Below are 228,131 nucleotides of genomic sequence, written 5' to 3' on the forward strand. Positions count from 1 at the left end.
GGAAGAGGCTACGATGGCCATCATCAGTTTCTCGTTGCCGTCAACCTTTCGTTTCATCATAAAAGGAATGTCGAAGCGGGTCCAGTTTTCGCGGGCGGAACCATCAGGCAGGTAGGCCGTGCCCACGATACGGTCTGAACTGTGGATGTTGGTCGCATTCAGCCGGGTGGTACCGGTGTACAATACCGCGTAAACAGCGCAGGAATCGATCATACCCGGAATAATCTTGCCGGCTTTGTCCTGGTATTGTGCTCCGGGCTTGTATTTATAGTAACCGGTGAAACGAAGCGGCTGCCCTTTATAGGGTTGTCCAAACTCGGTGGCTTCCAGTGGTTTGGCAAACGCATTCTCAATATTAAATACGCCCAGGAACATCGATCCGGCAAACAGTTTAATGCCTACCCAACCAGAGAGCACGGTACCTTCACGCGTCACCATCTCTGCTGCATATTTACCGTGGTAAGCGTCTGTGGTGGCACGAAGCGGATATGCCATCGGGTCTTCATCTACCCCGGAATAGGCAATACCAGGGTTACCGGAAGACCATGTAACAGCACTGTCCTCATCAATGGGATATTGATATTTGAAATCATCATTGATCATCCATTTTTCAAAGTCCCACTTCCAGTAGCCTACGTTGACAACTTCCACTTTATAGGTCTTTTTATTATGACCATTAGCAGACGTTACCACGTACTGGTGTATTCCGGTATCAAAATGAATCGAGTCTCCGGATGCCGGCGTGACCGTAGCGCCAGTGGAGAGGCTTAGTTTAGGCGCAATTCCTGTAGCATAGGCTTCAGGTGTCAGGTACAGCCTGATGGTGCTATTGGCCTGGTCAATAAATACATCACTTGTCAGCTGGCTCTTATCGAGGGTAAATGTTTCAATGTCGGCCTCGGGGTTCATGGGTGCATCCTTGATACAGGATTGCAACGACCCAGCGACGGCCACGACGTAGCATAGTTTCCGCAGTTTCATGGTTATCAATTGGTTAACGAAATAGCGGCAAAGGTAGGGAATCTATTTTCAATACTGTACATATATGTTTAACGGTATATGTAACAAAAGTCATAACATTGTGGAATGATGAACAGAACACGCATTCAAAGGATATTGATCTATGCCGCCAAATGTATAAGTGGCGTGTTGGTGGTCTTGTTCCTGTCCTGGCTGCTCGATTATCCGGATGTTGTATGGGTACTGATTTCTGTGATGCTGGTGTTATCTCCGGACGGTTCGGACGCCCTTACCCTGGCGGTTACACGCATCAAGGCCAATGTGATTGGCGCGATATCGGGTTTTTTGCTGCTGTTATGTCATCCTAACCTGCTGATCACCATGAGCGTGGCCGTATGCGTGACGGTGGTGCTGTGCAATCTTTTTAACCTGGAAGCTGCTACCCGCACCGCATTGGCGGCCACCATCATCGTAATGACGCATGAAGCGGGCGCACATCTGTGGGACACGGCCGTGGGCAGGGTGCTGTCCGTATTGACCGGCTGTGTGCTGGGGCTGTTGATCACCTTTATTTTCCATAACCGCTATACGAAACAGACCGCTGAGATGATCCTGTCCAAAACAACTGATCGCGGCGGTGAGTAACAAGTACAGAATTCCTCCAGAATTGCCTTCTACATTTGGAAGGTCAAGGAGTGATGCATGAAAAAGATGATACTTTCCACTGGCCTGGCCCTGGGCGCCATGACCAGCCCTGTAAAGGCCCAGTTACAGACCGATTCCCTCGCTGCCGCCGTTAAGGACTCTTTTCACCTGGAGATAAAGCCTGCACCAGCGCCGGCTTTCCGCACCACGGCCACCGGCCTGGTGGTCCCGGTAGTGATGATCGGTTATGGCGTGGCAGCCTTACGATGGCATCCGCTCTCCGATCTCAATCACAGTACCAATAAAGAAATACAGGAAGACCATTCAGGGTTTCATACCACGGTGGACAGCTATCTGCAGTTTGCGCCCGCAGCTGCCGTATATGTGCTCAATGCTGCCGGTGTGCATGGCAAACACAATTTCCGCGACAGGACCATTATCCTGGGTATTTCCGCGGTGTTTACCGCCGGATCTGTGGAGCTGGTGAAACATGCCTCACACGAAACCCGCCCGGATGGCAGCGATAATCTCTCTTTCCCCTCCGGACATACGGCAACAGCTTTTGCAACGGCCGAATTTCTCCGCCAGGAATACAAGGATGTTTCCCCCTGGTACGGCATCGCAGGTTATGCTGCCGCTACCGCAACAGGCGCACTAAGAATGTACAACAATAAACACTGGTTCAGTGATGTGGTGGCAGGTGCCGGGTTCGGTATCCTTAGCACCAAAGCAGCGTACTGGGTGTATCCGTGGATACAACGCAAATTATTCAGGGATACTAACAGGCACGCCTCTACGGTTATTTTACCTTACTACAACACACAATGGCACAGCGCCGGGCTGAGCATCGCTTTCTTTGGCCGTTAACCACAATAGCCATTACAGGCTATACAGGCTCAACGCCAGCAATAGCGATACTCTCCCGGCACCTGCTTATTACCTGCACGCATGTAGCACGACTGCCGTTTGTGCGGAAGCGGTAACAACCAAATATTCATAAAAATAGGGGTAATACAGACACTTACTAAACTTAATAAAACTAAAGACAGCACAAGGTTACAAACACCCTAAAAAAAAACGTCAGGCAAAATTGGGGGTTTCTTTCTGTTTTTTTTGTGAGTCAATTGTTAATCCCGGTAAAAAAGCAGTGATGTTAATTCTATATCTGTTATGTTGAAAATAATATTATCGAATAACAGCACGTTAACATCAGATTTACATTTGGAGAGTCAAGTCGTAGTATATTTGGTCGGTACGACTTAACCTTAACCCTCTTATGTACTTTGTACTGGTCCTTTATTGTATGATTGTCAGTGTGGTAGCATACGCAGTCTATTTGATCGGCCGCCTGGCCATACCCGCTGTGCCATCGCTGCCAGCACCGCCGGCAGGAGACGACGCCCTTGCAGACGTGACCATCACCAGTGTCTCCAACAGCACCTTTTCCATTTCCAGGTACCTGCGTAATATCCGCAACATGTCCTCACACCGGTTTGTGACAGTGGCCACCCGCCAGATCGTACGTACGCCCATGGGCACTACCAGCAGCATACGCATCATTGAAAATATCGCCCCCGGCGATGAGCGGCAGCTGGGGCACACCGATCATGTGCAGGAAGGCAATACTTCCATTTACATCGGTTACGAAATTATCTGGGCACGTTATACGCCCGCACCAACTTATTACAGGCATACGCCTCCCCCTTCGCCATACACCGGCGGAATAGACACCGCAGAACTTAAACCAGGCCTGCTTTACCAGATACTGTTACAGGAAACCTAAGTCAATTGGCCGGGGCTTTATCTTTTATCAGGGTAATCCACAATATGGTCAGCAACACGGCCTCTGTAGCGCCGGCGGTCACATCTTCCAGAAAATGCTGGCTCATATACATCCTGGAATAAGCCACCATGGCTGCCAGTGACAGAAATACCAGCGACCAGTATTTGTTTTTGACATAATAGGAAAACACCGTGGCTGCCGTGAACGCACATGCGCTGTGCCCCGAAGGGAAGCTCCTGAAGTTATCCAGTACCTCTACGCCCGGCACAAAATAGATATCGTGCAGCCGCTCCACAAAAAAACGGCGTGGCCGGGGGAAAGCGACCGTAAACTTCAGCGCAAAATTGACCATGGAATTAAACAGATAGGCTGCTGCCAACACAATACCCTGCCGCTTATTAAAATAAAACAACAGTACGGTCAGCACCACGCAGGCCGCCGTGCTCCCCAGTTCAGTGATACGGGGAAACAGCCAGTCGCCCCAACTGGTATGCAAACGGTTTACATAAAAATAAACCTCTTCCCTGCTATAAATACTGCGTAGTATCAGCACCATGGTCACCAGCCCGATAAACGGCCATATCAGCATTTTCAGCTGCTGGTACACCTGCAGCAACCGCTGCGCGAACGTCGGCTGTTGCATACGCTATCGGGTTAACCTGCGGTGGTAGTTGATCTGTCCCAGGTGATAGTTGAGGTGTCCATACAAGTGCACCAGGAAATGATTGGTGGTGGTCATCTCCCCCAACACCCGCTCGGGATAAGTTTTATCCAGCGTTTCCGGGGTAAGGCCTACGATAACGGTCAGCACTACACGGCGGGTAACGCCCACCAGTGCCAGCAGTTCCTGCCGCGGCACGTTTTTATCGCTGAATTCCCGTTCCCTGTTCCTGACGTAACCGCTCTGGCCCAAATTGGCGCCAATATAATGCTGCAGGTTACCGCAAAGGTGCAGGCACAGGTTGCCGGCGGAGTTCTTAATCCCCTCCGGCACCCGCCAGATGGCTTCCTCCGAGTCATATGCGGCAATTTCGTCTTCCAGGCGGCTCAGGTCCCGCTCAAATAAATTGATTAATATTTCTGTAAGCATAGCAGCTAAGATAAGGAACTATTGGAAACGACCGGCCATTTTCCCCATGGCTAACGCCAACGGATATACTTTTCCTTAAGCCGTTGGTTTTAAAGACGATCTGACATGGTTTTTGCGGGGGGACCTGAAAGGATAAACATAAATACCCTGATAATTGTTGAACCAACATAATATCACCGCATGGCAAAACAGGACCAGAGAACATTAACCCCGTTTCAACAACGCTGGCACAATATCATCTTTGAAGCGGACACGCCTGCCGGCAGGGCATTTGATATCATGCTACTGCTGCTGATCCTGTTCAGTGTAATGATTGTGATGCTGGAAAGCGTGGCGGGCATACAACAACGGTTCGACCGGATATTTACGCTGCTGGAGTGGGTGTTCACTATTCTTTTTACCCTGGAATACCTGTTCAGGATATGGTGCAGCTACCGGCCCAAGGCTTATATCTTCAGTTTTTACGGATTGATAGACCTCCTTTGTGTGCTGCCTACCTATGTGGAGTTTATCTTTGGTGGCGCGCATTTCCTGCTGGCCATCCGGATACTGCGCCTGATGCGTATTTTCAGGATTTTTAAGCTGGTGCCTTTTCTCAATGAAAGCAAACAGCTGGCGCTGGCGCTGGAGCACAGCCGGCGTAAGATCGCTGTTTTTCTTTTCTTTATCCTGTTGTTGACGGTGGTGCTGGGCTCTGTCATGTATGTGATAGAATCGGGGCATAATTCCGGTTTCACCAGTATACCCGTCAGCGTTTACTGGGCCGTGGTAACACTCACCACCGTAGGATACGGTGACATTGCCCCCATTACGCCGCTGGGACAGGCATTCTCGGCGCTGATCATGATTATGGGTTATGCGATTATTGCGGTGCCGACAGGCATTGTGACGGTGGAAATGAGCCGGCTGAAAGACAAGGACGACGTGGACCACAGAATATGTCCGCACTGCATGCGTGAAGGACACGATGCGAATGCGGACTACTGTAAATATTGTGGTACTAAGCTGTAAGCTAGTTAACGGAGAACAAAGGCTTTACATCTATCATCGCTTTATGGTAAGCTGCTTCAAACACTTCCCATTTGCCGGTAATGGCCATCCGTACGGTGGAACCGTCCAGCAGCTCAAATTCGGCCACTTTCTTGTTGAATCCCTGCTTGCCTCTGCTGAAGTTGGTGATGTCTGATAAAGGAAATTCCTTGTGAATTTTTTTCCGGGTCAACAACCAGCCGATAACACCAAACAGTAAGAACGCTGTCATTGATTTACCTTCGATGACGATCCTTTCGTTGGTCAGGCACAGGGCTCCTGGCTTTGCCTGCCATTTTGTTTTGAGGTACGATCCGTCTACTTTGAATAAAACGGTTTCTTGTGGGTTAAGTGCAAACTTTACTTTAATCTGTTTCATTATTAATGGATATGATTATGAGCGCAAAAATATGGTATAATTGTCACATAAAACGCAGATTATTATGAAGCTGAATTCCATCCTGGACAATGATTTCTATAAATTCACCATGCAGCACTGCGTGATTAAACTGTTTCCGAAGGCGCGTGCCCGTTATAAATTCATCAATCGCGGCAAACATGCTTTTCCTCCGGGGTTCGACAAACTATTGCGGCAGGCGGTAGATGACATGCAGTACCTGCAACTCAGCCAGGAGGAAAAGGACTTCCTCAATGTTACCTGTCCCTACCTCGATCCTACCTACCTGGATTTCCTGCAAGGCTACCGGTACAACCCTGCGGAAATACATATCGCCCAACATGGCGACCAGCTGGAGGTACATGCCGACGGATACTGGTACCGTACCATCCTGTGGGAGGTGCCGCTGATGTCGCTGATATGTGAGCTTTACTACGAAGCTACCGGTCAGCAGCGCGTACCGGACGAACAGGTTGTGGAGATCACACGCACAAAAATAGAACGGTATAAAGACCTGAACATCACCATAGCCGACTTTGGCACCCGGCGGCGCCATTCCCTGGCCGTTCAGAAACTGGTGGTGCAAACGCTCCGCCAGTATGGTGGCAACACCTTTATCGGCACCAGCAATGTACACCTGGCCATGCGCAACGGGGTAAAGCCCGTGGGTACCCACGCCCATGAATGGTTCATGTTCCATGCCGCCAAATACGGTTTCAAAATGGCCAATATGCTGGGGCTGGAACACTGGGTACAGGTTTATCGTGGAGACCTGGGCATCGCGCTTTCCGATACCTATACTACGCCCGTTTTCTTTGAACAGTTCGATAAAAAATTCGCCAAACTGTTTGACGGCGTCCGTCATGACAGTGGCGACCCGCTGCACTTTGCAGACGAAACGGTCCGTCATTACCTGGGCAAAGGCATCAACCCGCTTTCCAAAACCATTATTTTCTCGGATGGTCTCGACTATCAGAAAGTGGCCACCATAGCGGCCCACTGCCGGGGAAAAATCGGTATGTCGTTTGGCATCGGCACCAATTTCACCAATGATGTGGGCCTCACCCCGCTCAATATTGTCGTGAAAATGTATGAAGCCCTGCCCGAAGATGCGCCCCGCTGGACGCCGGTCGTCAAACTATCGGACGAGAAGGGCAAATATACCGGCGATGAACACATGATCTCATTGGCAAAAGAAATGCTGGAGTTATAATAAAATAGCCCGGGACTTATGTCCCGGGCTATTTTGTATGTTAAATACTGCCTGAATTATTTTCCTGCCTGTCCCAGTCCGATACCCGTGTCTCCCTGTGAGAGATCACCTGAATCGTATCCTTTTTTGAACCAGAACATCCTTTGCTGGGAGGTACCATGCGTGAAGGCATCGGGTACCACACGGCCGGTGGCCGCTTCCTGTAATTTATCGTCACCTACCGCACTGGCTGCGTTCAGGCCCGACTCAATGTCCCCTGCTTCGAGGATATTGCGCATCTGTTGAGCATGGTTGGCCCATAGTCCCGCGAGGAAATCGGCCTGCAGTTCCAGTTTCACGGAAAGCTTATTGTATTCCGTTTCGCTCAGCCTGCTCCGGGCGGCCTGGACCTGGCGGCTGATGCCCAGCAGGTTCTGTACGTGATGCCCTACTTCATGTGCGATCACGTAGGCTTTGGCAAAATCACCTTTTACACCGAAACGGTCTTCCAGCTCTTTAAAGAAAGAGGCGTCAAGGTACACCATACGGTCGGCCGGGCAATAGAACGGTCCCATGGCTGATTCTGCGGAACCGCAACCGGAGGTAGTGGCGTCCTCGAACAGGACCATTTTAGGGCGCTCATACTGCATATTGAGGCGCTTAAATTCGTCGGTCCATACATCTTCCGTACTGGCCAGTACTTTGGAAGAAAACAATTCAATAGCAGAGGCATTCTCTTTGCTCAGCTTCTCTGCTTTCTCAGTGCCAGCCGGTCCCTGCACCTGTTGCAGTACCTGGTTTACCTGGTTGGGGTCTTGTTTAAACAACAGTGCCAGCACAATGACGATGACGCCGCCGATACCGCCGCCAATCAGGGTGCGCTTTCCGCCTCCGGAACGCTTCTCGACATTGTCACTTAATCTTTCATCATCCAAACGCATAGACAGTTAGGGTTTAGTGGTTAATTACGGCCCTAAAATACATTATTACCCGATAATTCCCATCAGGAGGTGTATATTGAAAAGCAGGATTAAACAAAACTTGTTTTTTGCCCGTTAAGAAAAGATATTACCATAAATCCGTTTTCATGAAAGTACAACAGATCCTTTTGAACGAACGGCCTGAAGGCATGCCATCTTCCAATACCTTTAAAACAGTGGACGTGGAACTGCCCGCCCCTGCTGAGGGCGAAGTGCTCCTTCAGCCGCTCTATTATTCTGTAGACCCCTACATGCGTGGCCGGATGAGCGACGCCCGCTCCTATATCCCCCCTTTCAAAGTACAGGAGCCGATAGAAAGCGGCGGCGTGGCCACCGTCGTGGAAAGCAAAGACGCCCGGTTCTCCCCCGGCGACATGGTGATGCCCAGCGGCGGCAAAAACTTCCTCCCCTGGGCCACGGGCATGCTTTTCTCCGGTGACCATCTGCGCAAGATAGACAGCAGTATTCCTCCCACCTATTACCTCGGCGTATTAGGCATGCCCGGGCTGACGGCCTATTTTGGCCTTATGGACATAGGCAAGCCCAAGCCCGGCGAAACAGTGGTTATTTCCGGGGCTGCCGGCGCAGTAGGACTTGTGGCAGGACAGATCGCCAAACTGCAGGGCTGCCGGGTAGTAGGCATCGCCGGCGGCGAGGAAAAAGTAAAACTGCTCACCAGTGACTTTAACTTCGACGCGGCCATCAACTACAAGGGCAATACACAGATGAGCGCGGCCGTGGCAGCGGCTTGTCCCAATGGCGTAGATATCTACTTCGACAATGTAGGCGGGGAGATTTCCGATGCCGTGATGGAACACCTGAACTTTTTTGCCCGCATTCCTGTTTGCGGACAGATCGCTTTATACAACACCACTGAAGTGCCCTTGGGCCCGCGCGTACAGCCTGCGCTGATCAAATTCAGTGTGCTGATGCAGGGTTTCACCATCGGGAACTACGCCAACCGCTACATGGAAGGGGTGCAACAGCTGGGCGAATGGATCAGGGCCGGTAAAATAAAATATACAGAAACCGTTGTCGAAGGATTTGATCAGCTGCCCGCCGCCCTGCTGGGATTATTTTCCGGACAAAACAGCGGTAAGATGATCGTGAAAGTGTAATTTTAAGCATGACAAATGCTGTTGTTCATACCCGTATAAAAAAAGTCACCGCCACTGGAGAAACCGATACCGAAGATATCCTGGCAGCTGAAGAACCATTGGAAATAAGGCTGGAACATGGTCCTACCCATAACCGCCGGCAACAGAACGTTGCTGTTACCATGCGCACGCCGGGCCAGGATGAAGAACTGGCCACTGGCTTTCTGTTTACCGAAGGCATCATTCCGGGTGCCGCCGCTGTCAAACAGGTGACACTGACTGAGACACCCGGCGGCAGCCTGGCTACCGTTGGGTTGAGGGAACAGATCGTGCCCTTTCTCGATAAAAGCCAGCGTAATTTTCAGGCAACGGCCGCCTGCGGCATGTGCGGCAAATCCTCCATTGAAAATATTCATACAGGCGTTAACGTTAGCCATTCCGCGCGGCGGGTCCCCGGCAAATGGATTTCACAGCTACCGGAACAGCTGCGGGCGCAACAGGCGCTTTTCCAGCATACCGGCGGCCTTCACGCCGCCGCCCTGGTAGACGGCAACGGCCGGATACAGCTGTTGCGTGAGGACATAGGCCGTCATAACGCTGTTGATAAAATCATTGGTGCGGCACTGACGCAACAACTCCCGCTGCAACAAAGCCTGTTGCTCCTCAGTGGCAGGGCCGGGTTTGAACTGGTCCAGAAAGCTGCAATGGCGGGCATCCCTATGATCGCCGCTATCGGCGCCCCTTCCAGCATGGCCGTAAAAATGGCCGCCGAATGGAACATCACCCTGATCGGATTTTTGAAAGAAGACCGGTATAACCAATACACCTGATGCCGGTTCACAGGATGACAGCTGTTCCGCCGGAGAACAAGGATAAATACGTAGATTGCCGGGGAGATGCTGACTGTTTCACCAGGCTAAAAAATGAGGAAATTAAATGGCGATACATACTGAGTTCACTCCCGTGAGATTCACCGGGCTCAAACTCACCAAACCGGCCACAGTAGCTGCCGGTATCCCGGCGGTGATCTCCAGCATGAAACATGTGCTGGAAGCGATGAATGCATTTAGGGCCATGAAAGCGTTGCTGGAACTGAACCAGAAAGACGGCTTTGACTGCCCCGGCTGCGCATGGCCGGACCCCGACGATGAGCGCTCCCCTATTGCGGAATATTGTGAAAACGGCGCTAAGGCCATTGCAGAAGAAGCCACTACGCGCAAGCTGGACCCTGCGTTTTTTGCAGCCAACAGTATAACCTCCCTCGGTGAACTCTCTGACTATGAAATCGGTAAAAAAGGAAGGATCGCGCAGCCGATGTATCTCGCTCCCGGCGCCTCCCATTATACACCAGTGTCCTGGGAGAAAGCTTATCATAAGATAGCGGAGCGGCTGCATCAGCTAGACAGTCCCGATGAGGCCGTGTTTTACACTTCGGGCCGCACCAGCAATGAAGCCGCCTTCCTTTACCAACTGATGGTAAGAGAATTCGGTACCAACAACCTGCCCGACTGTTCCAATATGTGCCATGAGTCCAGCGGCGTGGCCCTCGGCGAAGCAGTAGGCATCGGCAAAGGGTCGGTTACCCTTGAAGACGTACATCAGGCAGAAGTGATCGTTATCCTGGGCCAGAACCCCGGCACCAATCACCCCCGGATGCTTACCGCCCTGCAAAAGGCCAAGGCCAACGGCGCTACCATCATTGCGGTCAATCCCTTAAAGGAAACAGGATTGCTCAACTTCCTCAATCCGCAGACCATAAAAGGCGTCCTACAGGTAAAAACCCATCTCACCGATATCTTCCTACAGGTAAAAATAAATGGTGACATGGCCCTGCTGAAAGCACTCGCCCTCCTACTGCTGGAAGAAGAAGACAAAAATCCCGGGACCGTATTCGATCATTCATTTATCAGCAGCAATACGTCGGGGTATGAAGAATACATAGCGCATCTGCGACAGCATCGGTTGAGCGACCTTTCCGCCGCCTGCGGCATTTCGGAAGAACAGCTGCGAGAGGCTGCCGCCGCGCTGATGCATAAACAAAAGATAGTCGCCTGCTGGGCCATGGGATTGACCCAGCATAAGAATGCCGTTGACACTATCCGGGAGGTCGTCAACCTGCTACTGCTCAAAGGCAGTATCGGCAAGCCCGGCGCCGGCACCTGTCCGGTGAGAGGCCATAGCAACGTACAGGGCGACAGGACCATGGGCATATACGAAAAACCGGGCAACGCCCTGTTGCAGAAACTGGAAACCGTCTACGGTTTCAAACCACCCTATAAACACGGCTACGACGTAGTACATGCCATCCATGCCATGCACCGCGGCGACGCCAAAGTGTTCATCGCCATGGGCGGCAACTTCCTCTCCGCTACACCGGATACCGCCTATACGGCCCAGGCGCTGCGCAACTGCCGCCTTACCGTACACGTATCTACGAAATTAAACAGGAGCCACCTCGTTCACGGCCACGAAGCACTGATACTGCCATGCTTTGGCCGTAGCGACAAAGACATACAGCAGCAACAGCCACAGTTTGTCACCTGCGAAAACTCCATGGGCGTGGTACAGATGTCGAAAGGCAATCTGCATCCCATCTCTGAGCACCTGAGAAGTGAACCGGCGATCGTCTGCGAAATGGCCCGGGCCATACTGGGAACACAAAGCAAAGTGCCCTGGGAACTATACGCCAAACATTATGATCATATCCGGGACGCCATAGAAAAAGTGATCCCCGGTTTCGATAACTATAATAAACGTGTGCGCCACCCAGGCGGATTTTATCTGCCTAACGGCTCCAGGGTCGGGCAGTTCAATACCTACACCGGCAAAGCCAATTTTAATGTGGCGCCCGTGACGGTAACACCGCTTCGTCCGGAGGAATACCTGATGATGACCGTCCGCAGCCACGATCAGTTCAACACCACCATCTACGGACTGGACGACCGCTATCGCGGTGTACACCACGAAAGACGGATCATCTTCATGAACCCGGAAGACATCGCCCGGGCAGGGTTTGCGGCCGGCCAGGTAGTAGACCTCTATAACTATCACGGACAAACGGAGCGTGTGGCCCCCGGGTTTATCATAGTCGCCTATGATATCCCGGCAGGATGCACCGCCACCTACTTCCCCGAAACCAATGTGCTGGTACCGGTGGACACCGTGGCCGACAAAAGCAACACACCTGCATCCAAAAGCGTCATCATTCAAATTAAATCATCCACCATAAAAAGATAATCATGGGACCAGTAGTATGGCAGGCCACCAAATGGCCGGCAACGGAATTTTTAACGGTGACAAAACAGGAACACAACAGCGTGGTCAAAGGGATTATCAATGGCTGCACAGACGCGGAGCCTTTCTCTATTCAATATGAGATCGAGATCACGCCGGAATGGAAAGTATCCTCCTTTCATATCATACGGGACGGCCTTCAGCCCACAGCACTCAAACTGACGTCAGACCTGAACGGCCACTGGTTTGATAAAGACGGGAATCACATCGAAGCATTTGATGACTGCACAGACATCGATATTTCATTGACGCCTTTCACCAACACGCTGCCTATAAGGAGACTGGAGTTTGACCATGGAGAAAGGAAGCTGCTGAATATGCTCTATATTAAACTACCGGAGTTTGAACTGCAGAAACTACAGCAGTACTACACCAAAATGGACAACCACCTGTATCTCTACGAAAATGGCGACAGTGGCTTCCGGGCAGAGTTGCCGGTAGATGAAAACGGCATTGTGAAAGATTATCCGGGCATTTTTACACGGGTTTATTGACCTTTCGTTCCGGGGCTGAAGCCCTGGGCTACGTTGTGCTCTGGTTCTTTATTGGAGTAAGTCCGGGCATTTATGTATTTAACAGTCATCAGCGAAAACTAAGGAAAGCAGGAGCTTTCAGCGCCGATACGTCAAACCGGAAATCCACGATGGTGGTAATTTCCACCATGCTCTTGGGTTGCAGCACCGGCGCATTCGGGAAATAATACCCCGACACCTTGATGGTGTTGAGCGACAGGTTTTCGTTTTTGATCCGGAAACCACCTCCCACTCCAAAGTATACAGGATTGCTGAACAGGTTGTCATTTCTGGCGGTGATCATGGACGCCTGCAGCGAAGCAAAGAAGTTGAATTTAAACCCGAGGAACCGTAGTGGGCTGTAATACACGGTTTCAGAGCCAAAATTCAGGCGCTGGTAACCATTCAGCTTGGTATTCCGGTATCCCCAGATACCATTGTCATTATTGATATTAAGCGGCTTGTAGAAAAAAGGATTGGGGCTTTCCAGGTAGTCCAGGTTAAGGAACTGGCGGAAACGGGACTTCCTGATAGAGAAAAGCCGGCTATAGTACTCCGCCCTTGCATGGATAACGGCATCTTCCAGGGCGCCTTCCTGCCAGAATGTACTAACGCCCACGGTCGTATTAAAAAGGCCCTGTCTTCTGGTGGTCCAGTATTTCTGTGCTTCAAGGCCGGTATACAGCCTGCGCCGGTCACGCCATGTTTCCCAGCCGGTAGCGGCTTTTAGATTATACCCCAGCGGAATATCCTCCGTTCTGCCAAAGCCGAAGAACTGGTGCGCCTTAAAATAGTCCAGCCGGTACACCTGGAACTCCAGCAGGTAGTACCGATGGTCGTTATACACCGGGTCCCTTTTAAAGGTGTCCTGCTCGGGCATCCTGGAGAAATTGAGGTTAAAGTGCCTGAACAGCACCGCAAAATTAGGCTTCTGGTTGCTGCTGCCGTTATGCCCGTAATTATTGATGAAATTGTAACCTGCCCAGCCATCGATAACAGTGTAGCGGTAATCACGGTAAAGCAGGCTGTCGATGGTCTGTTGTTCCCTCCCCAGGATATTGATGGACCAGTTCTCGGCCAGCATGAGGCCCCCCACCCATTTGGCGGCGTTGCGGTACAGTGGCCGGTTGAGGGACAGGTATATTGTTCCCTCGTACACGTTAGTGTCCAGCGGCGTGGTAATGTTGAGCGTCGAGTACCCTACTCCCAGGTCTACGAAAGAACCGAGCACATTATATTTGGTATAACGGGCTTCTGTGTTCCAGGTGGGTGAATAGTCGCTGCGCCACTGGAAGCCTGCCTGCAGTGCCTGCCCAGCTCCCAGCAGGTTGTTGTTGGATACCCGGGTCTTAATGTTAGTGGCGCTGAACTGCGACAGGTCCACACCGTATTCAAATACATCCTTGGTAACTACTTCCACATCCACAGAATCGGAGTCCGGATTACTGTTCCTGACGTGAATACGGGCATCAGAGAAGAACGGCCTGTTACGCAGGTAACGTTCGTTATCCGCCAGCTCGTAGGGGTCCAACCGGGTGCCTTCGCGGAAAAACAGCGACTGGCGGACCACCCACTCCCGCGAATCGAAGTGCAGCCTGTTGGCCAGGTGGATCAGCTTCATGCTGGTGGTAAAAGTGGTATCGTTGATGCTACGGGGACCGAACACCTTTACCTGGCGGTAGTAGATGTTCCTGATGACTTTTCCCACAAACGGGGTAAAATATGCCTCACTTTTGGTAATGACGCTGTCCATGTCCACATCGGGCGTCTGTACGTCCTGCTTGGTAATACGGCGTATAAAAGACTGACGGTACTCTTTATTTCGCAGTGAATCGCGGTATTCCCCTATCTTTTTCATGAGGCCGTTGCCCCGCTTAGGCACCGTGTCCGCCACCGGTTGGTCCTGGGCAAACGCGATCTGGCACCAGCAAAGGAGCCAGCAGGTAACAGAAATAGCAGTTAATATTTTTAGTTCCGTCCTCAAGGGTTATCGAAGGTGACAAGTATATTAAAAAAATTTGGGATTGCGTGTAATGCAATTATTGTACTGGACAGGAATAATAATTGAATGAAGCAGAATGGATAAGAAAGTTTATTGCAACCACTATTATATATTGTTCACCTTAAAACCTTCTGCTATGTTACGTTGGGCATTAATATTCTTTATTGTGGCTATTGTGGCGGCCATTTTTGGTTTTGGTGGTATCGCTGCCGGCGCCGCATCCATTGCCAAAATACTGTTTTTTATTTTCCTGGTGCTGTTCCTCATTTCGTTATTGTCAGGACTGCTCAGGAAATAAACAAAAAAGCAGGGATGGTGTCATCCCTGCTTTTTTTATTTTACAATGCTGGTTTCCCAGCCGTCATATTCTGCATTCACCTGTTGTGCCAGCTCCCAGAGCGTCATGACCACACTGTCGATAGTGGCCTCACTGGCTTTGTCCGATCGCGAGACGCATAATTTAAACGGAAACTCGGGATTGTCGTTCTTCATATCATGCGCGATCTCGAAACCATTCTCACGGATATGTTCCCAATAGGCCGTTTTGTCTTCCTCTGTACGGAAGTGTATCCAGTGTTCGATGGGACGTTCCCGTTCAGACATGTCGCCATGCTGACGAAGCATCCGCAATACTTTCCTGTTCTGGATACGCTGGAATTCATATACGTCGGGAAACAGGAAGTCGAAATAAAGTTCCCAGTTGTTATCTTCCTTTACACCGTAGTCGTACCGGTAATCCGGGAATTTGATCATTGCATCCGCAATGAATTTATCATGCAGCAACAGATTGCCTGTATAAAAATAAAAGTCTCGCACACCATTGGAAAAGGTACGTCCCACAAAATGCGCATCCAGATTGGTTGTCAGCTGTTCTACCAGGCTGTCTTCTATCTCGCCCATGATGGCGAATTCATCATTCTGTGGAAACCCGTCTTCCCGGGGATTGTTCAGGTATACCGTAATATATATGGCATTCGGCTTCTCCTTCAATGGTGCAAATCGTCTCAGATCAAGGTCAAGGCCTATTACTGCTGGACTTTCTTCAATATGGCACGTGTAAATATCCCAGTCCGGTCGGTAATCCTTATGCATATAAAAAAATTAAAATAACGCAACAGCTGGCTGTAAAGATACGTAGCTATCTGTTACCATCGAAATCATAAAACAATTATCTGCGCTTTTTTATCACCAAAAATTAACGTATGATTTTTGGTTTGATCATCATCACCCTTTCAACACCACACAGCAGGCTTAACACTAATTAACACTCGTGGATTTTCAGGCACACCCTTTGTGAAACCATTACCTGTAAAGAATCCTGCGCGATTCTGAAGTTCAAACATGTTACTGTAGAGGATCTTGACACACCTTTCATCCTAAAAAAGTGATTTTCTTCCTTCATTAAAACTAAATTTACCGCCGCTATAAATTGTTGGACGCTAGTAAAAGAAATTATGAGAAAAGTTGTATTGCTATTGACAGGATGGATGTTCTTGTTTAACCTGGCATTAACGGCACAGCAGCACGGCACCAAACCTCCTGCTGCCAATACCGGAACGATCTACGGAAAACTGCTCGACGCTCAGACCGGCAAACCGGTGGAATATGCTTCTGTGGCCGTGTTACGCCCAGACTCTTCCGTGCTCACCGGCATGCTCTCCAAACCCAACGGTGATTTTAATTTTGAGAATCTCGTTATCGGTAAATATATCCTGAAGATAAATTTCATCGGTTATGAAGCCTTCTTCAAACTGGTACAGCTCAACGCACAAAGCACCAGTGTTGATGCGGGCAATATTAAACTTCGGCCTAATGTAAAGTCCCTGGCGGCTGTCAACGTGGTAGGCGAGAAACCGGCCTTTACCATGGCCATCGACAAAAGGGTGTTTAACGTGGAGAAGAACCTGGCCAGCATCGGTGGTACGGCCACGGACGTACTGAAACAAGTACCATCCGTCAGCGTGGACATCGACGGCAACGTGAGCGTACGTAACGGCGCCCCCACCATTTTTGTGGACGGCCGTCCTACTACCCTCACCCTCGACCAGATCCCCGCAGACGCCATCGCCAACATCGAAGTGGTCACCAACCCCTCGGCGAAATACGACGCGGAAGGAATGAGCGGTATCTTAAACATCGTCCTGAAAAAAAATAAAAAGGCAGGTATCAACGGGCAGCTCAGTGCAGGCGTAACCTCTCTTGGCAGCACCAACACCGGCATCGATTTTAACCTGCGGCAGGAGAAATTCAATTTCTTCGTCAACTACGGCACCCGTAACCGTAAGTCACCCATGACCAGCCGCATCTCCCGGAAAAATATCCTGGCAGATACCACTACCTACACAGACCAGCTGCAGGACGGCGACTTCTATCGCAACTTCCAGACAGGCCGCATCGGCTTCGACTGGTTCATCGACAACCGCAACACCATTACCATCTCGGAAGGCCTTACCGGCGGTAATTTCAACCGCTACAACGACCAAACCCAAAACGAAATGGACATCCACCGGGAACTGGTCCGCTACGGCACAGGGATCAACAACAGCAAAAACGGGTTCCGTAACTATACCACCCAGCTGGGCTATAAACACACCTTTGCACGCGAAGGCGAAGAACTGACTGCCGACTTTACCTACAACTACGCCACCAGTGACAACAGCTCCGCGTATTCCCTGCAATACTATAACCTGAAAGGGGATACGATCAACAGCCCGGTAAAACCGCAGAACCGCTATAGCAACGGTGACGGTAAAACCACCTACATCACCGGACAAATAGATTATGTGCGGCCCTTCTCTGATAAATCAAAAATAGAAATGGGCCTGCGCACCAATACCCGCAAATTCGACAACTACACCAATACCTTCGGACAGAACTATCCCAGTGGTACTTTCACCATCGATTCAGCACTGTCCAACAACTATCACTACCAGGAACAGATCAACGCCGGATATGTGAGCTATACCGGCTCGCAGGGCAACTTCGGCTACCAGGCGGGCTTGCGGGCGGAGCAGTCCAACTATAACGGTGAAACCCGCTTCGGCGACAAAGCATCTTACAAGATCAACTACCCGATCAGCCTTTTCCCAAGCGTGTTCCTGTCACAGAAATTCAAAGGCGACCATGAGTTGCAGCTCAACTACAGCCGCCGTATACGCCGGCCATGGTTCCGCGATCTGCTGCCTACCATTGACTACAGCGGACAGAATGCAAGTCGCGGCAACCCCGACCTGCGCCCGGAATTCACCAACTCTTTTGAGCTGTCCTACCTGAAAGACATTGCCCACAAGCACAACGTACTGGTGTCATTGTACTATCGCAACACCGATAATGCCATCACTGATTTTTATGTAGACACCACCCTTAACCTGAACGGACAAACGCAAAGGGTGCTGTTGTCTTACCCGATCAATGCCAGCACACGCAATTCCTATGGCGCTGAAATTACCGTAAGAAGCCAGCTTACCAAAGACTGGGACCTTACGGCCAACGTCAACCTGGCGCAGACAAAAATCAATGCCGGCACCCAGGGAGACAACCTCAGCAACTCAGGCTTTACCTGGTTCGGTAAGCTGAACAGCAATACCAAACTACCATGGAACCTCACCCTGCAGATCACCGGCGAATATGAATCCCGCCAGATCCTGCCGCAGGGAGAACGGAAACCGCAATACTCCATTGACGCCGGTGTCAAAAAAGATATGCTGAAGAATAAAGCACTGTCTATTTCTCTTACCCTGAACGACATCTTTAATTCAGACCGTAATCTCAGTTATACCACTACCGCCTTCTCCGAAACAGAAAACTACCGCAAACGCCTCAGCCGCGAGCTACGCCTCAATGCCACCTGGCGTTTCGGAAAAATGGACTATAACCTGTTCAAACGTAAGAACAACAAGTCCGGAAAAGACAATAACGGCGAAATGGGCGGCGGCGATAAAAGCGAATAGTCCTCTACCCGCTCTCTTAACACAAAGCGCGCAGCGATTTCTTTCATGACGAAAAAATCACTGCGCGCTTTTTCTATTTCTGTTTTACATTAGTGCCACAAATCAAACTACATGGACTCTATTTACCATACCATTACCCTGCGTTTCCTGGCCGAACCTTCTGACGTTAACTTTGGCGGTAAAGTACACGGCGGATCTGTGATGAAATGGATTGACCAGGCGGGATATACCTGTGCAGCCAATTGGAGCGGACAATATGCTGTAACGGTGTATGTGGGCGGCATTCGTTTTTTTAAGCCCATTGCCATTGGCGACCTGGTGGAAATTACCGCTACCATCATCTACACCGGCAATACCAGCATGCATATTTCCATTGACGTTTTTGCGGGTAATCCCCGGCAGCAGCACAAACAGAAGACCACGCACTGTGTTATGGTGTTTGCTGCGGTAGATGATAATGGCAAAACCATACCGGTGCCCAAATGGACACCGCGTACGGCTAATGAGATCAGTATGGAGAGTTATGCTAAAAAACTGATGGACCTTCGTAAGGACATCGATGAAGAAATGAAACCCTACATGTAGGCCGATGTGGGCTCATTCAACGTAGTCCTGGGAATATGCAGGTAATTCAACATAGCCCGGGGCTTCTGCCCTGGGACAACGTCAATGGCTAAACTGCATTTCGCTCAGCATGCGGTACAGGCCTCCGTCTACACCTATCAATTCAGTATGGGTACCTTGTTCCACGATGTGGCCTTTGTCCAGCACAATGATTTTGTCGGCCTGCCGGATAGTAGACAGCCGGTGGGCGATGACTATAGATGTACGGCCTTCCATCAGCTTGTCCAGCGCGTCCTGCACCAGTCTTTCCGACTCAGAGTCCAGCGCCGATGTGGCCTCGTCGAGGATGAGGATACGCGGGTTTTTAAGTACCGCCCTTGCGATAGCGATACGCTGGCGTTGCCCGCCTGACAGCTGAATACCGCGTTCACCCACGATGGTTTCCAGTCCAAGGGGAAAATGCCTGATAAACTCCCACGCGTTGGCTTTACGGGCAGCAGCTTCTATTTCCTCTTCTGCTGCGTCAGGTTTACCATATGCAATGTTCTCCCGGATAGTGCCTCCAAAAAGGAAGACGTCCTGTGGCACCACCGCCATTTGAGAACGGAGCACAGACAGCGGGATAGTAGTTCCTGGCTTGCCATCATACAGCACGCGGCCTTCTGTAGGGTCGTAAAGGCGCAGCAGCAGTGACACGATTGTGCTTTTACCTGCGCCGCTGGGGCCTACCAGTGCTACTTTCTGGTCTTCTTCCACTTCAAAGGAAACATCTTTCAGGATGGTCAGGTCCGGCCGGGAAGGATAATGGAAAGAAATATTACGGAAGGAAATCTGTCCTCCCAGCTGGTCTGCCGGTGCTATCTCGGGAACCGGGGTAATAGCTTCTTCCGGTTCATCGAGTATTTCGAGCAGGTTTTCTGTGGCGCCGATGCTTTTCTGCAGGCTGGTATATATTTCCGCCAGCCCGGCAATGGAACCGCCGATGAATACGGAATAGAGGATAAATGACAACAGCTGGGGCGTACTGATGCCCATAGACACCCCTCTCCAGATAACCGCCACCAGTGCCCCAAAGATACCCAGGATAATAAAAGAGGAAAAAGCCCCGCGGAATTTACCGCTCTTCATGCCGATGCGGGCCGCCTCATTGGTACGCTGGCGGTAGCGGGCTATTTCAAACTGTTCGTTGGCGAATGCTTTTACATTGAGAATCCCCTGCAGGGTTTCTTCCACCACTGTATTGGCTGCAGCCACCTGGGTCTGTACCTGTTTGGAGAAACGGCGGATAAACTTGCCGAAGAACACCGCGGCCACCATCATAATGGGCAGAATGGCCAGCATAAAGGCGGTCAGCTGCCAGGAGGTCACCAGCAGAATGATCACCCCACCGACGATGATGATCATCTGGCGGATAAACTCAGCCAGCGTGGTGGTAAAGGTGTCCTGTAACAGGGAAATATCTGAAGAAATACGGCTGCTCAGCTCTCCCACCCTTCTTTCGAGGAAAAACCGCATCGGCAGCTTGATCATATGACTATACACATGCTGCCGCAGTGCGGCCAGTGTCTTTTCTGAGACGTTTACAAACAGGATGGTCCGGAAAAAAGAGAAAATGGCCTGCGCCACCAGTACCGCCACCAGCATCAGCCCAGCCTTGTTAAAGCCGTGAAGCAGCTCCCCAACGCTTTTGGGGTCTACCAGGTCTCCCAACAAACGGGGAAATGCCAGGCCTGCCAGGCTGGAGATCAACAAAAAGGCGAGTCCGAGGGCAAATTCAGCCCAGTAAGGTTTTACATAACGGAAAAGGCGAAAGGTCTTTTTAAGGGACGTCCATTTCAGAATTGGTTTGGGAGCCGGGACGACGGCAGTGGTTTCATTTTGCATTAGGATATATACTTTGTTAATGGGGACGATCTACTCACAAAGATATTGCATTAAGAAATGCCTTACTTCGGATAAAATAATTTTATTCCGTAGTAAGGCATTGTTGCGGGCAACAGGCTACTATTGCGATTTGTGCCCCGGATTTTTGGAGGAATCTCCGGCTCCGGTACCGAAGCGGGCTGAATCTTCGCCCGGATTAATAGCTCCCGGAGGTGTCTGCGCCGCCGGCGCGGTGTCCGGAATAATAGCGGCCGTGTCTGTGGTGCCACTGTTGTTCAGGTTCATCGAATCCTGATTGTTGTGTTGTGCGCCGTTGCCACAGGCCGTCAGCATGGCCGCCGATATGCCGGCAACCAGCAACAGGTAAGATACTTTCATGGTCCAGTGTTTAAGGGTGAAGTAAACAGTTACATGGTATAATCAAGCTCCACCCGGTTAAACATCTACTGGCGCGAAGTATCAGGTTTGGTCATGGTGGTGTCTACCGGTATTACGCTGGTGCTGTCTACCTTCGGTATTGAAACCGCAGCGGAATCGGCTTCACGGGATGCCTCCTTGCTGCTGTTACAGGCGAATAAAAGGATACACAACACTCCTGTAACGCAGGCTACCATAAAAAATTTATATACGAAAGGCTTCATATGGCAGGTATTTATTGTCTTAATTCACAACCTGCAGGAAAGAATTGTGCCAACCCTTACATTTGCAGGAAGTTATTTCCCCAACAATATGAAACACGTTGTACAAATTATTCAGGAAGACCAGATACTGAAAGTATGCGTTGCCCTGCTGATAGGTACTCTACTGGGCCTTGAGCGCGAGTACAAACGCAAAGCTGCCGGTATGCGTACCATGACGCTCATCTGCTTAAGCAGTACCCTTTTTACTATACTGTCGGCCGAACTGGGCTACCCTAACAGTCCGGACCGTGTGGCTTCCAACATCCTTACCGGCGTAGGTTTCATAGGTGCAGGGGTTATCTTTAAAAATGATTACACCATAGATGGCATTACCACCGCCGCTTCCATCTGGATAGCCGCAGCCCTTGGCATGGCCATCGGCATGAGCCAGTACGTGCTGGCCGTAGGCGGACTGGCAGGCGCTTTGATCGTACTCATACTGATGGAGTTCACCGAAAAAAGTATCGCTGAGGTCAACGACAAACGGTATTATATCATCTATTTTCATGAAGACAAACTTCCGGAGGTGGACATAGAACATATTCTCCGCAACTTTGGATTAAAATATAAACGGATGTTCATCGTACGGAAAGCGGACCTGATAGAGCTCAGTTACACAGTCCGGGGAAATCGTAGCAAAATGGAACAATTAGATGACTTTTTGCTACAGAACAAATCCGTTACAGAGTTTCAGGTACAACAAAACCCACTATAACTACATTATGCCTTCTTATGCAGACATGCCTTTGCACTATGGTCACGTACCGCCCTGGCTGGCCAAACGCATGGCCCTTCTGGGTGGCGCCATTGTAGAGGCAATTGTGACAGACTACGGAAAAGGTGAAGTAATAAGGCGGCTGAGCGATCCCTGCTGGTTTCAGGCGCTGGGATGTGTGCTGGGCATGGACTGGCATTCTTCCGGCATCACCACCAGCGTTATGGGCGCACTGAAAAAAGCCATCAATCCCCGTTCCCAGGAACTGGGCATTTATATCTGCGGCGGCAAAGGCCGCCACAGCCGCGAAACACCTGCAGAACTGATGCGCATAGCCGAAAAAACCGGTCTGCCCGGAGAACAGCTGGTGCACAGCAGCAAACTCACCGCCAAGGTAGACAACACCGCTATCCAGGACGGCTTCCAGCTGTACCTGCATTCTTTCATTTTGTCGACAGACGGCGACTGGGCCGTGGTGCAGCAGGGCATGAACGACGCCAGCAGCATGGCACGGCGCTACCACTGGCATTCCACGGCATTCACTTCGTACACGGAGGCTCCGCATACTTTTATCTACGGCCGCAACCAGGGCATGATCCTCAATCTCACCGACATGCAGGCGGCTCCCACAAAGAACGGCATTCTTCAATTGCTGGAGGAAAAACCTGCACACCTGTTGCCCGAAATACGCAACCTGGTGATGCCTTCCCATCACGACGTACGGGCGGAAAATGTCAATCTTAAAAGACTGGGCAGCGTGCTGGCGCTGGCGCATGATGTACACCCTGCCAATTTTGAATCGCTCCTGATGCTGGAAGGCGTAGGTCCGCGGACGTTACAGTCCCTCACCCTCGTCAGTGAAGTGATACACAGTACTCCTTCCCGCTTTGAAGACCCGGCACGATTTTCTTTTGCTCATGGCGGTAAAGACGGACATCCGTTCCCCGTGCCCGTCCGGATCTATGATGAAACCATCGACACGCTGCGGGATGCGCTGAACAAAGCCAAAATAGGTCACACCGACAAACAGGAGGCCATCCGCAAGCTCTCTGTCCTCGCGCAAAAAATTGAGCAGGACTTTGAGCCCAATGCTAATTTTGAAAAGGTCATAGAACGGGAAAAGCGGGATTCGTGGAAATATGGCGGACGTACAGTCTTTGGTAAAGCTGCTCCACCGAAAGACGGGGAGCAACTATCTTTATTCTGAAGCTACAGCGGAAAATCATGAAAGACTACAACACCCTCACGGTACCCGAAGCAACCCTGCTGCAGCAGGAAATGCGCAAAGAAGTGATCACGGCGCCATTCAATGGAAAGATACAACTGATCGCCGGGGCAGACATCTCCTTTAATAAATTCAGTACTACCGTATATGCCGGTATTGTATTAATGCGGTTCCCCGGCCTGGAGCCGGTGGGCTACAGTCTCGTGGTTAAAGAAGTCACGTTTCCCTATGTGCCGGGCTTTCTGGCCTTCCGGGAAGTGCCGGCGTTACTGGACGCGTGGCAGCAGCTGCCGCAGAAACCGGACGTACTGGTGGTGGACGGCCATGGTATTGCCCACCCCCGGCGCATGGGCATCGCCTCTCATTTCGGGGTGCTGGCCGGACAGGTGACGGTGGGCAGCGCGAAGAAAAAGCTGTACGGCAGCTATGAAGAACCCGGCGAAGAGCGGGGCTCACATACGCCACTGACAGATAAACAAGGCGTGGTGATCGGCACCGTGCTGCGCAGCAAACAAAAGGTAAAACCCATTTTCGTCTCCCCCGGGCACCTGATCGATGTGCCAGGCAGCCTGGCACTGGTGGAACAGTGCGTGCGGAAACACCGGCTGCCGGAACCTACACGGCTGGCGCACAATGCGGTCAACCAGTTCCGGCTGGGCGTTCTCCCGCAAGGCTATACGCCCGTCTGACCGTTAAAATTGTATCCAGGCCACACAGGCTTGCTTCTCCGTGCCTTTGCGGCTGATCATCACGGTGGCGTATACACGCTGCGCCTGGTCGTAGCTTGAAGCGCCCATCATACAATAATAGCCTTTCGTCACTTCCGGCGTTCCAAACAGGAAAAGCCGTTCCATTTTGCCATTATAGAACCGGTAACATACGAAGTTGGCGTCTGTGGTATATTTCAGCGGCTTCTTTACTTTGTCCTGTCCGCCGGAATCGAGGTATTGCAGGTAATCATTGAACAGTACAAAGGTGGCATTGGGAATATTGACATAGTCATAAGACAGGTAAGTGTTGGTATTCAACGCTGCGATTTTGTTCCGGAAAACCCATTCGCTTTTCATTCTGCGGTGCAGTGAAAAAGGCTCGCATACGCCGGTGATAGACTGGTACTTGGAAACTGCCAGTGTTTCGTTCTCCCGGCCTGTGGAGTCCAGAAGCGCCACACCGATGTCGCCCATATTGGTATGCAGTTTATTGATCTGCGTATTGCCTTGTTTGTAGCGGGTAAGCGTTTCCAGCAGCAGGGTACCGCTGCCATCCGGCTGCCAGAACATGCGCTGGGGCGCGCCTTTGTAATCTTCCTTGTAGCCAAGGTTCAGCTGTACGTTCTTTCCCAGCTCGGGGAAGGACAACTGCTGATGTTTACGCAGCTTGCCGGAAGACAACAGCGTGTTCAGGAAGATACCGCTGCTGCCATCTGACCGTTGGCCGGGGGCATATAATAACAGCTTCACTTCATCGCGGGCAGGCAGGTACTGCTGATAACCGCTTACATCGCCGAAATTGGCCGTATAGTCGAGCACGTGATGCGCAAAGGTGGCGGAATCGGGCGACAGGGCTGAGAAAATAACTTTAGACCACGGTTCGTTGCCTTTCCTTTTGGCATTGAATCCCACCGTGCTCATATATACCTTGTCTTTACCATGCACCGACAGGCTGATGTAACTGAAATAGCTATACGTTGTATCCGGCAGATAATAAAGCCCGGTGTTAAGCAGTTCATGCGACGGGGAGAAATGCGTCACCCGGATACGCTCGCGGATACTATCGTTGCGTTGTATTTCTGCACCATTGAAAAAGGCCACTGCATAGTAGTCGCTGTCAGGGTCTTTTTCCACATAACAGTCGTGCGAGGCCAGGTTCTCCTGCACATATACGCTACGATGCTGCACTGTGGACAGTTCTCCCAGTTTATCCTCTCTTAGCAGTTTCCCGTTTTGGGGGTCCAGTACCAGCCGGAAAAACACCGGCACATATTTCACGAGCTGCTGGAGAAAGATCACCGGTTGACCGTTGATTTCATAGATACCGTCTATTTCTGTGGATTCCAGATCGGCCGCGTTCCACAAACTGCCGCCCACGGAATCTGCTGCTATCTGTTCGTGTTTGGCGTTGTATACGGTCACCCTCATCCCTTCTTTTTTGGAAAAATGTAACCAGAAGGTATGACCATTCTTTAATTGCATCAGTTTGTCCCATCCGTCCAACGGCTCTTCCATGGCAGGTCCCAGGGTTACAACGGGCACCTGTGCATACAGGCCGGCAGGGATCAAAAACAAGCATAACCAAACAACTGATCTGATATAGGACATCATCTTACTAATTATATATTTCAAATATATATAATTATATGTAATTATCTATTTCTCACATGTATTATCAAAGATGGAAAAAGAAAAATAAATATCTTCACTGGATGAAAACAGTTTTCCCCGCTATTTATTCCACGCTCTGCCCCAAAGCATTGTCCTCATTTCTTTCCGAAAAATATGCGCTTGAAAATGTTCAGTGCAAACTGCTGGTGCGTGGCGTAGGCGATACTTATCTGGCGGAAACACCGGATAACCGTTTTATACTCCGCGTGTATCGTTCGTCTCACCGGAACATCTTACAGATAAAAGAAGAGGTAGCCTTGCTACAGGCGCTGAAAGAGAGGGCCATATCAGTATCCTACCCTCTCCCCGATATTACAGGGGAAACAGTTCAACTGCTGGAGGCCCTGGAAGGAGAAAGGTGTGCGGTATTGTTCAGCTATGCGCCAGGGCATGCGGTAAGACTATTGGACAATAAACAATTACAGTTGCTGGGAACTGAGATGGCACGTTTCCACCAGGTGTCGTCCTCCTTCGCACCGGAAACGGCCCGATGGGAGTTCAACATCGAAACGATGTTTGTTCGTCCGCTTGAAATGCTCAGGGCCGGCTTTGACAGCAATCCGGAAGATTATGCGTGGCTGCAGCAGGCAGCCAAAGAAGCCATCGAAAAATTATCCGCTGTGAATGGATTGCCGGCAGGCTATTGTCATTTCGATCTCCTGCCGAAAAATATGCACTTCGCGGGCGATACGATCACCCTGTTTGATTTTGATTTCATGGGATATGGCTGGCTGGTAAATGATATCGCTGCCTGCTGGCAATACCTGTCGCTGGAAGTGTATACCAAAAGGCTGACACAAGAGGCGGCAGACGCACAATATCATATCTTGCTGGACGCCTACCGGCAACACCGGGCGCCCCGTGAAGCGGAATTGGAGATAGTGCCTTACCTCGCTGTGGGCTGGTGGCTGTTCTACATGGGATTCCATACTACACACGACCAGTTTCATGCCTTTACGCAACCTGGACAGCTAAAGCTGTTCACAGGGCTGTTAAGGCACTTTGCCAGTTATTGGACCTGATCATTTTTTTGTCCGTCTACCCGTTAGGCCTATACGATAAAAGCCCGGTACGTCCGGGCTTTTATCGTATAAGCAACTGTATCTTAGTGCCCGTGCTCTTCCCCGCTGTTCTTCATTTTGGCCAGGAGGTCATATGCCCCTTTAACCACAATCTCTTTGCCTGGCATACCACCCGGAAAGGTAACTTCTGTATATCCCTGCTCGCTGCTCCCCTGCTGCACTTCCAGCATCTTAAAGCGAAAAGAGCTATCGGTGCCGGCGGAATCTTTCACAAACACATAGGCTTTGTTTTCGAAGTTCACCACCGCCGCTTCCGGTAACGCCTGTACGTTGGCCGCACCGGCTTCTATCATGGCCTGCAGATAGGTGCCTGGCAGCAGCTGCGTATCTTCCTCTTCCAGGTGGCAGTGTACCCTTACCGTCCGCTCCTGGCTTATCTCCCGGCCGATCAGGTGTACGGTGGCGGTACGTTGCCGCGTTTCATTGGCCAGCGTGAACCGTACCGGCTGACCGATCTTCAACCGGGGAATATCTTTCTCAAATACTGTCAGCTCAGCATGCAGGTGCTCCGTGTTAACAATACGGAAAAGCACGTCCGCCGGATTCACAAACTGCCCGAGGTTCACATTCACTTGTGTAACATATCCGCTGATAGGTGCGTATATACTAATGTTCCGTTGGATCGTTCCTTTTTCCAGCGCTGCCAGATTAATGTTGATGAGCGTAAGTTTTTCCCGTAATCCTTTTACCCTGGCCTGCAATGACTCATAAGAGGCTTTGGCCTGCTGCACGGTTTTCAATGCATTCACATTCTCTTTGGACAGTTCCTGTTGACGCGTATATTCTGTAGTGGCGTATTCCAGTTGGCTGCGGGCATCGAGGTAATCCTGCTGCAGTTGAATGTAATCCATATTCTCGAGCACCGCCAGCACCTGGCCTTTTTTTACGGGCATGCCCTGCAACATGGTCGTTTGACGGATAAAGCCGCCCATCGGTACAGACACGCTCACAGCCTGCTGCGGCGGTACGTCCAGCAGCCCGTTCACTTTGATGGCACTGCTGATGTCGCGCTTCTCCGGCGCCCCGAAAGTAATGCCCGCTGTTTTGAACTGTTCGCCGGTAAGCGTCACGGTATTTTCGGCTTCCTGATGATCATGCGCTTCGGTTTGTTTTTCGGCAGGGGCTTTTTTGCTGCCACAGGATGCCAGGGCAAAGCCTGCCAGCAACAGAATAACGGCTACGTATATATGAGATGAACGTTGTTTCATACGAGGTTGGTTTTAAAGTTGATGCCCACTGAGGTAGGCAATATATAATTCAGCTTGTTTGATGTCATGTCGTGTTTGCAGATAGCCTTGTCTTACGGCCATTACCTTTTCCAGGTTCAGGAAATATTCTGCATAGCCGATATCCCCCAGCGTAAAGGATTTGACGGTTTGTTGCTGTAACTGGTCGGCGTTAGGCAACGCATTGCCGGTATAGTATTCCAGGCTGTTGCGCAGTTTCACGAACTCCTGCACGGCCTGCCTGTATTGGCTTTTCAGCTGCATCACACTGTTGTCGTAAAATAGCCCGGCAGCCTGTTGCTGCTTTTCTTCGGCCCTTACACGCGCCTTCATGGGCCCGAGCCACAGCGGCAGGGCCAATCCTACCTGAAAACCCTGAAAGCGGTTGCCACCGGTGGCCAGCGGCGTACCGGAAGCATTCAGCCCTGTACCGATCAGTGACTGGTTAAAATACCCGACTGTGAGGTCCGGCAATATACTGTTACTGATGACTTTCTTCTGTTTTTCTGCGATGACAATATTCTGTTTGGCAAACTGCAACTGCGGGTTGTCCGCTATGGCCAGGGAGTCTTCCTGCATGCCTGCATTAGCCTCGGGAATGGTGGTGCCTGCAATCGTTACTGGTGTGGCGCTGCCCAGCAAAGCCTGCAGCCTGGCCATAAAAATGGCCTCATCTGCCTCGTTCTGTCGCAGCAGGTTGCGTATTTCCTGGACACGTACTTCGGCGGCTGTCTTTTCTATCAGCCTGCTTTCACCGGTTTTATAGCGCAGGCCGGCGCTGCGCGAAAAGCTGGTAAACAGGCTGTCCTGGCTGTGAAGCAAAGCACGTTGTTCGCGCAGGAACAGCAACTGCATATATGCTTGTTTTACCTGGAACACCAGATCGTTCTGTGTCGCTGCTTTCTGCCATACAGCCTTTTCGGTTTGTGCCTGGCCCAATGCCTTCTTGGCCCCAAACAAGGTGGGAAACGGAATGCTCTGAGACACGCTGAAGTTGTTGTCATTACGCACATAGCTGTTATACTGTCCGTATTGCAGGGACACGTCTGTCTTGGGCACTTCGCCGCTGGTGCGGGCCAGGTCTCTATAATACGCCACGTTGGAGGAGGCTGACTGCAGCCCTTTGTTTTGGGCCAGGGCCAGTTGCACCGCCTGTTCCATCGTGAGCGGATGTGATTGGGAAAATGCCGCTATGGGAAATAGCAGGCATATGATTATGCGGAAATTCATGTGTTACGCTTTTGGAATATTTTTTCAGAATAGATGTACAAACAAGGCAATACCAACAGGGTGAGCAAGGTGGAAGTGATCAACCCGCCAATCACCACGGTGGCCAGCGGTCGCTGTACCTCCGCGCCCGCGCTCGTGGCCAGCGCCATCGGCAGGAAGCCCAACGATGCCACCATGGCTGTCATCAGTACCGGCCGTAGACGCGTGGCGGTGCCTTGCAGCACAATTTCCTGCAGGTCGGTAAGACCGTCTTTTTTGAGCCGGTTAAACTCCCCTATCAGTACGATCCCGTTGAGCACCGCCACGCCAAACAAGGCAATAAAGCCTACGCCTGCCGAGATGCTGAAGGGCATGCCACGCAGCAACAGTGCAAACACGCCACCGATGGCCGCCATGGGGATAGCCGTAAAAATGAGCAGGGACTGCTTCACAGAATTAAAGGTGAAGTACAGCAACGCGAAGATGAGCAACAACGCTATCGGCACGGCAATGGATAAACGCGCATTCGCTTCACGCAGGTTCTCAAACTGGCCGCCATAGCGGATAAAATAACCGGTCGGCAGTTTCACCTCTTTGCCGATGGCGGCTTCTATATCTTTCACCACACTGGCAATGTCCCGTCCTCTTACGTTGAAACCTACGATGATGCGCCGTTTGGCATCTTCGCGCTGCACCTGGTTAGGGCCGGTGGCCATTTCCACGGTGGCCAGCTGTTGCAGCGGCACCTGGTTGCCGGAAGGCGTGGTGATATAAAGCCCCTGCACGTCACTGATATCCCGGCGGCTTTGCTGGTCCAGCCTCACCACCAGGTCAAAACGCTTTTCGCCTTCATACACCAGTCCTGCGCTCTGTCCCGCGAAAGCCGTGTTAATGGCTTCGTTCACGGTGGCGATGTCCAGTCCGTACTGCGCAATCCTGTCTCTGTTGATCGATACCACAATCTGTTGTAGCCCCCCAATCTGTTCTACGTACAGGTCACGCGCGCCATCAGTGCGGTTTACAATGCCCCCGATTTTTTGTGCGAGCGATGCCAGTGTGGCCAGGTCTTCCCCGAATATCTTAATACCGACGTCCTGCCGTACTCCGGAGATCAGTTCATTGAAGCGAAGCTGTATCGGCTGCGAGAAGCCAAAGCTCACACCGGGTATGGCTTCCAGCGCTTCCTGCATTTTATTGGCCAGTTCTTCCCGGCTGGAGGCGCTGGTCCACTCTTTCTTGGGCTTCAGTAGAATAGTCAGGTCGCAGGCTTCCATCGGCATAGGGTCCGTGGGTATTTCCGCGGCGCCTATCTTACCGATCACTTCTTTTACCTCCGGGAATTTTTTCATCAGGATGCCAGACGCTTTGCCCACCTTGTCAATGGTTTCCGACAGTGAACTGCCGGTGAGCAGCCTGGTCTCCACGGCAAAGTCGCCTTCTTCCAGTGTGGGGATGAACTCCCCGCCCATGCGGCCAAAAAGTATCAATGCCACGCCAAACAGCGCCACGGCGATGCTGGTTACAATACCTTTACGGGTAAGGGCCCTGCGGATAACGGGGTCGTATATACGATGGAAGAACGCCATGATCCTGTCAGCGATAGTAGGCTTGTCAGAGATACGGCGGTTGAGGAACAGCGCCGACATCATCGGCACATAGGTGAGCGACAGGATGAAGGCGCCCAGGATGGCGAAAGACACGGTCTGCGCCATCGGACGGAACATCTTGCCTTCTATGCCTACCAGCGCCAGGATGGGCAGATATACAATAAGAATGATGATCTCCCCGAAAGCAGCCGAGCTACGGATACGGATGGCAGAGGTATACACCTCTTCGTCCATTTCTTCGCGGGTGAGCTTCACAGCCCCCTTGCCCTGCACACGACCGGCAAGGTGGTGCAACGTGGCTTCCACAATGATCACTGCACCGTCCACAATGAGCCCGAAGTCAATGGCCCCCAGGCTCATCAGGTTACCCGACACGCCGAACAACTGCATCATGGCGATGGCAAACAACATGGCCAACGGTATCACCGATGCCACGATCAGGCCTGCCCGCAGGTTGCCCAGGAAAAGCACCAGCACAAAAATCACGATCAGCGCGCCCTCTATCAGGTTTTTTTCCACGGTGCCAATGGCGCGGCCCACAAAATCGCTGCGGTCGAGGAACGGCTCTATCACCACGCCTTCCGGCAAGGTTTTGCGGATCTGCTCTACCCTTTCCTTCACGGCTTTTACCACTTCATTGGAGTTCCTGCCTTTCAGCATCATGACGATACCGCCAACCGCTTCCCCGTCGGCATTACGGGTAAGCGCGCCGTAACGGTTGGCGCTCCCGGTTTGCACCGTACCGATATCGCGCATCAGTACCGGCAGTCCGTTGGGGATATTTTTTACGACAATGCGCTCGATATCCGCCGTGCTGCCTATTAAGCCTTCGCTGCGGATAAAGTAGGCATTGGGCTTTTTATCGATATAGGCGCCACCGGTATTTTCGTTGTTCTTTTGCAACGCGGTGAACACGTCGCTGATGCTGAGGTTGTAGCTGCGCAGTTTATCAGGGTTGAGCGCCACCTCATATTGTTTCAGCAGTCCGCCGAAGCTGTTCACCTCTGCTATGCCAGGCGTGCCAAGCAATTGCCGCCGCACGTACCAGTCCTGTATAGTACGCAGTTCACGGGCGTCGTACTTTTTTTCATAGCCTTTGGCAGGGTGGACAACATACTGGTAAATTTCACCCAGACCGGAAGATATCGGTGACATCTCCGGCATGCCGATGCCCGGCGGTATATTGGATTTGGCCTCGCCCAGCTTCTCGTTCACCTGCTGCCGGGCCCAGTAGATATCTACATCATCATGAAATACAATAGTGACCACAGAAAGGCCGAAGCGGGAAATGGAACGCACTTCTTTCAGCTCCGGTATCACCGCCATGGTCTGTTCAATCGGAAAGGTGATCAGGCGCTCCACTTCCTGCGCCGCCAGTGAAGGCGACAGGGTGATGACCTGCACCTGGTTATTGGTAATGTCCGGCACCGCATCTACGGGTAGCCGTGTCAGTGAGAAGATACCCCACACGACCAGTGCAAGCGTGAGTATCCCTACAATAAGCTTGTTTCTGATAGAGAAACGAATGATCTTATCCAGCATAAACAGGTTGGTATGTAATAAAAAGAGGGTATGGCGGCCGCGCCATGCCATAGCGGCATCACGTCAGCACATCATCAGACATAATAAGGACGGGAAGATTATAACCGGGGAGGTTGCCAGATAGTGGCATACAACAATGGCAACGGTGCTTCCGGTAATACCGGGAATACCACCTGCACCTGACGGTGGATATATGACAGATGGATGATCTGCGCAGGTGTTACCTGTACGTTGCAGCAGCTGCATACGCACAGCGGGGAACAAAAATCCGCTGCCGCTTCATGGTGATGCGTGTCGGAGGTTATTTCAGCAGTCTGATATACAGTAGCGGCCTGGGCGTCGTTGCACGGGATGCAGGACAACACCAGGATATAAAGGCTCAACAGGTATATCAACCATTTCATATTTACAAAAGTAAAACTTAAAAGGAAAAACGCTAAAGGAAAAACTGCATCTCTGTTGCGGGCCCGATGATTTTATATTATGATTTGTTCCTAAATTAGCCGCATGAACTGCCTGATAGTAGACGATAACAAACTCGCGCGCACTGCCATGAAACAGCTGGCCAGCCATGTGGAACAGCTGCATGTCACCGGCGAATGCAGCAGCGCCATGGAGGCCTACAATCTTATCCAGAAGGAAAAAATAGACCTGCTGCTGCTCGACATCGAAATGCCGGGCATGAGCGGCCTTGAACTGACCCGCAACCTGGGCAAAAAAAGACCGGTCATCATTTTTACCACGGTCAACAAAGACTATGCAGTGGAGGCTTTCGAGCTGAACGTCGCCGATTATCTCATCAAACCGGTGAGCCCCGCCCGCTTTATCCAGGCCATCGAAAAAGCCCGGGAAATCATCGACAGCAACAACCGCGAAATTCAGGTGTCAGATACCGAATTCGTCTTCATCCGTGACAATGGCATCCTGAAAAAAATCAGGACAGAAGACATCCTCTTCCTCGAAGCCATGGGCGATTACGTGAAGCTGTACACCGCGCAGAAATTTCACGCCATCCACACCACCCTCAAAGCACTGGAAGAAAAACTGCCGACCAACAAGTTCATGCGCGTACACCGCTCCTATATGGTGGCGCTGGACAAAATAGAAAGCATCGAAGACGGCAATATTATCATCCAGAAGAATGCTATTCCGGTGGCTGATACCTACAAAGCAGCCCTCAACAATAAATTAAACTTTCTTTAACAGTTTAACGACCATTTATCCGTTTTGACCGATACCTATTGCCCGTTGAACAATAATTTATATACACGGACCTTTATTATCGTATTTTGAACCGCCTTTCCTTCAATAGCGTTAATAATGTCATGCAGCCGAAAAGAATAAAATATTACCTGCTAGGCCTGTTTATCACAGGGATGATTTTATTCGTGGTACTGCAATTCAATTCAGCCAAGAATATACGGAAACTCATATCCGGCAATGAACAGCTGCTGCAGGAGCTGAATGTGAAGAACGAGATCCAGAAACTGCAAACATCGCTCGCCAAAACCGACAGCAAAGTGCGGGGTGCCGTTATCTCTCAGGACACCACACATGTTACCGGTATTGAAGTGGAAATAGCCATCATCAAGTCCGATCTGAAGGAGATCAATAAAATCGTTAAAAACGACAGTACTGAGAAACTGCTTACCCAGCTCAATTACCTGGTAGACGAGAAAAACAGTTTTAACCTCCTCATCCTCGATACCTTCTACAGCAGCGGGAAAAGCGCCGCTGAAAAAATGATCAACAACCAGCGGGGCAAGAGGCTGGGAGAAGCCATCACCGGCATTCTTCACCAGCTGGACACCACGCGGCAGACAGAAGTGAACCGCACCACCCGCCTTATCGATACCAGCGGCCAGAAAGCGCAGAGCTGGGGCACCGTGCTGGTGCTCTTTGCATGCCTTACCAGCCTGCTGGCTTTCCTGTATATCACCAGCCGTATCCACCGGCAGGAACAACTCATTGAAGCGCTCGATGAATCGCAGCGCCAGGAAAAAAACCTGGCGGCCGTAAAAGACCAGTTCCTGGCCAATATGAGCCATGAGATACGTACGCCTATGAATGCCGTGCTCGGCTTCACCCACTTATTGCAGGCCCAGCCACTGAATGAAAAATCGAAAGAATATGTGAGCGCCATCTCCGATGCCGGTCACAACCTGCTCGAAATCATTAACGATATACTCGATCTCTCCAAAATAGAATCCGGTATGATGCGCATCGAGGCTACTTCTTTCAGCCTGCGCGGCGTACTGCATTCCATTGACACCCTCTTCCACGCCAGGGCGCAGGAAAAACACCTGCAGCTGAACATCACTGCAGACGAGGAAGTCCCTGACATCCTCTACGGCGATGTGATGCGCCTCACGCAGGTGCTGGTCAACCTTACCAGCAACGCCATTAAGTTCACTGCTGAAGGCGAAGTGAACGTACATGTGACCCGCACATGGTCAGAGGATAAAAATGTTCGTTTACTCTTCACCGTTAGAGACACCGGCATCGGCATTGAAGCGGCGCAGCTGGACAGCATCTTCGACCGGTTTAACCAGGCAGAAGCTTCCACCACCCGCAAATACGGTGGTACCGGCCTGGGGCTGACCATCGTCAAACAGCTGATCGAGCTGCAAAACGGATTTATCTCGGTGGAAAGCACTCCCGGCAAAGGCTCCACGTTCAAAGTGGAACTGCCGTACATGCTGGGGGAAATGATGCCGGAGAACACAGAAACATCCTATACCGAAAAGGACCAGCTGCCTATCCATCCCAATATATGGTTGCTGGTAGCAGAAGATAACCGCATGAACCAGAACCTGCTGCGCCATTTGCTCAGCAGCTGGCAGCTGCAATACCGCGTGGTCAATAATGGCAGGGAGGCACTGCAGGCCCTCGAAAAACAAGTGTTCGACCTCGTGCTGATGGACATCCAGATGCCGGAAATGGACGGCTATTCGGCAGTGGCCAAAATCCGGAAGGAAATGCATTCCAATATCCCCGTGATCGCCATGACGGCCCATGCGATGGAAGGCGAACGGGAAAAATGCCTGCAGATGGGCATGAGCGATTACATCTCCAAACCCATCGATGAGAATACCTTGTACCGCATGATCCAGGTATATACCGGCAAATTCGGTTCCCGGGACATGCCGCCGTCAGGCACGCACATACCTGAAAACGGGCATTCCCATCTGCTCAACATGCAATACCTGCGGGAGCTCTCCAAAGGGGATAAAGGCTTCGAAAAGAACATGCTGCAGCAGTTCGTGACACAGTTGCCCGAAGACCTTGCCATGCTCAAAAACGCCATCAGTATCAATGATCCCGTGAGCATCCGGGCCACCGCGCACAACCTGAAGACGACAGTGTCTTTTACCGGGCTGGAAACACACCTCTACCCTATTCTCGAACAACTGGAACAGACCGACGAAAATAACTATAATGCAGATACGGCCAACGAACTGTTCTATACCCTGAAACAGCTGTGTTTACAGGCGATACAGGAGGCCATTGATATCACGATTTAACCCGGTCATCCCCCGATACGACCGTTCATTTTCCCTTTTTCAACGACAGTAATAACCAGTTCACCGAAACCTCCGCTTCTCACGTCGTTACCGGCATTATTTTTACATCACAATACTGAACAAAACATCATTAATCATTTAAAAAGACAATCATCATGAAAAAAATTATCGCTGCTGCACTGGTACTGAGCATTTCTGCTGCTTCTTTCGCACAGGCTCCTGCTGCTAAACCTGCTAAAAAAGAAAAAGCTAAAACTGAAGCTAAAGCAGAAGCAAAACCAGCTGCTGACACAACTAAGAAAGCTCATCACGAACACAAAAAAGCTGAAGCTAAGCCTGCTGCAAAAAAAGCTGCTTAATTCACCATTATACAGCGTTTGAGTTAAAGAATAGCTCCGGGTAGCCCCGGAGCTATTCTTTTTTATATGCGTGCTTAAACAACCGCTTGTGGTCCCAGGGCTGAAGCCCTGGGCTACGTTCTGATCCAGGTGTCTTCATTGGCGTAAACCCTGATAATTGATGAATGCCCTTCCAGAATAATCTCTAACGTATACGCTGGTATTGAAGTATAAGACTCTGCTTTAAGCTGCGGAGTTTATTATCCATAAATACAGAACTCTTACATCCAAAAGAAATTGAATCAGAACGTAGCCCAGGGCTTCAGCCCTGGGAAAAAAAAATCCGCCGTTGCCGGCGGATCTTTTCTCAATTATAATGTATATGCTATTTACTATTTCAGCGCTTCCAGTTTCTTTTTCACTTCTTCTACTTTCGCAGTCTGGTTTTTGATAGCGTAGATTTTCTGCAGGGCATACAGGCAGCTTTCGTAAGTCTGTTTGTCACCGGCGTCGAGGCTGCTGGCTTTAGCAGTGAAAGCGGCATCAGCTTTTTCGAAGAAAGGCAATGCCTGGTTCATGAGGCCTTCTACTTTACCTTGCAGTTCTTTTGCTTTAGGAGAAGTCTGTTGTTTGCTGTCCAGTTCATTCAGTTGTTTGTTGTATACAACTGCCTTGTTGAAGTACAGCGCACCCAGCTGGAAGTTGGCGGTAGCATCGTTAGCGTTCAGTTCCAGTACTTTTTTATAGGCGCCTTCAGCTTTACCGATCAGTTCTTCGTAGTTAGCTGGTTTGGGAGCGTCGTTACCTTTTTCGTCGCGGGGATTAGCGAGGTTGTCTACACGGATAGCGTAGTCCAGTACAGCGGCTTCGTCTTTAGGATTGTCGGCCATTTTCTTTTCCAGCATGGACAGTAATTCGTTGGTTTTACCGGTTTTGCTGTAGAAAGCCATTTCCATATCGTTGAAGCGTTTATCCTTAGGGAATAAAGCTTTACCTTGTTCGATGGTTTTGAGCCAGTTGGCCTGGTCGCCTTTTTCTTCATACAGCTGGCCCAGTACTACGTACAGTGCAGGTTCGCCTTTGAACTGCAGGTCAGCGGCTTTTTTCAGGAAGGTGAAAGCATCATCTTTCTTATTGGCCTGGTTAGCTGCGTAACCGGTGTAGAAGGTCAGTGCGGTATCGGTAGGGATAGTGGTGCCCAGGTTTTTGCTGTTGTAGTATTCAGCGATTTCGAACGCATGTTTGAAATCCACCAGGGAGGAATCCCATTTCTGTTCGTTGAGGAAACCGTAACCGGCGTTGGCCACAGTAGCGTATACATTGAACATAGGGCCGCTCATCTCCAGGATAGCCTCTTTCATTTTAGGATCGATTTCCAGTGCTTTTTTGAAAGAGTTATAGGCTTCGAGGGCAAGACCAGCGCTTTTTTGTTTGGTGCCCATTGCTTCGAGGATTTTACCGTTTACCAGCCAGGTCTTTGCGTCGTTTTTGGTCTTGTCGTTCTGTAACGCTGCATCGATATCTGCCTTGGCTTTCTCCAGATCTTGTTTCTTCAGGTTCTCATCTGCGCTGCTTACTTTTGCTCTTTGGGCCATCACCGATACGCCGGCCGTACAAAAGAGAAGAGATACCAATAATTTTTTCATGTCTCTAGTTTTTAGTTGCTGATTACAATAAGAGTATGGTGCTCCCAATAATCCAATACAATCGGGCCCATCGTTACCACTAAAGCCGGCTGTACTTTTTTTATCGGTTTAGGCAGGAGACACCTTTTGAGGGGGGCATCTCCTGCCATAAGCGGGTTAATTTTTTCAGTTTGCTGTGAATACTTATTCCTGCGGCGTTTCAGGTCCTTCCGCTGCAGTATCCTGTTCAGTATCAGTATCTGTGCTGGTGTCAGCGATGCTGTCGTTGGCTACAGTGTTATCTTCTCCTTCCAGTACTTCTGCGGCTTCCTCTTCCTGCTCATCGAGACGGGCCACTGCTGCTATTTCATCAGCGTCGTCCAGACGGATCAGGCGCACGCCCTGAGTGGCACGTCCTGCTTCGCGGATATCAGCTACCGCCATGCGGATGGTGATGCCGGATTTACAGGTGATCATCAGGTCATGTTTTTCCGTTACGTCCAGGATGGCGATCAGGTTACCGGTTTTTTCAGTGATATTGATGGTTTTCACCCCTTTACCACCTCTGTTGGTGATACGGTATTCCTCGATGTTGGTGCGTTTGCCGAAACCTTTTTCAGAAACTACCAGTATCGTCCTGGAGTCGTCGTCTTTGTTTACACAAATCATACCAACTACCTCATCTTTTTCGCTGTCCACTTCAATACCTCTTACGCCGATGGCACCGCGACCGGTGTCACGCACGGTATTTTCCGGGAAGCGGATAGCGCGGCCGCTCTGGATGGCCATCATGATCTGGCTGTCGCCGGTAGTCAGTTTGGCTTCCAACAGCTGGTCCCCTTCGTTGATGGTGATGGCATTCACCCCGTTCTGACGGGGACGGGAGAATTCTTCCAGCAGTGTTTTTTTGATGATACCTTTTTTGGTACAGAGAACGATATAGTGATTGTTGATATAATCTTTATCGCCCAGGTCTTTGATATCGATGATCGCGCGGATCTTGTCATCGCCCGGCAGCTGGATCATATTCTGGATAGCACGTCCTTTACCGCTCTTCTCGCCTTCCGGTATTTCGTATACCTTAAGCCAGTAGCAACGTCCTTTTTCTGTAAAGAACAGCATGGTATGGTGCGTGGAAGCCACGAACAGGTGTTCGATGTAATCTTCGTCGCGGGTCCTGCCGCCGATGGCGCCGCGGCCGCCGCGTTTCTGCTGACGGTAGTCGTATGCAGAGGTGCGTTTGATATAACCCAGGTGGGAAATGGTGATCACCACGTCTTCTTCCGCGATGATATCTTCAATTCTCATTTCGCTGGCCAGGTACTGGATCTCGGTTTTACGTTCGTCACCGAATTTCTTTTTCACCTCTTCCAGCTCATCCCGGATGATCTTCATACGGAGCGACTCGTCGCTGAGCACGTCTTTCAACCAGGCGATGAGTTTCATCACTTCGTCGTATTCCGCACGGATCTTATCACGTTCCATGCCTGTGAGGCGTTGCAGGCGCAGCTCCAGGATGGCTTTGGCCTGTATTTCGGAGAGGCCGAACTGGCTCATCAGTCCGTCTCTGGCCACGTCCGGCGTATTGGAGGCACGGATCAGGGCGATCACCTCGTCCAGGTGGTCCAGTGCGATCAGGTAGCCGGCGAGGATATGCGCTTTTTCTTCCGCTTTGCGGAGGTCGAAGCGGGTCCTTCTGACCACTACTTCGTGGCGGAAGTCGATGAACTCCGCCAGCATGTCCTTCAGGTTGAGGATACGCGGACGGCCTTTCACCAGGGCCACGTTGTTGATACCGTAGGAAGTCTGCAGCTCGGAGTATTTATAGAGCTGGTTGATGATCACGTTGGAGATAGCTTCCTTTTTCAGGTCTATTACCAGGCGCATCCCTTCGCGGTCGCTCTCGTCACGTACGTCGGTGATGCCTTCGATGATCTTGTCGTTTACCAGCTGTGCGATTTTCTGGTGCAGGATGGCTTTGTTGATCTGGTAGGGCAGCTCATAGATCACCAGTCTTTCGCGGCCGTTTTTAGCCGTTTCCGCGGTGATTTTACCTCTTACTACCACTCTGCCCCTTCCGGTCTCGAAGCCCTGTTTAACGCCTTCAAAACCATATATGGTGCCACCTGTCGGGAAGTCAGGGGCCTTCACATGTTTGATCAGTTCTTCAACGGTGATGTCCCGGTTTTCGATATAGGCCACTGCGCCGTCCACCACTTCAGAGAGGTTATGGGGCATAATGTTGGTGGCCATCCCAACCGCGATACCGGAAGCGCCGTTGACCAGCAGGTTCGGAATGCGGGTAGGCAACACCGTAGGTTCTTCCAGGGTGTCGTCGAAGTTGTTGGTGAAATCCACCGTTTCTTTTTCGATGTCTTCCAGCATGGCTTCCGCAATGCGTTGAAGACGGATTTCGGTGTAACGCATCGCAGCGGGCATGTCACCATCTACGGAGCCGAAGTTACCCTGGCCGTCCACCATGGGATAGCGCATGCTCCAGGGCTGGGCCAAACGTACAATGGTGTCGTAGATAGAGGCGTCACCATGCGGGTGATACTTACCCATTACCTCACCCACCACACGCGCTGACTTCTTGTAAGGCTTGTTGCTGTGGTTGCCCAACTCGTTCATTCCGAATAAAACGCGGCGGTGTACAGGCTTTAAACCATCTCTCACATCGGGCAAGGCACGACCCACGATTACAGACATTGAGTAATCGATGTAGGCCGTTTTCATTTGTTCCTCGATATTAATCTGGACAATTCTCCCTTCCTGCTGATTTTCCGTGTGCTCTGTCATTTTGTGTGTTGATTTACAGTTTTTTCTGCTGAAAACAGATAAGGGCAAATATAGCCATTTCAGGGCTTATTATGGCCTAAAACCGAAGAAATGTGAATAAAAACATCATTGTGTTAATCAATTATATAGCGCAATCGATATATGACTGATTTTTCCCATAACGAACAACCATTTTTTGCTTTTCTGCGTTAGTATGTGTAATGGTTTAATTTTACTTTATCTAAAATATGTATAAATAGGGAAATATATCGAAAATTAAATATTGGCAAAGTATTTGTTTTTAATAGACTGATAATCAATAGATCGAATCACTCAAACCTGGTTTTTGGGCGGGATATGCACCGAATTTTACTGTCAGTTCAAACATTAACATCAAAAATGCTGTTATTCCCCTGATTCTTAACCTTTTCTTAAAGAAACTATGAAGAATATTCTGTTGTTTGGGGCCGGAAAATCGGCGACCAGCCTGATCGACTATCTGCTGGCCAATGCACCTAGACAAAAATGGCATATCACGGTGGCGGACCATGACCTGATGCTCATCAAATCCAAAACAGGCAAGTCTTATTATGCCACCCCGGCGGCCATCGACATAAAAGACCAGGCGGCCCGGCAGCAGCTGATACAGGAAACAGACCTTGTCATCTCCCTGCTCCCTCCCCACCTGCATATTACCGTGGCCAAAGATTGCCTGCAGTTCCATAAAAACCTCCTCACCGCTTCCTATATCGATCCTGAAGTACGCAAACTCGAAAAAGACATTGAAAAAGCCGGGCTCCTGTTCATGTATGAAATGGGCCTCGATCCTGGCATCGACCATATGTCTGCCATGAAACTCATTCACTCCATTGAGAAAAAAGGCGGACAGATATTTTCGTTTAAATCCTACTGCGGCGGCCTTATCTCCCCGGAAAGCCTGGACAACCCATGGCAGTACAAGATCTCCTGGAACGCCCGCAACGTAGTGATGGCCGGCGCTTCCGGCGCCATCTACCGCGAAAAGGGCAAAACCCGCGAAGTGGCGTACGAACAGCTCTTTGATCATAACAAAACCATCCAGGTGCCCGGACTGGGCAAACTCGCCTACTATCCCAACCGCGATTCCCTCGGGTACATGGAGTCCTATAAACTGGAAAACATTGCCACCTTCATGCGCGCCACCCTCCGTTTCCCTGACTTCTGCGAAGGATGGAACGCCCTTATCAAACTGGGCCTCACCGGTGAAAACGGTAAAATACAGACAGACCACCTCACCTGCTTCGACTGGGCCACACGGCATATTGAGGGAGTTGACAAACAAGCCGGCCATGAAGAAGTAATGGCCAGGTTCCTCAATGTCAGCAGCAAATCAAAAGTGATCCGGCAGCTGAAATTCCTTGGTCTGCTCAACGGCGACCAGATCAACCTCGGTGAGAAAACAGACGCGGAAGTGCTGCAACACCTGGTGGAAGATAAACTGAAGATGGAACCCTCTGATAAGGATATGATCGTGATGATGCATGAGATAGAATTCGAGCGCCGCAACATGGCCACCCGCATGCACAGCTACATGATCACACAGGGAGAAGACAATGTGCGCACGGCAATGGCCAAAACAGTAGGACTGCCGCTGGGCATCCTTGCCAAACTGCTGCTGCAGGAGAAAATAACCCTCACCGGCCTGCGCATCCCCGTGATGCCGGAAATATATAACCCGGTCTTAAAAGAACTGGAAGAATTTGATATCCGTTTTGAAGAAAGTTTTGAGTAGACGATATGATTATCCTGTGATAAACACTAACGGAGAAGAAAGGACTCGTGAGAGCTCCCCGCATGCAACGGGGAGCTTTTATTTTTTACAAAAGCGTGAGCAGCTCTGCCACGCCGGCCGTAGCCGGCTTTTCGATACTGATGATGTTATTGCATCCTTCCACGGAAGGCAGCTTTTTATCGATCAGGTACACGACAGCCTCCGGCCTGATATAGTTCAGCAGACTGGCAGCAGGATACACCTGTAAAGAAGTGCCGATCACCACGAAAATATCCGCCCACATCACTTCACGTACCGCCTGCTCTATCATGGGCACCGCTTCACCAAACCAAACGATGTGCGGACGCAGCTGGCCGCCATCTTCAGCGAGGTCGCCCAGGCGGATGTCTTCCTGTATGTCGAAGATGAGTTCTTCATTTTTTACACTGCGCATTTTGAAAATCTCTCCATGCAGGTGCAGCACGCGGGAAGAGCCCCCACGCTCATGCAGGTCGTCGATATTTTGCGTGATCACCCGTACGTCGTACTTCGCTTCCAGTTCCGCCAGGCCCGTATGGGCTGCGTTGGGCTGCGCATTTTTTACATCACGGCGACGGCTGTTGTAGAAGTCGAGCACCAGCCCGGGATTGTTTTGCCAGCCTTTGGGGGAAGCCACTTCGTATACGTCATAACCTTCCCATAAGCCATCGCTGTCACGGAAAGTCCGGAGTCCACTTTCTGCGCTGATGCCGGCTCCGGTCAGCACCACTAATCTTGGTTTCATATGTTTTGTGTCGTTTAAGTGAATCAGGCTGTTGTGACAGATGGGTTGTTCTTTCTCCAACGCCTTTTGATAAATATAAATAGAAAAACGGCAACCAGCATCAAAGGCCACCAGCCAATCACATCTATTACGAGGCCCAGTATATTGTTCCAGCCGTTGCGGAGCGCCAGTCCCACCCGGGGAAAGAACCCCGGCGCTTCCGGTGCTGATAAGGCCAGTACCTGGTAATATTCAAGATGAATGGTGCTGTAGCTCACCTGGCGGTCCATGTACAGTAGCCTTCCCTTCGCTGCTTCAATCTCCTCACGGATGGATTTCAGCTGTGCTTCCACTTCCAGCACGTCTTTTACGGTACGTGCCTGTTTCAGGATGTCGAGATAACGTTGTTCTGTGGCCACCCTCGTCTTCATACGGGCGTCCAGGTCCACATACTCCGCCGTTACGTCCTGGGAATTGATACTTTTTTCATCCAATCGGGACACGCCGCTGGTGAGCCTCTCCACGCAACTGTCGAATGCCGACGCCGGCACTTTGATATCGAGCTGGTTACGTTTTTCCGTACCGTCGCCATGTTGAGTTTCTGCTAAGATATATCCGCCGGCCTTACTAACGATACCGGCTACACGCTTTTTAGCAGCAGCAAAATCATCCACGGAATAAGTGATACGGGCTGTCCTGATAATTTTCTGTTCGGGAGCGGGCTGGCCGGAAGAAGCGTCATCCGGCGCTAGGTATCCGGCCTGTTTGGCATCCAGTAAGCCGGCAGGCGCCGTTTCGTCTTTAGCAATGGCCGGGGCTTCTAAACTGACAGAGGCCGCAGGTTCGGGTTTATGGCTACAAGCTGCCAGCAGCCAACAAGCGGAGATAAGGGTTAAGTACTTCATTATAATGGAATTTCCGGTATGATGCGAACAATCCGGAAACTCCATAATCAAATAAAAATCTATTTCATGCCTCCCATTTCCAGGATCACGTCAAACTGATCTTTGGTAACGTCGCATACCGACAGGCGTCCCTGGCGGATCAGCGATAGGTCGGCAAGCCTTTTTTCTGCTTTCATTTCAGCGAGGGTAACGGGCACCTTCAGCTTTTTGACCGGCTTCAGGTCTACCACTACCCAGTTTGGGTCCGGTGTGGTAGGGTCCTGGTAATGTTCTTTGGCCACTTCAGCGATCCCCACTACGGCGAGGCCTTCATTGCTGTGGTAGAACAGTACCTGGTCGCCTTTTTTCATGGCCTTCAGGTTATTGCGTGCCTGGTAATTGCGCACGCCGTCCCAGAAGGTCTTTTTATCTTTTACAAACTGGTCCCACGAATACTTGAAAGGTTCCGATTTGACAAGCCAATAGTTCATGTGTAAGGTTTTTGGTTTACCATCCACTCGCCAGTACATCGGCGATGTGCATCACTTTAATAGGGGTACCGTGTTTACGGATATAGCCATCGAGGTGCATCAGGCAGGAAAGGTCGGTGGAGATGAGGTAATCGGCGCCGCTGTTGACAGCGTTGTTTACCTTCTGCTCGCCCATTCCTACAGAGATGGGTTCAAACTTGACCGAGAAAGTACCGCCAAACCCGCAGCAGACTTCACAATCATTCATTTCTTTCAGCTCCAGGCCTTTTACTTTTTCCAGCAGTTTACGGGGCCCTTCCTTGATGCCGCATTCGCGCAAAGCGCCGCAGGCGTCGTGATAGGTGCCCACTCCGTTGAGCGTAGCGCCGAGGTCTGTTACATGCAATACGTCTGTGAGGAATTCGGTGAATTCGTAAAGGTTTTTGCGCAACAGTTTCACGTCGTTATGAGCGGCGGAATTATCAAACAGTTTGCTGTAGTAATTGCGGACAAACCCTGTACAGGAGCCGCTGGGGGCCACGATATAATCGAAAGTCTTGAAGTCTTTAACAAATTTGGTGGCTACTGATCTGCATTCATCCTGATAACCGGCATTATAGGCAGGCTGGCCACAGCAGGTCTGCTCCGGGTTATACATCACGTTACATCCGAGCTTCTCCAGTACTTTCACCATATTGAAAGCGGTTTCCGGAAACAGCTGGTCTACGAAACATGGTATAAATAACTGTACATTCATCATAAAATCTTTTAGCGGTTCCATTGGTTGCGCAGAGGGCCGGTTACGCCGGGGGCTTGGGCAAAGGCCGACAACCATGGTTATGGTGCTAAACTCCTCTCGCCAGGTCTCTTTGTAACGCGATCATCTTTAATGCGGTGATGGCAGCTTCCTCCCCTTTGTGGCCGTGCGCTCCGCCCAGTCTGTCGAGGGCCTGCTGCTCGTTATCGACCGTCAATATACCGAATATAACGGGAACGGGCAGTTGAAGGTTCAGTTGCAGGATACCTTCTGTAACAGCTTTGCACACATAGTCAAAATGCGGGGTTTCGCCGCGGATCACGCAACCGAAAGCAATAATAGCGCCAGGTTGCTGACCGGTGCCTTTGGTGTTTTCCCAATATTGTTTGCAGGCGTAAGGCAGTTCAAACGCGCCCGGCACTACGATTTTATTGGTTTTGGACACCTTATATTGTTGCAGTGATCTTTCGCAACCGGCTACCAGTTCGTTGACGATAGTGTCATTCCATTCAGTATACACCATAACAACACTGGCATCCTCCAGGTTGAGAATGCCAGTATCATTTAACAAGCTTTTATTGTAATCAGACATACATTCAATTTGGAATTACGAATTACGAATTACGAATTACGAATTGAGGGTTGTTTTTAGAAAGTTACTAAGTAACCGCGCTACAAAAGAACTCTTAATTCGTAATTTGTAATTCGTAATTCGTAATTGATTAATTCCTTACGTCTCCCAGTCTCGCCAGGTACTTGTCCATTTCACGGCCTTCGTTGGTGAGGGGGAATTTCTCTTTAATTTCTTTATAGATAGAGATGGCTTCCTGTGCCTTACCTGCTTTTTCCAGGGCCATGCCGGCACGGAACAGGTAAACAGGGGCAGTCAGCTCATTATCATTATAGTGACCTGCTTTTTTATAGGATTCGATACCTTCAGCGGTTTTGTTGAGCTCCATATAAGCGTCACCGATCAGGCCCAGTGCAGTAGGCTGCAGCAGCAGATCGTCTGAGCTAAAGGATTTCAGCATGTCGATACCTTTCTGGTATTCGCCCATACGGATGTAGCATACGCCAGCGCTGTATTTTGCGAGATTACCGGCTTTGGTGCCGCCATATTTGTTTACTACCTGTAAGAAACCGTAGTTGTTACCATCGCCATTCAGCGCCAGTTTGAAGGAATCCACTGCAAAGTAGTTCTGCGCGTGGAAGATCATTTCCTGGGCTTTGTTTTCGTTGGGTTGTTTAACGAAACGGTTATAGGCGAAGAAACCGCCTACCCCCACTACTACTGCCAGCACAGCAATAGTAATGACATTTTTATTTTTAACGAAGAAGTCTTCCGCCTTGTGCATGGACTGTTCCAGGTCAAAATTTGTTGCAGGTTGCGGCGTGGTGGCTTTATCTTTAGTTTCTGCCATTTTAAAAGGTAATTGTGATTGCTTGGTTATTTAATAGGTATCAATGAACAACAGTTAGCTTTCTGCCTTTTGAAGAAAAGGTAAAAAGCTAACTGTTGCGTACTATTAAGCTTTAGTCAACGATGAAAGGATAATCCTGCTGCACATAAACGTCTTTCAGCAGCTCATCGTCAGACGGCCAGGGGGATTCTTCAGCGAACTGAACGCATTCTTCCACTTCCGCTTTCACACGGTCGTTGATCGCTTCAATTTCAGCTTCAGTAGCCCATTTGTTTTTCTCAATAACGCTCAACACCTGGTTAATCGGATCTTTCTGTTTGTACTCTTCCAGTTCCTCTTTAGTGCGGTATTTAGCGGGGTCGCTCATGGAGTGGCCACGGTAACGGTAAGTTTTGATTTCCAACAGGGTTGGGCCGCCATTTTCGCGGGCACGTTTTACCGCTCTTTCCACACCTTCGTGTACGGCTTCACAGCTCATACCGTCGATAGAATCGGCCGGCATTTCGTACGCGTCAGCGAGCTTATAGATATCCAGTACGTTGGAGGTACGTTCTACAGAAGTACCCATGGCGTACATGTTGTTTTCACAAATAAAGATCACCGGCAGTTTCCAGGTCATCGCCATGTTAAAGGTTTCATGGAGCATACCCTGACGGGCGGCACCGTCACCGAAGAAACACAGCACCACGTTGTCAGTACCCTGGTACTGCTCCGCCAGCGCCAGGCCCGCACCGGTACCGATCTGGGCGCCTACGATACCATGACCGCCAAAGAAGTTGTGCTCTTTGGAGAAGAAGTGCATACTACCTCCCTTACCTTTTGAACATCCGGTTGCTTTACCATACATCTCCGCCATACAAGCCTTGGCAGAAATACCCTTGGCAATTGCCAAAGCGTGGTCACGGTACGCGGTGATAAATTTATCTTCCGGTTTCGTCGCAGTCATTGCACCAGCAGCAATTGCCTCCTGACCGATGTACAGGTGACAAAAGCCACGGATTTTTTGCATTCCGTACAATTGGCCTGTCTTTTCTTCAAAGCGGCGCAGCAAAAGCATCAATTCATACCAGTACAGATATGTCTCTTTGGTGAATTTCGTCTTCACGTCTGTTTTAGTTTGCACTCTTTCTAAATTTGTTGGCAAATATAACAGGAAAATCCTAAAATGTAAATATCAAATCCAATTAGTATTAAATTATGCAAATTCATCAATTTCAAACAGTTTTGCATTTAATTGCAGTTTATTGAGAGATAAAGGCCCACAGACAGGGATCTATATCAGTTACAGATATTGCAGAATTTGCATATTTTTTTATACACATAATTAATTTCTTTGCTACGTATCGGTAAAATATCACTCGTACAATTTAAAAATTATACCCGGCAGGACTTCCGGTTCGACCAACGGGTGGTGGGCATCACCGGAAGAAACGGCTCCGGCAAGACCAACCTCCTTGACGCCATCTATTACCTCTGCTTCACCCGCAGCTATTTTACCAGCAATGAAAGCCAGAACACCCAGTACCTGACCAACGGCTTTCGTCTGGAAGGCTACTTCGACAAACAGGGCCAGCCAGCCAAAATAGTATGCACGGTAAAAGACGGTAAAAAAGAAGTATCGCTCAACGATGAAAAATACGACCGCTTTTCCCGCCACATCGGACAATTCCCTGCGGTGATCATTGCACCGGACGATGCGGAAATCATCCTCGGCGGCAGCGAAGAACGCCGTAAATGGCTCGACACCCTCCTGTCACAGCTGTATCCCGACTACCTCGAACACCTCATCGCCTACCAGAAAATACTGGTACAACGCAATACGCTCCTGAAAAACATGACCGGCGCCGGCGAAGAACACAGCCTGCTGGATGTGTTTGACGAACAACTGGTACACCATGGCATCCCCGTCTTCGAACAACGGAAAGCTTTCCTGACAGGCTTTATCCCCCAGGTGCAACAGCTGTACGACTACATCTCAGGCACACACGAAGTGGTGAACATCCGCTACCAATGCACCCTGCAGGAAGAAGACTATGCGGCCCAGCTGCGGGCGGCCCGCTTCAAAGACCTTCAGCTGCAACGTACTTCCACCGGCATTCACCGCGACGACCTGCTGTTCCTGCTCAACGACCATCCGATGAAAAACAGTGCCTCACAAGGACAACGCAAAAGTTTTCTCTTTGCCCTGAAACTCGCCCAGTTCGAAGTCATCAGGCAGTTCAAACAATTTGCGCCCCTGCTCCTGCTCGACGATGTATTTGAAAAACTGGACCAGGAACGTGTTACCCGCCTCATCTCACTGGTGGCCGGCCCTTCCTTCGGCCAGGTCTTCATTACGGATACGCACGCAGAACGCCTGCAGCACAGCTTCGAAGGTACAGGCCAGACAATACAGCTTATCAGCATTTAGGGATTTTCTGATCAGTTTTTTTTTAGTTGGCTGACAGTGAAAATTTATCACCATAACAGACAAATCTAAAAATACCCAAATCAAAAAATCCCTAAATATTCGTAGCTTTGACGCCATGCGCCACGGAACAACCAGTATCGGAGATGCCCTCCGGGAATTTATGAACAAAAGCCGCCTTAAACCCCGTCTTACTGAAGTTCGTATTCAGGAGAACTGGGAGAAAATTATGGGCAAAACCATTGCGCGCTACACACAAGGCATCCAGCTGATTGAGCAAAAACTCATCATAACAACTTCGGTAGCACCCTTAAAACAGGAATTAACTTATTCCAAAGACAAGATCATCAAACTGGTGAATGAAATGTTGGGGGAAAATGTGGTAAAGGAAGTGATGATCCGATAGTGACAGTTATCAGTTGGAGGCAAACTGATGGATCAGGCGGTTGATATCAGCTATTTTGAGGCTTGTTTGCACGTTGACCATCAGAAACTCATTGTCTTCCTGGATCAGCATTACCACGTTGCCCAGTTCATCGTCCTTTCCTTTATTCAGTATGTGTACCAGAGTACCTTTGTCACGTACTTCCATCAGCGTTTCAAACTGATCTTTTGTTTGCAGCTTTTCCATAAGCGCTGCTACGTCTTCACTGCTAACATTGGCCCCCCGCGGATTTTCGATGGTATGCACCCTGAGCTTACGGACATTTTTTAAAACGGGCCGCAGCGTCTTTACATCTTCGTCATTCGGCACGAACGACATCACAAACCCCGCCAGCCGCAACGGAAAGCTCCCAACTCTAACGCTCACCACATCGGCCTTGCCCCGGTATTTGTTACGGAATTCACGCAGCGACTTGTCCTGGGCCACTAAGGTGGACACACCGGCCAGCAGTAAGCAACCTCCTAAAAATAATTTTTTCATCGTTATTTCTTTTTAAGGTTTTTGAGTTTGTCCATACCCTGGATGTTGACAGAGTTTGCGATCTGTGATATTTCATTCAGATCAATGTCTCCCACCAGGCTCATGGCCAAAAAGTCATTGGTACCGCCTACGAGCATAATCAGCTCGTTAATGTTTCCCCGGCTGTTTTCCTTTACCATAAACTTCAGATCGCTGTCTTTGTCCCTTACGGTCATCAGCTCCTCAAAGTCGCCGGTCAGGAACACAGCTGCTTCCTTGTACAGCCGTTGTCCGTCCTTCGTGTTGTCTTTGGCGAGAATGCGCAACCCTTTCAGTTTCTGTACCACCCTCATCAGGTTTTTGGCGTCGGGATCGTTCATGTCCAGTTTGGAAAACATGGAGAACATTTTGGGCGTGATACTGACCAGGGTAAAATTCCGGTCGTTTTCGTACTTCTGGAAAAAGCGGTCTATGCTACTCTGCGCGAAGAGGTGCATACTGGCAAAAACCGCTACCAGCAATAAAAGTGAACGTTTCATCTTCTTCTGGATTTTATATCAGGTTTTAAAATGGGCATATTTAATTAGCTCCTGTAATCAGGCCGGTCGCTTCGTTGAAGTAGGCCAGCTTCTGCATTTTGTCTGTTCCCTTGTTCAGGTTCCTGGCCAGCAACTGCAACGCTTTCTTCGTTTCCAGATAAGCCATCCTGGTTTCCTCTTCCTCTTTCTGCTGCTGTATTTCCGCGATGTGGACCTTTATCTCCTGCCGCTGGTGTTGTTTCATGGCATAGCCTATGCCGACAGCCATCAGCAATATGGCCGCATACTTCATCCAATGACGGAAAGGCGATAGCGGCACGATCTTAACCGCCCCGGTTTCAACCGGCATTGCTGGTCTGGGAGACCGTTCTTCCAATTCCTGTTCGTTTTCCATTTCTTCGCGGAAGAAGCCAAATAACGGGGCTGCTTCCTGCAACGGCTCCGGCATATCAGGGTGGGACTCGCTGAAAAACCGGCGTAGCAACGCCTCTTCCTCCAGGGTGGTTTCCCCTTCCCAGTACCGGTCCAGTAACGCGATGATGTGATTATAATCCATATACCTGTATGTTTTGAAGTTTCTCCCGCACCGCCTTGCGTGCCCGGTGCAGGTTGACTTTTACGTCGTTCATGTCCAGTTCCAGTATGTCAGCGATTTCCTGATAGGAATAGCCATCCATGTCCCTTAACTGAATGATGGTCCGGTATTTCTCCGGTAACTCGTGAATGATCCGTCTTACTTTTACCATGACGTCATTTTTCTCTGCCATGGTATGAGGGCTGTGCTGGGCCGATGGTACTTCTCCTGCCCTGTCCAGTTCATCAGCAAGACGGTATTTCCTTGATTTGATTTTGTCCAGCGCCAGGTTGCGCGTGATGCGCATACACCAGGCTTCCATATTCTGCAGCTCCGGCATCTTCTCCTGCTGGCTCCATACCTTCATCAGGGCATCCTGTGTAATATCCTGCGCGTCCTCTTCGTTGCCCAGCAGGCGGTATGCAAAGCGGAAAAGCTTTTGCCTGACGGGAACGACCTGGTTAAGAAATAAGTCCAATGACATGCGGGATATTGCGTTTTATAATGAGAAGACGACTCACAAAAGACGATGTTACAACATTTCTAAAAAAAAATTCCCAGGCCTTCGGGCCTGGGCTATGATATCATTATAAATAATTGGTTGTAAACAGATTATAGTTTAATACGCGGGTCTACTACCGAATACAACATATCTGCCAGAATATTGACCAGCACAAAAATGCCTGCGGTAAACAGGATAGCACCCATGACCACCGGGAAATCGAATTTGTCGAGCGCATCTACCGTCACCTTGCCGATCCCCTTCCAGCCAAAGATGTACTCCACAAAAAAAGCGCCTGCCAGCAGTTCAGCAAACCAGCCTGTGATGGCGGTGATCACCGGGTTGAGCGCATTACGCAGCGCATGGTGCCAGATCACTACCCTGCGGGACAGCCCTTTAGCGTAGGCCGTGCGGATATAGTCCTGATGCAGCACATCGAGCATAGCGCTGCGGGTGAGCTGCACGATAATAGCCAGCGGACGAATGCCCAGGGTAAGCGCGGGCAGTACCAGGTTGCGCAGGTTCAGCACCCTGCCCCGGAAAGGATCTATATCGAACAGGCTGCCGGTCATATGCAGGCCGGTATAACCGCTGAGCACAAATCCTAACAGGTACGCCAGTACGATACCGGCAAAAAAAGAAGGCGCCGAAATACCAATCACACTGGCAAACACCGCGCTGGTGTCCATCCAGGTGTTTTGTTTGACAGCGGACAACACGCCCAACCCTATACCGGCCACCGTGGCGAAAAGCATGGCCGCAGTGGCGAGCAATAATGTGCCCGGCAGCGCTTCCGTCAGGATTTCCCATACCGGCTTCTTGCCCTGATAGGAACGGCGCAGATAAGGTGTTTTAAGCACCAGTATCTTTTCGCCTGACAGGTGAGCGAGGGTCACGTAATGCAGGTTTTCCGTTGCTTCCGCCAGTGGATGCACGCCCACAGGTGACAGATCATTAAGATAAAGCAGGAACTGCACCCCTACCGGCTGGTCGAGGTGCAGTTCTTTACGGACGTTTTCAAGAGAAGACACATCTGCCCGCTGACCGAGCGTCAGCCGGGCCGGATCGCCGGGTAATACATTGAACAGGAAAAACACCACTACCACCACGCCCAGCAGTACCAGCAACCCATATCCTGTTTTCCGGAGAAGAAAGCGTAACATAGTGTCTTACGGAATATCGTTATAATGCCATTTACCTACAATGGTGCCTTTTTTCAGTTCGATCAGGCATGGATTGGCCCTGCCGGCTGTTTTGATAGCCACGCCGTCCATCTGCACGAAAGGAAACTCCAGCCCGTGCTGCTGTTTAAAAGCAGCAATCTGTTCTTTGGTAGATGCTGACACGCCATAGATCAGTATTTCCTGGTTCTTCCACTTCTGCTGCAGGGCTTTCATTTTGTTGTCCCAGCCTTCTCCGGCTTTCTCCACATTCTGTACGAGGAACAGAAACACGGTTTTGTCTTCATTGAGGATGGCCTGGGTTTGATTAACGCCGTCCGCATCTGTGAGGATGAAGTCTTTGATGGCCGGTTCAGCATTCCCTTTTTTGATCAGTTTATCTTTGCGGTCCACAAATTTCCAGGTACTGTCTGACCAGGGATAGTTGTCGGCCGTGAATTCTTTTTTCTCACCGTTTTTCTCATAGATGAAGATCATCTCGTACACATCGGGAGTGGCGCCGGGAGGAAGTTTCATCTTCTCTGAGATGTTATTGCCCACTTTATAGGGCAGGCAATCTATAAACGGCAGATGGCGAAGGGTGTACCATTGCACGCCAAACGAAGCAATCGCCGACAACAACAGCACCAGTCCCGCTCCTTTAAACAACGGCTGTACACTTTTACGGTAGATGTAAATCACCAGTATCATGACCAGCAGGGCCACGTCTTTCCAGAAAGTCTGTTCAGCAGTGAGTTTGATACAATCGCCGAAACAGCCGCATTCGCGGATGGTGCCGCTGAAGAGCGCATAACCTGTAAGGAAGGTAAAGAACAGGATCAGCAGCAACAGCAGCACAGAGAAGATACGCATACGGTATCCTACCAGTACCGCCACGCCGGCAATGATCTCGAAAGCGTTCATGATCACTGAGAAGGCAAGGGAATAAGGCGACAGAAAAGTAAGGTGCAGCACCTCAAAGAACTCTTCCATCTTATAACTAAGGCCCAATGGATCGTTGGCTTTGATCAGGCCTGAAAAAATAAACAGCACTCCTACAATAATCCGCAATAGGTTCAGGACAACTTTCATAAAATAGTTTAATGGTTAAGCAATGAATTCTAGTTCAGGGCTGAAGCCCTGCGCTATGAACGTTCAGGGCTATCCTCACTGATTTTGATCAGTGCAAACAATGCATAGTTGATGATGTCTGTATAGTTGGCATCGATACCTTCCGAGATCAGGGTTTTACCCTGGTTACGGAGAATCTGTTTAATACGCAGCAGTTTGGTCAGAATGAGGTCCACGAAGGACTCCTGGCTCATGTCCCTCCAGGCTTCGCCATAGTCGTGGTTTTTATCTTCCATCACGGCCTTTACCTGTTGAATGTATTTGCTATAGAGCTGTTCCACTTCTTCCACGGGCAAGTCCGTATAGGGGTTGCCGTTTTGTTCCATTTGAATAAGCCCGATCACACCGTAGTTGACGATCCCTTTGAATTCACCTTCGATGTTGTCTTCCACTTTCTGTACGCCTATCTCCTGCAGGTTGCGGATACGCTGCGCTTTGATAAAGATCTGGTCTACCACTGAAATGGGACGTAATACCCTCCAGGAGGTGCCATAATCTTTGGTTTTTTTGATAAAAATGTCTTTGCAGCCCGCCACCGCGGCATCGTATTGTGCTAATGTATTCATGGTCCTAAACGTAACAGTTCCTTACACCCCAAGGCGCAATCTGATAAAGATCGTAAACAAAACGTACAAATCAAAGTCTGTGATCTTTAACCATTTTGCTGCTTTGCATGTGTAATTCCTTTATTTTGCATTACTTAAATTTGTGAACAGCGATTCAGAGGGCAAAATAAAGAATAAAAACCATTAAATGAGACCACACCATATCAATACCTTACAGGAACCGTCCATCAATTGCCGGGGGCAGCTGTTATCGCTGGCCAGGCCGGTAGTGATGGGCATTATCAATGTTACAGACGATTCCTTTTATGAAGGCAGCCGGATGCATGGGCTGCACCAGGTAGTGGAGAAAGCCGGGCAACACCTGCAGGAAGGCGCTGCCATACTGGACCTGGGCGCACAAAGCAGTCGTCCGGGCGCCACCATGCTGGGACCGGAAGAAGAACTCAACAGGCTCCTGCCGGCCATCCATGCTATTCTGAACCACTACCCCCAGGCCATTATTTCGATCGACACCTGGTATGCCGCCGTCGCGGAAAAGACGGTCCACGCCGGTGCCGCCATCATCAATGACATCAGCGCCGGTGACCTGGACAAGGACATGATCCCTTTGGCAGGCCGCCTGCAGGTGCCTTACATTGCGATGCATATGCAGGGCGAGCCTGCCACGATGCAACATAAACCGCAGTATGAAAACGTGGTGCGCGAGGTACTGGACTATATGGCCCGCAAGCTGGCGCAATGCCGTGCCGCAGGCATCCGCGATTTTATCGCAGATCCGGGGTTTGGTTTCGGGAAAACGCTGGAACATAACTACGCCCTGATGAAGGACCTCTCCCTTTTCCATCAGATACTGGGAGTACCGGTACTGACGGGCATCTCCCGCAAATCCATGATTTACAAACTGCTGGGCATCACACCAGCGGAAGCCCTCAACGGCACCACCGTGCTCAATACCATTGCGCTGCTGCATGGCACCCATCTGCTGCGGGTACATGACGTTAAAGCAGCCGTAGAAGCAGTCAGGATCACAGAGAAAATGAAAGGCAATTAAATCTTAGTATTTTTACAACTATGAAGGAAGTAATACAATTTTATGGATATGAGTTTCGCTGGCTGAATGTTTTGGACCTGCTGATCGTAGTTTTTCTGATTATACAGTTATATCGTCTGCTGAAAGGCAGCCTGGCTTTCAATATTTTTGTCGGCCTGCTGATGGTATACGCAGCTTTCTTCCTGGTACGGGCGTTACAGATGCCCATCCTCACCAGTATCCTGCAGAACTTTATCAACGTCGGCATCATTGCCATCATTATTATATTCCAACCCGAGATCAGAAAGTTTCTGCTGGTGCTGGGCAAAAAAACACCGTTGAGCAAAGACAGCTTTCTGACCAAACTGTTCCTGCCCGACAAGTTCAAAAGCTATAAAGACGAAGAAAACATTATCAACGAGGTGATTGTGGCCGTGAGCCATATGCAGGCCACCTTTACCGGCGCACTGATCGTGATTGCCACCACCTACCGCCTGAAGTTCGATACCGCTTCCAGCATCACCATCGACGGTAACGTCAGCGCCAAGCTCATAGAGAGCATTTTCGACAAACACAGTCCGTTGCACGACGGCGCACTGATCATTGTCGGCAATAAGATCCTGGCTGCCAAGGTGATCCTGCCTGTTTCCGAAAACCCCAACCTGCCTACGCGGGTGGGACTGCGCCACCGTTCAGCCGTGGGGATCACGGAGCACAGTGACAACCTTGCCATTATCGTTTCCGAGGAAAGAGGCACCATCGCCTATGCACAGGACGGCAACCTGGTGACGGATGTTTCGCTGGAAGACCTTAAAGTAAAACTCTATGAGGTGTTGATCGATGGTTATGCGTGAGAGAGTTAACGTAAACGGCACAACGATTTAGACCATGGACATCATATTATTCGACGGGGTCTGCAACTTATGTAATGGTAGTATCAATTTTGTGATACGGCACGACCGTCGGGGACATTTCAGGTTTGCGCCGTTACAGTCTTACGTGGCAGCTGCGCTGGCAGCCACCCATCAAACAGATATTTCCCAAATGGCCTCTTTTATACTGGTACAAAACGGTAAGGCTTACACGAAAAGCACGGCCGCCCTCCGGGTAGCCAGGCAACTGCCCTTTCCGTGGAAGTTGTTATATGCCGGAATAATCTTTCCCCGCTTTATAAGGGATGGCGTGTATAATATAATTGCGCGTAACCGTTACCGTTGGTTTGGCAGGAAAGACAGGTGCATGGTCCCCACTCCTGAAATCAGGGAGCGGTTCCTGGGGTCCCAGGGCTTACGCTGATAAACACACCTGAAACACATTGTAGCCCAGGGCTTCTGCCCTGGGACCCGGATCATAAAAAAAGCCTCCCGTTCGGGAGGCTTTTTTTATTCACTGCCGGAGCAGAATTATTTTTTACCAGGAGCCGGAGCTGCTGCAGCCGGAGCGGCAGGTGCAGGGGTACCAGGTTTAATGTCTACCAGTTGTACATCAAATACCAGGATAGAGTTGGCAGGAATTGCCGGAGGGCTGCCCTGTAAACCATAAGCCATAGTAGAAGGGATCAGCAGGGTAGCTTTAGTACCTTTTTTCAGGCCTTTCAGACCGGAATCCCATCCTTTGATGACGAAGCCCTGACCGATCGGGAATTTGATAGGCTCTAAAGGCATACCCGGGCGCAGGGTAGAATCCTGGCTGGAGTCAAATACTTTGCCGGAAGTCAGTTTACCAGTGTAGTGTACTACAACGGTATCGCCAACATTAGGAGTTCCACCGGTACCTTCCTGTTGAATAGCGATATATACGCCGTCAGGATTTTTGGTAGCGTTGATTTTGTTTTTCTCCATGTATTCCTTGATAGCTTTCTCGTCTTTTTCTTTCTGGGTAGAAGCAGAGAATTTGTTTTCTACCGCGAAAGTGATTTTCAGCTTATCACCTTTTTTACCAAAGGGAGGACGTTCGTTAGCTGGCAATGAATCCCAGGGAATAACGAAGGTGGCACTGTCACCTTCATGCAGGAGCGCCAGTCCTTCCATCAGGTCGAACTTGTTCTGTGGTTTGGAAATCAGGACAGGGATTGCAGCACCAACGATTTTGCGGGACTCACCCAGAATGGAGTCGTTGATACGCTGCGTCACATTCATCAGGGCAGTATCTCCCAGCTTCAGTTGTGCTCCGCTGCCGGATTTGTGAACGATATATTCAATACCGCCTGGTGTCTTTTTAACGCCACCCGTTCCGCAGCTGGCTATCAGTAAGCCGAACGCTGCAACTAATAACTGATTGTTTCTTTTCATTTGATTGTATTAGTAGTTGATATACTTGTAACAGTTGTGCCTTATTGTAAAAGCGTTTCGTTTTCTTCCACTGCCTTGATGAACCGGTTGACTGTTTTTTCCAGGGAATCGGTGCTTCTTCCTCCGGAGGCGTTGAAATGGCCTCCTCCTTCAAAATACCTGCGGGCGAAGGTGTTCACGTCAAAATTACCTTTGGAACGGAATGACAGCTTCACTTCTGAGTTTCGGTCGATGATCAATGCGGCCATCTTAATACCTTGGATAGACAGCAGGAAATTGACCAGCCCTTCTGTATCGCCGGTCTGGAGGTCGAAACGCTTCAGGTCGGAATAGGGAATGGCCAGCATGGCCGTATTGTACTCATAGAACACCTCCATGCGGTTCAACAGGCTGTGCCCCAGGAAACGGAGACGGTTCTCCAGGAAATTGTCATAGATCTCCTGGTGGATGATCTCGTGACGCAGTCCTCTGTCCATCAGGTCTGCTACCATCCGGTGAACCCGGGCGGTAGTGGACGCAAAACGGAACGAACCGGTATCTGTGACCGTACCGGCATATATGCATTGGGCAATGTCCAGGTTAATGAGCTTTTCATCGCCCAGCTTATAGATCGTTTCGTACACCAGTTGCGCTGTAGAGCTGGCGGAAGTATCGCTTACCCCATACTCAAAGTCCGGCTGCGGTTCCAGGTGATGATCGATCAGTATTTTGGTGCATTTAACGGCTTCCAGATGCGGCGCCATGTTCTTGGTACGGTACAAAGCGTTGAAATCGAGGCAGAAAAGCAGTTGTATGTCTTTCAGTGCCTCCATCGCCTTGTCTGTAGAAGATTCAAAATCAATCACACCCTCCGCTCCTGGCATCCATTTTAAGAAGTCCGGGAAATTAGTAGGAGAAATGACCGTTACCTGGTGGCCTTTCTGAATCAGATAATGGTATAGTGCCAGTGAAGACCCCATGGCATCTGCATCCGGTTTCTGATGCATTGTGATCACCACTTTCTTCGGCGCTTCCAGTAAAGGTTTAATTTCCTCGATCGGCTTCATTAAAAAACTGTAATGTTAAGACTAATTTCTTGTCACAACCAATAATTTGTGACAGAAAATGAAGTGCGAAGATCTTTATTTGAGCCAGAATTTCAAAATTTTTTACCACTAAAGAAAATGTAATTACTTTTGCGGCCTAATCTGTAATTCGGAATAAAACAAATATGAGCAACAGAACATTTACAATGATTAAGCCTGATGCGGTAGCAAACGGGCATATTGGTGGCATCCTGAACATGATCAATGCCGCAGGTTTCCGCATCGTAGCCATGAAAATGACACAGCTGTCTGCAGCCAAAGCGGGTGAATTTTATGCAGTGCATAAAGAAAGACCTTTCTACGGCGAACTGGTAGAATTCATGAGCAGCGGCCACATTGTAGCAGCTATCCTGGAAAAAGACAATGCAGTAGAAGATTTCCGTAAACTGATCGGCGCTACCAACCCTGCCAACGCAGAAGAAGGTACCATCCGTAAAAAATACGCTGAGTCTATCGGCCGTAACGCTGTTCACGGTTCTGACTCTGATGAGAATGCTGCCATCGAAGGAGATTTCTTCTTCAGCGGCCTCGAAAAATTCTAATCTCCGTCCAACGGAAAAGCAAAAATAACCTGGCCCTGGCCAGGTTATTTTTTTTGCCCTTAGACAAATGTTTTTTAAATATAAAATATTGATTTTTAAATAATTAACTAGTATTTATTAAACCAATGGTTTCAACACAACGACATTTGACCAATCTTATCAGACAAAAGAGCAAAATTACTTGATTTTCAACCCTCAAACTTATACATTTCGTTCGTTAAAAACGGTTTTTGACACCAAAAATAAATTGTTTTAAATAACTGGTTTACAACAATTTAATTACATTTACTTAAATCCACCTCTTAAACCGAAGCCTGTTTTTCCATTTCCACTACCAAATCATCCTGCTGCACCATACTTCCCTCCCCTAACAGCACAGCCTTGACTCTTCCGTTTCGGGTAGCCGTTACCGTTGTTTCCATCTTCATTGCCTCGATGATAAATAAAGGCATATTGGGTATCACCACAGCTCCGGGTTCTACCAGCACCCGTGACAACCTGCCCGGCAACGGCGCCCCGATTTCCACTGCGGCGTCCGCCACCTTCCGGTTCTCCACCGCCACGCTCTTCACCGCATGGTCCCTCACCTGGACACGACGGGCATAACCGTTCAGCTCAAACACCACTGTCCGCATCCCGTGCTCATCGGCCGGCAACACATACAGCAGCTTTACAATGATTGTCTTGCCCTTGCTCAGCGTGATCAGTATCTCTTCCCCCTGCTTCAGCCCATAAAAAAAAGCCGGCGTGGGAATAGCCTCGACGTTACCAAAGATCATCGCATGCTGATAGTACTCATCGAACACCTTCGGGAACATCTGGTAACTGAGATAGTCCAGGAACTCAGCATGCGGGTACTTCGTCTGAAAGGCCGCAAAGTCGGCCTCAAAATTTACAGGCGGTAACTGCGCATTTGGATTACCTGCTATCGGCTTTTCTCCTTTCAGCACAATCCGTTGCAGCTCAGCAGGGAAACCGCCAAAAGGCACGCCCAGCTCCCCCCTGAAAAAACCTTTCACGGAAGCAGGGAAAGCCAGGTTACGCGAACCATCCAGCACATCAGCGGCGGTTAACTGATTGCTGGTCATGAACAAAGCCATATCACCCACTACCTTGGAACTGGGCGTGACTTTCACAATATCGCCAAAGAGCTGGTTCACTACTGCATAGTTCCGCTTGATCTGTTCCAGTTTATCTCCCAGCCCCAGTGACTCCGCCTGTTGCCGCAGGTTGGAATACTGTCCGCCAGGGATCTCATTTTCATATATCTGCGCTGTGCCGGCTTTCATGTCCGACTCAAACGGATAGTAGAACTCCCGTACATCTTCCCAATAGTTGCTATGCTCGTTCAGCGAAGCGAGGTTCATCTTCCGCCCGCGCGGATGCCCGTCCATAATGGCCACCAACGAGTTAAGGTTAGGCTGTGACGTAAGCCCGCTGAGCGAGGCTATCGCTGTATCCACTACATTCACCCCTGCTTCAATAGCTTTAAGGTAGGTGGCCGCCTGTATCCCGGCGGTATCGTGCGTATGCAGCACAATAGGCAGTTTCACGGCGTCACGGAGCGCGCCGATCAGGACTGACGCCGCTTCCGGCTTCAGCAGCCCGGCCATGTCCTTCACCGCCAGCATATGCGCGCCGGCGTCTTCCAGGCGACGCGCCAGGTCTGTATAATACTGAAGGGTATATTTATTGTTATCTGCCCGCAGCACATCACCGGTATAGCTGATGGCCGCCTGTGCAATAGCGTTGGTGCGTTCCCGTACAAACCGGATACTCGGCGCCATGGCCTCTACCCAGTTGAGCGAGTCGAAAATGCGGAACACGTCGATCCCGTTCTCTGCGGCCTTTTCTATAAATGTGGCGATGAGGTTTTCCGGATATGCCGAGTAGCCGACAGCGTTAGACCCGCGAAAAAGCATCTGCAGCAGCATATTGGGCATGGCTTTACGCAACAACTGCAGCCGCCGCCACGGGCACTCATGTAGAAAACGCATGGCCACATCAAAGGTGGCCCCTCCCCATACTTCCATGGAGAATATCTCCGGATTACTTTTGGCGTACCCTTCCGCCACGGCAAGCATGTCTTTGGTACGCACCCGGGTGGCCAGCAAACTCTGGTGCGCGTCCCGGAAAGTGGTGTCTGTATAATAGACCGGCTTCTCTTCCCTCAGCCAGCGCGCAAACCCTTCCCTTCCCATTTGCTCCAACCGGTCCTTCATGCCGGCCGGGTACGGCTGCAACGAGGCATAAGCCGGGATCTCAGGCGTACGGAACGTTTTGTTCTCCACTTTGCCTTTTACGTCCGGGTGCCCGTTCACCGTCACATCAGCCAGGTACATCAGGGTCTTGGTGCCTCGGTCCCGTATCTGCGACAGCTTAAACAATTCAGGGTGCTGGTCAATGAAAGCAACGGTACAGTTGCCTCTCCTGAAGACGTCATTGGTGATCACATTTTCAAGGAAACGGATATTGGTTTTCACCCCTCTGATGCGGAATTCCCGCAGCGTGCGGTGCAGGCGGCTGGAAGCGCCTGACAGCGTGCGGCCCCAGGCCGTCACCTTTACCAGCATGGAATCGAAGAAGGGCGAAATCTTTACGCCGGAGTAAGTGCTGCCTTCATCCAGCCGTATCCCGAAACCACCGGCATTGCGATAAGCGATCACGGTGCCGTAGTCAGGCTTAAAATTGTTTTCCGGGTCTTCTGTGGTGATACGGCATTGGATGGCAAAACCGTTGAGCCGCACGTCCTCCTGGCCTTTCAGGAATATCTCAGGATCGGACAGCCGGTGCCCCTGCGCTATCAGTATCTGCGAGCGGACGATATCGATGCCGGTCACCTCTTCGGTAACGGTATGCTCTACCTGGATACGGGGATTGACTTCTATAAAATAGATATGGTGGGACCTGTCTACCAGGAATTCCACTGTGCCTACATTGTCGAACCCTACTTTATGTGCGAGGCGCAAGGCATACTCATATAATTTATCGCGGGTATGTTGGGGTAGATTGGGCGACGGGGCAATCTCCACCACTTTCTGGAACCGCCGTTGCACGGAGCAGTCCCGTTCATAGAGATGCACAATGTTACCGTGCCTGTCACCCATCAGTTGCACTTCAATATGTTTGGGGTCTTCGATGAATTTCTCGATGAAGATGGTATCATCGCCGAAAGCTTTGGCTGCTTCACTGCGCGCTTCCAGGAAGGCCCTTTCCAGGGCTGATTCTTCGGCCACCATGCGCATTCCGCGGCCACCGCCGCCGGCGGCGGCTTTCAGCATCACCGGAAAGCCTATACGTTTTGCTTCCGCTAAAACGATGCTCACATCCGTCAGTAGCACCTGGCTGTCGGCAATCAGCGGTACTTCCGCCTCCCGTGCGATCACTTTTGCGGCGACCTTATCGCCCAGCTGCGCCATGACTTCCGGCGCGGGGCCGACGAAGATGATGCCTTCTTCGCGGCAACGGCGGGCGAACTGTACGTTTTCACTGAGGAAACCGTAGCCCGGATGGATAGCGTCCACCTGTTGTGTCTTCGCCAGGTTGATGATGGCTTCGATGTCCAGGTACGGCTTCAGCGGTTCATCATCGCGACCTATCTGATAGGCTTCGTCCGCTTTATAGCGGTGCAGCGAATAGCGGTCTTCATACGTAAATACGGCGATAGTCCGGATGCGTAGCTCAGCGGCGGCCCTCAGTACCCGTACAGCGATTTCGCCACGGTTGGCCACCAATAGTTTGTTTATTTTTCTAAAAGCGGGGGCAGACATAATAAATGAAGGGTTGGTAGTTATAAAGACTGGTAGAATTAAAAATAGGATAAAACTTTTAACTTGCCTTCAATTATGTGGGAATCATTCCGTAAACTATTCAAAGGATATATGAAGCTGGAGCGGTCGCTGTCGGACAATTCCGTAGAGGCCTATCTGCGCGATGTAGAGAAACTGGAGCAATATCTCCAGGCACACGGCGGCGAGAAACTGCGGCCACAGGATGTGACGCTGTCCGATCTACAAGGCTGCATACAGTGGGTGTCAAAACTGGGCATGACACCGGCCTCCCAGGCACGGACCATCTCCGGCATCAAAGCGTTTTACAAGTTCCTGCTGTTGGAAGACATGACGCAGGACGACCCGACACAACTGCTGGAAGCGCCCAAGCTGCAGCGCAAGCTGCCTGACGTGCTGAGCTTTGAAGAGATAGAAAAAATCATTGCACAGGTTGACCTCAGCACAGCCGAAGGGCACCGTAACAAAGCCATCCTCGAAACCATGTACAGCTGCGGCCTGCGTGTCAGCGAGGTCACTAATTTACAGATCACCCAGCTGCATATGGACGTAGGTTTTGTACGGGTGGTAGGCAAGGGCAATAAAGAAAGGATGGTGCCTATCGGCCGGGACGCCATGCGGCATATTGATGTATACCGGCGTAATGTACGTATACACCTGCCCGTTAAACACGGGGAAGAAGATACCTTGTTCCTCAACCGCCGCGGCGGGCCGCTTAGCCGTGTGATGATTTTTCTCGTGATCAAGGAACTGACCAAACTGGCAGGCATCGAAAAGAACGTGTCGCCACATACGTTCAGGCATTCTTTTGCCACGCACCTGGTGGAAGGCGGGGCCGATCTGAGGGCCGTACAACAAATGCTCGGACATGAAAGCATTTCCACCACAGAGATCTATACCCATCTGGACAGGGAATACCTGCGCGACACCCTCTCCCGTTTTCATCCCCGGTTTTAAAACAAACAGCCGCCCGAAGGCGGCTGGTACACGATAAAAAAGGGGTCAAACAAAATACTTTCCACCAGGAGTTAAAACAGCGCATTGCTCAGGTGCAATTGCTCCCGTTTCTTTCTGCTTTTGCCAGAGAGTACTTTCATATCGTTGATCCATCCCTGTATATGCCCTGATGCCCATTTGACCATAGACGAACGGTACACCAGATTGACGCAACTGCAGGGCGGAAGGTCTTGTCTTTCCGGTAAGGCGGCATGTGATTCATTTTCCGACAACACCAGTTTGTCATTGTTATATATACGGAAATACACATCGGGCCCCATATTCCGGCGTCCTTGACGGACGGGCTGTAAGGAGCCGTGGTAAAGGTCTTTCCGGGAAAAACGCAGTGTATAACGGCCATATTCATTTGTAAAAGCAGTACCGATCTTTTTGCCGGAGAGCGCATTAAATGCCTCCACCCGTAATGGTGGCTGGTCATTTCCCGTCTCCCGGCGTTGTCTGACAGTACCGGTGATCACCCAGGCGCCGGCTTCTCCCTGGATGGAGTTCCAAATGGCGGAAGGAACAACGTAGGCATAGGCCCCTATATAACCGTTAATACTGCGTTTCCAGTGTAGCACGGCTGTACACAGGTGAAAATTGCGGGGTTGCCGGATACCGGTTTTGCCGGGGAGCGTGTCCAGGCAGAGATCTAACTCCAGCGGTTCAGTAAAAAGGTGTTCCTGTTTCCACGATAGGGTGAAATTACCCTGATCGTCCAGTATAGCTTCCGCCAGCAGGCGGTCCGCTTTCATCAATACTTCTTTGGCTGACAAGGGTTGCAGGTCACTGAAAATTCCTTTGGGGTTGATGGCCGGATAACGGGTGTCCGGCAGGTAAACGCGTATCCGTGCCTGCGAGAGGGGCTCGATGCAGTCGTCACAGATAAGAGCAGAGATATTTCCAATTAACAGGTAACTCATGTTTTTTAATTTTAAAGGGGGCAATGATAGAAACCCGCTGCATACTAAAAACAAACATGGTAGAAAGGCCCTAGTGCATTAATCCGATATGTGTAACAGTTAGTTCGATCCGGTTGCAGTTACAAAGATTAACAACATCAGGATGCTAAGCAAGCGTTGTAAACCTGAAAAAAATAAATGCGTATAAATACGCATTTTTAAGTGACTGTTACGCTATTTCAGTACTTCCTATTAACCTCTTTTCAGGCACAACCCTTTTCCATGCTACATTTCCGGCCACCAGCCGGTTTTACAGGGCAAAACCCACTTACGCAACCAATCTTGCAAACATGTAATATTGTAATAATTTTACCCCAAAACCTTAAACTACCCACAATTATGAGCGATTCTACACAAAGACCAATCCCTGCTGACGCAGGTGGTTTCATTTCCAGAGAGGAAATGGAGACATTATGTAAGAACCATGACGACGAACATGCCCAGCAGAAATCCATGGGCACGCACGTAAAGGCCATGTGTTTTGGTAAAGACAAAGTGCTGGAACTGCTGAATCAACCTGATTGCACCGCACTGAGAATTTACTATGGTCTGAAAATCGACACGGACGGAGACGGCATCAAAGAAAAGAAAATGGTGCTGGTGGCTGTTGACAGTGATGGTAACGACATCCTTCCTCCGGCAGGCGATCCTGCTACGGGTTCCGTTGCGAAAAGCATGTCTTCCGCCCTCATTCTTGACCAGGGCCTTCCCTGTCCGGCTTATTGCTCCGGCGGAGGTACCAAACCACCCACCCAATAAAGGAAAAACGTGAATCTGAATATATTCCTTGGTATATTTTACACGATGATGGGGATCGAAGCTTTGATTTTGATCCCCTTCCTGTTAAAATTCAAAGCGCTGGACGCTACCAGCAAATGGATGTGCTACTACATCATCAGTAGCGTGGTTTTTGCTTCGGGATCTGCTATTACAGCCAATATGGGCATGAACAATATGTGGCTGTTCAGCATAATGAACTTCATACAGTTTGTCGTCCTCTCCTGCTTTTATTGGAACATTATTAAACACCCAACAGTCAAACAGCTTATTACCTACCTTCCCATTCTCGTGCTGGGACTTTGTATTGCCGACTTCCTCAAATTTGAAGGCATCAAATCCTATAATTCCATTAGTGCCGGACTAAAATCAGGTCTCATTATCGCCTATGGTGTTATTTTTTTCCTCCAGCTGCTGACAGACAGAGAGCTACTGGAAAAAGCTATTTATATCAACACGTTGCCCGAATTCTGGTATAGTTCAGGCATCTTTATCTATTTCTGTAGTTCCTTCCTGTTTTCTATCAGCTATAACCTCATCCAATTACCCAAAGACGCACAGCAAACCATGGTGCTCACACTCCTCAGTATAAATTATATTGTTTGTATAATTGCCATGTTTCTGCTGTATATTGGCCTCACAAAAACTAAACGGTTAGGGTATGCAGACAATTGATATTATTGTAATTGGTACTACAGTAATGTTAATCCTTGGAGTGATCGTGATTTTGCTCGTGATGTTCCAACAGAAACAGGTTATACAACACAAGCTGCTGATCAGGGACAAAGATCTGCAACTGCAACGGGAACGACTGGTGGCTGTGCTACAGGGCCAGGAACAGGAACGCAAACGTATTGCGGAAGATCTGCACGATGAAGTAGGCGCGCAGCTGTCTGTGCTGAAACTCAGTATCGGCGGACTGATGCCGCTGCTGAAAACCGGCAACGGGGAAGCTGAAAGGCTGAAGGAAACCAAAGACTTTACGGACATTATTATACAACAACTCCGGTTCATCTCCCAAAGCCTGCACCCCCAGGCGCTGGAAAACCTTGGCCTGGCCCATGCGCTGGATTCCTTCTGCAGCCTTATGAACAAAAACAAGGCAGTAAAAATCCACTTCCGGGTAACAGACAACCCTCAGCCTGTAGACAAGGAAAAAGCACTGAACGTATACCGCGTGGTGCAGGAACTGATCAACAATATCCTGAAACATGCAGCGGCAACAGAGGTGACCATCACTTACCAGACCACCCCCTCCCTGCTGACGATCACTGTTGCAGACAACGGCAACGGGCTGCTGCTGCCTTCACTGGACGCCAACAAAAAGAAAACAGGAAGCCTGGGCCTCAAAAACATCGAGAGCCGCCTCAATATAATCGGCGGAAATATTACCTTCGCCGCGGGCGATCCAATTGGCACACTCGCTACCATTACCGTAGAAAATTATCAGGTTTAGGTACAGAATAGTGAATGGATATGTTGTTTTATTACTAAATTGCCATCCGGTTTTGTTGTACCCATATGTAACAACATGACTTCCAGTAATTTATTAACAAAAAAATAATTTATTTCTCTATAAACTGTTCACTATGGCACACATAAAAGTGGCTATTGCTGACGATCATAAGATCTTCCGCAGTGGAGTGATCAACACGCTGGTACCCTATGACAACATCCGCTTCATATTTGAAGCTGACGACGGCCTGCATCTGTTGCAGCATATGGAACAGCAACAACCCGACGTAATTCTGATGGACCTTAAAATGCCCAACATGGACGGCATTGAGGCCACCATTAAAGTGAAGGAGAAGTACCCTGACGTGAAAGTAATTATCCTCACCATGTATGAGGACGACAACTTCATCGTTCACCTCGTGGAAAACGGCGCCAACGCCTACCTGCTGAAAAATGCAGACCCGGAAGAAATTTATGAAGCCATCTGCACGACGTATGAGAAAGGCTTCTATTTTAATGAAAACGTCAACCTGGCTTTATTAAAGAAAGTTCTACACAAAAACAAACAACAATTCAAGCCTACACTTAAAAACGAAATACAGCTCAACGACCGTGAACAGGAAGTGCTGAAACTCATCTGCCAGGAGCTGACCACACAGGAAATATCTGAACAGATATTCCTCAGCCCCCGCACTGTAGAAGGTATCCGTCAAAAGCTGCTGGAAAAACTGAACGTCAAAAACAGCGTAGGCCTGGTATTATATGCGTTCCGCAATGGACTCATCGAATAATACGCCCCTTTTCCTTTGCCACCAATTATACACTCTATATGAAAACTGTAAGGAACTTCACCGCATCAGCCGCTGCCATGCTGCTGTTATATGCAGGTGCCTCTGTAGCACAGGGTATTAAGATGCCGGCTCCGAGCCCCGGCCAGACTGTAAAACAAGACTTCGCCCTCTCCAGCGTGGAACTCAACTATTCCCGCCCGGTGAAAAAAGGCAGGGTGATCATGGGCGATATCGTTCCCTATAACAAAGTATGGAGAACAGGTGCTAACTCCCCCACCGTTATCACTTTCGGCGAAGACGTAAACTTCGGCGGCAAACCGGTGAAAGCCGGCAAATACGGCCTGCTCACCATTCCGGGCGCACAACAGTGGACCGTTATCCTCACCAGCAGCCTGGATGTGAACAGCCCGTCGCTGTACAAACAGGAAAACGACGTAGCCCGTGTACAGGTTAAACCAGTAGCACAAGCCGCGCAGGAAAGCTTTACCATCGGTTTTGAAGATGTGAAAGAATCTTCCATGAACCTAGTGATCAGCTGGGACAAAGTAAAAGTACCTGTTGCCATCACTGCTGATATCCAGAACAAAGTGCTGGGCCAGATCGATGCTGCGATGGCTGCTCCCGGCGATAAAAAGCCCTACTTCCAGTCAGCCGTTTATTACCTCGAGCACGACCTGGACATTAACAAAGCCAAAACATGGATAGATGCAGCTGCTGCCCAAAGCCCTGATGCGTTCTGGGTTTGGCATCAGAAAGCAAAAATCTACGCGAAAGCGAAAGACAAAGCTGCTGCTAAAGAAGCTGCTCTGAAATCCATCGAGCTGGCTAAAGCTGCTAAGAACGACGACTACGTAGCGCTGAACAACAAACTGCTGGCCACACTGAAATAATTTTAGTCCCGGCTATAAAATATGCGACAAAAAAAATGCAGCGGATAATTTCCGCTGCATTTTTTATTCTCCCTATAGTAAAATATTAAATCGCTGTGGCCTTTTGTTTTACAAAGGGCTGTATCATGAGGGCAAATACCACTACCAGCACACATCCGATAGCATTGAGCCAGAGGAATGACACCTGTTCGGTCCCATACATAGCCAGTACTACTGCTTCCGCCGCAATGGCCCCCCAGAAAGTAGCAGTGCCTCCTACCCGTTTCAGGTAAAACGCCACCATAAAGATACCCAGCGTTACGCCGTAGAACCAGGAGCCCAGCACGTTTACCACCTCAATGAGGCTTCCCAGGCCGCTGGCAAACTGTGCTACCACAATACAAAATACTCCCCATATCAATGACCATAACTTCGACACGCGCAGGTAATGCTCCGGAGAGGCGTTACCGTTATACAGCCGTTGGTAAATATCGATCACTGTGGTTGAAGCCAGAGAGTTAAGCGCTGCCGCGATGCTCCCCCATGCTGCCAGGAAGATAATCGCGATCAACAGGCCTACCAGTCCTTTAGGCAGGTTGTTGACCACAAAATGCAGGAAGATATAGTTGGTATCGTTAGTGTCTGCAGCGGGATCAGCTTTCTTCATCAGTGAGAGCGCCTCTGCCCTTACGGCCTGGGCCTGCTCATCCGTCTGTTTCAGCACTTTTTTGGCGGTTGCCGCAGCTGCAGCGTCGTCCTGCTCCAGGGCAGCCGCCAGCTGTTTCACCTGTTGCTGCTTCTGCGTGGCCAGCTGGCCGTATTGACTTTCCAGTTGCACTAAAGCCGGTCCCTGTGCGGTATTCCGGACTCTTGCCAACTGCGCTTCGTTGAAGAAAATGGGTGCGCGGAAATAGAGATAAAACACAAACACCATTGCGCCTATCAACAGGATGAGGAACTGCATCGGCACTTTCACCAGGCCGTTCATAAGCAGGCCCATACGGCTTTCTTTTACGGACCTGGCAGTAAGGTAACGTCCTACCTGCGACTGGTCTGTCCCGAAATAGGACAAGGCAAGGAAAAAGCCGCCTATCAGGCCACTCCAGATATTGTACTTGTCCGTCCAGTTGAATTTGGTCACAATCACATTCAGCTTCTCCATTTTACCGGACACCTGCAAGGCCTGTTTGAAGCCGATGTCCGCCGGCAGCAGGTGAACGACCATCCAGCCGGCGAGGAACATACCTCCGAAGATGATGGCCAGTTGCAGCGTTTGGGTATAGGCCACGGCGCGGGTGCCGCCCGCCACCGTGTAAATGATCAACAGGCCTCCCATGATCATATTGGTCCAGTAAAGGTTCCAGCCCAACAGGGACGACAGGATGATAGACGGGGCGCAGATACTGATCCCGGTAGACAGCCCTCTTTGTATTAAAAACAGCGAAGCAGTCAGAGTCCTGGTTTTCAGATCAAACCGTTTTTCCAGGAACTCATAGGCAGTATATACTTTCAGTTTGTGAAAGATCGGGACAAAAGTGATACACAGTACCACCATGGCCAGCGGCAGGCCGAAATAATACTGCACGAAACGCATCCCGTCAGTATAGGCCTGGCCCGGCGCCGAAATAAAGGTAATGGCACTGGCCTGTGTACCGATGATAGACAACAGCACAATATACCAGGGCATAGACTGATTGCCGAGAAAGTAGCTTTCCATGCTCTGCTCTCCCCGGCTTTTCCAGACCCCGTAAAATATAATGATCGCGAGAGTGGCAATCAGTACCACCCAGTCTAATGAACTCATGAATATGTTTTGGTGAATAGATAGAAGAGTACGATCAGTGCAACCAGCCAGGCGATCACCAGCACATACCAGTAACGCCAGGTTGGAAACAGCGGTGGCTTCTCTTCTTCCGGACCTGTAGCCATGTAGATATTTTGTTATTTAGATATTTCGTTATTTCAGCATTAGTCGTCTGAACTTTTGGTCCACATGCTTCCTGTCAGCAATCCAAGGCCGATACCAATCAGCAGTCCGATGTGGACCCTCTTTATCTCAAATCCGATGAACAGTCCCAGCAGGATACACAGGATAGCTGCGATCCTCAGTCTGGGACGGTTCTGTACGTGTTTACCAGCCATTTTGTTTTAATGTTGTTTCGCAGAAATCAGGTTCACAAACAAACGATAGGCACCCGGCACGCCTGCGGGCAACTCGCGGAAAAATGCCAGCCCGGTATACACATATCTGCCTTTGCCGTATTGCGCCATGATAGTGGAGCCATCCAGCGGCGATTCACCTTTATCGTTCATCGTAAATAATTTCTTATATGCTTTATCAATGTTTGCAGGGAAATACAAGCCTCTCTCCTGTACCCAGCCGCTGAAGTCCGCGCTGGTGATTTCATTGGGATAATGCATCACCGCATCGTCCGGCTGCAGGAAGGTCACTGCCGCGTTTTCATCTGTCACACGGTCACGGGAAAGGCTAAACGGAAATGGTCCAAGGTTGGTGGTCACCAGCGGACTGTTCACATTATACTGCACCAGCATGGTACCGCCGTTGCTGACATAATCCATCAGGTGGCTTTGCCAGTATTTCATGCGGGGATTGGTATTGTAGGCCCTTACCCCCACAATGATGGCATCATATTGTGACAACTGGTTACCCATGATTTCTTTCTCGCCCAGTTCTGTAACATCATATCCTACCTGGCGCAGGGAAGCTGCTACCAGATCACCGGCGCCGGGAATATACCCCAGTTTGTTGCCATTGTGTTTCAGGTCTACCGTTACCAGTCTTGCGGAAGCTTCAGGGAACAGGGTGATCAGCGGGATATGGTCATAGCGGATATGCTGGATGCTCTGCGTATATTCTTTCCCGTTACAGCTCATCACTATCGTGAACGTATCTACGTGATTGGAAGAGGTGGCCGCTATCGGATGAATGGTGAACCGCAGTTCCTGTTCGTCTCCTTTTTTCTCCATGCGGAAAGGCTGGCTGTTTTCCTTTACAGCGAAGCCAGCAGGCAGCCGCAGCTGTACATTGCCGGTCACCCCGTCAGCAGAAGCGGTAAGCTTCACAGGTACTGTCTGCGGTTGGTTGTTGGTGAAGATATATACCTGGTTGTTCAGATTGGCGACTACCGGTGGTGCTATGACCAGCGGCTCGTATAATTCGCCTTTTACCGGATCAGTGTATTTGTATTGCAGGGGGCGTTCTATCAGGAACTCCTGTCCGCCTATCTCCAGGAAAATGCGGGCCACCAGCGGAGGGGTGTTCTCCGGATTGCCCACCTGCAGCGGGTCTGGGATGGCGTATGTCCCTAATGGATGGGGTGCTGCCAGCCAGTAAGGCTGTGATATTTTTGTGTCAGCAGGAACGGTCAGTGACTGGGAAATGCTGTTGAATTTATTGTAGTCCAGCTCCCGGGCGCCGGTGGCATCCGGTTTACCGGGCAGGTCCACTTTACGCAGCTTCACAGGGAACTGTCCGCGGTTGATCAGCTGTACGGTGGCTTCCATGCCGAACCCCGGTACTACGGAAGGCGCAGTGCTATATGCTTCCGCCCACAATCCTGTGCAGGCGTAGATCAGCTGTTCTGTCTCTTTCAGCTTCTGGTTGCGCCAGTAGCCTTCGGGCAGCGCCTGGACCGCCTTGCGGATGTTGAGCAGCGCGGGGACTGATGCGGCCGGATCTTCGATATTGTAATCGTGGATGGCTTTGTCTACCATTGCGCCGACGGCCGCTCCGCCGGGGATGCGTGACCAGGAGGTGTTTACGCCGTCGAGCAGTTGCTGCCGGGGCGCATCTCCTTTGATGGTCATGAAGTACTCCATGCTGGAACCTCTTCCGGCGGGAACGCCGAAGCCCTGGCTTTTGTGCTGGGAGCGGCTTTCCGCGGCTATCTCCCCATACCCCTTTCCTAAAAGGTAATTATAGGCGCCTACGTCTATTTTGAACTGGTCTTCCGAAATGGTGTTGGCGGAACCGAAGTTAAAAGTGTTCCACAACAGGCGTGTCGTTTTCCAGGGTTTAACGTATTTGAGTTGTTCCGGATATTGTTTGGGATCGGCGGCGGCGGTAAATGCTTCTGCCGCCAGCATGGCGGAGGCGGTATGATGGCCGTGGCCGGCGCGGCTGTCGGCCGGGAAGCGGCAGATGATCACGTCCGGCTGGAATTTGCGGATCATCCATACCACATCGCCCAGGATTTTTTTCTTGTCCCAGATAGTGAAGGTTTCAGCGGGATTTTTGGAGAAGCCAAAGTCCTGTGCCCGGGTAAAGAACTGTTCAGCGCCATCGGTGCGACGTGCGGCCAGCAGCTCTTGCGTACGGATAAGCCCCAGCAGTTCGGACTGCTCGTTGCCTACCAGGTTCTGGCCACCATCACCACGGGTGAGGGACAGGTAACCGGTCCGGTACAGTTTTTCTTTGGCCAGGTAAGCCAGCAAACGGGTGTTTTCATCATCAGGATGGGCTGCCAGGTACAACACGCTGGCCAGCGTGTCCAGCTTTTTCAGTTGCAGCTTGATATCGGCAGCATTCCATACAGGCGACGGCTGTGCCATGGCAGGGACGCCGGCCGTTATCGCTATCAGTAAAGCCAGTGCAGTGCGGATTCTTAGAAACATGTAGTAAAACGTGATTTACAGGTCGCCAAAAATAGGAATAAATTTATGCGAAGGAAGGGATTATTGGTTGAACGGCGAATAAATAAAAAAGGTCCCGGTGTGTAACCGGGACCCTACAAGCAAAAACCAACCAGCTTGCAAAAACCAATTGTCAACAAAGGCGGTTTAGATTAGTTGTATCCTTCGTTTTGCTGGTGGCGTATATTCGGATTGGCATCCAGCTCCCTTTGAGGGATGGGTAAGATTATTTTTGGACCGGGCAGTGCCACGGTGATGGTTCTGTTACTAGCCAGGTATTTTACAAAGGGTGTCCCGGTGCGGGCGAGGTCAAAAAGCCGGTGTCCTTCAAAGGCAAGCTCTTTGCGCCTTTCCAGTGCGATGGCATCCAGCAGCGCTTTCCCGCCGGCTGTTACCGGTGCCGTTCCCGGATTGGCCCGCAATACAATACTGTTGAGCGCCTGCCGTGCGTCTTCCTCCCTGCCAAGGCGGGCAAGGGCTTCCGCCCGGACAAGGTACAGCTCTGCAAGCCGCATCACTTTAATGCTTTCCGAAAAATTGGTGACGTCTTTATATTTCGTGATGATATTGGCGGGATTCTCGCCGCCGTTACCAGCCCGTTTATCTCTTTTCAAAAATCCCAGGCGGACATCCTTGTCGTCATATATCCCTCTTACGTCGTCCGTGGCCAGTACGTCTCCGTAGCCTGCCTGACTGAACATAAAGCTCAGTGCGTCCGTACTGCGGTTGTCAACCGGGGTATTGATGATTTCAAAGATCGTTTCGCTGTTGCCGGTCTGGTTAAAATCGCTCACCGCCTTATCTGTAGCCAGCAGGCTGTATTTACTGCTGCTGATCACCTGGCTGGCGGCGGCTTCCGCACCTTCCCAGTCGCCTTTGTAAAGCAGCACCCTCGCAAGCAAGGCCCGTGCGCTGAACAGGTTGATCCGACCGGAGCTGAATGCGGTGCTCTTACTGTCGTTGAAAAGTCGGATGGACTGGCTCAGGTCTTTGATGATCTGCACGTAGGTGTCTTTCACACTACTGCGGGATGGCGACTGTACCACGTCCACATCTGTGGTGATGGCCAGTGGGATACCCATATGCATGGCGTCCGGCGTGTAGTTATATGCCTGGGCATACAACCGGGCGATATCAAAAAACACCAGTCCACGCACGGCATAAGCCTCGGCCACAATCGCCACGGCTTCGGTGCTGTCTGCGGCAGATGGCGCCAGCAGCACTGAAGGGCCTTTTTGTATGATCATGTTGGCATTGGCTACCACGGCATACAGCTGGTTCCAGGTATCGGTGATGTACTGGTCGTTGGCCGTCACGATAAACTGGTCCAGATTACGGTACCTGTTACTGTTGAGAACACTGATGTATTCATTGTCACCCCGCAGGTCGGGCAACAGTAACATGGCGCGTCCGTAATAGTTTTCATTTTGCATCAGTGAATACACCCCGTTAATGGCGGCCCTGAGGCCTGCCAGGTCTTTAATGGCATGGCGTGTTTCCGTTGCTGCCGTTGGGTCCTGGTTAAGGAAATCCTTACCGCAACCGGTGATCAGTGCAGCTATCAGGACCCAGGCAATATGTTTATATCGTTGCAACATGCGTGGTTAAAAGTTAACGTCAACTCCTACAAGAAAGGTTTTGAAAATTGGTGGCCGTTGGTCATAATCGCCTGTCACAGGCACTTCCGGGTCCATCGTCAATTGCCGGTCTTTTACATACATCCAGAGGTTGTTGCCTCTGAAATACACCCTTGCTTCGGTGAGCCCTGCTTTAGACAGCCATAGCTGAGGCAGGTTATAAGCCAGCAGCAGGTCTCTTAAGCGGATAAAGCTGCCGTCGTACAGAAAGCGGGAAGAGGCCTGGTTGCTGAGGCCTGTTTGTGTACCGCCAAATACCACTTTAGGAATATTGGTGATATCTCCCGGGTGCTGCCAGCGGTTTTCGTATATCCGCCGGGAGAGCTTGGAGGAAGCGCCAAAACCGCCGCTGCCGTCCGATTCCGTAAAAGAGCCCCAGTTATCGTACACTTTGTTGCCCCAGTTATAGAAGAACTGAAAGCTAAGCTCAAAACCTTTGTAGCTGAAGTGGTTGGTAATGCCTCCATAAAATTTAGGGAGCGCACTGCCCTGATTGAACCGCTGTGCTTCGCCGTATACTTTGGTCGTTGCTGTTTTATCTGCGTTGGTATACCACAGTGCTTCACCTGTCTGCGGATCTGCGCCGGCATATCCCACGAGATAAAACTGATAGAAATCACCGCCGACTTCCCGTTTGTATATACTCGTCATCGGGTTGTCCAGTCTTGTGATCGTATTCTTTAAGGTAGAGAAGTTAAAGTCCGTGCGCCATGAAAAAGATTCCGGGCGTGCGGGCAGTATGTTACGCGAGCTGAGAGACACTTCCCAGCCACTGTTGCGCATTTCGCCGTTATTGCGGAATACTGTCGTGATCCCGTTGGTGGATGATACCGGTACGTTCAGTAACAGGCGGGAGGTAACCCGGTTGTAATATTCAACGGTACCGGATATACGATTTTTCAGCACGGAGAAATCGATGCCTGCGTTGAAAGGTTTGTTCTGTTCCCATGTAAGATAGGGATTGGGGTATTGTCCTAACACATACCCCGGTTTCCCATCATAATCATTAGCCGGATTGTACAGCGACAAAGAGGCATAGTTGTCAATTGCCTGGTTTCCGTTGCTGCCGTAGCTAGCACGTAATTTTAATTCGTTGATGCCGGGAATATCATGCATGAAGCCTTCTTTATAGATATTCCAGGCTACGCCGACAGACCAGAAATTGGCGCCGCGTTTCTGCGCGCCAAACCGGGAAGAGGCATCCCGTCTGATGGAGCCGGAGAGATAATATTTTTGCTGATAGTCATATCCTGCGTTAAGGAATACGCCAGTCAGGGAATTAGCGGCGTTGACCGAACTAATGAATTCGGGCCTGGAGGCGTCAGCGAGTTCGCTTTTGCCGGGCAGGAAATTGGTGGCAGAAGCGTTGTTACCGGTATTCCGGGTGCGCTGTGCTTCAAATCCTGCGAAAGTATTAATGCCGTGTTGGCCCCAGCGGCGCTGGTACCGCAGAATGCTGGTGGATACCCAGTTATTCCACAGATTGTTGTTGACATAACCCCTGCCATTGGTATTTCTGCCATCACCGAAGTTAGGTGGGTAGAAAGAGTTGCTGCGGGCATAGTTAAGATCGAGGCTTATTTTAGATTCGAGCGACAGGCCGTCGATGATGACGTATTTGGCGCCTGCGCCGGCCAGCAGCCCATAGATAGCACCGGTCCGGGTTACTTCGTTGAGTACCGCCACCGGGTTGAAACTGGTATTGTAACTAAAATCATAAGAGCCATCAGGGTTGTAGACCCTCAGCCAGGGCTGTATACGGGCGAATGACCGTACCGGGTTGGCGAGCAGTCCCACATCTCCTACTGCATTGGCTTTCTGATAGGCCAACGACAGGTTGACGTTAAAGGAGAGCCGGTCTGTGGCCTGGTTGCTGAGATTGAGTTTTCCGGTCATCCGCTGATAGTCTACGCCGCGAAGCGCAGATTTGGAATCATAGTAACCACCGGACACATAAAAGCGGGTTTTGTCCGTACCGCCGGCAGCGGAGAGATTAGCCTGTGTGTAGCTGCCGGAACGTGTCAATAAATTCATCCAGTTGGTATTGACGGTAGTATCTATGCCGCGGGCCTGTAATTCGCGTATAAAGCCAGCTTCACCGCTGCCGTCATTTTTATTGTACCATCCTTCACGCAGCAGTTCGATCATCTCACGGGTATTGAGCGGATAGTTGCCTTTGGGGATGGTGAGGGTATTGACGCCCTGTTGTGCGCTGACGCTGATCCGTGTGCGTCCGGGCCGGCCGGTCTTGGTGGTGATCAGTATCACCCCGTTGGCAGCGCGGGAGCCATAGATAGAGGCTGCCGCAGCATCTTTCAGCACGGAGATGGAGGCGATATCAGCGCTGTTGATACCGGCTAGTGAATTCACATTAAAGTCGGTGAGGTCATCTGTCACTACCGGTACACCGTCCACTACGTAGAGCGGGGTGCTGCCGGCAGTGATAGAGCCTATACCACGGATACGGATACTGGGTACCGATCCGGGTTGGCCGGAACCATTCGTAGATTGAAGTCCCGGGACATTTCCTTGTAAACTTTCCTGGAAGCTGCTACGGGGGGCCTTGTCATACAAGGCCGAGTTAACCATAACAGCTGAACCTGTCAAAGAACCTTTTGTTTGAACGCCATAGGCCACTACCACTACTTCATTCAGTCCTCTGGCGTCGTCCTTCAGGACGATATTCAACGTCGATCTGTTACTGATCGCTACTTTCTGTTCCTCGTATCCGATAAACGAGCAAACCAGTGTGCCCGTTGGAGGGGCCATCATCCGGAACTGCCCGTCAGTGCCGGTGGTTGCGCCTTTATTGACGCCGGCAATCCGGATGCTTACCCCTGGCAGCGCGTGACCACTGATGTCGGTCACCTGACCACTGACGATGATATCCGGGATAGCTGCCTGTGCACCGGGTACGATGGCAATAAGGCCATCGGTCAGCGGTTTGTAAGTGAGCCCGGTTCCCTGCAATATATGCCGGAGGGCTTCCTCTGCTGGTTCCTCTTTCAAGTCGATTGTAACCCGGATGTGCGCGGGTATCAGATCGTTGCGATATACGAAACGATAATTACTTTTTTTCTCAATCAACTTTAACAGGCGTGTCAGTGGCATCTGGTCTGCCTTCACCGATATTCGTTCACTTTGCCCGAACACGTGACCTGTTATATGTAGAGAGGTAATCAGAATAATAAGGGACACCAGTTTCATTAGCAGTACAACATTTTCCTTATGTATGTGCAAAAGGATGACAAAATGTATGTTTTTTTTGCATACATTTAGGTTGTTAAAGGTCAATAAAACGACGACAGTACTACATTGCCAAGTGAAGCTAACTGCCGTTTGACTTGAACAAAAGGGTAAATGTTTGCAGCATTTGCCCTTTTTTATGCCAATGGTATCTTTTCTTTTTTGCCGAACATAAACGTGCTACTGGTTGATAAATACCTCGTTGCCTTTTACCTCGCAACGGAAAGATGATGTAACCTTCAGCGCCTCCAGAATCTGAGGCAGTGATTCATTTTTGAAAGTACCGGTAAACCGGTACGCCTTCAGCTTTTTATCCGTCAGATAAACCTTCACACCAAACCAGCGTTCCATTTTCAGTGCTACGGAGCCAAAATTTTCATTGTCGAAAACCAGCACATTATCACACCAGGCTGTTTCATTGATCAGGTCGTCCTGCCCGTTCGCCTTCACTTGTTCCATGCTGTAACCCAGTGTAGGTCTGGCATTGCCGTCCTGTGTATGTCTGATAATAAATTTCTGGTTAGGCTGCAGTTGTACCCTGTGTTGCTGGTCGTCTGCCGGCACTACTTCCACTGATCCGGAGATCAGGGACGTTTCTGTTTGTTCTTCGTTGGGATACGCTTTGATATTAAAAGCAGTGCCCAATACATTGACTGCCATGCGGCTGGTCTTCACCACGAACGGGTTTTCCGCATCCCTGGCCACTTTAAAGAAGGCTTCTCCGGAGAGGAACACTTCCCGCTTTTGTTGCGTGTTCATATCACGCTGGTAGGTTATGCGGCTACCACCGTTGAGCCACACCTCTGTGCCGTCCGGCAGGGTGGCACGGGAACGGGAACCGTTCCGGGTCTGGATCTCGGCTATTTCCGCCGGCACTTTATGGGTAGTTTTGCTGCTCAGGAGGAAAACGCAATACCCTGCCAATACCACGACCAGTGTGGACAATGCCACCAATACCCCTGCCCTGCTTTTCCGGTGACCGGTAATGCCCTCTGTCAGCAATTCCGTGGCGACCAGGTCACCGCCAAGCCGGACCATGTGTTTCTCCAGGGCGAGTTCTGTTTTCTCCGTCCATCCTGGCGCAGCCACCGGTACAGGCAAGTTGCCGAGCACCGACACCTGGTACCGCATCTCCGGATATTGCACCAACAACTCCTCCAGCTCGCGCAATTCAGCCATAGTGGCCTCGCCCGATACCTTTCTTCCCAGCAATAACCAAATTCTTTCCTGTTCCATGTCGTTGTTGCAAAGCATGATTGTAATAAAAGGACATGCAGATTTCCAAAATCTACTATTCCCTCACTAAATTTTTTTTACTTTTTTTTAACGGGAGAAATGAAGGTGTATCACCTCGCTGATTTTTTTCAATGCCTGCGCCATGTGCACATCAATGGTGTTCACTGAGATATCCAGTATCTGGGCCACTTCCTTGTATTTCAGGCCGTCTTCCCGGATCAGTTTAAAGATCATTTTCCTTTTAGGTGGGAGTTGATTGATGGCCGACTCAATCTTTTTGATCATTTCGCCGGATATAAATATTTGTTCCGGTGTGGCATAACCGGCGCTGACATCCACCTCCAGTTCATCGAGGCTGAAATGTTGCGTTCTGGATGCGCGGTTCAGATAGTTCAGCGCGATATTTTTAGCAGAGACGTACAGGTATACTTTAATGTTCTGCACCTGCAGCAGCCTTTCCCGGTTTCTCCAGATATTCAGGAACACATCGGAGGCAACTTCCTCTGCCGACTCCCATGATTTAACAATGGAGAAGGCAAACTGGCTAAGTGGTTTATAGAATAAACGAAATAAGGCCTTATAGGCCTGTTCGTCGCCGAGCGACGCAATGCGCTCCACCAGCAGTTGTATATTCGCTTCCTCCCTCAATTGAATGGCCGGTTATTTTCAGGTTGATTGAGATGCAATGGCTAAAGATAATCAGGAATTGTGAAAATCCGCTTATTTTTTGAACATAAAGTACACGGCGCCGATCAGAAAGACAAAAGAGACAAGGTAGTTCCAGCGAAGCGGTTCTTTCAGAAAGAAGACGGCGAAAACGCTGAAAACAGTGAGGGTGACCACTTCCTGTATTGTCTTCAGCTGAAAGCCGTTGAACCCTTCCTGGGCTCCATAGCGGTTGGCCGGCACCATGAAACAGTATTCAAAAAAAGCGATGCCCCAACTGATCAGGATCACCTTCCACAGAGCCGTGTCCTGATGTTTAAGATGCCCGTACCAGGCAAAAGTCATAAAAGTATTGGAAACAAGTAGCAGGATAACCGTGCGCATAAATGAGTGATTATTGTTTTATGTCTTCTATAATGGAACCAGGAGTGATCAGTGGTAAGATGGCATGATGCAGGAAAGTTCCTCTGAAAGTGGCAAACATCACCCCCCTTGCCGTTGAAAGCGCTGTGCTGTGGAGGACTTCCACAAGATCGTCCGGCATGTCCGGCTGACCAGAAGCATTGAGCCGTACCACATCCGCAAAGTTGCTCATGGTGAAGGTACAATTGATGGCAAGGCTTCCCAGTTGCCGGGTGATGTTTTCGTTGTGTACACCGATTTTTACGGTTACCAGTACCTGGCTTCTCTCATCATCTGCTTTGCTGGTGATATGGATATCAAAATGAAAGTTCTCAAACGGGGGATGGTCCCCTGGATAATGCAGGGAACTGTCCAGCAGGTCTATGGCCAGGAGGACGAGGTGTTGCGGCCCTGCTTTTGCCGGTGATGATCGTTTAGTCATGAGCGTAAATTGGCAATAAATTCGGATTTGGATATAGCAGTTCCTTTGTTACAGGCAGCTATGGGTATCTTGTATCTGGTCCCACAGGTATTTCCTGAACTGGAACTACGCGGCTGCAAATCCTGCATCGGCAACAACAAGGCTTGTCAGCGCACGTTTGTGGCCGGCGAAAATGAAGCATGGTTTTCTGGAATATTTCCGGAGCTGACTGTTAGCCTTACATCCCTCACGGTCCGCGGTGGCGCGGGCGTAAAGAATGTCACGACCGGCACTTCCAGCGCGATGGCTATTTCAGACAGCGTATCAATGGTAAAATTATGTGTTCCGCTTAACCAGCGGGAAATTTCAGAGGGGTTTTTGCCCATCCGGGCGGCCAGTTCCTTGTTGGACATGCGTTTGCCGTCCATGACTGCGGCAATGCGGCCGGCCAGCACAAAACGTGTTTCCACCTGCAGGCTTTCCAGCGGTGTGATGCTGGCCATCACATCGGCAATAATTTTACTACTGTATTTCCTGGCGCCCTGATGTCTGTTTTCCATCTGATCTATATATTAAGTTTCCCCATAGCCGGGCTTCCTGCTCCGACCAATAAATATCCCCTGTCCGGATTTTATGGCTGATGTCGCGGGCAATCCAGGTCAACAGCTTTTCAGGGATGACCACTCCGCTTCTTCTTCCTGTTCTTGGCGTACCACCACCAATGATCAGTGCCGCCGTTCCCACCCGGTAACAATACAGCCGGAGCTTTTTCTCCGGATGGTCAAACAAAGCACAGACCCCGTCGGCAGGCCGGCCCCGTTTTACTTTAAAAAACCTGTTCTGCATGCCGTAGCGGTTGCCAATATAAGAAAGATACTGGGTAATGCTTCTTATTTCTGTGGCATGCTCGCGTACATGCGCTTTAACAAAATGATCGAACAACGTCAGATTGTCGTCAGCTATCATTACAGAATAGATACCGGCCCGCTTGCCGGAGAACTGCTGCAGTTCAATAATTTCGTAATTCACGTAGATCAGTTGGGTTTAACGATGTCAGATAATGGTTGATATGGTGACAATTATTTACCTAAATAACTTAAAACACAATTTTATCCATCCGGCCCAACTCCGAAGTTTTGAAGAAAGAGCCGTTTCCGGCTCTTTTTCTGGGGCTTTAACAAACGACATGGATAAAATAAAAAATTCACTCAAATACAAATACAGGATCAAATGTAGGAAAGTTTTTCAAACTGAAAAAATATTTATTGATTTATAAATCATTTTTTAAGTTTTAATATATCAATTTCTATCAGTTAATATACTTATAACGCAATAATATCTTAAAAAAGCCCTCACTTATGGGCATAAAAAAAGGGGGGCCGAAAAAGCTCCCCTGAGATCAAACCAAAATGGGTTTCCATTTTAGGATGCTATTGAATTGTTGGATGCTATACGATTTATTGTTCCAGCTTGATTTCGCCAAGATCGGTAGCTTTACCATTTTCCACTTTTACATCCTTGATAACTGCGCTTTTGTAAGGCGATTTACCAACGATGGTGATGGTGTAAGTACCAGCTTTGGCAGCCGGAATTGCGAAAGCGCCTTGTGAAACGGCACCTTTCAGTTTTTCACTGCCGTTGTCCGCTTCTACTTCAGCAGCGCCGTCGGCAGGTGTAACTTTACCGCTGATGGAACCGCCATCTACAGTACGGAGAGAATCCATACCTTTTACGGAATCCATACGCAGGGAATCGTTACGGAAGAGTGAGTCCATTCTGGACACAGAATCAACACGGGAGAAAGAATCTACGCGGGCAAAGGAATCAATGCGGGCGACAGAATCAATACCGGCAATAGAATCAATGCGGGCAATGGAATCCAGTCCCATCAGCGAATCCACCCCGATAGACAGGGAATCAAAACGCGCCACTGAGTCAACAGACATCAGTGAGTCCATCTTAACTGAAGCACTATCCAAAGACCTAACAGTCGTTGCATCAGCACTTTTAAACGAAGACATCCCTACTACCATTGCAGCTAAAGCGAGCATTCCTGTGATTGTTTTTTTCATGGCATTCAATTTTTTGTATGGTTAAAATAATGATGACAACCGTATAACCAGTTGATTGTGCATGATTTTTGTATTGTTGCACAGATCCTTTAACCGGCTGTATACTAACAATACATTCGACAATGCACTTACCATTAGTGAAAGAAATGTTAAAGACAAAAAATTCAATAAATACTGAATGCGAAGTGATTAAAATTTATCTTCGCACTGGCGGAAACAAAAGATCAAAGCATGTTGCAACTAAGTAACGACGAAATAGTAAAGGGCATCAGAAGCAGGAATAAAGTGGTGTTTGAAGCTGTCTTCAAACAGTTCGCTCCTTCTATGTATAATATTGCCTTTCGCTATGTAAAAGATGAAGATGATGCCAACGATATGGTGCAGGATGTATTCCTCAATTTGTGGAAAGGTGCGGAAAACCTGGATGAGAGGGCCCCTATTAATCATTACCTCGCCCGCGCCACCGTTAACACCTGTCTGAACCGCATCAAAAAAGAACAACGGAAAGAAGTATATGCAAAGGAGCAGTTACTGACAGCCTCTCCTGCCGAGACGTCCCATTCGAAGCTGGAGCATAAGGAGCTGGAAGCCCAGTACCGGTCGGCCCTCGACAAGCTGCCGGAACAATGTCGCCGCGTGTTTGAGATGAGCCGCCTCAAAGGCCTGTCTCCCGCGGAAATAGCGGAACAACTGAACATCTCCATTAATACTGTATATGCGCACCTGACAACCGCATTAAAAAAACTGCGGGTGGTTTTAATTAATAAGGAATAAAACCAGAATTTTTTTTCTTTACCACTAATGGTAACCCATTTTCCGATTGTATAGTTAATAAGTAGCCATGAATAAGAAAACTGATATAGATATAGTGATCCGTTACCTGGAAGATCCGGACAACGAGCAGCATAAACAGCAGCTCAATGACTGGATTCAACAGGACACCGCTAATCTGGATATTTTTCTGGATATGAAAGCGATGTGGCAGGGAGATCCTCTTCCGGCAGCATCCGCCTTCGACACCCAGAACCAGTGGCTACAACTAAATGCAACCCTGGAAACCCTTCCATTCGCCACCATCAGCGCTCCAGCCGCTATCACAGCCTCCCGCAATACCCGCGTCTTTCAGATGAAAGCCCGCTACTGGTGGGCAGCTGCGGCCGTGCTCGCGATTGGCCTTACCTGGACCTGGCTGGGACCCGGCAGCTATAAAACCATTACCACCGCTCAAAACCTCGATAGCCTCCACCTGCCGGACGGCTCTATGGTATATATTAATGCACACAGCACCGTACGTTACTCACGCACTTTTGGCAAAGACAACCGTCATATCAAAATAGACAAGGGCGAAGCCTTCTTTGACGTGGTGAAAAATGATGCCCTCCCCTTCACCGTAGACGCCCCTGATGTGGAAGTTGAAGTGCTGGGCACCGCTTTCAACGTGAAAGCAGCCAAAGCCGGCGTAAAAGTATTTGTTCAGTCCGGGAAAGTAAGTGCCGCCTATAAAAGCAATGGCTCCGGGAAAAAAGTGATCCTGACCCCTGGCCAGGAAGCCTCCCTCGCCCGCCACGGCAATACGATCGATACCCGTTTTTATAAGAAAAACAATAACATCCTCGCCTGGAAAACAAGATGCCTGACCTTCGATGACGCTCCGCTCAACGAAGTAGCAGCCGCCTTGTCCGATTTCTATAACGTACAGGTAAATATCAGCAACCAGCAACTGAATGACAAAAAACTGCTGGCCACCTTCCCCAATATGCCGCTGGAGGAAGTATTGGACATCATGCGGAAAACACTTCAAATCAACATCACCTATAAAGACAATCTGGTAGAGATCTACTAACCGGCGCCCGACCCTCTTTGCTTATGCAGCATGCTATGCTACAGGCGCCGCGCTCTCATACCAGGTCCAGGTGCGTGCCTGTTTTCTTTTTTTGCTTTGTTATCCTGGTTTTTGCCGGCTCCCTGGCTGCCGCTCAAACCCCTGATGCCCAGCCCAAACGAATTTCCCTGCAATATGTTAACGTCAGCCTGAAAACTGTTATCCGGGACATCGAAAAACAAACCCGCTACACTTTCGCTATTTCCACCGATGAACTTGAAACCCGCAAAGGCGTCAGCATCCATGTGCACCATGCTGCGCTGGCAGACGTGCTGCGGCAACTGTTCCCCGTTTCCCGTTATAAAGTGGAAATCAGGGACGGACAAATCATCGTCATACCACAAAATGCTGCACTCACCGATGTTTCCGGCGATACCGACAACCGGCCCGCCAATAACAACCGGTGGCAGGTGACAGGCACCGTCACTGACGGACTGGTACCCCTCAGCGGCGTATCGCTGCGGGAACAAGGCACCTCCAACGGCACTGCCACCAACGAAAACGGCAATTTCAAACTGGACCTCGCCTCGGGGCAGGCAGTGCTCACTGTGTCGCTGATAGGCTTTGAATCCAAAGAGATCGCCGTCCGCGACCGGCACAATTTCTCCGTCACCCTGCAGCCCGACCTGAAGAAACTCAATGAACTGGTGGTGCTCGGATATGGCCTGCAGAAGCGGGCCAACATTACCGGGGCCATTGCCCAGATAGACGGCGCCCGGCTCAAAAGCAGGCCCGTACCCAATGTGATGGCCGCGCTGCAAGGCACCGCCACAGGCCTGGTGGTCACCCGAAGCAATGGACAGCCCGGCAAAGAAGGCTTTAATATACAGGTACGCGGCGTCAACTCCGGTAATAACAACACACCTGTCATCGTTGACGGCGTGCCCGGCTCCCTCGCTGTGCTCAATCCGGACGATATTGAATCCGTTTCCATCCTCAAAGACGCCTCTGCCGCGTCCATCTATGGCGCACGCGGCGCCGGCGGCGTGGTACTGGTCACCACCCGCACCGGCAAACCCGGCAAACTGGCGATCGATTTTAATACGCTCGCAGGCTTCGAAACGCCCATTCGGATACCACACCGGCTGCCCTCAGCCCAACAGGCCCGCATGGAAAATGAAGCTACCGTCAACGCCGGCGGCATAGCACCATGGCAACAGGGAGAAATAGACCTGATGCAAAAAGGCAACTATTACGCAGACGACTATACGAAACCGGGATACTATCGTTATTATTACAACTTCGACCAGCTATCGCTGCTCTCCAAAAAGAAAACAGGTATACAGAATTACAATGTCTCTGTTAAAGGTGGCGACTCGCTGAACCAGTTCTCCGCCTCCTTCGGATACTTCGGCCGGCAGGGACTATTTGTGGAGGGGCCTGACAGGACACACCGCGTCAACGCCCGCTTTAACATCAACAATCGCTTCAGCAAACACATCAGCCTCGAAACACGCCTGTCTTACGCGCAAACCAACACGTTCTCCCCTTCGCAGCCGGCAGAAGGCCCGCAAGGCTTGCTGGCAGGGCTTTACAGAGGCCCCGGCAACGTCCCTGTTTTTGTACCAGGCACGCAGCACTACGCCTTTGGCGCCGCGCCTATCTATGCCATGTTGCATGATGGCGGCACCCGCGAGGAAAAAAACAACTACATCGATGCCGTCTTTACGCTGCGGACCGACAGTCTCCTTGCCAAAGGCCTCTCGCTCCGGCTGGTGTACAGTCCGCAACAACACACCCTGTATGATAATCTCGGCCGGAACAGCATCCAGCTATGGAACAAGCTGTCGCCGGTAGAAACCGTGCAGGAACACAGCCTGCTGCAAAAGAGCAAGCTACAGGGCAAGGGAGGCAACCTCCAGCTGCTGGCGGATTACGATATCAAAGCCAACAAACACAATCTTCATATACTTGGCGGCTATACGCAGGAAACATATAACACCGATCAAAATACCGCAGCGTCTTATGATCTTTCGCCTGACAATGTCAACAGTTATTATTTTAATGGCCCGCCGCAATACACCATGACCCAGTTTACCAATGGCACGCTCATGTCGTTGTTTGGCAAGATCAACTATAATTATGACAACCGTTATCTGCTGGAAGCCAATTTGATTGGCGGCCGCCTGTCGCAGCGCAGCAGCGCTTTTCCGGCGATGGAACAATGGCAGGCCTTCCCTTCGTTTTCTGCCGGATGGCGGCTGAATAACGAAGAATGGTTTTACCGTGCCTTTCATTTCTTCAATGAATTTAAACTGCGCTGGTCCTGGGGAAGATTGGGAAATGTCAACAGTTGGAACAGTATTGACAATGATGAAAGGCTCAGCACTTTTACTTTTGGTTACAATAATCCCTTCTCTCCTTTTGTCTACAAAAATCCTATTCCCCAGGCATCGGGATGGGAAAATATTTCCACTTACAACTACGGTTGGGACGCTACCCTGTTCCGCGGCAGGCTCACGCTTTCTGCAGATTATTTTGTGAAACATAACCGCGACATGCGCATACCGGTACAGCTGCCCTCTACTGCCGGCGCATGGCCGCTGCGCTTCAATACCGGGGAAATGAGGTCATGGGGCTGGGAACTGAACGCCGGCTGGCGAAGCAGCCATGGGCCTTTCACCTGGTACCTCAACGCCAACCTGTTCAACAACCAGACGAAAGTGCTGCGCAATGATGGCGTAACACCACAGGCAGGCTGGAATGTAGGCATCGCCGGTTACCCCTATGCATCGTTGTTTGGTTATATCTCCGATGGTTATTTCCAAACAAAGGCGGAAGTGCAGCAACACGCCTTCCAAAGCGCCAATACCGGCCCCGGTGATATCAAATACCGGGATGTCAACGGGGACCATCAGATTGACAACCGTGACCTTGTATACCTGGGCAGCACAGATCCGCAGCTGGCCTATGGCATTGACGCAGGCTTCTCCTGGAAAGGCCTTGAATTCTCGATTTTCTTCCAGGGTGTCAGCGACCGTAAAGTAATGCCTGATCCCCGCTATAATATTCCTTTTGTCAATGGCGGGCAGCAGCCGTGGGACATCAACCAGGACTACTGGACACCAGACCGTCCAAATGCATTGTTCCCCCGCCTTTATCTGCACGATGAACAGAATACCGCTCCTTCCAGCCACTGGGTGATGAATGGCGCTTATATCCGTTTGAAAAACCTGCAGCTGGGGTATAACCTGCCCTCTGCCTGGCTAAAACGCATCCCTGTTAAAAACCTGCGTCTTTACTTCTCCGGACAGGACCTCTGGGAAAGCACGAAGATGAAGATCCGCTACTACGATCCGGAGCAGGCTGGCGGATATATCGGTAACGCCTATCCGTTTTTCAGGTCGTATACGATTGGATTGAATGCTTCCTTTTAATGGGGACCGACATAAAAATAAACAGGCCGTCTCTTGCAGAAGAGACGGCCTGTTTATTTTCAGTCAATATAGTTCGTGTTATACCAGTTCTTGTTTTTTGCCTGCCAGCAGGTACAGGGCGGCCATTCTCACAGCCACGCCGTTTTCCACCTGGTCGAGGATGATGGACTGACCGGAATCTGCCACATCGGAATCCAGTTCCACGCCACGGTTGATCGGGCCGGGGTGCATGATCAGGATTTCCTTGTTGAGGCTGTCCAGCAGCTGGCGATTAACACCGTAGGCCAGTGAATATTCGCGGAGAGAAGAGAACAGCGGCGTGTTCTGTCTTTCCAGCTGAATACGGAGCACGTTGGCCACATCGCACCATTGCAGCGCTTCGCGGATATTGTAGCTCACATTCACGCCGAGGGCGGCAGCCATATGTTTGGGAATGAGTGTAGGCGGACCTACCACGGTCACTTCAGCACCGAGTTTTTTCAGGCAGTAGATATTGGACAGCGCCACGCGGGAGTGCATAATATCGCCGCAAATGGCGACTTTCTTGCCTTCCACCGTACCGAGCTTTTCCCGGATGGAAAAAGCGTCCAGCAGCGCCTGTGTGGGATGTTCGTTGATACCGTCACCGGCATTCAGGATGGGCACCTGAATATGGCGCGACAGGAAATGCGGCGCACCGCTGGCCGAATGGCGCATTACCACCACGTCCACTTTCATGGACAGGATGTTGTTGACCGTATCGATCAGCGTCTCTCCTTTTGACACGGAGGAGCCGGAAGCGGAGAAATTGATAGTATCTGCGCCCAGCCTCTTTTCCGCCAGTTCAAAAGAAATGCGGGTACGGGTTGAGTTCTCAAAAAATAAATTAACGATGGTAGTATCGCGCAGCGTGGGAACTTTTTTAATCGGCCTTTGTAAAACCTCCTTAAACTGGTCGGCGGTTTGAAAAATAAGTTCTATATCCTGGCGCTGCAGATCGCGAATTCCGAGTAAGTGTTTTACAGAAAGTGACATTAATGTGCAAATATAAAGGGTGAAATCTGAATTGAAAAATCCGGTTTATGTTAATCAACCAGAATAACTTCATCTTTCCCATCTCTTTGCTCCCATAATACCCTTACTTTCTGAGAAATAAGAGCATCGATGGTGCGCCCGGTATAATCGGGCTGAATGGGCAGCTGACGGCTGAAACGACGGTCTATCAACGCCAGAAGTTCTACCGAAGCCGGCCTGCCGAAGTCGAGCATGGCATCCAGCGCCGAACGGATAGTCCGGCCTGTATACAACACGTCGTCTATCAGCACCACCTTTTTATTTTCTATGGAGAAATTAATGTTGGTCTCGCTGGGCACATGCAAAGTTTTGCCTTTGTTGTAATCGTCCCTGTAAAATGTAATATCCAGTTTGCCGTAATGGATAGTGGTGCCGGGCAACAACTTCTTCAGTGTTTCATAAATCCTGTCCCCCAGATAGATGCCCCGTGGCTGCAACCCTATCAGTACCGTGTTTTCAAACTGCAAATGATTCTCGATCAGCTGATGGCAAAGTCTGTCTATCGTAATAGCCAGCTGCTTACCGTTTAGTATGGTTTTCAAAACAATACGCTTTTAAGTGCCAAAAATACGGATTAATGCCACACATAAAAAGATGAAAATCATAAAGCAGCTGGATAAATATCACTGACTTTCATTTTTCGGTACGGGATAATTCGATTATATAGCAGGAAATTAATATTTAACCCACGCCATTTTATGAAAAAAATTATCATTCCTGTACTGGCAGCAGCGTCCTTTCTGAATTGCAGCCAGTTGTCCGCCCAACAGAAGAAAAATTTTATCAGTGCTGGCTTTAGTGTTTCGAACAAAAAAAAACAGTACGACCTGGGCAGTGGTATTACCGGTAAAACCACCAACAACACCTATACCGGGATTGCCGCCTATGGCCATTATTTCCGTGAACGCTGGGCCGTTGGCGTTCAAGCATGGTATGTCAACACTGCCAGTTCTCCTATGAACGAAGCTGAAACGAAAAGCAGCAAGGTAAATTTTGGACCCTTTATACGTTATGAACAGCCCATTTGGAGCAACCGCTTGTCGGTGTATGCAGATGGCGCATTCAACGCCGGCCTCGGTAAAGCCCAAGCCTCCGGCCTTCCCGGAACCGATAACTACCATCCGGAAAGAAACAGCTCTAGTTTTCAGCTCAGCATCGTTCCCGGGCTGATGTTTCACCTGACGCCCTCCTTTTCACTGACCGCCAACATGGGCAATTTTTTCCTGGCCAGTACCCAAACCGATAAAGTAAAAGGCACCTCGGAGAAAACAACCATGACAGATGTCGGAATGTTTAAGGACTTCGGATTTAACAGCGTAGTATTTGGTATCAACTTTCACTTTTAAAAAACAGCGGGAAATTAGTTGCGCTAATTTCCCGCTATCTGTCGTACTTTAGTCGTACCAAAATATTGGTATGAAAACACTCAAGTTAATCATTGCTATGGCAGCCTTCCTTCAATTCTGGGGTTCTTCTTCCCAAGCCCAAATCAAAGTCGGGGACAAAATCCCGGCTTTCAGCCTGCAGGACCAAAATGGGAAAACCTTCGACATCAGCACCGTACTGGGCAAGCAGCCGCTTGTCATCTACTTCTATCCGAAAGATGAAACCAGTGTGTGTACCAAAGAGGCTTGTTCTTTCCGGGATTCCTATCAGGATTTCCAGCATTACGGCGCCATGGTGATCGGTATCAGCTCCGACAATGTAGCTTCCCACAGAAGTTTTGCCACCCATCATAATCTCCCCTTCACTTTACTCAGTGATCCTAAAAATGAAGTACGCAAACTGTTTGGTGTGCCTAAAACCTTTGTCATTCCCGGGCGTGTGACTTACGTGGTAGATAAAAAGGGGATTGTGGTGCATGAATTCAACAGCCTGCGCGACGGGGAAAAACATGTGACAGAATCACTGGAGGCGTTGCGGAAGATGTAACTATTAACCTGCGATGGGCCCCCTGTCAAAGCTTGCGCAAATCGCGAAACGAGGCTATTTCCTCTTTCAGCTGGAACAATTGTATGCTCCAGATAAGCCCCTGTACAAGCGTATAGGCCGTGAGTGCAAGGAAAACAGACAGCTGGCTGACGTTGCCCAGTTTATCGGCCATCAGTAATATTCTAACCAGGAAAACGGCGGCAAGGCCAAGGAATATAAGCACCTTGGTGCCTTTCTTCTTCAGTTGCCGGGTGAAATAACCATCATAAGCCAGACTGGCTTCCCGTGCTGCTTCCTGCGGCACATAGCCACCGGCGATCAGTCGCTGTTCCAGATCGGCCACCCGCCATTGTTTGTGGTGTTCCGAGAAATACTGTTGTACGATAGTGCTACCTGCTTCTTTTCCTGTCTCCATGTCTTATCATTAATTTCAGTTACAAAATAAGTAAAAGGCGATGAATAAATATTCATCGCCTTTTTGTTTATCATGAACATTTGATGTCCTTATGCTTCTTTCAGGAACGGGTACCGGTAGTCGGTAGCCGGAACGAAAGTTTCCTTGATGCTTCTGGCGCTTAACCAACGGTAGAGGTTCAGCATAGAACCGGCTTTGTCGTTGGTACCGGAAGCGCGGGCGCCGCCGAAAGGCTGCTGGCCTACTACGGCACCGGTAGGTTTGTCGTTGATGTAGAAGTTACCGGCGCTGTTCACCAGTTTCCTGGTAGCCAGTTCCACTGCATAACGGTCCTGCGCGATAATAGCGCCGGTGAGCGCGTACTCGGAGGTGCTGTCTACAGTGCGGATAATGTCTTCGAACTTCTCGCCGTCATACACGTGGATCGTTAATACGGGGCCGAAGATTTCTTCGCACATGGTCACGTAGTTAGGATCGGTGGTTTCGATGACGGTAGGTTCGATGAAGTAACCTTCCGTTTTGTTGTAGTTGCCGCCGGCAATGATTTTAGCCTTCGGATCATTTTTCGCGTTGTCGATGTAGGTAGCGATCTTATCGAAAGAACGTTCATCGATCACTGCGTTGATGAAGTTGCTGAAGTCTTCTGTGGTGCCCATTTTCATGGTTTTCAGTTCAGCAACCAGTTTGGATTTTATCTGGTCAGCAAGATTGTTTGGTATGTATGCGCGGGAGGCGGCAGAACATTTCTGGCCCTGGTATTCGAAGGCGCCGCGGGCGAGGGCTGTCACGGCGGTGTCCACATCGGCTGATTTATGGATCAGGACGAAGTCTTTACCACCGGTTTCACCTACGATACGCGGATAAGTTTTGTATTTGTGGATGTTTTCACCGATTGTTTTCCACATGGTCTGGAATACGCCAGTGGAGCCGGTGAAGTGGATACCGGCGAAATGCGGGTCAGCGAAGCAGATATCACCGATCAGCGGGCCGCCGGCGTATACGAGGTTGATAACGCCTTCAGGCAGACCGGCTTCGATCATGATTTTCATGAATACGCTGGCGGCGAACACCTGTGTGTTCGCGGGTTTCCATACCACTACGTTACCGCACATGGCAGCAGAAGTTGGCAGGTTACCAGCAATAGCGCTGAAGTTAAAAGGCGTAACGGCCAGTACGAAACCTTCGAGCGGGCGGTATTCCACGCGGTTGTGTGTCAGCGGGGCGCTCACCGGTTGCTGACGGTATATTTCACTCAGGAAGTGTACGTTGTAGCGGAGGAAGTCGATCAGTTCGCAGGCGCTGTCGATCTCAGCCTGATAGGCATTTTTACTTTGGCCCAGCATGGTGGCCGCGTTCATGTGGTAGCGGTATTTGGTGGCGATCAGGTCGGCAGCGCGCAGGAAGATGCCGGCACGTGTTTCCCAGTCCATGTTTGCCCATTTCTCGCGTGCTTCCAGTGCGGCAGTGATAGCTGCTTTTACGTGGGAAGCGTCGCCCTGGTGAAAATGACCCAACTTGTGCTTGATTTCATGCGGCGGGCGCAGGTCTACCGTATTACCGGTACGAACTTCCTTGCCACCGATATACATCGGAATATCTGCCACTTCAGCTTTAAATGCCGCCAATTGCTTTTTCAGCGCAGCTCTTTCCGGGGAACCGGGCGCATAACTCAACACGGGCTCATTGGCAGGTGCTGCGTATTGAAAATATCCTGTATTCATTTCCTCAGATTTTGTTGGTGTATCTATTAACAAAAAAAGTTTCCGCTGCAAATTTACGGTCAAATTTGCAGCAGAAACCTATTAATTATTTACCTATAATTATCAATTATTGTCCTCTTCCTTCTGCATCATCAGGTAAGCCTTGATAAATCCGTTCAGCTCACCGTCCATCACAGGGCCTACGTTACCTACTTCATAGTCGGTGCGGTGGTCCTTGATCATTTTGTAAGGATGGAACACATAGGAACGTATCTGGGAGCCCCATTCGATCTTACGCTTATTGGCGTTGGCAGCGTTTTTCAGCTCCTCGCGTTTTCTGAGTTCCTCTTCGTACAGGCGTGATTTCAGCATGGTGAGCGCTTTTTCGCGGTTCTCACCCTGTGTACGTGCCTGTTGGCATTCGATAATAATGCCGGAAGGGACGTGTTTCAGACGCACGGCTGTTTCCACCTTGTTTACGTTCTGTCCGCCTTTACCACCGGAACGATAGAATTCCCATTCCAGGTCGGCAGGATTGACAGCGATCTCGATCGTGTCGTTCACTAACGGGTACACATATACGGAAGCAAAAGAGGTATGCCTGCGGGCGTTGGAGTCGAAAGGAGAAATACGTACCAGCCGGTGTACACCGCTTTCCGCTTTCAGGTGCCCATAGGCGAAATCGCCATCGAACTCCAGGGTAGCTGATTTGATACCGGCGCCATCTCCGTACTGCGTGTCAATTTCCGAAACTTTCCATCCCTGTTTTTCGCCATACATGCGGTACATACGCAGCAGCATTTCAGCCCAGTCCTGGCTTTCGGTGCCGCCGGCTCCCGAGTTAATGGTCAATACCGCCGGCATCTCATCTTCCGGCTGGTTCAGGGTGGATTTGAATTCAAGGTCTTCCAAAGCGGTCAATGCAGTGTTGTAGGCCTGCTCCACCTCTTCTTCCGTAGCCTCTCCTTCTTTAAAGAAATCATTGAGCACGCTGGAGTCTTCGATAGAAGTCTGTACGTTATCGTAGAGGTCAACCCAATATTTGTTTACCTTGATTTCCTTCAGGATTGAGGTAGCTCTGGCGTTATCATCCCAGAATCCGGGGGCCAGGCTCAGTTGTTTGTCATTTTCTATTTTAGCTATTCGGTCAGGGACGTTAAAGAAAACCTCCCAGGACATAAAGACGGTCCCTCATAGCTTTAAGTTGCTCTGCTGTCATAGCGGGCAAATGTATGTAAAAATGTGCAATTCTGCTAATATCATCTCAATTCGATTATAGGCTGCTGCGATCCTTTAACATAGCTTTAGCATAATTTTTGCAGCTGGAGCGGGAATCCACATCGGTAATATTTTAAAATAATATTAAAAAAAGTTCCTATTGCAATGATGGCCTCCCATGAAACCCTTCACTATAAAAACAAGTCGATATTCAATACCCTTGCTTTTTTGCTGATGATAGCCACCAATGCGCTCGCATGGCTGCTGCCCATCAATGGCAAACAAACCGGGGAGATATCCGATGAATACCCCCACATCTTCACGCCACCGGGTTTCACTTTTTCCATTTGGAGCATTATCTACCTGTCGTTACTTGGTTTTGTGATCTATCAACTATGGCTGGCTTTCTCCGGCAAACGTCCGGACGTGCTGGCCCGTGTAATGGGCGCCGTCAAGGAGTGGTTCCTCATCAGCTGCGTGGTAAACGCCACCTGGCTGTTTGCCTGGCATTATGAACTGATCCCTGTCACTGTTGGACTCATACTGATTTTACTCGCCTCGCTTTTCATCATTCATGTGAACATCGGCATTGGCCGCACTACGGCCAGCATGCCTGAAAAGCTGTTCATCCATGTGCCCTTCAGTATTTACCTGGGATGGATCAGCATTGCCACCCTCGCCAATATCACGACCCTGCTGGTATATGCGGGATGGACCGGCAGCGTCACCTTCCAGGTATGGTGGACCATCAGCATGATTGCCGTGGGCACACTGATCAGCATACTGATGGTGTTACGGCGTAACAATATCCTGCACGCGCTGGTGGCAGTATGGGCGTTCTACGGCATCCTGGTTAAACGAAGAGAAGCCGGTGTGACAGAACAACAACCGGTTATTCATTGTTGTGTGATTGCCATTGGTATTATCGCGATCGCTATTTCCTGGCATTTGTACAGGAAACCACGATCATAAAAAGTAAAATATTATTTTTGAGGCGCAATTAACTAAAGCTATTATATGTTTCCATCTACCAGTCCAGTGGCCACCAAAGCGTGGCAGGCATTATCAAAACATGCCGATGAAATGAAAAAGGTACAAATGCGTGCCTTGTTTATGGAAGACCAGGAACGTTTTAAAACGTTTTCGCTTCAACTGGAAGACACCCTGTTCGACTATTCCAAGAACCTGATCACTGAAGATACCCGCAGCCTGCTGCTTTCACTGGCAGATGAGTGCGGGGTGAACACCGCTATCAAGGCTATGTTCGGCGCGGAAAAGATCAACGTTACGGAAAACCGTGCCGTGCTACATACCGCACTGCGCAACTTCTCCGGCAAACCAGTTATGCTCGACGGCCGTGACGTGATGCCGGACGTACTGGGAGTGCTCAACAAAATGGACCATATCTGCCGACAGATACATTCCGGTGAGTGGAAAGGATACACGGGAAAGCCTATACGTTATATCGTTAACATCGGCATCGGCGGCTCCGACCTCGGCCCGGTGATGGTGACAGAAGCACTGAAACCTTACTGGAAGCCAGGCATACAGCCTCACTTTGTGTCTAACGTGGACGGCACCCATATCGTGGAAACACTGAAACAAGTGACTCCCGAGGAAACGCTTTTCCTCATTGCGTCCAAAACGTTCACCACACAGGAAACCATGACCAACGCGCACACTGCGCGCAACTGGTTCCTCGATCATGCCAAGGACGAAAAATTTGTGGCCAAACATTTCGTGGCGTTATCTACCAACGAGAAAGCCGTGACTGCCTTCGGCATCGATCCCAACAACATGTTCGAGTTCTGGGATTGGGTAGGCGGCCGTTATTCCCTGTGGTCCGCTATTGGTTTGTCCATTGCGCTGACCATCGGCTACGAGCATTTCATTGAACTGCTCAATGGTGCACATGCGGCGGACAACCATTTCACACAAACGCCTTTGGACCGTAACATACCGGCTATCATGGCGCTGGTTGGCCTTTGGAACGGCAACTTCCTTGGTGCGGCCACGGAAGCCATCCTGCCTTACGACCAGTACATGCACCGCTTCGCTGCCTACTTCCAGCAGGGCAATATGGAAAGCAACGGCAAACATGTGGACCGCAACGGTCAACCCGTGCAGTATGAAACCGGCCCGATCGTTTGGGGCGAACCCGGCACCAACGGCCAACATGCGTTCTATCAGCTGATACACCAGGGCACCCGGCTAATTCCATGCGATTTTATCGCACCGGCCATCAGCCACAATCCTATCGGCGACCATCACGTAAAACTGCTGTCTAACTTCTTCGCACAAACGGAGGCGCTCATGAATGGCAAAACGGAAGCGGAAGTACTGGCGGAACTGCAACAGGCCAATACATCCGCAGAAGAGATCAAACGGGTACTGCCCTATAAAGTATTCACCGGCAACCGTCCGTCCAACTCTTTCCTGCTGAAAGAAATCACGCCGCGTTCCCTCGGTATGCTGATCGCTTTCTACGAACACAAGATTTTCGTGCAGGGTGTTATCTGGAATATCTACAGCTTCGATCAGTGGGGCGTAGAACTGGGTAAACAACTGGCCGGCAAAATTCTTCCGGAGCTGCAAAACGACGACTATGTGTCTAACCATGACGCCAGTACGAATGGACTGATCAATGCGTTCAAAGCCATGAGAAAACAGTAATACAAGGCTATACATAAAAGAGAATCGCCCACTGAACATTCAGTGGGCGATTCTTTTATAACTTAATACGACGGTGATTCCTGCGTTAGTTATTGGTTAATTCATCAGGGGAATCACATTTACCATTTGTCTACCTCGTCAGCGCTATGTGAAGCCGGGGCGGACGCCGCAATCGGAGCAACAGTGGCAGCTACTTCTGCGGTACGGGTCACCTCAGTATCGCCGTCTGTTTCCTCCTGGTCTTCCTGCACATAATCGTGATTGTAGGCATCAAAATCAAAATCGGGCATCAACTCAGTTTTAACGTAGTTGATGGTTTCGGTCAGCGCATTCAGGAACTTGTTGAAGTCCTCCTTGTACAGGAACACTTTGTGCCTGTCGTAGCCGTTGTCATTAAAACGTTTCTTACTTTCTGTAATGGTCAGAAAGTAATCATTTCCCCGAGTGGTCTTTACATCAAAGAAGTACGTCCTTCTTTTGCCCGCTTTCAATCGTTTAGAAAAGATGCTATCATTGTTTCTTTCCTGTTGATTGGTGTTTTCGTACGCCACAGTTGATAGATTTAAGTGTTAACGAATCAAATCCTGTTACAATAAGGAACAAATATACTATTGTTTTACAAATATCAAAATATTTTTAAATGATTTTGAAAAATCATAAAACAACCCTGTAACAGGCCGTGGCAGAGCTTATGCAAGACCGTGATTGTTATTCAGTTACACTTTCTTCATCGCCGGATTGCTGTCTTGCGTACAGTTCAGCATAGTAACCGTTCAATGATAATAATTCCTCATGTGTCCCCTCTTCTACAATCCTGCCTTCGTCCAACACAATGATCTTGTCAAACTCAAACAGGGAGAAGATCCTGTGGGTGATAATGATGGCTGTTTTGTTCTTCAGGTAGGCGTACAGGTTACCAATGATCTCTTTTTCCGTACGGGCGTCTACGGCAGAGAGACAGTCATCAAAAATCATGATATCCGGGTCCTTAATGAGCGCCCTGGCAATGGATATACGTTGTTTCTGCCCGCCGCTGAGGGTAACGCCCCGCTCCCCTATTTCTGTATCAAACCCTTCACTGAACCCAAGGATGTCCTTCTCTACCGAAGCCTGCCGGGCCGCTTGTTGCACTGCCTGCAAACTGGCCGCAGGGTCACCAAAACGGATATTGTTGGCGATGGAGTCTGAGAAAAGGAACACGTCCTGCGGCACATAACTGATCTGGCCGCGGAGCTGCTCCAGGTGCATATAACGGACGTCATTCGTGTCCATCATCACACGGCCATGCTGCGGGTCGTACATCCGTATCAGCAGCTGCGCCAGCGTGCTCTTGCCCGAACCGGTACGGCCAATGACCGCCACTTTCTGGCCTGGCGCAATATGCAGATTGATATCCTTCAGCGCTGTAATACCGGTATGGGGATAGGTAAAGGTAACACCTTCCAGCCGCACCGCTCCTTCCAGCTGCACGGTATGCGCACCTGGCTCGTCTTTGATGTCAGGTTCTATTCTCAGGAATTCGTTTATCCGTTGCTGTGAGGCAGCCGCACGTTGTACCATTGTCGCCACCAGGCCTATTGACAGGAAGGGGAACATCAGCATGTTCACATAGATAACAAACTCCGCGAGGTTGCCCACAGTGATATTTCCTGCTATTACCTGGTAACCGCCAATGAAAATAGTGAGTATGACGCTTAGCCCGATCATCAGCGCCATGATTGGCTGAAACAACGCATCTGTTTTCGCAAGACTGATAGAACTGAGCTTGTAGGCTTCACTGGCGCTTTCGAAGTGCCGTCCGCTGGCATCTTCCTGCACGTATGATTTGATCACCCGAATGCCGGAGTAAGACTCCTGCGCAATGGACGTTATGTTGGATAACTCCGCCTGTATCCTTTCGCTTTTACGGTGGATGATTTTGTTGACATAATAAATCGTCAGTGCCAGGAAAGGCAGCGGTGACAAGGTATACAAGGTCAACAGCGGATTTACTTCCAGCATCAGGTACACGATGATAACGATCAGGAACAAGGTACGGGAGGCATACATGATGGCCGGGCCAACGTACATGCGTACACGGGAAACATCTTCCGTGATACGGCTCATCAGGTCGCCGGTACGGTGCATCTTAAAAAAGTTAAGATCCAGCTTCTGATAATGCTGGTAAATTTCATTCTTCAGGTCATACTCAATATGCCGGCTCATCACGATGAGCGTTTGCCGCTGCAGGAAAAGGAAAAAGCCGCTCAGTAAGGCAAATATCAAAATGCTCACGCCGTAAAATGCGAGGATACGGGAAAAGTCGGCCCGGAAAGCGCTTTTCAGGCTGGTGTCGCTTAACAGGCGGTATTCGTCGAGATTATGCGACAACAGGTCAAAGATCTGCCGGACCATGATAGGCTGAAAGACACTGAAGACAATCGATATGGCCGTAAACAGCAACCCCAGTATAAGGCGCCATTTGTTGGACACGAAGTATTTATTAAGCGCAGCTAGATGTTTCAATCGGAATGTTTTGACAAAAATAGCATTCAATTATCAATTACGAATTACGAATTACGAATTAAGGGCTTTCTTATAGACTGGCTATTAAATAACCTTGCTATAAGAAAGCCCTTAATTCGTAATTCGTAATTGATAATTCGTAATTGACTACAGTTGTTTCAGCGCTTCCACTATTTTCGCTTCGGCTGCTTCCGGCGCCACGTCTTCCTTTACGAATTTGCGGCCGGTGATGTTTTCGAACAGTTCGATGTAACGCTCGCTTACGCTGTTAACGAATTCGTCGGTCATTTCAGGTACCTTTTGACCGTCTTTGCCCTGGAATCCGTTTTCCATCAGCCACTCGCGCACAAACTCCTTGCTCAGTTGTTTCTGCTGTTTGCCGGCTTTCTGGTTTTCTTCATAACCGGCTGCATAGAAGTAACGGGAAGAGTCCGGCGTGTGAATTTCGTCGATCACGTAGATAGTATCGCCGATTTTACCGAATTCATACTTGGTATCTACGAGGATCAGGCCGCGTTTTGCCGCCAGTTCCTTACCTCTTGCAAACAGGGCAAGGGCATATTTTTCCAGTTGCTCGTAGTCTTCCTTGCCCACTAATCCCCGTGCGATGATTTCCTCACGGGAAATATCTTCATCATGACCTTCGTGCGCTTTGGTGGTAGGTGTAATGATCGGCTGAGGGAAGAAATCATTTTCTTTCAGCCCTTCCGGCATTGTAACGCCGCAGAGTACACGCTGACCTGTTTTGTAAGTTCTCCAGGCATGGCCGGTAAGGTTGCCTCGCACCACCATTTCCACAGGGAACGTTTCGCATTTCAAACCTATAGTTACATTAGGCAGCGGGGTAGATTTCACCCAGTTAGGCACGATATCTTTAGTAGCTTCCAGCATAATGGCGGCCACCTGGTTCAGCACCTGTCCTTTGTAAGGAATAGGGCGGGGCAAAACCACATCGAACGCAGAGATACGATCGCTTACTGCCATTACCATGAACTTGTCCCCGATGGTGTAAACATCACGAACTTTCCCTTTGTAGAAGGCGGTCTGACCCGGGAATTTGAAATTCGAATCTAACATGAATTATGAAATTAAAAATGAATTATCGGTGATTTGCGAGCAAAAGTAAATCACGGATCGCATGATTTCAATTTTTTTTCACTATTCATTTCGGGGAAGATGCTAACTGTTGCCCGTTACCGGCATATGGCCTCAATAAACTGATGATGATTTCATTTTCGGGATACTGCGTCAGGTGAGGCCTCAGTTGTTCGGCATCCGTGGTTTGCAAGTGTACCGGCACGTACCCCATGCCATAGAAGCGGCCTTTCTCCATGAGGATGCAGCTTTGTTCTTCGCTGGTGCGGCCTTTGTCCATGATCACCACGGAGGGCTGCTGCTCCTGCAGGAAGGCGGTCGCTGCTTTTACGCGCTGGTTATATATTTCCGGCGCTTCTGCTTTCTCACAGGCACCATGACAGGTGGCTGCTGTTTTCCCGGCACAGGTGCCCCCGCCCTTTTGCAGGAAACACAATTTGGGGCACAGCTCAAACTGCCGGATCAGCGCCCTGAGCAGCCGGTGCCCGTCGATCAACAGGTTAAAGGCATGTACCGGATGACTGAACTTGCGCTTTTTTTCGATAGCGAGGCGCAGGTACCCTTCCTGGTCTTCAAAAAGATAAAAACCATAACGGAATTCCACTCTCTTCTGTGCCGCATTAAAAGCAGGCCACAGGCGCTTGATCTCTACCGACTCCAGAATACAGGCCATCAGATCGGTGGCGGTTTCCTGATAGGTGATATTATACACGGTGCGCAGGAAATTCTGCCGCTGGCGGCTGGCGCTATGCCCTGTAAAGTGGCTGTTGACACGCTTTTTCAGGTCTTTGGCCTTTCCTACGTACACTACTTTTCCTTTCACGTCATGAAAATAATAGACACCCGGCACCTGGGGCAGTTGTTTCACCACTTCCGGTTGCAGGTTAGGCGGCAGGAACTGTTCCTTGGAACCGGCCTTCAGCGCCGCCGCGATGGCTTTCTCTTTATCCTGCTGCAACAGCAGGGCAAACAGTTTGGTCGTTGCTTCCGCGTCCCCGCCTGCCCGGTGACGGCCATTGATGGGGATTTCCAGATGACGGCAGAGGTTGCCCAGACTATAGGAAGGCAGTCCCGGCAGGATCTTCCTCCCCAGCCTTACGGTACAGAGCTTCTTGCATTGGAGGTCCAGCCCGGCGGCGGCCAGGTGGTGCTTCACGAACGAATAGTCAAAGTTGACGTTATGCGCCACAAAGATTTTATCGTGCAACAGCTCATAAATCAGGGGCGCCACCGCTTCAAAGGGAGGTGCTTCGGCCACCATGCTGTTGGTGATGCCGGTCAGAGACTCGATGTAATAAGGAATAGGCACTCCAGGATTGACCAGGGTCTGGTAATGCTGTGTGATTTCCCGGCCATCAAATAGGTAGATGGCTATTTCGGTAATGCCGTTGGCACTGGCGTGGCCTCCGGTAGTTTCTATATCGACAATTGCGTACACCTTACAAAGATAAAGGTTGTTGCTTTTTGTTCAATCGTTTTAATCCCCATAATGCCAGCAAAAGATAAAACACCCACAGCAGCAACAGATGCACTACTGATCCCGCATGCTCCCGGAGGGTGCCACCGGTTTGTACGACAGACGTATACACCTTCACGAAAGGCGTCAGCGGCAACAGCGATGACAGCCCCTGCAATGCCGGCGGCATGGATTCAAAAGGCCAGGCGTAACCGCATATCAAAAAAAACGGATATGTCGAGAAGGCCATCAGTTGAGCAGCGAGCAGCTGGCTCTTAAACAGTGTGCCTATCCATACGGCCATCGGAACCAGCGTCAGGATAAACAGGAACAACAGCACCGCCAGGTCACGGTAGCTGCCCCGGAACGGCAGGTGCAGCACCTGGTAGTTGACCGTCATAAAAAATGCGGCATAGGCCAGGTACAGCAGCAGGTAAAAGGCAGCTTTGCCATACAGCATGCCTGACAATCCCCCTCCCATCGTCACCAGCCGGCCGATGTTATTATTCTCCCGTTCCAGCGCGATGCTGCCGGAAAGCCCCAGCAGCAAAGTCTGCTGCAGGATGAGCACCAACAGCACGGGCAACAGAAAACCTCCATAACTGGCCTGCGGGTTGTACAACGGCCGGTAATCAATATTCACAGGCATCGCCTCCTGCAAGGCCATGGTAGAGTTGAGTCCCATCTTTTCCTGGTATTGCAGCCGCACACCGGCGCCGATGGTCAATCCCAATTGTGTAATCGCGCCTGTCAGTTCGCTCGAAGGCAGAAAACGTGCCCCGTTCACCGCCAGTACCACGTCTGCCTGCTGCAACGACAGCACTTTGCTTTGCATCCCTTTGGGGATATAAAAGTACCCCTGTGCATCTCCCCTATACATCCGCTCCTGCGCATCCTCCAGGGAGGCCGCCCTCATGACGGCCACTATCTGCATATTATTCATCTGCTCCACAAACATGCGTGACATCTCGCTCCGGTCATCGTCGGCCACGGCCAGTAGCACCTTTTCTTCTACCTTGTAACTATAGATGGTGCCATAAAAGAAAACATAAAACAACGGCGCCAGCAACAGGGTGAGCAACAGGCTGTGATTACCGGCCACCAGCCTTATTTCCCGCAGGAACAATGCGCCTATGTTGTTTTTCACCTCAGGCATGTTGCAATGTTGATTGTTGAAGGGTACGCTGAAAAAGAAGGATGGCCACCGGCAGGCCGATCACGGCAAACAGCAGCATATGCGCCATTTCCAGCCGAACATAACGCAGCGGCAGGTCCATAAAATACACCTTAAAAAAAGCATCCACAAAAGGCGTCAGCGGCATGATCATCGCGTAATACTGATCATACCAGGGCATGCCCCACCGCGGAAACGTAAACCCGCTGAACACAAACGCGGGCGACGTATAGAAGATGCCCACATCGCAGGCCAGCAGCAGGTCTTTGAAGATGGCGGACACCATCATGCCTACACTGATACAGGCCAGCATCAGCAAAGTGAAGATGGTAAACAGCCCCCAGCTGAACAGCTGCGCCCCCGCCGCAAACAATGGATAGATCACCAACGTGATCATAATATAGTCAACCCAGGCCACAGTGAGGTAGGCCAGCGATTTTCCGATAATGGCATTAGATGCAGATCCGTTGCTCACTTCGTATAGCTCTCCCAGTGAGTGGGTCTTATGCTCGTAGTTCAGTGCCAGCGCCACCACCATGATCATCATCATCTGCATGGCCACCGCAATAACGCCCGGTACCAGGTATTGCTGATAGTCATACCGCGGGTTGTATAAGGTGAACGATTGTAGCTGCACCGGCATCACCAGCGCCATGGCTTTTCCGGCAGGCATACCTGTTTTCATGAGCTTTTGCAGCTGCACCCCTGCGGCGGCGGTGAGCAGCACCTGCGCGGCGTCTTTGTAGAGCAGTTTTGCCGGTACCAGGTAAGACACGTTGGTGTAGATCGTAATGTAAACCGGTTGCCGGCTTTTGATCTGTTCGTCCATCCGGCGCGGGAAATGAATAGCCCCCATCACTTTGCCGTTGTGCAGCATGGCCTGTAGCTCCCCTTCGCTCTGTACCTGCTGTGTGATATGAATGCTTTCTGTTTGTTCCAGCATAAAAGTAAACTGCCGCGACAGCGGTGAATTGGCTTCGTCCCAGATAGCCACCGGCAGGTCTTCCGCAAAATGTCTATTATAAATGCCGGCATACAACAAACACAACACCGGCGGCAGCACCAGCATGGCCAGGTAGTACACCGGAAACGCCAGGATGCGTTTCCATTCCCGCAAAGCGACTTTTAGTATGGAGCGTATCATGGCATGGTGAGCGAAGCCGTCATGCCGGGGCGCAATCCCTGCAAGGCGGAAGGGTTAACAGGTTTGAGGTCTACGGTAAAGGTGCGCAGTTCAAATTTTCCTTTTTCCTTTACCGGTATCCAGTTGGCGAACGTCAGCGATGGCGCCACCTTGTACACGACCGCTTCAAATTTTTCGGGACTGCACCCGGGTATGTCCAGCCGGGCTTTAGTGCCGACCGGCAGCTTATTCATATCGTCCTGCCGGATATTGAACCGTACGTGGTAGGTGTTGGGTTTCTGCAAGGTGATCAGCGGATAACCGATAGATACGATCTCTCCTTCTTCGATGACCATGGAAGAGATGATACCGTCTGACGGTGCATGGATATACGTATTATCTGATAAGGCCTTCGTAAGATTATACCCTTCCTGCGCCTGTTTGAGGATCGCTGAAGCCGCCTGTAACATTTCCGGGCGGGTGCCTTGTTTCAGCATGTCCATATTCAGTTTGGCCGTTTCCATTTCTTTTTTGGCCGCCTGCAATTTAAAATACACGAGGTCTTTTTCCTGTCCGGATATCACTTCATCATTGAAGAGGTTTTCCATCCGCTGATAGGTTTTCTGCATCAGCTTATACTGCTCCTGGGTGATGTTGTAGAGGTTATCGGCCGCCTTGACGGCTTCCGGGCGGGCGCCTTTCTCCAGCAGCTGCAACTGGCTCTGCGCCGCTTCAATGGCCGCCAGTGCCTGATTACGGATAGCGTTGATCTCGGTAGACCGCAGCACGCCGAGCAGCTGTCCTTTTTTAACCGTGTCGCCTTGTTGTACCAGCAGGCTGTCCAGCCGGCCGGGAAATTCTGCGGCCACATCCACATAATCGGCGTCCACCATACCGATGATCGTGCTGTCTGCAGCAGCGGGCTTCTTCAGGAAAAATATCAGCGCGATGATCAGTACCACAACTGGTATCAGTAATGCCCAGTAATTTTTGAATACGGCACTCATGTATATAACCGTTTAGTTGTTAACGTATGTTGCAAAATATTCCGGTGTGCCTACCACATTCCAGTATTCCGCCAATGCGAGATAGTAGCCCAGTACAGCGGTGTAATATACTTTATGCATCTCTTCTTCCAGCAGCAGCGCATCATTGACGTCCTTCACGGACGACAGCTGATTTTGCATGCGGTCTGTCACCAGCGTGGTGGTCAGGTGCGCCTGTTGCCGGGCGCTGTCCAGGGAGGCAACATCGTGCTGTAAGGCTTTTACCTTGTTGGAGGCTACACGAAGTTGCAGTTCGAGGGAACTTCTGGTGTTTTCGGCGGCCATAGCGGCTTCTTCCACCAATACCTTACTGGCTTTGGTGCGTTTATTACGCTGAAAACCGTCAAAAAGCGTCCATTGCAGCTCTACGCCTATCAGCCATGGCGGCACCGTCACCGGCAGGTCTTTCTGATAAAGCGATACGTTGCCAATAGCGAACAGATTGGGAAGAGACAGGGAGCGTGTAGCCTTCACCGCTACTTTGGCCAGGTCTGTCTTGCTTTCCAGCAGGCGGTAAGAAGGATTGTTTCGCCAGAAGGTGTTCTCCTCCCCTGCATTGACGGTGGCCTGTTCATAGCGCAGGGTATCGCTGATCACGATGAGCGTATCGATGGGGCGGCCCAGCAGCTGGTTCATTTCCAGGAGGGCGTTTTCTTTTTCCAGTTCCAGGTTGCTATAGCGGTTTGTTGCCTGTATGTAAGACACTTTGGCCCAATTGAGCAGATAGGGCGGCAATATCTGGTTGTCTTTCAGGGATGCGGCGTAGTCTTTGTTTTTACGAAAAGCGTCCACTATCACGGCTTCATGTGCCAGGATGGTGTTAAGGTACATGATGCGCAGGTATTGGGCGCCGATCAGAAAGAACAGGCCTTTTTCCACCACCTGTTTGTTGTATTGCCCGGCTGTCACCTGGGAGCGGGCCAGGTCTTGCGCTGCGGATATTTTTCCGCCGAGATAAATCGGTTGCCTTACCCCGACACCGGCCACGAAATAGGATTGTTTGGCCAGTTGGGGATTATAATTGGGATAGAAGGCGTTGATCAGTCCTTTTGTGGCGTTGGAGATAACATCCTGCACATTTTGGGGCAAAGGTTGCCCGGTGATCTGCTGGAAAACAGTGTTGGCCGTGTTCACGCTCTGTGCTGCCGATCCGTTCACCACGCCGTCCTTTACCTGTTGCAGGTTGATTTCAAGGGGTTTGCCGAGATAGTTGTAGCCTGCCAGCAGATCTACTTTAGGCCAATAGGCACGGTTCTCGGCCTGCAAAGAATATTCCCGGGCCTGCAGGGAACGCTCGGCCTGTTTTACCAGCGCATTGCGCTGCCGGGCCAGTTCATAACAATCTTTTAAAGTCAGCTGTCGTCCTTTCTCCTGGCCCTGGGCAAACATCGGTGGCAGGAAGAGCGTTAATAACAGGAGATGTCTCATAAGATATCATTTCATCCGGATTTTCCTGGGTATTAACACGCTTAAACAATTTTTCATGCATAATGTTTGTATTATTCAAAAAAAATCACACATAACCTGATAATGAATAAATCCTGATTTCTTGTCCTATCTTAAGAAATTCAGGAAAAAAGTACATCGTTATATTTATTTAATCCATTTTTGCCACTGTGCTTTAACTGACATTTGCATTAACAAACAACATCATCATATTCATCAAAAAAACACCTTCATCTATGGCAAAACAAAAATGGGTCTCTGACGCCGCACACAGCGAACTTACTTTTAAGATCAGACACCTGATGATCACCAATGTTACCGGACGGTTCAACAGTTTTAATGTGGAAGCGGAAACAGACGGCGATAATTTTCTCGCTGCCCATGCCTCCGCCACGGTAGACGTAGACTCTATCACTACTGCCAATGCACAGCGCGATGAGCACCTGCGCTCTCCGGATTTCTTCGATGTGAACAAATTCCGTAACATCACCTTCAAAGCCACTAAAACGGAAAGCGTGGATAACGACGGCTCCTATACGCTGTATGGCGATCTGACCATCCGCGACGTCACCAAAAACATCAAACTGGACGTTGAATTCGGTGGCGTGGTAACAGATCCGTGGGGCAATACCAAAGCAGGTTTCACCATCCACGGCAAAATCAACCGTAAAGACTTTGGCCTCACCTGGAACGCGACAACAGAAGCTGGTGGCGTAATGGTGAGTGATGAAGTAAAAATACAGTGTGAAGTACAACTGTTGAAACAACAATAAACATTTTGATATTTGGTTGTTTTGATATTCAGTTGGTTGCTTCATTGGTAAATAGCCAACTGAATATCAAAACAACCAAATATCAAAATAAAAAAATGAAAAGGTATGGACCAAGCAATAACAGGACTGCATCATATTACCGCTATTTCCGGTAATGCAAAGAAGAACTTTGATTTTTATACAAAGACGATGGGATTACGGTTTGTAAAAAAGACCGTGAATTTTGACGACCCGCATACCTACCATTTTTATTATGGCGATAAAACCGGTAGCCCTGGTACCATCCTGACTTTCTTTCCCTGGCAGGACATCATGACCGGCCGCAGAGGCACGCATATGGCCACCGAAATAGGCTATTCCGTTCCGGAAGGCAGTCTTGACTTCTGGCTGAAACGACTGGACGCCGCCAATGTTATCTATAATAAACCCTCCGCTAAATTTGGAGAAATCTACCTGACTTTCCTGGACCCTGACGGATTAAAAGTGGAGCTGACCGTTCCGGAAAGGACCGATGACCGGGTGCCCTGGGAGACTGCCGACATCAGTGCGGACAACGCCCTGCGAGGCTTCCATCATGTGACCCTGACCCTTGAAGATATTCAGCCTACGGCTGATCTGCTGGTATCTGTTTTTGGTTACCAGCTCGAAAAAAACCTCGCTAACCGTTACCGTTTTAAAAGTCCTGCCGGCGATACTGCCAATTACATTGACCTGGTAGAAGCCAAGGGCGAACAACGCGGGCACGTGGCTGGCGGCAGTATACACCACATCGCTTTCCGCATGAAAGACGACGCCATGCAGGAATACTACCGCGAAAAAATAGAAGCACGGGGCCTTCATGCCACCCAGCAACTGGACCGCAAATACTTCCGCTCCGTATATTTCCGCGAGCCAGGCGGTGTGTTGTTTGAACTGGCCACAGACACACCCGGCTTTACCGTCGACGAACCGGTGGAGCAGCTGGGCACCCACCTGATGCTGCCGGAACAGTTCGAGCCACAACGGGCCGAGATAGAACAGAAACTGATAAAACTGGACTGAGATGGATTTTCAACCCATGAAATATATATACCAGCCTGCAGCTAACAAGGACGCTTATACGTTGTTGTTGCTGCATGGCACCGGTGGTGATGAACAGGATATGCTGCCGCTGGCAACGGAACTGGCAACGGGCTTTCATGTACTGAGCCTTCGCGGCAATGTGCAGGAGCACGGCATGCCGCGCTTCTTCCGCCGGCTGGGCATGGGCGTATTCGACGAACCGGACGTGCATTTCAGGACACATGAAATGGTGCACTTCCTGAAAGAACTGTCGGCCAAAGAAGGATTTGATTTGCAAAAGCTGATAGCCGTCGGCTACTCCAACGGCGCCAATATTGCAGGTGCAGTATTGATGCTGTATCCCGAACTGCTGGCAGGCGCCGTGCTCTTCAGGCCCATGCAGCCGCTGCATGGCATTGAGGACCCGTTTGAAACCAGCCGGCAGCAGCCCGTTTTCATGAGCTCCGGCAAAACAGACGGCACCGTCAACCCCGCTGCCACCGCTGCCTATGCCACACTGCTGACAGCCAACGGTTTTCGCGTAAGCAACCATGACATCAACACAGGACATAATTTAACACAACAGGATATTGACCTGGCCGCAGGCTGGGTGAAAGAAAATTTCTCGTAAGCACCACACCATGGATGAAGAAGTAAAAGTAAGTATCGAAGGAATACCGTATCAGGTCTCTATTTCAGCGCGGGACCATCGCTGGCTGGCAGATGAGCCAACAGACATCAACGGCGGAGATACCGGCCCCAATCCCGGAGAACTGCTGCTGAGCAGCCTCGGCTCCTGCACTGCCATCACACTGACGATGTACGCAGCCAGAAAAAAATGGCCCGTGGAAAAAATAGACATCGACCTGCGGTTTGACAGCGCGGCCAAGCCGGACCCCGCCACCACCGTGATCGAATGCCTGGTACACATCACCGGCAACCTGGACGAAGCACAAAGAAAACGGCTCATGGAAATAGCCCATGCCTGCCCCATTCATAAACTGCTTAGCAATCCCGTTATTATCAATACCAAAGAAGATTGATATGAAAGACATTACCAAAAAATACAGCAATGGTGAAGTCACCATCGTATGGAAACCCGAAGTGTGCAAACACTCTGAAATATGCTTCCATGGCCTTCCCGAAGTGTTCGACCCGCAAGCCAAACCCTGGATCAATGCGGAAGGCAGCACATCTGACAGGATCGTGCAGCAGGTACATAAATGCCCTTCCGGCGCATTGACGGTTTATCGCAACGATAAAGCCGACGAAGCCGCAGAAATATCGGCCAGCAGTCTCGCGGAAATAGTACCGAACGGACCACGCCTGATTTATGGCAATGTGGTGGTAAAAAATACGGCCGGCGAGGAAACGCCGTTTCACATGGTTACAGCCCTGTGCCGCTGCGGCAGTTCAGCTAATATGCCGTATTGCGACGGCACTCACATCACTATCGGATACAAAGACAATCAATAACTATGGAACTTACCATTCAACAAAACACGGAAAAAAGCCAGTTTGAAACAACTGTAGACGGCCATACTGCTTTTATTGTGTACAAACTGTTTCCCGGCGGTATCGCCTACATCCATACAGAAGTGCCTCCGGAGCTGGAAGGCAAAGGCATCGCTTCCCAAATGGCTAAATATGTGCTGGATTACGCCAGGGAGAACCACTTAAAAGTAAAGCCCCTCTGTCCTTACGTACACGCCTATATGAAACGGCACCCGGAATACAACGATCTTCTCTGAACACAATGAACTACGGATTCGGGCGCCGTCCGCGCTCAAATCCGTAGCGTGTGGTAATTGATTTATTTAAGGGCGGATTTAATGGCTTTCGCTGAATCCTGGTGCGTTCTCAGGGTTGGCAGTGTTTTGCTGGCCCATGATTTCAGGTCAGCATCTTCCAGGTTATTGGCTGCTTTATCAAACTCTTTTACGTCTTTGTCGTGGTCATCCACCATCATGTCCATGTAGTCCTTGTCGAAATCCTTTCCTGTCTTCTTGCTCAGTTTGTCCATATGGTCTTTGGTTTCAGTAGAGAGCTCCGCAGGCAATGTAATGTTCTTTTTGCCGGCCAGCTCTTTCAGTTCATCGTTCGCTTTGCTGTGATCGCTGACCATCATGGCGGCAAAAGCTTTTACTCTCGGGTTAACGGCTTTCTCCTGCGCCAGCTTGCCCATTTCCACCTCCATCATACCGCCGTTAGCTGCTTTCACAGCAAACTCAGATGAATTGTTGTCTACCGGTTTAACGGTTTCATTAATGTCCTGTGCAGAATCTACCGGCTTCTCATTTTGCGGGTTGCGGGCGTTGTTATTACACGATGACAACATCCAGGCTCCCAGCACGGCCGTAGCCAATAAGGTTACTTTCTTCATAGTTGCGAAATTTATTGGGTTTATATTGGGTTTCAGGATATCCTCAGACAAAAAAAATACCATGCGAACGCATGGTATTAAAAACATAGCAGCGTAGCCGGCTTTCACGGAAGAGGCCACCTTCACGGCTAAACGGCCGCGGATGCTTGTCCGTAGAGGCTTTTCCCCAAATATGTAGAAAGATGCACCAGGTGCTTGCACACATACGTAAACGCATATATGAAAAACACCTGAAGCAACAGACCGTTACTGCCGCTACGCTAATTATTGCGCGTCCTTGATAGCTCTGGCGGAATCCAGATGTATCATCACCGTCGGCAACGTTTTCCTGGCCCATTCCCGCAGGCTTATGCTTTCAAGGTTGTTCGCAGCGTTATCAAAATCCTTCACGTCCCGGTCGTGGTCGTCCACCATTTCAGCGATGTATTCCTTCTCAAAGGCTTTCCCGCTTTTTTTGCTCAGTTTGTCGATAAATTTTTTTGCCGCTTCCGACATAGCAGATGGAAGCGCGATTTTCCGGTTTTCAGCGATGGATTTTAACTCTTCGTTGATTTTAGTCCTGTCGTTTACCAACATGGTAGCAAAGGCTTTTACACGCGGGTCGGTCGCTTTTTCCAGCGCCAGTTTGCCCAACGCTACTTCCATCATACCATCGTCGGCAGCGTTTACAGCGAAGACGGCAGACAGGGAATCGACTGTTTTATCCGTTTTATTGATAGCTTCCGCAGAATCGGCGGGGGTTCCATGTTGGGGACTTTTTCCTGTATTGTTGCAAGATGATGACACCCCAAGGCTCAGCAAGGCTGCCGCAAAAAATGTAATCCTTTTCATAGCCATAGAAATTTTTATCGGGTGTAAAAAGGAACAGCCACAAAAGGGTTGACAAAAAAACACAGACAAACACATGCGTGAAAACACCGCACAGTGGCCACACGATAAGGAAGAGTTCTTCTGCGGAAAATAACCACGTCGGCTTTACTGTAGAGGCTTTTCCCCATTATGTAAAACTGCCGGAAAATTTCCGGCAGTCTACAGAAAGATTTATTTAGGCTGCGCAAAGCAGACATAGAGTACATATATCACTGCTATAATAAGAACGATCAATCCTACGATCTTGGTCCAGCTGTAGGGCCTGTCCCCGGTAACTTCACCGGTACTGGCATTGACAACAAAATGATACAGCTTGTTATTATAGCGATAGGCGCTCAGCCAAACCGGTAGCAGGATGTACTTTAACCCCAGCTGGTTGTACTGTACGTCATAGGAATCGATCCGCTGTTCATCACCACCGATATCGCCGCATATTTCATCACGGATGACCGGGTCCATTCTCTTTTTGGCTGTCACCAGCCCCTGTTCAGCGTCCGTCTGGTACAGCTCTGCCCGGAAACCGCTCAGATAGCGGCCATCATAGGCTTTGAGCTGGTCCAGGTGCCAGGGTTCCAGTATTTCCGCCATTTTACGTGGCAGCGACGGGCTTGCAGACACCAGTACATCGCGGAAGGAATTATCTACCACGCCGGAAGCATTATACCAGGCAGTATGCCGCACCTGGCGGGTGCGGGTTTCTGTTCTGCCGTTGACCTCCTCAGTATAGGTTTCGGTGGTGTAATAGTATTCCCCACGCTGTCCCCTGTAGGACGTTACCGTGTCTGTATCATAGCTCCAATGGGGTATGTAAATGCCTTTCAGCTGATGATAGGAAGTATCTTTCACCTTCTTCACCAGGTCCGACGGCGCAAACCAGAGCTTGCCCATCCATTGCTGGAAAAACTTACCAGCCTGTTTATCGTCCACCACAAAAGGCAATACATAGTGAGGTTGAAGTATAGCCGTAGTGGCCTCCTGCTGTACCACCAGCGGCGACGCGCAGAAAGGACAGGAATCTGCCGTTACATTGGGCAACATGGTAGTAGATGCGCCGCAATTGGTACATTTCACCACCACCGCCTGTTCGGTGTCTTCCGTATGACGTTGCAGGTCTGTGATGAAGGCATCATAATCAAAGGCGTGAATACCCTGGGGCGTGGCTTCCTCTTCGATGGTATTAACGGTACCGCAATACTCGCATTTCAGGCTGTTGGTGCCGGGCGCATAATGCAGTATAGCGCCGCAGTTCTGGCATTTCAGCGAGGATACCGTTTCTTTGGTTTTTTCCTCAAAAGACATAGGAATAATTATGAGAATTACGAATTACAAATTACGAATTACGAATTGAAGGCTGTCTTATAGGGCGGCTATCAAGTAATAGCGCCACGAGGAAGATCTCAATTCGTAATTCGTAATTTGTAATTCGTAATTGGTTTAGGGTAATGGTGGTGGGATGGTAGCCAATACAGGTGCCAGTTCAGGTACTGCTGATGCAGCTGTCCAGGCGGCCATGCCTGTTTTCCATACCAGCGTCTGATGTTGCAGTCCGCCGGAAGCGGCCAGCTGACGCAGCTGGTCCATGTTGTAAGGGCCGGCCTGTTTACCATCAACCGCCACAAAGAAAGGCTCGGTGCCCGGCAATGGCGGCGGTACGCCTGGGCCGCCGGCAGGTTGCTGTTGGTTTGCCTGGTTGTTCTGGAACACATTCCCTACCTGTCCCATCATGGCAGCGCCCATGCCGGCACCCAGACCGGCAGCTGCCAGTCCGCCGCCGGACGGATTTTCCGCCGCTTTTTCCATGGCGTTGGCAGCCTGGAACTGCGCATACGCGCCGAGATTGCCAACAATACCCATGCTGCTGCGTTTGTCCAGCCCCTCCTCCACTTCCGGAGGCAGGGAGATATTTTCGATGAGGAATTTCGTCAGTTCAAGGCCCAGTTCATTGAACTCCGGCCGTATTTTATCTGTGATCAGCTGGGATACTTCATCGTATTTGGCGGCCAGGTCCAGCACCGGGATTTTAGCTTCCGCAATGGCGTCCATACCCCTGGAAACGGCAAGGTTACGCAGTTGCTCGTTGATGCCGTCAACCGTATATTCCGGGTTGGTGGCTGCGATTTCTTTCAGGAACTGGGCTGCGTCTTTCACACGGAAAGCGTAGCTGCCGAAAGCACGCAGGCGCAGCGGCCCAAACTCGGCGTCACGCAACATCACCGGGTTTTTGGTACCCCATTTCTGGTTGGTGAACTGCCGCATGCTGATGAAAAACACATCCGCTTTAAAAGGGCTGTTAAACCCGTATTTCCATCCCTGTAGGGTGGTCAATATAGGCATGTTCTGTGTGGTCAGTGTATACATGCCGGGCTGAAAAACATCCGCTATTTTACCTTCGTTCATAAAAACAGCCACCTGCGATTCTCTCACCGTCAGTTTGGCGTTCATTTTTATTTCATTCTGGTAGCGGGGAAACTTCCATACAATGGTATCAGCGGACGGGTCTGTCCACTCAATAATGTCAATAAATTCATTCCGGAGTTTATCAAATATTCCCATGTTAACAGGTTTTTAGAACATCTCCGCCAAATGTATAGAATTATTTACTGTAAATGCTAATAATGAAACGTTATAATTTCAGCAATCTGGCGTTGATAGCTACTATGACGGTGCTTACCGTCATCAGTACCGCACCGGCGGCGGGGCTTAACAGGATGCCCCAATGATAAAGCACTCCTGCGGCCAGCGGCATGGTGACCACGTTGTAGCCGGTGGCCCAGGCCAGGTTCTGGATCATCTTGCGATAGGTGGCTTTACCAAAACGCACCAGGCTGACGATGTCCTGCGGATTACTGTTGACCAGCACGATACCGGCTGTTTCCGCGGCGATATCAGAACCGGAGCCGATAGCGATGCCAATGTCCGCCTGCGCCAGTGCCGGCGCATCGTTGATGCCGTCGCCTGTCATCGCTACAAACTGCCCGGCTTCCTGCAATTTTTTGATCTCTTCCAGTTTCTGATGCGGCAACACTTCTGCGATATAGTTGTCCAGTTGAAGCTGTTGCGCCACGGCAGCCGCCACTTTTTTGTTGTCGCCGGTGAGCAGTACGCTGGCAATATGTTCTTTTTTCAATGCCTGGATAGCGGACAATGACTCCGGTCTGATTTCATCTGCCAGTACGATATAACCTGCCGGCTGGCCATCCACGATCACGAAAGACAATGTGCCGGTATCAGACTGTTCCACGGCCGCCTGTTGCGGAAACTGTTCCTTCGCATAAGCCGGGCTTACCACCTGCACTTTTTTTCCATTGACCACAGCACTGATGCCCTTACCTGCCATTGCCTGCATATCACTGGCTGCGGGTATTTGCAGGCCTTCCGCACGGGCCTTGTCAACAATACCGGTGGCGATAGGATGTTCTGACTGTTGTTCCACGGCTGCCGCCAGCGTCAGCACGTCTTGTTTGCTGAAGCGGTTGTCCAGCGTTTCCAGTTGTACCACCTGGAATTTGCCCACGGTGAGCGTACCGGTTTTATCGAATACCAGTGTGGTGATTTTACGGGCATTTTCAAAGGCTGTCCTGTTTTTGATGAGCAGGCCGTTTTTGGCCGCCATCGTGGTAGAGCGTGCCACTACCAGGGGGACGGCCAGGCCTAACGCATGCGGGCAGCAGATAACGATCACCGTCACCATACGTTCCATCGCAAAGGAAACAGACTGTCCATCGATACGCCAGTAGGCAAAAGTGGCGATACCCGCCACAATAGCGATGATGGTCAGCCACCGGGCTGCCTTGTCGGCCAGCAGCTGTGTATTGGATTTGGCCTGCTGCGCATCATTGACCAGTTTGATGACCTGCGACAGATAGGAAGACGCCGCGTTGTGGGATACTTTTACGTGCAAAGCCTGGTTGCCGTTGATAGATCCGGCTATAACCCTGTCGCCTGCACTTTTTTTCACCGGTTTGGATTCGCCTGTCAGCATGGATTCATTCAGGTAGCTGCTGCCTGCTGTGATGGCACCGTCGGCGGCAACTTTTTCACCTGGTTTAATTAGTACAATATCACCCGGCTGCAGGCTGTCGGTCTTCACTTCACGGATATTACCGCCTTCCACCAGGTGGGCTTCCGCCGGCATGAGCTGTACCAGCAGCTCCAGTTCACGCGAAGCGCCGGCAACAGATTTCATTTCAATCCAGTGTCCCAGCAACATGATGAGGATCAGGGTGGCCAGCTCCCAGAAAAAGTCCATGCCCTGTAAACCAAACAGGGTGGCCACGCTGTAAATAAAAGCCACCGTGATCGCAAAGCCGATCAGCGTCATCATACCGGGATTACGCATCCGCATCTCAGACCACCAGCCAGACAGAAAAGGCCATCCGCCATAAAAGAAAATTACGGCAGAAAGGCCGAGCAAGAGGTAGTTATCGCCAGGGAAACTGATGGCCAGCCCCATCCAGTGCTGTATCATTTTCGACAACAGCATGACCGGTATGGTGAGTACCAACACCACATAAAACCGTTGGCGGAAGTCACGGATCATGGCGTGATGATCGTGCCCCGCATGGCCCGCGTGGGCATCATGACCAGCATGTCCTGCATGCGGTGTATGCTGGGAGTGGTCCTGATGCTCCGTATGTTCATGGACGTGGCCGGTGTGGGCGTTGGCCTCCGGTTCCCGATCGTGATGATCGTGGTCCATGTGCATATGCATGTGTTGGTGTTTTTCCATGGCGATTTCGGTTTTAAATATTACAACTGTGTGTTTTACTTGGTTGTAAAATTGCCGATTATATCGCCGGAAGTTTTATATAATCCGGGAAGAGATTTACAGGATTATCGGATGTTGAGGTGTTCCATCCATTTGGCTGCCAGCGACGGCCATACTTCCGCGGCACTGTTGCCCGGGCGGAGGCCGTAACCATGGCCGCCTTTAGCATAAAAATGCAGCTCCGCCGCTACGCCGGCATCACGCAGGGCACCGGCCATTACAAGGGCGCTGTTGCCAAAATAATCATCAGCAGTGGCAAAAAGGAACATCGGTGGTGTTTGTTTATCTATCGTCAGCTCCGGTGTCAGTTTACGCCCCTCTCCCTTGTCGAGATAAGCGGGATAGATCAGCATGCCGAAGGCTGGACGGGCAGAGAGCGAATCAGCTTTATCTACCGGCGTATAGGTTTTAACGTTATACTGCGTAGACGTTCTTGCTGTCAGGCTTCCGCCGGCAGAAAAACCCATCATGCCTATTTTTTCAGGGTCCAGCTTCCACTCTTTCGCGCGGCTGCGCACTATGCGCATGGCACGTTGTGCGTCCTGCAATGCGCCCGCCTCCTTTTTCGGTACGCGGTATTGCAGCACAAACGCTGTATAGCCCAGCTGATTGAGCCATTTCGCAATTTCATAGCCTTCGAGGTTGATAGCCAGGATGCTGTAGCTGCCGCCCGGGCAAACGATCACGCCTATATTTTTAGCATGGGCCGGATTGGCAGGGTATACTTCCAATATAGGATCTGTCACGTCGGTAAGGCGTACAACGCTGTTGCTGGTATCCGGTGTAGCAACGGCGGGATGGCGCGCACCGGTTTCGCCAGGCACGGCGCCTGGCCATAAATGAATAGTTTCTTTGTGTTGGGCCTGAGTCATGGCGTAAGGTGCAAGCATCAGCATGAAAATAATAAACGGTTTCATAACGGGAATTTCGTGTGTGTATGTAGCAAATGTAATAAACCTTCCGCGCAAATAAAAGGACAGCCTTCCGGAGAAGACTGTCCCACCATCTAATCACTACTGAAATATCTTTCCTTTTTTTTTCGTTTAAATCGCTTTGAACGTGAGCACGATGGTACGTTGGGCCGGATCATCCTTGAAATGCCCCGTCCCTGTCACTTTATAACTGGTGTTGCTGATTTTTTCGGCGCGGTAGGTACCTGTAAAATCATCATCTCCCCGCCCTTCGAGTGTACCATCTGCTTTGAGGTTCCAGTTGAAAGTCCGTCGCTGAGGATTTCCCGCAGCGCATTTGGTCGCGCCTTCGTCTTCAGCACCGGTGCCATCTGCAAAATATTCTGTAAAATCATCTTTCATGCATGCGGGAAAGACAGCGTAAATGTCCGTGATAACATGGCCTTCGCCATCGTCCATACCGGGATTGGCAGTGTAGGCGGACAATTGCCATTTTTTACCGATCAGGAATTCTTTGAAGGAAGGATCTTTGGGGTTGTCCTGTTTGTCTTTTTTGCAGTGGGCAAACAACAGCATACCTGCGATGGCACAAAGCGCCATCCCTGTTTTGGGGAACCATTTTTTCATGACTAAGTGTTTATTTATGATGATGCAAACCTACAATAGCCGGCGGGCCCGCGCTTCAGTAGAAACACTTAATTGAAAAAACAGGCAGTTAATGCAGGCAGGACAAGGGCTGTCCTACCTGCAGGGTATAGCTTATTTAACGCATTGGAGCCAGGCTTCCGCCATCAGTTGGGCGCCAGCCACGCTGGGATGCACGCCGTCCGGCGTCCAGTAGGCCGCAGGCGCTGCCTGAATGGCTTTGTCATAAATAGCCTGATAAGGAATAAAGACCGCTTTGTATTTGTCGGCCAGCTCCCGGGCGGCCGCACGGTATTCATTAAACGTAGGGTACCATTTGTCGTCGACTGCTTTCACGCCCTTGACGGCATATGGCTCGCCGATGATGAGCTGCACGTCAGGCAAAGCCTGTTTGGTGCGGTCCAGCAGTTTGTCGTAGTCATCGCGGTACACTTTGGAGGTACCTTTATAATTACCATTAAGCGTGTGCCAGAAATCATTCACGCCTACCAGGATGCTGAGCACGTCCGGCTTCAGTTGCAGGCAATCTGCATCCCAGCGCTCAGCCAGCTGGAATACTTTATTGCCGCTGATACCTTTGTTGTAAAACTTCAGGTTATCACCCGGCCGCTTCAGCAGCAGGTGCGCGGCCGCCAGGTGCGGATATCCGCCACCCAACGCTGCGCCGTTATTGGCGTCCATGGCATCGCGCTTACGGCCCACATCAGTAATGGAATCGCCCTGGAAGAGAATAACGCCTTCTTTTTTAAGCGTCACTTTTTTGCCTTTGTCAGCAGACACGGCAGCGGACACGATATGGGGGATACTGACAGCAGCCAGGGTTCCCATGGATACGTTTTTCAGAAAATTTCGACGGTTCGATGAATTCATAACGGATTTTTAAAATAATAAAGGGCTTCGCCGCATAACCCGGGAAGCCCTTAAATCTATAAAAAGATTCTGATTTTTTATACAAAAGCGCTGAAACCTGTGATAGCCCTTCCTACAATGAGAGAATTGATTTCTTTGGTGCCTTCATAAGAATAAATAGCTTCCGCGTCCGCCACAAACCGGGCCACATTGTACTCCAGCAGGATACCGTTGCCACCCATTACTTCCCGGGCGCCCCGCACCACATCGCGGGTACGCAACGTACAGAATACTTTGGCCAGGGAGGCATGCTCGTCTTTCAAACCACCTTCGTCCTGTATCTCTGACAACCGGTACACCATGGTCTGCATAGCCGTGAGGTTGGACAACATCTCCACCAGGTGCCCCTGTATCAACTGGAAAGAGGCAATGGGTTTTCCGAACTGCTCACGGGTACGGGTATACGCCAATGCGTTCTCGTATGCGCCACGGGCGCATCCTACTGCTTCCCAGGCAACACTGGCCCTTGTCATACGGAGCACGCGGCTCGTATCGCGGAAACTGTTGGCCCGCTGTAACCGGTCAGACTCGGCCACGCGACAGTCTTTCATCGTTATCAGCCCATTCTGCACAATGCGCAGCGCCATTTTATCGTGCATCTTTTCTACTGATAATCCCGGTGTGCCTTTCCTGAGCAGGAAACCCTTTACCTGGTTGTCATCCACGTCCCGCGCCCATATCACGATCACATCTGCGAAGGTGGCGTTGCCGATCCATTTTTTCTGGCCGTTCAGCACCCAGGTATCCCCTTCCCGTTTAGCCGTGGTAGTGAGGCCTCCGGCAGCGCCTGACCCCACTTCCGGTTCTGTGAGCCCGAAAGCCCCGATGGTATTCAGTTGTTGCATGCCCGGCAGCCATTCGTCTTTCTGGGATTCGGACCCCAGCATGTAAATAGCGCCCATGGCCAGGCCGCTCTGCACACCGAAGAACGTAGCAATGGAAGCATCCACCCGTGCCATCTCCATGGCGATGATACCTTCCATCAGGTAACTGCGGTTAGGGCAGCCATACCCATCGTAGGTTACGCCGCAAATATTCAGTTCCCTGAATTTGGGAATGATCTCAAACGGAAATTCGGCTTTAAGCCAGTATTCATTGACGATAGGCTGTATCTCTTTCTCCATAAAGGCACGTACCTTCAGCTGCAGCGCCCGGTCTTCCGCATTCAGGCGGCTGCTGATATCATAAAAATCACCATCCACCGGCGGCAGTTTTTTCTTGCTGCCTCTGCTGGTCAACATTTTCATCAGTCCATTCAGCTGGTTGTCATCCATTTTAGCGACAGACGCCATCACCTGCGGGAGATCTACTTTCTCCGACAGCTTCGCCAGCATTTTAAAATCTATGCTCTTCAACAGCTGATAAGCGTTCTTCAGTTTTGTGAAAGTTCCGGACATACTACATGGTTTTATGTGAAAATACGAATTGCGGGCCAAAGCAGAAACGATGCAAGTATCGTTCCCGCTTTGGCCCGCTGCCAAATTGATGTGTTATATGTTTTACGGCTTGATGAACTTCCCTTCCGGCGTCACCTGTAAGGTGGTTTCTCCCAGCTGAATAGTGACCGGCCCCGTTAAATTGGTCGCAGGATATGCTTTGTCGTCTCCTCCTTCCAGCGGTATCTTCACCGCCTGGTAGGCCGAAGCTTCCGGATAGTTGTACAATACGTACCGGTCAAGCACCTTTTTGGTATCGTCTGTTGTAAACAGCTCCGCCAGCTGTTGTTGGCCATGTTGATAAAAGTGTACCCACACCATTATCCCAAAGGGCATGCGGTCCTGTATGCCAAACAATATTTCTGTAATATGCTCCCCTTCTTTTTTTGCGAGCTGTTCTTTGTTGTGTTCAAATATTGCTTTAAGTGCGGGAAGGGAATATCCGGGAACTGCAAAGGTGATACCGCGGATTTCCGGTTGAAACTTCCCTTCGGCGTCCAGGCGATAAGTGACGAGCCGCGTCTCAGTGCTGGTCAGCTCCCAGGAGGCCATTTCGCCATCGTTCACATTCGATTCTTCTACAGTAATACTTCCGTCCTGCTGAATTTCCGCATTCCGCCAACGCCGTTCAATCCCCTCCCCTGAAAGTCTTCCGTACAAGGTCTTCTGGTCGGTGACGCTGCCATCGGACTTGCAGGCCGCCACCTGCACGGCGGTGTCCAGGTCTGCTCCGTCATCATTGGCAGGCGCATAAGCGTATAGCAGTAACAGTGGTTTTCCCGGAGCGGTAACCTTGCCATAATGGAACATATTCAACTTGTCATAGCCGATTACTTCCTCATAGGAAAACCAGGGAGAAAGATGTGATACTTCCCGAAGCTTTGCGAATACAGGGCTGACTACCGTGAATGGCAGCTGCAAAGCAGGGAAACGGGAAGCGTATTCTTCAAACCCGCCCTTTTCTACAGGTAAGGCCCGGATATCTCCTGCGGCTGTGAGTACATACTGCCGCACTTCGGATTTGCCCTGGGAGCGGGCTTCCCTTACTTCAATAGTGGAATCATTGAACAATACAGGCCAGCTGCGCAAATCCTCTGATCCGCCGGCAGCCGTCAAACGGAGGCCTCCTACTTCCTGGCGGGAAATTTCTTTTCCATCAGGCGTAAACGTGACCAGGAACTGTGACGACAGTATCTGGCCTTCCGCATCAAATTCATATTCTGCCAGAACAGGGATGAACTTCCGGCTACCTTCCAGTTTTCCGGCAGAAAACTTTTTAAATTTCCGGTCACTGAACGGGCCGGGAGCTGTCTCTCTGACCAGATAGAATGAACCATTCTCCGATTTTACGACCGGCAACTTCTCCAGCCATAATTTTATTTCGGCTGTATTGGCCCGGGTACTGTCGTTCCCTGTTTGCCTGTGCCCCTTCTCAGAAGAGCCACAGGCAAACAGGAACAGCGAGGTTAACAAAGGCAGATAATATTTCATGTGGCTGATTATTAGTTACGCACTTCAAACTTTCCTTGCGGCGTAATCACGATTAGTTTGTCTTTCAGGGTCATCATCGCCGGGCCTTCCAGCGTTAATTTTTTCGCAGCGCTGTCATCTTTTTCTATTTCACCTTCCACGGAAATATTATCATGAGCGGAGGCTTTCTCATAAGGTATTTTCTTCAGGTTGTTATAGGCCACATAACGGTCCAGTACCCGAAGGTCGGTACCTACAGTGTAGATTTCCACCAGCTGATCCGTACCGTTATCGTACACATGCAACCGCACATAAATGGTTTCATTTCCGGGAATGGTAAACATTGACTGATCAAATTCCGTGTCCATTTCCATGGTGCCGTTGTAGTTGTTCCGTCTGGACGCCAGCAATTCTTTCAGGTCTGCCGGAGTAAAGTCGTCAGCAATAAAATTCCTGCCCACCAGCTGCCGCTTGAATTTTGCGCCTCCGGCCGGGATATATTTCATATCATCTTCCAACCGGTATGTAAAGAACAGATCTCCGCCAACACCTTCATCGTTGGTTTCTTCTGTTACCGTGATGGTGCCATCTGCAGCGATAGCCGCGTGGCTGGCAGATTCATAGATCCCTTCAGAACCGGTGTAACCGTTCAGTCTTACGCTACTGCTTTCTTTCCCGTCGGGCGTATAATACACCAACTGCACCGTGGAATCCATTACAGACTCTCCGCTTTCCAGCGGTCCTGCCGAATACAGCAGGTAAACACCTTTTCCGGGGACATTTATTCTGCCATAGTGGTACAATTTGATTTTCTCGAAATAAATCAGCTCACTGAAATCGTAGTAGGGCGTAAGCAAAGATACGGGCTGTAAACCGGTCATGTTCCATTGAACGGTGAAAGGGGTAGCCAGTGTTTTAAAGCGGCTGGCGTAAGTATCAAAAGGAATGGTTTCCTGCGGCACCGCTTCCACCAATCCCTGACCGGTAATACGGAATTGTTTTATACGGGCTTTGCTTTCTCCGTCAGTAGCGTCCTTCTTCCGGGTGTACCAGCTTTCCTTCACCCAGAAAGTACTGTCGTTGATAAACTCCGGCCATTTATGCACAGCATTGCTTTCGTCGTTTTTGGTTTCTTCTTTGTCCATACCTATCTCCTGCCGGGCAATTTCTTTCCCTTCAGGGCTATAGATCAGCAACAACATGACAGACGTCTGGTCGTCTTTCTTATACATACATTGCGCTGCAATGGCGATATAGTTTTTCTGCCTGGACAAAATACCGGCAGAAACACTGTAAAAACCGCTTTGCGCAAACGGCCCGAGGGTGCTGTCAATATTTTCCAGACCATAGCTGTACAATGGCATCTCCACGGGTTTCAGATGCTTCAGCCATCCTTTAAAATCAAAAGCAACGGTTTTAACACTGTCGGCAACAGGTTCTTTGGCGGCGCCGTTATTATTACATGAAAAGAATGCCATTGCCGGCACCAGGATTAACAGACTCGCTAATCTTCTCATAGGGAGGTTTTTTGGGGTGGCAAGATAATAAATAATGTGATATATCAGTCTAAATGAAAACCATGAAAAACAACCTAACAGCAAACCCTGAACGAAATCCGCCGGGGACGGTCACGTTCAGGGCAAGATACTTATCAGGGGGTGATGGTAAAATTTTTACGCAGCCGGATATCTTCCGAAGAACTGCCGACCAGCACTTCAAATTCTCCCGGCTCTACAGTGTACTGCATATGCTTGTCCAGCAGCGCCAGGTGATCGGGGTGCAGGGTGAACTGCACGGTTTTCCTTTCGCCCGGTCCCAGCGTGATTCTTTCGAAGCCACGCAGCTGCATCACGTAGGTGGTCACACTGCTGACTTTATCTTTTATATAGAGCTGTACCACCTCATCTCCTTTTCGTTTACCCGTGTTGGTTACCTCCAAGCTTACCAGGATATCGCCCTGCGGGGATTGTTTTTCGGGAGATACCTGCAGGTTGTTGTAAGCGAACGACGTGTAGCTGAGGCCATATCCGAAAGGATACAGCGGACCATTCACGCTCGTACGCCCGAAGCCGTTGTTGCCGGAAGAAGGCTGTCCGGCATGTGATCCCGGTTTGTACGGAAAGTTCAGTTCTATCTGCCCCAGAGACTTAGGGAATGTCACCGAAAGGCGGCCGCCGGGGTTATAATCTCCGAAGAGCGTTTCAGCGATGGCAGTGCCTCCCTGCGGGCCGGGGAACCAGGCTTCCAGGATGGCAGGCAGGTGCTGCTGTTCCCAGTTGATGGTAAGCGGCTGGCCGTTGATCAGCACTGCTATGACCGGTTTGCCGGTGGCATGAAGCGCCTGTAACAGCTCTAATTGGCGGCCGGGCAGGGAAAGGTCTGTGCGGGAAAGGCTCTCTCCCACCCGTTTTTCATCTTCGCCCACTACGGCAATGATCACGTCCGACTGACGGGCCAGGGCCACGGCTTCCGCAATGCCGGCCTGTTCGGCGCTGTCCGGCGGCGTCGGAACGATTTCCGTGCCGGGCCATCCGGGATTGACGATATCACAACCTTTGGCGTATTGCACGTTGACCGTCTTGCCTACCTGTTGGCGGATACCGTCCAGCACGGTGGTCACCGGGTTGTTGGACGGGCCGTAACGACTGATGGCGTGGGTAGATGCCGCCGCCAGCGGACCGGTCACCAGGATATTTTTCAGCTGATGTTTATCGAGTGGCAGTGTTTCCTTTTCATTTTTGAGCAATACCAGTGATTCGCGGTTCAGCTGCAGCGCAAAAGCCTCGTCTTCGGGGGTATGCACGCCCCTATCGGCCAGTTTGGGATCGGTATAGGGCTTGTCAAACAGTCCCAGTCTGAATTTGACCCGTAGCACGTCGGCCACGCGGCTGTCGATCGTTTTCATGGAAAGGCGGCCTTCTTTTACCAGTTCCCGTACCGGCAGGATGTAATCTTCCGGTGGCGTGAAGTTGGTACGTACATTAAGGCCCGCTTCCACGGCCTGTCTGACGGCATCTTTATAATCTGAGGCCACATGGTGTTTACTAAAAAGGTATTCCACGGCTTCGCTGTCGGACACAACATAACCATCGAACCCAAATTCCTGGCGCAGCAGCTGGGTCAGGAAATAGTAGCTGCCTGTCACCGGTTCCCCGTCCCAGTCGTTGTAGCTGCTCATAACGCCCATGGGCCTGGCTTCCTGGATCACGCGGCGGAAGGGGTACAGAAATATCTGGTGCATTTCGCGGGGCGCCACATGGGGATCGGTGCGGGCGTCGCCATCGCGGCCTCCTTTAGGCACGCTGTACACAGCATAATGTTTCAGGGTGGCGGCCACGCCTTCACTTTGCACGCCGAGGGTCATTTGTTTGCCCAGTTCAGCGATCAGAAAAGGATCTTCACCGTAACATTCCACCACGCGGCCCCAGCGGGGATCGCGGGCGGGGTCGAGGATAGGCACGTAAATATTGGTGTATCCCAGCAGCCGCGCCTCACGGCCGGCAATATGGCCGGCCTGCGCCACCAATGCTTTGTTCCAGGTACTGCCGATGCCGATGGGGGCACAAAACGGCGTGGCCCTGTCATGACAAAGGCCGTGAATAGCTTCGTTGGTGAAGTCCACCGGGATGCCGAGGCGGGTTTCCTCGATAAACCAGCGTTGTACCGTGTTGATAGCACCGGCATGTTTGCTGTAGGGGAATGACCACTGCGTCTGTGCTTTTTTATTAAAAGGGAGACTGTTCAGTTCTTCGTCGATATTGGCGATGCCGTCTTTCCACACTTTATTCTTCCATTCCGGAGTGGGCATTTCATCTTTGAGCACCCGTCCATAGCCGTACAGCGTGGCCATCTGGCAGGTTTTTTCATCCAGGGTCATCTGCGACAGCAGATTGGCCACACGGCTTTCCACCGGCTGGGCCGGATCTTCAAAGATGTCTTTCCTGCCGTTTTTGTTAAAGTCTATCCATCCTTGCCGGTAAATGGGCGACTGCTGGCCGCTGGCCTGTGTGCCCAACAGGGCCATGAGGATGGCCGCCACGGAAAAATTACTGATCTGTTTATACATAATTCGCACGCCCTTCATAGGCCGGGTCTAAATTAAAGGCCGTGAAAGCGGATTGCAAATAATGCTGAAAATTGCACCAGCATTGGGTAAGATTATGCAGCAGGCAAAAAAAACGGTTGCATAACGAATATGCAACCGGTGGTAACTAAAAAAACACAAACTAAAAACTGAAAGGACATTACAGCATATAAGTTAATGGACGATACAGCATATAGGCTTAGGCGTTATACCTATAACGCGGATTTTAACAGAACCCCCTATCGGGAGAAAATAAAAAATTGCCTACATTAGCGGGGATCAATTCATTACTAAAACTCTATGAAGGTTAAATGATAACATCGCCTTCTTATCAAGCATATAATGAGCTTTTCCATTCTCTATACAGTGAACTGTGTAATTATGCCAGCAGTTTTCTGAATGATGATGCAGCAGCTGAGGACGTAGTACAGGAGACCTTTATCCGGTTGTGGCAGAAACATAGGGAACTTATCGGGATACCGAATATCAAGGCTTACCTGTACAGGGCAGTACGTAATAATTCAATATCCGTACTGCGCAAGCGCACCGCCGAAGAAGCGGGCAACAAGGGCTTTGAATGGGTAGCTGATATCAGTGAAGACCCGGACGCGCGGGAGATATCAGAGGCCAAACCGTTCTATGAACAGCTGATTTATGAAGCGATAGCCAACCTTCCGCCGCAATGCCGGGAGGTGTTTACCTGTTGCCGGCTTCAGGGAATGACCCATCAGCAGACGGCCGAAAAGCTGGGCTTGTCAGCCAAAACCGTAGAAAATTACATGGGACGCGCACTTAAAATATTGCGTAAGTACCTGGGACAGTACGGATTACCGATTCTTTTATTTTTTTTGTTAAAAATTATTAACAAATACTAGGGGGTGTACGCCATTCCTTACGTTTTAATGTCAGAGCACACACTGTATAACATGGATACCTACATATATGAAATAATTGCAAAAAAGCTGTCATCCATTTCCACGCCTGAGGAGGAAGCGATTCTTCAGGAATGGCGGGAAGCCTCTCCTGAAAATGAAGCCGACTACGCAAAAACTGTCCAGGTATGGCAGGACGCTCCCCGTAGCCTTCACGTTTCCGGAAGCAAACAATTTAATGCCGCCGCAGCCTGGAGCAAGGTGGACCAGGTACTACAACAACCCGCCACGCCCGCAAAGACTGTCCGGATGTCGGTAGTTAAGCTGGCTGCCGCCGCGGTATTGCTCATATCCCTTAGTGTAGGCGCATGGTGGATAGCCAGCCGTCCTTCCCTTAAAGTGCAGGAACTGTCTGCCAATGACGGCAAAATCCACAGCCTCGAACTGGCTGACAAATCAGTGATCACCCTGCGCCCCGGCGCCAAAATAAAATATTCCGAAGGAGCCGAGCGGGTAGTGACCCTTGAAGGTGAGGCCTTCTTTGAAGTGGCCACCGATCCACACCGCCCTTTCCTTGTTAAAACTCCCAACCAGTCTGTTGTGGAAGTGCTGGGCACTTCTTTCACTGTGAAAACTGCCGATGCCCATACCACCGTCATCGTTTCTACCGGCAAGGTAAAACTGGGCATGGAAAACGATACTTCTTCCGTAATCCTTACCAGTGGCCAAAAAGGCACATGGGGAGACGGCCAGCTGAGCGCCGTCAACAACGACAATCCCAACTTTATGGCATGGAAAACAGGAATTTTGCAATTTAATGATCAATCACTTGTTGAAATATTGCCACAATTAGCCGACTTTTACGGCAAAGTCATCAGGATTGAGGATGGCTATCAGGCTACTGCGGCACAGCAAAAAGCTACGATCAGCTTCCAGGACCAGTCTTGCGACGAGGTTTTGCATGAATTACAACTTTTGCTTGGTTTCAACTACAAACAGGAAGGCGATACAATCGTCATCGGCAAGTAGACGGATAAACTACTTTCTTACCTTGATATTTAACTGCCTGCTGGTGCTTGCGCCCGCGGCAGTTTTGCATGCTCAGTCCAAAGAGGCGCCCATCCTGCAACAGGCGTATACCCCTCCCTCCAGGGAAGGCTCCATCCTCTTCTTTATCCAGGACATCCAGCGCCAGACAGGCATCAGCATTTCCTATAGTTCCAGCTTCCTGCATCTCAACAAAAAAGTGCAGCTGACGGGCAACGAAAACAGTACCGGCCAGGTGCTCAACTCGATTCTGCAGGGTACCGGCATCCAGGCAGCGGCCATCAACGGGAAAATATTCCTGCTTCGCGAATCCTCTCAGACCCAGTATTATACCATCAGCGGATTTATCAGGGAAGAAAACAGCAAAGAGGTGATCATCGGCGCGTCCGTATATGATCCGGTGACCCGGCGCGGCGCTGCCAGCAACGCTTACGGCTTCTTCAGCGTACAGGTGCCTGATAGCTGCACCAGCATTGTGTTCTCTCATGTGGGCTATGAGACCTACATACTGCCACTCCCCCTTTCGGAAGCCCGGCAGATGGAAATATACATGCAGCCACGCAACCCGCTGCAAACAGTGGTGGTCAATGGCGACCAGGACTCTGTCACCCTGCAGGCAGGCTATATCAAAATGCCCGTCGGATATGTGTCCAATTTTCCGGCCCTGCTGGGAGAAAAAGACGTATTGAAGTCCCTTCAACTGTATCCCGGCGCCAGCAGCTCCCTTGAAAGCAGCAGCAACCTGCTGATACGTGGCGGCAACGCTGACCAGAACCTATACCTGCTCGACGGTGTGCCGCTCTACCATACCGGCCATCTCTTCGGCCTGTTTTCCATTTTCAACGGAGACGCCGTGAAAGACGTGTCTTTGTACAAAGACGCCTTCCCCGCCCGCTATGGCGGCCGCCTCTCCTCTGTGGTGGACATCCGTACCCGCGATGGCAACATGAAAGAATGGCATGGCAAAGCCACGCTCAGCCCCGTGTCCATCAGCACCGAGCTGGAAGGCCCTCTGGCAAAAGATAAAAGCGCCATGTTCCTCTCCTTCCGGCGGTCACTGATTGATGCCTATGGCAGGCAGCTTACCCATCAATATGGCAAGTACCAGCTTTACGACCTTAACTTTAAGCTCAACCAGCTGATCGACGATAAAAACAGGATCTACCTCAGTTTCTATAAAGGACAGGATAATATGGTCATCCCCAAGGACAATTCTGTTTTCACACTGCTGGATGATTACAAGTTCGCCTGGAGCAATATTACTGCGGCCCTGAAATGGACCCGCGTAATTTCTCCCAAGGTGTTCACCAATACCACCGCTACCTACAGCCGTTTTTATAACCTCTTTACCCAACGGTCCGAAGCAGGGCTGACCAGCGACCAGCCTTTTTTCAGCGGCCAGGGAGTTTCGCGTGTCAGGGATATCGCCCTGCACAATGAAACGGAATATACCATCAGCAACATACAAAAACTGTCTTTCGGCGGAGGGTACACCTATCACAACTTTGCCCCCACCGCCTACAGCAGTAATGTGGACGGCGGCGACGCCATCAAGCGGCCCGCCCCCAAATACTATATGTCGGAAATAACCTTGTATGGTGAAGATGAACTGCGCCTGTTTAATGACCGGCTGACACTGCGACCGGGGCTGCATTTCGGCGCCCTGGCCCAGAGCGGCTCCTTCTACAGCAGCCTGCAACCCAGGCTGATGATACGCTGGGACCTCCCACGGCAACAATATGTGCAGGCCTCCTACGCGCACATGACACAGTTCATCCATCAGCTGACTACGCCGGTTATCAATCTCCCCACCGACCTGTGGGTGCCCAGCACCGAAAACATCAAGCCGGAAAACGCCTTTTCCTACAGCCTTTCCTACCAAAAACAATGGGAGAACAAATGGCGGTTCAATGTCAACCTATATTATAAACTGCTGAAAGATATCGTGACCACCAACACAGTGCTGAACATCTTCGACAATTCAGACCTGTGGGAGAAAAAAGTGATCAGTGGCACCGGGTACAACTACGGCAGTGAGCTGCTGCTCGAAAAAAATACAGGAAGGCTTACCGGTATCCTCAGCTATACCCTTTCCTGGGCATGGCGGGAGTTTCGTTGGTTCAACTTTGGTAAAATGTACCCCTTTAAGGAAGACCGGCGGCATAATCTGTCACTGGCCCTTAAATACCGCGTAAAACCCGGCTGGAGTATCTCCGCCTCGTGGAAGTTTGCCAGCGGCGCGCCATTCACGCTGCCTGCACAGATTTTCCCGGACTATGACTGGGGCCGTAACATCAATGGTAAACTGGACGGGCGCGCCTCTCCTTTTGCCTATACCCAGCTGAATTATCTGCCTTATATTACCAGGCTCAATAATTTCCGCCTTAAGCCGGTACACCATCTCGACCTGGGAACTACCGTTTACCTGGGCGCTACGCGGGCTGTCCGGCACACGCTGACGGCTGGCGTTTATAATGTGTATTCGCGCAACAATCCTTTTATTGTCAGCTATGACCAGTTCGTGACATCGCTTGACACAGAGATTTATCCATTGCAGTTATACCAGTACAGCCTATTCAGGACCTTACCTTATATCAGTTATACGCTTAAATTTTAGGGATGAAGTATTTGTTTTACATAGGGAGCCTTTTCTGCGTTGCTGTGTTAACAGGATGTATACATGAATTACCGGTGCCTCCTTCCAGTATGAAACCCAGAGCGGTGGTTTACAGTGAGCTGGTAGCAGGGAAAAAAGCCGAGATGCGGGTAGGCAAAAGCAAGCCTGTAGGGCCGGACATCAACAATGATTTTGCTCCGGTGACCAACGCTGTGGCACAGCTGCTAAACGCCGACAGCCAGTTGCTTGAACAGTTGCATTACGTAAAAGACACTTCCAGCAATATGGCCTTTTACCGGGGCAATACCCGCATAGACGCCAACAAGAGCTACATTGTACAGGTAAAAGTACCCGATACCAAAGATGTGACTGCAAAAACAACCATTCCTCCAGGTATTAAAGTGGAGCTGCTGGATACCTTACGGACCACGCTGAACGGACGTCCGGTGCTGCGGTTTCATTTCAATGTGCAGGCGCCGCCAGCCAACGGGCGGCAGTTTATCGTGATGGAAGCATTGAAACAGCTGGTGCAACTGGACACGATCTTTATTTACCGGAACACGCGCTATCGCGTGCGCGACAAACGAACATTGTACGACCAGGTGAAAAATGAACCGGGCCTGGTTTCCTTCAAAGACACTGTGTACCTCAACAGCTATCTGCGTATCCCCGTTTACACACAGGATGAAAATGCAGACAACAACCAGGTGGGCGGCCTCAATGAAAACTACAACAGTATTCTTTTCACTCAGCGCGCCAAAGCGCTTGACACCCGGCTGTACCTCAATGCCACCGCGCTTACCGCCAGTACTCCCGGAGATAACATACCCATTGGCCGTGTGCTGGTGAATGTAAAATCGGTGACACCGGAGTATTATGATTTTCTGCTGACTTATGAAAAAGTAAGGCGCAATCCCGGCCTGAACAGCCTGATACAGGCCATCCAGCTACGCAATAATGCCATCGGCGGACTGGGCGTGATCGGCGGCTGCAATCAGGCTGCATATTATCTGTATTACGATCAGTTGTAGTCTTTTCCTGACATTTCCTTTGCGCCCTTTGCTCCTTTGCGAGAACAATTCCGTATTTTTGGGATATGATACCAGCATTTACGATAAGCGAAAGGACGCAGCATTTTCTAGGATTGGAAGAGCAATATGGCGCACACAACTACCATCCGTTGCCGGTTGTGTTGGAGCGTGGCGAAGGTGTTTTTTTATGGGATGTGGATGGTAAACGTTACTACGATTTTCTCTCCGGGTATTCCGCAGTTAACCAGGGACATTGCCATCCGCGGATCATTGCCTCGCTGATAGAACAAGCGCAGAAACTGACATTGACCTCCCGCGCATTTCACAGTGATCTGCTGGGAGAATACGCACAGTATATTACCGGTTACTTCGGTTATGATAAAGTATTGCCCATGAATACCGGCGTGGAAGCGGTGGAAACAGCGCTGAAACTCTGCCGGCACTGGGCTTATATGGTAAAAGGCATTCCGGAAAACAAGGCGAAGATCCTTGTCTGCTCCAATAATTTCCATGGCCGTACCCTCAATGTGATTTCCTTCAGCACCGACCCGTTGGCCCGGAATAATTTCGGACCGTTTATGAGCGGTTATGAAGTGATCCCCTACAATAATCTGCCGGCACTGGAACAAGCGCTGCAAGACAAGACGGTGGCCGGTTTCCTGGTAGAGCCTATCCAGGGTGAGGCCGGTGTGGTGGTACCCGACGATGGTTACCTGTCCAAAGCCCGTGCTTATTGCCAGGATGCCAATGTGTTGTTCATAGCAGATGAGATCCAGACCGGACTGGCCCGTACTGGCCGTATGCTGGCGTGCGACCACGAAAATGTACGCCCGGACATCCTGATACTGGGCAAAGCCCTCTCCGGTGGCGTGCTGCCGGTAAGCGCCGTACTGGCGGATGATGAGATCATGCTGACCATCAAACCGGGAGAACATGGTTCAACCTATGGTGGCAATCCGCTCGCCTGTAAAGTGGCCATCACAGCGCTTCAGGTGCTAAAAGATGAGAAAATGACGGAAAACGCAGCTGCTATGGGACAGCTGTTACGCAAGGGGCTGGAAGACCTGCAGTCTCCTTACATAAAAACCGTGCGCGGAAAAGGCCTGCTGAATGCCATCGTGATCAATCACGCTGATCCGGAAGCAGCCTGGGACCTCTGCCTGACTTTAAAAGAAAACGGCCTGCTCGCCAAACCCACCCATGGCGACAAGATCCGATTTGCTCCACCACTGATCATGACTGCCACACAGGTTTCAGAATGTGTGCAGATCATTCAGAAAAGCATCGAAAAAGCGTTCAGCTAACTGCCAACGTATGACAGCACCACACAAGGCTATCCGCAGTTCCGGATGGAAAACCGACTTCCTGATCGGCTTTCCCGATGGTTTGTTCCTGCTCTTTTTTGCCACACAGATTATACAAACCTTTCCGCTGGAAGTACAGACCTTTTACAATATCCAGCTCTGTATCCTGGCCGCAGGCAGCCTGCTGGTGACGTACAGCGCCTACCAGGCCAATAAAGGCGATGCCCAGCACGACAGCGCCCTCCTCTCCGACGACGAGCGGCGGAAACTGGCACATCTCGACATCAACGACCACACCATCGCACACATTGCCGATGAAATGCAGAAAGACGCCGCGCAGTGGGAAACAACCCTGCAGCAGGAACAGGTGGTGGAAACAACGTTTAGCCGTCCCCGTGCCATGCTAAGCGCTTTGTTTACTGCCTTCTTTTTTTTGTTGGGAGGAATGTTGTCTGTAGGGCCTTATTTATCGAACGAAAATTTTCCGGCTGCTTCACAAACCAGTATGATGTTGGTTTTCCTGGGGTTGACCGTATTCAGTTTTATAAAAGCGAAAGTAACTAACCAGCGCCCACTACCCATTATCATCCGGTATTGGCTGATGGGCGCCGGTGTATGGTGCGGGGCCTGGCTGTTGCACAAGATATTTTAACCCCGCAAAAAAATTTAGGCTTTAGGTGTCTTCCTGGGCGTTGGGGTAAGCAGTACACAAACAAATGCCACGGCAGCAGCAGCTACTGAAATATACAGCGCTATGCCCGCCTGTGGGCAAACGCCGGCCTCACAGCGGGAAAACAGCAGCATGTTACGGAAAGACCATGCCAGCATAAAACCCGCTACAAAAAGGTTCATTCGCATCACCCATTCGTTCTTCACCAGAAAAATAATCACTGCCAGCACCGCCAGGAAGATATTCAGTTTCCCCGGTTCCCCATAGCTGGAGCCGGTGGTATTTAACCCGGTAAATACCAGGTGCCGGCTCTCGATCACCGCCCACGGGAAAAATGCACAAATAATCACCACCACCGCAGCAATAATTCCGATAATAGAAGTCTTAGACATGTCATTCAGTTTATTAAGAAGCGCAAGTTAGAGATTTTTTGATTTTCGATTTTTTGATTTTGGAATTTTAGGGAGTTATCAAAGTATGTCTCTCATCTTCTCAAAATCAAAAAATCGAAAATCAAAAAATTTCAACATTTACTTCGCTCCTGGTTCGCAATGTGCGCGCAGATAGTTAGTATAGAGGGTAGATAGGTGCGTGAAAGTACCCTCTCCTTCCGAAATGCTGTGAGTACGGTTAGGATAAGCCATGAACTGGATTTGTTTGTTGTATTTGATCAGTTCATTGAGCAGCATCTCCGCGTTCTGATAATGCACGTTGTCATCTCCGGTACCGTGTATGTACAGCAGGTTTCCGCGCAGGTTCCTGGCATAGGAAATGGGTGAGCCCTTCACAAAATCTTCCCGGTTCTCTTCCGGCAGCCCCATATAACGTTCCTGGTAGATATTGTCATAGGTCAGCTGGTTGCCTACTGCGGCGATAGCGATGCCTGTTTTGTAGATGTCCGGGTACTGGAACATGAGGTTAAGCGTCATGGAGCCGCCGCCGCTCCAGCCCCATACCGCTGTACGGGCAGGATCGATATAGGCATATTTTTTCATGAGCGCCTGAGCAGCCTGTGCCTGGTCACGCGCGTTGAGCAAGCCTACTTTGCGGTAGATGCTTTTACGCCAGTAGCGGCCTTTGGGCAATGGCGTGCCTCTGTTGTCCATAGAAGCGTAGATGTAGCCATCTGCCGCCATATCGCCATCATAGAGGAAGTTGCGGCCTGCACCAGCCACATCGCGGGTGGTGGCGCCGGCAGGTTCACCATATACATAAAATACGATCGGATATTTTTTGGAGGGGTCGAAGTCTTTAGGTTTGCGCATCCAGCCGCCGATCCTGATGCCGTCAGCGGTCTGCACCTCGAAATACTCCACACATTTACCTGCGGCCGCGGCCTGTTTCAGTGCCTGTGCCACTTCCGGGCTGCTTTTATGCGCCGGCAGTTCCACGTTTTCGCTGACGGGATACATGCAGGCGTTGCTGAAGGAATGTACCGCCCAGCTGCTGTAGGGTGATATATTGTATTCATGTGAGCCGGGCTGGTCGGCCGGCGTGATACGTTCCGCTTTGCCACCATTCAGCGGAATGCGGTAAAGGTATTCCTGTACCGCGTTGTCCGGCGAGGCGGTGAACCAGATCTGATTACCGGTTTCATCGATTTTGGCGATGGTCATCACGTCATAGTTGCCTGGCGTCAGCAGTGTGGCTTTTCCGGTTTCGGTGGAGACGGTGTACAGATGGCGCCATCCGTCCTGTTCACTTACCCAGATAAAGTCTTTTCCGTTGCGGATAAAGTCCCACCCTGCGATGTTGTCATCGTCCCAGCGGGATTTCACGTCGATCCAGGCGCTGTCTTTTTCTTCGTACAACGTATGTACTTTACCGTTAGTAGCGTCGCAAAGCATGATTTTGCTTTCGTTCTGTTTGCGGTTAAGCTGTTGGATGATCAGTTGTTTTTTACCGGGCACCCATTCCATACGGGGGATGTAATGCTGTTGCTGATCACCGGGAACGTCCATCCAGCGGGTGTTGGCAGTGGCGATGTCCACTACGCCGACGCGGCAGGCGGAAGGGCTTTGGCCCGCCACGGGATATTCTACCGGTACGTTAAAGGAGTAGATGGAATCGGTGTTATTGATCATGAGGAAGTCGCGGATTTTGGTCGCGTCTATCTGCCAGTAAGCGATGCTTTTACTATCGGGGCTCCAGCGGAAACCGTCGCGGCAGCCGAATTCTTCTTCATAGGCCCAGTCGAAGGTACCATTGATAAAACGGCGGGTACCGTTGGTAGTCAGTGCTTTGATGGTGCCGGTGGCCAGGTCTTCCACATAGAGATTGTGTTCACTCACATAGGCGGCCCTGGTGCCGTCAGGTGATAACTTGGCGAACATCAGCGAAGATGCGGCATGACCTTTGCCTAACTGTTGAAGTTTGCCGGACGCAAGGTCCAGCAACCAGTAGTCGCCGCGGGTTTCATAACGCCATACTTTTTTTGAATTGGTGTAGATCAGCAATTTTTTTTCATCTGCTGAAAAAGAGAAGTCCCGGACCGGCAGTGCTTTGGCGGCGCCTGCAGGAGTATACTTTCCGGCCGGCACCATGACCGTGGGAGCGGCGCCTGATAAGGGAGTGGCAACAATGCCCTGCGGTTCGGCCTTTAAAGTGGCCCGACCATCGCGCGACCATTTGATTCCTTTGCCCGGTTGAGCGAACAGGGAGAAACAGCTCACCACCAACAAGGCTACCAATAGTGTTATTTTCTTCATTGTGGATATATAAAACACAATGGTAACCAAATTTTTAAAAGTAAAGCGGAAGATTATGGCCAGCGGAGCAGCAAGCATGCCGGAAGGTCAACTTTTGAAGATATGATCTTTTTTAATTTTTTTTGCAGGATGTGGATAAAAAAGTTTTCACATAGGGAAAAAATTATTTCTTTTTTTCTATTTTTATGCAAATATTAATAATTAATTAATGATTATCAGTTTGTTAGTCAACTGTACAACACTGTAAAACAATCTCAAAATCCTGGAAAAACCATTTGATTATGATCCAAGTTACCTTATCTTATAAAGACCGTGAATTTTTTCAGTTTGAAGATACTTTCCTGGCCCAGATAGCAGAGAATACCAGAAAGCTGCTCTATGCCTTGCTGGAAGACATATACGACCTCCTGGCGCTCGAAAAAGGCCGTTTCCGTATCAACCTCGATCATCAGCCTAAGATCGAAGTGGAAGGCTTCAGCAATGACCTGCGTAACCAGATAGAACGTACCCTGCGCGGCGAATACGACTATGATTATTGATATCACGCGGTAATGCGGATATTCCTGTATACTGATTATCTTAGCGCGAAAATCAGACAGGGGAATGTCACTCACCTACATACAGGGGCTGGAGTTGTCCGGCACTTTTGCTTTCGCCGTTTCCGGAGCAACGGCAGCCATCAATAAATCCTACGACGTTATAGGGCTGCTGGCCCTGGCTTTTATCACCGCCATTGGCGGTGGTACTATCCGTGACCTTCTGATCGGCGCTACGCCGGTAGCCTGGATGACCGATGAACTCAGCAATACCGCTATCATTCTTGCGGCTGTTATCGCAGCCGTTTTTTTCTCCTACGTAAAAATATTGCAACGCTGGCTGAACATCTTCGATGCTATCGGCCTCGGCATGTTCACCATCACCGGTATCAATAAGGGCATTGCAGCGGGACTGCCTGTTCCCGTGTGTGTAGCCCTCGGGGTTATTACCGGTGCTTTCGGCGGGCTGCTCCGCGATGTGATCACTGGTGAACAACCGATCCTCTTTACCCGGGAAATCTATGCTGTGGCTTCCCTCGCCGGTGGTTCCCTTTTTGTGCTGGCCGGTATTTTCACACACCTGCCCGGAGGCGTTATTCAGAGTATATCCGTTACCGTTATTGTGGGCATACGCCTGTTAAGCCTGCGTTACAACTGGCAGCTGCCCCGTATCCGGCAGTAAAAAAATATTCTTCCGGGAAATTGAGTTTTGGGAAATTACGAATTAATAAATTTCCTATATTGAGGTATGATGTCTCTGTTCGATAATTACTTTGCATTTGCCACCACCGTGTTCATGGGATTGCTGGCCATCGTCAATCCGATTTCGGCTATACCGGTTTTCCTGGAGCTGACTTCCTACATGGATAAAAAAGCCAAACGCAACATCGCCACCAAATCGGTATTGATAGCTTTTTGTATCATCGTTGTATTCAGCGTGGCAGGCAAACTGATCTTCCATGTGTTTGGAATCACACTGGCCGCACTGCGGGTTACCGGCGGCATACTGGTATTTGTGATCGGCTATGAGATGGTGAGAAGCAAGGAAGAAACCGCACAGGCACAGAAGCTGGGCGACCAGCCTGTTAAAGCGGACCAGGGCATCAGCGTGGCCATCACACCGCTTGCCATGCCGTTACTGGCCGGCCCCGGCGCTATCACCACTTCCATGAGCTATTCCGCGGCCAAAGACCTGACCCATCTTGCCATTGTTATGGTCGTATACGCCATTATATGTTACATCACCTATCTCCTCTTCATCGCCGGCGAGCGCATTGTCCGCATTATCGGCACTAACGTCATGATGGTAGTGACTAAAATGATGGGGCTGATCCTCGCCGTGATAGGCGTTCAAATGCTGGCCCTCGGCATCAAGGAACTGTTCAATCTGTAATTTTTATTTCTTGTCAACAATTTCAAAACGTTTCGTGTTATTTAAGCAATGACGCAAGCGAGACAGTTTTGTAGTTATTCTGTGATTTGACAAACAGCTATTGGCGTTGACCACTTTGAGTTCATCCAAAAAGATCATCCAGGGAATTGTTGGCCCGGCGTGACAAAATATTAACTATTGCAGAGCAGTCTAATTTAACCACTCCTCCATTATTTCAGTTTTACAACAGTCCGTGCCGAAAGGCATGTCAGGATATTCGTGTGCCATAAAGATTTTAGTTGAACAACAGGTAAATATCCGTTATTGATTACTAGGTGGATGTTACCGTTCCCTTTTTTCAATAGGAACAGAAGAAATCAATATAGACGGAACAGTTAGCAAAAAGCCGTCCCGAATCATCGGGACGGCATGTTTTTTCCTGCAAGGGTATTATCAGTGAATGGCAATACCATCCTTGATTTCATCGGTAGCATTCACCAGCACCTCATCTCCTGCTTTCAGGTTACCGAATACTTCCGTAGAGTCATTATGGTGATTCCCTTCCTGTACGTCCACCCACTGCGTCCGGTGGTCTTTTACAACGATCACGTATTTTCTTTCGGTAGACATGACCACCGCAGATGCGGGTACCACCAGGGCGGCGGCGGAACCGTTGACCGGCATCGTAATTTCCGCATACATACCGGGTTTCAATTCACGGGAAGTATTGGCTACGTCCACCTCTACCGCTTCGGAGCGGTACCTGTCATTTAAAGTGCCTGCTTCACGGGAAACGGCGCCCTTAAATACTTTCCCCGGCATGGCATTTACGCTGAAGTTTACCATGGACTGCCCCATCAGCTGGCCGCTATAGATCTCAGGCACCTGTAACACGAGCCTCAGTTTATCTTCCTGCTCCAGCATCAGCATGGGTTTATCACCCACTTTTGTGTCCGGGCCGACCAATGCGCCGGGATGGATGTTTCTCTCTGTGATCACGCCATCAAAGGGGGCCGTTACCGTGAGATAGTCCCGCATAACGCCGCGGGCGCGAAAATTGGCCTGCTCGCTGTTCATCAGCGCACTGTCGCCCAGCATACGGGCTTTGGACAGCTCCAGGTCGTGGGCCGAAATAGTGCCCGGCGTTTCATCCGCCGTGGCGATGGTACGCTCATAATTGTCTTTGCTGGCGGCAAACATAGCGCGCGCCTGTATGTACTTGGATTGCGCCGCATAATACTGTTGCGTGATCTCTGGTGCTTCCAGTACCAGCAGCACCTGCCCTTTTTTCACGCGGGAGCCGCGGTCCACCATAATGCGGCTGACAAAGCCATTCACACGGGGATAGATACTTACTTTCTGAAATGCTTCCAGTGTGCCCGGCAGGCGGATACTGCCCGACAGGGGCTGTTGTACAACCCTGGCAAACTGGTACTGCCTTTCATGCGCCACTGGTTTGTATTCCGGTGCAGCAGCCGAATGACAGGCCGCCAGTGCAACCACCAGGCCCAACATCATCCAATTAGCACTCATATTTTTCATATATATAATTTTTTATGTTGAATTAAAGATCTGCAGGCATTAAAGAAGGAGATTCGAGGGTGGCTTTCTTTTGCATCCGTGCGTATACGAGCGGCAGTATCAGCAAAGCGGCCAGTGTAGAGGCGATCAGTCCTCCTATTACAGCGCGGCCCAGTGGCGCTGTCTGGTCGCCTGCTTCCCCGAGGCCGGTGGCCATAGGTATCATCCCGGCTATCATCGCGAGGCTCGTCATCAGGATAGGCCGTAAACGGATGCCGGCGCTCACCACTGCGGCTTTGCCGGCGTCACGATAAGACGACCGCAGTTTCTCCGCATTAGTGACAATAAGGATCGCATTGGCCACCGATACACCGGTAGACATGATCATGCCCATGTAAGATTGCAGGTTAAGCGTAGCGCCTGTCATCAGCAAGGCCAGCAAAGCGCCGGCAATTACCGCAGGCACGGTCACCAGTACCACTGCTGACAGCCTGAAGGACTGATAGTTGGCGGCCAGCAGCAGGAATATCACCACTACTGCCATCGCCAGCCCGCGTTCCAGGCTTTCCAGCGTGTCTACCAGCAGGCTTGATGCTCCTTTCAATTCCACTATCAGTCCTTTAGGTGGTGTCCCCGCATCCTTCACCACCTTTTGTACCGCGGCGGTGGCAGCGCCCAGATCTTTGCCGCTGATATTGGCACTAACGGTCACGAATCTACGTGGACCGGCGCGGTCATATTCACCCGGCATCTCCGTAGTCCTGAAACTGGCCACATCTGCCAGCACAGGCCTTGGCTGGCCCGGTACCAGCGGTATCTCCTTTAAGTCATTGATGGCCGTCATGCTGTATTCCGGTACCTGCACCTGTACCTGATAGGTATAGGCTACTTTCTCGTCCAGCCACTGGTTCTTTTCCGTAAAACGGCTGGAGGAAGTAGAGGCCGTCACCGACCGTGCCACCTGGTAAATATTCAGCCCCATCTGCGCCAGTTTGAGACGGTCAATCTCAATACTGATCACCGGGAAATGCAGCGGTTGTGCTATCTGCACGTCCCGCAGGAAAGGTATCTGCTTCAGTTGCGATACCAGTCCTTCCGCATAACCGGCAATCTGTTTCATGTCTTTACCCGCCACCCGCAGCTCGATCGGTGTGGAAGCCCCCTGTGCCATGATCTTCTCAGTGAGGTCTATCGGTTCAAAAGACAGGCGCATTTCCGGTATTTTCGCGGTAATGTTCGCCCGCAACCGGTCCTTCAGCTTTTCTATATCTACTTTATAATCTTCATCCAGGTTCACCTGCAACACCGCTTCGTGCGTACCGCTGTTGAAGATGTAAAGGTTGCTGGTGCCATAGCTGCTTGGGATCAGACCTACATAGGCAGAGCTGATGGACACATGCCCGTTGACAGTGCTGTCGATGATATTCAGTACTTCATGCAAACTGCCTTCGGTCCGTTCCAGCCGCGTACCGTCCGGCATGCGAAGCCTTAACTGGAACTGACCGGCATTCACATGCGGCATCAGGTCTTTCCCTATCCACCAGTAACAGCCACCAGCCAGCAAGAGCGAGCCTATCACATATATGCCGACGATCAGGCCCGAACGTTTCATGCTGTTCTCCAGTATGCGGACAAAGCGCCCCTTGAAACGTTCAAAACCGTCTTTCTTTGCCTCCGGCATCGTTTCCTGGTGTTGCATATGCTCGTTCACTTCTTTTATCTCCCCGTTGTCCAGGGCCAGTCCGGCATGGCTGTGGCCATGACTGAACTTCTCCGCTTTAAGCCACCAGTTGGACACTACCGGTACCAGCGACTGCGCCGCGAAGAACGATGCGATCATAGCAAAACCTATGGACAGGGACAACGGCAGGAACATGGCACGGGGAACACCTGTCATGATGAAAGACGGTGCAAAAACGGCAAGGATGCACAACAGGATAAGCAGCAGCGGGAAGGCTATCTCCTCGCAGGCATCGTAAATGGCGCGTCTGACGGGCTTGCCCATTTCGAGGTGCTGGTGTATGTTTTCGATGGTCACCGTGGCCTGGTCTACCAGAATGCCGATAGCCAGTGCCAGTCCGCTGAGCGTCATCAGGTTGATGGTTTGTCCGGCCAGTTGCAGTCCCAGTACCGCGCATAACACGGCAATCGGGATGGTGACCACTACCACGAGGCAGCTGCGCAGGTCGCGCAGGAACAACAGTACCATGAGGCCTGTGAGCAACGCGCCCAGCAGACCTTCTGTGATCAGGCTTTTCACCGCGTTGATCACAAATACGGACTGGTCAAATTCATAAGACACCTTTACATCATCGGGCAGGAGGCTTTGCATCTCCGGCAGTTTGGCTTTCAGCTTTTTCACCACGTCCCAGGTGGAGGCATCGGCAGTTTTCACCACAGGGATGTACACAGAACGTTTTCCATTTACCAGCGCATAGTCCACCGTTACGTCGGCCGCATCGGCCACACGGGCCACGTCTTTGATGAACACGGTAGCGTTGCCGTTGGTAACGATCGGAATCTCCCCGAAATCCGACACTTCTTTTTCGAGGGAGTTGATGGTAGTCACAAACATGGTGTTATTGATGCGGATGTTGCCCGAAGGCGTCATCACATTGTTTTTGGCGATGGCTTCCACCACCTGGTCGGCCGAGAGGTTGAAGCTGCGGAGGCGCTGAGGGTCTACGTTGACCACCACCGAGCGGGAGTTGGCGCCAAAAGGCGGCGGAGCTGACAATCCCGGCACCGAAGCAAACATTGGCCGGATACGGGTTGCCGCGAGGTCGTAGATTTCCTTCAGTGATTTGTCGGGACTGCTGAAGACCAGCTCCCCTACCGGCAGCGACGATGCGTCGAAGCGCAGCACCTGTGGCGGCAGTGCGCCCGGCGGGAAAAACTTCATGGCCCTGTTCACCTGCAAAGCTACCTGGGCAGAGGCTTCCGCCATGTCGGTGCTTTCATAGAAAGTGAGTTTCAATAACGTTAACCCCTGTATGTTTTTGGTGGTGATATTTTTTACGCCGTTCACATACAGGAACTGGTCCTGTAAGCGCGTGGCAAAAAAACCTTCCATCTGTTTGGGCGACATGCCTCCGTACGGCTCTATCACATAGATAGTGGGCAGGTTCAGTTTGGGAAATATATCGATGGGTATACTGAATATAGCCAGAATAGAAAACAGCAGCAGACCGGCGGTGAGCACCACCACCGTGACCGGCTTTTTCAGGGCTGAAGAGACTAAAGACATAAGCGTTACTTTAAGATGAAAACCGGTATCTTCCTCAGAGACTGCTGATCAGCTGTCCGAGATTATTGTCGGCGTAAGCCGCGCGGAACAATGCTTTCCAGGCTTCGTCGTGGGCCTGTACCAGGTCTGTTTCCGCCCGGTTGAGCACAAACAGCGCATTGGTGACTTCGATGATACTGGTCAGACCATGTTTATACAGCGCCATTTTCTGTTTGGCGGCAGCCTGAGCGGCCTGCAGTTGCAGGGGCAGTTCTTTTAGTTTAGCCTGTGCCGTTAGTATGTCGGCCTGCGCCTGCATATACAGGCTTTGCAGATTGGTACGCGACGTTTCCAGTTCCTGCTCCGCGGCGGCGGATTTCTGCTTTTGCACCGCCATTTTATCACGGGTATGTTTCAGATCTGCCACGTTCCAGGTGATGCCCAGTCCGAGGAGATAGTTGTAACGGCTGTACCCTAATCCGCTAAAGAGGTTTTTATCATACATATCGTTGAAGCTGCCGCTGGAGCCGCGCATCCATCCGGCCGCCATCAGGTTTACTTTGGGCAGCAGTTGTTTGCGGACCACCTGCTCCTGCGCTTGCTGGCGCTGGTACAGGGCGTGGTAATATTCCAGCAGCGGATGGCTGTCTGCCGGCCTCAAAGAATCCGGCTGCAGCAGCTGCGGCAAAGTGGCGCCACTACCAAACAGTGGCAGCACCTGTGTGGTGTCCAGGCCGGTGAGGGCAGCCAGTTCGATACGTACCTGATTGTAGCGGTTGGCCACCTCCAACAGGCTCAGTCGTGCTTTGGACAGCTCTGCGGCAGCGATGGCGCTGTCTACGCCCGGTTTGAGGCCATGCAGCACGATGGAGGTCACCGCACGGGCCATCTCGGCATTACGCCGGATGTTGTCTTGCTGTATTTGCTGAAGTTCGTTTAGCCGTAACAGTTCCAGGTAGTCCCTGACCACTGTTACCGTGAGCTGGTTGGTCATGTTGTTCAGGTCTGCTTCATTCACGTGCAAATCCTGGCGGGCCGCGGCTTTTTGTGTACCGTAGGCGCCGAAATTATAGATCTCCCACTGCATGGATGCCATGGCAATATTTCCGCTCATGAGCGCAGCGTTGTTGTCGGCCCGTATGCCACCGGAGGTGGAAGGGATCATGCCCATGGTAAAATAAGAGCCATAGATGCTGTTATCAGTACCTGCATCCACCTGCTCATGTAATTTGAGGGCAGGATACCAGTTGTGTTTCACATCTGTCAGGTTGGCTTCTCCCGCTTTCACAAGCGCCTGTTTCGCCTTCACGGCAGGATAATGGGCCAAGGCCAGGTCTACAGCCTGCTTAAGAGAAAGACTGTCTGCGACCGGGCCGGCGAACAAAGAGGTAAATGGCAACAGACATAGCAATAGCCCATACCTCTTTTTCGCGGTTATATGTATACGCATAATTCGCTGAAAAGATTAGTAAATCATTTATGGATTTGGGGATTTCGGGATTTGGGGATTTGGGGATTTCGGGGATAGTTGATAACGGAAACCGCGCCGGCTAACGGAGCAGGACATCCGAAAAATCAAAAAATCCGTCAATCAAAAAATCCCTAAATAAACTGAGGCGGGCCTCGCCAGCTGCGGAGCGGAACGGGAACGTTGAGGTAGGGGTTGCAGTGATATCCTGTGCGGGTATCATCTACATAAATAAAATACGGAGGAAGGGAAGCACAGTAGATGGAACATACCTGGCTGTGGCTGTCGTTAATACCTACCGGCCGGCGTTTCAACTTTTTAATGGTCGTCTTGTACCGAGGGGTATGTTTCAGCACGTACTGCGTAATGCTGAAGGTATGCTGGTTGTTTTGTGAGCGCGCATAACCATCGCCCTGCTCCACTTGCGGGAGCACGCAGACAGTAATGAGTACTAGGAATAACAGCCTTAATATTTTCACATCCAACCAACTTAATGTCCACTAAGTTATTGAATGAGACTGGCTTTTACCAGACCACTCATCACATTTTAATCATATTTTAATACCCGGAAAAATCAGAAAAAGCAGACCAGGCAAAGTTCTTCCATCTTCAGCAGGGCATTGGCGAGACGGAAATCCTGCATCGGGAAACAGGCAAATGACTGGTATTCATCCAGCGCCGGTCCTATGGCGACAATCTTCAGATCAAAGGCTTCCAGCTGTTCGTTAAAATGGTCCAGCAGCGCCTTGGCGAAATCTTCCGCGGACTGTATTGCTTCATATTCTTCGGGGGTGGGCGCCTCAAGGGTAGCACCTGCGCTTACCAGCGGCGAAAGTTCATTGAGGGCGAACACACCTTCGTCAGACAGCGTCCGCCATTCAAAATCGGTCAGGTTACCGGTTTGCTGCAAGGCTACCTGCAGCTCCTCCCATATCGCGATCACATTGGCGGGCACATTGTCCGGCAGGTTATTGATCTGTTCCTCCGCTTCGTCTTCTTCGAAAATATCCAGGTAGAGCTGGGACAACAATTCCCGCGCATTGCCCTGCGCCTTCAGTTTGTCAAACATCTTCAATTCCCTCACCATGGCATTCCAGCGCAGTGTAAGCTCTTCCACGTCCTCCGCCAGCAGGTCGTCAGTGATCATCACGGCAGTCTCTTCCAGCTTGTAATTGTCAAGCCGGCTTTTCTTCACGATCAGTTCTTCTCCTTCAAACGACAGTTCATAAGTGGCGCAATTCAGAAAGCGTGTACCAATCACTACTTTGTCGGGGAATATTTCATGAATAACATCTTCTTCCGTATCGATATGAGAATTACCGCCTGGCTGTCCGAATGTAGTGGTCAGCCAGTTAAAATCCGCCTGTGATATACCTGTTGGCATCATCATAATAATAAAATTGATCAGCAAATGTAGTGAAATTAGCTGAGGGCGCCTGCGTCGATAAAAGTAGTTAAATTAGCAAAAGGAACTATTACACAAGCTTCAAATTTAATCATCATGGAAAAACGGAAACTTGGAAATTCAGGACTGGAAGCGGCCCCTTTTGCCTTTGGCGGGAATGTATTCGGATGGTCTGCTAATGAAACTGTTTCTTTCCAACTGCTGGATACCTTTACCAGCAATGGATTCAATCTTATTGACACTGCCGACGTCTACTCTCGCTGGGTAACGGGCAACAAAGGCGGAGAATCTGAAACCATTATCGGCAAATGGCTGAAACAAAGTGGCAAGCGTCATGAGGTGCTGGTAGCCACCAAAGCCGGAGGAGACATGGGCGAAGGCGTCAATAACACCAAAGCCTATATCATTAAAGCAGCAGATGCCTCGCTACAGCGGCTGCAAACCGACTATATCGATCTTTACCAGACCCACTTTGATGATGGCAAAACCCCGGTGGAAGAAACACTGGATGCTTACGCCACCCTGATCAAGGCTGGCAAGGTAAGGGCTATCGGCGCTTCCAACATGAGCACAGACAGACTGATTGCCAGCCTGAAAGCCAGTGAGCAGCATGGCCTTCCGCGCTATGAAACCTATCAGCCGGAATACAACCTGTATGACCGTGCCGGTTTTGAAAAAACGTATATGCCTCTCTGTGAGCAATACGGGTTGAGCGTGATCAGCTACTATTCCCTGGCCAGCGGCTTCCTGAGCGGCAAATACCGCAACGAGGCCGATATAGAAAAGAGCAAGGCCCGCGGCCGGACAGCGCTCAGCTATCTGAATGAAAGAGGCCTGCGTATCCTTGCGGCCCTTGACCAGGTGGCAGCCCGCTATCACAGTACGCCCGCAGGCGTTTCCCTCGCCTGGCTCCTCACCCGCCCTACCGTGGCGGCGCCCATCGCCAGCGCCACCAGTGTGGCACAGCTGCAGGATATTATCAAAGGAATTCAGCTGCAACTGGATGCGGATGCGGTCCATGTGCTGAACGAAGCGTCCCAGGGCTGAAGCCCTGGGCTACGATTAGATTAAATTGCCTTATAATGAAAAAGCTGGCTTAAATAAGCCAGCTTTTTCGTTTGTATAATCTGATGGAGGAGTCTTTAAACTTTTTCCCCGTCAGGAAAATTTGTTTGTCAGAGTTTTATTTTGATACCTGCATTTACGCCCAATCCACCGATGTTGATGTATGATTTCAGGTCGTTGGACGGCTCGTTGTCATTCTTGTAATACACTTTGCTGCCGATCTGATTGACAGGCGTATTGGAATTTTTGTCGAGCGTGGTAACGTATTTGGTGTTTTTCTCCGCCACACTGAGATCGCTGAGGCTGCGGGTCGGTTGCCCTGGCACCGGCGCCACCACTGCGCCCGTAGAGGCGTTAACGATATTGTTGGTTTGGTCGAAGGCGGTGACTTCTTTTTCCTTACTTCTTACCGGCACGTTGCGGTACTCACCTTCCACGAAGATGTCAATACGCGGGCTGACGTAGAAGTTCACACCGATAGCGCCCTGAAAGCCCAGGGTGATGTTAGGTTTCACCTCTTCTTTGCGGTGGATGGTGGTATGTACCATGGTACCGGGCGGAATACCTGCCGGGCTGGTGAGCTGGTCCACATCAGTGTCGATATGGAGGCGGCCCCATAATGGCACCACCAATCCTACACGCACATACGGATTTACTTTCTCAAATCCGGGATTGAGCACCAGCGCAGGCGCAAAGTCGATAGCGTTCACATAGCCGTATGATTCCACACTGGCCAGCTGTTTCCCACTGCCTGCCGCGGTCGTGAGATTCCTTGTCATCAGGTTTTTCCGGCTATGGTAATAGTTAAACGAAGCTTCCACCGCCATATACTTATTGATATTGTATCCTACAGCAATACCTCCTCTTGCGCCTTCACCGTAGGAGCCTGTGAGCACTTTACGGCTGAGGGTGTCCAGCGGATTGGGACGTGTGGGATTATATTCAGTATGCAGGTCCTGCGGTGGAAACGGGCCAACGTTCGGGAACTGTCCCGGGAAAACACTAAAGAAGTAACCACCGGTTACTTTGAGATAAAATTTTGACTGTTGTGGATGTTTGCCGGTGAGCTCCTGGGCCTGGAGGCTTCCTGCAAGGGTTAATGCCAGCATAGTGGCCGAAAACAGGTGCACTTTTTTCATAAACAGTGGTTTTGGTGAGATGGTTTTTCAACCTATCGGAAGTTAATGAATTGTTATCAAATAACAAGCATCCCACCAAACTGTTTAGAAGGCTTCTGCCAGTGACAGGTAAAATCCTTTCTGCCTGGACTCACCGTCTCTCTTCTCACCAACGGCATAGTCTATACGAATTGTCAGTTTTGCGTTTTCGTCATAGAAGTAGCGGATACCACCGCCAAAGCTGGGCTTAAAGCCATTAAGGGCAAAATTGTGGTTATTGAACACAGAACCGGCGCCGGCAAAAGCGGCCAGTGCGAACTTCGGCCAGATGTCCACGAACCATATTCTGATATGCATTTTCGGATCAATCAGGTAACGGTACTCCGCCTGTCCTGCCAGGTAATTCTGATCACGGTAACGGCCGGTGTAATAACCGCGCATCATATTATCGTTCCCCATTTCGGACAACAGGTAAAAAGGTAGTTTGTCGCCCTGCAGGCTGTTGAACACGCCATTCAGTCCCAATGTGCTTTTGGGAGACAATGAAATAAAATGCGAGCCCTGCGCTTCCAGCTTGAACAATGGCTCTGAGCTGACAAACGCCGGCGCATAAGCCGCATTCAACCGCAGCCACCAACCTTTACGGGTGTAGTTCTGGTTGTCACGGTTATCGAAGATGCCGGTCAGCCCGATGAAAGTCACATGGCCACCATCCTTGCCTACCAGCGGCATCGTGTTGTAGATGCCTTTGTCATCTTTGCTGCTGTAGGAATCGTTTTGGTACAGCAGCGAAGCACCGGCGTAAAAATGGCCACCAACACGGCGTTCCGCTTCCAGCTGTGCTTTATAGCGGGTATTATTCAACAGGGAGCGGTCATCGTGACGCGTTTCATTACCGATACCGAAGAAATACAGCGGGAAATTATGGTACCGCAGATTGCCCTTGTAATGCCAGGTATTACCGCGGGTCCAGATATTGGCCTTCAGATCTATTTTAAACTGGCTCTCGGTGGTGATGGCCGGAATCAGGTTCAACGTGGAGTTACGGGTGGTGATGTCCGGGTTTTTATTGTCTGTATAAAAAGAATACAACATGGCGGCGCCAATTTCCAGCCCTTTTTCCTGGGAATAGCCCAGTACGGGCAGCGGGAAAAAGCTGCGCTTCCGGAATGCAAGACTATCCGCCGGAGGGGGTGTACTGCCTGTAGAAACTGTGTCCTGTTGCGCCTGGGTGCCAATGGCTAAAGAAACGAACAACGCCGTGATAGTAAGTGCTTTATACATGGCCGCAAATGTACACCATAAACAATTACGAATGACGAATTACGAATTACGAATGGAGGGCTGTTTAAGGCAAAGGTCACTTAGTGGCTGCTCTGACGGGGATTCCTCCATTCGTAATTCGTAATTCGTCATTCGTAATTGATTTAGCGGTCTGAATGGCCCAGTTGTTTATCGGGTGCTACCAGATCGCGCACGAGTTGTTTCAGGAATTTTATTTCCGGGAAATGCCCGGCTTCTTTCCGGTCGAAGATCTGCTGATCGTTCAGGAAGATAGTGTAGGTGCCGGCAGTTTCGCTGGGGCGTAATGTCACGCCTCCCAGTTCAGCCGTGAAGGTAGTCAGCAGCTCCTGGGCCATATAGGCAGCCCGGAGCAGCCAGCCACATTTGGGACAATATTCGATGGTGATGACCGGTTTCATGATAATTCACTGATGTTTAGGACGTTAGGCATCAGGGCACGCTCGACAAGTATAGCCGTTGCCGGTAGGTGGCCTGTTTACCCGAAAGATACGACTGTATTCGGATTTCGGCAGGTATAACACAAAAATCACACGTCCTGCGCCACAATTTGTTGCCTGTTCTTTTGAATCGTCCGCCTTTATCTTTATTTTTATGCCATAATTAAAGCGTACGTCCCCGAATCGCTCTACTATGTCACAGCCAACAATAATACCTTATGCTGCCGGCCATACCTTTGAAAAAATGTATCTTTATTCCCCTGTGTTTATTGCTTCTGTCCCCTGCCACCAGAGCGCAACAAACCGGAATAGACAGCCTGCAGTCCAACCTTAACGCGCACCTCCAGCGGGACACTGTCAGAGTGGACCTGCTGAACCAACTATCACGCCTATACTTTACCAAAGACGCAGGTATCGCTGCCCGTTTGGGAGAAGAAGCCCTCAGTATCAGCAATGAACTGGGTTATGTCAAAGGAAAAATATGGGCCACCCGTAACCTTGCGCTGGTAGAAAACACCAAGGGCAACCTGGACAAACAATTGCAGCTCACCTTCACCGCCCTGAAACTTGCAGAGGCACAGGGTGAACCGCGCACCCTCGGCATCCTCAATAATGATGTGGGTAACATCTTCACGGAACAAAACAGTCCGCGGGACGCATTAATTTACCTGCTGAAATCCCTCCAGATAAAAGAGCAACTAAAAGAAACCCCCGAAATCAGCAAAACTCTTAATAATATTGGCTCTGCCTATATCGCCCTGAAAAAAACCGATTCCGCCCTACTCTATTTAACCAGGTCCGAAAAACTCAAACTGTCACTGCGGGATGAGCGCGGGCTGGCCTATACCTACGAGAACATGGGCATCGTGGCCATGCTGGAACACCGGTACCAGACAGCGCTGCGATATCACGAACTGTCGGCGCGGTATTATAAAAACACCGATAATCAACCCGGTATCACCAAAGCCAGCCTGAACCTGGCTGAAGTGCAAACCTTGCTGGGCGACCTGAACAGCGCAGAAAAAAACCTGGATACCGCCCTGGCCATCAATTCGAAGCTGGGCAACGTGAAAAATGAGATGATCTATTATAAGATCCGCTCCAGGCTGGATTCCGCGCGACATGATTACGCCTCTGCCCTGAAACATTATCAGGCCTTCAGCGAGCGCAACATCGATTACTTTAATATAGAGAAGCTCCGGCAGATCAGCCGCTCCACCATGAAATATGAAACGGAGAAAAAGCAACGGGAAAATGTGATGCTTAAAAAGGAGCAACAGCTGCATCTGGCCACCATCCAGCAGCAGCGCGTACTGGTGCTGTCCGGCGCCGCCCTGTTCCTCGCCCTGTTACTGATCACCGCCATGGTGTACCGGTTGTACAAACACCAACAGGAACTCTACCAGCAGCTCAACAGCAAGAACCAGGAAGTGTCCCTGCAAAACCATATCATCCTCGAACAGAACGCCACGCTGGAAAACCTCAACCAGGTAAAAGATAAAATATTCTCCGTCATCTCCCACGACCTGCGGTCTCCGCTGGCCATTCTCGAAGGACTGCTGTTCCTGCTGAAAGATGAAAAGATCGACGCCCAGCAGTTCCGTTTTTATACCGATGAACTGTGGCGCGACGTAAAAAATACTGCGTATATGATGGATAATATGTTGCAATGGGCCAGCAACCAGATGAAAGGCATCAGTGTAAAAGCTGATGACTTTGACCTGACGTTACTGCTCAACCAGGAATTTGAACTGCTGCAAACCATGGCGCGGCAAAAAGACGTAAAGCTCTCCCATGAGCTGAAAAACGCTATCCTGGTATATGCCGATCCTGATATGATCAGGCTCGTGCTGCGTAATCTCATCAATAATGCCATCAAATTTACGCCCGGCGGCGGCGAGATCGTGCTCAAAGCGCAGCTGGAAAAAGGAGAAGCGCAGGTGTCAGTAAAAGACAATGGTACCGGCATTCCTACGGATGATCAGCACCGCATTTTCTCCAATATATACTACTCCACTACCGGCACCCGGAACGAAAAAGGCTGCGGCCTGGGGCTGCACCTGTCCAAAGACTTCGTGGAGCGTAACCATGGCCACATCTGGTTTGAAAGCAAACCGGGAGAAGGCAGCTGTTTCAGTTTCACCGTTCCCCTTTCCGATGAACAGGAGATTAACGCCCGCGGCTATACGGTGGTGTTGCAGGACAATCCTGTCAGCGGCATGAGCGTGCTGCGAAGATAGTTTATACCAGTCCGAACGCAGTGGTGTGTTTGATCTCCGTCATCACGAAGGAGCTGTGCACCTGCGCAATATTTTCGATCGCCGCCAGTTTGTTGGTCAGAAAATGCTGATAACGCCGCATATCGTCCACTACTACTTTCAGCAGATAATCGAACGTGCCCGCCACGTGATAACATTCCATCACTTCCTCCATCTGGCTGATGGCCAGTTCAAATTTTTTCAGCAACGGCTGTGAATGCAGCTGCAGCGACACATTACAGAAGGCCACCAGGGTTTTGCCTATTTTCTCAGGGTGCAGCAGGGTGACGTAGTTCCGGATAACACCCATTTTCTCAATTTTTTTCAGCCGTTCGTAAGTAGGGGTAACGCTTAAGCCTATACGATGTGCTATTTCCTTGGTGTTGAGGCGGGCATTTTCCTGGAGCACTTCCAGGATGCGGCGGTCTGTTTTATCGAGTGTGTCCATAGCAGAAGATTTTATCTGAAAAAGCGGCCACGGGCAGTCGCTTTTAGTTAATTTAAACTACAATACAACCAAAAATAGTATATATTTTCTGATCTTACCGTAATACTGGTTCATTTCAATGGCATTTACATAGCTTCGCAGCATCATACACCTGTAATTGCCGATTATGAAAGATCACCCGTTACCTGCCGCCGATGCGGCTATGCTGGACCGTTTGCTGGCTGAAGTACAAGACCACACCCGGCACTTCCTGGGATATCCCGTATCCAAAGATTTTGACTACAGTCCGCTGTTCCCGTTTTTACAATATCCGCTGAATAACCTGGGAGACCCGTTTGTGGACTGTACCTACACCGTAGGTTCCCGGGAGATGGAAAAATATGTTGTGGAATTTTTTGCCCGGCTGTTCCGTGCGCCGGCCAATGACTGGTGGGGTTATGTCACCAACGGCGGTTCGGAAGGCAACCTGTATGGGCTGTACCTCGCGCGGGAGCTGTATCCCAAGGCGATGGTGTATTATTCCGAAGCTACCCACTACAGCGTACAAAAGAACCTGCACCTGCTGAATATGCCCAGTATCATGATCCGGACGCTGCCCAACGGGGAGATTGACTATAATGACCTGGAGCAAACGATGGGCATGAACCGGCATATGCCGGTGATCATGCTGGCCAATATCGGAACGACCATGACCGAAGCCAGAGACGACATAGGGCGCATTAAAGACATTTTGAAGCGCCTGGCCATCCGGCATCATTACATCCATGCTGACGGGGCATTGTCCGGCAGCTACTGCTCCTTCCTGGACCCAAGGCCCGCTTTTGACTTTGCAGATGGCGCTGACAGTATCGCCATCAGCGGACATAAATTTATAGGCTCTCCTATCCCCTGTGGCGTAGTGGTGGCCAAAAAGTCTTACCGTGACCGGATAGCCCGTTCCGTTGCTTATATCGGCAGTATGGACACTACCATCACAGGCTCAAGAAACGGCCACAGTCCGTTGTTTCTATGGTACGCGCTGAAAAGCCTCGGCCTTGCCGGCCTGGAAAAAAGGGCCCGGCACAGCCTGTCCGTAGCCGCCTATGCAGTGGACCGTTTCCGGGAAAACGGCATTGCTGCCTGGCGTAACCCCGATTCCATCACGGTGGTATTTCCGGAACCGCCCGGAAATATCCGCCGGAAATGGCAGCTGGCCTCAGAAAACGGCTGGTCGCACATTATCTGCATGCCGAATGTGGAAACGTCCCAGATTGATACATTGCTGGCAGAGATGACTGCCGCTTCGGTGATGGTTTAAGCTTTACCGCCTTCCGCGATAGCGATAATTTCCGTATTGAGCGCCCGTTTTATCAGGCGCTCTTTTTCTTTATCAGAATGTGGCACCAGCAGTTGCAGCTTGAACTGCACAAAATCTTTTTTTATTTCGAGGGTTTTGAGCGAAAAACTGTCTTCCCGGTAATAACGCTGATAGGCTTCTATAGACCTGCGCAGGCGCGCTTCCAGCTCTTCGGGCGTGAATTTATGTTTGTGGTCCAGTTCAAATTCGAGGCTTAGTTTCTTAATGTTCTGTTTGGACTGGTTCACCACGATGCTGGTAAACACCACAGAGTTAGGAATGATGACGATATCGTCATCATCGTTCTGCAACACTACATTGATCAGTGTAATGTCCATGATTTTGCCTTTATACTCGCCTATCCTGACCTGGTCGCCGAGGGACAGCTGATCGGAGAACATCACGATCAGGCCATTGATCATATTGGAGATATAGTCTTTTGTCAGCAGCGCGATCGCCGCGGCCACGATGGTGATGCTGGTAATGAGCCGCATCAGGTCCTGTCCGAAAAAGATGGGGATGGCCAGCAGGAAAAAAACCGTATTTAACACAGAAGTGATGCGGTTAATCCCCAGTATGAAGTTATCTTTCTCCAGTGGTTTAGTGCGATGGCGGCGGGTATACCAGGAAAGTATCACCAGCCAGGCGATAGAAATAACGATGTTGGCGCCAAGGAAAAAAGACAGCGCATTAGTGACCTTGAACAACCAGGGGAACTTGTCATAGAACGCCGGATGTTCGAGGTTAAAATATATGATGCCGGAGTATATCAGCAGTTTAAATATGAATATGATCCGCTCCCGGCGGTTGGTATTTTTATAGGTTTTATCGGTTACCATCATCATAGTGATCCCACGCGCTTTCCCGCAAAAGTACAAAAGGCGCGCGGCTAAAAAAAGCGGCATATGTGAGGAGGCCTACAGCTCACCCATTTTGTTAAGTATTTCAGTCCAGATGATGCGGGCTATTTGTTCACTTTCCACAATACGCAGATTGCCTTCCGGAGAGTCTGTATGATCTATCATGAAGGTCTGGGAATGGGGTTGAAAATCTTCCAATACATGTTCGCGGACATCAGGGATTACTTCATAAATGGTTTCATAAGCGATCCTGTTAATGCTAATGGTCAGGCCGTATGGTTTTCCTTTAATCATCACCGTTATGCTGTGTTTTTCCATACAAACTGGTTTTGATCCACTGTCACAGGTGCAATAGGTATGCCATATAAAAAGACCGGTGACACTTGGTTACCGGTCTCTTTTTGTATATAAAAAGAAGGATAAAACGGTCTGTTTCACGCAGTGGCCATAGCGCGGTGTCTGGTGTTTTTCTTATGTGCGGTGGCCCCTCTTTTGGCGGTGGATTTTTTAACAGATGTTTTACGATGTGTTGCTTTTTTTGCCGTGGTTGCTTTTTTGGCAGTTGTCTTTTTGGCAGCTGTTTTCCTGGCGGTTGTTTTTCTTGCGGTGGCTCTTTTAGCCGTCGTTTTTTTCGCAGCGGCTTTTTTAGGCGCTGCTTTTTTTGCGCTGGATTTTTTAGTGGTTGATTTTTTTGCGGTTGATTTTTTAGCTGCCGCTTTTTTAGGGACTTTCGCCCCTTCTTTTCTTGCTTCAGATAATCCGATGGCGATCGCCTGTTTGGGGTTTGTTACCTTTTTGCCACTTCGGCCACTTTTAAGTTTGCCTTCGTGCATCTCATGCATGGATTTTTCCACTTTCTCCTGAGACTTCCTGGAATACTTTGCCATGATTTGAAGATTTAAATGGGTTAAAAAAAGAAGTAACAGGTGTAAATGAAACAAATTATACGCCAGCCGATAGCGGTCAAAATCAATCAGAAATATGGGGAAAGGGGGCTAAAACTGTGTTAAAAATTCTATGTATTGTGGAACGAATTGCCCCATCAGCAGATGCGGGGAAACCGCAAAACGCCTGTATACGGCGATTCGGCCGGTGGCATGTATATTGATCGACTTCTACGCAATATTGTTCACTAAACTATAAAATCCAGGATTATGGAACACATCAGGTATCAACAACTCGCACCGAGTGCCGAGAACCACGAGAAGAGTCCAACAGACAAACCCAAACACAGCAAACGGGGATTTGCATCCATGGACCCTGAACAACAACGTGCTATTTCCAGAGAAGGTGGCAGGGCTGCGCATCAGCAAGGTGTTGCCCACAAATTTACCTCTGAAGAAGCCCGTGCGGCCGGTAAGAAAGGTGGCGAGGCAGTAAGCCGCAACCGCGAACACATGGCGGCAATTGGCAGAAAAGGTGGCACTAACCGCGGCAAAAAGAAGAATAATGCGACCACTGAAGAAAATAACTTCTGATGAATTGGGGGATGGCGAAACGTGAACGGGATTCTCAGCTCAAAATTCACCTTTCGTCATCCGCAATTCGTTCATAATTCTTCTTATATTTAGCATAACCATCAAATTCAAGTTATGCTAGTATTGGCCAAGTTCCTGATCGCATTCGTTATGCTGGAACACTTCTACATCATGTGGTTCGAAATGTTTGCCTGGACCACCAAAGGGCCTAAGATTTTCCAGAAATTCCCCAAAGCACTATTCCCTGCCACCAAACCACTCGCTGCCAACCAGGGCCTGTATAACGGCTTTCTGGCTGCAGGATTAGGTTGGTCATTGCTCATTTCGGACCCGGAGTGGGCACGGCATATTGCGGATTTTTTTCTCGGCTGTGTAGCGGTAGCCGGTATTTACGGCGCGCTGACAGCCGAGAAAAAGATCTTCCTGGTCCAGGCGCTGCCTGCACTGGTGGCCCTGATATTGCTTCACCTGGCGTAAAAACAAGACCCGATGATCGACGAAGCAGATATCAGGATTGGCAACTATGTGGCTTATTTTGACTACAATATGGAGGAATCAGTCTTTGTAGTGGAAGGGATACTGGACGGTTATATCTACAATTCCGGACTGCCCAGGAGTAAAATTCCCTGTGAGAAAGCCAACCCGGTACTACTGGACCTTTACCAGCTGATTAAATTCGACTTTATTCGCGGCGTGCCCGAAGAAGGGGAAGATGAAAACATCTATTCCCTGAAATACAACCGGCTTAACAGCCTGCATATCCGCCATGAAAACGGCTGTTTCCAGCCGGTCACGGAATCACCCAACGGCTTTGTGCCCTATGGCCGCCCGCTGGTGCACGTGCATCAGCTGCAAAACCTGTTTCATGCCCTCAGCCGCGACGAGCTAACCCTGTGACGCCTGCGGCGGGACAAAAACGGCCAGGGCGCGGGGTATTACTTCAGCCGTCACCTCATTTACCTTCCCCATATACTCCCCATCAATCTGGAACTCCGCTTTTTTAGGCGTATGGATGTAGACCTTCCGGGCCCGGATGATCTCTGTTTTATGGGGGTTAAACGGGCGACGGACAAACAACATTTTGAGCGTCTCCAGCAGGGAGATCTTTTTCACCAGCACTACCTCGAAAATACCGTCGCTCAGGTCACTGACAGGGTTAATACAGGCCCCGGTCCCATATTTGCCGGCATTGGCCAGTACGATCATAAAGGCCTCCCGCGACAGCTGGTCAGCTCCGTTGTCTATTTCCACCGCAAACCGCTGCCGGTACCAGAACGTTTTCAGTACCACCCGTGCATAGCCTGTCATGCCCCGCACGCCGGACCGCTGGAAATACTTTACCAGCAACGCATTCAGCCCGATATCGCTCAGATGGATGGAAATATCCCGGCCATTGATACGTATCACATCTATTTTACGGACATGGGCCTGCAATAACAGCTCCAGCGCCGCATCCCATGATTCGGGGATGCACAGGTCGCGCGCCATGCCGTTGGCCGAACCTGCCGGCAGAATGCCCAGCGGAATGTCCTTGTTCAACAGGCAGGTGGCCACCATCTTCACCGTACCATCGCCGCCGGCAGCCACCACGCCGTCCCACCCGCCTTCGTGCAACAGCTGCAGCAAACGCGCTTCATCGGCAGCAGGACTGCCGGTCAACAGCATCGACTCACCCCGGACATTTTCATGGCGCTGCAAAAAACGTTGGACTGCTTCTTGCGGAGCAACTTTCCGGGCAGCTCCCGAAGCGGGATTAATAACGAATAATAATCTTAACTTCTTTTCCATTTGAGTAGCATGATATGCATTCATCCGGCAAATACAAATATGGCGCCGCAAAAGACAGCCGCTCCCGGCGCTGGTGGGCGCGTATCGGCATCAACACCGGCACGGTGGTAAAAGTTTATCACGGATACGGCCATGAAGGCGAGTTACAGGTATTTGGACATGTGCTCTCCCGCAGCCCCCTTACGGAGAGGCGTACCCGTTATCACCTGCTGGGCAATATTTGGGCCCTGCTCCGGTTGTTCATGGTGAAACCCAAGCCCCTTGCCGCTGTGCAACTGCTATGGCAGGGACAGACCATCCATGCGAAAACAGCAGATGACGGCTTTTTTCACTTCCAGTGGAAACCGGAGTATCCTACTTCCGCTGGCTGGCATCCGGTAACGGTAACGCATACACAAAATGGGGAAAATATTGCAGCCGGCACCGGTGAAATATATATTCCCCATCGTACGCAGTTTGGCTGCATATCTGACATTGATGACACGTTTCTCATCTCCCACTCAGACAAGCCGTTCCGAAAACTGAAAGTACTCTTTACCCATAATGCCGCCAGCAGGCGCCCGTTTGAAGGCGCTGTGCGCCACTATCAGCTGCTCAGTCATGGACATACCGTACCTCCTATTCCCAATCCCTTTTTTTATGTGTCCAGCAGTGAATGGAACCTGTATGATTACATCCGGGAATTTTCGCATGCCTGGAAACTGCCGGAAGGCGTTTACCTGCTGAATCAGTTAAAACGCTTCTCTCAGCTGCTGAAAACAGGCCGGGGGAAACATCATACTAAATTTACCCGTATAGCCCGTATACTGGAAAGTTACCCTCATATGCCCTTTATTCTGCTGGGAGATGATACCCAGCAGGACCCCTACATTTATGAGGCGATCGCCCGCCATTTTCCCCGCCGGATCATCGGTGTGTACCTGCGCCACCTCTCCGCTCAAAAGAAACCGGGAGTGCTGGCAGTGGCCCGTAACCTGGAGACATTAGGCATTGCGTGCTGTTATTTCCGGCACAGTGAAGAGGCGATCGCGCATTCACGCCGCATGGGACTTATTGCTCCCCTGCCGGCATCCTGGTGACAATGGTACAGGAAAACCGGGCTGTCACCGGGATGGTGCGGACGATAAATTCTTCGGGAGACAGATATTTTTCCACCATTGGTAGTGAGGGCGCATAGTGGTAACTGCCACCGGGACGCAATGCCCGCAGCATTTCCATGTATTTGGCGGCATACCGTGTACAATCGGGGCTGTTGCGGTGGTGGTGATGCAGAAAGTGATTAGAGAAAGAAAGGTTGGAAACGATAGTGCCCCAATAACCCGATGGCAGAACAAAATCCAGCCAGTCGCCCGTCTTCAGGTAAGCCTCCGGAGCCGCAATAAACCGGTCCACCCCATAAGCGGCAATACCCTGTTGCCGTAACAGCCGTACCAGGGCGGCCTGTGTACCGCACCCCATATCCAGTACCGGCTCCTTCAATGTGGCGGGGTCCAGTTGCAGGACGTCCAGTTGCATTGCTGCCGCATATTCGGCACAGACGACGGGCTTCAGTTGCGCACCGGCCTGGCTGTAATATGTTTCAAAAAAAGGATGAGTGCGTTGTAACCACTGCTGCAGGCGCCTGGTATGCCGCGCTGTCAGCAGTGTTTCATGGAAACTGCCGGATGTGGCGGCAGCGACAATATCCTCCACCAGGGCGACATACACTTCCTTCAGGGCCGCAGTGTTGGCGGCGGCCATATCGAAGTATTGGTTCACTTCACAAAAGGTGCGGCGGGCGCTTCCTGTCAGATAATCCACCACTTCCGCGGCCTTGTCCGCATCGCGCAGCGCCAGTATTTCCGGTACGCCTTCCGTTGTCAGGCGGCGGGTGACGGCTGTCCAGCCGATTTCATTGCCGGGATAAAAAAAATTGTGCCGGGCGTGTTGCTGATACTGGCAATCAATACTGTGGCGGATAAGGTTGGATATCATGCTGCAAAGGTATATCAAAAAAAAGCAGTCAGGCCTCATGGCCTGACTGTTATTCAAACAATTAACGATGTCGTATATACGAAAATCAATGACGGTTGCCATGCATCAGCTGGTCCACCACCTGGTGGAAAGATCCCGCATTTGTCACCGCGCCATCATTGACGAAAAATATTTCATCGGCATTTTCGATGGTATTGAGGCGGTGCGCGATAATTACCCTGGTGGTGGTAGCCGGTAATTTATCCAGTATTTCACCCAGTAGTTTTTCCGTCACCGTATCGATATTGGCGGTAGCCTCGTCCAGTATCAGAAGGTCCGGTTTGCGCAACACGGCGCGTATAAAGGCGATCAGCTGTTTTTGCCCAAGGCTTACCCCTTCTCCGGCCGACTGTACCTGCGTGTCCAGACCATGCTCAAACAGGCCCAGTAACTTTTCCAGGTTGGCGGTACGGATCACTTCTTCCAATTGATCGTTGGTGTAATTTTCATATTCTTCGTTGCCATACAGGATGTTTTCCCGGACGGTGCCGGTAAACAGGATGGGGTCCTGCAAAATGAAGCCGATGCGGCGGGTGCGTTCTGCCGGGGCAAAGGAACGGATGTCTTTTCCATCAAGCAGTACGCGGCCTTTTACCGGATCATACAGGCGGGCTATCAGCGAGGCGGTGGTGGTTTTACCGCCACCGGTAGGGCCTACCAGCGCATATGTTTTTCCTTTCTCGAGACGGAGGTTGATGTTGTGCAGTATCTCACGTCCTTCGTCATAGCCGAAGTGCACCTGTTTCATTTCCAGCAATGGCGCGGCTTCCTGCCGGGTTTGATCGTCGATGGTGCCCATATTGTTTTCCAGCACCAGTATCTCTGAGATACGCTCCCATCCGGCCATGGCCGTCTGGAAGTTGGCCCACAGGGTTGCCAGTTGCCGCAGCGGGCTGTAAAAGTAATTGACATAGGCGATGTAGCTGACCAGCAATCCTATGGTAAAAGAACCAGTGCTGATCAGGTGTACGCCATAAATCAGTATCAGCAGTTGTGCCATACTGGACATCAAACTGTAAAACGGCAGAAATACGTTGTTGGCAATGCCCATGGCAGTTGCCGTCGTATAGTTTTTCCGGTTGGCTTCATTGAACCGGTGCATGAAATAGTCACGGCGACCGAAAGCCACCACCACTTTAAAGTTACTGAGGCTTTCCTGTATTTCCGCACTCAGTCCGCCTACCGTTTTCAGGTTCGCCGCATTTTTCTTTTTCACCCAGGGGGACAGCAGCCTGGTAAAAATCAGGGCCAGCAAGGCAGGCAACAGGGCCAGCGCGCCCAGCCTGATGTTCAGCGTCAGCAGGAAAATGCCGGCACCGGTCATGGAGATAATGCTACCCACGAACTGCATCAGGGCCTGTGAAAAAAACTGGTTGAGTTTATCAGTATCGTTGTTTACGCGGGAGATCAGGTCGCCGGCCTTGTTTTGGTTAAAAAAGGCCACCGGCAGTTGCTGCAACTTATGAAACACCGCATTGCGCAAGGTATAGAGCGTACGTTGCCCTACTGTGCCCATGAGCTTTGTTTGCAGATAGTTGACACCGAAAGCGGTCAGATAAACCACCAGCAGCACGGCGGAGTATACCAGCACCCCATGATACTGTTTATGCATCACGTAGGTATCGATGGCATAAGCCGTTAGCAAAGGGCCCAGCAGGTTCAGTCCGGAGTTGCCAATGGTAGCCAGCAATGCCAAAGCCAGTTTGCTCTTTTCATGGGAGATCAGTTGCAACAGGCCTTTGAAAGCTGTGTAGTTTGACACGCCTTTTCCCGTAACAGGTTTATTAAGATTGTAATTCATAATTGCTGGTGCTTTGCTGGGAGTTAAAAATCTGTACATAGTCCGGGCTTTTCTCCATGAGCTCTTCATGGGTGCCGGCTGCGATCATTTCGCCCTGCATGAGGAGGATGATCTGATCGTAGTGGGTGACCGCCCCGATTTTCTGGGTGACAGACACGAGGGTGAGGTCGGGGTAGTTCCGGTGTACGTTGGCCAGGATCTTCCGCTCGGTGCGGGTGTCTACGCGGGCGGTAAAATCGTCCAGCAGCAGTATTTTCGGGTCCAATGCCAGCGCACGGGCCAGCATGAGCCGTTGTTTTTGTCCGCCGGAGAGACTGGTGCCACGCTCCGATACAATGGTACTAAGCTTTTCGGGCAGCTGGTCGGTAAATTCCTTTACTTCCGCCGTGGTGATCGCTTTTTCCAGTGATGCGTCGGTGACCACGTCACTGAAAGCTATATTTTCCCGGACGCTCATGTTAAACACCACGCTGTCCTGGAACACAAATCCCACCTGCTGGTGAAAGGATTCGCTTTCGTAATCGGCGATATTTTCGCCGTCAATTTTTATTGTTCCTTCATTGGGTTTGGTCAACCGCATCAGCAGGTAAAGCAGTTGTGTTTTCCCTGCGGCCGTGGGCCCGATGATCGCTATTTTGGAACCCGCTTTTACGGAGAAGGAGATATCTTTCAGCACCGGTTTTTCGCCGTAGCTGAGCGACACATGTTCACAGGAGATGCTGCCATCGAGCTTTTTAACCAGGGTGCCTGTTTCCAGCATGTCCGGAGAATTCAGTACGCCGCTGATGCGCTGGTAGGAAGCCGTAGCCTGTGCGATCACGTTGCTCATAAAACCTATCACGAGTACCGGGAATATCAGCAGCGTCAGGTAGCTGTTGAACGCCGCAAAATCACCGATGGTCATGCTGCCGTCGATCACGAAGCGGCCGCCCAGCGCGAGGATGGCCAGGCCGGTCATATTAGCCGTAAAAACGATCACCGGAATCAGGCCGGCGAACAGCCGCAGGATGGAGAGGCCGAATTCCAGCGCCTTTCCGTTGGCATCCAGGAATTTTTCGTACTCCCGCTGCTGTGAGTTCACCACGTTGATAAGCGCAGCGCCAAGGATACTTTCGTTGATCACCTTATTGAGCCGGTCCATCACTTCGCGGCTCTTCATAAACAGGGCCCTTACCTTCTTCAGTACAAGGAAAAAGGTGATCCCCATGATCGGAATGGCGGCAATTACCACGAGGGCCAGCTTCCAGTCGATCGTCAATAACAGGATACTGGCGCCGATAATAATGAAGAACGATGACACCAGCGATACGATGGCCTGGGACACGAACAGTTTGATAGAGTCCACGTCAGCGGTGAGATTGGTCAGCAACCGGGAGGGGTTGGACTGTTCCATCCACGCATAGCTTTGGCGGGATATTTTTTCCGCCAGTTGCTCGCGCAGGCTTTTAGCCACCTTTTCTGATGCATAGGTCTGGATGATGTTCTGGAAATAGGTAAACACAAAAATCAGCAAAGCGGCCAGGCCAAATTTGATGACCAGGGGCTCATAGGCGAAAGCGCCCCGGGAAAAGTCATCAATGCCATGTCCGATGATTTTAGGCAGCCACAGGTTCAGGCTGTTGCCCAGCAGGGCAAACAGCACCAACAGGCTTATCAGTCCTTTGTATGGCCGTAACAATCCAAAGATACCCGACGATTTTTTCTCCTTGAGGGAAGGTTGTTTCATATAGTTGGGCGGTGATTAGTGTATGAGAGCATGGTGAGCAATCTTACAAACTTATGAACTTAAAAATACAAAACCAATATCAACTGTGACGACGAACAGTCGTCGGAAATATTGTAATGGTCAACTTATTTTTTTTTGACGGCACAAAAATATTGAACAGTGTTCAAATTTTAAAACAATATTCTAAAATAATCAGAAAAAGTTTTTTATCAGCGGTGGAATTTATGGTCTGCCACGGGAAAAAGCAGTACTACAGGGCATTGCTGTGTACCCGGCAACAACAGCTGGCCATTTTGTGCGGTGAGGATATCACCGGTAAAAACGTTCTTCCATTTTTGCGGCGCATTGGCGGGGAGGGCCAACGGAGCCAGGTCATGTTTGCCCAGATGTGCGGCCGGCAACAGGGGCGCTACCACAATGCACCAGTCCTGGCGGTATTTGCGGGCGTAAGCAATCTGACTGCTGCGCTCCCCTGCTGTCAGCGGAATATATTCTCCGTGAATAAACAACGAGGTATGGGCATTTCTGAGTTGTAACGCTTTACTGACCAGGTACAGCTTTTCCCTGCCTACTGCTGATTTGGCGCCAGCATGTTCTTTCGGCCATCCGGGAGCGTGGTCTTCTTCCTGCCACCCCGCCAGCAGTTTACGCCGCAGCGGGTAATTGACCAGATGGCGGCCATCGTTGCTACCGGCACTAAAGTCCCATAGCTCACATCCCTGATAAATATCCGGTATGCCCGGCGCTGTTATTTTGATGAGTGTTTGCGCCAGCGAAAAGATATGCGCATGCACGCCCAGTTTTTCTGCCAGCTGGTGCATTCCTTCCATAAAAGCGCTGCCTGGCGACAGTATTTTTTCGATGAACTGCAGGCAGGCCAGCTCGTAGGCCGTATCCGGCAACAGCCAGCTGCTGTGTACTTTCGCTTCCCGCACCACTTTCAGGAAGGTGGCAGTGATATGGGCCACAAAATCAGCATCCGCCTCCGCAGAAACAGGCAGACAGGCCAGCACAGCCTGATAGATGAAATATTCGTCGTTCAGGTCCGGTGCGGGCTGTTCATCGATCAATGTGACATGCTCATGGTTCATGGTATGCCAGGCCTGCACCTGTTGAATCCAGATGTCTGGTATGATGGTCAGGGCATTGAGCCGGATGCGGGCATCTTCTCCCCAGCGGGTGTCATGGGTGGCGGTGGTATTGAGGGAAAAGGGCGAGAGGTACTGCCGCACGGCCATCCGTTCGTGAAAACCGTCCAGCGTGCATTTGTTCAGTACCGGCGAGTCTCCGGCCTCGTTGTGCGACAGCAGTGCATTGTACACGTAGAAAAGTGTTTCCTCCACCCCTTCGCGGTACAGTTGCCCGGCGAACTGGGTGATTTTTTTCAGCAGGGCCAGGGCAGCCACTGCCTGTTGTTGTTTTTTATCGGGGTCCCAGAAGGAACGAATCAGCTCCAGCGCCGTACCTGTTGCCGGATTGCGCAGGATAGCCTCTTCCACGGCCTTGTCCAGCTGCTGCGTATCTGTGAGCGACAATGGCCATCCTTCCGGATAGATACGGTTGGCAGGCAGGCACACCATAAAATCGCCCATTGCCATTTTAAGCCGGCCTTTGTCTGTTTCCGGGAGCACCAGCTTCAGGCGGAATACTTCCCTCACCAGGTTATCCCATTCGCCATTCATGTGTTTCTCCAGCACCAGCTGTTTCTTTCTGCCTGCCAGTTTCGGATACTGCGAGAGATTGGGAAAATGTGCCCGGTAAAAGCGGCCCAGTTTTTCCATGCCTTCCACATCTGTCAGCAGCTGGCTTACGCCGGCCAGGAAATCGTAGCCGGTACTCCCCTGCAGCGCCCATCTTTCGGGCAGTGTTTCATGGCCTGCCAGTATTTTTTCCGCGATGATGTAACAATTATTGCCAAACAGTTCCCGCAGATGATAGATGTATTGCGCCGGGTCCAACAGCCCGTCAATCTGGTCAATACGCAACCCCTGGATAATGCCTTCCTGGTATAGCCGGTGCAGGAAGCCATGATATTCGTCAAACACTGTTTTGTCTTCCATGCGCAGCGCGATGTGTTCATTCACCCCGAGAAAACGGCGGTAGTTGATACGAAAATCTGCCTCACTCCTGGCGGTGAAGGTATAATGCTGGAGGTCCAGCAATTCATACAGCAGCGGTGTATTGTTGTTGACCAGATGAAGCAATGGCAGGAATGCCTGTTTGCGGGGCGGCTTCAGCATGGATTTCATGGCTTCCCAGTCCAGCAGGGACCGTCGTTGCAGGACGTTGGCTTTCATTTCCGCAAGCCAGTCCTTCACCGGGTCCATTCCCGGTGGCAGGACGCTCAGCAGCCATTTGTAACTCTGCGCAGACAATGGCCATGTTTGTGCGCCGGTGGCCAGTCCCAGCCCCAGCCTGTTGTAATTAAGACGGATACCGCCATCGGCCATGGTTTCCCGCAGGTTTTTTTTCAGGAAAGGCATCATCAGTTTCCCGTGCAGGTCTTTGTCCGGATGGTGCCAGTCGATGTCAAAATAGTTGTAGTAAGGCGAGGCGGTGCCTCTTTCCAGCGCGTCCACGAGGCGGGTGTTATTACAATGGAAGGCCATGTAGTTGGGAACGATATCCTGTATCCAGCTCATGCCGAGCGAGCGGAGTTTGACATGCAGCTGGCGCATATGGGCGAGGGAGCCGATAGCGCTGTTGATTTCACGTGGATTGGTGATATCATAGCCATGCAGGCTTCCGGGCGCCGTTTCGAAAACCGGGGAGGCATAAATAGTGGTGATACCCAGCTGGTGCAGGTAGTCAAGCTGTTTTTCCAGGTCAGTGAAAGTAAAGTCCCTGTTAAATTGTATGCGGTAGGTCGCTACCGGGGTAAAGAATTCATTCCTCATGATGCGCCATTTCATAGACAACAGCCGAGAGGGGCTGCAGCAAAATCGGTTCATTCTCCAATACTTCATCAGCGGCTTTCACACCTGGACCGTTCCACATTTCATGGGCGGAATCAAATATTTTCTTTAGCGGTGTTGGGGCCATATGATAAGTTTGCACTGCCTTATCAAAATTCAATAGTATCAACACCGTATCCTGTCCGCTGGTTCGTTTCATGACCAGTAAAGGCAGCTCGCCGGCAGGAAATATCTGTAGCACATCTTTGGAGAGGGTACGCATGGCGGGGCGATGTTTTCTGAAAGCGATCAGGAAACGGTAACAGGCCAGCATGGCAGCGTTAGCAGCTGTTGTAGTGTCCCACTGCAGCCGGCTGCGCAGGAAGGTATCTTCCAATTGGGGGTCTGGTATAGACTTGCTCGTATTAAAAAAAGCGGAGAACCAACGGCTCCGGTTCTTTTTCATGGCCTCCACCAGATCGGGGTCTCCATGGGACGTAAAAAACAAAAAAGGGGATTTCTCCCCGTATTCTTCTCCCATTAGCAACAAAGGGATAAAGGGGGATAAAATCACTGCAGAGGCTGCCAGTTTCAGGGCTTCAAAGGACACCAGTGTGCTAAGCCGTTCTCCCAGCATCCGGTTGCCTGTTTGTTCATGATTTTGGGAGAAGACCACAAAATGCCGGGCGTCGCTGTCTGTCAGCCGGCGGCCAAATTTTCGTTTACGGAACGGGGAATACTGCCCGGTATACACAAATGCATTGGTAAACGCATGTGCCAGATGGGCCAGTTGCCCAAAATCTTCATAGTATCCCTGTGTTTCACCGGTCAGCAGGCTATGCAGCGCATGATGGAACTCATCGGCCCATTGTGCAGTAAGGCCGTATCCACCGGCCGCTACGGGGTTGGTGTAACGGGGATCGTTCAGATCGGTGGACGCGATGAGCAGTTTTCGTCTGCCGGTCTGCTGCTCCAGTTCCTCCACTGCTGCTGACAATTGCCAGGTGAAGTGCTGCGCGCTGTTATCCTGACAGGTATGCAGCGTGTCCAGCCGCAGCCCATCGATATGAAATTCATCCAGCCACATCAGCGCGTTCTGGACATAAAAGTCACGCACCGGATCACACCAGGCATCGTCGAAATTGATGCCGGCGCCCCAGGGCGTGGAATATTTCTCGGTAAAATAAGGGCCGTAGTCGGGCTGATAGTTTCCTTCAGCGCTCGAGCGGCAGTAGACCATGTCCAGGATAACGGCCATTCCGAGATGGTGGGCGGTGTTGACCAGCGCCTTAAAATCATCGGTGGTGCCGTAGCGGTTGTGTAACGCAAACGGGTAAACGCCGTCATATCCCCAGTTACGGTCGCCGGAGAACTGGCATACCGGCATCAGCTCTATGGCAGTGATGCCCAGGGCTTCGAGGGCAGGCAGCCGTTCTCGGGCTGCCTGAAATGTACCTTCGGGCGTAAAAGCGCCTATGTGTATTTCGTAAATGATGAGGTCTTCCGGCGGGAGGCCTTTCCAGTCTTCATCGGTGAAGATAAAGCTGGCGGGATTTGTCACGCAGGAAGCGCGGTGTACCGTACTCTCCTGCCGTCTGGAAGCAGGGTCCGGCCGTTGCAGGTGCTCATCCAGCAGGTAATAATAGTGCATGCCTTCCGAGACGTCTTGTACCGTAACACGCCAGTAACCGTTGTCTTCCGGGAGGAGCGGATAAGCCACTTCTTCTCCGCCCAGCAGGAGCAACGTAACACTCTTCCTGAACGGCGCCCATACACAGAAAACACATTCTCCGTTTTCTTTCAGCAATGCTCCTTGTTGATAACGTGTCATCATCTCACCGGTGTTTAAGACAGGAAAATATTTTCACGCCAACCCCGTTGAAAGCAAGGTTACTGTTACACTACACCAATACCGCAGGGAGTAGCGCCCCCATAACCGGCTGAGACAGCGCGGGTTGTTTTGCGCTGACGGTCTCAAATATCAGCTTTAGTCCGTCACGCAAAGCGTGCAGATTGGAGGGTTTGACCATCCAGTCAGCAGCGCCCATAAATTTCATCCGGGTCATATCTTCCGGATCAAAAGACGGGGCATAAAAAATAACAGGAACATCCTTTAACAGCGGCGACTGCAGTATTTCTTCCAGTTGACGGGCACCATCAACAGCCAGCCTGCGGGTGTGCAGGAAAATAAAATCGGGTTTCCCCGGCTGCCGGGTGGCATAGGACAACGCATCGGCGGCGTTATCAAAGCAAATACAGGCTTGGGTTACCTGTAACAGATCGAGCGCAAGAAAAAACTGGTTTCTGTTGTCACGAATGTCATCAATCACAAAGCAGGACATCTTCTGTTTCATTGTTACGGATAGTTTATTCACATGGTAAACGAAAACGGTTAACAACCGGCAGGTCTCAAAAGAAATGCCGGCGCAAAATTACGGCATAATCACTATGTTATTTTTTTTCGTGTAGATAAAAATCCCATTTCGTGTAATGCACGTGTAAAATAACCGCGACGGAGACCCGGCCGGAGGCCGTTAAAAACGGAAAATAAAAAACCGGCAGTCATTTTTTGATGACCCCGGTCATATACGGGATTAAAATCCGGTTAACCCATGGCACTGCTATAAACATCTTCCTGTTGTGCCGGATGATGGTTCTGCCCGAATATCTTTTGTTTCGTATGTACATCATCTTCCAGAACACCTGCAGAGCGGTCAATCATCCTGTCCCTGCTTTTTTTAACCAGATAGATTATCAATCCTGCTGCCGCAGTGCCTACAAGCGTGGATGCCAACAATATCTTTTTCATGGTGACGAAGTTTTATTCAGTAATCGTTCCGCCAAGAGTTGTGCCACGAAAACCGTCCTGTTCCGGATTTAACATTTTGCTGGCAAAGAAAAGGGCTGCTCCCTTACAGAGCAACCCCGTCATCAATCATTCCTGAAAAAATTGTCCGGCACTTATTTAATGTCTGCCCAATAAGTACCATCCTTGTCTTTACCAATAGTTAAAATATTCCCTTTATTCAACTGTTCATTACACCATTTGGCAAATTTCAGTTTGTCTTTGGAGGAAAAGGAATGCTGCCTGACAGCCAGCAGGTCTGTTCCACTGTTAAGGCTGGCAGGAGAGCTAACGATATAAATGCCCTTGCCCGGCTCTAACGCCAAAGTGTAGACATGGCCCTGGTTCAGTAGTGGTTCATATTGTGCAAGAAATTCTTCCACATCATGGAAATAAACCTGCTGCGGTACAGTAGCCGAAGAAAACGGGATGATGTGATTTGCCTGCGCCTGGGCAATCATGGTACAGTTAACAAAGGTGCCTCCTATCAGTAAGGAGAAAAACAGCTTTTTCATATAGGTAACATTTAGTTTCCTTAAAAATAAAAGCATCTACTGCCACGAAAACACAGGACTGTAGCAATATTGCAGCATACCTCATTTATTTCCGTAACACATCGCGATAGCATGAAAAGCGGCCTTGGGTTCCCAGGGCAGCCCCGGATAAGTTTGTCCTGTCGCCTGCTCCAGCACCTTCACAATGCCATAGCTGGCCATATCCAGATCATATGCGGGGTCCTGCCGGTGGGGCAGATTATATTGAGCGAACGTGCACAGGAATACCGCCGCTACATTTTCCGCGGCAAAAATTCCGAACAGTTCTTTGATATGTGCCGCCTGTTCCGTTTCATCCCGGATATGGTCTCCATTCAATGTAAGGGGCGTTGCAGCCCATTTTACCAGTTCACCGCCGTGTGCGCCGATATCCGCGCCTCCACGTAGTGTAACGCATCCAAACTCCGTGATGGCGAGCGGCTTGTTCATTTGCATCATCCGGCGAAGCCCCGGCAGGAAAGCGGCCGCAATATCTGCGGACCGGTATCCTGCGTCGGTAGCTACAAAATCGAAGAGGTCCCAGTCAATGGCGCTGAACTCCAACGGTATGGAAGCATAGCTGACGAGGCCGCCAAACCGCTGCCGGACCAATGGCATCAGTTCTTCGAAAAAAGCACGCAGCCGGTTTTGTACGGACGGGATTTCCATTCTTAATTTTGCGGGATCTTTAAAGAGACCGAGGCGTTCGTCCAGGTTGACCGGAGAGAAAAACCCTACGTTGAACAAGCTGATCTCTGAACCTGTCAGCAAGACAACGGCCGCTCCCGTTCTTCTGAGCCGCTCTGCACGTTCAGCCGCGTCCAGCAGAAAGCCGGTCAATTCATCGATGGTCAGGCCACAGGTGAAAGGCGAATACCATACTTCCAGTCCGGCCGCCGCCGCAAGCCGGGCGGCAATTTCCAGCCGGCCGGCATCGCCGCCGGTGACGCGTACCGCATTGCAATGCAATTCATTTTTGATGATTTGCATTTCCTGCATCACCATAGCAGGTTCAAACTTTTCTTTGGTGCTTACACCGAGATTGATAAACCCGGTATCATAAGTAATTCCTTTTATCCGCATAGACAGTTTATTTATCTGCGCAAGATAAAAGGGTCATCAGGCATCGTATGCAGGCGGGAAGGGTATGTACAAGTTTATCTCACTTCTGTACAACAAGTTGTGTTTCCCGGAACTTCCGGGGCGATAAATTGGTTTGTGTTTTAAAAAATTTGGAGAAATGCGCCATATCACCGAACCCCAGTTCATAAGCCACCGCTTTGACAGAGCTGTCCGGCAATGCCAGCCGCCTTTGGGCTTCCAGCATGATTCTTCCGCGGATAATGTCTGTAGCCGATTTACGATAGTGTTTTTTACAAAGCGCATTCAGCTGATGAGGCGTAACCTGTAACCGGGACGCGTAAAACTGCAGTTCCCTATACTTTTTAAAATGCTGGTCCATCAGTTTCAGGTACTGCAACAGCAACGGCGGAATGCCATAGGCGTGCCTGTCCTTCATCATCTTTTCCATTTTCCGGCTGGCCGCCAGGGCTATCAGCCGCACCCTGGACATTACCACTTCCCATAACAACCGCTCTTCCGCCAGTTCTTTTTTTATACAGATAAACTCGTGCAGCAGATGAAGGTATTCCTCCTCCTCCAGCGCGATCACCGGGCACTGTTCATATACCAGCATATTGAACCGCAGCGCGCTTAATACCAGCCCGAATCTTTGAGGGCTGATGGTGAGCTGGTGCATTTCCATATAAGCCGGCCGCTCCACAGGAAGAGGTTGCTCCGGAAACAGAAAGCATAACTGGTAAGCAGTCGTTGTTTTTATCAACCTGATAAAATAAAAACCGGGCTTATCCAATACCCACAGGCATGCTTTTCCTTCATTATAGCTTAAACCATTTTCCTGATTTTTTTCAGGACGGGAAGATGGTTTACCGGCAACAGGCATTGCGTTCATGACAAATTATACTTGTCTGGTAAATATATACTAAATTGATCCCAATACATTAAATATATGATGGAATACACCGATCTCTCCCCCTCCCTACAGGCAGCGATGGAGAAAGCAGAAAACATCGCCACTGAACAATTACAGTCACTGCGCGATTTTAATCCGTTTATCCTTTGCGGGGAGTCACTCGATAAAATTGAACGCATACAAAGCCGGGAGACCGATGAAATGTTCGAAATGGCGGAAGAAATCATCGGGGAAATGGACGACAGTGAAACAACCGTACTGACCTATCCTGACACCATCATGCTAAACGATGGTACCTTCAATGCCATTGTTTGCCAGATTTACAATGTGGATGAAGACTTTGGTTATAGTTTTGGGCAGATATACCGTATCGACGCGGGCAAAATCAATTTTCTGAACAAACGGGTGTTCCTTGGAGAGGTGAGGAACCTCTTGGTTTTTTGATTCACTCTGTGAATACGGTAACATTTTTGTGGTTGATTTCTTCACATCAAACAGCGACAGTCATGGTACGTGAATCCCATAAGAGCCTGATTGAAAAAGGCCTTCAACTGGAAAAGGAAGGCGAACCGGAAAAGGCCATTCAGCTTTACCTGGACGTAGTGAAGAAAGACCATCTGAACGCAGCAGCCTACAACAGGTTGATGGTACTCTACAGAAAACAAAAAGCACCGCGAAAGGAAATCGCCATCATCAACGAGGCGATAAAAGCCTATGAGGACAATGTGAAAGCCGAACAATCAGCCTGGTCCAAAAAGAACAGGAAAGCCGCCAGCATCAGCAGGGAGCTGGTAAAGGCCCTGGGCCTGGTCGATAAGAAAGGAGCGCCTGTAAATCAACCTGCACAAATCGTTACCTGGAAGAAACGCAAAGAAAATGTCAGCAAAAAATTGGCCCATCAGTAAATGGGTATTTCACCGAAGCACGTCAAACGCCCGCATAAAATCATCGAAGTAACGGCGGCTGAACAATACGGAGCGCCCGTCTTCCAGAACAATTTCATTGTCCGTTAGGTTTACCTTTGCCACTTCCCGGATATTGACAATATAATTGCGGTGCACTCTTACGAAGCGAATAGCCGGTAACCTGCCCAGGATAAGCTTTAGGGGTTGTTGCACCAGGTATTTTTCCCTGCTGCACACGATCTTGCTATATTTACCTTCCACTTCGATGTATAGTATATCGTCCAGGGATATTTTAGCCAGCATATTTCCTCTTTTAATAAAAAAGATGTCCTGCAACATAACGGTACTCTTCTCTTCCATCGCGAACATTCCTGCCGGCGCGCCGGCAAACTTCTCTACTGCCAGTTCGATGGCGTATTGCAGTTCCAGCTCGTTGAAGGGCTTCAGCAGATAGCTGAAAGGCGCTGTGAGCCTTGCCGCCTCAAAGGTATTACGGTCGGCGGCGCTGGTCAGGAAGATAAAAGGTTTCCGGGTGTCATCGTCATCACTGATCTGCGTGGCAAAAGTGATTCCGTCTTTTCTTCCCTGTAAAAAAATATCGATGATCACCAGGTCGGGCTGTATGGCATGGAACAGCCGCAATGCTTCCTGCAGTGAGTTGGCGATGCCACCCACTTCATAGCCGTGGTCCAGCAACATGCCTTCCAGCAGGCAGGCGTCCTGCCTATCATCTTCGATGATCAATATTTTTGCTCCTTTCATGGCAATTCGGTTTGGAGGGATATGGTTACAGTAGTGCCGTTTTCCGGCCGGGCGGAAAACAGCAGCTGTGCGCCGTTTTTTTCCGCCAGTGTTTTACAGAGCCAGAGGCCCAGCCCGGTGCTTTGTCTTCCGTCGGTATCGGTTTGGTTTCTCATATGGTTATTTGTCATTAATGCCTGTAGCAGGTGTATGTCCATTCCCACTCCTGTATCGCTTATGATCAGTTGACATCCGGTATGCTGCCAGTTGGCCGATATGGTAATGACGCCACCTTCCGGCGTATATTTAATCGCGTTGTCGATGATGTTGCGTACCATGATCCTGAACGTGTTCAGGTCTGCGCTAAAAAAAAACGGTTCAGGTATTTCCCTGTGAACGGTGATATTTTTATCTGTTGCTACCGGGAGGAGATCATAGCATATCTGATCGATCACGGTGCGCAGGTGCAGTTTCTCTTTGCGGAAAAACAGCTGGCCGGTCTGACTGAGCGCCCAATGCAATAAATTATCGAGCAGTGCATAGGTGCTGCCGGCGATTTTTTCGTTGTTGAGCGCCAATACATCCGCTTCTTCATGGCGAGCCTGCTGTATCGCTTTCCTGAGGCGGCCCAGGCTGAGTTTCATCCGGTATACCGGTGACCGCAGGTCGTGTGCCACGATAGAAAACAGGCGGTCTTTTGTTTCATTCAGCACACGCAGCGTCTCCTTCTGTTGCGCGATGATATAAGCATTTCTTTTCTGCTGCCGGTAGGCATATCCTGCGAAAGCCGCCAGCACCATCAGTCCTGCCACTGCTGCCAGCAATGTATTGCGTTGCCAGCGTTGTGTGGACAGCTCGGCCAGTTGCAGGCGTGTTTGTTGTTCCAGTACGCGGATGGCCAGTTCCCTTTTTTCCACGGCGAGCTTTTTCTCCAGCTTCGCCATCTCCCAGATATGGTCGCGGTTCCAGATGCTGTCCTGCAGCGCCTCGTATTGCTTACGGTATTGCAACGCCGGGCGATATCTTTTCCTGTTTTCCTCCACCACGGCCATGTTACGATAAGCATTCCGAAGCACGGCCGTATCGCGGGATTTTAAGGCAAAGCGCAGTCCTGCCTCGAAATATGGAATGGCTTTCCTGTCGAGATACTGTTCATAATACAGGTTACCGATGTCCATACTGGATATGGCCAGGCCGGTGGTATCTTTCTGTTGTTTTTCCATATCCTGGCTTTGCAGGAGATATTTTTCCGCTTCGTCATACCTCCCCATGTGAAAGTAGCAGAGGCCTTTATTGTGATATACGCTTTTCCTGGTTTCCGGCGCCGACTGTTGCACAAACCGGGTTTCCCATTTGCTGAAGTACTGCAGTGCTGCGGTAAACTGCCGCAGTTCGAGACTGATCTCTGCCATATTGATGTAACAATCCGCCAGTAGCTGTTGGTCCAGGCCATTGATATTGGTAAGCTGAAGAAAGTCCTGTAACGCCTCGCGATATAATTGTCGGTTGTATTGGATGCTGGCACGTAGAAAAAAAGCGTAAGGATAAAGCGGGTGTGTTGGCGCGTTGTCAATGTCTTCCAGTGTTTTCAGGATGTACCGGTAGGCATTGTCAGGGTCCCTGTTCCGCAATGACACATGGCTGTTGTGAAAATACACCAGGTAAGACGTTGGATATTGGCTGTCTGCCATCAGCAGGGCAGAATCCGCGGGCATATGCCGGCAAATACTGCACTGCTGCCGCAGTTTGCTATATATGGCGCCCGTCACAGGTCCGGACGATGCCAACACCTGTGTTACCCAAAAAAGGGCTACCACAGGAACAGCAAAGAGTTGTTTCATGTAACCACTTATGCGGGTCTTTTTACGGTCGTTACGGTCCCCCTGGATGTTTCGGGGTCCCCTATCCTGTACATCACGCGGATAGCCTGTGCCTGGGGCCCATCGATAGCATAGTCAATCAGTACTTTCCATAGCGACCAGGTACAATTTCCTGATTCGGGCTTTTGGTAATCAATGATGATCTGTCGTATCAGCAATACTCCGGCTTCTGTGTTCTCTTCTATCATATTATTAAAATCATCGTCGATAATGGGCTCCTGTCCGTCCGGAACATATAAGCTCATCACAAGATGGTACATATTAGGAAACTCCGCATCGGGATATACTGCCACCAGCGGCTCTGTGGACAGTCTGGCAGCCAGGCCGGACCCAAAGATCTTTTTTTCCAGGTTTTTTATGCGCACAGATGAGAGAAGAGCATTTTGGCTCATAAAGGATAGTTTGAAAAAGATGATGGTAAATTGAGTGTAACAAATATAAGCTTTATATCCATTCCCTTTTTCGCTTATATCGTAAATCCCGCCACTTATTCCATTCAATGCTGCGCTTATGCCATCCGCTCCAAACGGGGGTTACGCCCATCCTACCTTTACTTCAGTTCATCACCGGTAATGCACTTCAGCTAACAACATTCACTTTATCCTTTAAACTCTTTTTATGACAGACATCCGATTAAATCTTATCAACCGGTCTAATGACCGCAACAATTCCAGCATCGTTATTTTCCAGCGGAATGAAGCCACCTCCTTTAATGAGCTGGCAGTAGCCTGGCAGGTGGTCAGAAACCTCGGACAAGGCTGGAACCATCCCTTTTCCTACCCGATGGAAATGTCCGTTTCTGCGAGTGACAGCTGGGGCAACTACAGCCCGTTGAAAGCAGCGGTGAATGGTCAGCAGTTCCAGGTAGTACGTGACCCGTCAGGCGATATCCTCAAATATGCCGGCCAGGCCACCAGTCAAAACGAAGTGGAGATACTGAATGCGCTGGACCTGGGCGCGGTTAACGCCAACGTATACCGCGACGGTAAACTGCTGGCCACTAAAACGGCTATTGCGCCAGGCCAGAAAGCCACCTTCCAGTTCAGGCCTACTATCTGGATAGGCGTGGTTTCCCAGGTAGTGGAAGGTCAGCTGATCAACAGCGCTATCCTCCAGCAGATCAACACAGAGTTGTCACTCTTTGGCATCGCCAGCGCCGATATCGTTATGACCGGCGGCGGCCCGGGAGCCAGCTCCACTCCTTTCGAGTTCACCCTGCAGAATATCCTATATGCATAACCATCAGGCCCCATTCCCGCTTCCAACGCCGACTGCCGAGTGAAATGGGGTGGGGCTTTCCTTTCATCTTTTAAACTGTCAGCGATGGTTGAGACAACTATTATCAATAACACGTTTAAGGTGGTGTCTGAGCTGCTTGCGCCAGACCAGGAACATCTTCATACAATGGCGACGGTGGTTAAGTACGAGTTCCACTACCCTGCAGACGCACCAGTGCCGGTTATTACCGGTTATGTCGATGCCCATCACCGGCGGGAAGTGCAATATACAGGATACGACGCGTTCCGGATAAAAGGTCAGCTAACGTTGACAGTCAAAGAAAAGGAAGTCATACTGAACGGCAATCTCTACTACGGGCACAATGAGAACCCCGCGCTGCAACATCATTTTGATGGCACACTCGCGTTATTCCGGGAAACACCGCCGCCACCGCCACCCTGTCCGGACGACAACGGCGACAGTGACGATTTTCCCCCGCAGTTGGCCGTAGACGCGCCTCTTTTCCCTTATGTCAATATTCTGCCCTGGCCGGACGACATCCCGGCAGACAGCTGGCTCTATTTCTTTTCCTACGATCCGGCGCATACCGGCACCGACTCCCTTTACAGCCTATTGACGGCCATAGCGCCACAAAAGAACCGGCAGGCGATGGAGCAACTGGCCATTCAGTTTCTGCAGCAGGACGCGCCCTTTACCGGGCAGTACTATGGTAGCGCGCAGCAAGTGCCACCGCCCTTCAACAGCTTTCCTGCGCTTTATGATGCATGGGTGGCCGCTGCTCACGGCAGCGGCGGGGAAGACATCAGTGCCGGCGTTGATACCACTTCCTGGCTCCCTGTTATTGACCAGCTGTGGCAGAATTATTTCGCGCTGGCCATCATACCCGGTTTTAATGAACCCTTTGCCATGGCATTGAACAAGATACTGCTGGTGTGCAACCTGCTGCAAACACAGTACAGCACGGAGCCTCCACGGGTATTTACGCAGGAAGAGATCCGACAGCTGCTGCATGCCAATATCCTGTTACCGGGGAAGCTATTCCCGTTGCCGCCTTATGCAACCGCCGCACCGTTGCCGAAAGATGACAGCCGGATCACGCCTTTTGCCATCGGACAACTGAAAATGTCGCGTTACCGGTTGTTACGTTACCAACCGGGAGAAATCTCCGGTATCCAGAACGTAATGAAAGGAGAACAGAAAAAAACAGTACAGCGTCAATTGCAAAGCAACCAGGAAACACAACAGGAAAGCAACTCCCAACAGCAACACAATACCGGTAGGTATCAGCAGACCAGCAACGACCTGCTGCTGGAAACAAAACAAACACTGGCCGGCTTCACCCAAAGTACTGCCTACGATAATTTCACTACGACCTATGGCCCGCCCACACAGGCTGTGCTCAATGGCAACTGGTCATCTTTCCTGAAACCGGACAGCAATGGCCAGCAATCCGACAGCGGATTTATGAGCCGGGTGCTAAACAGCACTGTCAACCGTGTCAGTGAGCGTATTTCCAGGATCAGGTCCTTTAGTCAGTATAACGAACAGGAAGCTGTGACCAGCAGCCTATTTGACAACCGCCAGGGAAACGGGCACTTCAGGGGTATTTACCGTTGGCTGAATAAGGTGTACCGCGTTACAGTAGAAAATTACGGCCATCGCTTTTTACTGGAGCTAAGTATCCGGCAACCTGCACAGGACTATATACAATCGCAGCAGTCGCTGAATGCGACAGACCTGCAAAAGCCACTGTCGCCGGCGGAAAAAGGCATCAGTATGTTTACTGATATCACCATCAGCAACTACGCGCAGTTACTGGGTTATTACCAGGTGGACGTCATACAGCCGCCACCTGAGCTGCTGGCCTATGCGGCAGTGGTGTTGCGTCCGGGGGAAACCGAGAAGTACGCGCACATACCTGAGCACTATGTTGCAGAGGAAGCATCGGTGACGGGCATTATTGCGGATGGCGCACCCGTGCAGATGATCAAAGGCATTGTTGGCAGCAGCATCTTTGAAGTACCGGCATCAACGCCAGGCCCCCTTAGCATGCATGGAGAAACCGGGCAGCTACCGGTATCGGCCATCGGCCCTAATCTGCCAGACGCGCCACCCTACAAGCCCAATGATTTCATCATCAATATCCGTATTCAATGCCGCGTGAGCGAAGAGAAAATGAATGAATGGAAAGCAGGGATTTACCGGCAGATCAGCGAAGCCTACCAACAACGTTTATCCACCTACATTAATACCCTCAGCAGGCTTTCCGGGGAGCATGAACAAAACAACCCTGAGCTGCTGCGCAACACCGAGCGGTCGGCCCTTCAGCGCCGTGGCATAGCGCTGCTGATGCAGGTATTTCGTACTAAAGTGGGCGAAGCTCCCGATACCCGTACAGCTCCCTTAAATGAGGTCCGTTATGACCAGTTCTTCCGGGAAAGCCTTGAATGGGATGAAATGACCTGGACCTTCGATGACAGTCCTTCTGTTTTCAGTTATGCCCTGCAGGGACGCAACGATTCGCTGAGGCCTTTCTTACAGGCGCAGTGGGCGCGGGTGCTGCTGCCCGTCCGGCCTGCCTTTAACTTCCAGTTATTGTATTATCTCTCTTCGGGGATGATATGGCCGGCGCCCTACCCTTTTGTGCCGGTAAACGAACCGGACAAACAGATAGCCGGGCATCTGAAAAAATCATATAACACTAACGATTATACGAAAACAGAGCATTCCTGGGAAATCGTTCTCCCTACGGCCATGCAGGTAGTACAGGAAGGTAGCCAGCTCCCGGAATTCACATCACCACATACGTAAGATCATGATACCAGCACCATTGTATCCCGGTCATTTGTCCATGATGCCCACCAGTATTCCACCCGGAGCGGTGATGGCTTTCGCCGGAAAGGTCACGGACCATTATTCAGACTTTGAAAGCATGATCAGCACTTACGGCTGGATGGTTTGCGACGGAAGGACTTTGTCCCGAAAGGATTATCCTGTATTGTATGCCGTATTGGGCGAACAATACAACATTCCCGGAGTGAAGAACGATGAATTCTGTATTCCAGATTACCGCGGATACTTCCTACGCATGGCAGATATGGGCAGCGGACGTGATCCGGACGCCGGCAGCAGAAAGCTCGCCAACGGCGCTACCAGCAGCGAAGTGGGTTCAGTGCAGGAAGACGCCCTGCAAATACACCAGCATGCTTACCTGAAAACCGGGGACATAAATGAGCCCAAAGGCAACAATGAACAAGGCAAGCCGATTGTTACAGGCTCCGCTTTTACCAGCGGTCCTGTTGATGGTACCGGCCTTCCCGGCAGTGTAAGGACCAGCACAGAAACCAGGTCCAAAAACAGCTACGTCTATTATATCATCAAATTTATCTAACAACTAAAAACCTTATCTTATGGCTTTTAATGCTTACCATGGCGTCACACAGACCACAGACAACAGCTGTGGCGCCTTTTCACTGGCCGCGGCCCTGGTACATCTCGGCGCCACCGCCGTTCCTACCATTCTGAATACCGGTAACCTGACGCAACGTTATACCGCGCCCGGCCCCGCAGCGCTCGCCCAACGTATTTATCAGACCACCGGCAACCTGCTCCTCAACCTGGCAGTGCCGGCACCTACGGCCACGTATCAATACGAAGAACCGGTGGACAACTACAATCCGCCGTCAGCGCTGGCTTATATAGCCAGTCAGTTTGGACTGACAACCAATAACGTCATCGTGTATTATACGAATCAGGCCGCCGGCATTTTGCAAAACATACAAGCCACTAATGTTGGCGCAGGCCCGGACCTTCTGGAAACAGAAATCGACCTGATCACTACACAACCTGCATACGGACTTGTCAACGGGCCTGTCAATTACACACAAAAGCCCGGTGCCCAGGAAGCGCACCTGCTGGTCGTGGAAAACCTGAACCACACCATCGCGCTGAATGATACAGAAGTATATGATCCCGGCTACGGCTACGTTGGGCCTTATACCCTCAACAACAACGGGCCTCTACCGTTGACTCAGATCAGTTTTACACTTCCTTCCGGCCTGGTTGTTGATTATGATTTCAGCGGAGTATGGATTAAACTCAAAGCATAACAGCTAGTCTACAAAAGCGGTCGATTCTATAAATGAATCGACCGCAATAAAAGTATTTTAGAAAGTTAAAATTTATTGTTGATATACTATTCTTTATACTTCAAGCGTTTGTATGTTGGTTTTTGCGCCCTGAAATAAGACTCACGCCTTAGGCGGAACAGGGCAATCCAAATGTAACAGACTATGAAACCGGGAAAAATTTTCCTTGTTTCCTTTAGCGGAAAGTCCCAGGCAGGTGGCGTGGAAAGAGTAGTATACCACCTGGATGAATACTTCCATCATAAGGGAATGAGGACCATGCTTATTGATGAAACCTTTCTTGTAAAACACACACTTTTGGGCCGCCTGTTTAACTTGCTGTTCAGGCACCATCATTTCAGAAAACGCAGGGAGGTATATATGGCGCGTTATACGAGTGCCTATCTCTGGCTGCATAAGCGGCGGAATGACATCGTGATCACGCAGGGAGAGTCAGCGCCATTCTTTCCTGTTGACGTTAATTTCATCCACGGTTGTTATCACCTGATGGAAAAGGCGTATTGGCGCAAAGAAGAACACCTGAGCCGTATTTCGCGGCTTCAGCAGCGGAATTGTCTGTCGGCCAGGCAGGTGGTTGCGGTATCTTCCAGGGTTAAACAGGATATTGTCAGATGGTACGAGGTGCCGGAAGAAAAGATTGCTGTATTAAACAACTGTGTAGATACGAATAGGTTCCGTCCGTATGAAAAAAAGTATAGCCATCAACGTACCGTGCTGTTTGTTGGCAGGCTGATATCTTATAAAGGGCTGGACATACTGGAGCAACTGGCCGCCACCATCGAACAATCAGACAACTGGCGTTTGCTGATAGCCTGCAATGAAACACCTGATAAAGCACGTTTTTCAGGCTTTTCAAAGACAACCATTAAAACGGGGCTGAACATTGATAATATAGCCACCGGCGCCTATGCAGCAGCAGATCTGCTGATACTGCCATCAATGTTTGAAGGCTTTGAGCTGGTAACGCTGGAAGCGTTATCGACAGGCATTCCCGTTGTCGGTACAAAAGTCGGCGCCATCAGTGAGCTGTCTGACGAGGGTTTCCCGGGCGTATACGTGTTGCCAGGGCACATCAATTGCGCAGATGATGCCATCCTGCGGCATTTTGAGCAGCTGTTAGCGGACTTTCAGCGAACGATCACGCCGCAGGCGTTACATGAAAAGATAGCAGCGAGGTTTGGTATGGAACGCTATACCAGGGAACTGGATGCGATCCTGTCGTTCAACAACTAATATCAGATAAAAAAAATGCCGCACTTTTCGGGTGCGGCATTTTTAGTTTTTATATACATAACCGGACTATTGTAATACGTCCAGTATAGGATGATCAATTCCCTGTACCTGTGTTTGGACCGGTTTAATCAGCTCCAGCACCGTAATTTTATTTTGCCCGGTTTTCAGCCATTCTGCAGGAACATAGAGCGTTTGCTGCGGGCCTACCTGCCAGTAACGGCCCAGATGATGACCATTGATCCACACTACGCCTTTGCCCCATTTGCTCATGTCGAGGTAAGTATCTCCTTTGGTGTTCAGGGAGAAACTTCCTTCCTTCAACACCGGCGCATCAGCAGCCACGGCAGACGTTTTAACCACAGGTTGCTGTTCATACGGAAGCCTGAACTGTTGCCACTGCCCGATGGCTTTTCCGTTAAACAATACCTGTCCGTCTATTCCTTTCCTGTTTTTCAGGAGATAAGGGCCAAAGTTGATGCGGCCCAGGTTTTCGACCAGGATATCCAGTGTTACCGTACCCTCCGGCAGCGTAATATCAACGCTGTCTTGTTTCAGGCGCCTGTCCAAGATGGCCGCCCTTTTACCATTTATGAAAACCAGACCGTAGTCGCGGAGGTCTTTTATCTTCAAAGTACCGCTGCTGCCGCCTTTAAGAGTAGTGCGGTATAATACAAAGCCATAGGCCTGTTTCAGGTCTTCGAACGTTAACGGCTGTACGCTTTTCACCGCAGCAGGCAGCTGGCTGAACAGGGCGCCGCTACGCTCCAAAGCAATCACCGGTGTGGTGATCACCGGCTTTTTAGCCGGCACCTCCGGCAGCGTTGCTCCCGGCGCCAGATGTTTGGCAATTACTTTTCTGAATGCCATGAATTTAGGGGTAGCATTTCCGGCTTCGTCCAGTGGCGCATCGTAATCATAGCTGCTGATCTGTGGTGAATAAGGCGCATGATCGTTGTAGTTGGCGCCGTTCATATAACCGCGGGTAGTGCCGCCGTGGAACATGTACATATTGATAGAAATACCGGCAGCCAGCACCCTGTCCAAACGGTCAAGGAAATTTTCGTATGGAACGGTATGGTGTTTTTCTCCCCAGGAGTCGAACCAGGCCGGGTACCATTCCGCAATATAGAAAGGTCCTTTACCCTGGTGGTTTTCTTTTACCAGTTGTTTTACTTTTTCGGGATCATCTACGCCGTTCACTGCCGGCAGTAAACCCGGCAGGTGTCCTTTGGCCACGTCTGCTGCCGGGTCGCAGGTATATAACAATCCATCGAAACCAGCATCCGTAAACATCTTACGGTTGATCTCCAGGTAAGATTTATCATCGGAATAGGAACCATATTCATTTTCGATCTGCACCATCAGGATATTGCCGCCGTGATTGACCTGCAGAGGCGCCAGCTGTTTGCCTACCGCTTTAATATAGTTATTGTAGGCCCTGAGGTATTGTGGTTCTTTACTTCTTACTTCCAGTCCTTTTATTTCCTGCAACCAATACGGATAGCCACCAAACTCCCACTCCGCACAGGCATAGGGACTGGGGCGTAAAATGACCCACATGCCTTCCTCCTTACATATTTTCACAAAAGCAGCCACGTCATTGTTGCCGGAGAAATCATAGCGCCCCTGTTCCGGTTCATGCATGTTCCAGAATACATAGGTACCGATGGTGTTCAGGCCCATGGCTTTCGCCATACGGACACGGTCGCGCCACGATTCACGGGGCACCCGCAGATAGTGGATTTCGCCGGAGATCATCTGAAACGGTTTCCCGTCCAGCAGAAAGGTGGAATCGCCTAACCGGAAAGTGTGCTGCGCGCTTAATTGCACACAGTACAACATCATCAGTATGGCCATGCTGATTTTCTTCATTGCTAACTGTTTATTTTAATTGTTGGGTGACTGTTACTACCGAACGCGCCGGGACAACTATCGTATGCCCGTTGACGTTACCAGGCCGCAGGTTCCCTTCGTTATTCGTGGTGTAGCTGCGCATACCTCGAACGGGAATGCCTTTACCACGGACTTCCATCACGGCCGCAGCAGCGCTGTTGTTGACAACCACCATAGCGAGGCTGTTATCTGCATTGCTGAAGGCAGACACGTAAATGTCTTTCGCTGTGGTGTTGCCTGTCAGCTGCACATCCACCCGTTGGGCCGCAGGCCTTACAAAGCGGCTATAGTTGCCCAATACCCATAACATTTTTGTATCGTGTATTTGCCCGTCCGCTTTATTTTTATCTATATAAATCAACCCGTCTTTATAATCATAGGGGGAGATGGCCAGCCACCATTGCCAGGCCGATGCATTGGCAACAGTGAGATCAGTATGTATCACCCTGGCCACGTACAATGCAGCGTCCATGCCCAGGTCTACCCTGCTGCCGTTTATTTCTCCTGCATTATCGCCCAGTATACAATATTCGGATTGCCAGAAAGGGATACCTTTCAGCGCGGTATGCAGTCGTTGGCGTATAGTCATGGCCGTATCCCGGGGAGAAGTAGTAAAATAACTGTGTCCCGCTACTGCCCGGTACACATTGGGAGAGCTGCCCAGGTAAACAGGGCTTTGGGGATCAAAAAAAGCCGCTATCTGTGTGCCTTTGGCGGGTTTGTCTTCACCGGCGTACAGATAGTTGAGCTTGCCCGCTTCCGGAATTAAGATTTTAGTGGAAAGCCGGTGCTGGTGAAAGGTTTGGTCCACCGCTTTAACCAGGCCATAGATTTGTTCATTATTATAGGGGCAGCCTTCCTGTCCGCCATCGCTCCAGTCCCATTGCGGTTCATTGACCGGGCTCACAAAATCGAGGGTTATTCCTGTCACCTGCTTTATGCCTAGTACTACATCTTTCAGGTAGCCGGCCACAGCGGGATATTGGTCCGGAGACACGTTGCACTGGCCATGACTGGCAAATGCCTTACCATTACGGGTAAAGGCTACCGGCGGACTATTCAGAAAACCGAGGAACTGCCGAACGCCCCTGGCTTTGGCAGCATTTAAAAACCAGAGCTGGCCCGCAGGCTGCTCCCAGTGGTACTGATGATCGGCACCCAGGAAACAGGCTGCACGGCGCCATTCGTCGCGTATGCCGCTGTCGTCGCCCTGTTCGGTACTGCCGGCACCGATGTTAAACCGCCACATCGACAGGCCGACGCCTTTGGGTTGCCCATCTGCAGTTGTATCACTGCTAAACAGCCAATCAGCCAGCTGGTTTCGTTTATTATCCGGCCAGGTGCCGGTAAACTGGCAGGACCAGGCATCAGAAGCCGCAAAGTTGTGGACCGTTTGTGCTTTCTTTGAAAGGTCGATATTTACCCGTATCACCTGCTGGGACATGGTTTGTTGCATGACCATACAGCCGAGCAGGGCGCCCATTAGTTTTTTCATGTTCTTAGTAAGCGGTTGCACGCAAAGCCGCATGGTATGCAAGACTTCCCGTAGTAAGATAAGAAGCGTGGTTGCAAGCCTGTAAAGTAGTAAAATAGTTGCTGAATTTTTTCTAAATCCGGCTTTGCTATTTTACCACTTTACAACGGTCTTGCCTCTATTGGCTAGTAACCCGGGTTCTGTTTCAGGGTGGCATTGGAAGCGAGGATATCTGCTCTTGGAACAGGCAGCCAGTAATTGGCTTCCACAAACAGGCGATTGTCCAACGCCACTTTGCGCGTATACGTATAGCTGTTGCCGTTACGGGTGATGGTCATACCGTATGCCGGTATATTTTCGGTGACATTGGCGATTTTCCATCTGCGCACATCGTAGAAACGGTGCTCTTCATAGGCCAGCTCCACCTGTCTTTCTCTCCTGATGGCGTCGCGCATCTGGTCTTTTGAAAGCCCCGGTGTCAAAGCCGGTTGCATTACGCTGGCACGCTGCCTGATCTGGTTAATGGCGTTGTATACGCTGGCATCGGGGCCTATGGCTTCGTTCTGCGCTTCCGCGTAGTTCAGCAGCACTTCCGCATAACGGATGTAGATCCAGGGCTGTAAGCCGGCCACGTCCCAGGGGTTATCGATAGGATTTTTATCGTCCATGAATTTGCGCAGGTAGTAACCGGTTTTGGAGGCGTTCCAGTTGGAAGGACCGTCCTTGCTGTCTTTTCCGCCAGGCGTGAAAGTCTGTATGGTAGAGCCTCTGTAGGTGGCGCCGTTATAGAGAACGGTAGCATAAAAACGCGCGTCCCTGTTCGCATACGGATTTTGCGGATCATATCCCGAAGCAGGATCGGTGATAGGCTTGCCGTTGTTCATTTCGTAAGCGTCCACCATGTTCTGCAAAGGCGTATTGCCGGCCCATCCGCCGTAGCTGTTGGGGCCATTGGAGATCTCCAGGCATACGTGGCGGGCGCCGATAGCAAACTGCCGTGCAAAAATGATTTCGTTGTTATTGCTGTTCAGGAATAACTGCGTATAGTCGGGCGCGATACTGTATTTGGAGAGTGACATCACTGCTTTGGCAGCATCCGCCGCAGCCTGCCAGGTGCCTACGTTGTAAAGCGGACTGGCTGCATACAGCAACAGGCGGGCTTTCAGGGCCAGTGCCGCGCCCTGGGTGGCTCTGCCGGGAAGCCAGTCGGAGCCGTTGTTGTCAACAGGAAGATCTGCCGCCGCTGCAGTCAGTTCAGTAATAACATAATCCATTGACTGCTGAAGGGTGGCCCTGTTGAACAATGCCGGGTCACTAAGGTTGTCCTGTAAACTGTATTCTTTATCTCCCATCATGATCACGCCGCCATAGTTACGGATCAGGTCATGATAGCGGAAGGCACGGATAAAACGCAGTTCCGCCCGGAGGCGTTTGCGGTGGTCGGTGCTCATGACCACCTTGTCAATATTATTGAGGGCATAGTTACATTCCCGGATGCCGCGGTAACTTCTTCCCCAGATAGTACCGGTGATGCCCATGTTTTCCGGCGCCAGCTGGCCCTGTTGCACCACCCAGGTGTTATCATCATTGTTATAAATGGATTCATCGGTGATGGAGCTCCACAGTCCATATTCAAACCCTCTGCCAAACCCGGGATTGCTGCCCTCCCCTTCTTTGTCCTGTAGCTTGATGCTCAGATAGCGGTTGATGACATAGTTTTCAAACAGGGAAGAATCGGCGATGACAGCATCTCCCAGTATTTTATCAGTAGGCGTTACATTGAGAAAATCTTTCTGACAGGAGGCCAGGAAACCCGCCGCCACTAAAGCCATACCGAATAATATATTTGTCGTTTTCATGATTTAATTTTTGTGTTTTACAACTTAACATTTACACCAAGGTTCACGATGCGCTGTTGCGGATAGAACTGTCCGCTGCTGCTGAAGCCTTCCGGATCGTAATCTTTTACCTGGGTGATGGTGAAAAGGTTAAAGGCATTGGCATAGATGCGAAGGCCCGCGATCTTCGCGCGTGACAAAGCCGCTGACTGGATGGTATAACCCAGGGAGATGTTTTTCAGGCGAAGGAAAGAAGCGTTGTTCAGCCAGAATGTGTTGGGACGAAGGCCGCCGTTAACAGAAGAGGATGCACGTTCATCCACCCGGGGATAGGAACCGTTGGGATTGGAAGGGCTCCAGCGGTTATCGGCCCAGCTGCTGTAAAAGTTACCAATGGTGCCGGATTCAGGAAGGACATATTGGCTGACATGTGTTTGTCCGGCAAACAACACTGACAGGTCAAAGCCTTTGTAATCGGCAGCCAGGTTGATACCGTAAGTGATTTCAGGAATGTTGCCATACTTCGTTCTTACCATGTCATCCGCGGTGATTTGTTTATCACCATTGTAATCCTGGTAAATCAGGTCACCCAGCTTAGCATTGGGCAGATGCGGATATTTGGCCAGGTCGTCTGCCGTTCTGAAAATGCCGATGGCATTGTACAACAGATAAGTGTTCATAGGCCCGCCGGTTTCCCGTTGGTAGGGCAAAGTACCCACTGCTTCGTCCTTGAAGATGATTTTATTTTTGGCATAGGTTACGTTACCCGAAACATTATAGTGGAAGCCGCCGGTAGTGTTATCATATCCGAGCGTAGCTTCGATACCCTGGCTGTTTACCTTACCGATATTTTCTGCCGGCACCAGCGGGTTGTTTTTATCATATGGGTTCACGATACCGGAAGTCTGCGTCAGCGAAGTTCGCGGCGTCAGTATTTTGGTACGGTGCTGTTGGAAGTAAATAAATTCCAGGGAGAAGTGGTCCAGGATAGTGGCGTTCAGCCCCAGGTCCATCTTTTTTGCCACTTCCCAGGTGATATTGGGATTCGCCAGCTTCACGAGATCGATACCACTTTGAATTTGTCCGTTGATCACATACTGGTTATAGAAAGAATAGTTGTCGAAATACTGGAACAGCCCTACGTTATCATTGCCCAGCGTACCATACGATCCACGGAACTTCAGGTTGTTAATGAATTTCACTGGTTCAAACCAGGACTCTTTCGATACTACCCAGCCGGCAGACACGGAAGGAAAGAACCCATATTGGTTTCCTTTCGGGAAAGTAGAAGAACCATCTACACGGGCCTGTACTTCCAGCAGGTATTTTTCCAGGTAGTTGTAGGCGATTCTGCCGAAGTAACTTTTTCTGGTGAAATTGTAGCTGCTGCCAAAATTGCTCCTGTCTGTGGCGGCAGCACCACCCTGTGACAGTTCAGGGGTGAGCGGGGTGGGGAAGTTGATACGGCCTGCGCTCAGCGTATCCACCATGTTTCTGCTCTGCTCATAACCAACCAGGGCATTAACATCGTGCGCGCCAAAACGGCGGGCATAGTTCAGTTTAATGTTGGTGGTCAGTAAAGACATATTCCGCTGTTGCTCCATCAGCGACGCTTTGCCGTTGGAGCCGCCCACGATCTTAGGCACATAGGTATTGGAGGCTGCGTCGTATGTGTATTCTTTATAAGGAGTGGAGAATGCCTTGGCAAAGTTCCACGCTTTATCCGCCGAGAGGAAACCATCGAGTGACAGGCCTTCCACACCCGGGATAGCATACGATCCTTTCAGGATGCCGTTGAAAACCTGGACAGGGTTGCGGGAAAGGCCGCCGATATCAGTTACCTGCATCACCGGGTTGTTGTTTTCGATACCGGTAGTTGGCAAGCCATTGGGATACCTGTCCAATACTGTCGGGTAAGCCCGGTAGATACCGCGGAAAATATCTCCTGCCGAAGTGGTGGGATACTGGCGGTCTTCCTGGCGGCCGGACAGGTAGAGGCTTACTTTCAGGCGTTTGGTGACATCGGCGTCAATGTTTGACCGGAAATTGTACTGGTTGTATTTGGTGGCGCCGTTTTTATATAACCCATTTTGCCCGATCATGCCCAGGGAAACATAATACCGTACGTTTTCCCCGCCGCCGTTCACAGAAAGGCTATGTTGGTTCTGGGTGGTTGTTTTTCGCAGGGTGGCCTTTTGCCAGTCGGTATTCGGATAGTTGACCGGGTCGGAGCCGTCTTTGAACTTTTGCAGTTGTTCTTCTGTGTAAAACTGGTTCATGCCACCGGCAGTATTATTATAATACCGGATTTCATTCATGATTTGGGCATAGGTATAGGCATCTGCCATTTTAGGCAGTCTGGTGGGAGACGAAAAACCCTGGTTAAAGCTGTAGTTGATGACAGGCTTCCCGGTTTTACCTCTTTTGGTGGTGATGAGCATTACGCCATTAGCGGCCCGGCTACCATATACGGCGGCAGAGGCGTCTTTCAGTACCGAGATGCTTTCAATATCGTTGGGGTCCAGCCGTTCCAGGCCGCCGATTTGTCCGGGTACACCGTCCACAACGATCAGTACGTCGTTGTTGCCGGTGGTGGCCAGTCCGCGGATGGTCACGGTAGAGCCGTCATAGCCTGGTTCACCGGAGCGGTTGTTGGCAATTACCCCGGAGAAGCGGCCGGTCAGGGCATTGGACACGTTAGGCTGCGGGCTTTGCACAATGTCTGCGCCCTTTACAACAGAAATAGAGCCGGTGAGGGTGGCTTTTTTCTGGGTACCATACCCCACAACCACCACCTCATTTACTGATTTACTCAGGGCGGTGAGCACGATCCTCAGGGGCGCTCCTCCTTTCACAGCTACCCGCTGCTCGTTATAGGACATATGATTAAATAACAAGGTATCTCCGATGGCTGCGCTGACGCTGAATTTTCCATCGCCGTCGGTGAGCGCTCCCCCTGTTTTGTTTTTTATCCGGATGGTTACCCCGGGAACAGGGCTATTGTCGGCAGACACGGTCCCTGTTACAACGGTCTGCTGTGCCTGGGCACTGCCGGCCAATAATATTAATAACAGAAAAAGTAAAGGTGTAAGAATAGGTTGGCTCCGTAAAGGGACAAATAGTTCACGGTCCGTTCCGGATGGAATTTTTTTCATAACGCTTTATTTAAATGAGTGATCGGAATGCTGGCGAATTATAATTCTGGTTGATTGGACTGTTTTACTCCAGCCGCTGTGCCCCCGCAATGTACTATGCTGTGCACAGACCATAGAGGGGGTAAATCATTAAAAAACGGGGGTAAAATCGTAAAATATCATAGGGGGCATTTTATGCCCCCTATGCCCAAAGTAAATACAGTGGCGGAGAAGAGGGAATTATAACTCTTCCTGGCTTTCTGTGATGTTGAAGTCGCGGTTAAAGGAGTGCCGGTATTTTTTGACGTAGCTGGAAGGATTCATCCCGAACAGTTTGACGAACTGCTCACGAAAATATTTAATATCTCCAATGCCTACCTGGACGGCCGCCTGGGTAATAGTGTAATTTTCCCTGAGCAGCAAAACAGCTGCTTTCCGGAGCCGGATGGACCGGATAAAGGAATTAATGGTCTGGCCGGAAATGGATTTTACTTTCTTGTATAAGCTCGAGTGGCTCATGCCTATTTCCAGGGTGAACTTCTTAATGGAAAAGGTCTCGTCTTCCAGGTTGGCTTCTATGATCTCGATACAGCGTTTGAGGAAGTCCTGGTATTCGGCTGGCACTCTGATGTTGCTGTTCCGGAGGGTGATCCGGTCAAAGAAGTATTGCTGTAGCAGGTTCCTGTTCTTGATGATGTTGTTCACCTTGGCCATCAGCAGGTCTTTGTCGAACGGCTTGGTAATATAATCGTCCGCGCCGCCTTCCAGTCCTTTGAGGCGGGTATCGGCGGCAGATGATCCGGTAAGCAGGATCACAGGGATATGGCTGATGGTGTCTGTCTGTTTGATCTTAGTACATAACTCTACGCCGTCCATTCCTTCCATCTGGATGTCACTGATCACCAGGTCGGGCATGTATTTCTGTACTGCCGAAAAGCCACTGAGGCCGTTGTCCGCTTCATAGACCACAAATTTATCCTTAAACAGCTGCTGGAGGTATTGCCTGATTTCATCGTGGTCATCGATGAGGAGGATGGATTTTTTTTCCGTGATGGTGGTAGTGGGCACATCGGCCTCCTGGATGTCTGTCACGGCGTCCTGTGCTTCCAGGCTGGCATCTGCGTTCAGCTCTTTCAGAAAGGCGGATTGGTACCCGGCGCCTTCCAGTAACGGTGTGCCGGCAAAATGTGCGTCCCCTTTTTTGAGACAAAGCCGGAAGGCAGTGCCTTCATTTACCTTGCTCTCGTAGCTGACACTTCCATGATGTTTTTCTATAAAGTGTTTTACCAGGTAAAGGCCAATACCGAAACCAGTCTGTAGCGACTCTTTGCGGTCCTGCGCCCGCTGGAACTTTTCGAAAATGCGGTTCCCCACGCTGTCTTCAATACCGCAGCCACTGTCTTTGATCACAACGGTTACGGTGTCTGCATCAGCACTTACTTCAAAGATGATGGTGCCATTGTCGGGGGTAAACTTAAAAGCATTGGAGAGCAGGTTAAAGATGGCAATTTCCAGTTTTTCACCATCGCCATATATCTCTGTTTCCAGCAGCTGGGCCTGGAAAACATATTGAATGTTTTTAACTTTTGCCTGTTGAGAGAAGCAGCCATATACCTCATGGCACAGGTTCACGATATCCAGCCGGGAAATCTTCAGCTGGCCGCTCTCCTGGTCGGCCTTGCGGAACAACAGGAGCTGATCTACCAGGCTAAGCAGGCGCCGGGCGTTACGGTATACGATACCCAGGTCTTTATCGGCTTTCTGCTGCAGCAGTTCTTTCAGCGGGTTAATAATCAGCGTGAGCGGTGTCCGGAACTCGTGGGAAACATTGGTGAAGAAGGCCAGTTTCTTCTCGTTCAGTTCCTTTTCTTTTTCTTTTTCGAGATAAGCCAGCTTGATTTCATATTTCAGCCGCTCTTCCCTCGCCCGGTAACGGATGTACAAATAGATGGCGCCCAGCGTGGTGGTAATATAGAGCAGGTACGCCCACCATGTACGGTACCAGGGAGGCAACACGATCAGGGAAACGGTGCGTATTTCCGGACCCCAGTATCCATCGGCATTGCTGGCTTTTATCTCAAATGTATAATGCCCTTCCTGCAGGTGGGTGTAGTTTGCTGTCCGGGTTTGACCGACATAGTTCCAATTATTGTCCCAGCCCCGTAGCCGGTAGGCGTAACTGATTTTATCGGGCAGCGTATATTCCAGCGCTACAAAATCGAAGGCAATGGTGGCTTTGTCGTAGGGAACAGTAATTTCCTGCACTTCCTTTTCCGGTGTTCTGCCCGACACATAGTGATCAGATTCTGTCACCGGCGCATTGTTGATGTTTATATTGGTCAGCCATACCGGCGGAATGGCAGTATCTGCATACACGCTGTCAGGATAAAAGATATTAAACCCTTTGATACCGCCAAACGCGAGTTCGCCTGAGCGCAATGCCAGTGCGGCGTTAAAGCTAAACTGATTGCTCTGGAGACCGTCCGACGCGTAGAAGTTGCGGAACGTTTTCTTTATCGGATCAAATTTGCAAAGCCCGTTGAAGGTGCTGATCCAGATATTGCCCTTGTTGTCTTCCAGCATGCGGAGGATGGAATTGCTGGGCAATCCTTCGGTCATGGTATAGCGCGTGTAGGCGCCGGTTTGCCTGTTGAAGCGCAACAAGCCGCCACCATCGGTACCAACCCAGAAATTACCGCTTTTGTCATGGCAGATGGACCGTACGGTATAGCCGATATTAAAGCGCTGATGTTTCAGGTGATGTTTGTCTACCCTGATAAGCGAAGAATAATTCCCTCCCCATAGCTGGCCTTCACGGTCTTCTGCCAGGCACTGCATGTTTACCAGGCTGCTGTCGAAAAGCGTGAACCGGTTTTCCGCCGGATTAAACCGGTACAGCGTACCATTGTTGGTGGTGCTGGCCCATAGTTGTTGTTGCCGGTCTTCATATACCAGCCATACATTATTTTCAGCGGTGCGGGTATACGGATTAAAACAGGTGTAATGTTCAAACTTCCCGGTAGCGGTACTGTAGCGGTTTACCCCGCCAAACCAGGTAGATATCCATAAGTCGCGGTGCGCATCATGAATGATAGACGTAATAAAGTTGCTGCTGATACCTTGCGGCTGGTGTACATCATGACTGTAAGATGTAATAGTGCCGGTTTCCCGGTTCAAGTGTTTCAATCCTGCTCCATCGGTACCTATCCAGATATTTTTAGCATCTTCTTCACAAAAGGAAAAAATAAAATTATCGATGGCCCTGGCATCAGGATTACGGTTCAGCACATTCAGCTCGAAAGGGTTGCGACGGGCCTCCAGGATATTAATACCGCCCCGCAGGGTGCCTATCCATTTGCGGCCTTCCCTGTCTTCATAAATAGAATACACCGAATTGCTGCTCAGCTGTGAGCGGCTGCCCGGGCTGGTAAACGGGCGTGCGGGCGCCGCTGTACCGTCCATCAGATACAGGCCGTTCCCATCAGAAGCACACCAGGTCGTTCCTTCCCTGTCGGTATACAGGTGTACGATCTTACTGTTTTCCGGCAGGGCATTACCGGAAAATTTCCCGGTGGCGGGAATATAGCGGAATACGCCGGCATCCGTTCCGAGCAACAGATTGCCGGCCTGGTCCAGATTGAGGCAATTGGCACGGGGAATGTCCTTACTTACCACAGACAAGGTATGTTGCGCTAGGTCATATCTGCATAAACCAATATCCTGTACAAATATCCAGGCATATTTACCGGTGAACTTTATACCGGTCACTTCATAGTCAGTGATGGTCTTTGCATCGTTGTGAACAGGGATTTGCAGTCCGTCATAGCGGTTATTATCAAATACGAGCAACCCGTTTTTTTCCGTACCCACTAAGATGAGACCATTTTCATCCGACTTAATGATATGTATATTTTCATTGGCCTTGCGGAGCGTATGGCCATTCGCCGGTTTATACACCGGCATAAAGAATTTTTCCGTAGCGGGATTGAAAACACTCACCCCTCTCCTGCCGCCCACCCAAAGCCGGTGGTGGTTGTCATCCGCCAGGGTGTACACACCATTGTCGGCCAGCGATGTGCTGTCGCCTACCTTGTTACGGTATATTTTGAACCTGTACCCGTCATACCTGCTTAACCCATCATAGGTGCCAAACCACATAAACCCCTTGTGGTCCTGATATACAGAGGTAACAGCGTTGTTGGACAGTCCGTCTTCAATGCCCAGGTACCTCATGGGATAACCGATAGCTGATGCAGCAGCCGTGACTACCATCAGCAATAAAACAAAGCAACATGACCTCACAACGTGCATAGGCTTATTTTAAAGGCTGTAAATCTATTGAAAAAGATAAACTTTTCGAGAGAAGGGCTATTACTTTAATGCGGGAGCAGGCGTATCAATGATGTTTGGGGAAGATACAGAATGTGAGAATGTTTTTATTATGATGGCATAAAACAATAAAGGGCTGCACTACTGCAACCCTTTATTTTCATCGATAGTTTGTGACCGCGTCTGGATTCAAACCAGAAACCTTTTGATTCGTAGTCAAATGCTCTATTCAGTTGAGCTACGCAGCCGTTTCCCTTTCGGTATTGCAAAGATAAAACATTTATTTTATCTTAACAAATTATTTTTCAACTCTTTACATCTGTCACTTTTTAACAGTATATTTTTTTGAGCTAAAAAAAACTGCAAAACGTATTGCAGCATTTTTTTGTTGTGACCCTGTCAGGATTCAAACCTGAAACCTTCTGATCCGTAGTCAGATGCTCTATTCAGTTGAGCTACAAGGCCATTTCCCCGTTTGGGATTGCAAATGTAGGATTAGTTTTTATTTAAACAAATTTTTTTGAAATATTTTTTCAAGACACTACCGTCAACCACTATACGTTTTCGTTACACTACCAGCTAAAACAGCCACCATAAACAGTATTAGCTGTTCTATTTTTTCATACCGGATAAGGGCCTTCTGTGAAAACAGTGCTGTGATAGCCTTTTGAACCGACCAATCGTGCCAGCGGACTGAATACGTCCTGCCCATTTTCCAGCGCTTCCAATGCCCTTCCGAAGTCATACTCCGGCTTCCATCCCAGGTCTTTCCTGGCCTTTGCGTTGTCATACACCCGGTCTATGACCGGCTGCATCTTCCATTGCAGGCGGGCATACAGCTTTTCAAATTCAGGGAAATAACGGCTTACCACCGCGGGCGCATCCTGTTGCAACGCCGGCATATCTTCTATGGAAAACGGCGTGGTTGCGCTGATGACATAACGATCAAAGCCAATATCCGCCGCGTTTTCCGCGGCCAACAAATGTGCCGTCACCACATCGGCCAGGTCTACCCTGCCAAACAGCAGTTCATTTACTTTCAGGTTCGTATCATCATAGGTCTCGCGTTTACTGCGGTCATCATCGATCTCCGGGAAAAACCGCGACGTCCGCAACACGATACAGGGCAACCCCTGCTTGCGGTAAAACAACCGGCATAGGTCTTCCGCGGCCACCTTGGTGATGCCATAAATATTTTTCGGCGATGGCGCCAACGCCGGCGTAACCCATACCGCCGGTCCACCCGGCACCGGCGCCATCGCCTCGCCAAACACACTGGTGGTACTGGTAAAAACGAAACGCCCCACTCCCGCCGCCACCGCCGCTTCCAACAGGCGTAATGTGCCGGTGATATTGGTATCAATGAACTGCTGTACGGAATGGGTGACCACATGTGGCTTATGCAATGTGGCCGCATGAAACACCACTGCTACGTCCTTCATACATGCCCGCACAAAATCAGTATCAGTGATGGAACCCACATGCGTTGTAAAAACACCGGCGATCTGATCGATGCCAATCACCTCATACCGCAGGTCCTGCAGGCTGCGCACCAGTGCTTCCCCCAAATGGCCGGAACTTCCGGTAACTAAAACACGCATATCATTTAAAGATTTTATCATTCTAAAATTTGGTCATCAAAGATAGCAGGAACAGCCGGTGACGGATATTGATTTACGAAGTAAAAATACTGATCTTTGCAGTATGCCATACACGATTAGCGGAAACGCCTATAAAGAAATTGCAGCCAGAAGGTTTTCCGACGGCCGCCGCTTCGATCATTTCGAGCACAGCACCTTTGCCTTACCGTATGTACGGCACCAGGTACAGCATTCCTTTAACCAGGACTTTGGCATTATACAGTTCAGGGCCGACTTTGAACGGGACATCACTGTGCAACAGGTAAAAGGAGATATTCCTCACGTAAGCCTTCATTTTCAGCTCAAAGGCAATTCCCGCGCCGACTTCAAAGGGCTTGCCCCACAACCGCTGCAGGCAGGGGAATTTAACGTATATGCCTCTGACAATTTTCTGTCAGACCTTCACTTCAACACCCAACAAGGGTTTGAATACCTCGCCATTACCTTCCGGCAGTCTTTTCTCCAAACTGTGCTGTCACAGTTTACTGTTCCTCCGATGGATATTATCCGGCAACTGGCATCCGGTGCTACTTTCGCACTCTCTCCCACGGCCATGCGCGTTACACCCGAGATACAGCTGGCTTTGCGGTCATTGGTAAACCCTCCGGTGTCCGACAACCTGTTGCCGCTATATCGCCACAACAAGGTAACGGAAATCATCACATTGCTGTTTTCCGATCTTTATCCGGGACCTCGTCCGGCTTTTCAGCAAGAGATGAAAGACATCTATCATTACATTCTTGCTCACTTTGCCGATGTTCAGTCCCTCGCGGACGTGGCCCGGCATTTTTCCTTAACGGAATATCAGATCAAACAACAGTTACGGCTGCAATATGGCACCACCTTTTATGAGCTGGTACAGGAACGTAAAATGGCGCATGCCATGCAACTACTGCTGCAAACCGATATGCATGTCAATGAAATAGCCTGGCAGATGGGCTACAGCAACGCCAGTAATTTTATCCAGGCGTTTAAAAGAAGATTTGGCACTACTCCCCGGAACCTCAAACTACTTTGATTATAACTGACGCTTTGATTAGCGGAGATGACCAGGTGGATTTTCAAAAATCACCTGCGAATGTTGACCCACAGTAAGCGAATAATAAACAATTGTTGTTTGTTTATGTCGATGACCGACTTTTGTGCCCATTAAACCACCCTTCTGCTGATGAAGAAAATATTTATCCTGATGGCCTTTGTAATGCTGTTTTGCGCCTGGAAAGCCACTGCGCAGGAAGCCCGCACACCGCAGCTCTATGAAGGCACCATCGATGGCAAACTGTCCATTACCCTGTATTTGGTCTCTGTACCGCGCGAATGTGGAGGAGATCCCTATTACCAGTGCATTTACCGTTACAATAAAAACAAAGACAATGAATGGCTGTCACTGAATGTAGAGTACAACCAGCAAAATCAGTTCATCATGGTGGAGCACCGGTTTTCCGGCGTAATGATACTGCAGAAAAATGCTGAAGGTTTTTCCGGCATCTGGATTCACCCTAACGGCACAACGCAGAAAAAGGTAATACTCAGGAAAACACATCTTCCGAAAACAGACATCAAAAAATACGAGGACTACATGGACAAAACCTTCTACAACACGGACGACTGTTAAGGAATATACGGGGGCGCCGTAGTATTGCCTACTTTCCTGAAAGTAAGGTTGATCCTGGCTTTCATGGCTTTAGCAGACTTCGCGATGCGATGCTCCCAATACTTTTGCAGGTCACCTTTCATCAGTAACAGGGAGCCATGTTGTAGCTTGATCGAATAGCGGCGGCGGTGATCGTCTTTACTGCGAAAATCAAAGTTACGTTCCTCTCCCAGGCTGATGGATGCGATTTCTGTTTTTAATCCCGGTACCGTGTCCTTGTCCGAGTGCCAAGCCACCGAATCGTTATTATCCCGGTAATAATTCAGCAAAACGCCATCGAAAACGATGCCGGTGTGCGCTTCCACTTTCACCTTCAGCGCCAGCAGCGCAGAAGGCCAGGGCAGCACCGGACGCTGGTCGCCGCTTCGTATAGGCTCACTGCCAAACCAGGCAGACAGCCGCGGCGTGAGCACTTCCTTTTCATACATCATCACTTTGCTTTGTTGCCAGGGAACGGTGCTGAGCAATTGTTCCAGCAACTGATCACTTTCTTCCCTGCTCAGAAAGGCGGGATGGTATGTTATCAAATCCTCCGGCAGCATCAGCAGGCTGCCATCATCAAATAATTTCAGTTGCATGATTCTCTATTTAAAATTCCTGCCTTTCGGGAAAAGCTCTGCCTGTATCATTTTAGGCGCAGGCTTTTTAGCGGCGGCAGGCACGTTATCACTATAAGACGCATTCATCAGGTGCTCTTCGTCCGTAGGCAACGACAGCTGGTTCAGCAGCGCATTGCAGTTATAACACTTTTTAATGACGACATGTGTCACACTCCCTTCCCGCTGCAATTTTCCTTCCACCATCAGCAGCCGGGACGTTACAATTTCTTTTCTGAAACGTTCAAAAATTTTGGCAAAAGCCACCAGGTTGGCACTGCCGGTTTCATCTTCGATGGTAATAAAACAGATACCGCTGGCTGTTCCCGGCCGTTGGCGTACCAGTACCAGTCCGGCCACACGCAAAGGCGTTCCGTCCGGCCACTGGTCCAGCTCCCTGATGGACAGGACATTTTGTTTGAACAACTGCCGGCGTACAAAACTTACCGGATGGGCTTTGAGGGATAAAGCCATGGCCGCGTAATCCTGCACCACATGTTCTGAGGGCGTCATCAGCGGCAGCCGCACCGGCGCTTCACTGGCGCTTTCCGAAGGCTGGCCTTCAAAGAGCGCATGCGGACGGTCTGCCAAAGCAGACACTTCCCATAAAGCCCTGCGACGGTCCATTTTCATGGAACGGAAAGCATCAGCGTCTGCGAGCCGCTCCAGCGTGCTTAAAGTCACGCCGGCATCCATGATGGAATGTATATTTACATAAGGCGCTGTCCGCGCTGCTATCAACCGTTCCATCTCTTCCTGGCCTAATCCCTTTACCTGCCGGAATCCCAGTCTCAGCGCCCGGTATTTGCCGGCGTGTTCTTCGAGGGTATTGTCCCACTGCGAATGATTTACATCTACCGGACGTACGATCACCCCATGATTGCGTGCATCGGTCACCAGCTGCGAAGGGGCATAGAAACCCATCGGCTGGCTGTTCAGCAAGGCACAGGCGAAAACATCCGGGTAATAACATTTGATCCAGCAGGAAACATATACCAGTAAAGCAAAGCTGGCAGCATGACTTTCAGGGAAACCATAAGAACCGAAGCCTTCCAGTTGTTTGAATATACGTTCGGCGAATTCCTGCTGGTAGCCTTTTTTCACCATGCCGCTGACCAGTTTCTCCCGCCATTTTGCAATTTGTCCGTGTGCCTTGAAAGTGGCCATGCTGCGGCGAAGGCCGTCTGCTTCCGCAGCCGTGAAATTTGCGGCCACCATGGCTATTTCCATGGCTTGCTCCTGAAACAGAGGCACCCCTTTGGTCCGGCTGAGAATTGCCTTCAATTCTTCAGAAGGATAGTCTTCCGGTTCTTCACCGTTTCGCCTGCGCAGATAAGGATGCACCATGTCGCCCTGAATAGGCCCGGGCCTTACAATAGCCACTTCAATTACCAGGTCATAAAAATTACGGGGCTTCAATCTTGGTAGCATCGACATTTGCGCTCGGCTTTCGATCTGAAAAACGCCAATCGTGTCTGCTTTACAAATCATGTCATAAACAGCCTTATCATCTTCCGGAATGTTAGCCAAATTCCTATGTTCATCGTAATGCCGCAGGAGCAAGTCAAACGCTTTGCGAATACAGGTCAGCATGCCCAGGGCCAGCACGTCTACTTTCAGGAAGCCCAGCGCTTCAATATCATCCTTGTTCCATTCAATATTGGTGCGGCCTTCCATCCTGGCGTTGAGGATAGGGCAAAGATCAGACAGCTGATGCTGCGTGATCACAAATCCGCCTGTATGTTGCCCCAGCTGACGTGGGAAACCAATGTACTGCTCTGTCAGTTCCAGCACTTTCATCAGCACCGGGTCTTTCGCTTTAAACCCTTCGCTGGTGGCCGTATTGCCTTCCATCCATTCCTCCGTGAATTCATAGCCCGATTTAGCCAGGTGGTCCACCGCGTCCATAGACAGGCCCATGGCCTTTCCCACGTCACGCACGGCGCCTTTCCAGTGTACCTGTGTAACGGTGGCCACAATGCCTGCCCTGTCGCGCCCGTATTTGGCGTAGACATATTGAATCACTTCTTCGCGGCGCTCGTGCTCAAAGTCCACGTCTATGTCCGGCGCTTCATCCCTGGCATCTGACATAAAGCGGGCAAACAACAGGTTGACCGTCTGAGGGTTAATAGAAGTAATACCGAGGCAGTAACACACCACCGAGTTGGCCGCAGATCCGCGCCCCTGGCATAAAATATCCTGACTTCTCGCGAAGCGCACCAGGTCATATACTGTCAGAAAATACGCCGCATAGTTTTTCCGGGCCATAAAAGAAAGCTCTTCCCGGATAGTGTGCTCCACTTTCTGCGGAACACCATCCGGGAACCGTTCTGTTGCGCCCTGCCAGGTCAGCATCTCCAGCTCTTCCTGTGGCGTCCGGCCTTCTGTGGTTATTTCTTCCGGGTAAACATATTCAAGGCTGTCCAGCGAAAACCGGCAGGCAGCCGCTATTTCCTGCGCACAGGCCAATGCCTGCGGATAACGGCGGAACAAACGCCGCATCTCCGCGATCGGTTTCAGGTAACGCTCCGCATTCTGGTACAGCCGAAACCCTGCATTATGAATGGTGCATTTTTCCCGGACGCAGGTCACAATGTCCTGCAACTCCCGCCGTTCCGGCGCGTGATAGTACACGTCGTTTGTGGCCACCATCGAGATATGCAGCTCTTCACAGTACTGTGCGATACGGTACAGTTTCTTACCATCATCTCCCCGGTAAGACCAGCATGCCGCCATGTATAATTCCGATTTGAAATGCTGCCGGTATTCCCTCGCGGCCCTTTTAAAATCAACATCAAAATCAAATTCGCCATTTAATACAGGGGGCGGTATCATCACGAATTTGATGCCCTCTGCATATTGGTAGACATCTCTTTTATAAAGCTCACATTTGCCTTTCTCTGTACGAAGGTTACCGGTAGATAACAGGGCTGACAAACGGCCATAGGCGGACCTGTCAGTCGGATAAGCCAATAAGGGCGGACCGTCCTGCAAATCCAGCCGGCAGGCAGGGATGATCCGTATATTTTTTCCTCTTGCCGCTGCATGTGCCCGCACAATACCAGCCAGCGTATTATGATCGGTAATAGCGATGGCCGTATAACCCAGGCTGACGGCCTGTTCCACCAGCTCTTCCGGATGAGAGGCCCCCCGCAAAAAACTAAAGTTCGTTGTGATTTGTAATTCCGTATATCCCATACCGTTACTGTTCACGCAAAGTATCCATGTATAAACCATTCCGGCTTATGCTCCCCATAATGCCCGGAGCGAAACAACCAATACCTGCCTCCTTCTTCATCTTCCACCTGGTAATAATCCCTTTGTAATCCTTTTTCAATCCACCATTCGCGTTCTATCCTTTCCGGCCCGTCGGCCTTTACCACCTTATGGATTTTACCTTTATGAATAAAAAGCATCGGCGGATAGTCCGGGATTGGTGCAGACACCTCGATGCGCACCGGTGCGCCCAGCAGGCTTACCGGCCGTACCAGATGTTCCGGCCATGCTACTGCTGCCGCTTCGTGCACATCGTTTGTTTGCCTGATGGAACGTTCCGGCCAGTGGTGTTCTTCCGGCAGGTAACGGTGAATGGCAGCAGTGCCGATACGGCTCTCCAGCCGGTCCAGCAGTTTGGTCACCGCATCTTTTTTGCCGCAGGTGTCCAGGTCCCACAGCCGTTCCTGTTGCGTTGTCAAACCCTCCACCACCGGCGCTTCCATGACAAACAGCTCAATGCCCAGGTCCGGCTCGATCGTGTCTATTTTTAATTCAAACAACCGGAACAGGTGTTCCAGGTTGCGCACGGGGCTGTTGGTGCCGATCTCCACCTGTTGCAGCCCGCCATCTGTGCGGTAACACAGAAGCCTTGCCTTACGCAGCCCTTTTTCTTCCTGCTGCAACCGTTGACAAATTGCTTCCAGCAGCTTCCGGATGGCCACTTCAATTCCCGGGGCGGTACGTATCGGGTCAAAGCAGGGAAGCCGCTCCACATAAGGATCGGGAGGCTGTACCGGCACCAGTGGTTCCGGTATGGTGCCCAGCACTTTGCCGAGGCGTTCCAGTACCGGTACACCGAAGCGCCGCCGCAATACGGCCGGGGGCATGTCCATAAACAGCCCGATCCGTGTAAGGCCTAATTTCCGCAGGCGGTCTGTTATAGCCTGTTCCAGCCGTAGCGCTTCCGGCGGCAGGTCCCGCATCACAGCGGCCTGGCCTCCCGGCGCAATCACCGGATGCGTAGTACCATAGCGGGCCACCGCCCAGGCCGCCGCCATGGTGTCTGCAATGGCAGCACGCACATGATAGCCACCGGCCTGCAGCCTGGTGACGATATTTTCAAAGTAGGCGTCTTCTCCTCCCCACAAATGCGTGCAGCCACTGATGTCCAGTACAAGGCCGTCAGGCCCGTCTATCCCTGTGACGGGTGTAAAACGGTAACACCAGATGGCCAGGGATACGAGCAATTTATCCTGGGAAGGATCTTCATCATAATATAACAGGTCCGGATATACGGCCCTGGCATCTGCCAGCACTGTTCCCGGCAGAATGCCCAGCTGGCCGGCCTCCCGGCTGACAGACCGGATAACGGTCCTGCCCCGCTCCGGCGCCACCAATACAAAAGGCTGCTGCCGGAGCCCCGGATAACGCAGCGCCAGCCGGTCGGCCGCCAGATGACGAAACCAGACTGCCATGTAACGCTTCATACGATTAACCAGCTTTGATATAAATATTTTGTTCTTCCATACTTTCCATACCTCCCGGCTGAAACTGTTGCCCGTCCCACGTTATCTGCCAACTGCCCGGCTTCCCGTTGCGGACTTTTAACAGCGCCACCTGCCATTGCGGATATCCTACGCCCGGCAGCCCTTCCTCCATAAGACTGGCCACCGGCGTGATCATCCACCGGGTAGTGCAAACAGTGTTCTCCACGCTACGCGGACGGTGCCGGTGCAACAGGCAGGGCACCCCGCTTTTCTCTATGGCCAGCTGAAGACGTCGCAATGCAACAGGATGAATGTCCGGCACCTCTCCCACCACGGCCGCCAGTGCATTACATTTCAGACATTCTTCCACCACCCATAGCATCTCTTTCTCTGATACCAGGTCTATAAAAATGATCCTGTCCGGCACCAGGCAAAATGTTTTTAATCCCGGTGGAAACAGCGTTCGGTGGGCCCCCACCCATACCGCCATTTCCGGGCCTTTCATGATACGGCTCAGCAGTCCTGCCATGAACCCCAGCGTGGCAGCTGCCGTTTCACTATTATGACTGATGAATTCATGGGTGCCGCGGAAAGGGAAACAATGCCCCGGAAATGCCACGTTCAAAGGGCCCAGGTCGGGATGATCATTGTAATGGGATGAAAATACAGTCCCCCCTGAAGAAAGAATTTCCCCTCTCAGCCTGGCTATCACCTCATTTCTTTCAGCTGACTGTTTCATATTTCAAAAAGTTGACTTATATTTGGCATTAATAATGCCAATATACTGGCAGTAATAATGCCAAAAAAATATGAAAGAACAAAATAATTTTTGGGCCGCTAACCTGAAATTTCTCCGTAACCGGAAAAAGATGACACAGGATGACCTGGCCACCGCCCTACAATTTACCCGTACCAAATTAAAGGCATTGGAAACCGGCGCCACCCGTAACCCTCCACTGGAAGACCAGGTGCTGATATCAGATTTTTTTAAGGTTGACATCGACACTTTTGTACGCCTCGACCTGTCTCAATTGGGAGAACTGCATCTGCGGGAACTGGAAGCCGGGGACATGAGTTATGTGACTGGAAAAAAGATGCGGGTGCTGGCCACCACCATCACACCAGACAACAAAGAACAAGTGGAAATGGTATCTCATAGCGTGCAGGCCGGGTACACCGCTGGCTATGCCGATCCGGATTATATCTCCAGCCTCCCGGTGTTTCATATGCCGCAGCTCCCGGCAGACCGGAAGTTCCGGATGTTCCCTGTTAAAGGAGAATCCATGCTCCCCGTTCCGGAAGGCGCTTATGTGATCGTAGAATATATACAGGACTGGTCTGCCCTGAAAGACGGCACTCCCTGCGTGGTGATCACCAAAAACGAAGGCATCGTTTTTAAAGTCGTTTATAACCGTATTCAACAAAACGGCCTGTTACACCTGGTGTCACTGAATCCGTTGTTCAAACCTTATGATCTTCCGGTAAGTGAAGTACTGGAAATGTGGAAATACCACAGCTACTGGACAAACACGGACTTGTCGCCACAGTCTGATATGGACGCTATTTTGCAGGCATTGGGGAAACTGGACGCGAAAGTAGACAAGCTGGTGTCTAACACGGACACCATCAGCTAAAAGCAGCTGCTTGCATTCTGGCCTGGTAAGTGCCGGGGTGGCATCACATAAAAAAGAGGGTGCCTTTTGAGGCACCCTCTTTGTACATCCACTATTTTTTCATGACCTTTTCCGAAGCAGTTATCTCAAGGAAATCAAGATAGGCTGCCATCACTTCGTCCGTTATTTGGGACGGCGCGATATCACTGCCTTTTAAAAACGTGAGGGTATTGTCACAATGAAAATGATAGCTGTTCTGGTAGACCTCTACGAGAGAGCGCCCGTCCTGCACTTCGTCGGTAAACAGGCTTAAATAAGGATAAAAGATATCTTCCTCATTATTCTTCCACAACTCCATCCACTCACGGTAGCAGACAGCTTTGAGATCAAATCCGAAATTCTTCTTTAAGCGGCTGAAAAACGTAATCCAATCCACGTCATCTTCCACCCGCGGCGTAAGATGAAATTTCCTGCCAATGGCTTCCGGCTGGCTTGTGATATGAACCATGGCTTTACACACATAATCTACTGTCACCAGCTCTTCTTTTATACCAACGGCCAACGGATAGGCCTTGTGTCTTATACAGTTCCGGACCAGCATGGACCACATCTGGTCCAACCCGTTGGCGCCCGTTTGGCTATGGCTCATCACAAACCCCAGCCTGAAGAGCACTGTCGGAAGACCTTGGGAGGCTGCCAGTGCCAGTATTTGCTCCATCACCCATTTGGTTTTGGCATATCCCATGTCCTTTTGTATATACTTCAGTCCCGGCATAATACTGTCATCTTCCGCTCTGAAGTATTGCTGCGTATCGTATGACTGCCAGCCAAATACCGCCACGGTAGACAATAGCGCCAGACACTTGAGTTTCCTGGCAGCCGCCAGGCGGATGATCTCATTGAGGCCGCCGATATTCGACCCTTTCATATAATTGTATGGCTCGATATAGCTGACAGAGCTGCCAGAATGATAAATGATATCAATCACCTCACAAAGCTCATTGAACTGTTCATCAGGTATCCCCAGCTGATATTGCGTCAGGTCACCGGCCACCGCTTTTATCCGGCTTTCAACAAATTGTTCGTCCGGGATGCGGTTGTTCCTGAAAACGGTCCGTATTCTTTCCAACGCCGCACTTTCATCAGCTGCACGTACAAGGCAATAGATATTCGCCTTAGTGGACGTCAACAATTCAGCCAGCAGATGGCAGCCTACAAAACCGGTAGCGCCGGTGAGGAAGATATTTTCAGGGTTCCTGATGGACCGGGGATCTATGGCCCCTTCTATCGTAATATCAGGAGAAAGATATACATCGCTGAGCAGGTAGTTGTCATCCCTTTTCGCCTCCGCCATCTTTTCATCTCCGGTAAGTCCGGCTCTGATTCTGGCCGCCAGCGCCTCGATGGTCACATAGTCAAACAGTTCCGGCAGCGTGATTTTAGTCCGGAAAACAGCAGGCAGTCTTTTGTACACCTGTGTGATGAGAATGGAGTGCCCTCCCAGCTCAAAGAAGTTGTCCGACACGTTGATATCTTTTTGTTGCAACACTTCGCTCCATATCGCTTTAATCACCTGTTCACAGGCATGAAAGCTTACTCCTTCGGGGAAAATGGCTTCTATTATTTCACGCGACTGAAGGTTCAGTGCCTGTTTGTCTATTTTGCCATGGGCATTCACCGGCAGTTTATCCAGGAAGAGAAAAGCCGAAGGCACCATTTGCGCAGGCAGCTCCAGCTGCAGGGCCTTTCTTATCTCCTGGGTCACCTGTTGATTCCGCTCCCCTTGCAGTTTACCTTCCTGATGCACTATACAGGCCAGCAATGTCCGTTCATCGTATTTATCTTCCTGTACAATAACAACCGCCTGCACCACTCCCGGAAGGCCGGACAGTACGTTCTCCACTTCGCTCAGTTCAATACGCACGCCCCGGATTTTCACCTGGGTATCATTTCTGCCGAGGAACTCGACATTTCCATCCGGTAAATAACGGGCTAGATCACCTGTTTTATATATCCTTTTCCAGTCGTGTGCTATCTCTTCCTCAGTGACAAACGGATTCGCCAGGAACTTCTCCCTTGTTAATTCCGGAAGCCGCCAATAACCGCGGGCAACTTGTGCCCCGCCGATATATAGCTCTCCGGGTTGTCCGATCGGCACTACCTGCATATGGGCGTCCAGAATATAAAAGCTGCTATTCGCATTGGGCCGGCCAATAGTCGTAGCGGGATGATCATCATCGTATACAAAGTAGCTTACCAGGATAGTAGCTTCAGTAGGCCCATAGCCATTTACCAGCCGCACGCGGTTTTTCCATCTTCTCACTACCGGCTCAGGGCATGCTTCCCCGCCCACACAAATTACTTTAAGCGCACCCATGCTATCATGCACAGGAAGCGTGGCCAATACAGAAGGAGAGATAAATGGCAGCACGGATATTTCATGTTCCGTTATAAACCGCCACAGTTCATCCCCTACGATACGATTGTCGGGATACAGGTATAACGTAGCTCCCATTGTGAGCGGCAGCCATAAGTCCGTTGCAGAGGCATCGAATCCTGTGGAGGTAAACTGTAACGCTCTGGCGGCACTATCCAACTGCAAATATCCGCCGTAGCACTGCATAAAGTTGGCGACCTGCTCATGCTCTACCATTACGCCTTTAGGTCTGCCGGTGGTACCGGATGTGTAAATCACATATATCAGGCTTTGAGGTGTAATGGCCGCTGACGTAAAGTCAATGGGCAGGCCCCTGACGGAGGCCATGGTATGCTCACCGTCAGTAAGCACAATATGGCCATTGTACGCCGCAAAACTATTTTCAAAGCGGGAAGAGGTAATCAGCACCGGCGCCGCGGCATCCTTCAGCATATATTCCAGACGGGCTTTAGGATGACTGGTGTCCAATGGCACATATGCGCCGCCAGCCTTCAGGATGGCCAGCATACAAACAATTTTTTCAACAGACTGCTCTATACAGAAAGCCACGAGGCTTCCTGCCTTCACCCCCGACTGCTGCAGATAGTGAGCCCACTGGTTGCTGATTTCATTCAGCGCTTTATAGGTAAGGCTTTTCTCTCCCAGCACCAGCGCTACTTTTTCCGGCGTCGCCCGGGCCTGCCGCTCAATCAAATGTACCAATGATGCATCTTTATCAAAAGGCGTAATGGTGTTATTGAAATCGCGAAGAATTTTTTGCCGCTCATCACTACTGATCAGGAAGGAACCGGTCTGTTTGTCAGACATTTCATTAAAGGTTTTCATACATTTAAGTTTCAACAGGAGTAAACAAAAAATCACAGGGGTTATTTTCCCTGTATAACATCAAGGGAAGCGCAGATTTCTGCTACTGCGTCATCTATTTGTTCAATGGTATGTGTAGCCATCAGCTGTAAACGGATTCTTGCTTCCGACAAGGGGACCACGGGATACTCCACAATCATGGCAGCTATGTCTTTTTCCATCAGGAGGCCGTGGGACATTCTGGCATCACGCTCACCGCCTACCGGCAGTAATACAATGGGCGCCGGAATGCCAAGGCAGGTACGGTTTTTCTCAAGAAAGCGGGTCCTCATGTGCAGAGAATTTCTCAACGACAATTTTCTCAGCCTGTCTCCTTCAGGGGAAGTGATAATGCGGCATGCCTCCAAGACAGAGGCTGTTTGTACCGGGGAAATCGCATTGGAGAATAGATACGGGCCTGCATACATCTTCAGGTATTCTTTCACGGCCGCAGAATGAGTGGCGATGAAACCACCATTGGAGGCAAACGTTTTTGAGAAACTGCCGATTACCAGGTCAGCTTTTCCCTTCATGCCTTGTATGCCCAGCTGGCCGCTGCCCTCAGGCCCCATAGCGCCGAGATCATGCGCCACATCTATCAGCAGTGACGCTCCGAATTCATGACAGATGTCCTGCAGTGCACGGATATCGGGGGTATCTGCGTTCATGGAGAATATACCCTCCGACACCACCAGTATACCGCTCCGCGTGTCTTCTGCCCGGATAGATGCCAGCATCTTCCTGACCAGCTGATGGTCCAGATGGTCAAACTTCAATACGTTAGCGGTGGCTGCATAAGCGCCCTGCCGCAAGCATGCGTGCGCCAGTTTGTCCATCACAACATAGTCATGTTTGCCTACAAGACCAATGAGGCTGCTAAACCCTGCCGCCCAGCCGGTAGGGAAGACAAGTACATGTTCCATTCCGGTTAATTGTTGCAGCGCTTCTTCCAACTTCAGCACTAGGTCTGTTTGTCCCATGAACATTGGTGATCCGGCGCTGTGTAGGCCATACCGGTGCAAGGCTTCCGCTGCCGCGTTTATTACCTCCGGATGAGTACTCAGTCCAAGGTAATCCTGAGAGGCGAAATTGACGCCGGCCATCCGCCGGCCACCGGCATCCACCGCTGTGATCAGTGGCCCCGGGCGCGATTGCTGCGTCCGGCAATACTGCCAGGTCTCTGTCCTGATCCGGCTTTCTACCCAGGAATAATACTCATCCGCCCGGGATAAAATATTACTCCCCTTTGGCATGGAAAAGTCAGCGGTTGATCTTGAAAGTGCGCTTTCAAGATCAGTGCTATTCTTTAAATAAGGTGCACTCATGGAATTTATTTTTAGATGAATAAATAAATGCGCGGCGTTACGGAAATGAAGTTTCCGGTAACCGGATACGGTCACAAAGGAAGCATTGGGGCAGATGCAGGAAATTATTGGCTCTACAGCCTTAGGATATCAAGGGTTTTACAGGTTTACAAAGGACAAGCGTTACACCCACGCGGAACCGGGTCAACAAACAGGGTACGCGCTTTTTTCTTCTTCTTTGACAAAACTAAAAACAATAACTGCAAAGTGTCTTCAGATGAAGACTGCGAAAAACAGATATCAAGCCACCTCTGCGGGTGACTTGATACATAATGGCTACAATGACTTCAACAGGCAGTAACCGGACAGAAAACTTTATGTGTCCTGCATACGTCCGGTACAGAACGAAACAGGACGCAACACATACAGATGATATTTCACCTATCCGATCAGCATATCTTTGAAATGCAGGTACGAACACAGGTTATAGCACCAGGGTCCCGGGAAGGGCATTCGAACCGGGTACAGAAGCAACTTCCCTGACAGGTAGTATCGGGCGTGGTTGCCCCGCCTGTTATTGTTCCCTGTGATAAACTGCTGATCACTTCCTTGTGAAGTGATATTTTAGCGAGATGTAGTTTTCTCTTTTTCATAACGAAACTATTTTTAGTACATCATAAATTTCGGGCCTCTGTCTGCATAAAACGTGCAGCAGTTTGACCTTACAGTTATTTCGTGCTGACCAGACGATATCGACACAACAAAGGGTTACACAAGGTGCAACCCTTTTAAATTCACGCTACTGTTCAGATTACCCGTTATGTCATCAGCATGCTGTAACCGGGCAGGAAACATCCTGTGTCTGGCACACATCCAGTATGGAACAGAAACAGCTTGCGAAACAGGTTTTAAGACAGGTTTGTTCGCGTACAGTGACGGCTCCGCCTACTATTTTGTCCTGGGACAAATCACTGATCACCTCTTTGTTGAGAGAGAGTTTGGAAAGATTCACTTTTTTCTTTTTCATAACGGATTTTTTCCGGGTTAAATAATAACTGAATTATCAGGTAACATCATGGGCACCGCAACGGACTTGTTGGCAGGCAGGTAAGAATACAGGAGCTCGCTTATTCAACCGGGCACAATTGGGTTACGCCGCATACTATAAGGCAGGAAAGCTTGGGCTGAGTTTGAGGCTGACAGTCGAAGACACTACAAAGACAGCTTTCAAGACATGATTTAAAACAGGTGTTCGCAGTGGCGCCCCCTGTTATTTTTTCCTGGGATAAATTACTAATCACTTCTTTGTTGAGCGACAGTTTGGTGAGATTTACCTTTCTTTTTTTCATAACGGAATATTTTAGATGAAATATAAAATTCGCGTTTGCGCCTGCATAAATTATGCAGTAGCAGCGTTTTTTACCTTTAAAAGGAGTTTATCTTTTTACTGCAATCATGTTTCACCGCAATCACGTTACCATGCTCTTTTTATAATTTGATCAATGAAAAACCTGGTAGCAATTCCACGTCTATTCAATAACCATAAAGCATAACTTATGAAACCCTCAGAACGCGAAACACCGCGGTTCCCTCACCGTGGGCATCTCACGCAAACAATTCCCGGGATCTTCCAAAACACGGTAACGTTGCTGCCGCAGAAGACAGCCATCATTTTCAAGTCGGAAAGCATTACCTACCACGGGCTGAACACAAAAGCCAACCAACTGGCCAGGCTCTTAACCAAGGCCGGTGCCGGTCCCGGCGTCATGATCGCTGTTTGTATGCCGCAAGGTATAGAACGTGTTATCTATACGCTGGCGGTAATGAAAACCGGCGCTGCCTACGTACCGCTCGACCCGGAGTATCCGGAAGCCAGGCTACACTTCATTCTCAGCGATACCGGCGCTGCCTTCGTTCTTACCAGTTCCTTGTTGCGGTCTAAATTCCCGGAATATCCCGGCCGTATTATCTTACCGGAAGAAGAGCAGACCACCGCATTGCCCGCAGAGGACTTGCAGGTGAACATACAGCCCGATGACATATTGTATGTCATCTATACCTCCGGTAGTACAGGTGTTCCCAAAGGCGTAGTGGTAGAGCAAGGCGCCGTACTCAGCTTTATACAGTACTACCCTGAAGCCATAGGCATTACATCCGAAAGCATTGCTGTACAGCTACTGTCTTTCAGCTTTGACGCTGCTTTTATGGACCTGTGGATACCACTGCTCGTGGGGGCCACACTGCATCTTTATCCGGACAATAAACTGCTGGGTGAAGCCCTGATGGACTACATCCGGCAACACCACATTAACATCCTGGCTATGATTACGCCGACCATCCTGGCTTCCCTGCCAACAAACGGAGACATCGGCCATCTGAAAATTATCGGTGTAGGTGGAGATGTGTGCCCGGAAAACCTGATCGGTCACTGGATGAGCAAAGTAAAATTATATAACGCCTACGGACCTACGGAGACCACCATCGCAGTTACCTGTCACCCGTACCAGCCAGGGCAAAGTGCCCGTACTATCGGGAAACCACTGGGGAACGTGACCTTTCACGCATTGGACACACACCTGCAACCGGTACCGGCGGGCAGCGAGGGTGAACTGTTTATCGGTGGAGCCCAGCTTGCCAGGGAGTACCTGCACCGCCCTGATATCACCGCCGAAAGGTTCCTTCAGGTAACAACCGGTAATCACGAAAACAGACGGCTTTATAAAACAGGCGATCTGGTACGGATATTACCCGACGGCAATTGGGAATTCATCGGCCGAAATGACCAACAGATAAAAGTCCGTGGTTTCCGCATAGAGCCGGGGGAAATAGAGCGTGCCATCACCGGCATTCCGGATGTTAAAGAAGCAGTGGTGACTGCCGTAAAAATGCCCCATGAACAAACAATACTTGCAGCCTTCGTCACCCCACGGCAGTTTACCACACCCGATGAAGTCCGCCTGAAAACTGATATACGCAGCCGTTTACAGCAACAACTGCCTGCCCATATGGTCCCTGACAGGCTCGTTATTCTCGAAAAAATGCCAATTACACCGAACGGTAAAATCAGTAAGGAAGCCTTATCCGGCCTGGTCCATAGCGAACAGCTCTCACTGGAAGGTATATCCGAAGATAACATTGAAGACATTCTTGCCGCCGTCTGGAAACATGTGCTCCAGCTGCCGGAAGTAGCGGCAACAGACAATTTCACGGCGCTTGGCGGCCATTCGTTTAGTGCTGTGCGGATATTTACAGCGTTGCCGGAACTGTTGCGGAAGAATTTACAACTAGCAGACATCTACCAGTTTCCAACCATTGAAAAACTGGCAGCAGAAATAAGGCGTCGCCAAAGCCTGATACCGCTCTCACAGGAAGAACGCATGAAAGTCAATACAGATATACTCCTGAACGACATTAAGCTCGATGCCGGCCATGATTATCCTACCGCCATTGACCCGTCTGTGCTGGCCAACCCTCAAAGGATATTGCTGACCGGGGCAACCGGATTCGTTGGCTCTCACCTGCTGCTGGAACTGATAGAAAAAACCAATGCCGATATATACTGCCTGGTACGCGCACAAAATACAGCCCATGCGATGGAGCGGGTAAAGTCAGTATTTGACAGATACCGGTTAAAATGGCCGGTAACAAAAGCCCACCGCATTATTCCCGTTACAGGCGACTTTTGTTTTCCTTATCTGGGTATGCCTGCCCGCGATTTTTATCAACTGGCAGATGAAATTGAAATAGTGTACCACTCCGGTGGCTCTGTGAATTATATACAGCCCTACTCTATCCTTAAATCCGTGAATGTGGACGGTGCCCAGCAGGTGATCCTGTTTGCCACTACCGGCAAGCTTAAATACCTGATAGAATGCTCCACCATTGGCGTTTTCAGCTGGGGCAGGCCTGTCACCGGCAAAACCTGGATGCGCGAAGACGATCCTATTGACCAGAACCTCCCTGCTATCTGCCGGGACATGAACTATGTCAGAAGCAAATGGGTAGCTGAGAAAATACTGGACCTGGCCCAGAAGAAAGGGCTGCCGGTAATCAATTTCCGACTGGGATTCGTTATGTGCAACAGCCAGACAGGCGCCACGGAAATGAACCAATGGTGGGGAAGCCTTGTCAGAAGCTGCCTGTCAACCGGCACGTTCCCACTGATCATGGGACTGAAAGATGAGTTGGTGACGGTCGATTTTGTGGCGCAGGCAATCGTCCACATTGCGAAAAACAAGGAAGCTGTAGGCAAAAACTTCCACCTTGTACCCGAGCCTTACAACGACTTATCTGTAACCGATTTTTTTGTAAAGATCAATGAACACTTTAACACCGGACTTACCGCTCAGCCGTTTCCCGAATGGCTCCTGCAATGGAAAAACAATCAAAACAACGCATTGTACAGCCTGCTGAGCCTATTCACAGAAGACGTGGACCGGGGAAAATCGCTGATGGAAGTATATGAAAACACTTACTACCTGGACAAATCAAATACAGATACATTCCTTGCCGGCAGCGGCATCAGACCTACGGCCATCACAAAAGAACTGCTGACTGTATACCTGGATTACATGGGCGTTTTGCCTTCAGCATAAATAAATGCTTCAATAACCGGCATAAGCGCTGTAATAAGAAAAACAACGGCCTGAGTATGGCATCCACCTTACTCAGGCCGTCTACATGCAGGCTACTGTCCAGATTGTCCGACGCATCGGTTAACACAACCGAATGTCATCAACATGCTGTAACCGGGCAGGAAACGGCTTGGGTAATACATTCAATCAACACAGAACACAGGCAGCTTCCACCACAGGTCCTCAGGCAGGTTTGCTCGCGAACAGTGACTATCCCTCCTACTATTTTGTCCTGGGATAAATCGCTGATCACTTCTTTGTTCAGGGAGAGCTTGGGCAGATTTACTTTTTTCTTTTTCATAACGGAACATTTTGGATGAAATCTAAATATCGTCTTTATATCTGCAGAGGGTATGCAGTATATACTGCGCTATATTTTCACTGCGCCCGCTTTTCAGCGATGGGACTGGTTTTTAAACTGAAAAAAGTCCGCAGCAACCACTATGATATTTGATACTCACCTAAATCCGGGTTATGAAAAAAGTAAAAACAAGTGCAGCAAAAAAATTGCTGTTGGGAAAAATCAAAATTGCTGCGTTAAGCAACGAACAACAGGCGGCATTGGTTGGCGGCAGTGCCACACTGCCCAGCGATGTTATATGTGCCACACAGGGTAGCGTATGTAACACCAGGACTACCTGTCAGACAGCGAGATGTTAAGGTGATGTTTCTTATCGTTGAGCCGTTAGGTAACCTCCAAACCTAAAAGCAAAGAGGGGTATCAAAAGTAATTTGATGGCACAGAGAAAATTCTCCCCATCAGGTCCCCGGATAAAACCGAGGAAAAATTACTTTTGAATACCCCCTTAAATTTTTAACACAAACGGGTACCACAGACACCGCCACAGGTGGCACAAGTGGCGAGACCACTGGGGCAGTCAACCGCCGTGTAGGCGTCTCCTTTCATTTGCTGTTGCACGGAGGCAGATAGTGATGCGATCCTGATATGACCGATCCGGAGCTTTTTGGGAGATTTCTTTTTCATGGTGAAACGTTTATATTAAATGTAACCGTTTATGCTGCAATATAGCCGCGTAATTACCGGTACTAGCTTTAACAAAATATCCTTTGTTGTTTGTAACAATATCATGTTGCTACTAATGCCCAACGGGCAACACTTATTATATCTGCAAAAGCGAAAGAAAAGAAATCAGTGATTTTAATGGTGGAGGAAACTGATTGATACCTGTTCCGACGGTAGAGCTGCACAGCCGGTAACACCCCGTCCGCGGATGTTCCGATCAATTTCCTCATTTAACATTAATCAAAACAAAAATCCTGATGAAAGGAAGACCAGCCACCTGATGAGCGGCATGAGGTTATCTCCGGCGAAAGAAACTTAACAAGTAGGTGGGTGCAGGTATAAAAGAAAAAACCACCTACTGATGAGGTGGCTTTTTCTTTTGGTGACCGCGTCAGGATTCAAACCTGAAACCTTCTGATCCGTAGTCAGATGCTCTATTCAGTTGAGCTACGCAGCCAGTCGTTTGTGATTGGATTGCAAAGGTATATCTTTTTTTGAAAATACCAAATTCTTCAGGATTTTTTTCTGCAATTTTCTGATTTACACTTACTTTTACAACTGTTGTTTAATGATTATTACAAGTGAAAATTCAACTCTGGAGCATTGGAAAGGAGCATGACCCCTACATTCGGGAGGGCATGGCCGTATTCCAAAAACGGTTACAACATTATGTGGATTTTGAGGTAAAACTGATCCCGACGGTAAAACAGGCGGCCAGTTTATCGGTACCTGAACTGAAAAAACAGGAAGCGAAAATCATCCTCGATCTGTTGCAACCCACCGACTATCTGCTGGCACTGGATGAACGCGGCAAAATGATGACGACCGTTCAGTTTTCAGAATTCCTGCAACAGCGTACCAATGCCGGCACGCGGCAGCTCATCATTCTGATTGGCGGCGCTTTCGGTATTGACCAGTCGGTGCTTCAACGGTCACAGTTGCAGATGTCCCTGTCGCCGCTCACTTTTCCGCATCAGCTGGTGCGGCTTATTTTTACCGAGCAACTGTATCGCGCCTATACAGTATTAAACCGGGAGAAATATCATCATCAATAGTTACATTTATAGTCTAACATTCGAGCTTATGTCCGTCAGTATTATCATTATTATTGTCACCTGCCTGATTTCCTACACTGCGTTGAACAATTATGACCAGCTGGATAAGCTGAGCATGCAGCCATACATGGTAAAAAATCATAACGAATATTATCGGTTTATTACATCCGGGTTTGTGCATGCTGACTATACGCACCTTATCTTCAATATGCTGACCCTCTTTTTCTTTGGGCCTTATGTGGAGGATGTTTTTATTGCCTTGTTCGGCATGAAGCTGATGTACCCGGTGTATTACCTCTTAGGCATCATTGTATCCGACATTCCCTCTTTTCTGAAACACCGCAACAATTCCTATTACGCCTCCCTGGGCGCATCAGGGGCTATTTCCGCGGTGCTTTTCACCTTCATCATGGTAGAGCCCTGGGCGCAGATCGGCGTGTTCTTCTTCATTAAGATGCCGGCGGTACTTTACGGCGTATTGTTCCTGTTTCTTTCTGCTTACCTGTCCCGGAAAGGGGGCAGCAACATCAATCATGATGCACATTTCTGGGGAGCCTTGTTCGGGATTGTGTTTCCGCTGGCCTTCCATCCGGAGCTGGGCGCACGCTTTCTGCAACTACTGCTGCACCGCCTGCAATAATAGTAACAGTCCCGGGGCTTAGTCCGGGCTATTATATAAAAACCCGGGGCTTAGTCCCGGGTTTTTAATTCTATGGCGAGTACGTTCTCCGTACCCGTGGTGACTTTGACACGATCATCGATGCGCATGCCTACCACCCAGATAATTCTTTTGGCAGATTCTATCACCCACACTTTCTCTTTCTCCGGCAGCGACAGTTTCTGATCTATCAGGAAGCGGCTGATCTTTTTCTTTTTAGGCATCCCCAACGGATAAAAGTAATCCCCTTGTTTCCATTTGCGCAAAATCAGCGGGAAGCTGACTTTGGCGGCATCGAGCCAGGCTGTTTGCGGTGCTGTGGGTATCGAAGCCTGTCCCCGGTCCTGCTGGCGGACATGCAGCTGTCCGTTTTCATAGACCACATGTGCCGGCGGGGCGTCCAGTACCTGTACCGGCGCGTCCGGCTGTGCTACCGGCGTCACCAGCAGCCAGCTGCGGTTGCGGATGATACGGTGCGTCGCCGTTTCCACGTACCTGCCCGATTCACTGTGAAGCAGTTGCAACACCTGTTGCAGCTGCGCCACGGAACAACCGAAATCCTTGAACAGTTCCCAGGCGATGGTCTGCAACGGCACGGTCTTCTGTAATTTAACGACAGGCACCATAAAAGTGTTGTCTTTACAGAAAAGCAGGCGCTTACGGTGCCTGGCCACTGATTCCTGGTAAAGCATTTCCGCTTCACGCATCCGCTGAATGGAGTTGTCCATGTTCTTCACCGCTGCCGGAAACACTTCCTGTATACGGGGAATAATCTGATGACGGAAAAAATTACGTGTATACTTATCCGTTATATTCGAACTGTCTTCCACAAAAGAGATGCGGTGCAGTGCTGCATAGGCGACCAGGACTTCCTTGTCGGCAAACAGCAGCGGCCGCACGATCCGTTCCTGCTTTGGCAGGATTCCATGCAGACCGGCAATACCTGTGCCTTTGCAGAAATTCATGAGGGCGGTTTCCACGCTGTCTTGCATATGATGTGCCGTAGCGATATAACTGTACCCGCCTTGTTGACGGACCTCTTCCAGCCACTGATAGCGCAGTTCACGGGCAGCTACCTGTATGCTGACGTTATGCCTTTGGGTATAGGCATTAGTATCAAAACGGGTCGTGTACAGCGGGAGGCCGAGGGCAACAGCCAGCTGCTGAACGAACTGTTCATCGCGGACAGACTCCTCTCCCCTCAGCTGGAAATTACAGTGGGCGATCCCTGCCGGTAATCCCGCCTGTTTAAACAAATGGGCCATCACAACAGAGTCCACCCCACCGCTTACGGCCAGCAGGATACGCTGGGAAGGGTCAAACAACTGTTGCCCGGCGATATGGGCTGTAAAATTGGTCAGTAAGTGTTGCGGCATGGAGGTGTGTTGAGTAAATTAATATACCAGTTCTTCGTAAGCCGACTGCAGCTCGTTATAGGCATGTCTTTCGTTAGCGGCTTTGGCCATGGCCATCCCTTTTTCATATACCGCAATAGCGGCTTCTTTTTCCTGTTGCCGTTCCAGTAGTTTGCCCAGGTGGTAATAAGAACCCGTATACCCTGGTTCATGAGCCAGCAGTTCTTCAAACAGCTGCCGGGCCGCAGCATCATTGTTTAACTTGATATACTCCAGTGCCAGGGCGTGTTTCAGGAAACTGTCGTTCGGACTTGTTTCCAGCATTTGTTTAATCTGTGCGATTCTGTCCATGTCGTTGGTGTGTTTTTTCCGGTGCTGACAAATTATAAATAACATTCATATTTCTGTCATTTATACTGATTAAAATCATAATATAGCCTTGCGGTTGGCGTACATAAATAAGATATATTTGCTATTACCGCATTTTTTAAACCAAACAGTTTAAGGCATGAAGATTTTAGTTTGTATCAGTAAAACTCCGGACACGACTGCAAAAATAGCTTTCACGGACAATAACACGAAATTCAATGAGGCTGGTGTCCAGTTTATTATTAACCCATATGATGAATGGTATGCACTGGTAAGAGCGCTGGAGCTGAAGGAAACGATTGGTGCAGACGTTCATCTGATCACAGTAGGCGGACCTGATTGCGATGCTATTATTCGCAAGGCGCTGGCACTGGGCGGTGATGAAGCATTCCGTATCAATGCGGATAGCGCGGACAGTTATTATATCGCTGCACAGATTGCAGCACATGCCAAAGAAAAACAATATGACATCATATTTACCGGTAAGGAGACCATCGACTATAACGGTTCCGGTATAGGCGGCATGGTAGCAGAGCTGCTGGAACTGCCCTATGTTTCCATCGCGGCGAAGTTTGACCTGAACGGCACGGTGGCGACCATCAACCGGGAAATTGAAGGCGGAGAGGAAATTTGCGAAGTATCCCTGCCGGTAGTAGTGTCCTGCCAGAAAGGTATGGCTGAAGCGCGTATCCCCAATATGCGCGGTATCATGGCGGCACGCACCAAGCCGTTAACCGTAGTGGAACCTGTGGCGGCCGATGCGCTGACCAGCGTGGTAAGTTTTGAACTGCCGCCGGCCAAAGCGGGCGTGAAGCTGATCAACCCGGACAACGTGGCTGAACTGGTGAAATTGCTCCATGAGGAAGCCAAGGTGATCTGATCACGGCAGCAGGATATCTATTGTTTCATTTCTAATTAACGTATTCATGTCTATATTAATATTTGCCGATCAGGCACACGGAAAGATCAAAAAAGCAGCACTGGAAGCAGTACAATACGGTTCAAAAGTAGCCGCCCAGCTGGGCACCACTGCTACGGCGCTGGTACTGGGCCCGGCAGACAACGCGGAACTGGCAGCGCTGGGCAACTATGGCGCCACCAAAGTACTGCATGTGGCAGATGCACGCCTGCAGGAAGTGGAAAGCACTGTATACACGAAGATCATTGTGGAAGCTGCCGACAAAGAAAGTGCTGCCGTAATTGTTTTCCCACATAATTTTGATGGCAAGGCAGTGGCGCCACGTGTGGCAGCCCGCCTGAAAGCCGGTCTGGTAGCCGGTGCCGTGTCTTATCCGGACACCGCGAACGGTTTTGTGGTAAAAAAGAACGTATTCTCCGGCAAGGCTTTCGCCAATATCAACATTACATCCGAGCGTAAAGTGATTACGCTCACGCCCAATACCTTCCCCGCTGTAGCCGGTTCCGGCACCGCTACGGTAGAGGCTTTCGCAGCTGCTATCAATGATGCGGACTTCAAAGTGAAAGTAGTGAAGACAGAAACGGTGAGCGGCGATATTCCGTTGACCGAAGCAGAAATCATTGTCAGCGGCGGCCGTGGCCTGAAAGGCCCTGAAAACTGGGGCATACTCGAAGACCTCGCCAAAGCGCTGGGCGCGGCAACCGCCAGTTCCCGCCCGGTAGCGGATGCAGGCTGGCGCCCGCACCACGAGCACGTTGGCCAGACCGGTTTAACCGTAAGGCCCAACCTGTACGTGGCTATCGGTATTTCCGGCGCTATCCAGCATCTCGCCGGGGTAAACGGCAGCAAGGTCATTGTGGTGATCAATAAAGATCCGGAGGCTCCTTTCTTCAAAGCTGCAGATTATGGCATAGTTGGTGATGCATTTGAAGTGGTACCGAAATTGACAGCCGCGGTGAAAGAATTCAAAGGCCAATAAAAGGCATTTACAAGGAATTACGAATGGGCGCCGGCCTGAGGAAACAATATTTTAGTTACCATTCATGAGGTTATCTCTCATTCGTAATTCCGTAATTCGTAACCCGTAATTGATTAAGATTTTTTTTAGATAAGGAATATTTTTCTAACTTCACGGTCTTACAAAATATTCAGCGACAACGCAAGACAGATATGAGAAAAATAGAACTGGAAATAGTTGCTTTATCGCACAGCATTACGCAGACTCATTCATATGCCGTGGTATTGGGAGAGGTGAACGGATTACGCCGTTTGCCGATCGTGATAGGAGGCTTTGAGGCACAAGCAATAGCCGTAGCGTTAGAAAAAATGCAACCCAGCCGCCCCCTCACACATGACCTGATGAAAAATTTCATGAACGCCTTTAACATAGAGCTTCATGAAGTGGTGATCAGCAATTTACAGGAGGGCATCTTTTACTCCAAACTTATCTGTTCCAGCAACGACGAAACCATTGAGATAGACTCCCGGACTTCTGATGCGCTGGCATTGGCCGTTCGTTTCGGATGTCCGATCTACACGTTCGAAAATATCCTCAACAGCGCCGGAATACTGCTGGACGATCCTGCCGGCAAAAAGAGCGGTGCGAAACCGGTCACCCCTACCATCTCCGAACACGAGAGAGGCGCAGAAGACGATCTCAAAGCCATGAGCCTGGACGACCTCACACAGCTTCTCCAGGAAGTACTGGAACAGGAAGATTATATCCGCGCCATCGCTATCCGCGATGAAATAAACGCCAGAAAAAGCAAATAATATTTTTCAGAACGGACTGCTGCTGCCGGTGGGAATCCCCTGCCGCTGCGGTTTTGCCGTGTTAATACCACAAACATGATCGTTTTTCCCAACTGCAAGATAAACCTGGGCCTGCATATCACCGCCAAAAGAGCTGACGGCTTCCACGACCTGGAAACAGTCTTCTATCCCCTGCCGGTAACAGATGCGCTGGAAGTGATCACACCCGGCACACTGCAATTCACCAGCAGCGGTATTCCCGTTCCCGGCGATGCGGCAGACAACCTGTGCCTGCGTGCGTTTCATTTATTGCAGCGCGACTATCCACAGTTGCAACCGGTCAACATCCACCTGCACAAGCATATCCCTATCGGCGCCGGTTTAGGCGGAGGCTCCGCTGATGCGGCCTTTATGCTGCAGTTGCTCAATAATAAATTCCAGCTGGGACTTACTTCCGGGCAATTGATAGACTATGCCGCCCAACTGGGCAGCGACTGTCCTTTCTTCATACTCAATCAGCCCTGTTACGCCACCGGCCGGGGTGAGATCATGGAGCCGCTGTCACTGGACCTTTCAGGCTATTCCTTTTTGCTGGTGCATCCGGGCATTCATGTCAACACCGGTTGGGCTTTCCGGCAGATCACGCCACAGGCGCCGGCGCGGGCATTAAAGGAAGTGATACAGTTACCGGTGACGGAGTGGAAACAAGCTGTCAGCAATGATTTTGAGGCGCCGGTGTTTGCAGCGTACCCGGAGCTGGCTGCCATTAAAGCAACCATGTACAGCGAGGGAGCGGTATATGCCACCATGAGCGGCAGCGGATCTGCCGTGGTAGGCCTGTTCCCTAAAAATAAAATAGCTGACATCCGTTGGGATGCCAGCTATTTGGTATTTAAAGTTAATTAGCGCTTACTTTACGGAAGCAACCAGTGCTTTAAAGGTTTCTGGTTCGTTCATAGCGAGGTCAGCGAGCACCTTTCTGTTCAGATCGATGTTCTTACCAGCTAATTTGTTCATGAACACAGAATAGGTCAAACCTTCTGCTCTTACCGCAGCGTTGATACGGGCGATCCACAGCTGACGATAGTTTCTTTTCTTTAATTTACGACCTACGTAGCTATAAGTGAGTCCTTTCTCGAGGACGTTCTTCGCTACGGTGTAAACGTTTTTCCTTTTACCGTAAAAGCCTTTGGCTTGCTTTAAGATCCTTTTTCTCCGGGCTCTTGAAGCTACGGCGTTAACTGAACGAGGCATTGTCTTGTGTTTTTTCTCAGGTTATAAAATTCGATTGTTTGGACGGATACTAGCGGAGGCCGAGCATTCTCTTAACCAGGTTAAGATTTGCTTCGTGAACCAGCGTGCTTCCTCTCAGGCTACGTTTTCTCTTAGTAGCTTTCTTAGTCAGTAAGTGGCTTTTGAATGCTTTAAACCGCTTAATCTGTCCGTTCCCGCCAACCTTGAAGGTCTTCTTGGCGCGGGAATGTGTTCTTACTTTGGGCATCTTACATCAAATTTGGTCTGCAAAGGTAGGAAAATAATTTCATAAAGCACAGTACCAGATAAATAAATACAGGCAACCTCCAAATGTGGATAACTTTTTTAATATTTTTTTAACCTCCTTTAACCGGTTGAGAATCAATTTTCGTTAACCCTCCTTCTCTTCCTATCTTGTGTGAATTCATATTATAAATTTTACCACTTTTTTTATTTCTCTATATTATTTTTAATTTTAATCTTAAAATAGTCGCATATTTTAGCCATATAACGTTTAAACACCTAGTGCCTATGAAAACATTCTACACCTTCCCTCACCCTGACCGGAAAAGGCTTTCCGAGTCTACAGACCCATGTAAGCGGTTGGAAAACAACAGTTACTGAACAGGCAACAGCCCTCAGAACTGATACTTTTTTCACTTAACTGTTTTACACCTATGAAACGACTTTTAACCTTTTTATTCCTGTTAACGGGCTTTGTGCTACCGTCAAACAAGACGATGGCACAATCGACGGCATTTATCAATGCGCCCGACAGTATCTGCGCAGGAAGCTTTGCCACACTGAACGGTCTGGTATGGTCCGGTGGTTTTACCACGTCCTATATGGACTGGAGCGTGTCTCCGGCCCTGGCGGCATCGGACTACCAGTTCCTGTACACAGAAGCTGCCATCAACTCTTCTGTCACAGATAAGTGGCTGGGGCGTAAACCCCTCGCCGCCTATCCAAACGTGACAGCGATGACCATCAGACTGCTGAAGGTGGGCACATACACTTTTACTGTGAAGATCTATAACTCGTCAGGCAGTTATATAACTGCCTCCCGTACGATCAAAGTAAAGGACTGTACTATTACCCAGTGCGCAGGTACGATCAGTACCATGGCAGGATTTAAAGAGGACTTCGGAATTTTTAATGCAGGAGCCGCTCCCCGCAAGAACGCGGTTATTGAAGCCCTTTACGCGGCCAATCCATCTCAAACCTACAAATTTGCTTCTAACACCAGCAACTTAGCAGATAATGATTATATAGAATACTATCACACCCAGGGAAAACCGGAATGGGTAAAAGCATATGATAGAACCGGTAATGGAGATGGCGTCAATACCTTCGGTGGTATGTTGGTGATCAACTCCGCCATTGAGAAAAAAGCCTTTTATCAAAGAACCATCACCGGCCTCTGTCCCGGCTCCGTCTATAACTTCTCTGCCTATTTTATGAACGTGAACGGCATGCAGGTGTTTGACGATATATGTGCCAGGGCAACGGACGCTCCCAAAGGTTATCACTACGCAGGGGTTACCTTTATTCTCACCAACCCCACCACAGGGGCTGAACTGCAAAGGTTCAACACGAATGACGTGTCCATGAACCTCAAAATACCGGAATGGATACAATATGGAGGCAGCTTTAAAATTCCTCCGAACCTGACATCCGTAAAACTCACGATCGTAAACAACAACTTCGGTGGCTGCGGTAACGATATTGCTATTGATGATATCTCATTTACCTATTGCAGTCCCGATCTTTATGCATACGTAGATGGCCTGAAAGATGAAAAAAGAATAAAAGACCAGATCTGCGGTGGCGCTCCGTTAAGCCTGACAGCTTATCTGGAGCCTATTACTTATTTCCAGGACCCTGTCTATCAATGGCAGATAAGTACTGATGGGGTTACCTATACTGACATGGTGGATGGCCCGATGAATGCGGGAACAGTAAGCGGTGCAAAAACACCAATCCTGAACTTTACTGCAGGAGCACTTAAAGGAGACCCCGTCGTCTCCAAACTATATTATTTCAGGGTAGGCATCACAGAACGGGACAACGTCAGTCTTGGTAACTGCGCCGCTCCTTCCCGACCGGTAGAAATCACGATCCTGCCACAACCGCAGATTTCGGTGACCGGTAATGAAATCTGTAACGGCCAGCAAGCCCACCTGGAAGTAACAGGGGGATATACCTCTTATATATGGAAGGTAGACCCACCGGTTACTGGTACCACACTGGACGTAAGTCCCGTTGTTACCACTACCTATGAAGTAGTCGGTGAAAAAACCTATGGTGATAATAAAGTCTGCCGCGATAGTAACCGCGCAGAAATTGTGGTTTATCAGAAACCTATCGTCAACGTTAAACTGCTGACAGACCCCAGTATCTGTTATGGCGAACAAGCCCAACTGGAAATCCAGCCGGAAAACGCCAAGTATGCTCCTATTACATGGGCCTACAACGGAGCGGTAATAGCCGGGGCCACAGGCACTTCCATCACGCATATACCAACGACTATCACTAATCCACCGGCAAAAAGTATTTATACGGTGACAGTGACCAATGGAAAGTGCGTCATTTCAGACCAGACAGAGGTGATCGTCAATTCGATGCCCAATCCCAATGCCGGACCGGACATCAAGCTGTGTAACACCAGCACCTTTACCCTCGCCGGCAATCAGCCTCCACCCGATCAAACCGGCGTATGGAGCTTTAAAAACGGAGATGACCAGGGCGCAACCCTGACCAATCCTACCGCTTACAATGCTACCGTTAGCAATCTGGGCGTAGGTAAATCCGTCACACTGGTATGGACCGTTACCAACAAGAACCTGAGCAAGTGCGCTGCGAGCGATGAAGTGGTACTGATCAATATGCCAGTCCCTGTTTCTGCTGCTCCCGTAGATATCACCCAATGCGGCACCAATAAAACCTTCGCCATCAGCGGCACCGCTCCCCTGCCATGGGAAACCGGTTCCTGGAGCGGACCTGCCGGCGTTACGTTTGATGATCCTATGGCACCTGGTACCAACGCCAAACTGACCGGCGCTGCTACTACACAGGACATCACCGTGACCTGGACACTGAGCAATGGCAAATGTGCTAATGGTATATCCAAAGTAAACCTGCACCTGCGTCCTGCTCCTAAGGTAACAGCTACCGCTTCTCCTGTTTGTCAGACTGCCACCCAGTTTAAAATCAACTTCTCAGCGCTGAGCGGCACTGTTACCAAATATGCCCTGAAACCAGGCATTGGTAACCCACTGCCTGCCTACACCGGCGAAACAGGTACCTGGCCCGCCACTGGTAGCGTTATCAATGCAGCACTGCCAGCCAACACTGCTCCAGGCACTTATGATTTCATCCTGACCATTCAGAATGATGATAACCTGGGATGTACCTACGACGCACCATTTAAATTAAGAGTAGATGCACAACCGGATGCTACTATCAGCGGTCCGTCTGACATCTGTCTGGGCACCAGCATTTCTCTGAGCGTCGCCGCGTCCAATAGTGGTTACACCAAATCATGGACCATCGACGGCGTTGCCCAGACTGGCAGCACCCAAACCATTACCCATACGCCTACTCCGGCAGGTACACACAATTACGGTGTGACTGTCACCAACCTGACCTGCGTCGATAGCAAAACCAAAGCGGTTGAAGTAAGAGCTATTCCGGTGGCTGACCCGGGCACTGTCGCTCCTCAGTGTAATGTAAGCGACTTTACCATGAACGCTCCTGCCCTGCCTGCTGACCAGGAAGGTGTATGGACGATCAACCCACCAGCCAATGGCGCAGTCATTACAAATCCTACCGATCCGAAAACTACCGTGACCGGATTACAGGCCGGAACATCCGTAGTACTGACATGGACAGTAAATAATAAATATAACACCACTTGTAAGGCAAGTTCCAATATCACATTAAAGAATACAGAATCACTTACCACCAGCAAGGCCGGTAATGATATCATCCAGTGCGGCAACAATAAATTCCAGCTGCAAGCCAACACACCGAAACCTACCGAAACAGGTACCTGGTCCGGTACGGGCGTGTCCTTCAGCAATCCAAATGACCCTAATGCGATCGCAACACTGGCCACCAGCACGCCGCAGACTGTAACCGTTACATGGACCATCAGCAATGGCGTATGTGCCAACAACACCTCTTCCATTAAGCTGGTCCTCAATGCCGCTCCAACTGTAACAGTAGCTGCTGTGCCGCCGGTATGTAACGCAGACGGTTCCTTCAACCTGGTACTGTCTAACCCGACCGGTAACATTACCCAATACTCCATCAAAGCCGTGGCGCCTAACGCGCTGCCTGGCTTTACGGATATCGTAAATGCTACATGGGCCGGAGCTGGTACCGTCA

General features: G+C 50.2%; 201 protein-coding genes and 3 tRNA genes (1 of these 204 cut by a window edge). 80 read left to right on the forward strand and 124 right to left on the reverse strand.

Translation table 11 applies throughout. The features are described from left to right. Positions 1-981: the 5' portion of a PCMD domain-containing protein gene (locus tag ACTJJS_RS27425; RefSeq protein ID WP_440666639.1), read on the reverse strand. 78 nt of this gene lie to the left of the window's left edge; 981 of the gene's 1,059 nt are visible here — the first part of the coding sequence; it begins with the start codon at positions 979-981; its stop codon lies off the left edge, out of view. A gap of 105 nt (positions 982-1,086) precedes the next feature. On the opposite strand from ACTJJS_RS27425, the gene ACTJJS_RS27430 reads away from it, so the two are divergent. The 3 genes from ACTJJS_RS27430 to ACTJJS_RS27440 all read left to right on the forward strand — a co-directional run bounded on the left by ACTJJS_RS27430 (position 1,087) and on the right by ACTJJS_RS27440 (position 3,388). Further along, the gene (locus ACTJJS_RS27430; RefSeq protein WP_168874215.1) at positions 1,087-1,605 is read left to right on the forward strand and encodes an FUSC family protein; all 519 of its coding nucleotides are present in this window, start codon (positions 1,087-1,089) and stop codon (positions 1,603-1,605) included. 57 nt (positions 1,606-1,662) lie between these two features. Beyond that, the gene (locus tag ACTJJS_RS27435; RefSeq protein ID WP_440666642.1) at positions 1,663-2,472 is read left to right on the forward strand and encodes a phosphatase PAP2 family protein; all 810 of its coding nucleotides are present in this window, start codon (positions 1,663-1,665) and stop codon (positions 2,470-2,472) included. A 409-nt stretch (positions 2,473-2,881) separates the two neighbouring features. Continuing rightward, positions 2,882-3,388, forward strand: coding sequence for a hypothetical protein (locus ACTJJS_RS27440; protein WP_440666644.1), 507 nt, complete (start codon positions 2,882-2,884; stop codon positions 3,386-3,388). Between the two features lies 1 nt (position 3,389). Here ACTJJS_RS27440 and ACTJJS_RS27445 read toward each other — a convergent pair whose 3' ends face one another. Together ACTJJS_RS27445 and ACTJJS_RS27450 are read right to left on the reverse strand one after the other, a co-directional pair. After that, complete coding sequence (locus tag ACTJJS_RS27445) at positions 3,390-4,031, reverse strand: phosphatase PAP2 family protein (protein WP_440666646.1); 642 nt, start codon at positions 4,029-4,031, stop codon at positions 3,390-3,392. A gap of 3 nt (positions 4,032-4,034) precedes the next feature. Then, complete coding sequence (locus ACTJJS_RS27450) at positions 4,035-4,478, reverse strand: DinB family protein (protein WP_168874218.1); 444 nt, start codon at positions 4,476-4,478, stop codon at positions 4,035-4,037. A 180-nt stretch (positions 4,479-4,658) separates the two neighbouring features. On the opposite strand from ACTJJS_RS27450, the gene ACTJJS_RS27455 reads away from it, so the two are divergent. After that, on the forward strand, positions 4,659-5,489 hold the full coding sequence (locus tag ACTJJS_RS27455; RefSeq protein WP_168874219.1) for an ion transporter: 831 nt from the start codon (positions 4,659-4,661) through the stop codon (positions 5,487-5,489). Position 5,490: 1 nt separating this feature from the next. On the opposite strand, the gene ACTJJS_RS27460 is transcribed toward ACTJJS_RS27455, so the two are convergent. Next, entirely contained in the window at positions 5,491-5,886 is a 396-nt protein-coding gene (locus tag ACTJJS_RS27460; RefSeq protein ID WP_168874220.1) for a PH domain-containing protein, read from the reverse strand. Positions 5,887-5,926: 40 nt separating this feature from the next. Between ACTJJS_RS27460 and pncB the strand changes: the two genes are divergently transcribed. Further along, positions 5,927-7,117, forward strand: a complete 1,191-nt coding sequence (gene pncB / locus ACTJJS_RS27465; RefSeq protein WP_440666649.1) for a nicotinate phosphoribosyltransferase — start codon at positions 5,927-5,929, stop codon at positions 7,115-7,117. Between the two features lie 56 nt (positions 7,118-7,173). Here pncB and ypfJ read toward each other — a convergent pair whose 3' ends face one another. After that, complete coding sequence (gene ypfJ, locus ACTJJS_RS27470) at positions 7,174-8,037, reverse strand: KPN_02809 family neutral zinc metallopeptidase (protein WP_440666651.1); 864 nt, start codon at positions 8,035-8,037, stop codon at positions 7,174-7,176. A 146-nt stretch (positions 8,038-8,183) separates the two neighbouring features. On the opposite strand from ypfJ, the gene ACTJJS_RS27475 reads away from it, so the two are divergent. From ACTJJS_RS27475 to ACTJJS_RS27490, 4 genes are all read left to right on the forward strand, one after another. Then, on the forward strand, positions 8,184-9,194 hold the full coding sequence (locus ACTJJS_RS27475) for an NADP-dependent oxidoreductase (protein ID WP_440666652.1): 1,011 nt from the start codon (positions 8,184-8,186) through the stop codon (positions 9,192-9,194). 8 nt (positions 9,195-9,202) lie between these two features. Beyond that, the gene (gene fdhD, locus ACTJJS_RS27480) at positions 9,203-10,003 is read left to right on the forward strand and encodes a formate dehydrogenase accessory sulfurtransferase FdhD (RefSeq protein ID WP_440666654.1); all 801 of its coding nucleotides are present in this window, start codon (positions 9,203-9,205) and stop codon (positions 10,001-10,003) included. Between the two features lie 106 nt (positions 10,004-10,109). Further along, positions 10,110-12,410, forward strand: coding sequence for an FdhF/YdeP family oxidoreductase (locus ACTJJS_RS27485; RefSeq protein WP_440666656.1), 2,301 nt, complete (start codon positions 10,110-10,112; stop codon positions 12,408-12,410). A gap of 2 nt (positions 12,411-12,412) precedes the next feature. Further along, a complete protein-coding gene (locus ACTJJS_RS27490) occupies positions 12,413-12,961 on the forward strand; it encodes a putative glycolipid-binding domain-containing protein (protein WP_168874226.1) in 549 nt (182 codons plus the stop codon). A gap of 88 nt (positions 12,962-13,049) precedes the next feature. Here ACTJJS_RS27490 and ACTJJS_RS27495 read toward each other — a convergent pair whose 3' ends face one another. Further along, the gene (locus ACTJJS_RS27495; protein WP_440666658.1) at positions 13,050-14,963 is read right to left on the reverse strand and encodes a hypothetical protein; all 1,914 of its coding nucleotides are present in this window, start codon (positions 14,961-14,963) and stop codon (positions 13,050-13,052) included. Between the two features lie 154 nt (positions 14,964-15,117). On the opposite strand from ACTJJS_RS27495, the gene ACTJJS_RS27500 reads away from it, so the two are divergent. Continuing rightward, positions 15,118-15,279, forward strand: coding sequence for a DUF1328 family protein (locus ACTJJS_RS27500; protein WP_078672524.1), 162 nt, complete (start codon positions 15,118-15,120; stop codon positions 15,277-15,279). A 35-nt stretch (positions 15,280-15,314) separates the two neighbouring features. Here ACTJJS_RS27500 and ACTJJS_RS27505 read toward each other — a convergent pair whose 3' ends face one another. After that, positions 15,315-16,073, reverse strand: coding sequence for a DUF695 domain-containing protein (locus ACTJJS_RS27505; RefSeq protein ID WP_168803542.1), 759 nt, complete (start codon positions 16,071-16,073; stop codon positions 15,315-15,317). A 362-nt stretch (positions 16,074-16,435) separates the two neighbouring features. Between ACTJJS_RS27505 and ACTJJS_RS27510 the strand changes: the two genes are divergently transcribed. Both ACTJJS_RS27510 and ACTJJS_RS27515 read left to right on the forward strand, forming a co-directional pair. Beyond that, positions 16,436-18,931, forward strand: coding sequence for a TonB-dependent receptor domain-containing protein (locus tag ACTJJS_RS27510; RefSeq protein ID WP_440666660.1), 2,496 nt, complete (start codon positions 16,436-16,438; stop codon positions 18,929-18,931). 111 nt (positions 18,932-19,042) lie between these two features. Further along, positions 19,043-19,516 carry an acyl-CoA thioesterase gene (locus ACTJJS_RS27515; protein ID WP_078672521.1) on the forward strand — a complete coding sequence of 158 codons (474 nt, stop codon included), beginning with the start codon at positions 19,043-19,045 and terminating at the stop codon, positions 19,514-19,516. Between the two features lie 81 nt (positions 19,517-19,597). Here the strand turns inward: ACTJJS_RS27515 and ACTJJS_RS27520 are convergent, their stop codons facing one another. The 3 genes from ACTJJS_RS27520 to ACTJJS_RS27530 all read right to left on the reverse strand — a co-directional run bounded on the left by ACTJJS_RS27520 (position 19,598) and on the right by ACTJJS_RS27530 (position 22,020). Next, on the reverse strand, positions 19,598-21,379 hold the full coding sequence (locus ACTJJS_RS27520; RefSeq protein WP_440666663.1) for an ABC transporter ATP-binding protein: 1,782 nt from the start codon (positions 21,377-21,379) through the stop codon (positions 19,598-19,600). Between the two features lie 120 nt (positions 21,380-21,499). Further along, positions 21,500-21,757: a hypothetical protein gene (locus tag ACTJJS_RS27525; RefSeq protein ID WP_168874231.1), complete on the reverse strand. Its 258-nt coding sequence runs from the start codon at positions 21,755-21,757 to the stop codon at positions 21,500-21,502. 65 nt (positions 21,758-21,822) lie between these two features. After that, positions 21,823-22,020 carry a hypothetical protein gene (locus ACTJJS_RS27530; RefSeq protein ID WP_440666665.1) on the reverse strand — a complete coding sequence of 66 codons (198 nt, stop codon included), beginning with the start codon at positions 22,018-22,020 and terminating at the stop codon, positions 21,823-21,825. A gap of 88 nt (positions 22,021-22,108) precedes the next feature. Here ACTJJS_RS27530 and ACTJJS_RS27535 point away from each other — a divergent pair, with 88 nt between their 5' ends. From ACTJJS_RS27535 to nfi, 3 genes are read left to right on the forward strand one after another with little or no spacing between them, the layout of a single operon-like run. After that, the gene (locus ACTJJS_RS27535) at positions 22,109-22,774 is read left to right on the forward strand and encodes an MgtC/SapB family protein (protein ID WP_440666667.1); all 666 of its coding nucleotides are present in this window, start codon (positions 22,109-22,111) and stop codon (positions 22,772-22,774) included. A 7-nt stretch (positions 22,775-22,781) separates the two neighbouring features. Then, positions 22,782-23,981, forward strand: coding sequence for a DUF763 domain-containing protein (locus ACTJJS_RS27540; protein ID WP_440666669.1), 1,200 nt, complete (start codon positions 22,782-22,784; stop codon positions 23,979-23,981). A 17-nt stretch (positions 23,982-23,998) separates the two neighbouring features. Continuing rightward, positions 23,999-24,688: a deoxyribonuclease V gene (gene nfi, locus ACTJJS_RS27545; RefSeq protein WP_440666671.1), complete on the forward strand. Its 690-nt coding sequence runs from the start codon at positions 23,999-24,001 to the stop codon at positions 24,686-24,688. Between the two features lie 3 nt (positions 24,689-24,691). Here the strand turns inward: nfi and ACTJJS_RS27550 are convergent, their stop codons facing one another. Beyond that, positions 24,692-26,320 carry a hypothetical protein gene (locus ACTJJS_RS27550; RefSeq protein ID WP_440666672.1) on the reverse strand — a complete coding sequence of 543 codons (1,629 nt, stop codon included), beginning with the start codon at positions 26,318-26,320 and terminating at the stop codon, positions 24,692-24,694. Between the two features lie 101 nt (positions 26,321-26,421). Between ACTJJS_RS27550 and ACTJJS_RS27555 the strand changes: the two genes are divergently transcribed. Then, complete coding sequence (locus ACTJJS_RS27555) at positions 26,422-27,402, forward strand: phosphotransferase enzyme family protein (protein ID WP_440666674.1); 981 nt, start codon at positions 26,422-26,424, stop codon at positions 27,400-27,402. An 83-nt stretch (positions 27,403-27,485) separates the two neighbouring features. Here the strand turns inward: ACTJJS_RS27555 and ACTJJS_RS27560 are convergent, their stop codons facing one another. The 4 genes from ACTJJS_RS27560 to ACTJJS_RS27575 are packed head-to-tail and all read right to left on the reverse strand — an operon-like array spanning position 27,486 to position 33,450. Then, positions 27,486-28,670, reverse strand: coding sequence for an efflux RND transporter periplasmic adaptor subunit (locus tag ACTJJS_RS27560; protein WP_440666676.1), 1,185 nt, complete (start codon positions 28,668-28,670; stop codon positions 27,486-27,488). A 12-nt stretch (positions 28,671-28,682) separates the two neighbouring features. Next, positions 28,683-29,918 (reverse strand): TolC family protein, encoded by a 1,236-nt coding sequence (locus ACTJJS_RS27565; RefSeq protein ID WP_440666678.1) that lies wholly within the window; start codon positions 29,916-29,918, stop codon positions 28,683-28,685. Beyond that, the gene (locus ACTJJS_RS27570; RefSeq protein WP_440666680.1) at positions 29,915-33,097 is read right to left on the reverse strand and encodes an efflux RND transporter permease subunit; all 3,183 of its coding nucleotides are present in this window, start codon (positions 33,095-33,097) and stop codon (positions 29,915-29,917) included. The genes ACTJJS_RS27565 and ACTJJS_RS27570 overlap by 4 nt, the downstream gene beginning before the upstream one ends. A gap of 47 nt (positions 33,098-33,144) precedes the next feature. Next, positions 33,145-33,450, reverse strand: coding sequence for a DUF6660 family protein (locus ACTJJS_RS27575; protein WP_440666682.1), 306 nt, complete (start codon positions 33,448-33,450; stop codon positions 33,145-33,147). A 103-nt stretch (positions 33,451-33,553) separates the two neighbouring features. On the opposite strand from ACTJJS_RS27575, the gene ACTJJS_RS27580 reads away from it, so the two are divergent. The 3 genes from ACTJJS_RS27580 to ACTJJS_RS27590 all read left to right on the forward strand — a co-directional run bounded on the left by ACTJJS_RS27580 (position 33,554) and on the right by ACTJJS_RS27590 (position 36,929). Continuing rightward, positions 33,554-34,249: a LytR/AlgR family response regulator transcription factor gene (locus ACTJJS_RS27580; RefSeq protein ID WP_440666684.1), complete on the forward strand. Its 696-nt coding sequence runs from the start codon at positions 33,554-33,556 to the stop codon at positions 34,247-34,249. Positions 34,250-34,371: 122 nt separating this feature from the next. Next, a complete protein-coding gene (locus tag ACTJJS_RS27585; protein WP_440666686.1) occupies positions 34,372-36,570 on the forward strand; it encodes a response regulator in 2,199 nt (732 codons plus the stop codon). 155 nt (positions 36,571-36,725) lie between these two features. Continuing rightward, positions 36,726-36,929 (forward strand): hypothetical protein, encoded by a 204-nt coding sequence (locus ACTJJS_RS27590; protein WP_440666688.1) that lies wholly within the window; start codon positions 36,726-36,728, stop codon positions 36,927-36,929. Between the two features lie 371 nt (positions 36,930-37,300). Here the strand turns inward: ACTJJS_RS27590 and ACTJJS_RS27595 are convergent, their stop codons facing one another. Together ACTJJS_RS27595 and gyrA are read right to left on the reverse strand one after the other, a co-directional pair. After that, a complete protein-coding gene (locus ACTJJS_RS27595) occupies positions 37,301-38,554 on the reverse strand; it encodes a tetratricopeptide repeat protein (RefSeq protein ID WP_440666689.1) in 1,254 nt (417 codons plus the stop codon). Positions 38,555-38,737: 183 nt separating this feature from the next. After that, positions 38,738-41,332: a DNA gyrase subunit A gene (gene gyrA / locus ACTJJS_RS27600; RefSeq protein ID WP_440666691.1), complete on the reverse strand. Its 2,595-nt coding sequence runs from the start codon at positions 41,330-41,332 to the stop codon at positions 38,738-38,740. A 421-nt stretch (positions 41,333-41,753) separates the two neighbouring features. On the opposite strand from gyrA, the gene ACTJJS_RS27605 reads away from it, so the two are divergent. Next, positions 41,754-43,082 (forward strand): saccharopine dehydrogenase C-terminal domain-containing protein, encoded by a 1,329-nt coding sequence (locus tag ACTJJS_RS27605; protein WP_168874247.1) that lies wholly within the window; start codon positions 41,754-41,756, stop codon positions 43,080-43,082. Between the two features lie 85 nt (positions 43,083-43,167). Here the strand turns inward: ACTJJS_RS27605 and ACTJJS_RS27610 are convergent, their stop codons facing one another. From ACTJJS_RS27610 to pdhA, 7 genes are all read right to left on the reverse strand, one after another. Next, positions 43,168-43,845, reverse strand: coding sequence for an SIR2 family NAD-dependent protein deacylase (locus tag ACTJJS_RS27610; RefSeq protein WP_440666693.1), 678 nt, complete (start codon positions 43,843-43,845; stop codon positions 43,168-43,170). A gap of 23 nt (positions 43,846-43,868) precedes the next feature. Next, positions 43,869-44,729, reverse strand: a complete 861-nt coding sequence (locus tag ACTJJS_RS27615; protein ID WP_440666695.1) for a DUF4349 domain-containing protein — start codon at positions 44,727-44,729, stop codon at positions 43,869-43,871. Between the two features lie 59 nt (positions 44,730-44,788). Continuing rightward, entirely contained in the window at positions 44,789-45,199 is a 411-nt protein-coding gene (locus tag ACTJJS_RS27620; protein WP_168874250.1) for an EVE domain-containing protein, read from the reverse strand. Positions 45,200-45,215: 16 nt separating this feature from the next. Beyond that, positions 45,216-45,938 (reverse strand): (Fe-S)-binding protein, encoded by a 723-nt coding sequence (locus tag ACTJJS_RS27625; protein WP_247655067.1) that lies wholly within the window; start codon positions 45,936-45,938, stop codon positions 45,216-45,218. A gap of 85 nt (positions 45,939-46,023) precedes the next feature. Next, positions 46,024-46,527, reverse strand: a complete 504-nt coding sequence (gene ribH / locus ACTJJS_RS27630; RefSeq protein WP_168874251.1) for a 6,7-dimethyl-8-ribityllumazine synthase — start codon at positions 46,525-46,527, stop codon at positions 46,024-46,026. Between the two features lie 130 nt (positions 46,528-46,657). Next, the gene (locus tag ACTJJS_RS27635) at positions 46,658-47,356 is read right to left on the reverse strand and encodes a tetratricopeptide repeat protein (RefSeq protein ID WP_168874252.1); all 699 of its coding nucleotides are present in this window, start codon (positions 47,354-47,356) and stop codon (positions 46,658-46,660) included. Positions 47,357-47,468: 112 nt separating this feature from the next. Then, the gene (pdhA, locus tag ACTJJS_RS27640) at positions 47,469-48,479 is read right to left on the reverse strand and encodes a pyruvate dehydrogenase (acetyl-transferring) E1 component subunit alpha (RefSeq protein ID WP_317166455.1); all 1,011 of its coding nucleotides are present in this window, start codon (positions 48,477-48,479) and stop codon (positions 47,469-47,471) included. Positions 48,480-48,689: 210 nt separating this feature from the next. Here pdhA and recF point away from each other — a divergent pair, with 210 nt between their 5' ends. Further along, the gene (gene recF / locus ACTJJS_RS27645) at positions 48,690-49,766 is read left to right on the forward strand and encodes a DNA replication/repair protein RecF (protein ID WP_440666697.1); all 1,077 of its coding nucleotides are present in this window, start codon (positions 48,690-48,692) and stop codon (positions 49,764-49,766) included. 115 nt (positions 49,767-49,881) lie between these two features. After that, positions 49,882-50,169 carry a DUF721 domain-containing protein gene (locus ACTJJS_RS27650; RefSeq protein WP_168874254.1) on the forward strand — a complete coding sequence of 96 codons (288 nt, stop codon included), beginning with the start codon at positions 49,882-49,884 and terminating at the stop codon, positions 50,167-50,169. A 9-nt stretch (positions 50,170-50,178) separates the two neighbouring features. Here ACTJJS_RS27650 and ACTJJS_RS27655 read toward each other — a convergent pair whose 3' ends face one another. The 7 genes from ACTJJS_RS27655 to ACTJJS_RS27685 form a co-directional block, all read right to left on the reverse strand. Then, positions 50,179-50,688 (reverse strand): DUF4252 domain-containing protein, encoded by a 510-nt coding sequence (locus tag ACTJJS_RS27655; RefSeq protein WP_440666700.1) that lies wholly within the window; start codon positions 50,686-50,688, stop codon positions 50,179-50,181. A gap of 2 nt (positions 50,689-50,690) precedes the next feature. Next, positions 50,691-51,206, reverse strand: a complete 516-nt coding sequence (locus tag ACTJJS_RS27660) for a DUF4252 domain-containing protein (protein ID WP_168874256.1) — start codon at positions 51,204-51,206, stop codon at positions 50,691-50,693. A 40-nt stretch (positions 51,207-51,246) separates the two neighbouring features. Next, entirely contained in the window at positions 51,247-51,762 is a 516-nt protein-coding gene (locus tag ACTJJS_RS27665) for a hypothetical protein (RefSeq protein WP_440666702.1), read from the reverse strand. After that, positions 51,752-52,264, reverse strand: a complete 513-nt coding sequence (locus ACTJJS_RS27670; protein ID WP_169226394.1) for an RNA polymerase sigma factor — start codon at positions 52,262-52,264, stop codon at positions 51,752-51,754. The genes ACTJJS_RS27665 and ACTJJS_RS27670 overlap by 11 nt, the downstream gene beginning before the upstream one ends. Before the next feature lie 128 nt (positions 52,265-52,392). Next, a complete protein-coding gene (locus ACTJJS_RS27675; RefSeq protein WP_440666704.1) occupies positions 52,393-53,445 on the reverse strand; it encodes an ABC transporter permease in 1,053 nt (350 codons plus the stop codon). 6 nt (positions 53,446-53,451) lie between these two features. Beyond that, positions 53,452-54,534: a BT_3928 family protein gene (locus ACTJJS_RS27680; RefSeq protein WP_440666706.1), complete on the reverse strand. Its 1,083-nt coding sequence runs from the start codon at positions 54,532-54,534 to the stop codon at positions 53,452-53,454. Positions 54,535-54,587: 53 nt separating this feature from the next. After that, a complete protein-coding gene (locus ACTJJS_RS27685) occupies positions 54,588-55,139 on the reverse strand; it encodes a DUF1599 domain-containing protein (RefSeq protein WP_168874261.1) in 552 nt (183 codons plus the stop codon). A gap of 187 nt (positions 55,140-55,326) precedes the next feature. Between ACTJJS_RS27685 and folP the strand changes: the two genes are divergently transcribed. Genes folP through ACTJJS_RS27700 form a run of 3 tightly spaced genes read left to right on the forward strand, consistent with a single transcriptional unit; the run spans position 55,327 to position 57,465 of the window. Next, complete coding sequence (folP, locus tag ACTJJS_RS27690; protein WP_440666708.1) at positions 55,327-56,190, forward strand: dihydropteroate synthase; 864 nt, start codon at positions 55,327-55,329, stop codon at positions 56,188-56,190. 20 nt (positions 56,191-56,210) lie between these two features. Further along, positions 56,211-57,023, forward strand: coding sequence for a diadenylate cyclase (locus ACTJJS_RS27695; protein WP_168874263.1), 813 nt, complete (start codon positions 56,211-56,213; stop codon positions 57,021-57,023). 34 nt (positions 57,024-57,057) lie between these two features. Next, positions 57,058-57,465 carry a thiol-disulfide oxidoreductase DCC family protein gene (locus ACTJJS_RS27700; protein WP_440666710.1) on the forward strand — a complete coding sequence of 136 codons (408 nt, stop codon included), beginning with the start codon at positions 57,058-57,060 and terminating at the stop codon, positions 57,463-57,465. 107 nt (positions 57,466-57,572) lie between these two features. On the opposite strand, the gene ACTJJS_RS27705 is transcribed toward ACTJJS_RS27700, so the two are convergent. Continuing rightward, positions 57,573-58,460 carry an FKBP-type peptidyl-prolyl cis-trans isomerase gene (locus ACTJJS_RS27705; protein WP_440666711.1) on the reverse strand — a complete coding sequence of 296 codons (888 nt, stop codon included), beginning with the start codon at positions 58,458-58,460 and terminating at the stop codon, positions 57,573-57,575. A 41-nt stretch (positions 58,461-58,501) separates the two neighbouring features. Beyond that, on the reverse strand, positions 58,502-59,506 hold the full coding sequence (locus tag ACTJJS_RS27710; protein ID WP_168874266.1) for a DHH family phosphoesterase: 1,005 nt from the start codon (positions 59,504-59,506) through the stop codon (positions 58,502-58,504). 164 nt (positions 59,507-59,670) lie between these two features. Here ACTJJS_RS27710 and ACTJJS_RS27715 point away from each other — a divergent pair, with 164 nt between their 5' ends. Next, positions 59,671-60,087 carry a nucleoside-diphosphate kinase gene (locus ACTJJS_RS27715; RefSeq protein WP_168874267.1) on the forward strand — a complete coding sequence of 139 codons (417 nt, stop codon included), beginning with the start codon at positions 59,671-59,673 and terminating at the stop codon, positions 60,085-60,087. A gap of 302 nt (positions 60,088-60,389) precedes the next feature. Here the strand turns inward: ACTJJS_RS27715 and ACTJJS_RS27720 are convergent, their stop codons facing one another. Continuing rightward, positions 60,390-63,857 (reverse strand): pyruvate carboxylase, encoded by a 3,468-nt coding sequence (locus ACTJJS_RS27720; protein ID WP_440666713.1) that lies wholly within the window; start codon positions 63,855-63,857, stop codon positions 60,390-60,392. Between the two features lie 75 nt (positions 63,858-63,932). Here ACTJJS_RS27720 and xerD point away from each other — a divergent pair, with 75 nt between their 5' ends. Then, positions 63,933-64,832: a site-specific tyrosine recombinase XerD gene (gene xerD / locus ACTJJS_RS27725; protein WP_168874433.1), complete on the forward strand. Its 900-nt coding sequence runs from the start codon at positions 63,933-63,935 to the stop codon at positions 64,830-64,832. Positions 64,833-64,903: 71 nt separating this feature from the next. On the opposite strand, the gene ACTJJS_RS27730 is transcribed toward xerD, so the two are convergent. Then, entirely contained in the window at positions 64,904-65,794 is an 891-nt protein-coding gene (locus tag ACTJJS_RS27730; protein WP_440666716.1) for a hypothetical protein, read from the reverse strand. Between the two features lie 378 nt (positions 65,795-66,172). Between ACTJJS_RS27730 and ACTJJS_RS27735 the strand changes: the two genes are divergently transcribed. The 5 genes from ACTJJS_RS27735 (at position 66,173) to ACTJJS_RS27755 (ending at position 69,746) form a co-directional block, all read left to right on the forward strand. Continuing rightward, positions 66,173-66,592 (forward strand): hypothetical protein, encoded by a 420-nt coding sequence (locus ACTJJS_RS27735; RefSeq protein ID WP_343746733.1) that lies wholly within the window; start codon positions 66,173-66,175, stop codon positions 66,590-66,592. Between the two features lie 45 nt (positions 66,593-66,637). Next, positions 66,638-67,285, forward strand: coding sequence for a hypothetical protein (locus ACTJJS_RS27740; RefSeq protein ID WP_440666718.1), 648 nt, complete (start codon positions 66,638-66,640; stop codon positions 67,283-67,285). Beyond that, positions 67,272-68,066, forward strand: coding sequence for a sensor histidine kinase (locus ACTJJS_RS27745; RefSeq protein WP_440666719.1), 795 nt, complete (start codon positions 67,272-67,274; stop codon positions 68,064-68,066). Before ACTJJS_RS27740 ends, ACTJJS_RS27745 begins: the two co-directional genes overlap by 14 nt. Before the next feature lie 133 nt (positions 68,067-68,199). Next, positions 68,200-68,856: a response regulator gene (locus tag ACTJJS_RS27750; protein WP_440666721.1), complete on the forward strand. Its 657-nt coding sequence runs from the start codon at positions 68,200-68,202 to the stop codon at positions 68,854-68,856. A 38-nt stretch (positions 68,857-68,894) separates the two neighbouring features. Then, positions 68,895-69,746: a DUF2911 domain-containing protein gene (locus ACTJJS_RS27755; RefSeq protein WP_440666723.1), complete on the forward strand. Its 852-nt coding sequence runs from the start codon at positions 68,895-68,897 to the stop codon at positions 69,744-69,746. Between the two features lie 85 nt (positions 69,747-69,831). Here ACTJJS_RS27755 and ACTJJS_RS27760 read toward each other — a convergent pair whose 3' ends face one another. The 13 genes from ACTJJS_RS27760 to ACTJJS_RS27820 all read right to left on the reverse strand — a co-directional run bounded on the left by ACTJJS_RS27760 (position 69,832) and on the right by ACTJJS_RS27820 (position 84,058). After that, positions 69,832-71,529 carry a sodium:solute symporter gene (locus ACTJJS_RS27760; RefSeq protein WP_440666724.1) on the reverse strand — a complete coding sequence of 566 codons (1,698 nt, stop codon included), beginning with the start codon at positions 71,527-71,529 and terminating at the stop codon, positions 69,832-69,834. Further along, positions 71,526-71,654 carry a hypothetical protein gene (locus tag ACTJJS_RS27765; RefSeq protein WP_440666726.1) on the reverse strand — a complete coding sequence of 43 codons (129 nt, stop codon included), beginning with the start codon at positions 71,652-71,654 and terminating at the stop codon, positions 71,526-71,528. The genes ACTJJS_RS27760 and ACTJJS_RS27765 overlap by 4 nt, the downstream gene beginning before the upstream one ends. A 39-nt stretch (positions 71,655-71,693) precedes the next feature. Further along, positions 71,694-71,867, reverse strand: coding sequence for a hypothetical protein (locus ACTJJS_RS27770; RefSeq protein WP_168874276.1), 174 nt, complete (start codon positions 71,865-71,867; stop codon positions 71,694-71,696). 6 nt (positions 71,868-71,873) lie between these two features. Further along, entirely contained in the window at positions 71,874-74,360 is a 2,487-nt protein-coding gene (locus tag ACTJJS_RS27775; RefSeq protein ID WP_440666728.1) for a PIG-L family deacetylase, read from the reverse strand. A gap of 170 nt (positions 74,361-74,530) precedes the next feature. Continuing rightward, entirely contained in the window at positions 74,531-75,976 is a 1,446-nt protein-coding gene (locus ACTJJS_RS27780; protein WP_440666729.1) for a RagB/SusD family nutrient uptake outer membrane protein, read from the reverse strand. A gap of 6 nt (positions 75,977-75,982) precedes the next feature. Then, entirely contained in the window at positions 75,983-79,222 is a 3,240-nt protein-coding gene (locus ACTJJS_RS27785; RefSeq protein ID WP_440666731.1) for a SusC/RagA family TonB-linked outer membrane protein, read from the reverse strand. A 219-nt stretch (positions 79,223-79,441) separates the two neighbouring features. Beyond that, on the reverse strand, positions 79,442-80,515 hold the full coding sequence (locus tag ACTJJS_RS27790; protein WP_440666733.1) for a FecR family protein: 1,074 nt from the start codon (positions 80,513-80,515) through the stop codon (positions 79,442-79,444). Positions 80,516-80,584: 69 nt separating this feature from the next. Next, positions 80,585-81,145 (reverse strand): RNA polymerase sigma factor, encoded by a 561-nt coding sequence (locus ACTJJS_RS27795; RefSeq protein ID WP_440666735.1) that lies wholly within the window; start codon positions 81,143-81,145, stop codon positions 80,585-80,587. Positions 81,146-81,217: 72 nt separating this feature from the next. Further along, entirely contained in the window at positions 81,218-81,547 is a 330-nt protein-coding gene (locus tag ACTJJS_RS27800) for a DMT family protein (RefSeq protein ID WP_440666737.1), read from the reverse strand. Positions 81,548-81,557: 10 nt separating this feature from the next. Continuing rightward, a complete protein-coding gene (locus tag ACTJJS_RS27805; protein ID WP_440666739.1) occupies positions 81,558-82,007 on the reverse strand; it encodes a hypothetical protein in 450 nt (149 codons plus the stop codon). Between the two features lie 146 nt (positions 82,008-82,153). Continuing rightward, entirely contained in the window at positions 82,154-82,546 is a 393-nt protein-coding gene (locus tag ACTJJS_RS27810) for a helix-turn-helix domain-containing protein (protein ID WP_211092775.1), read from the reverse strand. Continuing rightward, the gene (locus ACTJJS_RS27815) at positions 82,509-83,015 is read right to left on the reverse strand and encodes a hypothetical protein (protein ID WP_440666741.1); all 507 of its coding nucleotides are present in this window, start codon (positions 83,013-83,015) and stop codon (positions 82,509-82,511) included. The genes ACTJJS_RS27810 and ACTJJS_RS27815 overlap by 38 nt, the downstream gene beginning before the upstream one ends. Positions 83,016-83,443: 428 nt before the next feature. Next, positions 83,444-84,058 (reverse strand): carboxypeptidase-like regulatory domain-containing protein, encoded by a 615-nt coding sequence (locus ACTJJS_RS27820; RefSeq protein ID WP_440666743.1) that lies wholly within the window; start codon positions 84,056-84,058, stop codon positions 83,444-83,446. 231 nt (positions 84,059-84,289) lie between these two features. Between ACTJJS_RS27820 and ACTJJS_RS27825 the strand changes: the two genes are divergently transcribed. The 3 genes from ACTJJS_RS27825 to ACTJJS_RS27835 all read left to right on the forward strand — a co-directional run bounded on the left by ACTJJS_RS27825 (position 84,290) and on the right by ACTJJS_RS27835 (position 89,317). Then, the gene (locus ACTJJS_RS27825; protein ID WP_168874285.1) at positions 84,290-84,832 is read left to right on the forward strand and encodes an RNA polymerase sigma-70 factor; all 543 of its coding nucleotides are present in this window, start codon (positions 84,290-84,292) and stop codon (positions 84,830-84,832) included. A gap of 67 nt (positions 84,833-84,899) precedes the next feature. Beyond that, positions 84,900-85,901: a FecR domain-containing protein gene (locus ACTJJS_RS27830; RefSeq protein WP_440666745.1), complete on the forward strand. Its 1,002-nt coding sequence runs from the start codon at positions 84,900-84,902 to the stop codon at positions 85,899-85,901. Positions 85,902-85,924: 23 nt separating this feature from the next. After that, on the forward strand, positions 85,925-89,317 hold the full coding sequence (locus ACTJJS_RS27835) for a TonB-dependent receptor (RefSeq protein WP_440666747.1): 3,393 nt from the start codon (positions 85,925-85,927) through the stop codon (positions 89,315-89,317). Positions 89,318-89,395: 78 nt separating this feature from the next. On the opposite strand, the gene ACTJJS_RS27840 is transcribed toward ACTJJS_RS27835, so the two are convergent. Both ACTJJS_RS27840 and pyrR read right to left on the reverse strand, forming a co-directional pair. Continuing rightward, a complete protein-coding gene (locus ACTJJS_RS27840; protein WP_168874288.1) occupies positions 89,396-90,331 on the reverse strand; it encodes an aspartate carbamoyltransferase catalytic subunit in 936 nt (311 codons plus the stop codon). Positions 90,332-90,381: 50 nt separating this feature from the next. Beyond that, complete coding sequence (gene pyrR / locus ACTJJS_RS27845; RefSeq protein WP_343746745.1) at positions 90,382-90,912, reverse strand: bifunctional pyr operon transcriptional regulator/uracil phosphoribosyltransferase PyrR; 531 nt, start codon at positions 90,910-90,912, stop codon at positions 90,382-90,384. A 156-nt stretch (positions 90,913-91,068) separates the two neighbouring features. On the opposite strand from pyrR, the gene ACTJJS_RS27850 reads away from it, so the two are divergent. Then, positions 91,069-91,716 (forward strand): hypothetical protein, encoded by a 648-nt coding sequence (locus tag ACTJJS_RS27850; RefSeq protein WP_440666750.1) that lies wholly within the window; start codon positions 91,069-91,071, stop codon positions 91,714-91,716. 70 nt (positions 91,717-91,786) lie between these two features. Then, a complete protein-coding gene (locus tag ACTJJS_RS27855) occupies positions 91,787-92,302 on the forward strand; it encodes a peroxiredoxin (RefSeq protein WP_343746746.1) in 516 nt (171 codons plus the stop codon). A gap of 25 nt (positions 92,303-92,327) precedes the next feature. Here ACTJJS_RS27855 and ACTJJS_RS27860 read toward each other — a convergent pair whose 3' ends face one another. From ACTJJS_RS27860 to prfB, 3 genes are all read right to left on the reverse strand, one after another. Continuing rightward, complete coding sequence (locus tag ACTJJS_RS27860) at positions 92,328-92,717, reverse strand: hypothetical protein (RefSeq protein ID WP_440666752.1); 390 nt, start codon at positions 92,715-92,717, stop codon at positions 92,328-92,330. A gap of 89 nt (positions 92,718-92,806) precedes the next feature. Continuing rightward, positions 92,807-94,438, reverse strand: coding sequence for an L-glutamate gamma-semialdehyde dehydrogenase (gene pruA / locus ACTJJS_RS27865; protein WP_168874291.1), 1,632 nt, complete (start codon positions 94,436-94,438; stop codon positions 92,807-92,809). 102 nt (positions 94,439-94,540) lie between these two features. Continuing rightward, a protein-coding gene (gene prfB / locus ACTJJS_RS27870; RefSeq protein ID WP_168874292.1) for a peptide chain release factor 2 occupies positions 94,541-95,636 on the reverse strand; the annotation gives its coding sequence in 2 pieces (ribosomal slippage) (positions 94,541-95,575 and positions 95,577-95,636; 1,095 coding nt in all). Positions 95,637-95,800: 164 nt separating this feature from the next. On the opposite strand from prfB, the gene ACTJJS_RS27875 reads away from it, so the two are divergent. Further along, positions 95,801-96,607 carry a hypothetical protein gene (locus tag ACTJJS_RS27875; RefSeq protein WP_440666753.1) on the forward strand — a complete coding sequence of 269 codons (807 nt, stop codon included), beginning with the start codon at positions 95,801-95,803 and terminating at the stop codon, positions 96,605-96,607. Positions 96,608-96,652: 45 nt separating this feature from the next. Further along, positions 96,653-98,308 carry a glucose-6-phosphate isomerase gene (gene pgi / locus ACTJJS_RS27880; protein WP_440666755.1) on the forward strand — a complete coding sequence of 552 codons (1,656 nt, stop codon included), beginning with the start codon at positions 96,653-96,655 and terminating at the stop codon, positions 98,306-98,308. A 119-nt stretch (positions 98,309-98,427) separates the two neighbouring features. Here pgi and ACTJJS_RS27885 read toward each other — a convergent pair whose 3' ends face one another. The 8 genes from ACTJJS_RS27885 to ACTJJS_RS27920 form a co-directional block, all read right to left on the reverse strand. Beyond that, positions 98,428-98,859 (reverse strand): DUF3276 family protein, encoded by a 432-nt coding sequence (locus ACTJJS_RS27885; RefSeq protein ID WP_168874295.1) that lies wholly within the window; start codon positions 98,857-98,859, stop codon positions 98,428-98,430. A 157-nt stretch (positions 98,860-99,016) separates the two neighbouring features. Next, the gene (locus ACTJJS_RS27890) at positions 99,017-100,813 is read right to left on the reverse strand and encodes an ABC transporter ATP-binding protein (RefSeq protein ID WP_440666757.1); all 1,797 of its coding nucleotides are present in this window, start codon (positions 100,811-100,813) and stop codon (positions 99,017-99,019) included. Between the two features lie 147 nt (positions 100,814-100,960). Continuing rightward, the gene (locus ACTJJS_RS27895) at positions 100,961-101,890 is read right to left on the reverse strand and encodes a phosphoribosylaminoimidazolesuccinocarboxamide synthase (protein ID WP_168874297.1); all 930 of its coding nucleotides are present in this window, start codon (positions 101,888-101,890) and stop codon (positions 100,961-100,963) included. Between the two features lie 85 nt (positions 101,891-101,975). Further along, on the reverse strand, positions 101,976-103,346 hold the full coding sequence (locus ACTJJS_RS27900; RefSeq protein WP_440666759.1) for an exonuclease domain-containing protein: 1,371 nt from the start codon (positions 103,344-103,346) through the stop codon (positions 101,976-101,978). A 1-nt stretch (position 103,347) separates the two neighbouring features. After that, on the reverse strand, positions 103,348-104,520 hold the full coding sequence (locus ACTJJS_RS27905) for an ABC transporter permease (RefSeq protein WP_440666761.1): 1,173 nt from the start codon (positions 104,518-104,520) through the stop codon (positions 103,348-103,350). Continuing rightward, entirely contained in the window at positions 104,513-105,682 is a 1,170-nt protein-coding gene (locus ACTJJS_RS27910) for an ABC transporter permease (RefSeq protein WP_440666763.1), read from the reverse strand. The genes ACTJJS_RS27905 and ACTJJS_RS27910 overlap by 8 nt, the downstream gene beginning before the upstream one ends. Beyond that, complete coding sequence (locus tag ACTJJS_RS27915) at positions 105,679-106,668, reverse strand: HlyD family secretion protein (protein WP_440666765.1); 990 nt, start codon at positions 106,666-106,668, stop codon at positions 105,679-105,681. The genes ACTJJS_RS27910 and ACTJJS_RS27915 overlap by 4 nt, the downstream gene beginning before the upstream one ends. A gap of 12 nt (positions 106,669-106,680) precedes the next feature. Continuing rightward, complete coding sequence (locus tag ACTJJS_RS27920; protein ID WP_440666767.1) at positions 106,681-108,135, reverse strand: TolC family protein; 1,455 nt, start codon at positions 108,133-108,135, stop codon at positions 106,681-106,683. Between the two features lie 254 nt (positions 108,136-108,389). Between ACTJJS_RS27920 and ACTJJS_RS27925 the strand changes: the two genes are divergently transcribed. The 6 genes from ACTJJS_RS27925 to ACTJJS_RS27950 all read left to right on the forward strand — a co-directional run bounded on the left by ACTJJS_RS27925 (position 108,390) and on the right by ACTJJS_RS27950 (position 111,718). After that, positions 108,390-108,926: a YceI family protein gene (locus tag ACTJJS_RS27925; RefSeq protein WP_168874302.1), complete on the forward strand. Its 537-nt coding sequence runs from the start codon at positions 108,390-108,392 to the stop codon at positions 108,924-108,926. A 105-nt stretch (positions 108,927-109,031) separates the two neighbouring features. Next, entirely contained in the window at positions 109,032-109,967 is a 936-nt protein-coding gene (locus ACTJJS_RS27930) for a ring-cleaving dioxygenase (protein ID WP_440666769.1), read from the forward strand. Between the two features lies 1 nt (position 109,968). After that, positions 109,969-110,598, forward strand: coding sequence for an alpha/beta hydrolase (locus tag ACTJJS_RS27935; protein ID WP_440666771.1), 630 nt, complete (start codon positions 109,969-109,971; stop codon positions 110,596-110,598). Positions 110,599-110,608: 10 nt separating this feature from the next. After that, positions 110,609-111,010, forward strand: coding sequence for an OsmC family protein (locus ACTJJS_RS27940; protein ID WP_168874304.1), 402 nt, complete (start codon positions 110,609-110,611; stop codon positions 111,008-111,010). 1 nt (position 111,011) lies between these two features. After that, positions 111,012-111,443 (forward strand): (4Fe-4S)-binding protein, encoded by a 432-nt coding sequence (locus tag ACTJJS_RS27945; protein WP_168874305.1) that lies wholly within the window; start codon positions 111,012-111,014, stop codon positions 111,441-111,443. A 2-nt stretch (positions 111,444-111,445) separates the two neighbouring features. Then, positions 111,446-111,718 carry a GNAT family N-acetyltransferase gene (locus tag ACTJJS_RS27950; protein WP_168874306.1) on the forward strand — a complete coding sequence of 91 codons (273 nt, stop codon included), beginning with the start codon at positions 111,446-111,448 and terminating at the stop codon, positions 111,716-111,718. Positions 111,719-111,780: 62 nt separating this feature from the next. Here the strand turns inward: ACTJJS_RS27950 and ACTJJS_RS27955 are convergent, their stop codons facing one another. The 12 genes from ACTJJS_RS27955 to ACTJJS_RS28010 form a co-directional block, all read right to left on the reverse strand. Then, entirely contained in the window at positions 111,781-112,350 is a 570-nt protein-coding gene (locus ACTJJS_RS27955) for a DUF4142 domain-containing protein (RefSeq protein ID WP_440666774.1), read from the reverse strand. Between the two features lie 264 nt (positions 112,351-112,614). Further along, positions 112,615-113,181 (reverse strand): DUF4142 domain-containing protein, encoded by a 567-nt coding sequence (locus tag ACTJJS_RS27960; protein WP_440666776.1) that lies wholly within the window; start codon positions 113,179-113,181, stop codon positions 112,615-112,617. A gap of 210 nt (positions 113,182-113,391) precedes the next feature. Beyond that, positions 113,392-114,519: a zinc finger domain-containing protein gene (locus ACTJJS_RS27965; protein WP_440666777.1), complete on the reverse strand. Its 1,128-nt coding sequence runs from the start codon at positions 114,517-114,519 to the stop codon at positions 113,392-113,394. A 135-nt stretch (positions 114,520-114,654) separates the two neighbouring features. After that, positions 114,655-115,773, reverse strand: a complete 1,119-nt coding sequence (locus ACTJJS_RS27970) for an SPFH domain-containing protein (protein ID WP_440666779.1) — start codon at positions 115,771-115,773, stop codon at positions 114,655-114,657. Between the two features lie 70 nt (positions 115,774-115,843). Next, positions 115,844-117,949 (reverse strand): copper-translocating P-type ATPase, encoded by a 2,106-nt coding sequence (locus ACTJJS_RS27975; RefSeq protein WP_440666781.1) that lies wholly within the window; start codon positions 117,947-117,949, stop codon positions 115,844-115,846. A 104-nt stretch (positions 117,950-118,053) separates the two neighbouring features. After that, positions 118,054-118,905: an alpha/beta hydrolase gene (locus ACTJJS_RS27980; RefSeq protein ID WP_440666783.1), complete on the reverse strand. Its 852-nt coding sequence runs from the start codon at positions 118,903-118,905 to the stop codon at positions 118,054-118,056. 126 nt (positions 118,906-119,031) lie between these two features. Then, complete coding sequence (locus tag ACTJJS_RS27985) at positions 119,032-119,526, reverse strand: hypothetical protein (protein ID WP_440666784.1); 495 nt, start codon at positions 119,524-119,526, stop codon at positions 119,032-119,034. A gap of 132 nt (positions 119,527-119,658) precedes the next feature. Continuing rightward, positions 119,659-120,372, reverse strand: a complete 714-nt coding sequence (locus ACTJJS_RS27990; protein WP_440666786.1) for an SGNH/GDSL hydrolase family protein — start codon at positions 120,370-120,372, stop codon at positions 119,659-119,661. 119 nt (positions 120,373-120,491) lie between these two features. Beyond that, on the reverse strand, positions 120,492-121,850 hold the full coding sequence (locus tag ACTJJS_RS27995; protein ID WP_168874315.1) for an acyl-CoA dehydrogenase family protein: 1,359 nt from the start codon (positions 121,848-121,850) through the stop codon (positions 120,492-120,494). A 102-nt stretch (positions 121,851-121,952) separates the two neighbouring features. Further along, on the reverse strand, positions 121,953-123,380 hold the full coding sequence (locus tag ACTJJS_RS28000) for a hypothetical protein (RefSeq protein ID WP_440666788.1): 1,428 nt from the start codon (positions 123,378-123,380) through the stop codon (positions 121,953-121,955). Between the two features lie 11 nt (positions 123,381-123,391). After that, positions 123,392-124,876: a hypothetical protein gene (locus tag ACTJJS_RS28005; protein ID WP_440666790.1), complete on the reverse strand. Its 1,485-nt coding sequence runs from the start codon at positions 124,874-124,876 to the stop codon at positions 123,392-123,394. Between the two features lie 134 nt (positions 124,877-125,010). Beyond that, positions 125,011-127,425, reverse strand: a complete 2,415-nt coding sequence (locus ACTJJS_RS28010; RefSeq protein ID WP_440666792.1) for a glycoside hydrolase family 3 C-terminal domain-containing protein — start codon at positions 127,423-127,425, stop codon at positions 125,011-125,013. A 329-nt stretch (positions 127,426-127,754) separates the two neighbouring features. Here ACTJJS_RS28010 and ACTJJS_RS28015 point away from each other — a divergent pair, with 329 nt between their 5' ends. The 6 genes from ACTJJS_RS28015 to ACTJJS_RS28040 all read left to right on the forward strand — a co-directional run bounded on the left by ACTJJS_RS28015 (position 127,755) and on the right by ACTJJS_RS28040 (position 134,966). Then, entirely contained in the window at positions 127,755-128,318 is a 564-nt protein-coding gene (locus tag ACTJJS_RS28015; RefSeq protein WP_168874318.1) for an RNA polymerase sigma-70 factor, read from the forward strand. A 51-nt stretch (positions 128,319-128,369) separates the two neighbouring features. Next, the gene (locus ACTJJS_RS28020) at positions 128,370-129,344 is read left to right on the forward strand and encodes a FecR family protein (protein ID WP_440666793.1); all 975 of its coding nucleotides are present in this window, start codon (positions 128,370-128,372) and stop codon (positions 129,342-129,344) included. A gap of 22 nt (positions 129,345-129,366) precedes the next feature. Next, positions 129,367-131,979, forward strand: coding sequence for a carboxypeptidase-like regulatory domain-containing protein (locus ACTJJS_RS28025; protein ID WP_440666795.1), 2,613 nt, complete (start codon positions 129,367-129,369; stop codon positions 131,977-131,979). An 89-nt stretch (positions 131,980-132,068) separates the two neighbouring features. After that, the gene (locus tag ACTJJS_RS28030; RefSeq protein ID WP_440666797.1) at positions 132,069-133,010 is read left to right on the forward strand and encodes a DUF4249 family protein; all 942 of its coding nucleotides are present in this window, start codon (positions 132,069-132,071) and stop codon (positions 133,008-133,010) included. A 65-nt stretch (positions 133,011-133,075) separates the two neighbouring features. After that, entirely contained in the window at positions 133,076-134,314 is a 1,239-nt protein-coding gene (gene rocD, locus ACTJJS_RS28035) for an ornithine--oxo-acid transaminase (protein ID WP_168874322.1), read from the forward strand. A gap of 10 nt (positions 134,315-134,324) precedes the next feature. Beyond that, positions 134,325-134,966 (forward strand): VIT1/CCC1 transporter family protein, encoded by a 642-nt coding sequence (locus ACTJJS_RS28040; RefSeq protein ID WP_440666799.1) that lies wholly within the window; start codon positions 134,325-134,327, stop codon positions 134,964-134,966. A 14-nt stretch (positions 134,967-134,980) separates the two neighbouring features. On the opposite strand, the gene ACTJJS_RS28045 is transcribed toward ACTJJS_RS28040, so the two are convergent. Together ACTJJS_RS28045 and ACTJJS_RS28050 are read right to left on the reverse strand one after the other, a co-directional pair. Continuing rightward, complete coding sequence (locus ACTJJS_RS28045) at positions 134,981-135,376, reverse strand: hypothetical protein (protein ID WP_343746761.1); 396 nt, start codon at positions 135,374-135,376, stop codon at positions 134,981-134,983. A 138-nt stretch (positions 135,377-135,514) separates the two neighbouring features. Next, on the reverse strand, positions 135,515-137,692 hold the full coding sequence (locus ACTJJS_RS28050) for a DPP IV N-terminal domain-containing protein (RefSeq protein ID WP_440666801.1): 2,178 nt from the start codon (positions 137,690-137,692) through the stop codon (positions 135,515-135,517). Positions 137,693-137,973: 281 nt separating this feature from the next. On the opposite strand from ACTJJS_RS28050, the gene ACTJJS_RS28055 reads away from it, so the two are divergent. The 3 genes from ACTJJS_RS28055 to ACTJJS_RS28065 all read left to right on the forward strand — a co-directional run bounded on the left by ACTJJS_RS28055 (position 137,974) and on the right by ACTJJS_RS28065 (position 139,621). After that, entirely contained in the window at positions 137,974-138,231 is a 258-nt protein-coding gene (locus tag ACTJJS_RS28055; RefSeq protein WP_188095454.1) for a hypothetical protein, read from the forward strand. Between the two features lie 64 nt (positions 138,232-138,295). Then, the gene (locus tag ACTJJS_RS28060; RefSeq protein ID WP_168874327.1) at positions 138,296-138,910 is read left to right on the forward strand and encodes a trimeric intracellular cation channel family protein; all 615 of its coding nucleotides are present in this window, start codon (positions 138,296-138,298) and stop codon (positions 138,908-138,910) included. A gap of 66 nt (positions 138,911-138,976) precedes the next feature. Further along, the gene (locus tag ACTJJS_RS28065; protein WP_211092778.1) at positions 138,977-139,621 is read left to right on the forward strand and encodes a MarC family protein; all 645 of its coding nucleotides are present in this window, start codon (positions 138,977-138,979) and stop codon (positions 139,619-139,621) included. 432 nt (positions 139,622-140,053) lie between these two features. On the opposite strand, the gene ACTJJS_RS28070 is transcribed toward ACTJJS_RS28065, so the two are convergent. The 5 genes from ACTJJS_RS28070 to ACTJJS_RS28090 all read right to left on the reverse strand — a co-directional run bounded on the left by ACTJJS_RS28070 (position 140,054) and on the right by ACTJJS_RS28090 (position 147,205). Beyond that, positions 140,054-141,142 carry an efflux RND transporter periplasmic adaptor subunit gene (locus tag ACTJJS_RS28070; RefSeq protein ID WP_440666804.1) on the reverse strand — a complete coding sequence of 363 codons (1,089 nt, stop codon included), beginning with the start codon at positions 141,140-141,142 and terminating at the stop codon, positions 140,054-140,056. A gap of 22 nt (positions 141,143-141,164) precedes the next feature. Then, on the reverse strand, positions 141,165-144,368 hold the full coding sequence (locus ACTJJS_RS28075; RefSeq protein ID WP_440666806.1) for an efflux RND transporter permease subunit: 3,204 nt from the start codon (positions 144,366-144,368) through the stop codon (positions 141,165-141,167). Between the two features lie 34 nt (positions 144,369-144,402). Then, positions 144,403-145,797: a TolC family protein gene (locus ACTJJS_RS28080; RefSeq protein ID WP_168874330.1), complete on the reverse strand. Its 1,395-nt coding sequence runs from the start codon at positions 145,795-145,797 to the stop codon at positions 144,403-144,405. Positions 145,798-145,949: 152 nt separating this feature from the next. Next, complete coding sequence (locus ACTJJS_RS28085) at positions 145,950-146,294, reverse strand: hypothetical protein (protein ID WP_440666808.1); 345 nt, start codon at positions 146,292-146,294, stop codon at positions 145,950-145,952. 95 nt (positions 146,295-146,389) lie between these two features. After that, positions 146,390-147,205 carry a DUF6630 family protein gene (locus ACTJJS_RS28090; protein ID WP_168874332.1) on the reverse strand — a complete coding sequence of 272 codons (816 nt, stop codon included), beginning with the start codon at positions 147,203-147,205 and terminating at the stop codon, positions 146,390-146,392. A 111-nt stretch (positions 147,206-147,316) separates the two neighbouring features. Between ACTJJS_RS28090 and ACTJJS_RS28095 the strand changes: the two genes are divergently transcribed. Then, on the forward strand, positions 147,317-148,267 hold the full coding sequence (locus tag ACTJJS_RS28095; RefSeq protein ID WP_440666811.1) for an aldo/keto reductase: 951 nt from the start codon (positions 147,317-147,319) through the stop codon (positions 148,265-148,267). 128 nt (positions 148,268-148,395) lie between these two features. Here the strand turns inward: ACTJJS_RS28095 and ACTJJS_RS28100 are convergent, their stop codons facing one another. From ACTJJS_RS28100 to ACTJJS_RS28110, 3 genes are all read right to left on the reverse strand, one after another. Beyond that, positions 148,396-149,424 (reverse strand): outer membrane beta-barrel protein, encoded by a 1,029-nt coding sequence (locus tag ACTJJS_RS28100; protein WP_168874334.1) that lies wholly within the window; start codon positions 149,422-149,424, stop codon positions 148,396-148,398. 84 nt (positions 149,425-149,508) lie between these two features. Beyond that, positions 149,509-150,687, reverse strand: coding sequence for a hypothetical protein (locus tag ACTJJS_RS28105; RefSeq protein WP_440666813.1), 1,179 nt, complete (start codon positions 150,685-150,687; stop codon positions 149,509-149,511). 143 nt (positions 150,688-150,830) lie between these two features. Beyond that, on the reverse strand, positions 150,831-151,106 hold the full coding sequence (locus ACTJJS_RS28110; protein ID WP_168874336.1) for a SelT/SelW/SelH family protein: 276 nt from the start codon (positions 151,104-151,106) through the stop codon (positions 150,831-150,833). 308 nt (positions 151,107-151,414) lie between these two features. Here ACTJJS_RS28110 and ACTJJS_RS28115 point away from each other — a divergent pair, with 308 nt between their 5' ends. Further along, on the forward strand, positions 151,415-153,385 hold the full coding sequence (locus ACTJJS_RS28115; RefSeq protein WP_440666815.1) for an ATP-binding protein: 1,971 nt from the start codon (positions 151,415-151,417) through the stop codon (positions 153,383-153,385). A gap of 1 nt (position 153,386) precedes the next feature. Here the strand turns inward: ACTJJS_RS28115 and ACTJJS_RS28120 are convergent, their stop codons facing one another. After that, entirely contained in the window at positions 153,387-153,851 is a 465-nt protein-coding gene (locus tag ACTJJS_RS28120; protein ID WP_168874338.1) for an Lrp/AsnC family transcriptional regulator, read from the reverse strand. Between the two features lie 166 nt (positions 153,852-154,017). Here ACTJJS_RS28120 and ACTJJS_RS28125 point away from each other — a divergent pair, with 166 nt between their 5' ends. Then, positions 154,018-155,148: a histidine decarboxylase gene (locus ACTJJS_RS28125; RefSeq protein ID WP_440666818.1), complete on the forward strand. Its 1,131-nt coding sequence runs from the start codon at positions 154,018-154,020 to the stop codon at positions 155,146-155,148. Here ACTJJS_RS28125 and ACTJJS_RS28130 read toward each other — a convergent pair. The 3 genes from ACTJJS_RS28130 to ACTJJS_RS28140 form a co-directional block, all read right to left on the reverse strand. Beyond that, positions 155,145-156,032 carry a mechanosensitive ion channel family protein gene (locus tag ACTJJS_RS28130; RefSeq protein ID WP_440666819.1) on the reverse strand — a complete coding sequence of 296 codons (888 nt, stop codon included), beginning with the start codon at positions 156,030-156,032 and terminating at the stop codon, positions 155,145-155,147. The two genes, ACTJJS_RS28125 and ACTJJS_RS28130, sit on opposite strands and share 4 nt — an antisense overlap. A gap of 72 nt (positions 156,033-156,104) precedes the next feature. Beyond that, a complete protein-coding gene (locus ACTJJS_RS28135; RefSeq protein ID WP_168874339.1) occupies positions 156,105-156,365 on the reverse strand; it encodes a hypothetical protein in 261 nt (86 codons plus the stop codon). 116 nt (positions 156,366-156,481) lie between these two features. Then, on the reverse strand, positions 156,482-156,988 hold the full coding sequence (locus ACTJJS_RS28140; protein WP_440666821.1) for a DUF6496 domain-containing protein: 507 nt from the start codon (positions 156,986-156,988) through the stop codon (positions 156,482-156,484). 213 nt (positions 156,989-157,201) lie between these two features. Between ACTJJS_RS28140 and ACTJJS_RS28145 the strand changes: the two genes are divergently transcribed. The 3 genes from ACTJJS_RS28145 to ACTJJS_RS28155 all read left to right on the forward strand — a co-directional run bounded on the left by ACTJJS_RS28145 (position 157,202) and on the right by ACTJJS_RS28155 (position 158,422). Continuing rightward, a complete protein-coding gene (locus ACTJJS_RS28145) occupies positions 157,202-157,525 on the forward strand; it encodes a KGG domain-containing protein (protein ID WP_078672819.1) in 324 nt (107 codons plus the stop codon). A gap of 114 nt (positions 157,526-157,639) precedes the next feature. Beyond that, complete coding sequence (locus ACTJJS_RS28150) at positions 157,640-158,002, forward strand: DUF1304 domain-containing protein (RefSeq protein WP_440666824.1); 363 nt, start codon at positions 157,640-157,642, stop codon at positions 158,000-158,002. A gap of 12 nt (positions 158,003-158,014) precedes the next feature. Continuing rightward, positions 158,015-158,422, forward strand: coding sequence for a hypothetical protein (locus tag ACTJJS_RS28155; RefSeq protein ID WP_168874342.1), 408 nt, complete (start codon positions 158,015-158,017; stop codon positions 158,420-158,422). Here ACTJJS_RS28155 and ACTJJS_RS28160 read toward each other — a convergent pair. Then, positions 158,411-159,313: a diacylglycerol/lipid kinase family protein gene (locus tag ACTJJS_RS28160; RefSeq protein WP_247655071.1), complete on the reverse strand. Its 903-nt coding sequence runs from the start codon at positions 159,311-159,313 to the stop codon at positions 158,411-158,413. The genes ACTJJS_RS28155 and ACTJJS_RS28160 overlap by 12 nt on opposite strands. Before the next feature lie 14 nt (positions 159,314-159,327). On the opposite strand from ACTJJS_RS28160, the gene ACTJJS_RS28165 reads away from it, so the two are divergent. Next, positions 159,328-160,392, forward strand: coding sequence for an App1 family protein (locus tag ACTJJS_RS28165; protein WP_440666826.1), 1,065 nt, complete (start codon positions 159,328-159,330; stop codon positions 160,390-160,392). Here the strand turns inward: ACTJJS_RS28165 and ACTJJS_RS28170 are convergent. The 10 genes from ACTJJS_RS28170 to ACTJJS_RS28215 all read right to left on the reverse strand — a co-directional run bounded on the left by ACTJJS_RS28170 (position 160,364) and on the right by ACTJJS_RS28215 (position 173,097). Then, positions 160,364-161,287, reverse strand: coding sequence for a class I SAM-dependent methyltransferase (locus tag ACTJJS_RS28170; protein WP_440666828.1), 924 nt, complete (start codon positions 161,285-161,287; stop codon positions 160,364-160,366). The two genes, ACTJJS_RS28165 and ACTJJS_RS28170, sit on opposite strands and share 29 nt — an antisense overlap. An 85-nt stretch (positions 161,288-161,372) precedes the next feature. Further along, complete coding sequence (locus tag ACTJJS_RS28175; RefSeq protein ID WP_440666830.1) at positions 161,373-163,127, reverse strand: ABC transporter ATP-binding protein; 1,755 nt, start codon at positions 163,125-163,127, stop codon at positions 161,373-161,375. Then, the gene (locus tag ACTJJS_RS28180) at positions 163,111-164,853 is read right to left on the reverse strand and encodes an ABC transporter ATP-binding protein (RefSeq protein WP_440666832.1); all 1,743 of its coding nucleotides are present in this window, start codon (positions 164,851-164,853) and stop codon (positions 163,111-163,113) included. The genes ACTJJS_RS28175 and ACTJJS_RS28180 overlap by 17 nt, the downstream gene beginning before the upstream one ends. A 209-nt stretch (positions 164,854-165,062) precedes the next feature. After that, positions 165,063-167,750 carry a malto-oligosyltrehalose synthase gene (gene treY, locus ACTJJS_RS28185; protein WP_440666834.1) on the reverse strand — a complete coding sequence of 896 codons (2,688 nt, stop codon included), beginning with the start codon at positions 167,748-167,750 and terminating at the stop codon, positions 165,063-165,065. Further along, entirely contained in the window at positions 167,740-169,581 is a 1,842-nt protein-coding gene (gene treZ, locus ACTJJS_RS28190; RefSeq protein WP_440666836.1) for a malto-oligosyltrehalose trehalohydrolase, read from the reverse strand. The genes treY and treZ overlap by 11 nt, the downstream gene beginning before the upstream one ends. Positions 169,582-169,648: 67 nt before the next feature. Continuing rightward, positions 169,649-170,101, reverse strand: coding sequence for a response regulator (locus tag ACTJJS_RS28195; RefSeq protein ID WP_440666837.1), 453 nt, complete (start codon positions 170,099-170,101; stop codon positions 169,649-169,651). A 251-nt stretch (positions 170,102-170,352) separates the two neighbouring features. Then, positions 170,353-170,556 (reverse strand): hypothetical protein, encoded by a 204-nt coding sequence (locus ACTJJS_RS28200; RefSeq protein WP_168874351.1) that lies wholly within the window; start codon positions 170,554-170,556, stop codon positions 170,353-170,355. A gap of 152 nt (positions 170,557-170,708) precedes the next feature. Next, positions 170,709-171,107: a hypothetical protein gene (locus ACTJJS_RS28205; RefSeq protein WP_343746777.1), complete on the reverse strand. Its 399-nt coding sequence runs from the start codon at positions 171,105-171,107 to the stop codon at positions 170,709-170,711. A gap of 81 nt (positions 171,108-171,188) precedes the next feature. Further along, positions 171,189-172,208, reverse strand: a complete 1,020-nt coding sequence (locus ACTJJS_RS28210) for a hypothetical protein (RefSeq protein WP_440666839.1) — start codon at positions 172,206-172,208, stop codon at positions 171,189-171,191. Positions 172,209-172,287: 79 nt separating this feature from the next. Beyond that, positions 172,288-173,097 (reverse strand): helix-turn-helix domain-containing protein, encoded by an 810-nt coding sequence (locus ACTJJS_RS28215; protein WP_440666840.1) that lies wholly within the window; start codon positions 173,095-173,097, stop codon positions 172,288-172,290. A 57-nt stretch (positions 173,098-173,154) separates the two neighbouring features. On the opposite strand from ACTJJS_RS28215, the gene ACTJJS_RS28220 reads away from it, so the two are divergent. Together ACTJJS_RS28220 and ACTJJS_RS28225 are read left to right on the forward strand one after the other, a co-directional pair. After that, positions 173,155-173,562, forward strand: coding sequence for a hypothetical protein (locus ACTJJS_RS28220; RefSeq protein ID WP_440666841.1), 408 nt, complete (start codon positions 173,155-173,157; stop codon positions 173,560-173,562). A 62-nt stretch (positions 173,563-173,624) separates the two neighbouring features. After that, positions 173,625-174,023 carry a tetratricopeptide repeat protein gene (locus ACTJJS_RS28225; RefSeq protein WP_343746779.1) on the forward strand — a complete coding sequence of 133 codons (399 nt, stop codon included), beginning with the start codon at positions 173,625-173,627 and terminating at the stop codon, positions 174,021-174,023. Between the two features lie 9 nt (positions 174,024-174,032). On the opposite strand, the gene ACTJJS_RS28230 is transcribed toward ACTJJS_RS28225, so the two are convergent. The 3 genes from ACTJJS_RS28230 to ACTJJS_RS28240 are packed head-to-tail and all read right to left on the reverse strand — an operon-like array spanning position 174,033 to position 177,036. Next, positions 174,033-174,785 carry a LytR/AlgR family response regulator transcription factor gene (locus tag ACTJJS_RS28230; protein WP_168874355.1) on the reverse strand — a complete coding sequence of 251 codons (753 nt, stop codon included), beginning with the start codon at positions 174,783-174,785 and terminating at the stop codon, positions 174,033-174,035. Further along, the gene (locus tag ACTJJS_RS28235) at positions 174,782-176,605 is read right to left on the reverse strand and encodes a tetratricopeptide repeat-containing sensor histidine kinase (protein ID WP_440666844.1); all 1,824 of its coding nucleotides are present in this window, start codon (positions 176,603-176,605) and stop codon (positions 174,782-174,784) included. The genes ACTJJS_RS28230 and ACTJJS_RS28235 overlap by 4 nt, the downstream gene beginning before the upstream one ends. A gap of 8 nt (positions 176,606-176,613) precedes the next feature. Then, positions 176,614-177,036 carry a hypothetical protein gene (locus ACTJJS_RS28240; protein ID WP_440666845.1) on the reverse strand — a complete coding sequence of 141 codons (423 nt, stop codon included), beginning with the start codon at positions 177,034-177,036 and terminating at the stop codon, positions 176,614-176,616. Between the two features lie 226 nt (positions 177,037-177,262). Here ACTJJS_RS28240 and ACTJJS_RS28245 point away from each other — a divergent pair, with 226 nt between their 5' ends. The 5 genes from ACTJJS_RS28245 to ACTJJS_RS28265 all read left to right on the forward strand — a co-directional run bounded on the left by ACTJJS_RS28245 (position 177,263) and on the right by ACTJJS_RS28265 (position 183,264). Continuing rightward, complete coding sequence (locus ACTJJS_RS28245; RefSeq protein ID WP_440666847.1) at positions 177,263-177,883, forward strand: hypothetical protein; 621 nt, start codon at positions 177,263-177,265, stop codon at positions 177,881-177,883. A gap of 84 nt (positions 177,884-177,967) precedes the next feature. Continuing rightward, the gene (locus ACTJJS_RS28250) at positions 177,968-180,694 is read left to right on the forward strand and encodes a hypothetical protein (RefSeq protein ID WP_440666849.1); all 2,727 of its coding nucleotides are present in this window, start codon (positions 177,968-177,970) and stop codon (positions 180,692-180,694) included. Between the two features lie 4 nt (positions 180,695-180,698). Beyond that, positions 180,699-181,274: a phage tail protein gene (locus tag ACTJJS_RS28255; RefSeq protein ID WP_440666850.1), complete on the forward strand. Its 576-nt coding sequence runs from the start codon at positions 180,699-180,701 to the stop codon at positions 181,272-181,274. A gap of 19 nt (positions 181,275-181,293) precedes the next feature. Next, positions 181,294-181,992 (forward strand): hypothetical protein, encoded by a 699-nt coding sequence (locus tag ACTJJS_RS28260; protein ID WP_440666851.1) that lies wholly within the window; start codon positions 181,294-181,296, stop codon positions 181,990-181,992. 183 nt (positions 181,993-182,175) lie between these two features. After that, positions 182,176-183,264, forward strand: coding sequence for a glycosyltransferase family 4 protein (locus tag ACTJJS_RS28265; protein WP_440666852.1), 1,089 nt, complete (start codon positions 182,176-182,178; stop codon positions 183,262-183,264). A gap of 66 nt (positions 183,265-183,330) precedes the next feature. Here ACTJJS_RS28265 and ACTJJS_RS28270 read toward each other — a convergent pair whose 3' ends face one another. From ACTJJS_RS28270 to ACTJJS_RS28305, 8 genes are all read right to left on the reverse strand, one after another. Continuing rightward, the gene (locus ACTJJS_RS28270) at positions 183,331-185,136 is read right to left on the reverse strand and encodes a glycoside hydrolase family 35 protein (protein WP_440666854.1); all 1,806 of its coding nucleotides are present in this window, start codon (positions 185,134-185,136) and stop codon (positions 183,331-183,333) included. Between the two features lie 10 nt (positions 185,137-185,146). Continuing rightward, on the reverse strand, positions 185,147-186,652 hold the full coding sequence (locus ACTJJS_RS28275; RefSeq protein ID WP_440666856.1) for a glycoside hydrolase: 1,506 nt from the start codon (positions 186,650-186,652) through the stop codon (positions 185,147-185,149). Positions 186,653-186,816: 164 nt separating this feature from the next. After that, on the reverse strand, positions 186,817-188,490 hold the full coding sequence (locus tag ACTJJS_RS28280) for a RagB/SusD family nutrient uptake outer membrane protein (RefSeq protein ID WP_440666858.1): 1,674 nt from the start codon (positions 188,488-188,490) through the stop codon (positions 186,817-186,819). 17 nt (positions 188,491-188,507) lie between these two features. Continuing rightward, positions 188,508-191,624: a SusC/RagA family TonB-linked outer membrane protein gene (locus ACTJJS_RS28285; protein ID WP_440666860.1), complete on the reverse strand. Its 3,117-nt coding sequence runs from the start codon at positions 191,622-191,624 to the stop codon at positions 188,508-188,510. Positions 191,625-191,843: 219 nt separating this feature from the next. Further along, positions 191,844-195,914 (reverse strand): hybrid sensor histidine kinase/response regulator, encoded by a 4,071-nt coding sequence (locus ACTJJS_RS28290; protein ID WP_440666862.1) that lies wholly within the window; start codon positions 195,912-195,914, stop codon positions 191,844-191,846. A gap of 192 nt (positions 195,915-196,106) precedes the next feature. After that, a tRNA-Arg gene (locus ACTJJS_RS28295) sits at positions 196,107-196,180 on the reverse strand. A 143-nt stretch (positions 196,181-196,323) separates the two neighbouring features. Beyond that, positions 196,324-196,397 (reverse strand) — tRNA-Arg (locus ACTJJS_RS28300). Between the two features lie 155 nt (positions 196,398-196,552). Beyond that, entirely contained in the window at positions 196,553-197,533 is a 981-nt protein-coding gene (locus tag ACTJJS_RS28305; protein WP_440666864.1) for an NAD-dependent epimerase/dehydratase family protein, read from the reverse strand. 103 nt (positions 197,534-197,636) lie between these two features. On the opposite strand from ACTJJS_RS28305, the gene ACTJJS_RS28310 reads away from it, so the two are divergent. Both ACTJJS_RS28310 and ACTJJS_RS28315 read left to right on the forward strand, forming a co-directional pair. Then, a complete protein-coding gene (locus ACTJJS_RS28310; protein ID WP_440666866.1) occupies positions 197,637-198,590 on the forward strand; it encodes a helix-turn-helix transcriptional regulator in 954 nt (317 codons plus the stop codon). Between the two features lie 150 nt (positions 198,591-198,740). Then, positions 198,741-199,187, forward strand: coding sequence for a hypothetical protein (locus ACTJJS_RS28315; protein WP_440666868.1), 447 nt, complete (start codon positions 198,741-198,743; stop codon positions 199,185-199,187). On the opposite strand, the gene ACTJJS_RS28320 is transcribed toward ACTJJS_RS28315, so the two are convergent. The 4 genes from ACTJJS_RS28320 to ACTJJS_RS28335 are packed head-to-tail and all read right to left on the reverse strand — an operon-like array spanning position 199,184 to position 205,264. After that, positions 199,184-199,804: an alpha-ketoglutarate-dependent dioxygenase AlkB family protein gene (locus ACTJJS_RS28320; RefSeq protein ID WP_440666870.1), complete on the reverse strand. Its 621-nt coding sequence runs from the start codon at positions 199,802-199,804 to the stop codon at positions 199,184-199,186. The two genes, ACTJJS_RS28315 and ACTJJS_RS28320, sit on opposite strands and share 4 nt — an antisense overlap. A 6-nt stretch (positions 199,805-199,810) precedes the next feature. Further along, positions 199,811-203,020, reverse strand: coding sequence for an error-prone DNA polymerase (locus tag ACTJJS_RS28325; RefSeq protein ID WP_440666872.1), 3,210 nt, complete (start codon positions 203,018-203,020; stop codon positions 199,811-199,813). 11 nt (positions 203,021-203,031) lie between these two features. Beyond that, the gene (locus ACTJJS_RS28330) at positions 203,032-204,513 is read right to left on the reverse strand and encodes a Y-family DNA polymerase (protein ID WP_440666874.1); all 1,482 of its coding nucleotides are present in this window, start codon (positions 204,511-204,513) and stop codon (positions 203,032-203,034) included. Between the two features lie 16 nt (positions 204,514-204,529). Beyond that, positions 204,530-205,264, reverse strand: coding sequence for an ImuA family protein (locus ACTJJS_RS28335; protein ID WP_440666876.1), 735 nt, complete (start codon positions 205,262-205,264; stop codon positions 204,530-204,532). A gap of 70 nt (positions 205,265-205,334) precedes the next feature. On the opposite strand from ACTJJS_RS28335, the gene ACTJJS_RS28340 reads away from it, so the two are divergent. Next, positions 205,335-206,159 carry an XRE family transcriptional regulator gene (locus tag ACTJJS_RS28340; RefSeq protein ID WP_440666878.1) on the forward strand — a complete coding sequence of 275 codons (825 nt, stop codon included), beginning with the start codon at positions 205,335-205,337 and terminating at the stop codon, positions 206,157-206,159. Positions 206,160-206,250: 91 nt separating this feature from the next. On the opposite strand, the gene ACTJJS_RS28345 is transcribed toward ACTJJS_RS28340, so the two are convergent. From ACTJJS_RS28345 to ACTJJS_RS28360, 4 genes are all read right to left on the reverse strand, one after another. Beyond that, positions 206,251-209,400 (reverse strand): non-ribosomal peptide synthetase family protein, encoded by a 3,150-nt coding sequence (locus ACTJJS_RS28345; RefSeq protein WP_440666880.1) that lies wholly within the window; start codon positions 209,398-209,400, stop codon positions 206,251-206,253. Positions 209,401-209,441: 41 nt separating this feature from the next. Beyond that, entirely contained in the window at positions 209,442-210,671 is a 1,230-nt protein-coding gene (locus ACTJJS_RS28350) for an aminotransferase class I/II-fold pyridoxal phosphate-dependent enzyme (RefSeq protein ID WP_440666882.1), read from the reverse strand. An 877-nt stretch (positions 210,672-211,548) separates the two neighbouring features. After that, complete coding sequence (locus tag ACTJJS_RS28355) at positions 211,549-211,749, reverse strand: class I lanthipeptide (protein ID WP_440666883.1); 201 nt, start codon at positions 211,747-211,749, stop codon at positions 211,549-211,551. Positions 211,750-211,849: 100 nt separating this feature from the next. After that, positions 211,850-212,071 (reverse strand): class I lanthipeptide, encoded by a 222-nt coding sequence (locus ACTJJS_RS28360; RefSeq protein WP_211092782.1) that lies wholly within the window; start codon positions 212,069-212,071, stop codon positions 211,850-211,852. 207 nt (positions 212,072-212,278) lie between these two features. Here ACTJJS_RS28360 and ACTJJS_RS28365 point away from each other — a divergent pair, with 207 nt between their 5' ends. Then, entirely contained in the window at positions 212,279-215,317 is a 3,039-nt protein-coding gene (locus ACTJJS_RS28365) for a non-ribosomal peptide synthetase family protein (RefSeq protein ID WP_440666885.1), read from the forward strand. A 139-nt stretch (positions 215,318-215,456) separates the two neighbouring features. Here ACTJJS_RS28365 and ACTJJS_RS28370 read toward each other — a convergent pair whose 3' ends face one another. Continuing rightward, a complete protein-coding gene (locus tag ACTJJS_RS28370; RefSeq protein ID WP_168874376.1) occupies positions 215,457-215,657 on the reverse strand; it encodes a class I lanthipeptide in 201 nt (66 codons plus the stop codon). 173 nt (positions 215,658-215,830) lie between these two features. On the opposite strand from ACTJJS_RS28370, the gene ACTJJS_RS28375 reads away from it, so the two are divergent. Beyond that, a complete protein-coding gene (locus ACTJJS_RS28375) occupies positions 215,831-216,016 on the forward strand; it encodes a class I lanthipeptide (protein WP_440666887.1) in 186 nt (61 codons plus the stop codon). 154 nt (positions 216,017-216,170) lie between these two features. On the opposite strand, the gene ACTJJS_RS28380 is transcribed toward ACTJJS_RS28375, so the two are convergent. Both ACTJJS_RS28380 and ACTJJS_RS28385 read right to left on the reverse strand, forming a co-directional pair. After that, entirely contained in the window at positions 216,171-216,341 is a 171-nt protein-coding gene (locus ACTJJS_RS28380) for a hypothetical protein (protein WP_168874378.1), read from the reverse strand. A gap of 419 nt (positions 216,342-216,760) precedes the next feature. Then, positions 216,761-216,837 (reverse strand) — tRNA-Arg (locus ACTJJS_RS28385). Between the two features lie 124 nt (positions 216,838-216,961). On the opposite strand from ACTJJS_RS28385, the gene ACTJJS_RS28390 reads away from it, so the two are divergent. Both ACTJJS_RS28390 and ACTJJS_RS28395 read left to right on the forward strand, forming a co-directional pair. Further along, positions 216,962-217,435 carry a 23S rRNA (pseudouridine(1915)-N(3))-methyltransferase RlmH gene (locus tag ACTJJS_RS28390; protein WP_168874379.1) on the forward strand — a complete coding sequence of 158 codons (474 nt, stop codon included), beginning with the start codon at positions 216,962-216,964 and terminating at the stop codon, positions 217,433-217,435. 28 nt (positions 217,436-217,463) lie between these two features. Then, positions 217,464-218,075: a rhomboid family intramembrane serine protease gene (locus ACTJJS_RS28395; protein WP_168874380.1), complete on the forward strand. Its 612-nt coding sequence runs from the start codon at positions 217,464-217,466 to the stop codon at positions 218,073-218,075. A gap of 50 nt (positions 218,076-218,125) precedes the next feature. On the opposite strand, the gene tilS is transcribed toward ACTJJS_RS28395, so the two are convergent. Both tilS and ACTJJS_RS28405 read right to left on the reverse strand, forming a co-directional pair. Beyond that, entirely contained in the window at positions 218,126-219,469 is a 1,344-nt protein-coding gene (gene tilS / locus ACTJJS_RS28400; protein ID WP_440666889.1) for a tRNA lysidine(34) synthetase TilS, read from the reverse strand. An 18-nt stretch (positions 219,470-219,487) separates the two neighbouring features. Then, on the reverse strand, positions 219,488-219,799 hold the full coding sequence (locus ACTJJS_RS28405; protein WP_168874382.1) for a hypothetical protein: 312 nt from the start codon (positions 219,797-219,799) through the stop codon (positions 219,488-219,490). A gap of 157 nt (positions 219,800-219,956) precedes the next feature. Here ACTJJS_RS28405 and ACTJJS_RS28410 point away from each other — a divergent pair, with 157 nt between their 5' ends. From ACTJJS_RS28410 to ispE, 4 genes are all read left to right on the forward strand, one after another. Next, a complete protein-coding gene (locus ACTJJS_RS28410; RefSeq protein ID WP_168874383.1) occupies positions 219,957-220,697 on the forward strand; it encodes an electron transfer flavoprotein subunit beta/FixA family protein in 741 nt (246 codons plus the stop codon). 46 nt (positions 220,698-220,743) lie between these two features. Further along, complete coding sequence (locus ACTJJS_RS28415) at positions 220,744-221,715, forward strand: electron transfer flavoprotein subunit alpha/FixB family protein (RefSeq protein ID WP_440666892.1); 972 nt, start codon at positions 220,744-220,746, stop codon at positions 221,713-221,715. A gap of 191 nt (positions 221,716-221,906) precedes the next feature. Continuing rightward, positions 221,907-222,509, forward strand: a complete 603-nt coding sequence (locus ACTJJS_RS28420; RefSeq protein WP_168874385.1) for a bifunctional nuclease family protein — start codon at positions 221,907-221,909, stop codon at positions 222,507-222,509. A gap of 75 nt (positions 222,510-222,584) precedes the next feature. After that, a complete protein-coding gene (gene ispE, locus ACTJJS_RS28425) occupies positions 222,585-223,394 on the forward strand; it encodes a 4-(cytidine 5'-diphospho)-2-C-methyl-D-erythritol kinase (protein ID WP_440666894.1) in 810 nt (269 codons plus the stop codon). 3 nt (positions 223,395-223,397) lie between these two features. On the opposite strand, the gene rplT is transcribed toward ispE, so the two are convergent. Both rplT and rpmI read right to left on the reverse strand, forming a co-directional pair. Then, positions 223,398-223,742, reverse strand: a complete 345-nt coding sequence (rplT, locus tag ACTJJS_RS28430; protein ID WP_078673350.1) for a 50S ribosomal protein L20 — start codon at positions 223,740-223,742, stop codon at positions 223,398-223,400. A 49-nt stretch (positions 223,743-223,791) separates the two neighbouring features. Continuing rightward, positions 223,792-223,989 (reverse strand): 50S ribosomal protein L35, encoded by a 198-nt coding sequence (gene rpmI / locus ACTJJS_RS28435; protein WP_078673351.1) that lies wholly within the window; start codon positions 223,987-223,989, stop codon positions 223,792-223,794. Positions 223,990-224,419: 430 nt separating this feature from the next. Here rpmI and ACTJJS_RS28440 point away from each other — a divergent pair. After that, the coding region (locus tag ACTJJS_RS28440) for a hypothetical protein (protein ID WP_440666896.1) at positions 224,420-228,131 on the forward strand (3,712 nt) is incomplete at its 3' end.

Source organism: Chitinophaga sp. 22308 (assembly GCF_052045305.1).
In the GTDB taxonomy this organism is placed as follows: domain Bacteria; phylum Bacteroidota; class Bacteroidia; order Chitinophagales; family Chitinophagaceae; genus Chitinophaga; species Chitinophaga varians_A.

What these genes read in the sequence shown, in the direction of transcription:
- ACTJJS_RS27430 (WP_168874215.1), top strand. Translation starts at nt 1,087, where the DNA reads ATGATGAACAGAACACGCATTCAAAGGATATTGATCTATGCCGCCAAA.
- ACTJJS_RS27435 (WP_440666642.1), top strand. Translation starts at nt 1,663, where the DNA reads ATGAAAAAGATGATACTTTCCACTGGCCTGGCCCTGGGCGCCATGACC.
- ACTJJS_RS27440 (WP_440666644.1), top strand. Translation starts at nt 2,882, where the DNA reads ATGTACTTTGTACTGGTCCTTTATTGTATGATTGTCAGTGTGGTAGCA.
- ACTJJS_RS27445 (WP_440666646.1), bottom strand. Translation starts at nt 4,031, where the DNA reads ATGCAACAGCCGACGTTCGCGCAGCGGTTGCTGCAGGTGTACCAGCAG.
- ACTJJS_RS27450 (WP_168874218.1), bottom strand. Translation starts at nt 4,478, where the DNA reads ATGCTTACAGAAATATTAATCAATTTATTTGAGCGGGACCTGAGCCGC.
- ACTJJS_RS27455 (WP_168874219.1), top strand. Translation starts at nt 4,659, where the DNA reads ATGGCAAAACAGGACCAGAGAACATTAACCCCGTTTCAACAACGCTGG.
- ACTJJS_RS27460 (WP_168874220.1), bottom strand. Translation starts at nt 5,886, where the DNA reads ATGAAACAGATTAAAGTAAAGTTTGCACTTAACCCACAAGAAACCGTT.
- ypfJ (WP_440666651.1), bottom strand. Translation starts at nt 8,037, where the DNA reads ATGCGTTTGGATGATGAAAGATTAAGTGACAATGTCGAGAAGCGTTCC.
- ACTJJS_RS27475 (WP_440666652.1), top strand. Translation starts at nt 8,184, where the DNA reads ATGAAAGTACAACAGATCCTTTTGAACGAACGGCCTGAAGGCATGCCA.
- fdhD (WP_440666654.1), top strand. Translation starts at nt 9,203, where the DNA reads ATGACAAATGCTGTTGTTCATACCCGTATAAAAAAAGTCACCGCCACT.
- ACTJJS_RS27485 (WP_440666656.1), top strand. Translation starts at nt 10,110, where the DNA reads ATGGCGATACATACTGAGTTCACTCCCGTGAGATTCACCGGGCTCAAA.
- ACTJJS_RS27490 (WP_168874226.1), top strand. Translation starts at nt 12,413, where the DNA reads ATGGGACCAGTAGTATGGCAGGCCACCAAATGGCCGGCAACGGAATTT.
- ACTJJS_RS27500 (WP_078672524.1), top strand. Translation starts at nt 15,118, where the DNA reads ATGTTACGTTGGGCATTAATATTCTTTATTGTGGCTATTGTGGCGGCC.
- ACTJJS_RS27505 (WP_168803542.1), bottom strand. Translation starts at nt 16,073, where the DNA reads ATGCATAAGGATTACCGACCGGACTGGGATATTTACACGTGCCATATT.
- ACTJJS_RS27510 (WP_440666660.1), top strand. Translation starts at nt 16,436, where the DNA reads ATGAGAAAAGTTGTATTGCTATTGACAGGATGGATGTTCTTGTTTAAC.
- ACTJJS_RS27515 (WP_078672521.1), top strand. Translation starts at nt 19,043, where the DNA reads ATGGACTCTATTTACCATACCATTACCCTGCGTTTCCTGGCCGAACCT.
- ACTJJS_RS27520 (WP_440666663.1), bottom strand. Translation starts at nt 21,379, where the DNA reads ATGCAAAATGAAACCACTGCCGTCGTCCCGGCTCCCAAACCAATTCTG.
- ACTJJS_RS27525 (WP_168874231.1), bottom strand. Translation starts at nt 21,757, where the DNA reads ATGAAAGTATCTTACCTGTTGCTGGTTGCCGGCATATCGGCGGCCATG.
- ACTJJS_RS27530 (WP_440666665.1), bottom strand. Translation starts at nt 22,020, where the DNA reads ATGAAGCCTTTCGTATATAAATTTTTTATGGTAGCCTGCGTTACAGGA.
- ACTJJS_RS27535 (WP_440666667.1), top strand. Translation starts at nt 22,109, where the DNA reads ATGAAACACGTTGTACAAATTATTCAGGAAGACCAGATACTGAAAGTA.
- ACTJJS_RS27540 (WP_440666669.1), top strand. Translation starts at nt 22,782, where the DNA reads ATGCCTTCTTATGCAGACATGCCTTTGCACTATGGTCACGTACCGCCC.
- nfi (WP_440666671.1), top strand. Translation starts at nt 23,999, where the DNA reads ATGAAAGACTACAACACCCTCACGGTACCCGAAGCAACCCTGCTGCAG.
- ACTJJS_RS27550 (WP_440666672.1), bottom strand. Translation starts at nt 26,320, where the DNA reads ATGATGTCCTATATCAGATCAGTTGTTTGGTTATGCTTGTTTTTGATC.
- ACTJJS_RS27555 (WP_440666674.1), top strand. Translation starts at nt 26,422, where the DNA reads ATGAAAACAGTTTTCCCCGCTATTTATTCCACGCTCTGCCCCAAAGCA.
- ACTJJS_RS27560 (WP_440666676.1), bottom strand. Translation starts at nt 28,670, where the DNA reads ATGAAACAACGTTCATCTCATATATACGTAGCCGTTATTCTGTTGCTG.
- ACTJJS_RS27565 (WP_440666678.1), bottom strand. Translation starts at nt 29,918, where the DNA reads ATGAATTTCCGCATAATCATATGCCTGCTATTTCCCATAGCGGCATTT.
- ACTJJS_RS27570 (WP_440666680.1), bottom strand. Translation starts at nt 33,097, where the DNA reads ATGGCATGGCGCGGCCGCCATACCCTCTTTTTATTACATACCAACCTG.
- ACTJJS_RS27575 (WP_440666682.1), bottom strand. Translation starts at nt 33,450, where the DNA reads ATGAAATGGTTGATATACCTGTTGAGCCTTTATATCCTGGTGTTGTCC.
- ACTJJS_RS27580 (WP_440666684.1), top strand. Translation starts at nt 33,554, where the DNA reads ATGAACTGCCTGATAGTAGACGATAACAAACTCGCGCGCACTGCCATG.
- ACTJJS_RS27585 (WP_440666686.1), top strand. Translation starts at nt 34,372, where the DNA reads ATGCAGCCGAAAAGAATAAAATATTACCTGCTAGGCCTGTTTATCACA.
- ACTJJS_RS27590 (WP_440666688.1), top strand. Translation starts at nt 36,726, where the DNA reads ATGAAAAAAATTATCGCTGCTGCACTGGTACTGAGCATTTCTGCTGCT.
- ACTJJS_RS27595 (WP_440666689.1), bottom strand. Translation starts at nt 38,554, where the DNA reads ATGAAAAAATTATTGGTATCTCTTCTCTTTTGTACGGCCGGCGTATCG.
- gyrA (WP_440666691.1), bottom strand. Translation starts at nt 41,332, where the DNA reads ATGACAGAGCACACGGAAAATCAGCAGGAAGGGAGAATTGTCCAGATT.
- ACTJJS_RS27605 (WP_168874247.1), top strand. Translation starts at nt 41,754, where the DNA reads ATGAAGAATATTCTGTTGTTTGGGGCCGGAAAATCGGCGACCAGCCTG.
- ACTJJS_RS27610 (WP_440666693.1), bottom strand. Translation starts at nt 43,845, where the DNA reads ATGAAACCAAGATTAGTGGTGCTGACCGGAGCCGGCATCAGCGCAGAA.
- ACTJJS_RS27615 (WP_440666695.1), bottom strand. Translation starts at nt 44,729, where the DNA reads ATGAAGTACTTAACCCTTATCTCCGCTTGTTGGCTGCTGGCAGCTTGT.
- ACTJJS_RS27620 (WP_168874250.1), bottom strand. Translation starts at nt 45,199, where the DNA reads ATGAACTATTGGCTTGTCAAATCGGAACCTTTCAAGTATTCGTGGGAC.
- ACTJJS_RS27625 (WP_247655067.1), bottom strand. Translation starts at nt 45,938, where the DNA reads ATGATGAATGTACAGTTATTTATACCATGTTTCGTAGACCAGCTGTTT.
- ribH (WP_168874251.1), bottom strand. Translation starts at nt 46,527, where the DNA reads ATGTCTGATTACAATAAAAGCTTGTTAAATGATACTGGCATTCTCAAC.
- ACTJJS_RS27635 (WP_168874252.1), bottom strand. Translation starts at nt 47,356, where the DNA reads ATGGCAGAAACTAAAGATAAAGCCACCACGCCGCAACCTGCAACAAAT.
- ACTJJS_RS27650 (WP_168874254.1), top strand. Translation starts at nt 49,882, where the DNA reads ATGCGCCACGGAACAACCAGTATCGGAGATGCCCTCCGGGAATTTATG.
- ACTJJS_RS27655 (WP_440666700.1), bottom strand. Translation starts at nt 50,688, where the DNA reads ATGAAAAAATTATTTTTAGGAGGTTGCTTACTGCTGGCCGGTGTGTCC.
- ACTJJS_RS27660 (WP_168874256.1), bottom strand. Translation starts at nt 51,206, where the DNA reads ATGAAACGTTCACTTTTATTGCTGGTAGCGGTTTTTGCCAGTATGCAC.
- ACTJJS_RS27665 (WP_440666702.1), bottom strand. Translation starts at nt 51,762, where the DNA reads ATGGATTATAATCACATCATCGCGTTACTGGACCGGTACTGGGAAGGG.
- ACTJJS_RS27670 (WP_169226394.1), bottom strand. Translation starts at nt 52,264, where the DNA reads ATGTCATTGGACTTATTTCTTAACCAGGTCGTTCCCGTCAGGCAAAAG.
- ACTJJS_RS27675 (WP_440666704.1), bottom strand. Translation starts at nt 53,445, where the DNA reads ATGTTACGCTTTCTTCTCCGGAAAACAGGATATGGGTTGCTGGTACTG.
- ACTJJS_RS27680 (WP_440666706.1), bottom strand. Translation starts at nt 54,534, where the DNA reads ATGAAAGTTGTCCTGAACCTATTGCGGATTATTGTAGGAGTGCTGTTT.
- ACTJJS_RS27685 (WP_168874261.1), bottom strand. Translation starts at nt 55,139, where the DNA reads ATGAATACATTAGCACAATACGATGCCGCGGTGGCGGGCTGCAAAGAC.
- folP (WP_440666708.1), top strand. Translation starts at nt 55,327, where the DNA reads ATGAGACCACACCATATCAATACCTTACAGGAACCGTCCATCAATTGC.
- ACTJJS_RS27695 (WP_168874263.1), top strand. Translation starts at nt 56,211, where the DNA reads ATGAAGGAAGTAATACAATTTTATGGATATGAGTTTCGCTGGCTGAAT.
- ACTJJS_RS27700 (WP_440666710.1), top strand. Translation starts at nt 57,058, where the DNA reads ATGGACATCATATTATTCGACGGGGTCTGCAACTTATGTAATGGTAGT.
- ACTJJS_RS27705 (WP_440666711.1), bottom strand. Translation starts at nt 58,460, where the DNA reads ATGAAAAGAAACAATCAGTTATTAGTTGCAGCGTTCGGCTTACTGATA.
- ACTJJS_RS27710 (WP_168874266.1), bottom strand. Translation starts at nt 59,506, where the DNA reads ATGAAGCCGATCGAGGAAATTAAACCTTTACTGGAAGCGCCGAAGAAA.
- ACTJJS_RS27715 (WP_168874267.1), top strand. Translation starts at nt 59,671, where the DNA reads ATGAGCAACAGAACATTTACAATGATTAAGCCTGATGCGGTAGCAAAC.
- ACTJJS_RS27720 (WP_440666713.1), bottom strand. Translation starts at nt 63,857, where the DNA reads ATGTCTGCCCCCGCTTTTAGAAAAATAAACAAACTATTGGTGGCCAAC.
- xerD (WP_168874433.1), top strand. Translation starts at nt 63,933, where the DNA reads ATGTGGGAATCATTCCGTAAACTATTCAAAGGATATATGAAGCTGGAG.
- ACTJJS_RS27730 (WP_440666716.1), bottom strand. Translation starts at nt 65,794, where the DNA reads ATGAGTTACCTGTTAATTGGAAATATCTCTGCTCTTATCTGTGACGAC.
- ACTJJS_RS27735 (WP_343746733.1), top strand. Translation starts at nt 66,173, where the DNA reads ATGAGCGATTCTACACAAAGACCAATCCCTGCTGACGCAGGTGGTTTC.
- ACTJJS_RS27740 (WP_440666718.1), top strand. Translation starts at nt 66,638, where the DNA reads ATGATGGGGATCGAAGCTTTGATTTTGATCCCCTTCCTGTTAAAATTC.
- ACTJJS_RS27745 (WP_440666719.1), top strand. Translation starts at nt 67,272, where the DNA reads ATGCAGACAATTGATATTATTGTAATTGGTACTACAGTAATGTTAATC.
- ACTJJS_RS27750 (WP_440666721.1), top strand. Translation starts at nt 68,200, where the DNA reads ATGGCACACATAAAAGTGGCTATTGCTGACGATCATAAGATCTTCCGC.
- ACTJJS_RS27755 (WP_440666723.1), top strand. Translation starts at nt 68,895, where the DNA reads ATGAAAACTGTAAGGAACTTCACCGCATCAGCCGCTGCCATGCTGCTG.
- ACTJJS_RS27760 (WP_440666724.1), bottom strand. Translation starts at nt 71,529, where the DNA reads ATGAGTTCATTAGACTGGGTGGTACTGATTGCCACTCTCGCGATCATT.
- ACTJJS_RS27765 (WP_440666726.1), bottom strand. Translation starts at nt 71,654, where the DNA reads ATGGCTACAGGTCCGGAAGAAGAGAAGCCACCGCTGTTTCCAACCTGG.
- ACTJJS_RS27770 (WP_168874276.1), bottom strand. Translation starts at nt 71,867, where the DNA reads ATGGCTGGTAAACACGTACAGAACCGTCCCAGACTGAGGATCGCAGCT.
- ACTJJS_RS27775 (WP_440666728.1), bottom strand. Translation starts at nt 74,360, where the DNA reads ATGTTTCTAAGAATCCGCACTGCACTGGCTTTACTGATAGCGATAACG.
- ACTJJS_RS27780 (WP_440666729.1), bottom strand. Translation starts at nt 75,976, where the DNA reads ATGTTGCAACGATATAAACATATTGCCTGGGTCCTGATAGCTGCACTG.
- ACTJJS_RS27785 (WP_440666731.1), bottom strand. Translation starts at nt 79,222, where the DNA reads ATGAAACTGGTGTCCCTTATTATTCTGATTACCTCTCTACATATAACA.
- ACTJJS_RS27790 (WP_440666733.1), bottom strand. Translation starts at nt 80,515, where the DNA reads ATGCTTTGCAACAACGACATGGAACAGGAAAGAATTTGGTTATTGCTG.
- ACTJJS_RS27800 (WP_440666737.1), bottom strand. Translation starts at nt 81,547, where the DNA reads ATGCGCACGGTTATCCTGCTACTTGTTTCCAATACTTTTATGACTTTT.
- ACTJJS_RS27805 (WP_440666739.1), bottom strand. Translation starts at nt 82,007, where the DNA reads ATGACTAAACGATCATCACCGGCAAAAGCAGGGCCGCAACACCTCGTC.
- ACTJJS_RS27810 (WP_211092775.1), bottom strand. Translation starts at nt 82,546, where the DNA reads ATGGAAAACAGACATCAGGGCGCCAGGAAATACAGTAGTAAAATTATT.
- ACTJJS_RS27820 (WP_440666743.1), bottom strand. Translation starts at nt 84,058, where the DNA reads ATGAAAAAAACAATCACAGGAATGCTCGCTTTAGCTGCAATGGTAGTA.
- ACTJJS_RS27825 (WP_168874285.1), top strand. Translation starts at nt 84,290, where the DNA reads ATGTTGCAACTAAGTAACGACGAAATAGTAAAGGGCATCAGAAGCAGG.
- ACTJJS_RS27830 (WP_440666745.1), top strand. Translation starts at nt 84,900, where the DNA reads ATGAATAAGAAAACTGATATAGATATAGTGATCCGTTACCTGGAAGAT.
- ACTJJS_RS27835 (WP_440666747.1), top strand. Translation starts at nt 85,925, where the DNA reads ATGCAGCATGCTATGCTACAGGCGCCGCGCTCTCATACCAGGTCCAGG.
- ACTJJS_RS27840 (WP_168874288.1), bottom strand. Translation starts at nt 90,331, where the DNA reads ATGTCACTTTCTGTAAAACACTTACTCGGAATTCGCGATCTGCAGCGC.
- ACTJJS_RS27850 (WP_440666750.1), top strand. Translation starts at nt 91,069, where the DNA reads ATGAAAAAAATTATCATTCCTGTACTGGCAGCAGCGTCCTTTCTGAAT.
- ACTJJS_RS27855 (WP_343746746.1), top strand. Translation starts at nt 91,787, where the DNA reads ATGAAAACACTCAAGTTAATCATTGCTATGGCAGCCTTCCTTCAATTC.
- ACTJJS_RS27860 (WP_440666752.1), bottom strand. Translation starts at nt 92,717, where the DNA reads ATGGAGACAGGAAAAGAAGCAGGTAGCACTATCGTACAACAGTATTTC.
- pruA (WP_168874291.1), bottom strand. Translation starts at nt 94,438, where the DNA reads ATGAATACAGGATATTTTCAATACGCAGCACCTGCCAATGAGCCCGTG.
- ACTJJS_RS27875 (WP_440666753.1), top strand. Translation starts at nt 95,801, where the DNA reads ATGATGGCCTCCCATGAAACCCTTCACTATAAAAACAAGTCGATATTC.
- pgi (WP_440666755.1), top strand. Translation starts at nt 96,653, where the DNA reads ATGTTTCCATCTACCAGTCCAGTGGCCACCAAAGCGTGGCAGGCATTA.
- ACTJJS_RS27895 (WP_168874297.1), bottom strand. Translation starts at nt 101,890, where the DNA reads ATGTTAGATTCGAATTTCAAATTCCCGGGTCAGACCGCCTTCTACAAA.
- ACTJJS_RS27905 (WP_440666761.1), bottom strand. Translation starts at nt 104,520, where the DNA reads ATGCCTGAGGTGAAAAACAACATAGGCGCATTGTTCCTGCGGGAAATA.
- ACTJJS_RS27910 (WP_440666763.1), bottom strand. Translation starts at nt 105,682, where the DNA reads ATGATACGCTCCATACTAAAAGTCGCTTTGCGGGAATGGAAACGCATC.
- ACTJJS_RS27915 (WP_440666765.1), bottom strand. Translation starts at nt 106,668, where the DNA reads ATGAGTGCCGTATTCAAAAATTACTGGGCATTACTGATACCAGTTGTG.
- ACTJJS_RS27920 (WP_440666767.1), bottom strand. Translation starts at nt 108,135, where the DNA reads ATGAGACATCTCCTGTTATTAACGCTCTTCCTGCCACCGATGTTTGCC.
- ACTJJS_RS27925 (WP_168874302.1), top strand. Translation starts at nt 108,390, where the DNA reads ATGGCAAAACAAAAATGGGTCTCTGACGCCGCACACAGCGAACTTACT.
- ACTJJS_RS27930 (WP_440666769.1), top strand. Translation starts at nt 109,032, where the DNA reads ATGGACCAAGCAATAACAGGACTGCATCATATTACCGCTATTTCCGGT.
- ACTJJS_RS27935 (WP_440666771.1), top strand. Translation starts at nt 109,969, where the DNA reads ATGGATTTTCAACCCATGAAATATATATACCAGCCTGCAGCTAACAAG.
- ACTJJS_RS27940 (WP_168874304.1), top strand. Translation starts at nt 110,609, where the DNA reads ATGGATGAAGAAGTAAAAGTAAGTATCGAAGGAATACCGTATCAGGTC.
- ACTJJS_RS27945 (WP_168874305.1), top strand. Translation starts at nt 111,012, where the DNA reads ATGAAAGACATTACCAAAAAATACAGCAATGGTGAAGTCACCATCGTA.
- ACTJJS_RS27950 (WP_168874306.1), top strand. Translation starts at nt 111,446, where the DNA reads ATGGAACTTACCATTCAACAAAACACGGAAAAAAGCCAGTTTGAAACA.
- ACTJJS_RS27955 (WP_440666774.1), bottom strand. Translation starts at nt 112,350, where the DNA reads ATGAAGAAAGTAACCTTATTGGCTACGGCCGTGCTGGGAGCCTGGATG.
- ACTJJS_RS27960 (WP_440666776.1), bottom strand. Translation starts at nt 113,181, where the DNA reads ATGAAAAGGATTACATTTTTTGCGGCAGCCTTGCTGAGCCTTGGGGTG.
- ACTJJS_RS27965 (WP_440666777.1), bottom strand. Translation starts at nt 114,519, where the DNA reads ATGTCTTTTGAGGAAAAAACCAAAGAAACGGTATCCTCGCTGAAATGC.
- ACTJJS_RS27970 (WP_440666779.1), bottom strand. Translation starts at nt 115,773, where the DNA reads ATGGGAATATTTGATAAACTCCGGAATGAATTTATTGACATTATTGAG.
- ACTJJS_RS27975 (WP_440666781.1), bottom strand. Translation starts at nt 117,949, where the DNA reads ATGGAAAAACACCAACACATGCATATGCACATGGACCACGATCATCAC.
- ACTJJS_RS27980 (WP_440666783.1), bottom strand. Translation starts at nt 118,905, where the DNA reads ATGAAACCGTTTATTATTTTCATGCTGATGCTTGCACCTTACGCCATG.
- ACTJJS_RS27985 (WP_440666784.1), bottom strand. Translation starts at nt 119,526, where the DNA reads ATGAAAAAATGGTTCCCCAAAACAGGGATGGCGCTTTGTGCCATCGCA.
- ACTJJS_RS27990 (WP_440666786.1), bottom strand. Translation starts at nt 120,372, where the DNA reads ATGGGAACCCTGGCTGCTGTCAGTATCCCCCATATCGTGTCCGCTGCC.
- ACTJJS_RS27995 (WP_168874315.1), bottom strand. Translation starts at nt 121,850, where the DNA reads ATGTCCGGAACTTTCACAAAACTGAAGAACGCTTATCAGCTGTTGAAG.
- ACTJJS_RS28000 (WP_440666788.1), bottom strand. Translation starts at nt 123,380, where the DNA reads ATGAAATATTATCTGCCTTTGTTAACCTCGCTGTTCCTGTTTGCCTGT.
- ACTJJS_RS28005 (WP_440666790.1), bottom strand. Translation starts at nt 124,876, where the DNA reads ATGAGAAGATTAGCGAGTCTGTTAATCCTGGTGCCGGCAATGGCATTC.
- ACTJJS_RS28010 (WP_440666792.1), bottom strand. Translation starts at nt 127,425, where the DNA reads ATGTATAAACAGATCAGTAATTTTTCCGTGGCGGCCATCCTCATGGCC.
- ACTJJS_RS28015 (WP_168874318.1), top strand. Translation starts at nt 127,755, where the DNA reads ATGATAACATCGCCTTCTTATCAAGCATATAATGAGCTTTTCCATTCT.
- ACTJJS_RS28020 (WP_440666793.1), top strand. Translation starts at nt 128,370, where the DNA reads ATGGATACCTACATATATGAAATAATTGCAAAAAAGCTGTCATCCATT.
- ACTJJS_RS28030 (WP_440666797.1), top strand. Translation starts at nt 132,069, where the DNA reads ATGAAACCCAGAGCGGTGGTTTACAGTGAGCTGGTAGCAGGGAAAAAA.
- rocD (WP_168874322.1), top strand. Translation starts at nt 133,076, where the DNA reads ATGATACCAGCATTTACGATAAGCGAAAGGACGCAGCATTTTCTAGGA.
- ACTJJS_RS28040 (WP_440666799.1), top strand. Translation starts at nt 134,325, where the DNA reads ATGACAGCACCACACAAGGCTATCCGCAGTTCCGGATGGAAAACCGAC.
- ACTJJS_RS28045 (WP_343746761.1), bottom strand. Translation starts at nt 135,376, where the DNA reads ATGTCTAAGACTTCTATTATCGGAATTATTGCTGCGGTGGTGGTGATT.
- ACTJJS_RS28050 (WP_440666801.1), bottom strand. Translation starts at nt 137,692, where the DNA reads ATGAAGAAAATAACACTATTGGTAGCCTTGTTGGTGGTGAGCTGTTTC.
- ACTJJS_RS28055 (WP_188095454.1), top strand. Translation starts at nt 137,974, where the DNA reads ATGATCCAAGTTACCTTATCTTATAAAGACCGTGAATTTTTTCAGTTT.
- ACTJJS_RS28060 (WP_168874327.1), top strand. Translation starts at nt 138,296, where the DNA reads ATGTCACTCACCTACATACAGGGGCTGGAGTTGTCCGGCACTTTTGCT.
- ACTJJS_RS28065 (WP_211092778.1), top strand. Translation starts at nt 138,977, where the DNA reads ATGATGTCTCTGTTCGATAATTACTTTGCATTTGCCACCACCGTGTTC.
- ACTJJS_RS28070 (WP_440666804.1), bottom strand. Translation starts at nt 141,142, where the DNA reads ATGAAAAATATGAGTGCTAATTGGATGATGTTGGGCCTGGTGGTTGCA.
- ACTJJS_RS28075 (WP_440666806.1), bottom strand. Translation starts at nt 144,368, where the DNA reads ATGTCTTTAGTCTCTTCAGCCCTGAAAAAGCCGGTCACGGTGGTGGTG.
- ACTJJS_RS28080 (WP_168874330.1), bottom strand. Translation starts at nt 145,797, where the DNA reads ATGCGTATACATATAACCGCGAAAAAGAGGTATGGGCTATTGCTATGT.
- ACTJJS_RS28090 (WP_168874332.1), bottom strand. Translation starts at nt 147,205, where the DNA reads ATGATGATGCCAACAGGTATATCACAGGCGGATTTTAACTGGCTGACC.
- ACTJJS_RS28095 (WP_440666811.1), top strand. Translation starts at nt 147,317, where the DNA reads ATGGAAAAACGGAAACTTGGAAATTCAGGACTGGAAGCGGCCCCTTTT.
- ACTJJS_RS28100 (WP_168874334.1), bottom strand. Translation starts at nt 149,424, where the DNA reads ATGAAAAAAGTGCACCTGTTTTCGGCCACTATGCTGGCATTAACCCTT.
- ACTJJS_RS28105 (WP_440666813.1), bottom strand. Translation starts at nt 150,687, where the DNA reads ATGTATAAAGCACTTACTATCACGGCGTTGTTCGTTTCTTTAGCCATT.
- ACTJJS_RS28110 (WP_168874336.1), bottom strand. Translation starts at nt 151,106, where the DNA reads ATGAAACCGGTCATCACCATCGAATATTGTCCCAAATGTGGCTGGCTG.
- ACTJJS_RS28120 (WP_168874338.1), bottom strand. Translation starts at nt 153,851, where the DNA reads ATGGACACACTCGATAAAACAGACCGCCGCATCCTGGAAGTGCTCCAG.
- ACTJJS_RS28125 (WP_440666818.1), top strand. Translation starts at nt 154,018, where the DNA reads ATGAAAGATCACCCGTTACCTGCCGCCGATGCGGCTATGCTGGACCGT.
- ACTJJS_RS28130 (WP_440666819.1), bottom strand. Translation starts at nt 156,032, where the DNA reads ATGATGATGGTAACCGATAAAACCTATAAAAATACCAACCGCCGGGAG.
- ACTJJS_RS28135 (WP_168874339.1), bottom strand. Translation starts at nt 156,365, where the DNA reads ATGGAAAAACACAGCATAACGGTGATGATTAAAGGAAAACCATACGGC.
- ACTJJS_RS28145 (WP_078672819.1), top strand. Translation starts at nt 157,202, where the DNA reads ATGGAACACATCAGGTATCAACAACTCGCACCGAGTGCCGAGAACCAC.
- ACTJJS_RS28150 (WP_440666824.1), top strand. Translation starts at nt 157,640, where the DNA reads ATGCTAGTATTGGCCAAGTTCCTGATCGCATTCGTTATGCTGGAACAC.
- ACTJJS_RS28155 (WP_168874342.1), top strand. Translation starts at nt 158,015, where the DNA reads ATGATCGACGAAGCAGATATCAGGATTGGCAACTATGTGGCTTATTTT.
- ACTJJS_RS28160 (WP_247655071.1), bottom strand. Translation starts at nt 159,313, where the DNA reads ATGGAAAAGAAGTTAAGATTATTATTCGTTATTAATCCCGCTTCGGGA.
- ACTJJS_RS28165 (WP_440666826.1), top strand. Translation starts at nt 159,328, where the DNA reads ATGCATTCATCCGGCAAATACAAATATGGCGCCGCAAAAGACAGCCGC.
- ACTJJS_RS28170 (WP_440666828.1), bottom strand. Translation starts at nt 161,287, where the DNA reads ATGATATCCAACCTTATCCGCCACAGTATTGATTGCCAGTATCAGCAA.
- ACTJJS_RS28175 (WP_440666830.1), bottom strand. Translation starts at nt 163,127, where the DNA reads ATGAATTACAATCTTAATAAACCTGTTACGGGAAAAGGCGTGTCAAAC.
- ACTJJS_RS28180 (WP_440666832.1), bottom strand. Translation starts at nt 164,853, where the DNA reads ATGAAACAACCTTCCCTCAAGGAGAAAAAATCGTCGGGTATCTTTGGA.
- treY (WP_440666834.1), bottom strand. Translation starts at nt 167,750, where the DNA reads ATGAGGAATGAATTCTTTACCCCGGTAGCGACCTACCGCATACAATTT.
- treZ (WP_440666836.1), bottom strand. Translation starts at nt 169,581, where the DNA reads ATGATGACACGTTATCAACAAGGAGCATTGCTGAAAGAAAACGGAGAA.
- ACTJJS_RS28195 (WP_440666837.1), bottom strand. Translation starts at nt 170,101, where the DNA reads ATGAAACAGAAGATGTCCTGCTTTGTGATTGATGACATTCGTGACAAC.
- ACTJJS_RS28200 (WP_168874351.1), bottom strand. Translation starts at nt 170,556, where the DNA reads ATGAAAAAGATATTGTTGGCATCCACGCTTGTAGGCACTGCGGCAGCA.
- ACTJJS_RS28205 (WP_343746777.1), bottom strand. Translation starts at nt 171,107, where the DNA reads ATGAAAAAGCTGTTTTTCTCCTTACTGATAGGAGGCACCTTTGTTAAC.
- ACTJJS_RS28210 (WP_440666839.1), bottom strand. Translation starts at nt 172,208, where the DNA reads ATGCGGATAAAAGGAATTACTTATGATACCGGGTTTATCAATCTCGGT.
- ACTJJS_RS28215 (WP_440666840.1), bottom strand. Translation starts at nt 173,097, where the DNA reads ATGAACGCAATGCCTGTTGCCGGTAAACCATCTTCCCGTCCTGAAAAA.
- ACTJJS_RS28220 (WP_440666841.1), top strand. Translation starts at nt 173,155, where the DNA reads ATGATGGAATACACCGATCTCTCCCCCTCCCTACAGGCAGCGATGGAG.
- ACTJJS_RS28225 (WP_343746779.1), top strand. Translation starts at nt 173,625, where the DNA reads ATGGTACGTGAATCCCATAAGAGCCTGATTGAAAAAGGCCTTCAACTG.
- ACTJJS_RS28230 (WP_168874355.1), bottom strand. Translation starts at nt 174,785, where the DNA reads ATGAAAGGAGCAAAAATATTGATCATCGAAGATGATAGGCAGGACGCC.
- ACTJJS_RS28235 (WP_440666844.1), bottom strand. Translation starts at nt 176,605, where the DNA reads ATGAAACAACTCTTTGCTGTTCCTGTGGTAGCCCTTTTTTGGGTAACA.
- ACTJJS_RS28240 (WP_440666845.1), bottom strand. Translation starts at nt 177,036, where the DNA reads ATGAGCCAAAATGCTCTTCTCTCATCTGTGCGCATAAAAAACCTGGAA.
- ACTJJS_RS28245 (WP_440666847.1), top strand. Translation starts at nt 177,263, where the DNA reads ATGACAGACATCCGATTAAATCTTATCAACCGGTCTAATGACCGCAAC.
- ACTJJS_RS28250 (WP_440666849.1), top strand. Translation starts at nt 177,968, where the DNA reads ATGGTTGAGACAACTATTATCAATAACACGTTTAAGGTGGTGTCTGAG.
- ACTJJS_RS28255 (WP_440666850.1), top strand. Translation starts at nt 180,699, where the DNA reads ATGATACCAGCACCATTGTATCCCGGTCATTTGTCCATGATGCCCACC.
- ACTJJS_RS28260 (WP_440666851.1), top strand. Translation starts at nt 181,294, where the DNA reads ATGGCTTTTAATGCTTACCATGGCGTCACACAGACCACAGACAACAGC.
- ACTJJS_RS28265 (WP_440666852.1), top strand. Translation starts at nt 182,176, where the DNA reads ATGAAACCGGGAAAAATTTTCCTTGTTTCCTTTAGCGGAAAGTCCCAG.
- ACTJJS_RS28270 (WP_440666854.1), bottom strand. Translation starts at nt 185,136, where the DNA reads ATGAAGAAAATCAGCATGGCCATACTGATGATGTTGTACTGTGTGCAA.
- ACTJJS_RS28275 (WP_440666856.1), bottom strand. Translation starts at nt 186,652, where the DNA reads ATGAAAAAACTAATGGGCGCCCTGCTCGGCTGTATGGTCATGCAACAA.
- ACTJJS_RS28280 (WP_440666858.1), bottom strand. Translation starts at nt 188,490, where the DNA reads ATGAAAACGACAAATATATTATTCGGTATGGCTTTAGTGGCGGCGGGT.
- ACTJJS_RS28285 (WP_440666860.1), bottom strand. Translation starts at nt 191,624, where the DNA reads ATGAAAAAAATTCCATCCGGAACGGACCGTGAACTATTTGTCCCTTTA.
- ACTJJS_RS28290 (WP_440666862.1), bottom strand. Translation starts at nt 195,914, where the DNA reads ATGCACGTTGTGAGGTCATGTTGCTTTGTTTTATTGCTGATGGTAGTC.
- ACTJJS_RS28305 (WP_440666864.1), bottom strand. Translation starts at nt 197,533, where the DNA reads ATGCGTGTTTTAGTTACCGGAAGTTCCGGCCATTTGGGGGAAGCACTG.
- ACTJJS_RS28310 (WP_440666866.1), top strand. Translation starts at nt 197,637, where the DNA reads ATGCCATACACGATTAGCGGAAACGCCTATAAAGAAATTGCAGCCAGA.
- ACTJJS_RS28315 (WP_440666868.1), top strand. Translation starts at nt 198,741, where the DNA reads ATGAAGAAAATATTTATCCTGATGGCCTTTGTAATGCTGTTTTGCGCC.
- ACTJJS_RS28320 (WP_440666870.1), bottom strand. Translation starts at nt 199,804, where the DNA reads ATGCAACTGAAATTATTTGATGATGGCAGCCTGCTGATGCTGCCGGAG.
- ACTJJS_RS28325 (WP_440666872.1), bottom strand. Translation starts at nt 203,020, where the DNA reads ATGGGATATACGGAATTACAAATCACAACGAACTTTAGTTTTTTGCGG.
- ACTJJS_RS28330 (WP_440666874.1), bottom strand. Translation starts at nt 204,513, where the DNA reads ATGGCAGTCTGGTTTCGTCATCTGGCGGCCGACCGGCTGGCGCTGCGT.
- ACTJJS_RS28335 (WP_440666876.1), bottom strand. Translation starts at nt 205,264, where the DNA reads ATGAAACAGTCAGCTGAAAGAAATGAGGTGATAGCCAGGCTGAGAGGG.
- ACTJJS_RS28340 (WP_440666878.1), top strand. Translation starts at nt 205,335, where the DNA reads ATGAAAGAACAAAATAATTTTTGGGCCGCTAACCTGAAATTTCTCCGT.
- ACTJJS_RS28345 (WP_440666880.1), bottom strand. Translation starts at nt 209,400, where the DNA reads ATGAAAACCTTTAATGAAATGTCTGACAAACAGACCGGTTCCTTCCTG.
- ACTJJS_RS28350 (WP_440666882.1), bottom strand. Translation starts at nt 210,671, where the DNA reads ATGCCAAAGGGGAGTAATATTTTATCCCGGGCGGATGAGTATTATTCC.
- ACTJJS_RS28355 (WP_440666883.1), bottom strand. Translation starts at nt 211,749, where the DNA reads ATGAAAAAGAAAAAAGTGAATCTTTCCAAACTCTCTCTCAACAAAGAG.
- ACTJJS_RS28360 (WP_211092782.1), bottom strand. Translation starts at nt 212,071, where the DNA reads ATGAAAAAAAGAAAGGTAAATCTCACCAAACTGTCGCTCAACAAAGAA.
- ACTJJS_RS28365 (WP_440666885.1), top strand. Translation starts at nt 212,279, where the DNA reads ATGAAACCCTCAGAACGCGAAACACCGCGGTTCCCTCACCGTGGGCAT.
- ACTJJS_RS28370 (WP_168874376.1), bottom strand. Translation starts at nt 215,657, where the DNA reads ATGAAAAAGAAAAAAGTAAATCTGCCCAAGCTCTCCCTGAACAAAGAA.
- ACTJJS_RS28375 (WP_440666887.1), top strand. Translation starts at nt 215,831, where the DNA reads ATGAAAAAAGTAAAAACAAGTGCAGCAAAAAAATTGCTGTTGGGAAAA.
- ACTJJS_RS28380 (WP_168874378.1), bottom strand. Translation starts at nt 216,341, where the DNA reads ATGAAAAAGAAATCTCCCAAAAAGCTCCGGATCGGTCATATCAGGATC.
- ACTJJS_RS28395 (WP_168874380.1), top strand. Translation starts at nt 217,464, where the DNA reads ATGTCCGTCAGTATTATCATTATTATTGTCACCTGCCTGATTTCCTAC.
- tilS (WP_440666889.1), bottom strand. Translation starts at nt 219,469, where the DNA reads ATGCCGCAACACTTACTGACCAATTTTACAGCCCATATCGCCGGGCAA.
- ACTJJS_RS28405 (WP_168874382.1), bottom strand. Translation starts at nt 219,799, where the DNA reads ATGGACAGAATCGCACAGATTAAACAAATGCTGGAAACAAGTCCGAAC.
- ACTJJS_RS28410 (WP_168874383.1), top strand. Translation starts at nt 219,957, where the DNA reads ATGAAGATTTTAGTTTGTATCAGTAAAACTCCGGACACGACTGCAAAA.
- ACTJJS_RS28415 (WP_440666892.1), top strand. Translation starts at nt 220,744, where the DNA reads ATGTCTATATTAATATTTGCCGATCAGGCACACGGAAAGATCAAAAAA.
- ACTJJS_RS28420 (WP_168874385.1), top strand. Translation starts at nt 221,907, where the DNA reads ATGAGAAAAATAGAACTGGAAATAGTTGCTTTATCGCACAGCATTACG.
- ispE (WP_440666894.1), top strand. Translation starts at nt 222,585, where the DNA reads ATGATCGTTTTTCCCAACTGCAAGATAAACCTGGGCCTGCATATCACC.
- rplT (WP_078673350.1), bottom strand. Translation starts at nt 223,742, where the DNA reads ATGCCTCGTTCAGTTAACGCCGTAGCTTCAAGAGCCCGGAGAAAAAGG.
- rpmI (WP_078673351.1), bottom strand. Translation starts at nt 223,989, where the DNA reads ATGCCCAAAGTAAGAACACATTCCCGCGCCAAGAAGACCTTCAAGGTT.